General features: G+C 45.4%; 172 protein-coding genes and 1 pseudogene (2 of these 173 only partly in view). 94 read left to right on the top strand and 79 right to left on the bottom strand.

Annotation, left to right across the window (positions count from 1 at the left end; genetic code table 11):
* Positions 1-251, bottom strand: the 5' portion of a protein-coding gene (locus tag V144x_RS26845) for a tetratricopeptide repeat protein (protein ID WP_144990059.1). The gene continues 1117 nt to the left of window position 1, outside the view; only the first 251 of its 1368 coding nucleotides appear in the window; it begins with the start codon at positions 249-251; its stop codon lies beyond the left edge, outside the window.
* Positions 252-612: 361 nt separating this feature from the next.
* Between V144x_RS26845 and V144x_RS26850 the strand changes: the two genes are divergently transcribed.
* Positions 613-1767 carry a metallophosphoesterase gene (locus tag V144x_RS26850; protein ID WP_144990061.1) on the top strand — a complete coding sequence of 385 codons (1155 nt, stop codon included), beginning with the start codon at positions 613-615 and terminating at the stop codon, positions 1765-1767.
* 56 nt (positions 1768-1823) lie between these two features.
* On the opposite strand, the gene V144x_RS26855 is transcribed toward V144x_RS26850, so the two are convergent.
* From V144x_RS26855 to V144x_RS26885, 7 genes are all read right to left on the bottom strand, one after another.
* The gene (locus V144x_RS26855; protein ID WP_144990063.1) at positions 1824-2033 is read right to left on the bottom strand and encodes a hypothetical protein; all 210 of its coding nucleotides are present in this window, start codon (positions 2031-2033) and stop codon (positions 1824-1826) included.
* Positions 2034-2237: 204 nt separating this feature from the next.
* A complete protein-coding gene (locus tag V144x_RS26860) occupies positions 2238-4256 on the bottom strand; it encodes a transglutaminase-like domain-containing protein (RefSeq protein ID WP_144990065.1) in 2019 nt (672 codons plus the stop codon).
* Complete coding sequence (locus V144x_RS26865; RefSeq protein WP_144990067.1) at positions 4253-5590, bottom strand: DUF58 domain-containing protein; 1338 nt, start codon at positions 5588-5590, stop codon at positions 4253-4255. The genes V144x_RS26860 and V144x_RS26865 overlap by 4 nt, the downstream gene beginning before the upstream one ends.
* A 70-nt stretch (positions 5591-5660) precedes the next feature.
* Positions 5661-6623 carry an AAA family ATPase gene (locus tag V144x_RS26870; protein WP_144990069.1) on the bottom strand — a complete coding sequence of 321 codons (963 nt, stop codon included), beginning with the start codon at positions 6621-6623 and terminating at the stop codon, positions 5661-5663.
* 231 nt (positions 6624-6854) lie between these two features.
* Positions 6855-8378, bottom strand: coding sequence for a sulfatase (locus V144x_RS26875; RefSeq protein ID WP_232102654.1), 1524 nt, complete (start codon positions 8376-8378; stop codon positions 6855-6857).
* Positions 8375-9787 carry a sigma-54-dependent transcriptional regulator gene (locus V144x_RS26880; RefSeq protein ID WP_144990071.1) on the bottom strand — a complete coding sequence of 471 codons (1413 nt, stop codon included), beginning with the start codon at positions 9785-9787 and terminating at the stop codon, positions 8375-8377. The genes V144x_RS26875 and V144x_RS26880 overlap by 4 nt, the downstream gene beginning before the upstream one ends.
* Positions 9765-11192, bottom strand: coding sequence for a sensor histidine kinase (locus V144x_RS26885; RefSeq protein WP_144990073.1), 1428 nt, complete (start codon positions 11190-11192; stop codon positions 9765-9767). The genes V144x_RS26880 and V144x_RS26885 overlap by 23 nt, the downstream gene beginning before the upstream one ends.
* 357 nt (positions 11193-11549) lie before the next feature.
* Here V144x_RS26885 and V144x_RS26890 point away from each other — a divergent pair, with 357 nt between their 5' ends.
* From V144x_RS26890 to V144x_RS26905, 4 genes are all read left to right on the top strand, one after another.
* Complete coding sequence (locus tag V144x_RS26890) at positions 11550-12554, top strand: DUF1559 domain-containing protein (RefSeq protein ID WP_144990075.1); 1005 nt, start codon at positions 11550-11552, stop codon at positions 12552-12554.
* A gap of 255 nt (positions 12555-12809) precedes the next feature.
* The gene (locus V144x_RS26895; protein WP_144990092.1) at positions 12810-13406 is read left to right on the top strand and encodes an NADPH-dependent FMN reductase; all 597 of its coding nucleotides are present in this window, start codon (positions 12810-12812) and stop codon (positions 13404-13406) included.
* Between the two features lie 124 nt (positions 13407-13530).
* Positions 13531-14682, top strand: a complete 1152-nt coding sequence (locus V144x_RS26900; RefSeq protein WP_144990094.1) for an SGNH/GDSL hydrolase family protein — start codon at positions 13531-13533, stop codon at positions 14680-14682.
* 32 nt (positions 14683-14714) lie between these two features.
* Complete coding sequence (locus V144x_RS26905) at positions 14715-16193, top strand: FG-GAP-like repeat-containing protein (RefSeq protein ID WP_197998658.1); 1479 nt, start codon at positions 14715-14717, stop codon at positions 16191-16193.
* A gap of 9 nt (positions 16194-16202) precedes the next feature.
* Here V144x_RS26905 and V144x_RS26910 read toward each other — a convergent pair whose 3' ends face one another.
* Positions 16203-17045, bottom strand: a complete 843-nt coding sequence (locus tag V144x_RS26910) for an NHL repeat-containing protein (RefSeq protein WP_144990098.1) — start codon at positions 17043-17045, stop codon at positions 16203-16205.
* 89 nt (positions 17046-17134) lie between these two features.
* Positions 17135-20830 carry a CRTAC1 family protein gene (locus V144x_RS26915; protein ID WP_144990099.1) on the bottom strand — a complete coding sequence of 1232 codons (3696 nt, stop codon included), beginning with the start codon at positions 20828-20830 and terminating at the stop codon, positions 17135-17137.
* 197 nt (positions 20831-21027) lie between these two features.
* Between V144x_RS26915 and V144x_RS26920 the strand changes: the two genes are divergently transcribed.
* A complete protein-coding gene (locus V144x_RS26920) occupies positions 21028-22374 on the top strand; it encodes a leucine-rich repeat domain-containing protein (RefSeq protein ID WP_144990101.1) in 1347 nt (448 codons plus the stop codon).
* Positions 22375-22488: 114 nt separating this feature from the next.
* Here the strand turns inward: V144x_RS26920 and V144x_RS26925 are convergent, their stop codons facing one another.
* A complete protein-coding gene (locus V144x_RS26925) occupies positions 22489-23814 on the bottom strand; it encodes a DUF1501 domain-containing protein (protein ID WP_144990103.1) in 1326 nt (441 codons plus the stop codon).
* A gap of 57 nt (positions 23815-23871) precedes the next feature.
* Positions 23872-27312, bottom strand: coding sequence for a DUF1553 domain-containing protein (locus tag V144x_RS26930; RefSeq protein WP_144990105.1), 3441 nt, complete (start codon positions 27310-27312; stop codon positions 23872-23874).
* A gap of 211 nt (positions 27313-27523) precedes the next feature.
* Between V144x_RS26930 and V144x_RS26935 the strand changes: the two genes are divergently transcribed.
* Positions 27524-28138 (top strand): sigma-70 family RNA polymerase sigma factor, encoded by a 615-nt coding sequence (locus tag V144x_RS26935; protein ID WP_144990107.1) that lies wholly within the window; start codon positions 27524-27526, stop codon positions 28136-28138.
* A 6-nt stretch (positions 28139-28144) separates the two neighbouring features.
* Positions 28145-29578 (top strand): hypothetical protein, encoded by a 1434-nt coding sequence (locus V144x_RS26940; protein ID WP_144990109.1) that lies wholly within the window; start codon positions 28145-28147, stop codon positions 29576-29578.
* Positions 29579-29588: 10 nt separating this feature from the next.
* Here the strand turns inward: V144x_RS26940 and V144x_RS26945 are convergent, their stop codons facing one another.
* The 5 genes from V144x_RS26945 to V144x_RS26965 form a co-directional block, all read right to left on the bottom strand.
* Positions 29589-32525 (bottom strand): FG-GAP-like repeat-containing protein, encoded by a 2937-nt coding sequence (locus V144x_RS26945; protein ID WP_144990111.1) that lies wholly within the window; start codon positions 32523-32525, stop codon positions 29589-29591.
* Between the two features lie 12 nt (positions 32526-32537).
* The gene (locus V144x_RS26950; protein ID WP_144990113.1) at positions 32538-32993 is read right to left on the bottom strand and encodes a hypothetical protein; all 456 of its coding nucleotides are present in this window, start codon (positions 32991-32993) and stop codon (positions 32538-32540) included.
* Positions 32994-33097: 104 nt separating this feature from the next.
* Positions 33098-34081, bottom strand: coding sequence for a DUF1559 domain-containing protein (locus tag V144x_RS26955; protein WP_144990115.1), 984 nt, complete (start codon positions 34079-34081; stop codon positions 33098-33100).
* Positions 34082-34411: 330 nt separating this feature from the next.
* On the bottom strand, positions 34412-36073 hold the full coding sequence (locus tag V144x_RS26960; RefSeq protein ID WP_144990117.1) for an NCS2 family permease: 1662 nt from the start codon (positions 36071-36073) through the stop codon (positions 34412-34414).
* Between the two features lies 1 nt (position 36074).
* Positions 36075-37061: an adenosine kinase gene (locus V144x_RS26965; protein ID WP_144990119.1), complete on the bottom strand. Its 987-nt coding sequence runs from the start codon at positions 37059-37061 to the stop codon at positions 36075-36077.
* Between the two features lie 482 nt (positions 37062-37543).
* On the opposite strand from V144x_RS26965, the gene thiC reads away from it, so the two are divergent.
* Positions 37544-39193, top strand: a complete 1650-nt coding sequence (gene thiC / locus V144x_RS26970; RefSeq protein WP_144991187.1) for a phosphomethylpyrimidine synthase ThiC — start codon at positions 37544-37546, stop codon at positions 39191-39193.
* Positions 39194-39271: 78 nt separating this feature from the next.
* On the opposite strand, the gene V144x_RS26975 is transcribed toward thiC, so the two are convergent.
* Positions 39272-41392 carry an Rpo12/RPC10 RNA polymerase subunit family protein gene (locus V144x_RS26975; RefSeq protein WP_144990121.1) on the bottom strand — a complete coding sequence of 707 codons (2121 nt, stop codon included), beginning with the start codon at positions 41390-41392 and terminating at the stop codon, positions 39272-39274.
* 331 nt (positions 41393-41723) lie between these two features.
* On the opposite strand from V144x_RS26975, the gene V144x_RS26980 reads away from it, so the two are divergent.
* The 4 genes from V144x_RS26980 (at position 41724) to V144x_RS26995 (ending at position 47925) form a co-directional block, all read left to right on the top strand.
* Positions 41724-42290, top strand: a complete 567-nt coding sequence (locus V144x_RS26980; protein WP_144990123.1) for a YqgE/AlgH family protein — start codon at positions 41724-41726, stop codon at positions 42288-42290.
* Positions 42291-42356: 66 nt separating this feature from the next.
* On the top strand, positions 42357-43322 hold the full coding sequence (locus V144x_RS26985) for an aldose 1-epimerase (RefSeq protein ID WP_144990125.1): 966 nt from the start codon (positions 42357-42359) through the stop codon (positions 43320-43322).
* Between the two features lie 20 nt (positions 43323-43342).
* A complete protein-coding gene (locus V144x_RS26990; protein ID WP_197998660.1) occupies positions 43343-46471 on the top strand; it encodes a HEAT repeat domain-containing protein in 3129 nt (1042 codons plus the stop codon).
* 257 nt (positions 46472-46728) lie between these two features.
* Positions 46729-47925 (top strand): hypothetical protein, encoded by a 1197-nt coding sequence (locus V144x_RS26995; protein ID WP_144990129.1) that lies wholly within the window; start codon positions 46729-46731, stop codon positions 47923-47925.
* Between the two features lie 11 nt (positions 47926-47936).
* On the opposite strand, the gene V144x_RS27000 is transcribed toward V144x_RS26995, so the two are convergent.
* Complete coding sequence (locus V144x_RS27000) at positions 47937-48752, bottom strand: 3'-5' exonuclease (protein WP_232102655.1); 816 nt, start codon at positions 48750-48752, stop codon at positions 47937-47939.
* Positions 48753-48951: 199 nt separating this feature from the next.
* Here V144x_RS27000 and V144x_RS27005 point away from each other — a divergent pair, with 199 nt between their 5' ends.
* Positions 48952-50025 carry an AAA family ATPase gene (locus V144x_RS27005; protein ID WP_144990131.1) on the top strand — a complete coding sequence of 358 codons (1074 nt, stop codon included), beginning with the start codon at positions 48952-48954 and terminating at the stop codon, positions 50023-50025.
* A gap of 48 nt (positions 50026-50073) precedes the next feature.
* Positions 50074-51219 carry a cysteine desulfurase family protein gene (locus V144x_RS27010; protein ID WP_144990133.1) on the top strand — a complete coding sequence of 382 codons (1146 nt, stop codon included), beginning with the start codon at positions 50074-50076 and terminating at the stop codon, positions 51217-51219.
* Between the two features lie 90 nt (positions 51220-51309).
* Here the strand turns inward: V144x_RS27010 and V144x_RS27015 are convergent, their stop codons facing one another.
* Positions 51310-51588: a hypothetical protein gene (locus V144x_RS27015; RefSeq protein WP_144990135.1), complete on the bottom strand. Its 279-nt coding sequence runs from the start codon at positions 51586-51588 to the stop codon at positions 51310-51312.
* 1234 nt (positions 51589-52822) lie between these two features.
* Between V144x_RS27015 and V144x_RS27020 the strand changes: the two genes are divergently transcribed.
* The 7 genes from V144x_RS27020 to fliS all read left to right on the top strand — a co-directional run bounded on the left by V144x_RS27020 (position 52823) and on the right by fliS (position 65135).
* Positions 52823-54631 carry a flagellin N-terminal helical domain-containing protein gene (locus V144x_RS27020; protein WP_144990137.1) on the top strand — a complete coding sequence of 603 codons (1809 nt, stop codon included), beginning with the start codon at positions 52823-52825 and terminating at the stop codon, positions 54629-54631.
* 306 nt (positions 54632-54937) lie between these two features.
* On the top strand, positions 54938-59143 hold the full coding sequence (locus V144x_RS27025; protein ID WP_144990139.1) for a tetratricopeptide repeat protein: 4206 nt from the start codon (positions 54938-54940) through the stop codon (positions 59141-59143).
* Positions 59144-59212: 69 nt separating this feature from the next.
* Entirely contained in the window at positions 59213-59914 is a 702-nt protein-coding gene (locus V144x_RS27030; protein WP_144990141.1) for a hypothetical protein, read from the top strand.
* Positions 59915-59948: 34 nt separating this feature from the next.
* Positions 59949-60803, top strand: a complete 855-nt coding sequence (locus V144x_RS27035) for a phytanoyl-CoA dioxygenase family protein (protein ID WP_144990143.1) — start codon at positions 59949-59951, stop codon at positions 60801-60803.
* Positions 60804-60847: 44 nt separating this feature from the next.
* Positions 60848-61630 (top strand): TylF/MycF/NovP-related O-methyltransferase, encoded by a 783-nt coding sequence (locus V144x_RS27040; protein ID WP_144990145.1) that lies wholly within the window; start codon positions 60848-60850, stop codon positions 61628-61630.
* Between the two features lie 246 nt (positions 61631-61876).
* Positions 61877-64612, top strand: coding sequence for a flagellar filament capping protein FliD (fliD, locus tag V144x_RS27045; RefSeq protein WP_144990147.1), 2736 nt, complete (start codon positions 61877-61879; stop codon positions 64610-64612).
* A 49-nt stretch (positions 64613-64661) separates the two neighbouring features.
* Positions 64662-65135, top strand: a complete 474-nt coding sequence (fliS, locus tag V144x_RS27050) for a flagellar export chaperone FliS (protein WP_144990149.1) — start codon at positions 64662-64664, stop codon at positions 65133-65135.
* 141 nt (positions 65136-65276) lie between these two features.
* Here the strand turns inward: fliS and V144x_RS27055 are convergent, their stop codons facing one another.
* Both V144x_RS27055 and V144x_RS27060 read right to left on the bottom strand, forming a co-directional pair.
* On the bottom strand, positions 65277-65597 hold the full coding sequence (locus V144x_RS27055) for a branched-chain amino acid aminotransferase (protein WP_144985300.1): 321 nt from the start codon (positions 65595-65597) through the stop codon (positions 65277-65279).
* Positions 65598-65736: 139 nt separating this feature from the next.
* Positions 65737-66015, bottom strand: a complete 279-nt coding sequence (locus V144x_RS27060) for a Flp family type IVb pilin (RefSeq protein WP_144985299.1) — start codon at positions 66013-66015, stop codon at positions 65737-65739.
* Between the two features lie 491 nt (positions 66016-66506).
* Here V144x_RS27060 and V144x_RS27065 point away from each other — a divergent pair, with 491 nt between their 5' ends.
* Both V144x_RS27065 and V144x_RS27070 read left to right on the top strand, forming a co-directional pair.
* Positions 66507-66704 carry a hypothetical protein gene (locus tag V144x_RS27065; protein ID WP_144990151.1) on the top strand — a complete coding sequence of 66 codons (198 nt, stop codon included), beginning with the start codon at positions 66507-66509 and terminating at the stop codon, positions 66702-66704.
* Between the two features lie 236 nt (positions 66705-66940).
* On the top strand, positions 66941-67336 hold the full coding sequence (locus V144x_RS27070; protein ID WP_144990153.1) for a hypothetical protein: 396 nt from the start codon (positions 66941-66943) through the stop codon (positions 67334-67336).
* A gap of 36 nt (positions 67337-67372) precedes the next feature.
* Here the strand turns inward: V144x_RS27070 and V144x_RS27075 are convergent, their stop codons facing one another.
* The 6 genes from V144x_RS27075 to V144x_RS27100 all read right to left on the bottom strand — a co-directional run bounded on the left by V144x_RS27075 (position 67373) and on the right by V144x_RS27100 (position 74901).
* Complete coding sequence (locus tag V144x_RS27075) at positions 67373-68134, bottom strand: YHS domain-containing protein (protein ID WP_144990155.1); 762 nt, start codon at positions 68132-68134, stop codon at positions 67373-67375.
* Positions 68135-68865: 731 nt separating this feature from the next.
* On the bottom strand, positions 68866-69723 hold the full coding sequence (ilvE, locus tag V144x_RS27080; RefSeq protein WP_144990157.1) for a branched-chain-amino-acid transaminase: 858 nt from the start codon (positions 69721-69723) through the stop codon (positions 68866-68868).
* Between the two features lie 185 nt (positions 69724-69908).
* Positions 69909-70655: an ABC transporter ATP-binding protein gene (locus tag V144x_RS27085; protein WP_197993105.1), complete on the bottom strand. Its 747-nt coding sequence runs from the start codon at positions 70653-70655 to the stop codon at positions 69909-69911.
* Positions 70656-70723: 68 nt separating this feature from the next.
* Complete coding sequence (locus V144x_RS27090) at positions 70724-72316, bottom strand: ABC transporter permease (RefSeq protein ID WP_144990159.1); 1593 nt, start codon at positions 72314-72316, stop codon at positions 70724-70726.
* A gap of 68 nt (positions 72317-72384) precedes the next feature.
* Complete coding sequence (gene lysS / locus V144x_RS27095; protein WP_144990161.1) at positions 72385-73866, bottom strand: lysine--tRNA ligase; 1482 nt, start codon at positions 73864-73866, stop codon at positions 72385-72387.
* 216 nt (positions 73867-74082) lie between these two features.
* Complete coding sequence (locus V144x_RS27100; RefSeq protein WP_144990163.1) at positions 74083-74901, bottom strand: Nif3-like dinuclear metal center hexameric protein; 819 nt, start codon at positions 74899-74901, stop codon at positions 74083-74085.
* A 175-nt stretch (positions 74902-75076) separates the two neighbouring features.
* Between V144x_RS27100 and V144x_RS27105 the strand changes: the two genes are divergently transcribed.
* From V144x_RS27105 to V144x_RS27125, 5 genes are all read left to right on the top strand, one after another.
* Complete coding sequence (locus tag V144x_RS27105; protein ID WP_144990165.1) at positions 75077-75268, top strand: hypothetical protein; 192 nt, start codon at positions 75077-75079, stop codon at positions 75266-75268.
* A 148-nt stretch (positions 75269-75416) separates the two neighbouring features.
* A complete protein-coding gene (locus V144x_RS28555; RefSeq protein ID WP_197998662.1) occupies positions 75417-76331 on the top strand; it encodes a DUF1559 family PulG-like putative transporter in 915 nt (304 codons plus the stop codon).
* On the top strand, positions 76331-76672 hold the full coding sequence (locus V144x_RS27115) for a hypothetical protein (protein ID WP_144990167.1): 342 nt from the start codon (positions 76331-76333) through the stop codon (positions 76670-76672). The genes V144x_RS28555 and V144x_RS27115 overlap by 1 nt, the downstream gene beginning before the upstream one ends.
* Positions 76656-77813, top strand: a complete 1158-nt coding sequence (locus tag V144x_RS27120) for an NHL domain-containing protein (protein ID WP_232102656.1) — start codon at positions 76656-76658, stop codon at positions 77811-77813. The genes V144x_RS27115 and V144x_RS27120 overlap by 17 nt, the downstream gene beginning before the upstream one ends.
* A complete protein-coding gene (locus V144x_RS27125; protein WP_144990169.1) occupies positions 77810-79021 on the top strand; it encodes an FG-GAP repeat domain-containing protein in 1212 nt (403 codons plus the stop codon). Before V144x_RS27120 ends, V144x_RS27125 begins: the two co-directional genes overlap by 4 nt.
* A gap of 11 nt (positions 79022-79032) precedes the next feature.
* Here V144x_RS27125 and V144x_RS27130 read toward each other — a convergent pair whose 3' ends face one another.
* Both V144x_RS27130 and V144x_RS27135 read right to left on the bottom strand, forming a co-directional pair.
* Positions 79033-80205, bottom strand: coding sequence for a glycosyltransferase family 4 protein (locus V144x_RS27130; RefSeq protein ID WP_144990171.1), 1173 nt, complete (start codon positions 80203-80205; stop codon positions 79033-79035).
* A gap of 94 nt (positions 80206-80299) precedes the next feature.
* Positions 80300-81406 (bottom strand): SPFH domain-containing protein, encoded by a 1107-nt coding sequence (locus tag V144x_RS27135; protein WP_144990173.1) that lies wholly within the window; start codon positions 81404-81406, stop codon positions 80300-80302.
* Between the two features lie 644 nt (positions 81407-82050).
* On the opposite strand from V144x_RS27135, the gene V144x_RS27140 reads away from it, so the two are divergent.
* Complete coding sequence (locus V144x_RS27140; protein WP_144990175.1) at positions 82051-83151, top strand: peptidylprolyl isomerase; 1101 nt, start codon at positions 82051-82053, stop codon at positions 83149-83151.
* A 243-nt stretch (positions 83152-83394) separates the two neighbouring features.
* On the top strand, positions 83395-84630 hold the full coding sequence (locus V144x_RS27145) for an aminotransferase class I/II-fold pyridoxal phosphate-dependent enzyme (protein ID WP_144990177.1): 1236 nt from the start codon (positions 83395-83397) through the stop codon (positions 84628-84630).
* A 38-nt stretch (positions 84631-84668) separates the two neighbouring features.
* On the opposite strand, the gene V144x_RS27150 is transcribed toward V144x_RS27145, so the two are convergent.
* The gene (locus V144x_RS27150) at positions 84669-86021 is read right to left on the bottom strand and encodes a right-handed parallel beta-helix repeat-containing protein (protein ID WP_144990179.1); all 1353 of its coding nucleotides are present in this window, start codon (positions 86019-86021) and stop codon (positions 84669-84671) included.
* Between the two features lie 162 nt (positions 86022-86183).
* On the bottom strand, positions 86184-87359 hold the full coding sequence (locus tag V144x_RS27155) for a sialidase family protein (protein ID WP_144990181.1): 1176 nt from the start codon (positions 87357-87359) through the stop codon (positions 86184-86186).
* Between the two features lie 767 nt (positions 87360-88126).
* Here V144x_RS27155 and V144x_RS27160 point away from each other — a divergent pair.
* Together V144x_RS27160 and V144x_RS27165 are read left to right on the top strand one after the other, a co-directional pair.
* The gene (locus tag V144x_RS27160; RefSeq protein ID WP_232102658.1) at positions 88127-89200 is read left to right on the top strand and encodes a DUF1559 domain-containing protein; all 1074 of its coding nucleotides are present in this window, start codon (positions 88127-88129) and stop codon (positions 89198-89200) included.
* 366 nt (positions 89201-89566) lie between these two features.
* Positions 89567-90643 carry a DUF1559 domain-containing protein gene (locus V144x_RS27165; RefSeq protein WP_144990183.1) on the top strand — a complete coding sequence of 359 codons (1077 nt, stop codon included), beginning with the start codon at positions 89567-89569 and terminating at the stop codon, positions 90641-90643.
* A gap of 475 nt (positions 90644-91118) precedes the next feature.
* Here V144x_RS27165 and V144x_RS28560 read toward each other — a convergent pair whose 3' ends face one another.
* The 4 genes from V144x_RS28560 to V144x_RS27180 form a co-directional block, all read right to left on the bottom strand.
* A complete protein-coding gene (locus V144x_RS28560; RefSeq protein WP_197998663.1) occupies positions 91119-91277 on the bottom strand; it encodes a hypothetical protein in 159 nt (52 codons plus the stop codon).
* Positions 91278-91499: 222 nt separating this feature from the next.
* Entirely contained in the window at positions 91500-92558 is a 1059-nt protein-coding gene (locus V144x_RS27170) for a DUF1559 domain-containing protein (protein WP_144990185.1), read from the bottom strand.
* Positions 92559-93374: 816 nt separating this feature from the next.
* Positions 93375-93815 (bottom strand): carboxypeptidase regulatory-like domain-containing protein, encoded by a 441-nt coding sequence (locus tag V144x_RS27175; protein ID WP_144990187.1) that lies wholly within the window; start codon positions 93813-93815, stop codon positions 93375-93377.
* 131 nt (positions 93816-93946) lie between these two features.
* Positions 93947-94951 (bottom strand): DUF1559 domain-containing protein, encoded by a 1005-nt coding sequence (locus V144x_RS27180; protein ID WP_144990189.1) that lies wholly within the window; start codon positions 94949-94951, stop codon positions 93947-93949.
* 699 nt (positions 94952-95650) lie between these two features.
* Here V144x_RS27180 and hisF point away from each other — a divergent pair.
* Positions 95651-96433 carry an imidazole glycerol phosphate synthase subunit HisF gene (hisF, locus tag V144x_RS27185; RefSeq protein WP_144990191.1) on the top strand — a complete coding sequence of 261 codons (783 nt, stop codon included), beginning with the start codon at positions 95651-95653 and terminating at the stop codon, positions 96431-96433.
* 262 nt (positions 96434-96695) lie between these two features.
* Entirely contained in the window at positions 96696-97850 is a 1155-nt protein-coding gene (locus V144x_RS27190) for a type IV pilus twitching motility protein PilT (protein WP_144990193.1), read from the top strand.
* A gap of 24 nt (positions 97851-97874) precedes the next feature.
* Here the strand turns inward: V144x_RS27190 and V144x_RS27195 are convergent, their stop codons facing one another.
* Positions 97875-98810: an SMP-30/gluconolactonase/LRE family protein gene (locus V144x_RS27195; RefSeq protein ID WP_144990195.1), complete on the bottom strand. Its 936-nt coding sequence runs from the start codon at positions 98808-98810 to the stop codon at positions 97875-97877.
* Positions 98811-99146: 336 nt separating this feature from the next.
* Between V144x_RS27195 and V144x_RS27200 the strand changes: the two genes are divergently transcribed.
* Together V144x_RS27200 and V144x_RS27205 are read left to right on the top strand one after the other, a co-directional pair.
* Complete coding sequence (locus V144x_RS27200) at positions 99147-102149, top strand: PVC-type heme-binding CxxCH protein (RefSeq protein WP_144990197.1); 3003 nt, start codon at positions 99147-99149, stop codon at positions 102147-102149.
* Positions 102150-102283: 134 nt separating this feature from the next.
* Positions 102284-103708 carry a class II fumarate hydratase gene (locus V144x_RS27205; RefSeq protein WP_144990199.1) on the top strand — a complete coding sequence of 475 codons (1425 nt, stop codon included), beginning with the start codon at positions 102284-102286 and terminating at the stop codon, positions 103706-103708.
* A 107-nt stretch (positions 103709-103815) separates the two neighbouring features.
* On the opposite strand, the gene V144x_RS27210 is transcribed toward V144x_RS27205, so the two are convergent.
* Positions 103816-104508, bottom strand: coding sequence for a metallophosphoesterase family protein (locus tag V144x_RS27210; protein ID WP_144990201.1), 693 nt, complete (start codon positions 104506-104508; stop codon positions 103816-103818).
* 372 nt (positions 104509-104880) lie between these two features.
* Between V144x_RS27210 and V144x_RS27215 the strand changes: the two genes are divergently transcribed.
* Positions 104881-105951: a hypothetical protein gene (locus V144x_RS27215; RefSeq protein ID WP_144990204.1), complete on the top strand. Its 1071-nt coding sequence runs from the start codon at positions 104881-104883 to the stop codon at positions 105949-105951.
* Positions 105952-106120: 169 nt separating this feature from the next.
* On the top strand, positions 106121-106747 hold the full coding sequence (rdgB, locus tag V144x_RS27220; RefSeq protein ID WP_144990206.1) for an RdgB/HAM1 family non-canonical purine NTP pyrophosphatase: 627 nt from the start codon (positions 106121-106123) through the stop codon (positions 106745-106747).
* Between the two features lie 18 nt (positions 106748-106765).
* On the opposite strand, the gene V144x_RS27225 is transcribed toward rdgB, so the two are convergent.
* Entirely contained in the window at positions 106766-107431 is a 666-nt protein-coding gene (locus V144x_RS27225) for a CvpA family protein (RefSeq protein WP_144990208.1), read from the bottom strand.
* Positions 107432-107527: 96 nt separating this feature from the next.
* Positions 107528-109345 carry a GspE/PulE family protein gene (locus V144x_RS27230; RefSeq protein WP_232102659.1) on the bottom strand — a complete coding sequence of 606 codons (1818 nt, stop codon included), beginning with the start codon at positions 109343-109345 and terminating at the stop codon, positions 107528-107530.
* 400 nt (positions 109346-109745) lie between these two features.
* Here V144x_RS27230 and V144x_RS27235 point away from each other — a divergent pair, with 400 nt between their 5' ends.
* The 4 genes from V144x_RS27235 to V144x_RS27250 all read left to right on the top strand — a co-directional run bounded on the left by V144x_RS27235 (position 109746) and on the right by V144x_RS27250 (position 117211).
* Positions 109746-111332: a sulfatase family protein gene (locus tag V144x_RS27235; RefSeq protein ID WP_144990212.1), complete on the top strand. Its 1587-nt coding sequence runs from the start codon at positions 109746-109748 to the stop codon at positions 111330-111332.
* A gap of 53 nt (positions 111333-111385) precedes the next feature.
* Positions 111386-112879: a sulfatase family protein gene (locus tag V144x_RS27240; RefSeq protein WP_144990214.1), complete on the top strand. Its 1494-nt coding sequence runs from the start codon at positions 111386-111388 to the stop codon at positions 112877-112879.
* 292 nt (positions 112880-113171) lie between these two features.
* On the top strand, positions 113172-115784 hold the full coding sequence (locus V144x_RS27245) for a PSD1 and planctomycete cytochrome C domain-containing protein (RefSeq protein ID WP_197998664.1): 2613 nt from the start codon (positions 113172-113174) through the stop codon (positions 115782-115784).
* A gap of 2 nt (positions 115785-115786) precedes the next feature.
* Positions 115787-117211: a DUF1501 domain-containing protein gene (locus V144x_RS27250; protein WP_144990218.1), complete on the top strand. Its 1425-nt coding sequence runs from the start codon at positions 115787-115789 to the stop codon at positions 117209-117211.
* A 14-nt stretch (positions 117212-117225) separates the two neighbouring features.
* Here V144x_RS27250 and nrdR read toward each other — a convergent pair whose 3' ends face one another.
* From nrdR to V144x_RS27265, 3 genes are all read right to left on the bottom strand, one after another.
* Positions 117226-117681: a transcriptional regulator NrdR gene (gene nrdR / locus V144x_RS27255; RefSeq protein ID WP_144990220.1), complete on the bottom strand. Its 456-nt coding sequence runs from the start codon at positions 117679-117681 to the stop codon at positions 117226-117228.
* Between the two features lie 184 nt (positions 117682-117865).
* The gene (locus V144x_RS27260; protein WP_144990222.1) at positions 117866-118048 is read right to left on the bottom strand and encodes a hypothetical protein; all 183 of its coding nucleotides are present in this window, start codon (positions 118046-118048) and stop codon (positions 117866-117868) included.
* A gap of 19 nt (positions 118049-118067) precedes the next feature.
* Entirely contained in the window at positions 118068-119567 is a 1500-nt protein-coding gene (locus V144x_RS27265) for a sodium:solute symporter family protein (RefSeq protein ID WP_197998665.1), read from the bottom strand.
* Positions 119568-119897: 330 nt separating this feature from the next.
* On the opposite strand from V144x_RS27265, the gene V144x_RS27270 reads away from it, so the two are divergent.
* Both V144x_RS27270 and V144x_RS27275 read left to right on the top strand, forming a co-directional pair.
* Positions 119898-120104, top strand: coding sequence for a small basic protein (locus tag V144x_RS27270; protein ID WP_144990226.1), 207 nt, complete (start codon positions 119898-119900; stop codon positions 120102-120104).
* A 98-nt stretch (positions 120105-120202) separates the two neighbouring features.
* Entirely contained in the window at positions 120203-121891 is a 1689-nt protein-coding gene (locus V144x_RS27275; protein ID WP_144990228.1) for a GH3 auxin-responsive promoter family protein, read from the top strand.
* Between the two features lie 26 nt (positions 121892-121917).
* On the opposite strand, the gene V144x_RS27280 is transcribed toward V144x_RS27275, so the two are convergent.
* Both V144x_RS27280 and V144x_RS27285 read right to left on the bottom strand, forming a co-directional pair.
* Positions 121918-123411, bottom strand: coding sequence for a hypothetical protein (locus tag V144x_RS27280; protein ID WP_144990230.1), 1494 nt, complete (start codon positions 123409-123411; stop codon positions 121918-121920).
* Between the two features lie 235 nt (positions 123412-123646).
* A complete protein-coding gene (locus V144x_RS27285; RefSeq protein ID WP_144990232.1) occupies positions 123647-127174 on the bottom strand; it encodes a PVC-type heme-binding CxxCH protein in 3528 nt (1175 codons plus the stop codon).
* Positions 127175-127462: 288 nt separating this feature from the next.
* Between V144x_RS27285 and V144x_RS27290 the strand changes: the two genes are divergently transcribed.
* Positions 127463-128014, top strand: coding sequence for a GNAT family N-acetyltransferase (locus tag V144x_RS27290; RefSeq protein ID WP_144990234.1), 552 nt, complete (start codon positions 127463-127465; stop codon positions 128012-128014).
* Positions 128015-128078: 64 nt separating this feature from the next.
* On the opposite strand, the gene V144x_RS27295 is transcribed toward V144x_RS27290, so the two are convergent.
* Positions 128079-129248, bottom strand: coding sequence for a substrate-binding domain-containing protein (locus V144x_RS27295; protein ID WP_144990236.1), 1170 nt, complete (start codon positions 129246-129248; stop codon positions 128079-128081).
* 278 nt (positions 129249-129526) lie between these two features.
* Between V144x_RS27295 and V144x_RS27300 the strand changes: the two genes are divergently transcribed.
* The 6 genes from V144x_RS27300 to V144x_RS27325 all read left to right on the top strand — a co-directional run bounded on the left by V144x_RS27300 (position 129527) and on the right by V144x_RS27325 (position 135784).
* Positions 129527-130684, top strand: coding sequence for a TIGR03364 family FAD-dependent oxidoreductase (locus tag V144x_RS27300; protein ID WP_144990238.1), 1158 nt, complete (start codon positions 129527-129529; stop codon positions 130682-130684).
* A gap of 14 nt (positions 130685-130698) precedes the next feature.
* Positions 130699-132036 (top strand): MFS transporter, encoded by a 1338-nt coding sequence (locus tag V144x_RS27305; protein ID WP_144990240.1) that lies wholly within the window; start codon positions 130699-130701, stop codon positions 132034-132036.
* Positions 132029-132601, top strand: a complete 573-nt coding sequence (locus V144x_RS27310; RefSeq protein WP_144990242.1) for a phosphonate degradation HD-domain oxygenase — start codon at positions 132029-132031, stop codon at positions 132599-132601. The genes V144x_RS27305 and V144x_RS27310 overlap by 8 nt, the downstream gene beginning before the upstream one ends.
* Positions 132602-132622: 21 nt before the next feature.
* Positions 132623-133417, top strand: coding sequence for a phosphonoacetaldehyde hydrolase (gene phnX / locus V144x_RS27315; RefSeq protein WP_144990244.1), 795 nt, complete (start codon positions 132623-132625; stop codon positions 133415-133417).
* A 1-nt stretch (position 133418) separates the two neighbouring features.
* Positions 133419-134528 (top strand): 2-aminoethylphosphonate--pyruvate transaminase, encoded by a 1110-nt coding sequence (gene phnW / locus V144x_RS27320; RefSeq protein WP_144990246.1) that lies wholly within the window; start codon positions 133419-133421, stop codon positions 134526-134528.
* 155 nt (positions 134529-134683) lie between these two features.
* Positions 134684-135784 (top strand): zinc-binding dehydrogenase, encoded by a 1101-nt coding sequence (locus V144x_RS27325; protein ID WP_144990248.1) that lies wholly within the window; start codon positions 134684-134686, stop codon positions 135782-135784.
* A gap of 1 nt (position 135785) precedes the next feature.
* Here V144x_RS27325 and V144x_RS27330 read toward each other — a convergent pair whose 3' ends face one another.
* Together V144x_RS27330 and obgE are read right to left on the bottom strand one after the other, a co-directional pair.
* Positions 135786-136976, bottom strand: coding sequence for a hypothetical protein (locus tag V144x_RS27330; RefSeq protein ID WP_144990249.1), 1191 nt, complete (start codon positions 136974-136976; stop codon positions 135786-135788).
* 711 nt (positions 136977-137687) lie between these two features.
* The gene (gene obgE, locus V144x_RS27335) at positions 137688-138689 is read right to left on the bottom strand and encodes a GTPase ObgE (protein WP_144990251.1); all 1002 of its coding nucleotides are present in this window, start codon (positions 138687-138689) and stop codon (positions 137688-137690) included.
* 439 nt (positions 138690-139128) lie between these two features.
* Between obgE and V144x_RS27340 the strand changes: the two genes are divergently transcribed.
* The 5 genes from V144x_RS27340 to V144x_RS27360 all read left to right on the top strand — a co-directional run bounded on the left by V144x_RS27340 (position 139129) and on the right by V144x_RS27360 (position 149490).
* Positions 139129-140172: a KpsF/GutQ family sugar-phosphate isomerase gene (locus V144x_RS27340; RefSeq protein WP_144990254.1), complete on the top strand. Its 1044-nt coding sequence runs from the start codon at positions 139129-139131 to the stop codon at positions 140170-140172.
* Between the two features lie 66 nt (positions 140173-140238).
* On the top strand, positions 140239-143496 hold the full coding sequence (locus V144x_RS27345) for a hypothetical protein (protein ID WP_144990256.1): 3258 nt from the start codon (positions 140239-140241) through the stop codon (positions 143494-143496).
* Positions 143497-143605: 109 nt separating this feature from the next.
* Positions 143606-145222 carry a DUF1570 domain-containing protein gene (locus tag V144x_RS27350; RefSeq protein ID WP_144990258.1) on the top strand — a complete coding sequence of 539 codons (1617 nt, stop codon included), beginning with the start codon at positions 143606-143608 and terminating at the stop codon, positions 145220-145222.
* A gap of 285 nt (positions 145223-145507) precedes the next feature.
* The gene (locus V144x_RS27355) at positions 145508-147925 is read left to right on the top strand and encodes a c-type cytochrome (RefSeq protein WP_144990260.1); all 2418 of its coding nucleotides are present in this window, start codon (positions 145508-145510) and stop codon (positions 147923-147925) included.
* Positions 147919-149490, top strand: a complete 1572-nt coding sequence (locus tag V144x_RS27360) for a hypothetical protein (protein WP_144990262.1) — start codon at positions 147919-147921, stop codon at positions 149488-149490. The genes V144x_RS27355 and V144x_RS27360 overlap by 7 nt, the downstream gene beginning before the upstream one ends.
* A gap of 48 nt (positions 149491-149538) precedes the next feature.
* Here the strand turns inward: V144x_RS27360 and V144x_RS27365 are convergent, their stop codons facing one another.
* Both V144x_RS27365 and V144x_RS27370 read right to left on the bottom strand, forming a co-directional pair.
* On the bottom strand, positions 149539-150072 hold the full coding sequence (locus V144x_RS27365; protein ID WP_144990264.1) for a hypothetical protein: 534 nt from the start codon (positions 150070-150072) through the stop codon (positions 149539-149541).
* Positions 150073-150133: 61 nt separating this feature from the next.
* Positions 150134-151213, bottom strand: coding sequence for an NHL repeat-containing protein (locus V144x_RS27370; RefSeq protein ID WP_144990266.1), 1080 nt, complete (start codon positions 151211-151213; stop codon positions 150134-150136).
* A gap of 323 nt (positions 151214-151536) precedes the next feature.
* Here V144x_RS27370 and V144x_RS27375 point away from each other — a divergent pair, with 323 nt between their 5' ends.
* The 4 genes from V144x_RS27375 to V144x_RS27390 all read left to right on the top strand — a co-directional run bounded on the left by V144x_RS27375 (position 151537) and on the right by V144x_RS27390 (position 157032).
* Positions 151537-152439: an efflux RND transporter periplasmic adaptor subunit gene (locus tag V144x_RS27375; protein ID WP_144990268.1), complete on the top strand. Its 903-nt coding sequence runs from the start codon at positions 151537-151539 to the stop codon at positions 152437-152439.
* A 32-nt stretch (positions 152440-152471) separates the two neighbouring features.
* Positions 152472-154685, top strand: a complete 2214-nt coding sequence (locus tag V144x_RS27380) for an HlyD family efflux transporter periplasmic adaptor subunit (protein ID WP_144990270.1) — start codon at positions 152472-152474, stop codon at positions 154683-154685.
* A gap of 167 nt (positions 154686-154852) precedes the next feature.
* Entirely contained in the window at positions 154853-155815 is a 963-nt protein-coding gene (locus V144x_RS27385; RefSeq protein ID WP_144990272.1) for a D-alanine--D-alanine ligase family protein, read from the top strand.
* Positions 155816-156042: 227 nt separating this feature from the next.
* Positions 156043-157032 carry a cell division protein FtsQ/DivIB gene (locus V144x_RS27390; RefSeq protein WP_144990274.1) on the top strand — a complete coding sequence of 330 codons (990 nt, stop codon included), beginning with the start codon at positions 156043-156045 and terminating at the stop codon, positions 157030-157032.
* An 88-nt stretch (positions 157033-157120) separates the two neighbouring features.
* On the opposite strand, the gene V144x_RS27395 is transcribed toward V144x_RS27390, so the two are convergent.
* Positions 157121-158239 (bottom strand): acyltransferase family protein, encoded by a 1119-nt coding sequence (locus V144x_RS27395; RefSeq protein ID WP_144990276.1) that lies wholly within the window; start codon positions 158237-158239, stop codon positions 157121-157123.
* Between the two features lie 567 nt (positions 158240-158806).
* On the opposite strand from V144x_RS27395, the gene acs reads away from it, so the two are divergent.
* The 5 genes from acs to V144x_RS27420 all read left to right on the top strand — a co-directional run bounded on the left by acs (position 158807) and on the right by V144x_RS27420 (position 166877).
* A complete protein-coding gene (gene acs, locus V144x_RS27400) occupies positions 158807-160762 on the top strand; it encodes an acetate--CoA ligase (protein ID WP_144990278.1) in 1956 nt (651 codons plus the stop codon).
* 123 nt (positions 160763-160885) lie between these two features.
* On the top strand, positions 160886-161668 hold the full coding sequence (gene larB / locus V144x_RS27405; protein WP_144990280.1) for a nickel pincer cofactor biosynthesis protein LarB: 783 nt from the start codon (positions 160886-160888) through the stop codon (positions 161666-161668).
* 32 nt (positions 161669-161700) lie between these two features.
* Positions 161701-163206 carry a PKD domain-containing protein gene (locus V144x_RS27410; protein ID WP_197998666.1) on the top strand — a complete coding sequence of 502 codons (1506 nt, stop codon included), beginning with the start codon at positions 161701-161703 and terminating at the stop codon, positions 163204-163206.
* A 100-nt stretch (positions 163207-163306) separates the two neighbouring features.
* Entirely contained in the window at positions 163307-165211 is a 1905-nt protein-coding gene (locus V144x_RS27415; protein WP_197998667.1) for a glycoside hydrolase family 88 protein, read from the top strand.
* Between the two features lie 229 nt (positions 165212-165440).
* On the top strand, positions 165441-166877 hold the full coding sequence (locus V144x_RS27420; RefSeq protein ID WP_197998668.1) for a neutral/alkaline non-lysosomal ceramidase N-terminal domain-containing protein: 1437 nt from the start codon (positions 165441-165443) through the stop codon (positions 166875-166877).
* A gap of 1 nt (position 166878) precedes the next feature.
* Here the strand turns inward: V144x_RS27420 and V144x_RS27425 are convergent, their stop codons facing one another.
* Together V144x_RS27425 and V144x_RS27430 are read right to left on the bottom strand one after the other, a co-directional pair.
* The gene (locus V144x_RS27425) at positions 166879-167844 is read right to left on the bottom strand and encodes a PDZ domain-containing protein (RefSeq protein ID WP_144990288.1); all 966 of its coding nucleotides are present in this window, start codon (positions 167842-167844) and stop codon (positions 166879-166881) included.
* A gap of 111 nt (positions 167845-167955) precedes the next feature.
* Complete coding sequence (locus V144x_RS27430) at positions 167956-168786, bottom strand: glycerophosphodiester phosphodiesterase (RefSeq protein ID WP_144990290.1); 831 nt, start codon at positions 168784-168786, stop codon at positions 167956-167958.
* A 327-nt stretch (positions 168787-169113) separates the two neighbouring features.
* Here V144x_RS27430 and thiS point away from each other — a divergent pair, with 327 nt between their 5' ends.
* Both thiS and V144x_RS27440 read left to right on the top strand, forming a co-directional pair.
* Positions 169114-169314: a sulfur carrier protein ThiS gene (gene thiS / locus V144x_RS27435; protein WP_144990292.1), complete on the top strand. Its 201-nt coding sequence runs from the start codon at positions 169114-169116 to the stop codon at positions 169312-169314.
* A 5-nt stretch (positions 169315-169319) separates the two neighbouring features.
* A complete protein-coding gene (locus V144x_RS27440) occupies positions 169320-170153 on the top strand; it encodes a thiazole synthase (protein WP_144990294.1) in 834 nt (277 codons plus the stop codon).
* A gap of 19 nt (positions 170154-170172) precedes the next feature.
* Here the strand turns inward: V144x_RS27440 and V144x_RS27445 are convergent, their stop codons facing one another.
* Positions 170173-170865 (bottom strand): hypothetical protein, encoded by a 693-nt coding sequence (locus tag V144x_RS27445; protein ID WP_144990296.1) that lies wholly within the window; start codon positions 170863-170865, stop codon positions 170173-170175.
* 136 nt (positions 170866-171001) lie between these two features.
* Positions 171002-171625 (bottom strand): ClpP family protease, encoded by a 624-nt coding sequence (locus V144x_RS27450; RefSeq protein WP_144990298.1) that lies wholly within the window; start codon positions 171623-171625, stop codon positions 171002-171004.
* Positions 171626-171854: 229 nt separating this feature from the next.
* Here V144x_RS27450 and V144x_RS27455 point away from each other — a divergent pair, with 229 nt between their 5' ends.
* From V144x_RS27455 to V144x_RS27465, 3 genes are all read left to right on the top strand, one after another.
* A complete protein-coding gene (locus V144x_RS27455; protein ID WP_144990300.1) occupies positions 171855-172949 on the top strand; it encodes a DUF6807 domain-containing protein in 1095 nt (364 codons plus the stop codon).
* A gap of 354 nt (positions 172950-173303) precedes the next feature.
* Entirely contained in the window at positions 173304-175067 is a 1764-nt protein-coding gene (gene aspS / locus V144x_RS27460) for an aspartate--tRNA ligase (RefSeq protein ID WP_144991197.1), read from the top strand.
* A 45-nt stretch (positions 175068-175112) separates the two neighbouring features.
* Positions 175113-176453, top strand: a complete 1341-nt coding sequence (locus tag V144x_RS27465) for an outer membrane protein assembly factor BamB family protein (RefSeq protein WP_144990302.1) — start codon at positions 175113-175115, stop codon at positions 176451-176453.
* Positions 176454-176472: 19 nt separating this feature from the next.
* On the opposite strand, the gene V144x_RS27470 is transcribed toward V144x_RS27465, so the two are convergent.
* Entirely contained in the window at positions 176473-177045 is a 573-nt protein-coding gene (locus V144x_RS27470) for a protoglobin family protein (RefSeq protein WP_144990304.1), read from the bottom strand.
* Positions 177046-177183: 138 nt separating this feature from the next.
* On the opposite strand from V144x_RS27470, the gene V144x_RS27475 reads away from it, so the two are divergent.
* The gene (locus V144x_RS27475; protein WP_144990306.1) at positions 177184-177663 is read left to right on the top strand and encodes an RrF2 family transcriptional regulator; all 480 of its coding nucleotides are present in this window, start codon (positions 177184-177186) and stop codon (positions 177661-177663) included.
* A gap of 16 nt (positions 177664-177679) precedes the next feature.
* Here V144x_RS27475 and V144x_RS27480 read toward each other — a convergent pair whose 3' ends face one another.
* The 3 genes from V144x_RS27480 to V144x_RS27490 all read right to left on the bottom strand — a co-directional run bounded on the left by V144x_RS27480 (position 177680) and on the right by V144x_RS27490 (position 180245).
* Positions 177680-178657, bottom strand: coding sequence for a zinc metallopeptidase (locus V144x_RS27480; protein WP_144990308.1), 978 nt, complete (start codon positions 178655-178657; stop codon positions 177680-177682).
* 213 nt (positions 178658-178870) lie between these two features.
* Positions 178871-179404: a DUF3592 domain-containing protein gene (locus V144x_RS27485; protein WP_144990310.1), complete on the bottom strand. Its 534-nt coding sequence runs from the start codon at positions 179402-179404 to the stop codon at positions 178871-178873.
* 52 nt (positions 179405-179456) lie between these two features.
* Positions 179457-180245, bottom strand: coding sequence for a TIGR00266 family protein (locus V144x_RS27490; RefSeq protein ID WP_144990312.1), 789 nt, complete (start codon positions 180243-180245; stop codon positions 179457-179459).
* Positions 180246-180517: 272 nt separating this feature from the next.
* Between V144x_RS27490 and V144x_RS27495 the strand changes: the two genes are divergently transcribed.
* From V144x_RS27495 to V144x_RS27510, 4 genes are all read left to right on the top strand, one after another.
* Positions 180518-181399, top strand: a complete 882-nt coding sequence (locus tag V144x_RS27495) for a FliM/FliN family flagellar motor switch protein (RefSeq protein WP_144990314.1) — start codon at positions 180518-180520, stop codon at positions 181397-181399.
* A 511-nt stretch (positions 181400-181910) separates the two neighbouring features.
* Positions 181911-184874, top strand: coding sequence for a serine/threonine-protein kinase (locus V144x_RS27500; protein ID WP_144990317.1), 2964 nt, complete (start codon positions 181911-181913; stop codon positions 184872-184874).
* A 131-nt stretch (positions 184875-185005) separates the two neighbouring features.
* Positions 185006-187639 carry a tetratricopeptide repeat protein gene (locus V144x_RS27505; RefSeq protein WP_144990319.1) on the top strand — a complete coding sequence of 878 codons (2634 nt, stop codon included), beginning with the start codon at positions 185006-185008 and terminating at the stop codon, positions 187637-187639.
* A gap of 189 nt (positions 187640-187828) precedes the next feature.
* Positions 187829-188917, top strand: coding sequence for a formylglycine-generating enzyme family protein (locus V144x_RS27510; RefSeq protein WP_144990321.1), 1089 nt, complete (start codon positions 187829-187831; stop codon positions 188915-188917).
* Positions 188918-188923: 6 nt separating this feature from the next.
* Here V144x_RS27510 and V144x_RS27515 read toward each other — a convergent pair whose 3' ends face one another.
* Positions 188924-189412 carry a metallophosphoesterase family protein gene (locus tag V144x_RS27515; RefSeq protein ID WP_144990323.1) on the bottom strand — a complete coding sequence of 163 codons (489 nt, stop codon included), beginning with the start codon at positions 189410-189412 and terminating at the stop codon, positions 188924-188926.
* 199 nt (positions 189413-189611) lie between these two features.
* On the opposite strand from V144x_RS27515, the gene V144x_RS27520 reads away from it, so the two are divergent.
* Positions 189612-190448 carry an SGNH/GDSL hydrolase family protein gene (locus V144x_RS27520; protein ID WP_232102660.1) on the top strand — a complete coding sequence of 279 codons (837 nt, stop codon included), beginning with the start codon at positions 189612-189614 and terminating at the stop codon, positions 190446-190448.
* A gap of 64 nt (positions 190449-190512) precedes the next feature.
* Positions 190513-192042, top strand: coding sequence for a neutral/alkaline non-lysosomal ceramidase N-terminal domain-containing protein (locus tag V144x_RS27525; protein ID WP_232102661.1), 1530 nt, complete (start codon positions 190513-190515; stop codon positions 192040-192042).
* Positions 192043-192094: 52 nt separating this feature from the next.
* Here the strand turns inward: V144x_RS27525 and V144x_RS27530 are convergent, their stop codons facing one another.
* The 5 genes from V144x_RS27530 to V144x_RS27550 form a co-directional block, all read right to left on the bottom strand.
* Positions 192095-193234, bottom strand: a complete 1140-nt coding sequence (locus tag V144x_RS27530; protein ID WP_144990327.1) for an FAD-dependent oxidoreductase — start codon at positions 193232-193234, stop codon at positions 192095-192097.
* Between the two features lie 256 nt (positions 193235-193490).
* Positions 193491-194759, bottom strand: coding sequence for an alpha/beta hydrolase (locus tag V144x_RS27535; protein ID WP_144990329.1), 1269 nt, complete (start codon positions 194757-194759; stop codon positions 193491-193493).
* Positions 194760-194835: 76 nt separating this feature from the next.
* Entirely contained in the window at positions 194836-195810 is a 975-nt protein-coding gene (locus V144x_RS27540; protein WP_144990331.1) for a carboxypeptidase-like regulatory domain-containing protein, read from the bottom strand.
* Between the two features lies 1 nt (position 195811).
* A complete protein-coding gene (locus V144x_RS27545) occupies positions 195812-196159 on the bottom strand; it encodes a PadR family transcriptional regulator (protein ID WP_144990333.1) in 348 nt (115 codons plus the stop codon).
* A 110-nt stretch (positions 196160-196269) separates the two neighbouring features.
* Complete coding sequence (locus tag V144x_RS27550) at positions 196270-196458, bottom strand: hypothetical protein (protein WP_144990335.1); 189 nt, start codon at positions 196456-196458, stop codon at positions 196270-196272.
* Between the two features lie 532 nt (positions 196459-196990).
* Here V144x_RS27550 and V144x_RS27555 point away from each other — a divergent pair.
* A complete protein-coding gene (locus V144x_RS27555) occupies positions 196991-197389 on the top strand; it encodes a BlaI/MecI/CopY family transcriptional regulator (protein ID WP_144990337.1) in 399 nt (132 codons plus the stop codon).
* Positions 197386-202101: a M56 family metallopeptidase gene (locus V144x_RS27560; RefSeq protein ID WP_144990339.1), complete on the top strand. Its 4716-nt coding sequence runs from the start codon at positions 197386-197388 to the stop codon at positions 202099-202101. Before V144x_RS27555 ends, V144x_RS27560 begins: the two co-directional genes overlap by 4 nt.
* Positions 202102-202158: 57 nt before the next feature.
* Here V144x_RS27560 and V144x_RS27565 read toward each other — a convergent pair whose 3' ends face one another.
* The 3 genes from V144x_RS27565 to V144x_RS27575 all read right to left on the bottom strand — a co-directional run bounded on the left by V144x_RS27565 (position 202159) and on the right by V144x_RS27575 (position 206745).
* Positions 202159-203142, bottom strand: coding sequence for an HAD family hydrolase (locus tag V144x_RS27565; protein WP_144990341.1), 984 nt, complete (start codon positions 203140-203142; stop codon positions 202159-202161).
* An 89-nt stretch (positions 203143-203231) separates the two neighbouring features.
* Positions 203232-204974: an arylsulfatase gene (locus V144x_RS27570; RefSeq protein ID WP_197998669.1), complete on the bottom strand. Its 1743-nt coding sequence runs from the start codon at positions 204972-204974 to the stop codon at positions 203232-203234.
* A 622-nt stretch (positions 204975-205596) separates the two neighbouring features.
* Positions 205597-206745 (bottom strand): GntR family transcriptional regulator, encoded by a 1149-nt coding sequence (locus V144x_RS27575; RefSeq protein ID WP_144990343.1) that lies wholly within the window; start codon positions 206743-206745, stop codon positions 205597-205599.
* A 279-nt stretch (positions 206746-207024) separates the two neighbouring features.
* On the opposite strand from V144x_RS27575, the gene V144x_RS27580 reads away from it, so the two are divergent.
* From V144x_RS27580 to V144x_RS27600, 5 genes are all read left to right on the top strand, one after another.
* Entirely contained in the window at positions 207025-208620 is a 1596-nt protein-coding gene (locus tag V144x_RS27580; RefSeq protein ID WP_144990345.1) for an HTTM domain-containing protein, read from the top strand.
* Between the two features lie 126 nt (positions 208621-208746).
* A complete protein-coding gene (locus V144x_RS27585; RefSeq protein ID WP_144990347.1) occupies positions 208747-209766 on the top strand; it encodes a DUF1559 domain-containing protein in 1020 nt (339 codons plus the stop codon).
* A gap of 114 nt (positions 209767-209880) precedes the next feature.
* Entirely contained in the window at positions 209881-210342 is a 462-nt protein-coding gene (locus V144x_RS27590; RefSeq protein WP_144990349.1) for a DUF4198 domain-containing protein, read from the top strand.
* A gap of 157 nt (positions 210343-210499) precedes the next feature.
* On the top strand, positions 210500-211384 hold the full coding sequence (locus V144x_RS27595) for an inositol oxygenase family protein (protein WP_144990350.1): 885 nt from the start codon (positions 210500-210502) through the stop codon (positions 211382-211384).
* 96 nt (positions 211385-211480) lie between these two features.
* On the top strand, positions 211481-213181 hold the full coding sequence (locus V144x_RS27600; RefSeq protein ID WP_144990352.1) for an alkaline phosphatase: 1701 nt from the start codon (positions 211481-211483) through the stop codon (positions 213179-213181).
* Positions 213182-213222: 41 nt separating this feature from the next.
* Here V144x_RS27600 and V144x_RS27605 read toward each other — a convergent pair whose 3' ends face one another.
* Entirely contained in the window at positions 213223-213996 is a 774-nt protein-coding gene (locus tag V144x_RS27605; RefSeq protein WP_144990354.1) for an MBL fold metallo-hydrolase, read from the bottom strand.
* Positions 213997-214241: 245 nt separating this feature from the next.
* The gene (locus V144x_RS27610) at positions 214242-214991 is read right to left on the bottom strand and encodes a glucose 1-dehydrogenase (RefSeq protein ID WP_144990356.1); all 750 of its coding nucleotides are present in this window, start codon (positions 214989-214991) and stop codon (positions 214242-214244) included.
* Between the two features lie 264 nt (positions 214992-215255).
* On the opposite strand from V144x_RS27610, the gene V144x_RS27615 reads away from it, so the two are divergent.
* Positions 215256-216659: a neutral/alkaline non-lysosomal ceramidase N-terminal domain-containing protein gene (locus tag V144x_RS27615; protein ID WP_144990358.1), complete on the top strand. Its 1404-nt coding sequence runs from the start codon at positions 215256-215258 to the stop codon at positions 216657-216659.
* 50 nt (positions 216660-216709) lie between these two features.
* Positions 216710-217858 carry an aminotransferase class V-fold PLP-dependent enzyme gene (locus tag V144x_RS27620; protein WP_144990360.1) on the top strand — a complete coding sequence of 383 codons (1149 nt, stop codon included), beginning with the start codon at positions 216710-216712 and terminating at the stop codon, positions 217856-217858.
* A 406-nt stretch (positions 217859-218264) separates the two neighbouring features.
* Here V144x_RS27620 and V144x_RS27630 read toward each other — a convergent pair whose 3' ends face one another.
* The 3 genes and pseudogenes from V144x_RS27630 to V144x_RS27640 all read right to left on the bottom strand — a co-directional run.
* The gene (locus V144x_RS27630; protein ID WP_144990364.1) at positions 218265-218513 is read right to left on the bottom strand and encodes a hypothetical protein; all 249 of its coding nucleotides are present in this window, start codon (positions 218511-218513) and stop codon (positions 218265-218267) included.
* Positions 218514-218567: 54 nt separating this feature from the next.
* Complete coding sequence (locus V144x_RS27635) at positions 218568-218891, bottom strand: hypothetical protein (protein WP_144990366.1); 324 nt, start codon at positions 218889-218891, stop codon at positions 218568-218570.
* A 3-nt stretch (positions 218892-218894) separates the two neighbouring features.
* A pseudogene (locus V144x_RS27640) lies at positions 218895-219206 on the bottom strand (secondary thiamine-phosphate synthase enzyme YjbQ); the annotation flags it as partial.
* 98 nt (positions 219207-219304) lie between these two features.
* Between V144x_RS27640 and V144x_RS29090 the strand changes: the two are divergent.
* Positions 219305-219481: a recombinase family protein gene (locus V144x_RS29090; protein ID WP_390620824.1), complete on the top strand. Its 177-nt coding sequence runs from the start codon at positions 219305-219307 to the stop codon at positions 219479-219481.
* Positions 219482-219590: 109 nt separating this feature from the next.
* Here V144x_RS29090 and V144x_RS27650 read toward each other — a convergent pair whose 3' ends face one another.
* The 4 genes from V144x_RS27650 to V144x_RS27660 all read right to left on the bottom strand — a co-directional run bounded on the left by V144x_RS27650 (position 219591) and on the right by V144x_RS27660 (position 223488).
* Positions 219591-220157 (bottom strand): fatty acid desaturase CarF family protein, encoded by a 567-nt coding sequence (locus tag V144x_RS27650; RefSeq protein ID WP_144990372.1) that lies wholly within the window; start codon positions 220155-220157, stop codon positions 219591-219593.
* A gap of 317 nt (positions 220158-220474) precedes the next feature.
* Entirely contained in the window at positions 220475-220633 is a 159-nt protein-coding gene (locus tag V144x_RS28565; RefSeq protein WP_197998671.1) for a hypothetical protein, read from the bottom strand.
* A gap of 754 nt (positions 220634-221387) precedes the next feature.
* Positions 221388-222635, bottom strand: a complete 1248-nt coding sequence (locus V144x_RS27655; RefSeq protein WP_144990374.1) for a hypothetical protein — start codon at positions 222633-222635, stop codon at positions 221388-221390.
* 418 nt (positions 222636-223053) lie between these two features.
* Positions 223054-223488, bottom strand: a complete 435-nt coding sequence (locus V144x_RS27660; RefSeq protein ID WP_144990376.1) for a secondary thiamine-phosphate synthase enzyme YjbQ — start codon at positions 223486-223488, stop codon at positions 223054-223056.
* A gap of 346 nt (positions 223489-223834) precedes the next feature.
* Here V144x_RS27660 and V144x_RS27665 point away from each other — a divergent pair, with 346 nt between their 5' ends.
* The 3 genes from V144x_RS27665 to V144x_RS27675 all read left to right on the top strand — a co-directional run bounded on the left by V144x_RS27665 (position 223835) and on the right by V144x_RS27675 (position 226869).
* Positions 223835-224443: a TetR/AcrR family transcriptional regulator gene (locus tag V144x_RS27665; protein WP_197998672.1), complete on the top strand. Its 609-nt coding sequence runs from the start codon at positions 223835-223837 to the stop codon at positions 224441-224443.
* Between the two features lie 66 nt (positions 224444-224509).
* Positions 224510-225574 carry a hypothetical protein gene (locus tag V144x_RS27670; RefSeq protein WP_144990380.1) on the top strand — a complete coding sequence of 355 codons (1065 nt, stop codon included), beginning with the start codon at positions 224510-224512 and terminating at the stop codon, positions 225572-225574.
* Positions 225571-226869: a Gfo/Idh/MocA family protein gene (locus V144x_RS27675; protein ID WP_144990382.1), complete on the top strand. Its 1299-nt coding sequence runs from the start codon at positions 225571-225573 to the stop codon at positions 226867-226869. The genes V144x_RS27670 and V144x_RS27675 overlap by 4 nt, the downstream gene beginning before the upstream one ends.
* A 101-nt stretch (positions 226870-226970) precedes the next feature.
* Here V144x_RS27675 and V144x_RS27680 read toward each other — a convergent pair whose 3' ends face one another.
* Both V144x_RS27680 and V144x_RS27685 read right to left on the bottom strand, forming a co-directional pair.
* Positions 226971-228014 carry a 3-deoxy-7-phosphoheptulonate synthase gene (locus V144x_RS27680; RefSeq protein ID WP_144990384.1) on the bottom strand — a complete coding sequence of 348 codons (1044 nt, stop codon included), beginning with the start codon at positions 228012-228014 and terminating at the stop codon, positions 226971-226973.
* Between the two features lie 43 nt (positions 228015-228057).
* Positions 228058-228579 (bottom strand): shikimate kinase, encoded by a 522-nt coding sequence (locus V144x_RS27685; RefSeq protein WP_144990386.1) that lies wholly within the window; start codon positions 228577-228579, stop codon positions 228058-228060.
* Between the two features lie 396 nt (positions 228580-228975).
* Here V144x_RS27685 and V144x_RS27690 point away from each other — a divergent pair, with 396 nt between their 5' ends.
* The 3 genes in view from V144x_RS27690 to V144x_RS27700 are tightly spaced (each overlapping or abutting the next) and all read left to right on the top strand, a layout consistent with a single transcriptional unit that may run on beyond the window.
* Entirely contained in the window at positions 228976-229548 is a 573-nt protein-coding gene (locus tag V144x_RS27690; protein WP_144990388.1) for an RNA polymerase sigma factor, read from the top strand.
* Positions 229541-229990, top strand: coding sequence for a hypothetical protein (locus V144x_RS27695; RefSeq protein ID WP_144990390.1), 450 nt, complete (start codon positions 229541-229543; stop codon positions 229988-229990). Before V144x_RS27690 ends, V144x_RS27695 begins: the two co-directional genes overlap by 8 nt.
* On the top strand, positions 229990-230686 hold the 5' portion of the coding sequence (locus V144x_RS27700) for a GspE/PulE family protein (protein ID WP_144990392.1). The gene runs 521 nt beyond the window's last position; 697 of the gene's 1218 nt are visible here — the first part of the coding sequence; it begins with the start codon at positions 229990-229992; the stop codon falls past the right edge of the window. Before V144x_RS27695 ends, V144x_RS27700 begins: the two co-directional genes overlap by 1 nt.

A 230686-nucleotide genomic window follows, 5' to 3' on the forward strand; every position in this document is an offset into this window, starting at 1 on the left:
AGCAGTATTCTGGTCCTTGGATTCTTCGCATTCAGAGTTTGCGCATAAGATAGCCATTGCTGTGCGCTGTCAGGATTCCGATCTTGCAAACAGAGCTCTGCACGGTGGTGAAAGAAATCAAGCCACAGTCCCCGCCCCCAGACAAAAGAACTCAATAAGACAACGAAAAAAATGATGACTGAGAGAACGATTTTTTTTCGCGCACCAGAGAGGGCTTTTTTATCTTTTGAGTCGCTAATATTGGTTGCCAATCGATCACCAGAAATACCATATCAAGAATAATACTGCTGTTTAAAGAGCTACTTTTCACTTCCGTAGAACGTAATTTTAGATGTCTAATCTGTACTTTTCCTGTCCAAATGAAGAAATCAATCATAAAATTACTAATTTATCATTAGTTAGTAGTGACTAACCTGTACTACGAATACGACTTGAACGATGTTGGTCAAAATTTCACAGGATCATGCTGTATTTTTAAATATTATTAAGAGTGGCTCTTTTGATGGTATTGTCATTTAGAAACTGGTAAGACTGATGGCAGTATCTAAAAGGTTCAATGTAAATCAGAATCGAAATTGTTTTTTAAGTCGATTTTCAATCAAGAAAGTGTTCATGAAATCTCTCGTTTTCTTCACTTGTATTCATCTTTTTACTTCCATGGTAGCTGCAGCAGAAATTGAGCGTATTTGGCTGACGCACAAAACGAATCAACCGAATAAAATTGTTGTGAACTGGTTAACAGATGAGCCTGGTGATTCGGTTGTGGTATATGGAATCTCTCCAGAGACAATGGAACGTGCTAAAGTCAACGAATCAACAAAGCTGCACCATGTGGAAATTCCTTTGAATCATCGAGATCGAATCTATCACTACTCAGTTCAAACAGGAAACCAACGGTCTGCCGCTGCCACATTTAAAGCATATCCCACCGAGACTCTCCGTGTCGCCATCGTAGCAGACTGGCAATCTCAACCTGATTTATCCAGTTTGATCAAAGACGATGTCCATCTTTTGTTGACTGCGGGAGATAATATAAACAATCTCTGGCAGAAATGCGGACCTGGAAAACGTAACTGCATTACACCCTATGTCAATTTGATTAGCGCCTATCCTGAATTATTTCGATCCACACCCTTCATGCCAATTCTGGGAAATCATGATCGTCAAATTCATCCCCGTGGTAGTAAGCCTCCTGCGCATGCAGTCTATGATGTGGATGCCACTGCTTTTTGCCGCTTTTTTGAACTTCCCGATGAAGAATGGAAATGGCACTTTGATATACCTGAGTTTGGTGTGCGATTCATTGGTCTGGACTTCAATCACATTTCAGATTTTGGCAATCACTGGCAAACCTGTCATGCCTTCGGACGCGATTCTCAACAGTACCAGTGGTATCAATCGATTACCAAAAAAGTACCGGGGCATCTTGTCACACTTTACAACGAGCGTAACGCCAGCATCCGCAATCAACTCCAGGGAGAATGGCACCAACTGTTTCAGCGAGGAACCATCTGTGTAACCGGCTTCGGTTATTTTGCTGAACGAGCAGAACTGGATGGATTGAATTACTACAACACATCACTGAGTGGAAAAGGAAAACAGTATTCAGATCCGCACTCGAAGTTCCTGGCTGGCAAAGATTCTTATTTATTGCTGACTTGTGATCGAAGCTCTGGCGGGATGAAAGTTGAGATGAAGAGCTTAGGTAATGAAGTCCTGGATCGCCAGAACTTTGCCAAACCAGTACGTAAACAAACAACACCATAAGCGCGCAGCCTGTGGTGAACTTTCTTTAATAAGCCTGCAGAATGCGCTTTGTCTGACTAGTGGTCTTGCTCAGATCGTGTTTTCTGTTGTAGTTCCGGAATATAATCGGGAACAGAAAAGTGTGTATCTTCACGAGGAGCCGGGCCACGGTTCAATTTATGCCACTGGCTGGGCTGAATCGCATGCGGAAGCAAATCACACCCGGATGCCACAAGGGAGATACAAGGTATGGTCACAGTTATGAGTGCTTTTGAGAGAGCTTTCATTGAGAGAGAATCCCGTTCCAATATGAGTACTCAGAAAATAGACGCGCAAGCAGCAAATGCGCATTTGCTGCTTGTCTAACTTAATTAGTTAATACAAAATGTGGAGTGTTTCATTTGAGAATTGAGAGATGAGGGGCAGATTCTAACCAGACTTCGATTGCCTGCCAAGCCCGGTTTCTCATGCAAAATTTGCCGAAAAAAACATCATTGAGGAGACTTGCGTTTGGCGAATTCCTGCAACTGCTGTTTCAATTCAAGAATAAGTTCTTGTCTCGCCACGCTTTCCGGCATGAATCTGCTGCCAGCATAGATTTGGTACCATTCGGACATACTTTGACTCTCAATTCGCCTGGAAAACTGCATCAACGTCTCTCCCGGTTTTCGAACAAGGTTTTGTTTTCCTAATAAGCGATCCATTTGTGCCAACAGAGTATGCAATTCCTGGACATATGCCGGCCTTTGGCGAAGTGTCGCCCTTTCTTGAAACCGCTTTCGATAGTGCCGAATTCCCCAGCTCAAACCAAACCAGAGTAGCACTCCACAAACAATGAGAGCCAAGGGTAATTGCGCCTCTGAGAGAGCCAGAATCCACTGCCCTTGTTGTAAGGCGGTTTTGATACGGGAAAATTGACTAATAAAAGATTCCCAATACTGTCTGAAGGAGCCAGGAGCGCGTTTGTCTGGTTGACCGGCAGGAGGTGTGGACTCTACTGTCACCCAGCCCTGCTGTTCATCCCATGCTTCCACCCAGGCATGTGCATGCCGGTTGCGGGCGATCCAGTATTGGTCATAATCATTTCGTTCGCGTACGACATAACCAGTCACATAGCGGCAGGGAACTTCTGTTAATCTGAGTAACAGTGCTGTTCCCGATGCGAAATATTCACAATGGGCGTTAGGTTTTTCCAGGAGAAAATAGGTCAGCGGATCTTCACCTGCTGGTACCGTAATCCCCAACTCATATTGATAGTTATCCTGAAAGTATTCCTGAACACGATTGATCTTCTCAGCAGTTGTTTTACAGTTGTCAAAAATGCGTTTGGCCAGTTGTTTGACTTCTGGAGAAATATCATCAGGCAGTTGTAAGAGCCGCTGTAGTGCCAGCTCTGGCTCAGGTCGACGTGGGATCAATTTTCTCGGAAAAAAGATCGCATAAGGATAACCAAATTTCAAACTACGCGATGTCAAAATATCTTGACTGTCATATTGTACGCTATCAGCCACAGCATGTATCAGTGGAGTATTCAGCGGAGCAAAGATATGCCCGGATGTCTCTGACCAAATTTCGAATTCAATCCAATCAGAAGATTTCGCTTCTCCAATCTGAAACCAGTCCCCATCTTGTAAAACGTCGGTTTCGACTCCCGCCGGTGGTAACGCAACAATTGCTGCATTGTGGTTACCGATTTCTGAATGCCATTCTGAGTTAAGAAACTGCACGAATGCCCGGCCACGCAAATAGCCTGGTTCATCAGTCGATTTGACACGTAATTTGATTTGATTCGCGCTGGTGTCAAACTGTTTGGTGAGGCTACCCAGCTTGGAAATTGTTGAGAAACCGGCACGGGAGGCGATTCCGGATGTACGCGGCTCAATGATACGGTAGTAGAGTTGATCCAGTTCTCGCTCATAACGGTACAATCCCGTCGCGGTCAACCACGCCAGCAGCCATATTACGACAAAAAAGTTCGCGCGAACGAAATAGATTCCCCACGAATGTTTCTCTTTTTTCTTCTGATTACGCACAGAATGCCCTAGCTGATAGAACACTCCGGAAAACAGCACGAAACTAAAAACCAGTACCTGATATACAAGATGCCCGGAACCATAAACTATAACATCACCAATCAGAATAAACGCCACGATACCGAATAAAGGAAACGAATTCGGTAGAAAAGGAACAAAGTGTTTATCAAAGAGCTGACGTAGCTGCACCGCCATTACAAACTGTGCGGCTGCGTAAGCCAGAGGAGTTCGGATTGCGAGCTGATCTAAGCCAAATTCATGCTGCGAAATCATGTATTTGACCATGAAAATGATGGCCAAAATACTGGTAGTCCAAAATACCTGCCGACTGGAAAAAGGGTGCCGTAAAATTGGCACATACGATAATGCGGACAGCAATACAATGCTGAATGAAAAAAAGAAAGTTTCTGAAAGAACACCAAAGGCGGCACTCTCCAGACTAATCAAAATGAACGCAATTGTACGCTGTGCATTCATATTGACTCCACCTTACCTTTCGCGATTTGATCGGGTGTGAAATGAAAAGCCGGGCCAAATTTCTCTGAATTATAAGGGAGCGTAGTCTCTCCATCATGAATGATGATCGTTTTTAAGCTGGACCCGGAATCCAATACAGCCCGAGCCATCTTTTCCCGTTGTTCGTCCCAATCAAGGAAAATACAAACTGCGGTTGAAACATTGGACAATTCCTCAAATACGGCTGGTCCGATCGTATCGAATGGATCATGTGGACAACGATCGACACATGACAGGATTTCCAAGACGTTATCAAAATGTGCCGTATGCCGACCTGCGCGAAATACGTACAATTCCGGTCCGGCAGCAAAGAGGTCTATCAGGTACTCTCCCCGCGAGAGAACATCTGCAATCGAAGCAGTCAAACTGATTCCCGCTTCCAGCACATCCATGGGTTGCGCACCTTCCGTTTTGGGTTGATAACGCTGAGTGATGGCTTTTATCATTCGAGTCAACCTGTCATCTGCAGGCATATAGGTATCTAAGATCAGCGCTATGCGACAGTAATACTCCTCCTGAAATTCTCGTACAACGGGTTTACCAAGTCGAGCCCAAGATCGAAAATCAAGTCTGCGCGCTGGCTCGCCAGGAACATATTCCCGATTCCCAACATATTCGGGAGATTCTCCCACATTGGAAGTCAGAGCAATCCCCCCCGGTTGAAACTTGTTACCAACAGGTAAATCGATACTGTTCAACTTATGAAAGGCAGGTAGTACCAATAATGATTTTCCGGGGAGTGCTGCATTACCAGATCGGTTGAGATGAAAGGGAAACAAGGTATGCACACCCAGCTTGGGCAGTGCATAAAACCCACGTTGTGGTGCATCAATGGTGACAGTAACGTCCACAGATTCTCCGCGCGGCAGAGATTTCAATGTATCATCGCGATCAGGTTGTGAGAGTGGTTTCTCCAACCAGCGAAAGGCAACCGCCATATCGTAAACGGGTAACCAACCCCGGTTGGTCACGGTAAAATGCCCCACCGCAGGCTGGCCAGCTGTTGTCTGAGCAGGAAAATCTCCTGTTAATTCACACTGAGGCCTGAAAATCCACGAGACAATGCCATCGACGAGAATCAACGCCATCAAGATACTGAAAAGATTATAAATCGGCACAGAGACCGAAACCGTACCGATCCCAGACAGGAAAAATCCGAATAACAACAACTTTCCCGGATAAGTTACACGGTAGTACCAATAGTGCTTGTGCATTCGTACCAGGAGAAGACGATTGGTAAACGAATCCTGCTTTCTGATCGTGGGTGAATAAGGATCGTATTCCGAGACATGCATTTTAGATTCAACACTTCTCTAATCTAATGAGTTGAAATGACGATTCCACTCATCGTCATTCAATAAAATGCTAACTGGGCACTTTCACTTTTTGAACAATATCAGACACCACATCCAGTTTGGTAATACTACTGTATTTTGCTTTCGAAGTTAAAATGAGACGATGTGCCAATACATAGTCTGTCATATGCTGAACATCATCTGGTAGAACATAGTTTCTGCCTTTCAAGAAGGCAAATGCCTGTGAAGCTCGAAATAACATCAATGAACCACGGGGGCTGACCCCTAACTTCAACCGTGGATCATCGCGCGTGGCCTGTACCAGATCGATCATATAACGAGCTACACTCTGATCTACATGCACCGATTTTACCTGATCCTGCATGCAGACAACTTCCTCGTGGCTGAGTACTCGCTCCAGATGATCGACCGGATGTTCGGTTGACTGTGCAAACAGAATCTCCATCTCATTTTCTGCGTCAGGATATCCCAGTTGTAGATGAATCAGAAATCGATCCAGTTGAGCCTCTGGCAAAGGATAGGTGCCGTGAAAGTCGACAGGATTCTGAGTTGCCAAAACAAAGAAAGGAGCAGGCAGAATATAACGTACACCTTCAATAGTCGCCTGCGATTCACTCATGGCTTCCAGCAAAGCAGACTGTGTACGAGGCGAGGCGCGGTTAATTTCATCGGCTAATAAAATGTTACAAAAGATCGGACCTTCTCGAAAATGAAATGTACCATCGACCGGATTATAAATCGACGACCCCAGAATATCGGTTGGCAATAAGTCGGGGGTAAACTGAACTCGATTGAAGGGAACATCCAAAGAGCGTGCCAGCGCTTTAGCGAGTGTGGTCTTGCCGGTTCCAGGAACGTCTTCCATTAAGACTGAACCGCTGGAGAGCAAAGCCACAATCATCAGGTCGATGCTTTCCGACTTCCCCCGGATCACGTTACTCAGATTTTTCCTCAAGAGGCTCAGCATTTCGGAATAATCTTCACTCTGTTCCGGCAATGTGGACTGCGCCATATGACTTCTCAATCATCATTAGGTGTTGATAGGGGATATGCAGATGCAAAGTGACTTATCGAAAATGATATTTCATCACAAACCCAAGGGACATATTGAATTATAACAGATCATAGAAAAATGAAAGGACCGACAAGTAAATATTTCGAAGTGAGTAAATCAATTTTAAATTTTTGATGAAGTTATCTCTATTGTTAAGATAGAAAACCTATTAGCCCCAAATACGTCCGTTCATTTTCCAGGCTGCCAGGGCTGTGGTCCATTGGGTTTTGCGCGTAAAAACTTCGCATCTGTTTCGCGATACCATTGATGTAACTTCTGACGCATTGAAGAAACTCGCTCCGGGTATTTTGTAGCAAGATTCATCTGCTCCCCCAGATCGTCTTTCAGATTGTAGAGTCGGACGCTTCCGTCTTCAAAACGTTCAATCAGCTTCCAGTCTCCCTCGCGAATGGCAGCTCCGGGAATTCCGCCCTGATTGGAATAATGTGGATAATGCCAATAGAGGGCTTCTCGATCCAAGCGTGACATTCCTTTCAATAAAGGCTTTAAACTAACGCCATCCTGATGTTGCTCTGGTTTAGCGGGTAGACCAGCCAGGTCCAGAATCGTCGGATAAAAATCAACGCTGATCACCGGCTCATCACAGGTAGTTCCAGGCTTCGTTCCACCCGGCCAGCGAATCAGAAATACTTCGCGAATTCCCCCTTCGTACAACCAACCCTTGCCTCCTCGAAGCGGGAGATTCGAGGTAGGAGAACCTTCAGATGTACTCAAGCCACCATTGTCGGCAGATAACATGACGACTGTATTCTCAGCCAGGCCTGACTCCTCTAATTGATTGAGTACCTTGCCCACTGCGCGATCCATCGACTCTACCATCGCCGCATACACGGCATGATTCTGCAGAATTCGTACACGACGCTTTTCTTTAACCGGAAATACCTGCTCTTCTTCTGCAAATTCTTTCTGTTTTGTCAATCCTAACCGTTGCGCCTTTGCCTTGTATTTGGCGACCAGGGGCTTCGGCCCCATCAAAGGCGTATGTACTGAGTAGAAAGAAAGGTAGGCAAAGAAGGGTTGCTCTCGATGTTCATCGATGAACTTAGCCGTTTCACTGGCCAGTCGATCGGGTAGATGCTCTCCTGCAGGCCCATCGGTTAAACGTGGATTTCCATAAGGAGAAAAATACTTCTTGCCACCATACGGTCCGCCACGATGCCATCCACCATGGTTTACATCAAACCCTTGATTTTCCGGCCAGAACTCTTCTGTCGGTCCCAAGTGCCATTTTCCAGCGAAAAAGGTCGAATAACCATGCTCTTTAAGGGCTTCCGCAATCGTCACTTCATTTAAAGGCATTCGATCATTCAATGGTGCAGGCAGAAACTTACCTGCTCGTTTGCCGGAGAAGAAATTTGTTGCATCCACGCGCGTCGGATATTTTCCTGTCATGATGCTGTAACGTGTAGGACTACACACAGGATTGGCAGCGTAGCCGTTGGTAAATCGCATTCCTGTTTCAGCAAGCTGATCAATGTGAGGCGTTTCGTAAAATGTCTTTGGATTATTACAGCCCACGTCCATATAGCCGAGATCATCCACCAATATGAATACGAAGTTCAACGGTTTTTGCTTGGCTTTCTGCGCAGCAAAAACAAATGTGTTTTCACATATCAATAAAGTGAAGATTAATATTGGAATCGAGCGCGCGATCTGTTTCATCAGGATGTACCCCAGTTGAAAGTTCTTCATTTATTTTCAATACCGTATTGTTTTAGTTTCTTGCTCAGCGTCGTTCGATGCAACCCCAGACAGCGTGCCGCAGGCGCACATTGCCCATGAAATTGATCCAATGCGACATTCATCACAGGAGGTTCGATCAGTGCCATCAGCTTTTCATAGAGATTCGTAGCCTGACCGGGATCAATCAATTGTTGTTCAGCCCACTGCTTGAGCAACTCAATGATCATGATATCAGAGTCTGCATCTGATTCTTCACTCCCCAGAAATGATTTGGAAACGGGAGCCGGCAAATCCTCAGGCAAGATGGTCCCCCCGCGAGCACGCAAGGCCGCATGTTCAATCGAATTTCTCAATTCACGCACATTACCATACCAGGGACGTTTCTCTAATTCTGAAACGGCTTCTGCAGTTAATCGATGCTGCGCGCCAGTCTGACGGTCTACAAATCGCTCCAGGAAAAAATCAGCAAGGGCGCAAATATCCCCCACGCGCTTTCTCAACGGAGGAATATCAATTTGAAACGTACACAATCGAAAATAAAGATCATGTCGGAACTTATCCTGTTTGATTAATGATTCCAGGTTCCGGTGTGTCGCCGCAATCACACGAAAGTTGGTTTTCACTCGCTGGGTTGACCCGACAGGCAATACCTCTCCCTCTTCAAGTGCTCTTAAAAGCTTGATCTGAATCGGTAGTGGAATATCGGCAACTTCGTCGAGAAACAATGTTCCCTGATCAGCCTGCTCCAGAAAACCAACACGTGTCGACTCGGCTCCAGTAAATGCACCTTGCAGATGGCCGAAGAGTTCACTTTCTGCCAGACTTTCACTGAGAGAAGCTATGTTTACCGCAATAAATGGTCCTGAAGCGCGTTCGCTGAATCGGTGAATTGCGTGTGCCGCCAGTTCTTTACCTGTTCCACTTTCACCAGAAAGCAACACACTTGCCTCTGACCCGGAAACGAGTGCGATGGACTTGAATACATCTTGCATTTCAGGAGTAGAACCAACCAAACCGTCCACTTGTCGAGTCTCTTCGACCGATGGTTCCTCACGCCGCGACTCATAAATTGCTTTATCCAACACTTGTTCCATCTGATTCAGATCGAAGGGTTTAACAATATAATCGAAGGCACCATTGCGAACGGCTTCGACGGCTGTTTGTAAATCACCATAAGCGGTAATAACGATCACGGGAACAGAACCAACTCGATCACGAAGCCCCTGCATCGCAGTCAATCCGTCCATACCTGGTAACCGCACATCCATCACAACGACATCGGGACGATCTTCCTCGGCAATGCTCAGCGCCTGCTCTGCAGTCGATGCTGTCATCACCTGATGACCATGACTTTCACCCAGTTGACTTAAACCCCAGCAAATGGATTCTTCATCATCAACGATTAGTAATTTCGACATGCTTTTTCTCCGCACTCACCAAAGGCATTTCGACGATAAAACATGTCGTCCGATCTTGCCGCTCCCAGCGAATCTGCCCGGCGTGATTCTTTACGATTTCTCTAGCCACAAACAAACCTAATCCGGTTCCATCTTTTTTGTCTGTCACCAGTGGCTCATACATTTTACTGATAATTTTTGAATCTGGACCTGCTCCTGTATCCTGTACTTCCAAAGTAACAGACTCCGGACTACTTTGAAATAGTCTGATACTGACTTGACCGACATCACCTGCCACCGAGCCTTGTTCGGGCTCAACGGAAACTGCTGCTTCAATCGCGTTCAAGATCAGATTGGAAATTAGTTGCTCCAAAGCTTCGGGATCTCCCTGAACAGAAATTGAACCTGAAACGGCGTTATTTTCCAGATGGATTCCAAAATGTTTCGCGGTCGGCGTAACCAGACTTACTACTTTGGAAATGATCTCATTGAGACAAACGGGCTCGAAATGAGAAACATCGCCCCCCTTATTATCCAGAAAACTCTGTAAATATTGTTCGATCATCGATAGCTGACGATTGGCAACCTGTAGCGTTTCATCCTGACTCTCGGCACATTTACGGAGATGTAAGTCCAGGGCAATGCGACAGCCTGTGACAGCATTTCGTAACTGATGTGCAATCGCACCTCGTATCTGACCCAAAGTTTTCAATCGCTCACTGCGTTTGATCTCATCTTCATACTCACCTAACAGTTCTGCCATTTGATTGATCGAAATACTCAAATCGCGTATCTCATCATTACGAATTGATAAAATCATAGGCTGAAAATTTCCGTGTGCTATCTGCGCGACTTTTTTGTCAAGACGTTGCAGGGGCCGTGTCACGCGGGCTGCAATCATCGTTGCCAAAAACGCGACCACTGCCAACGCAACACTTCCTGCGATCAGAGAAGGATATATGGCATTCGATAATGCATCCCGATACTCTTTCGCCGGGTAATAAATATGGAGATACTGTTGCCCCTGCGTTGGGGAACGCGGTTGAATTTTTACGACCGTATGAAAAAAAGGAGCATCGCCAGTTTGAAGTACATCGGAAATTTGTAACTCGTTCCACATAGGCGGTTCAACCGAAACAGCCTGTGGTACAAAATCAGAGCGGGTCGAAGCGAGAACCTCGTCATTTTTCCCTACGAGTACAAAATCAGCTCCTGAAAGACCTTTGGTTTGATTTAAAACTGCTTCCGTCAGAGGAAACGTCGCTTCGTTCAAAGTATGCGCGATTTGACGAAACTGATCACGAATCTGCAACTTAATTTGATTCGTCGAGAGATAAGCGTGTAAGAGTGTCACACTCACAATAGCACAAACCATAATTCCCACCATGGGAATGAGAATCTGATATCTCAACGGCCAGCGCATCATCAAGGGTGCTTTCTCTTACTGTTAAAATGGTTCCGATCACCTTCATTTTAAGTCATGTGGGGAGCAGAAAACATGATTAACCTGACAGATCAACCAGATTTATCTCGCAGCTGATCACATCACTTGAGAATGTAAGCCGGTAATATGTCGTACATTTCAGCGCTTGTGTCTATTTTAAGAACACATTCCGGGATTGTTTGCAGGCCGAACTAATCTCAAGTCAGTATAAACCGAACTCCAGACTCAGGAAATTACGGAAGTCCCTGGAAAACAGTCGTTTCGGTACACATTTTGCGTAATGATCTTCTAAAATGGAACTACTGAAAAAATCATGTACAACGACAAGGAAACTCTTTAATGCGTAACAGACGTGGATTTACATTAATCGAATTACTGGTGGTGATCGCCATTATCGCGATCTTAATCGCCCTGCTCCTGCCCGCGGTCCAGCAGGCACGCGAAGCAGCCCGGCGTACCCAGTGCAAAAATCACCTCAAACAATTAGGGTTGGCAGTTCATAACTACGCCAGCAGCTATCGCTATCTGCCTCCCGGAGCAAGCGTCGATTTATCAGTGACTTCAACCGGAAATAACGGCTCATGGGGCGTGCATGGTCGTATCTTACCATTGCTTGAACAAGGAAGTCTTTATAACAATGTAGACCTCTCCATAGCCTGGGACTTCCAAACTGCCATCGATGGCTTAAAAATTCCCGTTTATGCCTGCCCCAGCGATCCGAATAGCGATCGTGTGCGTGATCCCGGTAGTGGAAGAGTGAAGCTTTATCCTACTAATTACGGTTTCAATTATGGAACCTGGTTTGTATATGACCCCACCAATGGAAGTGGTGGCAATGGCGCCTTTTTTCCTAACGCCAGTTTGACAATGGCGGCTTTTACAGATGGAACCAGTAATACTCTGCTGGCCGCGGAAGTGAAAGGCTGGCAGGCCTATACCAGAAATGGGGGACCTTCAACGACAACCATTCCAGCCACAGCAGCCGATGCTGCAACCATCGTCGCATCGGGAGCAAATTTTAAAGTCAATACGGGACACACTGAATGGCCCGATGGCCGAGTGCATCATACCGGTTTTACTGTAACGATGAATCCCAATACTCATGTGACTTATTCCAATGCGGGCACAGAATATGATGCCGACTTCAATTCCTGGCAGGAAGGCAAAGATGGAAGTGCCGGCTCTCCTACCTATGCCATTATTACTTCACGTAGCTATCATACAGGAGTCGTCAACGCGGTCCTTGTCGATGGTTCAGTGCGTACTATCAGCGAAAATATTTCTCTTGATATCTGGCGCGCATTAGGCACACGGGGTGGTGGCGAAGTCCTGGGTGAATTCTGATTTTTAGTCGCTTTATGACTCAATCCCAAGGAGTTGACCTGGTTTCAGGTCAACTCCTTTTTTTGTAAACGTGTTGTCTCATTTTAAAAATTTAACATTAAACCAGAGCTTCCAACACGTACCGAAACTACCAAAAAAACGTGAATTCTTCTTTCATAGCCTTCCCTAAATTCCTATCGATCTACAACAATGAAACAATCAAGCAAAGCGCTTTTCTGATTCGAGATACTTCAAATAGATTAAGGAATGAGAAATATGAGCTACCAACCTCGTATTGTAGCTTTCGCCGGTAGTACACGTGAAAACTCTTATAATAAACGTTTAGTAACAATTGCAGCTAACAGCGCCAGAGAATCAGGGGCTGATGTGAAGCTGATCGATTTGCGCGATTTCCCCATGCCTTTATTCGATGAAGATCTGGAAACAAAAGAAGGAAAAAATGAAGCTGCCCGCGATTTCAAACAACTACTGATTGACAGTGATGGTATCTTGATTTCCTCACCTGAATATAATGGCTCACTTTCAGCCGTGTTGAAAAATGCCATCGACTGGGCCACCCGCGCGGATGCGGGTGAAGCTCCCGGGTCATTGCCTGCCTTTCGTGGGAAAGTCGTCTCACTGATGAGTGCCTCTCCCGGCGGATTAGGAGGTCTCAGAGGACTCGTTCATTTACGAGCAATTCTTGGTGGATTGGGATGCATCATGCTCCCCGCACAACTGGCCGTCTCCAGTGCCCATGATGCATTCGATGAAACCGGTAATTTGAAAAATGAAAAACAGCAGCAGCAAATTCTGACTCAAGGGCAAGAGCTATCAAAGTTTATTGCTCAACTCAATAAACTGGATTCCTGAAACCAACTTGGAAAAACTTTGTATTCCACCATTAAAATCAACTTTCTTTTTCATAATTGCTACTGCTAATATGAAATAAGTTCAGATTTGTTTCACATCCTGAGACTTCACCACGGAAAAAATCATGAGTTTAAAACACAGCGCTCGGCTATCAGTATTTGCAATTCTTGTACTTTCATTGTTTCTACCACAAGATGTCATTGCTGAAACGCAACCAGTCTCTACATTCAAGGTCGATGAAAAAGATAAAACGCATTGGTTCGATATCAAGAACCTGGGTGTCGAAGGCAAAGGTTGGACTGATACGGAAACATTTTTTGATCGACTACCCAAAAAAGCAAAAGGCGTTGTTCGCCCTCCAGTCTGGTCGCTCAGTAAACATTCAGCTGGTCTTGCCGTTCGCTTTGTCACAGATGCCACCACAATCAAAGCAAAATGGGAACTGACGTCTGCCAATATCGCAATGAATCATATGGCTGCGACTGGTGTCAGTGGCTTAGATCTCTATGTCAAAACCGATTCTGACAAGTGGCGCTGGCTGGCAGTAGGCCGCCCTTCAAAAAAAGAAAATAGCGTCACTCTGATCTCAAGCCTGATGCCGAGAAAACGAGAGTATTTTCTCTATCTGCCACTCTACAATGGTGTCAAATCGGTTGAGATTGGCATCCCAGAATCCAGTCATCTCTGGAAAGCCCCCGCGCGACAGCCAGGTAAAAATAAACCACTGGTCTTCTGGGGTACTTCGATCACTCAGGGAGGTTGTGCTTCTCGAACCGGCATGGTTCATACTGCCATTCTAGGCCGCAGGCTGAATCGTCCGGTAATCAACCTCGGATTTTCCGGCAATGGTCGCATGGAACCGGAAGTCTCGAAGCTGATAGCCGAATTGGACGCCAGCGTCTTCATCATCGATTGCCTGCCCAATGTAACCGCACCCGTGGTTGCCAAAGAGACGGAGTCCATTGTCAACACGTTACGTAAAGCACATCCAGACACGCCGATCTTACTTGTAGAAGATCGAACTTATTCAAATGCTTATCTCAAAAAGAGTAGCCAGGAAAGACATCGTACGAGCCGTCAGGCGCTCCAGGAAGCATATCAAAAACTGAAAAATTCAGGTGTCAAATATCTGTATTATCTGGATGGAGAATCTCTGCTGGGCAATGACAGCGAAGATACGGTTGATGGATCTCACCCCACCGACCTTGGTTTTTTCAGACAGGCTAATGCATTTGAAAAAGCGCTAAAACCTATTCTTGACCAACAGTCTCAATAATGAAAATTCGCCTCTGCTTATGCATGATTCTTATGTTATCGCTATCCTGTAAAAAGCAGGAAGACGGCGTTAAACCGAATGTTGCACTTCCACCTGAAGCTCAATTTCAGGAGTTTCATGCCGAAATTCAAAGCTTCTGCGGAAGTTGTCATCTCTGTCCTGACCCAAGTGTATTAACAAAAGAAGCCTGGCGGATGCAGATCCCCAGAGAATATGCACACTATGAATTATCCCCGCGCAAGAATCTGCGTGTACCGCCCATGCCCGAAGTGATTCAATACTTCGTCACACAGGCTCCAGAACAACATGATTTACCGATACCAATTGTCGATACCCCTCAAGGTCCTATCGAGTTTAGAAAAGTAGAGTTTCCGCAACAGTCTGACAAACAAATGCCCAGCATTTCGCATTTGAAATGGATCCCAGGAGCAAATGAATCAGGAAAACTCCTGATGACCGATATGGGTTCGGGTGAAGTCGGGTGGATTCAGTTCGATTCATCCAAGCCCAGCTATTATCCTCTGGCGAAATTGATGAACCCGGCCCACATCGAACGCATCGATCTGAACCTGGATCAGAATGATGATTATCTGGTTGCGGACCTTGGTAGTTTCGGTCCAGCGGATCATGATTCTGGTAAGGTAACTTTGTTGGTATTCGATAATGAAAAGCAAGCTTATCGACCACAGACCCTCCAGGAAGGATTAGGACGTGTCGCCGATGTAAAAGCGGCTGACTTCGACAAAGATGGAGACCTGGACCTTGTCATTGCCGAATTTGGCTGGCGAGATACCGGACGTTTACTCTATCTGAAAAATGTCTCGCCTTCGAAAGCAAGTTTGAAATTCGAATTTCAGGTGCTCGATGGTCGTCATGGTGCCAGTCATGTTTTAATCACAGATTTGAATCATGATGGTCTGCCTGATCTGATCACACTCTTTTCACAGGAGCATGAAGTCATCGAAGCCTTTTTGAATCAGGGAGCAGGTCGCTTCAAAAAAAAGACGATCTACCAGGCTCCAGAACCCGCCTATGGCTCTTCCAGTATCTCACTGGTGGACCTTGATCAGGATGGAGATCTCGACCTGCTGTATACGAATGGCGATACAATGGATTCGTTTGAATTACGCCCCAGTCACTCCGTGCAATGGCTGGAAAACAAGGGTACGTTTCCTTTTCAACATCATCATATCGCAGTTCTGACTGGCGCGTATTGCGCGACTCACGGAGATTTTGATGGAGACGGCGACATCGATCTGGCTGCCTGTACGATGACGTGGAATTATCAGGAACCGCGCAACACACTTGTCTGGTACGAACAGACAGCACCGGGGCAGTTTAGTAGACACCCTCTCGATTTTTCAAACGGACAACATGCAGTGATCGAAGCAGGTGACTTTGACGAGGATGGAGACCTTGATCTGGCAGTCGGAGCATTTGAAGTTCAGGACACTGACCAAAATGAATGGTTTTCGATCTGGTGGAATGAAGGTCCTGTGAAATCAAATTAGGTTCTGATGCTATTTCGCAGGCTTCAATAAATCACTGATTTTTTTCTCGGGATCTACCGAAAACACCGTTTTCGCGTGTGGGTCGGAAACAAGAACATTTTCGCCTTGTAGTGTGATACCAACCGGATTTTTGAAAGGATCACCGGACACCCATTTTTCCGTTTTTCCATCGGGTGTGACTTTCCAGAGTGCTTTCTCATAACCATCGCTGACAATTGCCGTCCCATCGTCGAGCACGACCACGTCATGAGGAAAGTTGAAGGGACGTCCTTTGACAACCACCGTCACTTTGCCATCGGGACTGACTTTCAAAAGCTGGTCCGCGGTTCCTGAAACAACCCAAAGATTCTCTGCCTGATCGAGCACTAACCCACGGGGTGCGCTCACTTTTGCAAAAAGTGTGGGTTCCCCTCCCGCAGCGGGAACTTTCCAGATTTGATGCAATTCCAGGTCAGAAACGAGCAGGTCGCCATTTTTTGTCACCACTACATCCATGGGAATCCCGATACCCCCATTGGTTAACGGTGTTGGTTTCTCGCCTTCTTTTTCAAAACGATACACTTCGCGCGTCGATGAATCGCCGGCGATGATTCGCCCTTGCGGATCTACTGTAACACAGCGAACCGCATTCAAAGGAGTACGAAATACTTTGGAACCGGTGAAGAAACTGTTAGTCTTCCCTTTCTCGACACTCCAGATTCCCGGTAACTTTCGATCTGCTACGTAAACGGTCCCTTTGTCAGAAGCCGCCACAGACAAAGGATACAACATCTCCTGAGCTCGACTCACACCAGTCGTACAAAAGGATGCCAGTAACAAAATACAGGAAAAACTACGAGGTAAAAAGCGCATCGTCTTGAACACCTGATCGAGATAAGGAAAAAGAACACCAAGAATTATATTATCGTAAATCTGAAGCAAATGCACTCATAAAAAATTACTCAGGGTTTCTGCAGAGCGTTCCAGAAGCGGGCACTGTTTTGCCGACGCGTATGATATTGCGTTTGGTCCTGCTGTAACACCTTATCGTCTGGATAATTCTGGGTTGGATAGGGATACCCCCCCATCTCCCGAAACGGTAGTGGTTTTACTGATTGCCCTAGAATTGTGTGCAAATTAGCGTCTTTGTCCCAGCCGACATTATGCAGGATAAAATCGCGTTTCCAACCAGGTTTATCTGGTGCTGCTGATACTGCAAATCGTAACCGCATCTCATCGCCGGCGCCCATGATCACCAGACGATTGTCAGCAGATTCCACTAAAGTTTTCACATCACCATAGCGTGTAAACCCCCCTTGCATCGGTGGCCACTGGATGTCTGACGACAGACTTTCATAATCATAACGTTCCGGGCCATTTCCAGGATGATTAATGGGAGTGGAAAACCCGCGATATTTCAATGTCGCTGATTCCAGCGGCAGCACTCTCATCATAAATTCCGCTGATTCTTCGTCTACAGTGAAAAAAGCCTGATCCCAGTAGAATTCCATATTTGTATTAATTCGTACGCGATAATCGTTAGTTAAGAACTGGTCTGCCAAATCAACGGCAATTGTTTTCGTCTTCCCGCCAGGAAATCCCATGAAGGGCATGACAGTTTTCCATTCGCCGTTCTCATCAGGAACCGACAGAGACGGCGGCCGAGGCGACGGCATCGATGGATTTTCCGATAAAGCCAAGTTGATACCGGTATCTGTCGGATAAATCCAACCGGTCAGAAACAATTTCAACCGTGGTGGCGTCTTCGTATTCAGTACCGCTTCAGTATTCAGGTCCAGTTCCAGAAAATGATCCTCGGTCAGCCCCTGGCGGTACTTTTTGTTGAACGTTTTCGCATATCTATCGTCGGCGTCTTTGATCTCAGATAGGACGTCATGGCCTTCATGATTAATTGCGGCCACTGGTGTTTGCGGATGCTGTACCGTATGAATGTCAACTTCAGCTATTTCAGGAGGACCTACCTTTTCATTCGTATAGATTTCCACATCTGATGGATGATAGACGGCCATCAGTTCTACCATGTCGAAGTAACCGGCTTCCCACAACTCTTCAGTGACCCGCAATTCATAGAAACCGTCTTTTTCTTTTAAACGGTCGCCATCAATTTTGAGAAATTCCCAGTCACGACAAGGGGCCACAATGCCTTTGCCAAACTGCAAGCCGATAGGCGCCGCCCAGAGCAGATCTGTATAAAAAGAAAACTGTTCGCCATCCCAGGTATAGAGATAAGGACAAGATCCCATCAAAGTCTGCTTCTCATAAATTCGCTGATCGGTTTTCACATTGATAATATTTACAGGAATTCCATTAGTCCATAGGACACGAATCGCTTCAGCCACAGTTTGTTTACCAAGACCAAAATGTGTCGACTGCCCCGCTACAATTTGTGGCTGATAAATCGTACCACTCCGTAGTTCCAGCAAACTTCCAATTCCGTAATGATTCACACGACCACTGGCTGATTTGACTTCTCCTTTAACCTGTTCTGCTCGGAGTGAAATATCAAGCCAATGGTAATCATTGCCTTTATTTTGCCTTTGAACGATTTGGTTTTCTGTAACGGCAATCACATCGAGGCTACCGTCCTGATTCAGATCGTACAGCAAGATTTTTTGAATCGGCTTGGGAAAAACGATCACTTGATCTTTCACATAGACAGTTTGACCTGCCTTCTGCTCAGCTGTTCCCAAACATAGCTGCAATCCATTAGGACTCGACGCCACAACATCCAAAACTCCATCGTTATTTAAATCCCCTGTTAGTAATATTGTATTCTCAGCGTTGACAGGCTCTGACTCTTTGAGTGGCCGCACGCTGGCAATCTGCACGCTTCCTGGCAGAGGTCGGTTCGTCTCTACCAACATCATCTGTGCTCTGGAAACGCCAATCAAATCCCATGAACCATTGCGATCAAAATCAACCAGTCGACATTCCTCAAACTGATTAATGACTGACTCTTTTTCTTTTGCGTCAAATTGTCTCCAGCGAAATCGGCCATGGCGTAAATTTTCCAGATAGCCTGCCTGCTTCGATTCACGGCTGCATAAGATCAAATCAAGATCGACATCCCGATCCCAGTCAACACGTACAATAGAGGTCGCTGCCAGACTGTCAGGAGGTAACTGAGAATTCATACTGATATCTTGAAAGGAAAAATCACCTCGATTTGACCAGAGTGATAATCCGCGAGAAGTCGAAGCCACCAGGTCCAGGTCACCATCATGGTCGATGTCAGAAAAATTGACAGCCAGTACATCGCTTAATACTGCCAGATCATTCTTTTGCGCTTTCAGAACGAGTCTTCTTTTTCCTGTTTTAGAATCCCATTGATTCTCGAAAACTTTGATTCCTGATTTCCCAGAAAGTACCAGATCCAAATCCGCATCGCGGGACGGCGACACCGGAAACAGTATTTGCTCTTTCTTTTCATTTGAAGCAGCCTGGTTTAACTGTTGCACGTCAGCATCCAAATCTACTGCGTGGACTTCTGAATAATCTCCGTTACTGGTTTGGTTCGCGATGATTTCCCAAATCCCGGACTCATTCTGTGTAAACACGGAAACCTGCTCTGCACTCAGCAGAATCAAATCTGGCTTACCATCCAGATCGAAGTCAGCAATCTGTAAATCTCTGATATCAGGTGGTAGTTCCCTAGAAAATTTCAATGGATCAGGTTCAGCAAGTTCAACCGTTAATGGCTTTTGTCGTGCCGGCCACTCGACAGCAGTATAAAATTCAGGTGGAAAATCATGTATCACAAACTCAAGCGGATTCTGCTCTACACGTCGTCGATCACTTTTGACCAAATCCTCTGCTATCAACACATTTCTCAGAATTCGTGCGTTTCGAATCACAAGATTCCACTTTTGATCCCGAATCGCGGTCACTGAATCGTCGATCAGTTTGTTTAAATCCAGCCTTGTATGATCTTTGACACTGTCTGCCAATGGCCCAGCCAACTGTTTGACTTTCTCAAACACGGGAACAGCTTGTTCTGCTTTCTGACCTACCACAACTTGCAAATAATCGAGTGTCAGAAACAAATTATCCGATTGAAGTTCCCAGGCTTTTTCAAGTGAAGACTTTGCTTTCTTCTGCACCTCAGATTTTTGAATCTGTTTTTGTACCTCTGATAACTCATACCAGACGGCAGCATCTTCGGGATAATGTTGAATCGCACGTTGTAAAGCAGCTAAAGCCTGTTGAAGGTCACCCAGTGCCGTATAGATTCGTGCTGAGAGGATATAGCTAACACCAGAATCCGGAGCGATTTGAATTAATTGATTAACAGTGCTAATTGCCTGTTTAGCAAATTCCTGGTCGGCCTGTATTTTTTCGGGTGTCAGTTGTAATAAGCGGCAGATGGTTAAATTACGAAAGCCAATTACTTCCCTGGGGAGCTCTTCTGTCAAACGTTCCAGCAATGGATCACTTTCTGCATACTGTGCATTTTCCAGATAAGCAATGCCTTCATTTTTAAATCGCAGTAATTCATTCGCCTTTTCGTAGGAAATCAATTCCTTCGCGACTGGCCCCTGATTCAGCGGCGGCGCTTTGACGGTTATAAATACTGCGAACGCGATTAAAAACAGAATCACAGCCACTATGAACGCAAAATGTGATGACCGAGACGGCATAGATAAACCTTTTTACAAAAAATGAAATCAAGAACGAACTTTGTCAAAGGATACACTTGCCACCAGCGGATGTCAGTCGACTCACTATCACTTGATTGACTTGAATTCATACCAATCTTACAATAAAAAGATCACATTTGCACACATATACTTGATAATAATTTATCTTCAACGCAACACACATTTGGAACTTTTATATGTCTTTTGACTCCTATCATAAATGGCTGGGTATCCCGCCGGAAAAACAGCCGCCCCATTACTATCAGTTGCTGGGAATTTCTGTGAATGAACAGGACTCAGAAGTCATTCAAACCGCAGCCCAGCGTCAACGATCTTCGATTGAAGATCATTTGCATGGTGCACATCACCGAGAAGCGACACAGCTGATTTATGAAATTGAAGAAGCGGAACTGACTCTGTTAAACCCCGAGCTTCGTGAAGATTATGACAAGCGAGTCAAGCTGGTCCTCAAACGGCAAAAAAGTAAGCAGCGTCTTCAAAACCTCGATCCCGATTCCAATAGGCCTGCCGGTGAAGGTAGTGGGTTAATGCCTCGATTCCTGGGAATCACATCTGTGATTCTGGTCGGATTTCTGATCATGGCTTACTTTGCTTATCAGCGCCCACGAACGGAAGAAGAGAAAAAGGTACTTCGTGCTCAACCCATCAGCATGAAAAAACAACCTGCGCCTACTAAACCAACGGTGACTGAGAAAAAAGAAAATCCTGTTCCTACACCGGCTCCTATTGCGAAAACAGAAGCAGAGGCGATCACATGGATATTTTCTGTCGGTGGGAAAATCACAACGAAAGCAGGTCAAAATGTTGAGCGTGCCGCTGATTTACCACAAGCCCCTTTTGAGGTTACTTCAATCAATCTCATTAATTGTGACGTCACTGATGAGACGCTTCCCAATATTCTACCACTAACTTCCGTGCAGTCTTTAGTTCTCACTAGCACTAAAATCACAGATAAGAGTATTCCTGTCATCAATCAACTGAAGAATCTCCTTTTCCTTTTTGCTGCCGGGACGAATACAACTAATCAAGGATTCGCTCGATTAAGCAATCAGCTTAAGCTCAGAACATTACATATTAATAATAATTTGAGGCTTGACGATGAAGTTATTAAGACCGTCGTTCAATATCCACAATTAATGCGAGTTTCACTTGCTCAAACCTCGATCACGGGTCGATCATTAGAGACAATGGCCAGTTTGAAAGATTTGATTGGTCTACAAATTCATCTGACTCAGATCGATGATAAAGGATTAGAACAACTCCAAGCCTTTCCAGAACTCAAGGATCTGCTCCTCGGAGGACCGTTAAATTCCGAACATGGAATTTTGAAGACACTTCTGTATTTCAAGGAGCTGAATGTTCTCTGGATCTTTGATGTTTCAATAACAGATACAGGCGCGAACAACTTAGCGACTATGACAAGTTTAAAAGAGCTTCGATTAATTCGTACTCAAATTTCAGATGCAAACGTCAACCGTCTTAAAGCAGCACTCCCTGATACAAAAATCACTGTGGAAAAATGATGGCTCCCTCAGAGAGCTACTGACGATAGACTGTGGACTGGTATTTAACCAACAGATACTCGAACGGCTTATCGTTTTTAAAACCGTTTGCATGCTAGACTAAAGTGAGTCTACTTACCCGAAGAGTTCGCGCACGGGTTGCCCCATGTCGGTAATTGGAACAGGACGGTCGCCAGAATGTAGTTCCTCAGTAGGATCGATGCCCAGCGCACAATAAATGGTCGCGTGCAGATCGGGAACTGAAACGGGACGAGAGACAATTGCTTCGCCGAGTTCGTTTGTCACACCGATCGTTTTTCCATTTTGTAAGCCACCGCCTGCCAATACCACGCTGAAAGCTTTGGACTGATGGCCACGGCCTCCACCCGAATCGAATTTCGCAGGACGACCAAACTCTGAAGCGACAACGATCAATGTTTTGTCGAGTAGCTTATGTTTCTCCAGGTCGAGTACCAATGACGACAGTGCAGAATCAAGCTCTTTAATCAACAAATGCTGATTGAGCTGGCCGTCGTTATGGGTATCCCAACCTGTACCATTTACAAAGTTCAGGTTATGAGAAACTTCGATAAAGCGAACTCCCGATTGAATCAACCGTCTCGACAACAGACAACGCTGTCCAAACTCGCCACCGTAGGAAGCGCGCAGGTCACTTTTTTCGTTTTCTAATTGAAACACTTTCATGAACTCGGGACCGGACAGACGAAGTGCTTCGGCGACAGATTCGTCATAATCCTGGATCGTTTGTCCGCCGAAACTTTTCTGGCGATATTCGGCTCTTACCTTTGACAATAAGCGTTCTCGGCGATCCTGCCGACTCTGATTGACGCGTGCGGATCGAGTGAAGCCACTGGGACCGGCGGTCGTATCTGTCAGGTAGACATAACCGGCTTTACTTCCCAGGAAACCAGGGCCACGAGTCACGTTCGGATATCCAATCAAAACATAAGCAGGAGCATGCGGGCTCGCGGCTCCTCTCTGATGGGCGATCACCGAACCTACAGAAGGATAAGTGATTGTACCCGTAGTAGGCCGTCCTGTATGCATACGATTTGTGGCAGCCGCATGTTCGTCAATCACTTCATGATGTACGCTTCGGACAATGTTGAATCGATCTAGAATCGGCGCACATTTGGAAAGATGCTCACAAACTTCAGTTCCCTGAATCGCTGTCGGAATCGGATCGTAATAGGAACCTGCCTTTTTCGCTTTCGGATCGCCTTTCCGTTTGGGATCCCAGGTATCAATGTGGCAGGAACCGCCACCCAGCCAGACCATAATACAATGCTCTGCTTTTCCGACAGGCATCGGCTGTTTCTTGACACTCGATTTCTCAGAGGCCAGAAGTTGTTGCCAGGGAGTCCCCAAAGCAGAGGCAGCCAAACCGGTGACAGATGCCTGACGCAAGAAATCACGGCGTGTTGAATGAAATTCGTTCATGATTCACTCTTAGTTTATAATTCTGATAAGGTATCGTAATTAAGTTAAGTCGAGAAGCTAAGGCACAAAGATAAATTCAGGAGAGTTTAAGAGTGCCCAAAGCATATCTTCATATCGATTTCGCCAGTCTTCTTTCAGACGCTGTGTAGGAGGGTCTCCTTTTTTCACTGCGGCCTGAAGTTCGACTTTAATTTCATTGGCGCGGGGGCTCAAATGATTTGACCAGCCGACCAGATTACGAGGTAACGGTTCAGGGCTGACTATTTTTGCATTGGGATTGACGCGCTCGGTATAACCAGATTTGAGCAACTCAACAAACATCTGTAATTCATTGGTCGTTGGCTCACGTGTGAGTGTTTTTAAGACCGTCTGGTGAATCAACTTTTCTACAGGCTGATCCTGCAATGCCAATTCTGTAAAATCACTGTCATCTGAAAGGCGTGTGAAACGCTTCCCAACGATGCCATTTGCGAGAATCGCAGGCTGTAACGCCGTTGAGGTATACTCTCTGACGCTTGTCGGATTCTGTCGCGTATCCCGCCAACCGAACGTTTTCAGTAGCGTAATAAATGGCTGACCAAAGGGGAGTGCGAGGCTGGGACGATCACGCTCGTTCGAAGGCGAGGTAAATTCCCAGGCACGACGAGGAGATCCCAAGTCAAGAGCGGTCGGGACACCCAATGCCCCATCAATGTCGATACACATGCGTCCGGCATTTAAAGGCTTACCACAAATCGCAAACATCGAATCAACAATTTGTTCGGCTTGCATTCGACGTAAAACAGGAGATGCAAAATTGTAAGTTCCCTCCACAATGGATTCGACTTTGGTCGCATCAGTACTCACTTGCCGCTGGTAGAGATCCGATTCAAAGATCAGGCGTGCTAAATACTTTAAATCGTAGCCGTGGATGACGAATTGTTGTGACAGGTATTGAAGTAATTCCGGATGTGAAGGCTCCTGCCCATCCCAGTCATCAACGGGCTCGACCAGTCCCTGACCGAGATATCGCTTCCAGACGCGGTTCACAATCACATTCGCAAAGCGATCGTTTTTAGGTGAAGTAATAATGGCCGCCAGTTGCTCACGTGTGTCTTTGGCAGAACGTAGATAGTTTTCAGGAAAACGTTCGGGATTGATCAATTCTCCAAACGTCCATTTGGGAGGAACCTGCTCTCCTGGCAACAAGGTCACTGAAACGAGCATCGAATTTGACTTGGGATCAAACCCCGGAATCGAGCTGGTTTTAGGAACTCCTTGCGGCGTTCTCTTTAACATCGCCGCCAGACTGAAGAGATCGCGCTGTTTGAAATCATGAAAGGGAGCATCATGGCACCGCGCACATTTCATGTTTAACCCCAGAAAGGTTTGACCAATGATATGTGCTTTTGCCGCCATGGGAGCATCATTCTGTGAAGCCATTTCAAAACCGGCGGGACCACCGAAGTATTTACTGCCCTCCATCATCACCAGTTCGGTGAGGAAGCGATCGAAAGGTCTGTTATCGTAAAAGGATTCATGAATCCACCAGCGAAACGGTCCCGAGTTATTCAAAGTGGGTTTAATGACATTGGGGTTTTCAGCCAAAACATCCTGCCAATATCCAACCCAGTTATCGGCCCAACCGGGATCATTGAGCAGACGCGTAATGGCATTTACACGCCGTGTTTCTGGTTTATCAGAGAGATATTCCTGAATCAATTTTGGCGAAGGGACGGTTCCCGTTGTGTCGAGTGACAGTCGCCTCAGAAAGGCAAGATCATTTAGCTGTGGCGACTGAGCGACCTTCTCTCTAGCCAAACGTTGATTGATGAAATGATCAACCTCATTGTTTGCCCGTAACCCGACGGTAGCCGCGGGTACTTTGGCTTGAGGTTGCTTCAGTACTTCCTCTCTGGCAAGCCGATGTCGCCAATCCCAGTATTTGTCTTCTTTGGTGGCCACTTTCTGTCGACGCTGTGCATTGATGGCGATCAGTGAGTGGCGGAACTTGCGTTCGAAGGGGACCCAGCTTTCATCAGTCAACCAGACTAACTCATCATCGTTTGAAAGTAATTGAAAGTCTTTTTCAAGATCACCGATGAAAATAGCCGTTTCGCCAAAATCAGCTCGATGACCGAAACCACCGACAAACATCTCAAACCGCACACGGTGTGACTTGCCGTCTCCAACGTACTCGATCACTTTTTCCTGATCGCCTCGATACAAGGGGCGAATATGAGGTGCCAAACTACGATCTACATCAAAGACACGACCGTGAGCACTACCGGAAATTTTATGGAATCCCGTCTCGGCAACTAATTTATCGTCGATATAAAGTCGAGACGCGTTTCGCGCGCGTACCAGAATCCGCTTTTTTCCTTTAGGAATGGTCACATGCGACATCGCCCGAATTAAAAACGGACCAGAACGATCCAACTTGATACCCCGACTGGAATACTTATTAGGTATATCAATCAGCGCAAAATGAGGTTGCGTGAATGATTCTGAAAAACGAGGCGGGCGGAAGGTCCATGATTTCCGATTGGGAACCCCTTCAAACACATCCACTTGAACTCGATCAGAGGGAACGCTGGTCCAATCGATGCGAGGCTTGGGAGTTACATACTGAAAGTGGGAAGCAATTTGTTTTGCTGATAAAGCAGTTCTATAAATGGCGACTTCATCCAGTCGTCCATGAAATGAACTGTTTGCTGACCCACCTAATGAAGAACCGATCCAGAGTTCATCGTTATCGACAACGGGAGGCAAAGTTGTATCACCGCCCATATCCCACTTACCGGAAACAGTCTTACCATCAACATACGCTTTCAGGCTTTTCTTTTTTCCGAACGTATAAGTTACAGCAACATGATGCCAGTTGCCTGAGCTGATCCCTGCACCTCTTGAAGTCCAACGATGAAAGTTTGGCTTTTCATCTTTCTTTTTTGGATACCCACGAAACAAAAAGCTGATCTCAGACCCAGTGACTCTTAAGCCATAGTTTTGATTATCGCGTGCCATACCTGGTCGGTTAGTGCGACCTTTACCAATAATATAGTAATGACGACCTGACTGAGTGGATTCCATATTGACCCAGGCCTCTAATGTAATTGAATCGCCGGCGGTAAAATCGAGGACACTATTCTCACCCGGGTCAACAACGCGGAGAAACCCCTGGCCTGGCTTGAATTCTGCAGCCTGATTGTTTGACTGGAATAGAGGAAACTCAGAAGGTCTGGGACCTGTTGATGTCTCTACTTTATTGCCTTTCAACAATCCCGTCAGCGCTTGAGGTGACTGCTTTTTATCGTGATGACTCAGTGAAGTACTGGGAAATCCTGCCTTTGAACGTTGTTCGAAACTCCAATAAACCGACGGTTGATGCGAGAGTATCAAACCTCGATAACCGGTATGAGGTTTCTTTGCTTCTACTTCTGCAAAAGAGTAACTGGGAAGGAAAAGGAGCAAAAACACCAGAAAAGAAGGAGCACTCTTAATGGATACCAGAAATTTCATAACAAGTAATTCCAGATAAACGGGTTCTCGGAAGAGAAACAACAGTGGGCGGGTTTTGTCGTAATCGAATAACAGAGAATTCCTGACCTGCAAACAAAACTGTACACAAGAGTACAATCTCTATTATAGATTACGATCTACCAGCATATACCGAACTGCACCATAATCTCACGCCAAATTATATCATGTTTGTCCAATTTGTGAATTTTTTGTGAGATCGGCGATCTTCTGGTATATAAAAGCAGCTTACTTCGACATCGCCAGTCTACTGATGGCACTGATATTGGGGATCATTCAAATCTTGAAGCCTGACGAGACTGAAAAATTTGTTCAATTGCTGACCGGGCATCAGAGTATGCTTTATGCCTATATTCGATCATTGTTACCGAATTCCGATGCGGTACAGGATGTCCTCCAGGAAACGAATATGGTGCTCTGGCGACGATCAGCAGAATTTAAAGAGGGAACGAATTTTGTTGCCTGGGCATGCAAAGTCGCTTATTTTCAAGTTATGGCCTTTTACCGTGACAATAAACGAGATTCCATGGTATTTAATGTCGAGCTGGTATCCATGTTAGCAAAACAAAATGAAGAGAAACTGGCTGGTTCGCATGACCTGCAGCAGGTTTTGTCGCGATGTCTTACCAAACTTCCGGAACAAAGCCGCCAGCTGATTCAAAAACGATATGCACCGGGTGGATCTGTGCAATCCATTGCGGCGGAACAAGGGCGATCCGTAGGTGCTATTTCTCAAATGCTTTACCGTATTCGTCAACTATTGCAAGAATGCGTTCAGAAAACACTTGCCAGTGAGCAGGGAGAGTAATTTATCATGAATATCAATTCCCATGATCATGAAGAACAGAAAGATCCGCAACAGATCATCTCGGCATTTCTCGACGGTTTACTCACCGAAGAGGAAAACCAGAGCTTTCTGGCAAGTTTGGAATCTGATGAAGCAATCCGTAACCTCTTTCTGGAAATGATGAATACCGATTCCCTGTTGCAATGGGAACAAGGGCAGACGGAACCTTTACCAGATCTCATTCATGCGAGCAGCGAAATCAACGCTGTCACTACAAACATCGATCCCGGTGTTGTTTCAGCACGTAAGCAATTAGCCATGATGCGCTATGCATTGGGTGCAACAATTGCCATCTGCGTATGTCTGGTGGGACTTTTAATTATGGAAAGTCATCCCACTCCGGCAGTTGCGCAATTTGATTCCAGCGATGGTGTTCCTGCCGCTATGATTATCGAGGAACATGATGCGGTCTGGGAGCAAACGGAATGGACTCAAGATGTGAGCAAGCCGCTTGTACCCGGCTGGTTAAAATTGAAATCAGGACGCGCGTTAATTGATTTTTTAGGTGGAACAACGATTGCCTTGCAAGGTCCTGCAGAACTGGGTTTGAATGCCAATAATCGAGCCTATTTAAAATCCGGTCGTTTAGCTGTGGTGGGAACTTCGCGAACGCATGAGTTTACTTTAACAACAGAAAATCTGACGATCCTTTCACAGTCGGCCAATTTCGGCCTGATCGTAAATCCCGAAAAACAAGCGGAATTACATGTTTTTGAAGGGAGTGTCACTGTTTCACAATCGCAGTCTCAACCGGATGAACAACCTACTCAAAATCAAGTCTCTGTACCCGTTGATTCAATCAAAGTTGAAGCAGGTCAGTCCATTGTCTTCGATCAGAGCGGTCAGGAAGTCACACGTCAACTGGCTGATCGAAGTGCATTCCCGACTCGCAGTCAATTCTCTGTTGCTGATCCTCCCGGAGACATTCCAGCGATCAATTTTTCTGAACACCAAATCAAACCTTATAGTTTTCAGGACGGGCAATATGAATTGCCGACTGATTACCAATTGATCGAACAAGGCAAAGGGCTTCGGCTCTGGGGAAACGCCTGGAAAACGATAGAGATCAACCGAGAAATCACTCCTGATACCGTGATCGAATTTGACTTTCGCTGCGCTCATGAAGGTCAAATTCATGGGTTTGGGTTTGATTCAGATAATGAGTATGACGCTCAGACTAATTATGTTTTTCAGATTTACGGCTACGAAGCGCGGCCCGGTATCGGCCAGCAATTCAACACTTATACGGGGACTGACTGGAAACGTTTCCGGATTCGCGTAGGACGTTATCATGTGGGAAAACAACGTTACCTCTATTTCCTCGCCGATGAAGATGTGATTGCCCGCGCGGAAAGTCAGTTTCGCAATGTGAGAATTTACGAAGCTCCGACAAATCAGTAAATATTTTTGATCAGGGGTAGGTTCTCAGCGGAACAGGCTGGGGATTTTCTTCGATGATCATGATCTCTTGATTTGCCGCCAGTCGCTCGAATGTCTGTTTTTTTCCTGAAAGCCATTCAACAGAGATATTTTGTGCTTCGGTCTGATTGCCTAATCCAAAAACTAGTATCCGCTGATTGCAGGCCATGTACCCATCCCCGGCAGTCAACTGCCTCATCATTGACTGACCGTTGACTTGCAGACGCACCGTGGTCCCAATGGCATCCCGGCTGGAAATAGTTCCCGTTAAGTGGATTACGAGACTGTTACCATGATTCTCGGTTGTATTTTGTAAGAGAGCGACGGGAGACTGTAATTGAGTAATTACCGCTTCCGGTAATCCATCTCGGTTCCAATCCAGGCGCGCGAGTCCGCGTCCAAGTCGTTTTTCTTCAAAGAAAGGTCCCAATTCATTGGCTGGAATGTCTTTATATTGACCAGCGCCTGTATTCAGAAAAAACTGTGTTTTCATTTGATACGGCATGCCAGTCTTACTTAAATCTTCCACATGTCCATTCGTGGCGATTAAATCCAATTTGCCATTTAAATTCGCATCCAGAAATTGAGTTCCAAACCCTAACACGGAAAGGCTGGAATCGTGAAGTAAGGATTTACGAGTGAGATCCAGAAATATTTCCGGATTGATTTGACTGTAAAATGTATTGGACTCACGAAAATAATTCGTCACAAACAAATCTAATAGTTCATCACCATTGCCATCACCGGCTGCAATTCCCATACAGGCTTCGGTTCGACCATCGGAATTGAGGGCGAGCCCTGCCAGAAGTGCCTGCTCCTGGAAGTGAGGCAGGCTTTTGATTTTAGTGGTCTGATTGACAAAGTAAAAATTGGGAACAGCATCGTTGGCTATGAATAAATTTAATTTGTTTTGATTCCCAAAATCAGCCGTAACAATCCCCAACCCCTTTCCGTCAGGAGCTTCAATTCCCGATTCAGATGTAATATCTTCGAAGTCACCATTGGTCTGATTCAAAAAAAGGCGATCCTGTGCAGCAGGAAAATTTTGTGGCATACATGAGCGAAACGAACCATCGCCAGTTCGGCACACACGTTCGAATACATCTTCCCCCGTGAGATAGTTGACCGCATAAATTTCAGGAAACGCATCATTGTTTAAATCTGCCAGGAGACAGCTTGTTGTCCAGTCACTGGCGTTACCTGTTGCCTGATTTGACTCTGAAAATGTCCCATCTCCATTGTTGAGATAGAGTCGATTTTCGCCAATGTTTCCGATATAAATATCATCAAAACCATCGTTGTTGAGATCACCAATTGTCACACCCTGGCTAAATCGGTTTTCCCTAATTCCAGTGTGGTCGGTTACATTTCGAAAAGTGCCATCACCTTGATTAAGAAATACAGAGTCGAGATATTGCATCTCACTTGCACGAGGTGGCCAGACGCATCCTTGTGCCAGATAAAGATCGGGCCAGTCATCATTATTCAGATCAAGAACAGCAACCCCTCCTCCGGTAAATTCATACATTTTCGGTTTTCGGTTTGGTTGTTCCGCGCTATTGAAATATTTAAAGATGACTCCCGTCTCTGCTGCGACTTCCTGAAATGTGACTGCAGAATACTGCGTAACTATAGTAGGATTACCGACATGTAAGGGTTTTGGGGATTGCATCGGCAAATGATACTCGGAGAAGTCGAATTCAAAGGCCGGATTTTTTGAATCCAGCATGCGCTTTAAAGGGATTGCTGATAGCTCAGGACCGAGTTCATCCAAAGTGTTTTGTGCCCAGGTTGCCTGTGGTGCGAGCATCAACGCTGCTTTACTCCAACCAAACGCTTCCCAGATCAAACCGAGTTCTTTGCCTAGCTGAACTGCTTTCTTGGCAGCGTTCAAATCCTGATCGGAAAAAGCCACTTTCACTTCGCTTTCATATGCCTGAAGTTTTGTGGTCTGATCAAGAAATCGATTTGCCTCTTCTGTTTCGCCCTTTTTTAATAAAAGTTGTCCCAGTTGATAGCAGGCTTGAGAGTTCGTTCCATCAAGCTGAATTGCCTCTCCAAAACATCGAATGGCAGCATTCACATTACCTTGTTCTTGATACCAGTTTCCTCGAATGTTCCAGATCAGTGGATGCTGATTTGCTTGTTCTGGCAATTTATCCAGCCAGGCTTTCATCGCCAGTGGATCATTTCGCTGGCTAATCAATTGGCCCGATTTGACATAGGCTTCTATCAACTTCGGATCCAGTTTGATGACTTGCTTTAGTTGTTCTTCCGCTTTTTTAAACTGCTGCTCCTCAATCGATCCCCGTGCCAGACCTAAAAGTACCAGCGGATCATGGGGGGAAGTTTGCGCATATTCCAGGACTGTCTGATAGTTTTCAAACGCACGGTCCCCTATCACAAGTAGATAAAGAATGATGGGAGTAAATCGATTACTGGGAATCAATGACAAGCGTGGGCGTTCTGCTTCCCAACTTTGCGAACTTAAACCAAGCAGATATGCCAAATGCTCATTGGCGATTGTATTTTGAGGGTCAAGTTCTAAAAGTAGACGATATTCTTTCTCTGCACGAGAGAGGGCTTTTAATTTCATTAACAGAAGCTCGCCCGCTTTACCGCGGGCCTTGATTGCATCTGTTTTTTTTGAATCGGAAATACGGTCGTAGAAGATCACGGCCTGCTCATAATTTCCCTGAGACTCTGCCGCTTCCGCTGCAAGTAGTGCTGCCTGATCTGCATATCCCTCCTGATCAAGCAGTGATTCTGCAATTTGCTGTGCAATGGGATATCTTTTTTGCAGCAGTGCTTCATTTGCTGCTTTTAATCGTTGGTCAGGAGAATTTTGAGTCTGCCCACAATTAGCAAGAATTAAGACACAAACACATAATAAACCGAGAGAGATTCCTATCTTGATATTACGCTTCATAGATCAAGTTTATTATGGTTTAAGATCAAAGTCGAACGTGTTTTCTCCTTCTTTGACGACGACCTGTAAATCAGTATCCTGTTCACTTTGGTATTTCTTAGGGACATCTTTAAGTGCGTCTTTCAATTCTGGATTTCCTGATTCAGAAGGGGGTGCGTCCCCAAGCCCAGGGGAGGTAAGGTAGACACGATATTCGCCTGCAGGGATTTCACCTGGCAATTCGTACGTGCCATCTTCCATTACGTCAGCATAAACACCAGTTCCAGTCGTCGAAGAGACATAATTGACCCTGGCCTGTTTCAATACGTTTCCGTTAAACTTGATTGTCCCCGCTGCCGTTCCAGAAGGAACAGCATTTGCACTTCCTCCACAACCACTTATCAGGCAAACTGGTGCCATTACGATTACTCCTGAAAAAAACGCGTTTACCAGAAGCTGATTGACTTTCAAACGCAAATGACCAGACATTACATATTCTCCATACGTCAGTTAGTTCAATAAAAACAGCCGATGCATATCAGAGTCGCATCGGCTGTATTGTTAACATTAATTCAACGACTAGTTTTTAAGATTTAAAACTCACCTAAGACAAGGTCATCGTTTTTCATGCCCAATCGACGAAGAGTTTCGATATCGAGATTGTCGGAAATAAATCGAACAGCACCATCTGCAAGCAGGGCATGCATGCCTCCCACATGGAACGAAGTTAACGGATTGTTTGGCGTATAGGTTTGATCGCCTCCGGCAGGAGCGGTCTGAGGGTTGGGACTATAGCGAACTGTATTGACTCCCGTTCCCCAGCTTGACAGCCCAATATGTCCTGCCCAGCCACCGTAGTAGTTGCTACGGTAATCTCTGTTATTAACGAGCCCTGAGTCTTCACCAATGATAATTGTATTTGAGGTCCCATCAGTACAATCACGCATTCGGGCAGATTTACCAATCATCATGAGTCCGTTGTTACACCAGAATCCCCCGTAAGCGCTACCACAACCGCTGTTGTAAGGTGCGGCATTCGCATAGGAACCACTAATACCAACATAGTCCATAGTCATACCTTTTTCACTTCCCAAAGCAGCATTGGGGGAGGTCCTGCCATTATTGGAAACAGGACTGGTTCCGGTATAAAAGGAATCAGCGGAGCTTGAAGGGCATTTATAGATCGGTATGAACAGATTATTTAACACAGCATTTTCTGTGTTATAACCAGAGGCAGAATTTCCATTACCAGATGCATAACCATGGAGTGGAATCGGAGTCTGAGTTAGCTGGTTGTAAGCAGGCGCCTGATCAATATAAGGCAAGATAGAAGATCGCCAGTTTGCTCTGTAATAGGAAGTTTGCGAACCAATGGGAAATGCTCTAAAAGTATCGTGGTAATTGTGAAGTGCCAATCCAATTTGTTTCATGTTGTTTTTACAAGTAGATCGTCGAGCGGCTTCACGCGCTTGTTGAACCGCTGGAAGTAATAGAGCAATCAGAATTGCAATAATTGCGATGACAACGAGTAACTCAATCAGTGTAAAACCTCGCCTCATCAGGGATGTCTTCAACATAAAGTCGTTCCTTAAAATCTAAAAAAATAAAAAGTGTTTAGAATCATTGAAGGGGGTAACGAAACCCGTTGCAGGAATGAAAAATCGCTTTCCAGTGTTCTACTTGAAGCGGAAGGAAAAAGTTTCAGTAAGATTGATTATTTATTAATCATTACTAAAAACAAGTATGTAAAAGTAACCTAACTAGCTAGAATAGAAGCTATTTGACTAAACATACCTAGAACGCATGATCACATATTTTGATGGCAAAACCACACTTTGCCATCAAAATACCTTATAGGAACTGACAGATTAGGTGATCATGTTCCTGGAATCTGAGAAATGCCCCATCTAATGCCCTAAGCTCGGTTCAGAATCAGACTCTTCTGTCTCTGGCATAAGGGGTTCGTCTTTGAAGCCACCGAGGATCAAAAAGGTGACCGCAAACAGCAGATAACCAATGCCAATACCTGTGGCATGATAAGTCACTCCACTCAGATTATCTTCTGTGAATGCCAGTCGAAAGTGAATGTCGTTCCCCATAATTTCATACGCATTTGTGAGTCCGCTAAATGCAAAGATCGCAGCGATGACTGACCAGATTGCTGCAGAGCGGTATTTGCTATCAATCAGACACGCGCAAATGGCAGAAAGAATCATGCAGGTAAAAATAAAGCCTCGCTCCATGACCACCATTCCATGAACCAGAAATCCATTGACTTCTGTAAAGAGATCTGCCGACAAAACCTGCTGTAATGTTTTGTTGCCGGCGACGAGGAGTGTTCCCTGCATTATGGTTGCTCCCCAGGCAGCGATAGCAGGAAAGAGCCCCAACGCGACAGCAGGCGCATGCCGCTTAGGACAGGCCTGAAAGGCCTGAGCGGTGATGACCATGCCAATCCAAAGTACAATCGCAGCACCCGCTTCAAGAGGAATAATCTGACTGATCACTCCCGTGGTTCCCGTGAGACAAATCACTAGAAAGAAGAGCCCATTCAAAGTCGAATAACCGGCCCGTGATCCCATCTTTTTCCACCCAGGATGACCAATATAAATCGTCGTCGGAAAGCAACTCCCTAAAAGTGATGCAACGATCGTTCCCATACCATTGGCAATCATAGAGGGCCGGGCAGCATAACTGTCTCCTGCGGCTTCCGCAGATTCGATGTTCTGCATGCTGCCAATTACGTTGAATAGTCCCATCGGAAAAATCACCGACATATAACCGAGCCATTCATCAGGTTGTTTCAGTAATTCCCAAAGTGCAGAGCCTGCAAATTGAGGCGGGTACCAGCCCCACTGCCCCCAGGCTGTCTTGATGGCTTCAGTACTCATGGCCGATCCCTGCATGAATTGAGGGATGAACTCGGGAAGCACCCAGGCACTGATTGTCCCAACGATAATCGCCAGTAAGCCACCTGGCATGCGAAAAGGAAGCTTCGTCTGAGAAAATAGCGTTATCAGCACGACCGCAGCAGGCAACATGCCGATCAAAGGTCTCTGATAAATTTTCAACACAAAAGTCATTGAGATAAACCCGATCGCGATACCCGCAAGCGTTGACAAAAGTGCCGCCCGTGGAGTTAGCCTGCGAACCCAGTCCGCAATAAAAGCCCCAAGAAATTCGATAATACCACTACCGAAACAAGCCAATAATCCCATTTGCCAGGCTGCTTCAGCGCTATTGGTCCGCTGATAGACGGGAATCATCACAAAAAAAATGTAAACCAGAATTGAAGGAGTATTAAGACCATAAGGAAGCGCGCAAACGTCGCTACGATTTTCTTTTTTGGCAAGCTGATGAGCTTGCCAGGCATAAAACACATTCCCGAACAGAATACTCAGTGCAGCCCCTGGCAGAATGTATCGCAACAACAAATCGGAATCTGCAGAGATTCCACATAGACTACACAAAGCAACGATTAGCAGAAGCTGGACAAGGTTATCGATCATTAAGGCGAAAAAACCGTCCAGGTCGCGACGTACAAAGAGAGGGTAGTTGCTATGCTTCATTTCAACTCAGTAGTTCCTGAATTTCATCCTTTGTGAAAGGACGTTGCAGTCGTGCCCCCAACTGCGAGACAATGCGAGCCGCTGCATGTGAAGCAAGGTGACCCGCCTGGTGCCACGTCAGTCCGTTCGTAATTCCATACAGAATTCCCGCAGCATACATATCTCCGGCACCGGTGGTATCGATGGCATCGGTTTCGACCCCTTCAATTGGTATCACACGTCCTTCATGCATCAGAATGGACCCGTCTGGGCCCAGAGTCAAAGCAAGATTTGGCACATGCTTGTGAATCACTTGAGCACAGTCCACCGCGTCCTGTTTTCCTGTCAGGCTACGCGCTTCTTCCAGGTTACAAAACAGCAGATCAACGGGGCCTTCGATCAATTGCTGAAATTCTTCTCGAAATAAATTGATCAGGAATGGATCGGAAACGGTAAACGCGACTTTCACATCGTGTTTTTTAGCCAGTTCAATGGCGCGATAGGCGGCTTGTTTCTGTGTTTCCCCTGTAAACAGATACCCTTCTACATAGACATATTCAGATTGTTTAATATGTTCTTCGTTTAAATCATCCACACTCAACGTGGCTGACACACCGAGGTTTGTCAGCATCGTTCTCTGTGCGTCATCGGTAATCAGCACAACACAGGTTCCAGTGTGTCCTTCAGAAGCGGGAGGAACTTCGATGGTGACACCTAATTTTCGCATGTCAGCCAAATCAAACTCCCCCAGCATATCGCTGGCTACTTTGCCTGCATACGCGGCTTTTCCACCAAAATCGGCGATACCCAGTATCGTGTTCGCAGCAGAACCACCGGCACATTGAGAAATGGGGGCTCCATCGAGCTCTCCCAGCACTTTTTGCTGTGCTTCTTCATCAACCAGCGTCATGATACCTTTGGCATATCCTAATTTTTCCAAAGTGGCATCTGAAACTTGTGCTTGAATATCTACTAACGCGTTTCCAACGCCAAAAACATTGTACTGCATGTCTACCTTAACCTGATGAACTGAGAATCGCTTGAATTTGATCTTTTTGAGAAAAAGAGGGAGTTTAAATCAACCATTTTGAGTATGTGCAGATCATAGCCAATGAATCATTCAATGGGAAACCACAGAGAGTACCCATCTAATCAGTTTGAAAAAAGCATCAAGGTCACTACTATATAGACGAGAATCTAGAGAGATTTTCCATCAAGTGCAGTTCTGCCGCTGGTTGTCTCATTAAAACTTTCGAGGTTGGGATTCTTAAACCATAAACATACTCGATCCTCCGCATCAAATATATAAAGGATGCTTCTAGAATGACTGACTCCTCATCTGCTTATGACCTGATGTACTCCCTACCACCAATTGGAGGAAATCCCTCAACTCATCCGCAACAGACAAATCCAGGAAGTTTTGCGAATCCTCCACAGATTGCCCCGGGAGTCGAAGGCGCTTTCACCTTTTCTTCCCCTGATACCCCCGGAATGCCTGGCGTTTCGGAAAATACGGCATGGGATTTCATGCCGGAAGGTTGGGAACGGAAAGCTGGTTATGAAAATAATTATGAAACGGCTGAAGCCTGGATCCCTCCCTCTGACTTTTTACCAGTCACACAACTGGAATTTGCACGCTGTGGAACGATCACTCCGGAAATGGAACGAGTCGCCGAGCGGGAGCCACATTTAACTGCCGAACAAATTCGCGATGAAGTTGCCTCCGGCCGCATGATAATCCCTGCTAACAAAGTGCACTTGGGATACCAATTGGACCCGATGGCGATTGGCCGTGCGTCAAAAACCAAAGTAAACGCTAACATGGGAGCCTCGCCGGTCTCATCGGGAACAGAGGAAGAAATAGAAAAATTAGAATGGGCAACGCGCTGGGGCGCAGATACCGTGATGGATCTTTCTACTGGGGGGGACATCGACAGTTGTCGTCAGGCGATTATCCAGAACAGTACGGTTCCCATCGGAACAGTCCCCATTTATTCGATGATTATTGCCCGTCGTCTGGAAGATCTGGATCACGCCAGTATTTTACAAATGCTGAAACATCAGGCAAAACAGGGAGTAGACTACTTCACTATACATGCCGGAGTGCTGCAGGAGCACTTATCATTAGTCACACAGCGGCTGATTGGAATTGTCAGTCGAGGCGGATCGCTACTGGCAAAATGGATGCTGCATAATCAACGGCAAAACCCAATGTACGAGCTTTGGGATGAGATCTGTGAAATCATGCGGGAGTACGACGTTAGCTTTTCGATTGGCGATGGCTTGCGACCTGGCGGTCTGGCTGATGGTTCCGACCGCGCTCAATTGGCAGAACTCTGTGTGCTTGGCGAGTTGACTGAACGGGCCTGGAAAAATGGAGTGCAGGTCATGATTGAAGGTCCGGGGCATATTTCATTCGATCAAATCGAATTCAACATGAAAGTTCAGCGAAAACTTTGCCATGGTGCTCCGTTCTACGTATTGGGGCCTCTCGTTACGGATATCTTTCCCGGTTATGACCATATCACAAGTTGTATTGGTGCAACTGCGGCCGGTTACCATGGTGCCAGTATGCTCTGTTACGTAACACCCAAAGAACATCTCGGTTTGCCCAAAAAAGATGACGTGAAACAAGGTTGTATCGCTTATAAAATTGCTGCACATGCTGCTGACGTGGCATTGGGAATTCCTGGTACACGCAATCGAGATGATGACTTAACAGAAGCACGCGCTGCATTGAACTGGGAAAAACACTTTGAGTTGAGCTTTGATCCTGACACCGCGCGCGCCTTACACGATGAAGATTTAGACGTGGATACTGATTTCTGTGCAATGTGTGGCCATGACTGGTGCAGTGTTCGCATTTCGAAAGAAATTCAGGAATTCATGTCCGGTAAATCGGAAGACTATGCCTGGGACAAAGCCAAGAAGACATTGCCACTCACCGCAGAGCAGCAGGAAATTCTGGAGAAGCGCGGCGTACTCAGCCCGGATCAAATCCACAAACTGGCTTCCAAAGTCAAAAAGGAAATGACCGGAGATCAGGACAAAGCATCTTGCCATAGCGATTATGTGGCGCCGGAAGAAGCACAAGAGATGCAGACTTCCAAGCATCTACCTGTGTTAAACGAAAAGCTATAGTTGAACGCTTTCCGTTAACCTGGATTCCTAAGAAACACCCTGTTGGCAACAAAAAGGGCGTTACTTTGATTGACCAAATTAACCGCGAAGTTTCATAGCACCGGCAATAAAACCAATGAACAAAAATATCAAACCACAAATTTTACCAATGGCTCTGCCTGATCGGTAAGCAGACGATCCGGATCGCACAGATGACCCCGATTCATTTGAGTTAGAACTGCCTCTAGATCCATTACTCATGAATGGATTGGCATTGTTGGAAGCAACTCGATTTTGATTTTGTTTGTTCTCATTGCAATAAGGGCATGGTGCTGTGATGCCCTGGCCTTCCGCCTTGAACTTTCGATTACACCTCATACAGCTATAAACTTTATCATTCGCATCCAACCCACAATGCGGACAATGCTTAAAGAATGGTGAGTCTGAAGTATGGGTTTTCTTACATATGGGACATTCAAATTTCGTTTTGAATATCGGCTGTGTCATTGAATGTGCGGGGCGTTCAGGCATCGCACTATTCTGATTCGGGAAGGGGTTACTTCTGGGAATGGATCCTGGCATTGCCCCCGGCATCGCACCTGGGAATCTGCCTCTGCCAGTCATGCCACGGTTCATTCCGCCGGGTATCCTACCTGGAAAGCCTCCCACATTGGAATTATTGTTATTCATCGCCAGTTGATCTGTTTGTTTTTGTTTAGGAGGTTTGAGCAGACTCAAATCCTGGTCACTGAAGAATTCCGTGATAAATAATTCTTCTTTGTCACCAGTATTAATGACAGCAACGGAATCACCATACGCCAACCGCACAAACTTACCTTTAATCTGGCGTTTATTTCTGTCGGTCCAAACCCGGAATTCGTTTTCTCGCTCTTCCAGAGTTAATACCGTATCGGCACCATCGGGGAAAAATTGGCCAGGAATTTCTTTTTTGAGACGTTCCTGAACATACTCTTGATCTTCAGGGCTGAAATTCAGATAAGGAAATTCCTGTAGCATTGAAGTTTTCGTAATATTCAGAAAGACTTTTCCGTCTTCCATTTTTACATAGGATGCCCCCGTAGAATTTCCGGAAAGATCAGTCCATTTTCGGTGGTTGTTAACCCTGATCAACTGCTTCAATTTAGTAGGCGAGAGATTGGGATCAAGGGGCTCGCGATAAACGAGAAGCATTTCCTCGAAACGTCCATGCATTTTCAGTGCATCGCGGAGTAATTGAAGATCTTCTTCAATGAGCGTGCCAATAGGAACTTGTAAGAAACCCGCAGTGCGAGTCGTAAATATAATCTCACGGCCATTAATTCTGCTGAAGCGTGCTTCCGACTTCTGGCCCTTCTTATCTGACCATACCCGATATTCACTTAGTGCAGCAACGAGGGCAGGTTCGATTTCCGTATTCGCTTTGATCACATTCGGATCATCCTGAATTCCATCAGTCATTTTGGCTTTGGCTTCAGCCGCCAACGCTTCTGCTTTAGACTTTTGCTCAACCAACTTCTCAGCCATCTCTTTGGGAAGGTTTGGTATGAGAGAAGTAGCGGGTTGACCGGGCGTGTCCTGCTTTTGATACTCCGCCGGTAACAGAGCCAGCAAGTTATTCCTGCGATGATATTCGATTATCCAATTCAGATCTTTTTCGCTAAGCTGATCGAGAGAAAGCTTCAATGATCCCCCCGATTCTTTGGAGAGCAAAACATTTTGCTTAGAGACAAACAAAAACTTGGCCTGGTGTTTACTCCCATCCTTAAGTTTCCATTCGCGAATTGTGGACACCTTATATGATTCTTCATCGCTGGATTTACCAGAAGACATGTTCTGTTCAGGCTGTGCCTTATTTGTTTCTGTCTCTGCTGGTTTTGTATTGTCTGGCTTTGACCCCTCTTTGACTTCCTGTTTTCGTCGATACTGAGGAGGCAGGAAACTTAACTGTTTTTTTCGCTTATGATATTCATAGAGCCAATTCAAATCCTTGACACTCAATTTCTCCAGTGGTACACGAACTGTTCCCTTTCCATCCAGTTTGAGTGTGGCAATGGGCCCGGAGACATTTATGAGCTTTCCTGTTTCCTCAGTGCCATCGCGATACGTCCAAGTGCGCACGGTAAAGCGTTCATAGCTTTCTTCTGCCCGAACCGAATTTGAAAAGCAAAGCGAACACAAAATGACGAACAAAATGGCGATTTGCGATTTGAAAGAACTCATAATGATCAAAACCATGAAAAAAACTGAAAAAGTGCCTAGATGGAAACAACACTTCTATATAACAGCTAGAATAGACAACAAACGTTCAATTTGAAATACTTTTTTTGAGAATTGTCAGCTAATTGAAGACAATCGACACTCTGTGATTTCAAAAGGCAGGATCCGTCTAATCGGTAAAGTAGAACGCTATAAATAAGGGGCGATTGGGCTGGAAAAATCTAACTCTGTTTTTTGTGGTTTTGTCCAGATATAATGAAACTTGTGTATTCATTCGTTATTCAGAAAATCATTTTGATCCAATAGACCAAAATTTTGGAGTTTAAGTTCCTCTATGTTGAAATCTTTAAAGGGGCATTTTTTAATCGCTTCCCGGAAATTGAATGACCTCAATTTTTATCGATCAGTTGTATTGATTGTGGAACACAATGAGAAAGGGGCAACCGGGTTAATCGTCAACCGCCCTTCTTCACTCTCAATTACCAATGCACTCTCCAAATATTTTGATCTACCAAAACTGGAAGATATGGTATTCACGGGGGGGCCTGTTGAGCCGAGTGGCATGTTTGTTTTACATAATGCGACTGACTTGGAACAAACAGAGGAACCGATTGTTCCCGATCTTTACATGGGAAGCAGCCCGGAAGTATTTGAAAAAGTCGTCTGGCGGATTTCAGAAGGAGACCCCGATTTGGACTTTCGGATTTTTTTTGGATGCGCGGGTTGGGCTCCCTTACAATTAGAATCTGAAATTTATCGTATGGACTGGCTTTACACAGAAGCAAAAACTGAAGATGTTTTCGCCATCGACTCTTATGAATTATGGGATGTTCTACTGGAGAGAGTTATGGCAGAAAAACGCTTTCTCCCCCAACAAAGTGTCCATCCAGAGTGGAACTGAGAATTCGAAAACTTTTGAAAAGATCATCCTGATCATAATTAATCTACATAAAAAGTATTCACCCACATGACGCCTATTAAAATTACAGACCCGGAAACTGGTTCAACCGCGCACATTCTGCCTGAGCTGGGCTTTAACTGTTACCAATTCCGGGCCATGGTAGACGATCAAATCATCGATGTGATTGATGCTCATCCTGAATTTCAGTACGGGGAGCAACGTCCCAGTAGCAGTGGTATTCCGATCCTGTTTCCCTTTCCGAATCGTATCGCTAATGCACGTTTTCAATGGGAAGGAGTCACCTATGAGCTTCCCACCGATAAGACATACCATGATAACAACGGAAATGCCATTCATGGTTTTTGTCTGGATCAACCATGGCGTGTGATCGCCCAAGAGGAAACGTTTGCAATTGCGCAATTTCAGCTTAGCATCGATGGAAAACACCTTTTAAAATATTGGCCCGGTGATATTTTCATTGAAGTCAAATACGAAGTACGGGGAGCTACATTACGCGCTGACTTTCGCATTGGAAACCCGGGGCATACTTCTGTCCCCTGGGGATTGGGCACACACCCCTATTTTAAAGTTCCGTTATCAGAACAGGGAAGTCTACAAAACTGCCTGATCGAGGCACCCGCTACCGAGGAATGGGTTCTGGAAAACTGCCTGCCTACTGGAGAAAAAATAGCCATTCAAAAATCGCATGATCTCAGAGAGGGAGCCTGGCTCGATCAGTTAAAAGCAGATCATGTTCTCAGCGGTCTTCCAGAAGAGACTGACCAGTACGAGTGCCTGGTGATGGATGAACAAGGGGGACTTGTGATTTCGCAGGACTATGATTCCCTCTTTTCAGAGTTGGTCGTATTCACACCTCCCAACAGAAACTGTGTTTGTCTGGAACCTTATACATGCGTGACCAATGCCATCAATATGACTAGAAAAGATGTCGAAACCGGACTACGCGTGTTGCCTCCAGGGTCGGAAATCAAAACCTGGATTGAAATTCGAGCCGGTAAAGTTATTGTCTGATGAATGTTTGGAGAAACAAAATGCGATCTCAAAATTGTTTTTTCCTGATCACATCACTTTTTTTTACTGCATTAGTACTATTGCCACAGAATGTGATTGCTCAGTCTAAGACGGTAAAAGAAAACTCTCCCGACCAACCAGTTTCTAATCAAGAGACCCGGAACGACTTGCTGGATATCGAAAACCGTTTGCAGGTATTAAAAAAATTACCCGCTCACCGGCCTGCTGCCTCAAAAGAATCAGAGGCTTTCATGATCATCAAAAATTCTATGAAAGGAGTCGCGTCTAATCAGGTTCTCAAAGGGTTTTTCTTGACTCGGTTAATTCTTGTCAATCAAAGTCAACAACCCCTCAAACTGACGCGAGACCAAATACATTTTAAAGTCAATGGCCAACCTCATACTAAGACAGGCTTACCCGAACATATCCCCAACCAGACTGTCCTGGTAGGAAAAAAAGAAAAAAGCTTGAATGCATTGAAATTCGAACAAGAAGTCACTGTGCTACCAGGTAAACAGGGTACTATGTGGCTTGCGCTCTCAGACTTACCCAATGGTCCTCATGTCCCGGAAATTGAGATTCAGGCGACTGTTAACGGGCAACTTTTAAATTTGAATGTCAATCGGTTTGAGTTAGGCAATTTACAGCATACCGTGACATTGATGGGGCCCCATCAATGTCTGGCGAAGCTGACAATATCGGGAGCACTCAACAGTATCAATCTCACAAGTCTGATGAATGAAATAGATCTGCTGACGACACAGAAAAATGTCAGACGGTTTGTGATTCATTTTCCGAATCAAAATTCATTTATAGAACGAAGTGTATTTGGTTGGCTACCACGCGCGGCGCAACAAATTGGTATGAATTCAATTGTACAATCGCAGTTCCCTCTTTTTCCGACCATGATCAGTGAGCTCCACCTTTCCGGTTTCATTTTTAAAGATCACAAACCCCGCTACTTCGGATTGGGGTTAACATCCCGCGCTACTATTACACACACCACAGAAGAGGCAGCCATACATGCCGCACTAGACAGTGCCATGAGCGTGCTCTCACGAGAAAAGATTGCTGAGCAAATTCATATCGGCGCACCAGCAGTCAAAGTGGCAGCACTGATGAGTGGCGGACGGCACTTAACGAACGAAGAGCTACCACTGGTCTTAACACTAAGTTCAGATCAAAATCAGATTGTTCAGGAAGCTGCCTTGTATGCACTACGTTATTTCGGAGATCCTCGTGCACTTGAACGCCTTATCCAAGTCGCAAATTCACCACCTGGTAGAAAGTTTGAAATGGCGGTGGCAAGTCTCGCAGAATCCCGTTTTGCGGAAGGTCAGCAAAGACTGCTTCAGCTGTTAAAACAACAACCACCCGAAGCTCAGAAAACAATTATAGGCATCATTTCACAAAGTCCCCGTCCACAGTGGGGAAACGCGATCTATGAATTTCTTTCCAGTGAAAATCTGGATCTTCGTAAAGCCGCCATTAATGCCTTAGTCCTGAATGGACACCCTCAGCTCTATGAAGTGCTGACCGATGCATTAAATTCCTCTCAGTCTGAATTAAGACAAGTCGCCTTTCAGGAACTGATTAAGAGGAAAGACAGCAAAAGTGAAACATTGGCGATGAATTATGTTCTGTCACAATTAGAACATACGGTTCCATCGCAACAAATGTTGACGTTCATTAATCGATTGAAAGATCCTCGAACCATCCCCCTGCTAGCCCAACATTTACAAGATCCAAAACTCGATACAGGAACGCGAACTGCGATTCTCAAATCTCTGGCGGCAATTGGAGACCTGACTGTCGATGTCGAATTCTTGAAAATTTATCCTCAGGCTTCAGCTGCAGAGAAACTTTTAATCCTGACATCACTCCAGAAACTGGGATCGCCACAATACTTCAAATTAGCTGAGGAAGCGATACAGGATAGTAATCTGTCGATCGCAAATGGAGCAGCCTCCAGCTTAGGTGCATCATCGTCTGGCAAATCACTCTCAATATTACAACACGCACTTCAAAAGGCCAATGAATCATCCAGATGGAATTCGATTTACTCAGCTTTGGTTTCTATAGGCACACCTGAAGCGCGACAAACTATTATGCAAGCACGTTATGATGGTAAAATCGACGAGAAAAAAAATGACGCACATAAGGCTTTAATAAGAATTTATCAACGTTCACCGGGAAACCATTCCTATAGAAATGGACAGCGAGAACAAACCAAAAAAAATTGGAAAGCTGCGATTGAAGAATATCATACTGCAATCAGTATCGATGAATTATTGATCCCTGCCTATATCGGACTGGTGGATGTGAGTAATTCGCTTCAGAAGTTTGAGGAAGCATTTAAATATGCAGAACAGGGCCTGAAAATCGACAAGATGAACCCTCGGCTCTATATAGCAAAAGGGCTCGTTTTTAGCAATCAGTCCAATTCAAAAGAAGCTTTGAAGCAATTCAATAAAGCTGTTGAACTTTCTCCCCGAGATACATTCACTTATCTCATTATTGCTTCACATCATATCAAACTGAAACAGTATCAAGAAGCAATCGCCGCTTATGATACGGTTATCAAGATCAGTCCAGATGACCTGCAGCCCTATCTTTTCAAAGCACAAATTTTAAATGAACTCAGTCATTGGGACGCAGCCTTAAAAGTCTATGATCAGATCATTCAAAAAAATAACCGCTATGTGAGAGCCTATACGGGACGAGGCCATACACATCTACAAAAGACCGACTGGAAGGCGGCACAACAAGATTTTCAAAAAGCATTTGACCTGGATAAGAAAAGCTCTCAGGCCATTACGGGGTTAGCTATTTGCATGGTATATAACCACGAGGAAGACAAAGCGATCCCGTTTGTCGAAGGATTTTTGAAGCAATTCGAAAAGGATGGTTTATTCAGCTATAACGTAGCCTGTGTTTTCGGTCGTGCCCTGATCAACTTAAAAGATCAAACGAAGACCCCCGATCTCGAAAGCAAAATCAAAACGTATCGGGAAAAAGCGATCTTTCACCTCACAAACGCCTCCAAAACCGGATTTGATGATGTGGAATGGATGCAAAAAGATCCCGACCTCACTGAGCTGCAAGCGTTACCCTCCTTCAAGTCGTTAGTACAATCGCTTCAGAAATAATTGGATACATCCCGTTCCAAGTCGGCTCCTGACGCCCAAAAGTAACGTAAGCAAATATCCCTAACTGACTGATCCATTTGAGTTTATCAACGACTCCTGAAATTCCTGCTCAATCATAAACCCGGCACACAAAAAATTGCCGTTTTCTTAGTTTTGCCTTTCTGCTAGATTCCCGCAGCTCTCTGGCAACTCCCTTCTTGAGATTTCATTCCATTACGAAATCCATTTCATTCACCCGATTCAGAGTGAGTCTTGCGATGCACCGTCATCCCTGTTTGGTTTGTTATCTGATTCTATTCGTCCTGATCGGCAACCAGCTGCTTCACGCAGATGAACCGTCTCCCCCAGAACAACGCGCAAAAACCACTTCTGGAATACCCGATGGTCATTTGACCGACAATGACATTTCGCTCAATTCACAAAGAATCGCTCCCGAGAAAATATTAACGCAATGGTCTGTAGCCTCCCAACTGTTATCGACAGTGGCTCCCTCGTCAAAAATAGACGAACTCAAAAAAGAAAACCAAGCCTATTTTTCCGGACATGAACTCACGCTGATCTCCGAATTTCAAAAACCGGTGAGCACTCGAACTTTACTGGCAGACTATGGTTGGCAAGTTGTGAAACAAACAACAAAATATATTATCCTGCGAGGTCAACCAAAGGATACGTTAACCCGTCGTCTTTGTCGCCCATTCGAACTTCAGATTAATTCGCAGACAATGTTACCAGAGTCACTGAAATTCCTGGCACTCGCTTCAAAACCAAGCATTGGTTTTGCTTCCATTGAATTGACGGCTTACAAATCGACACAAACGACTGAGCCTGTAATATCAAAATCCACACCACAGATCATATTACGCAAAGTTGCGAAAGCCGTGTTCCCAGAAGCAGAAAATAACCAGAACTCCACTTCGACAACGGGTTCTATTAAACGCATTTCGTTTGCAACTTCCCATTCTGAGAATCAGGATCAGGCAGAAATAATAGAAATTGAAAAAATGGTTTTACGCTGGATTGCTGAAACTCAGCGTATAGAATCTATCGAATTAGGTAATGGCGTTACGATCTCCAAACTTGGGAATCAACGTGATAGGGCCGTTCCTAAAAACTTGAACTCAAAGCCCAATGGAGCTTTTGTCACCGGTAACTCAGCTTTCCAAAACTCACTTCAACCCTGGTTGATTGACGTCGAGAAAAACGCATTCATCATCGAATCATTTGCGACAGAACGATCGACAAACGAAAATGGCTCTTCGGCACCACGATTCATCACATTAAATATGAAACCGAACCCCGCCTTTCCACCCAATTCTCACCCAGGAACCAAATGGGATGCCGTCGAAATTGTCTTCAGCAGCGACCAACCCCTGCCGATCAAGATCAGCAAAACCCGACTTCACATTGTGCAACAGTTCCTGCTATCAGATCTGAAAATTCAATACGCAGAGTAAAAGCCGAAACGTTACTCTTCAGGTGCTACCCAGTCACCCCAATGCTCCAGGTAATGTTGATAGGCAGGATTCCCTGCTGATTCGCGTTCCAGGAACTGATAGGCTTCGGTTACGATTTCCTGCTCATCATCAATACTGAGTTGTCCTGTAAGGACTCGTGATCTGAGAAACACGAAGTAGGTATCCAGTACATCACAGCGGCAGTAATCGTTAATCTCCTGCACTTTCCCTGTATCATACATTGATTGTACCTTGGAGCCATCGATGCCAGTTTTACCCGGTTTACCAATGAGATTCGCCAGTAAGTTTAAGCCACCAGTCATACGACTCGCACCGAAGTTGGAAAATACGTCCATTAAATCTATGTGAGCTGAAGTGTTATAACGATTGCGAGATTGCTCATAACTGCGGGCCTCGAGATTGAACCACTCTGGTAAAGCAATACCATAGCGATAAGCCGCCAATTCCAATACAGGCAAATCGTAACCACGGCCATTGAACGTCACAAACGCGGGCTGACCATAGTGTACCCAACCTTGCCAGAATTTCTGTGTGATCACATGTGGACGAAATTTCGGAGCATCGAGTACCGTTAAGTCTTGCATACGGAAATCAGCAGTGATTTTGGCAATGGCCACTGATACCGGCAACATGTAGGTCGCCGGGAGGAAGTCACTGCCTGTTGACTCAATTTGTTCTGCCTGATATTTGGCAATCGCCTCTTCAGGAGCCAATTCTTCGCCGGGATAACGAACCCGCGAAATCAAATCTCCATCGGCCACCGCTTCCACGTCAAAAACGAGATAGGCTACTTGGGACTGGGACACGTTTCTCTCGCTTTCTATTTTGCAAGTTGTGATGATATTAACACTTAACGCATTCACTGACGAACAGGATTGATCCGAAAAATAGAACTTCATGCCGTGACACGGCTTACAGCCCCTTCCATTCGGTTCTGTTGATAAGTATAAACAATAATGAGAACTTATTGTAGTTTGCGATTTTCTTGTTAAGGCTGTTGTGGATATGAGCGACCAAGATGATCAACTGATGATTCAGGAAGATGATGAAGCACAACGAGATCTGGAGGCACAAGCCATCCGTGGTCTTGCAAATGCCTACTTACTGATGCGCGATGAGATCGGCAAAGTGATTATTGGCCAGACTGAAGTGGTAGACGAAATTCTGATTTCACTGTTCAGCCGCGGCCATTGTCTGCTGGTGGGCGTCCCCGGTCTGGCAAAGACGTTACTCGTGAGTACAATTGCAAAAATTCTACATCTCTCTTTTCGCAGAATTCAGTTTACCCCCGACTTAATGCCGTCAGATATTACCGGAACCGATGTTTTGCAGGATGATCCTGAAACAGGACATCGTACCTTTCAGTTCATGCAGGGACCGCTCTTTACAAATGTGTTACTGGCAGACGAAATCAATCGAACGCCTCCGAAGACTCAGGCCGCTTTATTGGAGGCGATGCAAGAACGACACGTGACTGTCGGTACAAATACCTATCGTCTCTCAGAACCATTTTTTGTATTAGCGACACAGAATCCGATCGAGCAGGAAGGAACTTATCCACTTCCTGAAGCACAGCTAGACCGATTCATGTTCAATATCGTCGTCAATTATCCTTCTGCTGCAGAAGAATTGATGATCCTGAAACAGACAACCAGCAGTCATCAACCTAACCTGGAAGCGGCCTTGACTGGTCGGCAGATCCTGGCGCTGCAGGAAGTCGTTCGCAAAGTACCTGTCGCTGAACATGTCTTTGTCTATGCCCGCGACCTGGTAAGAGCAACTCGTCCTGCAGAAGGAACTGCGCCGAAATTTGTCAAAGAATATTTATCCTGGGGAGCGGGTCCGCGGGCTGGCCAGTTCTTAATTCTGGGCGCCAAAGCCAGAGCGATTCTGGAAGGACGATTCCATGTTTCCACAGAAGACGTGAAGTCGGTCGCACATGCCGTCCTCAGACATCGAATTGTGACAACATTTCAGGCGGACAGTAAAGGACTCACTCAGGATGATATTATAGATATGCTGATTGAACATGTTCCCAATCAGCTCAAAACGCAGGCGCAAGAAGCCGTCAAAGGGTAACTCTCACTGCCTTCGAATTAAAAGGCGATCATGAAATACTGATGTGTCATGTCGATTCCCGCTTCACAACGAATCTTTCTGGATAACAATTCTACAACGCGGCCCTTGGATGAAGTCGTGGAATTGGTAGCAGAGTATTCTCAAACACATTACGCTAATCCGGGGAGTGCTCACGCCGAGGGACGCCAGGCACGCCGCGTGCTGGAGGATGCGCGTGAGTCGATCGCTTCACTCCTCGGAGCCAAGCCACAAGAAATCATTTTCACGAGTGGCGGTACCGAAGCGATTAATCTTGCCATACATGGCTTCTTAACTGGTTCGCCCGGTGAAATTGCTTTAACAGCAGGGGAACACCCGGCGACCGTCAATACCATTCGCCGACTGTCCCCACGAGGAATTAGACAAACGTTACTTCCCCTCAACACTGATGGCAGAATCAATCAAGACCAGCTACAACTGCAGAACTGGGACAACATTCAGTTGGTTTCAGTCATTCTGGCTCATAATGAAACGGGAGTGATTCAGGATATTGACCCTCTTGCATCACTTTGCGCAGAAAATTCTATTCCCCTGCACCTGGATTGTGTGCAGGCAATCGGCAAAATTCCGGTACATTTTCAAGATTCTGGTGCAACCGCCATCAGCTTGGCAGCCCATAAATTTCATGGGCCCCGCGGTGTAGGTGCATTAATTGTCAAAGAAGGTGCCCGACTACATCCCCAAATTGCCGGAGGTCATCAGGAACGAGGCAAACGCGCCGGAACCGAACCAGTGGCGCTTGCTGCAGGAATGGCACGGGCATTGGAATGCTGGATGCGCGACAGAGAACAACGTTCTCAGAAGGTCAACGAACTTCGCAATCGCTTGCAACAAGGTCTCGGCGAACAATGCGCGCCAATCGTTGTAAATGGTTCCCAACAACACCGGATTCCCAACACGCTTAACATCTCATTTCCAGGTCTGGACGGGGAAGCGCTACTCGTTTCTCTGGATCTGGCCGGAATCTCCTGCTCTCTGGGAAGCGCCTGCGCCAGCGGTTCGCGAGACCCGGCTCCCGTGTTGCTGGCAATGGGCTGCCCCGAAAACGTTTATCGCTCTGCTGTCCGATTAAGCCTGTCGTTTCTCAATACGAGTGGAGAAATCGAAGAAGCGATTCGTCGAATCAGCAGAGTTGTCAACCAACTGCGATCCTGAATTTCAGTATTTATTGAACAGAGTGATATGACGACCCCTAGATGGTCAGAGATCATGTTATTCAATAAAGTATGAAATAGATCGAGTGTCCTACTCTCCCGGTGCGTCAAAGATAGAGAATTGAGTCATCGGAAGGGGCAGGTCCGATTTTCCAAGTTCTTTCAGTTGATTTTCAATCATCTGGATACGGCTGGCGATTAGCTCGCGGCGGTGCATCCATTTCTTTTCCCAATTTCGAAACATGGTCTCAGGCGTTTCTGATTCTATTGTTGATGTCTGACGTGTCTTTTGAATTTTAACAAGTGATCTTCCTAATCGAGCGTGGGCTTCCTTAACCATATGACTAGTGTGTTTGGGACACAAAGGCATGCGATGCTGCTCCCTAAGGTATGCGATTCGTTAAAGTGGTCTTCTTAGGATGAAATACATCTTGAAAAGTGAGTTTGATCAAAGCAGGTGTAATATGATCTTTTTAAAATAGTCCATCAACCGATCCGACATCATTTGTCAGTTTATTCAATCACCTGTTGTCATACATTCGCTTTTGGCAAGATATGGAAAATGAATCGTCAATGACAATCAGAGATCTTGAGAAGTAAGCGATGACTTTTCATGTGAAAATAGAGAGAGTTGTGAAACTCTAAGTTCATTTGATACGACCAGCATTCATCAGAACAATTGTTATTAATCCTCATAACCCACATCGCTGCAAAAGCAGGTATAAAAAGCATATGAAGGTTCAACTCTGGGAATGTCATGATTCCTTTAATGCAACGACTCTGGATCTGCTATCAGGAATCCATCATCAGAGTGATTCCGTATGATACTGAAACACGGCTCAATGCAAATCATATTCTCGTCCCGAACACCTGGTCCTGTTAGCATCAGCTATAGAACAACCAATTTAAACCATGGCGACTTTAAAGCGATGATACGAATTCCAAATAGTCCTGGAGACACTAAAATAAACATGGAAACAGCCTGGAATCTGGATCCCATCACAAATGTTTTTTTACTCTCAGAGACGCATCAGTAAATTGTTTATACAACGTGTTAAACAGAATCAATTAAATCGATTCTCCCAGTCTAGAAATCCAGGCAAGGTCCGGTTAGGCAAACAATAACGATCGTGCTGGCCGACTTAATGTTCATATCACTTTGCGTGTCACGATCCGACATTTCCTCTCTTATAACATGAGAGTTACAACCGACACTTTGTTGAAGGACAGGATAATAGTCATGACTAGTCTTTACCTGTTTGCGATGACAGAGAGATCGGTTTATTTTCAAAAAAACAACCAAGACACCTAATTTACCCAAAGTATCATTCCGATATGAAAGAGGCGTGATTGCGCGGTTTCCCTCTGTGCTCTCATTGCATCATCTGAATCTGGAATGGTTTTGTTATGGAAAGATAAGCCACATCAGTTCGAAAAATCCTGTCAAAATGTACTGTTTTAATTGACATTTTTGGATTTGACAGGGACGAAAACTAATGTTTACGAGTGATTTCAGCATCACTCGGGTACTTAAATCATAATGTAGCTCTAACCCAGTAAATCCCTTGGGAAGCTTTAAATACTAGTGAGAAAGGCTATTTGCCATGACACGAATTAATACTAACGTTGCCTCGATCAGAGGTTTACGTAGTTTAAATAAATCTACGAGTCTTTTAGACCAGTCTTTGACACGATTGTCAACTGGTTTGAAAATTAACTCTGGTAAAGACAATCCATCAGGTTTGATCGCCAGTGAAACACTGCGATCTCAGGTGTCTGCGATTGAGCAATCAATCAAAAACAGTAACCGTGCCAGTAACGTGATCGCGACTGCTGACTCGGCTCTGGGTGAAGTCACCAACCTGTTGAACCAGGTTCGAGGTTTGGTTCAAGAAGGCTTGAACGAAGGTGCTCTGTCATCAGATGAAATTGCAGCGAATCAGCTTCAAATTGATACTGCTTTATCTGCCATTAACCGAATTTCAGCAAATACATCATTCGCCGGCGACAAACTGATCGATGGTAGTAAAGCATTCCGAACACAAGCCTCTGCAGTCGACTCAGCCAAACTTTCTGACTTCCAGGTCAACGAAGCCGTATTCGGTTCCAGCAGTACGATTACACTCGATGCCACAATCGTGACTGCCGCAACTCAGGCCAGCTTGGATTATAGTGCCGTTTCTGGTGGTTTAGCATCTGCCACAACAATCGAAGTTGGTGGAGCCAGTGGTAGTCAGGTGCTATTCCTCGGAGCCTCAAGTTCGCTTGACAACGTGCGTGATGCTGTGAATGGTGTGACCGACATTACAGGTGTGACCGCTACAAAAACCAATAAGGTTGCCAGTAATCTGGTAATTGACAGTGCTGCTGTTAACTCAGATCTGACATTTACAGATGCCCGAACGTCAGACAGTCTCTTAGGTAGTACAGGACAGAATATTCGAGTTGCCATAACGGCCGCCAATGGGCCGAACTCAGTCGCAGGTATTACATTCAGTAATAATAACACTGATATTACGATTAATATTCAGGTTGCATCTGATGCAAATAATGCGATTACATCGAACGCGACTTCTATCAAGACGTTATTAGATGGTAATGCCGATACCAACGCATTGATCTCCACGGCTGTCGAAGGTGCTGGTGCTGGTGTCGTCGATGTCACCGCTGCTGCTGCCTTAAGCGGTGGTACTGACGCTTACTTGACTTTCAGTGCTTCTAACTATGGCTCTGACGAGTTTGTTGACGTTAACGTGTTGTCTGGAACCTTTGATACCGTCGACAATGTGACCGATGCCAATGCTCTCTCACGAGATATCGGCTCCGATATTGTCGCCCGAATTAACGGACAGGTCGCTCAAGGTTCTGGTCTACAGGCCAACCTGCGATCTCAACAGCTTGATGCATCGTTCTCCTTCACTGCTGCTGCTAACACAGCCTCAAATACCGCCAGTTTAACAATTACCGGTGGTGGTTCACTGTTCCAGATTGGACAGGATGTATCAGCCGCCGGTCAGGTAGGTATTGGTATTGAAGCTGTGAATACGGCCCGGTTGGGTGGTGTTTCCGGTAAACTGTTCGAACTGGGATCAGGCGGTGGTAAGAGTCTGCTTGATGTAGGTCCTGCTGTTCCTGGTGCAGACCTGGTGAATATCATCGAAGAGGCAGTCAACCGTGTTTCCACCCTTCGTGGTCGATTGGGTGCGATTCAGAAAAACGTGATCGAAACCAATGTCTCCTCGCTGGGGGTTGCTTTGGAAAACATTTCTGAAGCTCGAAGCCAGATCGTGGACACCGACTTTGCTGTCGAAACTGCGAATCTGACGAAAGCTCAGATTTTGAACCAGGCAGGTATTTCGGTACTTTCGATTGCCAACCAGAACCCACAGCAGGTATTGAGTCTCTTAGGATAATAATCCTCTGAGAAGTCGATTACCGACTGAAAAATAAGTTCAGAAACGAAAACACTACTCATCATACGATGGGTAGTGTTTTTTATTTATACCCGCTGTTCATCCTATTTCCCCAAACAGCTTACAGTTATAAACCTTGTTTGAATCTGATTTCAGACTGACTAAAGAAACGGCTTATCTCTCTCCCCGCCTCAGCCGATACAAACAGAATAACCGGAATAGTCTAGCTGGTGATCGAACCTGCACAGGTTTTAACAGCTTGCATTGCAAAAAATACAATCCGTACTGTGACTCAAAGAAGATTCTATGCCTTCACCTCAGGAACTATTGGCAACGGCGGTTCAACAGCATCAAGCTGGAAATCTCCCTCTGGCAGAAGAATTTTACCGTGAAGTACTCAAGCACGACCCGGGTCAAGCAGATGCATTGCATTTACTAGGTGTGGTGTACTTGCATTTAAAACAATACACAAAATCCATCGATTTTATTACACGCGCTATTTGCCAGAATGATAGATTCGGAACTTTCTATTCAAATCGAGGTGCTGCTTATAAAGGCTTAGGCCAATTACAAGACGCAATTACAAACTACGAGCGCGCCATCGAATTGGATTCTCAAAATCCGACGTTCATCTTTAATCTGGGAATTACTCTCGCTTCAGCAGGAAAAAAGCGGGAAGCGATTGAAGCGTACCGCAAATCGCTTGAACTAAAGCCAGACTATATCGACGCGTTGATAAACCTTGGTAATCTATTGCTTGAAGAAGAAGAGAGCCTCAAAGAGTCCATTACAATATGTCAGCAAGTCATCAAGCTGGCACCTCAAGTTCATACAGCCCATTTTAATCTAGCCAATGCGCTATCAAAGTCAGAAACACCTGAGCTCGCTGACGATTCCTTTCAACGCGCATTGCAGCTCGCTCCCAACCATCTCGATACGATGAAGAACTATGCCGTATTTCTGTCATCACAGCAAAAATACGAAGCAGCGATCATCGTTCTCCGAAAAGCAGCAATACTCCAGCCAAATTGCTGGGAAATTTTGAATAATTTGGGAATCGTTTATGCCGAACAGCAAGAGTTTGAATCCGCGATCAAATGTTTTCGTCATGCTCTCAAACAGGTACCTGAGAATTGTGATATTCAATTGCATCTAGCGAAAGCTCTGGAGGGGGCACAAGAAGTTCACCTGGCATTGACGACATATCGAAATATTCTGGATCAGCACCCAAATCATCCCGGTGCCGCTTTTCACTTAGGCACATTGGCAGCTTCACTTGGTGATCTGGACTATGCCTATGATATTTTTCAAAGTCTCTATCAAAGCGATCCAACTAATACAGCATCCCTGTATGGCATGGGCTGCATTCGATTGAAACAGAGAAAAACCGGCTCTGCGGTTGGCTATTTTGAATCATTGGTGGTGCTTGAGCCAGATCATTTACAATCACGAATCCATTTAATTGATCTGTATTCCCGACAATTGCGAGACAAGGAAGTCAGTAAGCATGTCGATGAATCACTCGAATACCATCCTGAAAGTGCGATACTCTGGAATTATCGAGGCCATGTTCAAAACCAGAAACAACAGACAAAAAAAGCTCTTAAAAGTTTCTTGCGTGCTGTCGAGCTGGACGATTCTTTATTCCAGACTTACAGCAATCTAGCTTCTATCTACCAGGGAATGGGACAGTTTCAGGAAGCGAGAGATGCACTTGAAAAAGCCTACGAGCTAGTCGCTCTACCAGAATATCGCCTCGCGATTGCAAGTTTGTTACCACCGATACCCGCTTCTCAGGAAGCAATTAATGAAGTCCGTCAATCGTTTGTAGAAAAAATCGAAGAGATGCACGCTGATGAGGTGCAGATTGATGCTTCGATTAAACTGATCCCCGGCACATTTTATCTCGCATACCAGGGATTTAATGACCGTCCGATTATCGAACGTATGGCGGAGCTATATCTACTCAAAAACACTCTTTCCTGGAATCAGCAAGAGCCAACAATCGAACGAGATGGACGGATCCGAATTGGTTTCATATCTAGTCTATTCTATAACCATACCATTGGTTCATTGATGAAAGGGATCATCAAGAATTTTGATCGAGAAAAGTATCATGTCATTACGATTTCAACCGTAAAACACGATGATACCACAGCAAAACATATTCGGGAAAATTCAGACGAATATGTATTTCTGGGAATTGATCTACAACGGGCGAATCAGGTTCTGCAAAGCCTGGAACTGGATATTTTGTATTATGCTGATATTGGCATGGATCCGTTTATCTTCTCTCTTGCCACAACGCGTCATGCACCCATCCAGAGTGTTACCTGGGGACACCCAATTACGACCGGCTTAAAAACCATTGATTATTTTATCTCAAGCAAGCTGATCGAACCGGAAGATGCAGAAGAACACTACTCAGAAAAACTAGTTCAATTAAATTCTCTACCATCTTACTATTATCGACCCAGTTTACCGGAAAAAATAAAAACGCGAGGGGCATTTGGGCTTTCGGACGACGTACATATTTATGCCTGCCCTCAAACCATGTTTAAAATTCATCCTGAATTTGATCAGGTCCTGGCAGGTATTCTACGAAAAGACCCAAAAGCACGTATCGTTATGATTCGTGACCAAATTTCCAAATGGAAGGATTTACTAGTCGAACGATTTAATAAATCTTTTTCTGATGTCGTTGATCGAATTCACTGGTTGCGCGGAATGTCGACGAATGACTTTCTGAACCTGATTTATATTTCCGACGTCATGCTGGATCCGATGCACTTCGGAGGCGGCAATACTTCCTATCAGTCGATGGCCATTGGAACGCCTGTTGTGACATTGCCGGCAAAATATATGCGTGGTCGCGGTATGCTGGCTGTCTATAAAAAGATGGAGATTATGGACTGCGTTGTTTCGTCTATCGACGAATACATTGATCTCGCCTGTCGCATTGGTGAAGATGAAAATTTCCGCGATCAACTCCGTCTGAAAATTCTTTCCAAAAGTCATCTTGTTTTTGAAGATATGAACACTGTTCGAGAACTGGAAGCGTTTTTCGAATCTGCATTGCACGAGTTAGAAACACAAAAAAAAACTCATCAACCTCATACGAATCTGATAAGCTCTGCCTCAAATAAGGATGAAAGCATGGATGCTTCATTAAACAACACACAAAGTCAAGATCACTCCCATCTCCTCAATTCTGCCATGCAGAATTATACATGTCCCGCTTGTGGATACCATATTGCGGTCCAGTTTTATGATGGAGGGTTGCTCCCCTTGACGACACTGGCGTGGCCACAGACCTGCGAAGAAGCACAGACGATGGAACGTTTGCCGCATGACTTCATGCGGTGTGTGGATTGCGGACACATTTCGAATGCCGCGTTCGACTATGCGAAGGTTCCTTATTCAGATAAACCAAACTTAATGTTCAACAAAGGAGCAATCTGGTCTGAACACTTGCAGAAAGTCTGCGACCTGATTTCAGAGCATCTGCCTGAAAATCCAACTGTTGTGGAAATCGGTTGTGGAGAAGGTCATCTATTGCGTTCACTGGCAAAGAAAATTCCTACAGGAAAATTCATCGGCTTTGATCCAAACGCAGAAATCGAGACCGAAGGCGCCTTGATTGATGCTCGGGCGATGTTGTTTGAACCAGGAACACATCTGGCGGAACTGCAGCCCGATCTGATCATCAGCCGACATGTGTTTGAACATTTGATGAATCCTCTGGGTTTTGCGCAAGAAGTCGCATTTGCCGCGAACGTCGCTGAGTGTGCGACCAAACTGTTTATTGAAGTCCCCTGTATTGACGGTGTACTGGCGGCAGGTCGCACGGTTGACTTCTTCTACGAGCACAATTCTCATTTTACGACCCAATCGCTGGAAAGACTGTTAACCCGCTGTGCCACAGCCGTTGATTTGATTGAAACCAGCTACAACGGCGAAGTGATTTACGGACTGGCCAGCTTCCAGCCGCAAAAACACCAGGTCGAATTAGCACGTCAGGCAGTGATGTTTCAGGAAAAGGCTCTGCAGTCTGCGGCTCAACTGGCGCAGCAGTTTGATGATCTGGTGAGCACCGGAAAACGAGTGGCAATTTGGGGCGGTACTGGAAAAGCGGCTGCGTTTATCAACCAGAACCAGCTTGATCAAAATCGCTTTCCGGTTGTAATCGATTCAGATCAGAATAAAGTCGGCACTTTTGTACCTGGAACGGGTCAGGAAATTCTCTTCCGAGATCATTTGATCGAAGAACCGGTCGAAGTCATTCTGATTGCCACTCAATGGCGAGCCGCCGATATTGTACTTGAAATTGAACGCAATCAAATTCCCTTCAAGGCAATCTTGATCGAATATCAGGGGCGATTGATCGATTATTTCAAAGATCAACACCCCTACCGTGGGGAACACGACCAATCTGAATCACAGGTCCCAAGGCCTCAGTTCCTTTCACAGAAAAACAGACAACGTGATTCAATCGACAGCGATATCATATAAACGTAGACGGAATCAGCGTTCGATATATGAATGCTTCCACAAAGACCACGATTTCAGACAGGATAAAATATGATCATCTTTAATTTCGGAATTCCCAATTCAGGAACCGACTGGTCACAGGAAGTCTTTAAGAAGATCTGGGAAAAACAGAACTATACGTTCCAGGTCGAAGAGCCAGAGTCATTGGAGGAACTGAATCATCTGATTGGAACGATGAATGTAAACGAGCGAATGATTATTCGGTTTCATTTGCTGACCGAAGAAGCTATTGAGGCCGCTCAACAGGATGCCGTACGCCCTTTTTATCATTATCGTGACCCTCGTGATGTGGTTTGCATCGAGATGGAAAACAGCGACATCAATTTCTCAACCGCCGTCGACCAGACAGTGAGTGCTTATCAGGAAATACACCATGCACTTTGTCTACCGGGAATCATGGTCATTCCTTATGAACACATCGTAGAAAATGCTGAAGCTTTGATTTTTCAGATGGCGACCAAATTAGGAGTTTTACTAAAACTGAACGTTGCCTCGGAAATTGCTGCTGAAATACGTGAATTAATGGCACAACCCGAGTGCGCGGTTGCTTCCACAGCCACCGACTCGCTCCCGGCACAAGCATTACGACTTGATGAAGAGCACACGTCAGATTCGCCCCTTGTTCAACCTCTGCTGATTGGCAAGTGGCGCAACCAGCTGACTCAGTCTGAAAGATCAATGGTCAACCGTTTTTTTAAACCTTTAGTCGATCAGTTTGGCTACGAACAATAAACACACGGCTCATCAAAATGACCAGGGATGGTGAATGATGCTTCCTATAAACCAATTATGTACCTTGAACTGTCAGACAGAAGGTGTTGAACTTTCAAATGAGCGCCTGGATCAATATGCAGAAGAAGGGGTTCTGCTGGTAAAAAACCTGTTTGATCCCGTGGACTTCCTGTCGATTCGAAACGATCTTTCAGGACGCCTCACTCTCCTGGAACGACACAACGGTTGTGAAGTCTTTGAAAACGAAAATGAGATTTCACAAATCAGCGATCGATTGATCAGGCTGGAAGAGCAGGCTCCCGGTACGCAGAGCATTCTATATGATGCCATGAATTTTGCTCCATCCCTGCATGCGATGGGAGCACATTCGAAATTAATGGCGATTCTCGAAAAACTGCTCTCGCATGAAATTTCAATCCATGATCGGTATATCATTCTCATGAGTATGCCTCAGGGAGAATGGCATCTTGCGTCGTGGCATCAGGACTGGTATTACAATGAAGGTCCCCATTCAACAATTACGCTCTATGCACCTCTACAGAAAACGGATCAACAAAATGGTAGTCTGACGTTCGCATTAGGTGAGCATCAAAAACCACCGGTTCCACACGACGAATATAATCATGGAATTAACACGAAATGGCATTCACTTCCTCCCGAAGAGGTGAACCAATACGACCGCGTTGTACCAACGGCGCTGGATGTAGGAGACGTGCTGTTATTTCACAGTCTGACACCGCACACTCCATCAAAAAATCAATCGGATCATGTCCGGTTTGTATTGAATTTGCGGTATCGGGATCTAAGAGATCCTCAATTCCTGAACGAAGGCTGGCGCATTCAAGAAATCACACGTGCCAGAAACGCAATGCAGAGATCGGCATCCTGAAACCAGATTTATTCACGAAACACTTCATAAAAAGCTAATTAGATATGGCAGAAAAAAAAGGTTTACTACGAGGCAACGTGGGAGAATCGCAGAATCAGTCTGCGAGTGATTTAAATGCACTCAATGCTGTCGAGGAGTATTGGGAAACAAGTGTTGGCACGAACTTAAACAAGTTAGATGCGTTTACTAAATACGTTTCAAGACAATCGATTACTAAATTACTGGCTCGTTATGAAATTTTCAAACAACAGTTAGATGTTAACGGATCAGTTGTCGAACTCGGCGTGCACCGGGGCGCCAGCTTAATGGCTTGGGCACAATTCAGTGCGATTTTAGAGCCTGTTAATTATCTACGAAAAATTATCGGCTTTGATACTTTCGAAGGCTTTCCCTCATTGAGCGAAAAAGACACAACGGGAACCAGCGAACATCTTGAAGTAGGCGGTTTCAAGTCAGAAGAAAACGCAATGGAAGATATCGAACGAGCGACACAGGTTTATGATTCCACCCGTTATCTGAATCACATTCCGAAAGTGGAATTAGTGAAAGGGGATATCGGTGTCACGCTGCCAGAATATCTCGAAAAAAATCAGCATCTGGTCGTTTCATTGTTACATCTCGATGCAGATTTATACGAACCAACAAAAATCGCGTTGGAGCAACTGATTCCACGAATGCCCAAAGGGGCAATCATTGCCTTTGATGAGTTAAATATGGATTTATTTCCAGGAGAGACTCTCGCTGCAATGGAAACGATCGGACTGCCAAAGTTACGACTGAAACGATTTCCCTTTGCGACTTCACTTTCCTATGCTGTGATCGAATAGCATCATGGCCTGAAAATTCCTCATAATTGCTAAATTCTTTTAAAAAGCCGCTTTACAGAGCAGATCTTGGAACACTCTCTTCAAGCAGCAACCTTTGACTAACCGATATAAATTTAGATGCAGTAGTCCGTCGTGCGCGGTCAATGATTAAGGGCCCAAGCGCGCACTAACGATATGACTTCAGGATTTGGCTCTTGTAATGTAAGAGGAGCAGTCGCTCAATTACTCTAAGACAGGCTTGGTAAGATGTCAGGCATTAGTTCCGGTGTCGGTCTGGCAACCGGATTGAACATTACGGAAATTGTGGACGCCCTGATCGGCGTCCAGCGAAATGCTCTCGTGAAGCTGGCAGATCGTGCGTCCGGATTTACCGCTGTTGAAGGGGGTATCAAGACCCTCGAAGCCAACCTGCTTTCGTTGAATTCCTCAGTACAAACACTGGGCCTGGAAAGCACTTTTGAGACGCTGCAGGCCACGAGCTCCGACACGAGTCAATTCAGCGTTGCCGCCAACAGCACCGCCACCGCAGCCACCTATCAATTACAGGGCTTGCGTACCTCATCGAACCATCAAGTCATTTCAAAAGGATTCGCTGATTCCGATACAACACAAATTGGAACAGCAACCACCATTACCCTTTCAAATGGCGGTAAGCTGGATCAGCCCAAACTTCTGGAAGAGTTGAATAATGGTTTGGGCGTTCAACGTGGGAGTATTCGCATTACCGACCGCGATGGTCAGACAGAAGTCATTGACCTGACCAAGACAATTGATATCGATGATGTGATCGACACCATCAATAAGTCAGCCACAACGATTGTCGCCAGTATTGAAGACGATCATCTGGTGATTACCGATACCGGCTCAGGTGTGGGAACTCTTTCCGTCACCGAAGTGGGCGGCGGTCAAACAGCAGCTGATTTGGGAATTTTGAAGTCAGTGGCTGGCTCGTCGTTTAATGGTGACTCCGTCTATCGAGTGACTACTGATTTTAACTTGTCACAAATTAACGATGGAAATGGGATTACGACAGTCGCAGGTTCCGATGACTTTCAAATCACGGCCGCGGATGCATCAACCATCGACGTTAATTTAGATACCGCGCAGACGATTGGAGACGTCGTCGATTTAATCAATAATGATGTCTCTAATGCAGGCAAAGTGACCGCCTCTATTGACAGTAATGGGAAATTAAGCCTGGTTGATAATACCGTCGGTGGTTCTACCTTTGAAGTCACTGCCTTGAACAGCTCATTAGCAGCACGTGAGTTGGGAATTCAGCAGTCAGCTCCCGGTGGAACCATTCTGGGCACCCTCTCTGGTGGTTTAAATTCCGTCTTGCTCAGAAGCCTGAATGGCGGAGTTTCCGCGACGGGAACCGTACTAAACGCAGGTCAGATTTCCATTACAGATGGTGCAGCAGGAAATGCAACCATCGACTTTTCTTCAGCGGAAACTCTGGATGATGTGATTGATCTGATCAACGCGAATGGCTCAATTCAAATAGAAGCCAGCTTGAACGATACAAAAACGGGGATCCAAATCAAAGATCTCTCGGCTCCTTCGGGAACATCCATTGAAATACAAGATGTCACCGGGAATTTAGCCAGCTTCCTCAAAATCGATACAACACTTGCTGAAACAAAACATACCGTTGATTCCGGTTCATTGGATTTGCGTTATGTTAATGAAGAGACATCCTTATCGACTTATGGAAAAAATGGTACGGCGGTCTCAACGGGTAGCATTCGCATTACAGACCGTGATGGAGTCAGCTTTAACGTCGACTTGTCAGACGCAACAACCACTAAAACAATCGGGGATGTGCTCACAAAAATTAATGATGCTGCCACCACAGCCAGTGCGCAAATCAATGCCCGTCTGAATGATGCCGGAGATGGTTTTATTATCGAAAGTACAGGTGGAAGCTCATTCGATGTCAAAGTCGAAGAAGTCTCCAGTGGAACCGTGGCAGCGGACTTGGGAATTTTAGGCTCAGGAACAACCAGTGTCGAAAGTAATCAGACGACAGTGATCACGGTTGAGGCAACAGATACGCTTGATGACATTGCAGAAAAAATTAATGCCACAGGCGTTGCAACCGCATCGATTATTGATGATGGCACGGCATTTAATTCTTCTCGACTCTCTTTGACGTCTGTACGAAGCGGTGGTGCAGGGGAAATGATTCTGGAGAGTTCATTCGATTTTGGATTTTCCACTTCTGTTGATGCTGAAGACGCTCTCATTCGCATTGGTAGTAACCCGCAAACCTCATTTTTATTGACCTCATCTACCAACAGTTTTGACAATGCCATTACAGGACTGGAAATCGACTTACTTTCAACAGGTACTTCACCAGCCACAATTTCTGTTGCCCGTGATACCGCAGGCATTAAATCTTCGATCAATAATTTTATCACTGCATATAATGCCTTCGTCGATGCCAAAGATTCACTCACCAGTTTTAACTCTGAAACGAATGAACGAGGTGTGCTCAATGGAAATGGTGTTGTATTGACAACGGTTTCCCGTTTGGAAGGATTACTGACAAAAAAACTTTCTGTCAGTAACAACTCGATTAAGAGCATGTCTGAATTAGGAGTTCAGTTTAGTAGTAATGGGAAATTACAGCTTAACGAATCTTTTTTTGATCAGGTATTGATCGACGATCCCAGTGCCGTTACGGAGTTTTTCCAGCAGGAAGATACGGGATTTGCCGTTGTCATGGATGAAGTGATCACCGCGATGACGGATCCCTTTACCGGATCGTTTAAAGCACAGATAGATTCATTGCAGGCATCGGCACTTTCATTGAACACACGTGTCGATGAACTGAATTCGATTTTGGAAGACCGTCGCGAACGACTGATTCGCCAATTTACGCTACAGGAAACGATCGTCAATCAATTGAACTCACAACAGTCTGCATTAGAACGACTGCAACTTCTGACTTTTAACAATTCCAACAATAAAAAATAATTTCTACTAAATCGAGTCAATCAAATTAAATAGAGGGGCGATCAAGGAGATGAACGGAAGCGATTATATTGAGAACCAGGTTCTAACAGCACAACCACATCAGTTGCATCTTATGGTGGTTGATGGCGCATTACGTTTTGCCCGAAAAGCAGCACAGGCGGCAGAAACCCAAAATTTTGAGCAGACTCACTTTGCGTTAGACAAAAGCCGTGAGCTCGTTGCCGAACTGATAGGTGGATTGAATCCCGAACAGCAACCCGAGATGGTTGAACAGCTGAAAGCACTGTTTGTCTTTGTATATGAGAACTTAAACCACGCAGATGTTAAACAGGATCCGAAATACATTCACGATGCCATTAAGGTCTTGGAGATTCATCGAGAGTCCTGGTGTGAGCTTATCGAAATCCTGCAGACTGAAACCGTCGAGGAAAAAAAAACGATCCACTCTCCGGAATCACTGAAAGCCCCTCATCATGTTGAGCAACCGGAACAAGTACACCAAAGCCGCTCCTGGTTGACTTGATACCAAGTCATCATGCTGCGCATAAAAAAACACCCTCATCATTTGAAATGATCAGGGTGTCTGAGGTGGAGACCTCCGCCTCGATGCAAGCCTGCTTCCTATGCGGAAAACGTTATCTATTTCGCAGTCATAACGAGACGCCTAGTTGTTGTAACCTCGTCCTTCACGAACAGGGCCACGGTCACAAACGATGTCGTTTTGACTGTCACAGAAATCAACCCGATCATTGAAATCACTTCCAAACGTATAGCCCTTGTGGCCTGAGGCACCGGAAACATAGAAGCTCTGGTTGACCCGACCAAATGCACTACCAACATCTTCCAGTTCCTGGTTAATGTTGTGAGCGACTTCGCTCAGCCCTACAATCATGGCCAATACGGCAATTGTTGAAACGAGCACTAGCTCGGAAGAGATAATAAATCCGGCCTCGTCGTTCATCAGTTGAATCAACACGGTTTTCATGGTGATAGTCTCCAGTTCATAAAGTGGGTATTGGGTTTGTTTCGGGTTTTAAAATCTGCAGGGTTGGTGAAGCCCTGCAGACAGTCTTCAGGAAAGAAAGGACGTTTTGGAGGTTGTCATTCGGTTTTTCAGGGAACAATTATTCAACGTCCCACTGACCAGCACAGAAGTCAGACGAATCGTAAAAGCTGCTTGATTCGGTGCAGGCTTTGTGACCATGTGCATGTTTGAGTTTGAAAGACTGATCGATGCAGGAAAAGGCACTGCCCACATCTTCGAGTTCATTGTTAACGTTTAAAGCAACTTCAGACAGTCCGACGATCATTGCCAGAACGGCGATACTGGAAATCAAAACAAGCTCGGCAGAAACAATGAATCCGGCTTCGTCGTTCATCAGTTGAGTGAAGATGTTTTTCATGGTGTTGGTCTCCCTGGTGTTAAATATGAATGCTTTGCATCGAGTTTTGTGTTTTAAAGTTGATACAGGGATGTAAAGCAAGCTGAATACCAAAAGGGGCTCCGCGCTAAAAACTTTTTACAATCTGTTCAAAAACAGAACTGTAAGTCGTTAACAGGTCATCAGATAGAAAAAACACATTGCGGACATTTTTTTCGGCACATGACAAACCGAGACCAAAACAGAATGAGGCGAATTCACAACGCTTGGAACGGTGAAAGAGGGTTTAAACACGTAAACCATTTATAGAAAAGCAGTTACCACTATGTGGCCTTAAAACAACATGACGCGAAAAATCAACATGAGAGAAAGGTACCTGAAATGTCTCTGAAAATCAGGGGGAGAGGTGTGCCGAAGCACAAAATGCTCTTCACATAAAAGCCATTTCCTGTTATTAACCGCAACAGATTTTAAGGGGGTATTATTATGGGGTCAAAGGGAAAGGAATCCCTATGCGTAAACAGTTACACCTTACAATCTGCTGTTCCATGCTCTGTGTGCTGTCGATGACGGGTTGTCAAATGGCAGGCGGTGATGGGCCAATCACCAGCACACTCGGTTTTCGTGATGTTCCCAAACAGAGCGAACCTCCCGTTCAGTCTGAAGAAGAGATCGAAAGTGAAATGGCTGAGTCGATTACGGACGAATAGATCAGTAATCTATTGGGGATAAACGGCTTCAAATCAAAAAATTTCAAAGAGATCCCTCCATCTACTAAAATTGAGCAAACTGAAAGATTCAGTTAGTCGATGACGAAAAGGGATTCGTTCCAAATCAGTGAAAAGAGAGCCGTCACAAAACATCGTTGATACAGTATCAATTCAAATGTGACAGCAAAGTAAATTAAGAGTGATTTGACTTAGACAAGGATGGAATAAGTCGACAAATGAATGGGCTGCGACTAATTTGGGTTCTTAGTATTACGACCCTCCTGATTGGTACACAATCAGGGTGCCAGGGCATTGCTAATAAAATGTTCCGAATGGACAGTGATGGCCGGTCTCCTTTTTTCGGTTTGGAATTTTATACCAAAAAAGAAAAACCCACTTCCATTCAAAATGTGTCTCAGCAACAACCAGTTGAACTGGAACCGGCAATTTTACAGACGAAATTAGAAGAACCTTCGCATTTCTCGAAGCTCCCCAAATGGTTAAACCCCATGTCGAAGAAATCCTCAAAGGGTGAGCGAATTCCATTGCCTCGTACTGATTTGGCGGATAAGGAAGTCATCCTGGAAGAACCAACAGTGGGTGACCTGGGTTCTTCACTTGAACACTTCTAATGAAAACGCATTCGTTTTTGTGCTCAGTGAACCGAATTACTGGCTCGATTTCTTCTTGCGACGTGCGTCTGCTTTTTTCTTCGCCTCTGCAATGAACGTTTCAGGATCTTCCTCAAAAGCCTGTTTACATCCACTGCAACAAACATAATAGTTTTTGCCCTGATAGCTCACTTGAATCGTACCAGCACCACCAGTCACGATACATTCCGGGCCACCACTCCCTGATTCTGCCAATCGGGTGCCAGCTCTTGTATAACCAACCTCTGCCAAGCGGTAATAAAACGACTGCCCCTGATTCCGTTTCTGAAACAGTACCAATGTCCGTTTTTCATTAAGACGTCTAACGGAGATGCGATAGACCGTCCCCTCTTTATCAGGCGCTGATTCTAAGACCAACGTGTCCTTATCCAATGTACCCCTATAGTCCCGCGTTTTTCCATCAGGCAAGACGGTAGACAAAAGATAGGTTTTCTTTTGCGGATCATATGTCAGTAATGCCGATTTCAGAAATTTGCCATCCGTGATCTGATAGGCGATCCCAGTAGAGTTTGGGTCGAATTTCCAAACCCACTCTGCCTTTTCCGACCAGGCCCCTTTACGGGAATTTCGCTTGATCATCCCCACGCCACGCCAGCCACCAATCAACGAGTTGAATTTGGCGAGTGCTTGTTTTACGACTTTCTGATCGGTCTTCTCTGTAGCAGCCGAAACCGCTGCAGATTGCTCCTCTGCACCCAGTGACAAAAGTAAAGCACTGACACATAAGCAACAAACAATTGTTCGGTTTAAGATTTGCATCAAAAAGATCCCGACTGGACAGACAATTTACGGTTCCGCTGAGAGAATAAACACATGAAGCCAGCAAACCGATCGCGCCGATTCTCGTTTTCCCATCCTAACACACAAATCGGCTGATGCAACGAAAGTTCACCGGGTATTCATCTCCGCATTTGAGTTGACATCAGATATAGTGGATTCTGGATCTAATCAATGCGAGTCTTTGAAATCAAGCAACTGAGCTATGCCAGGGACAAACGATACTTGTATTTTACAATTGAATTTCTCATTCCAGAATTTACATCAAAATAAAAGAGTGACTCGTTACCTTAAAAACATTGATCAGCGAGGACGAAGAGAAATCATCTTGAAGGGCACGAACGAGTCAAGAGGTGACTAAACGTCAACAACGATTGAAAGGGAAGTCAAGTGAAATGAGATCGACGCGAAGTGCATGTGAAACGGTTTGATAACAACCTCAGGAAACTGTGTATTTAGAATTAGTTCACACTATTCCTATCAGAATATTGAAAAACAAAGCGGTTTTTGTAGTGACGAAATCAACAGGGAGGAAAAGAGCACACTAAAAAAGTTTTTCCACGCGCGCGACGCAGATCGCGCAGTTTCGTGATCCGCATGTGAGTGTCAAGATAAAAATAATGACCCAGGAACAAAGTGTGCGTATGAAAGGATTCCCGAAAATGTCAATCCCATTTTTTGTTCAACCGAAACGAATCATGTCACCGGAGAAGTTACTCGCGCGTGAGTTGTTTAAACTGTTCGTTTAAGTCTTTGGTAATCGGGCCTGGTTTTCCATCACCGATTACACGACCGTCGAGGGCGACAACGGGAATCACTTCGGCAGCCGAACCGGTCAGGAAACATTCATCGGCGATGAAAATATCGTGCCGAGTGAAGGGTAACTGCTCTACGGTAATACCCGATTTTTCTGCCAGTTTAATCACAGCGTTTCTGGTGATACCTTCCAGGATACCTGCTTCGACGGGAGGCGTTTTGACAACTCCATCTTTAATAATGAAGATATTATCGCCCGTGCATTCTGCGACTTCGCCTTTATGATTCAACATCAAGGCTTCAATGGAACCGGCGTCTGTGCCTTCAATCTTTGCCAGAATGTTATTGAGGTAATTTAATGATTTCACACGCGAGGACAGTGCCGCCGGATGATTTCGGATCGTCGAAGCCGTCACAATCTTCAGACCGTCAATATAAAGTTGTGGATCATATAACGAAATATTATCGGCAATGATAATCACCTGAGGGTTACTCGTGCGGCGAATGTCCAGACCTAAAGAGCCTGCACCACGCGTAATCACTAATCGCACATAACCATCTTCGATTTTGTTAGCTGCGACCGTTTCATTAACGGCTTGAATCATTTCAGATTTTGTGAGGGGAATTTCCAAACGAATTGCCAAAGCACTCTCGTAGAGTCGATCGATGTGCTCCTGCATCAAAAACACTTTTTTATTGTAGACTCGAATGCCTTCAAACACGCCATCACCATAGAGCAGGCCGTGATCGAATACACTGATTTTTGCTTCTTCTTTGGGAAACAGCGTTCCGTCAATATACACTAAAATCGACATCAGATTTTGTTACCATTCTCAAATTAGGCCAAGACGGGGCTGGCTGGTTCGGTTGGAATTTCCATACTGTTTTGAATTCAGTGAAATCCATTTCAGACAGCACAATCAGATGCAGCGGCTCTTCCATCGACACAACTCAGGCAATACTGGTTCGTCTACAAAACAAGGCCTCTGATCGTTTGTTACTAAGCAGGTACCGAAGCACTTTGGTGCTTGCCTAGTAATTCGAACTGACCTTCTCGCAAACGAACGGTTCGATGTGCCTGCGATGCAATCAAATCATCGTGCGTAACCATGATGATAGTCAGCTGCTCCTGCTCATTCAAGTTGGTCAGCAGTTCCATAATCTCTTTACCGGTACTACTATCCAAATTTCCGGTCGGTTCGTCAGCCAACAGAATCTGCGGCTTGGCAATCAACGCCCGGGCGATGGCAGCACGTTGCATTTCACCACCAGACAATTCCGCGGGACGATGTTTGATACGGTGAGACAAGCCTACCTTTTCAATAATCTCCATTGCATCCTGTTTGAACTGTTTTTTCTTTTTCCAGTATTCCCAGGTTGAATAACGGATCATCAAAGGTGAAAGCACATTTTCCAGTAAGTTCAATTCGGGTAACAAATGATAGAATTGGAAGATGAATCCAAAGACGCGGTTTCGAATTTGGTCACGGGCATGCTCGGGTAAGTCGTCAATCTGTTGACCTTCCAGATGAATCTCTCCCACATCGGGAGTATCCAGCAATCCAAACAGATGCATTAAGGTGCTCTTTCCCGATCCTGACTGACCGACGATCGACAGAAACTCGCCCTTATTCACTTCAACATCGATTCCACGTAATACGGGGACCTTGTGCTTATCTTTTCGGTAAGCCTTTTCGACGGCAATCGCCGCTAACTGTGGATGAGGCATTGATATGGTCTCGGTCATGAATTCATACTCGACATAAACGGGAAAACAACAATCGCAACTAGTTCTTTATCTAAAACACGCTCATACTACTCGTATCGCAATGATTCGACCGGATGAAAACGTGCTGCTTTTCGTGCAGGTAGAATACTGGCAAGCACGGCAATAATCATGGCGCCGATGGCAACCCAGAAGACCATCATCGGTTCTACATGCGTGGCAATTTCCGGGAAATAATAAATCCGCTGATCGAACACTTTCCGACCTGTGATAAAGGTGATAAATTTCTCGATCTCATTAATATATCTCACGAACAGCAATCCAACAGCAACACCAACACCGCTTCCCACGAGCCCTAATGCCAGGCCGTAAGACAGAAAGATCGACATGATTCCATTCGAACTCGCGCCCAGTGCTTTCAGGACTCCGATATCACGCGTCTTTTCGATGGTAATCATGAAAAAGATCGCTAAAATGCCAAAACCGGCAACGGCAATGATCAGAAACAGTAATACATTCAAGATTGCAGATTCGACTTCGACGGCTGCTAACAATGGACCTTGTTTGTCTTCCCAGGTTCGAACACGAAACAAGCCGGCAGGTAATGCTTCCTCCAACTTGCTCACGACCATGGCGGCATCTTCCGGATTTTTCAGCTTAAGCTGAATGGATGTGATCGGTTTAGCACCGCTCTCCGGATCAAGCACCATTCCTCGAACTTCCTGTAAATATTCCAGATTACAGAACACTAAATTACCATCGTGTTCGCTCATGTCGCTTTTGAATAAATCGACTACAGTCGCATTAAAGTGGGTCGGTTCTGGAGGATGCCCGGCCGTCACAGTGCTGATCTTAATATCATCGCCCGGCTTGACGATTTGAAACATTTTGATTTCGCCGGTTTCGGGATCTTCATAAGGAAAACTGACCAACCCATAACCGACATAAACACGTCCCTGCAAAGGGCTACCAGGATCACGATTTTCTTGTTTTTCAAAAGCCGATCCTTTTAAGTTTTCCTTGAAAGGATTAGTGACCGCATCTGCTTTGTCTGCTACCTGTGGTTCAGAATCAAATACCTGATCGGAGGGTGTCTTAGAATCGAATTGAGGAGGAGGTAGTGGCTTGTTCGATTCAGGTCCCTCAACAGGTGCAGTCTGATCATCCAGAGGTGGTGGATTATGATTCCAGCGATCAACCATCCATTGTGCGCGGGTAGTCCACTCTTTGCGATAGGCCATCGCTTCCGGCGACAGTTCCCAATCAGGTACTGAATTGATATCTGTATTTACCAGATATTCAGCCAGTGGTCCGACAGTTGCTTTAGTACCTGGATCGATACCGATCAAAGTAACTGGCTTGCTTTGCCATTGAGAGCCATACTGCACACTGAGCATTGCATAGATTTCAACGGTTGTCGTCATGCCCTCAATATGGTCCCCGACAGCACGATTAATGCTGTCTTTCATATCCTGCGAGATAGCAACGCCATCGAGAGAATTGGTTTCTACGATCACATCCGCCAAAATGCCACGCAGGCGGGTTCTCATATCAGTGCTGAAACCGTCCATCACGCTGTTGACGACAATCATCGTCGCCACGCCGAGAGTCATACTGATAATGCTGGCAAGCGCAATATAACGCGTTCGCAAGTATCGTAAGCAAAGCAATGTTTTGTACATACGGCCAATCCTTTGGCTGATTTTTCCTACCGGCAATCATCACTCATATTGCCAGCTACATCCCTGGTTTATTCTTTGACTGCTGGTTGACCTTCTGGCCTGAGTAGTGGGAAGTAAATCACGTCACGAATGCTGTGACTATTGGTCAACAACATCACAAGACGATCAATACCAATTCCCAAGCCTCCTGCCGGTGGCATACCAACCTTTAACGCTTTTACAAAATCCGTATCCATTTTCGCCATCGAATCTTCTTCCGATAGCCCTGATAATTGTGTACGAAATAATTCTTCCTGAAGCAGTGGATCATTCAATTCCGTGTAGGCATTTGCCAGTTCCATCCCCTGCACGAACAACTCAAATCGTTCTGCAATGTTAGGATCATCCTGCTTTCGTTTGGTCAACGGGCAGATAGACGCCGGATAATCAATCACGAAAACAGGACCCGACAAATGTGCTTCGCAGGTGGCTTCAAAGACTTCATTCAGAATCACATCTGGATGAACGTTATCTATATCAATACCATGCTGCTTAGCGACTTCTGCTACGGCAGCCGGGTCATGTGGATCGCAGCCTGCGTGCTCTCTGACCAGATCATAATACTTTTTGCGTTCCCAAGGTCCACTGAAGTCGATTGTCTGATCTTCACCCCAGGGAAGCTGCATCGTGTCACTAATGGCTTTGACGGCATCGGTGACAATCGCTTCTGTCAAATCCATCATGGTTTCATAATTGCCGTACGCCTGATAGATTTCGATCATCGTAAATTCAGGATTATGAGTTGCGTCAATTCCCTCATTTCGAAAGACGCGACCGATCTCATATACACGTTCGATGCCCCCGACCATCAACCTCTTCAGATGCAACTCTAATGCGATCCGCATATAGAGTTCCATTTCCAGCGTATTATGATGGGTAATAAAGGGCTTCGCTGCCGCACCACCGGCGACTGCATGTAAGACAGGTGTCTCGACTTCTGCAAATTTATGGTTTCGTAAGGTCTGCCGTACAGAATCAATAATCTGACTCCGTGTGAGCATCTTATCTAAAACACCTTCTGTATAGATCAGATCAAGTGAACGCTGTCTTAACAACAGTTCGACATCTTTTACACTATGGTGTTTTTCTGGAGGTTGCGCGAGAGATTTACATAATACTGTCAACTCTTTTACGAACACCGAAATTTCACCGGTTTCCGTACGTCTCAGACAACCATCAATTCCAATCAGGTCGCCCAGATCCAACGTACCCATTAACTCCCATTGCATTTCACTCAAATCGCCGCGGGAGAAGAGTAACTGAATTTTGCCCGTCCAGTCTTTGATATCATAAAAGCGAAGTTTACCCGCCTTTCGACGCAGCATGATTCGACCAGCGATGCGCACCTCTTCGCCATCGACACCCGATTCTTCAGGAGCCTGGGTGCGTGCTTCAGAAATGGGAATATGACCATCAAATCGCTGTCCCCAGGGATCGAATCCCAGGGATTGAATTTTCTCTAACTTTTTAATCCGCTCTGCTTCGAAACGGTTGGGCTTAACTTTGGACATTGAAATCGATTACGTCTTGTGAGCTATTACTTGAGGTTCACGACATACGAAAACACAAACGGTTCGGACTGTATGTCAAAAAGGAGAATTTAAACTACTGAGAGAGGGGGGATAATGGCGAAATCTGCCGATCAGGTCAATGGCAACCGGCTGAGAATATACATAGAGACACATTAATTGACTTAAAATCTTGAATTCTTACTCCAGCGCTGAAGATTATTCACCGTCACAATCCCATTGCAGCGGGTCTGTTTCGTTCTGACTGGCCCAGACTTTCAGTTTTGGAAACTGTATTTGTAACAATTCTGCCATCTTCTCCATCGCCGGTCGCTCTGTGGCATAATGACCAGGTAATATTAGCCCCATGCCTAACGACCTTGCTTCCAGGCACGCATGAAACCGCGCCTCACCCGTTAAGAGAACCTGACAGTCGTGACGGTGTGCGTCGTTCAAAAATTCTGCTGCCGCCCCACAGGCTATGCCCATACGCTTCACGCGGAGATCAGGGTCACCCACGAATTGAAGAGAAGAAATACGAAGTGCCTGCTTGATTAATTGATTCAGTTGCGCCAGTGTCAACTCAGCGGGCAATGAACCAAATCGACCTGCCCCGCTCTCCTCTTTCTCTGCTTGTTCTGCTGGAGAATTAACAGGCCTTAGAATTCCAATCTCTTCTAAACCCAGAAGTTTAGCCAACTGCCAGTTGATCCCACGTTCGGCACTATCATAAGAAGTGTGGGGACTATAGACTGAGATTTTTGCCTGGATCAAGTCCAGCAGAAGTTTACCTTCGACAGACATAGATGTTATCTGCTGTACAGGCCGAAAGAGAATCGGGTGATGGGTGATAATCAAATCCACTCCCTCTGAAATTGCTTCTTCTGCTACGTCTGGTGTCAACGTTAAGCAAGTCAGAACCTGATCGACATTCTGTGCAGGGTCCCCCGTCAATAACCCCACATTATCCCAGTTCTCGGCCAGATCGGGAGGTGCGAGACTCACCAGAAAATCCTTAATTTCATCGATGCTCGACATAGCTTTGCACTCCTGTTGCCTGGGGAAGAATACAATAAATGATCTCTTTGAAAATCAATCAAGTTCGTAGTTTAGATACATGAATATCAATTGATCAATGTATCATACCGCACTATACTTTCCGTAACCAAAGAATATGGGATTCATTTCTTAGAAATAATACAAGGTCAAGACCATGAGTCTAAAAGCACGTTTGATTGCTCTATTTGTCATCGCATTCGGTGCCTGTATCGCTGTGAACGGTCCGGATATTCTAGTCTATCTGGTAGCTCAAGCCGCTATTTCAGGAACGTTTATCACGATGTGCCTGAAAAAAGAACGTGAAATCACCGAGAAACAAAATCAAATGGATCCAGGTGCGGAATAGTCTGCTTCTCGCTAAACTTTGAAAAATGTTTATATCCCCCGCTTGGAGACTGCTCTCAGGCAAGACATTCCTGGTATGACTTCGTTAGAATATTGAGAACTGTTTTTTAGTTCCAACTATTCTCTATATACCTAGAAAAGCCACAAGAATGTCTTTTTTCAGTCCACCTTCCCTTTCTTCCCAAACAAATCGAAGTTCTTCAAAGACCGTAAGAAAAAACGGTTTTACATTAATTGAGTTACTGGTGGTCATTGCCATCATTGCTGTATTGGTTGCTTTGCTTTTACCGGCTGTTCAACAAGCTCGCGAAGCCGCTCGCATGGCACAATGCAAGAATAACCTCAGACAAATCGTTCTCGCCTGCCATATGTATGCCGACTCCAACGGAGGGTTTTGGCCACGGGCTGCCGGCGACCAACATGTCGGCTTCGGTGGAAAGAAACGCTGGCACGGCGAACGAGTTACAGCAGATCCCACCAGCAAATTCCAACCGCACCTCGGACCATTGGCTCCCTTCCTGGAACAAAACGCGGAAATAAAAAAGTGCCCTTCATTTGGTAACTTCGCCGCACATGGAACGGTTCCTAATGCCTTTGAAGGAGGTGCCGGTGGCTATGGTTATAATCAGGCGTATCTTGGAGGGACTGGCTGGAAAAATCCGTTTCCTCTTAGTAATCAAGTGGCAACCAACATGCGAGAAATCGGAAGTCTGGCTCGTACCGTGGCTTTTGCAGATGCTGCTTTAGCTCAGGGCCTTCCTGATCTGCATATTATCGAATACAGCTTTATCGAACCACCTTTTTTTATTGATAACTGGACGCCAACCTATCAGGAATCAACCTTTCGCCCTGATCCCTCAATTCATTTTCGTCATACGGGAACAGTTGCAAATATTGGTTGGGCGGACGGGAGAGTGACCACAGCGCCCATCTCAGGTACCGGAACCTCAGCGTATGGCGGAGATCCCAAGGCGTTTCAAATTGGCTGGTTCGGTCCGATGGATTCCAACATCCTGTTTACCAACAAAGACAAACTGGAATCAGACATGGGGGGCGTTAACTAATGAACGACTCTGTTCAAAATGGAATCGCTCAATTTTATCTCGTAGTTTGTTTTGCCATTTTGCAGGGATGTTCAGAAGAAAGGCCTTTCGTACCCCAGCCTTCTGCGGAATATGTCGTGATTGTGGATGAGCAGGGAGAACCGGCAAATATCTTACTCGATCAGTTCTTCAAACAGAAAGAACATGCAGACGGGGTGAAAATTGTGATGATTGATAAGAAGACCAATGCACAAACATTGGTATCGCCGGCTGAAGCACTTAAGCATAATCCGAATGCTGGTCCTTATTTAATATTTAAACATGATGATCCGGAACGTCCTTTTGATGATATTCCCCATTAGTTCTGGAAAACATGCAATCTGGAATCAAGCCATGCCGCATATTCTTTCATTTATCATTCTGTTTGTATTGAGTCTGTTCATTTCACAAGTTTCCGCGCAAACCGTTTCCACTATAGCGGGCACTGGAAAACTGGGATACGCCGGCGATGGTGGGGCTGCGGTAAATGCCCTAGTGGGTGAACCGTATGGTCTCACGCTTGGCCCCGATGGCGCCTTATATGTCTGTGAAATCAAAAGTCATGTGATTCGCCGCATCGACGAAAAAACGGGACAGATTTCGACGGTTGCCGGTTCTGGAAAAAAAGGTTATAGCGGTGACGGCGGCCCGGCGCTCGAAGCGAACCTGAACGAACCTTATGAAGTCCGCTTCGACCAGGCAGGCAATATGTATTTCGTTGAAATGGTGAATCATATAGTCCGCCGCGTCGATGCTAAAACTGGTAAGATCGAAACGGTTGCGGGTACCGGCAAAAAAGGTTTCTCTGGTGATGGTGGTCCTGCAACGAAAGCGACTTTCTCACGACCACATTCCATTGCCCTGGATAAGAATGACAATCTCTATATCTGTGACATAGGCAATCATCGCATTCGTCGAGTCAATTTAAAAACAGGTATTGTGAATACGTTTTCCGGAACAGGGCAACGCAAACCAACACCTGATGGAGTAACGGTAACAGGAACACCACTTAACGGGCCACGGGCTCTGGATTTCTTTGATGAAGGTTCCGGTAAAGGATCATTGTATCTTGCGTTGCGAGAAGGAAATATGGTGTATCGCATCGATTTGGATAATGAGACTTTACATCACGTCGCCGGGACTGGTAAAAAAGGATATACGGGGCATGGTGGACCGGCAAAAGCAGCAACTTTGTCAGGTCCCAAAGGAATTTCCGTTGCTCCCAACGGAGACATTTATCTGGCCGATACAGAAAGCCACACCATTCGTGTCATTCGAAAAAAGAATGGTTTGATTGAAACGGCTGTCGGTGATGGCAAAAAAGGAGATGGTCCTGACGGCAACCCGGCAAAGTGCCGCATGGCACGACCGCATGGCGTTTATGTAGGACCTCAGGGAAATGTCTATATTGGTGACAGTGAGACTTACCGCGTTCGCAAGTTAACAACAGGACAACATCAATGAAACGAACTCATCCATTTTATCGCTATTTGAGTTTTGCCGCTGTCGCAATTTTATTGTCAGGTACTTTCGAAGTTTCCGCTGGCGAAAAATGGCAGCGTCAACAGCTGGACGCCGCCTTCCGCTCGGAAGGTTCCGCCGCAGCCGACGTAAATAAAGACGGCAAAATGGATGTCATTGCTGGGGACGTCTGGTATGAAGCTCCAGACTGGAAAATGCACGAAGTTCGTAAACCGGGAAAATTCGTTGCCGGTAAAGGATACAGTGACAGCTTTTGCAACTTTGCCTACGACATCAATCAGGATGGCTGGACCGATTTCATTTATGTCAGCTTTCCTGGAAAAGAGTTCTACTGGTATGAAAATCCCAAAAATAAATCAGGGCATTGGAAAGAACACCTTATCTGGCACAGCATCTGTAATGAGACTCCCAAGTTTACAGACCTGACTGGTGACGGAAAACCGGAACTCGTTTTTGGGTCACAGCCTGAAAAGCAGATGGGATATATGGAGATCCCCCCTCCTGAACAGGCCACCAAAAAATGGACCTTCATTCCGATTAGTAAACCCGGCGATCCAATGAAAAACGGTACTTTCAAATATTACCATGGCCTGGGAGTCGCTGACTTCAACCAGGATGGCCGAAATGATGTGCTCATTCCTCATGGCTGGTGGGAGGCCCCCGAAACATTGGGTGAAGGTCTCTGGGAATTCCATCCATTCACACTCAGTGTGAACGGAGCTGAACCTCCTGAGAAAATGGCTGACTTGTATGTAGAAGATCTGGACCAGGATGGTGACAGCGATATTATCGGTAGCTCAGCACATGCATTTGGTATCTGGTGGTTCGAAAATGTGTCTGAACCAGGTAAGCCAAAGTTTAAGGCGCATTTGATTGATAAGAGTTATTCCCAAACTCATGCGATGCATTTCATTGATATGAATGGTGATGGGCAGCGAGATATGGTAACCGGCAAGCGTTTCTTTGCACACAACGGTAGAGACCCGGGCGGAAAAGACCCCGTCGTCATGTACTGGTATGAAATCAAAAAGGGCAAGAATGCGGCACCTCAGATCATTCCTCACAAAATCGAAGCAGGAAATGATACCGGTGTGGGCACTCAATTTTCGATGGCCGATATGAACGGAGATGGTCGCCCTGATATTGTGCTCTCGAACAAAAAAGGCGTGAACGTCCTGATACAGAAATAAGATCTGTTTTGTCAGCGTTCGTTTTGCTTTCGTTCATCCAATACTCGATGATAAATCTCTCTTAATCGACGAGTCATCGTTTGATGCCGGAACTGGTCGGTAAATCGTTCGCGCCCCGTTTGGCCAAAACGATGCCGTTTTTCAGGATCAGTCGCCAACTCAATTAACGCCTGCGATAATGGTTCTATCGACTCTGATGGTAATAGATAGCCGGTCTCGTTTGGAATTACAACTTCTCGCGCACCATCAATATCATAGGAAACCACTGGCTTACCTGCGATCAACCCTTGTGGCAGTACGCGAGCTAATCCTTCCCAGACACTGGTATGCACGACAATGTCCATCGCATGAATTAATTCTGGCACTCGTTCAGGAGGCACCAGACCAACAAAGATAACATAGTCCGACAGTCCCAACTCTGAGATGCGTTGTTCAAATTCGGCTTTTAAAATCCCATCTCCTACCAACAGAAAGCGAACCTGTGGTTGCACCGCGACGACCTCTTTGGCCGCTTCGATCAAATACTTATGCCCTTTCAAATGAAATAGCCGCGCCACTTTGCCAATGACAATATGTTGCGGTTCGATCCCTAATTCCTGGCGGACATCTGCAGGAGGACGAGATGGTGTCAGAAACGGTTCTACGTCCATCCCACTGTAAACAGTATCACAACGATCTTTAGTTGTAATACCAGCTGCCACATATTGGTCGGTCATTGCATCACACACACTGATGAGTCGGTCGCAACGGCGCGCGGCCCATTTTTCGGCTGCAATGTAAGCCCGATAATGAAAAGGAGATTGTCCAAAATGAAAGGCAGCACCGTGAATCGTATGTACGGCAGGAATCTTTAAATGACTGGCGGCAGCTCGTCCCAGAATACCTGCCTTAGAACTATGTGTATGTACTAATTCAGGCTGGAAATCGCGTAGTTCGCTGATCAGTTCCCGATAGGCGCGCCATTCTTTGAATGGTCTGATGCTACGCGTTAAGTGAGGTATGATTCGCAAATCAAAACCGCCTTGCTCGGCCCGTGGGATTAAAGTTCCTTCAGGCCCCGTAGTCGGTCCCGTCATCAACGCAACTTCATCTTGATAGTCCCGATACTGATCTTCAACCGTAAAGAGCGTATTTTGCTGCGCGCCACCAATAATCATCCGAGTGATAATGTGTACGACTCTCACGCAGACACCTGCCTTTGCTCATTATGGCAACGGCACTCAACAATCAATTTCTGTATTACTCTTATCATAATCGAAGATGGAACCAGATGAATTATTAACCCGCTGGTGGAGGCGGTGGTGGTGTAGCCGCTTGAAAGTAACCTGCCAGTTGTGGTACCTGACCGGCGGGGGTCCAACCCGACAAACTGGCAGACCAGACTTGTGTCGCTCCCGTAATCTGACCGCTGGCAACCCCCTGAGCGATTTGTTCAATCGGAAAAGGTCCCTGGGTCTGGCCATTAACTGCAATATGCCAGGCCGCTGGTGGAGGGGGTGGTGTCATCTGACCTGGTGCCCCCATTCCCGGAGCTTGTACCATGCGATTCGCCATGGCAAAGCCCATCCCCAGTCCCATACCTTCAGCAGCTCCTCCACCTGAAGGATTCTCAGCAGCAGACAGCATCGCCTGCCCCATCTGATATTGTTGGAACTGATTCATATCGCCAATCACGCCCATACTGGTCCTCGTATCAAGAGCTTTTTCTACGCTTTCTGGTAACGAGATATTGACGATCAGCAATTGTGGGGTTTCCAGACCATATTCATCGTCAATCCGTTCGTTAACCATTTTTTGCAGCTCGGTCGAAATTTCTGTGTATTTGGAGGCGAGATCCAAAGCGGCGTATTTCGATTCGCCAATTAAATCTGCGAAGGAGCTGATAATGATCGACCTTAACAACTCAGTAATCTCGTCGGAGTGAAATTCGGAATCAGTCCCCACCAGTTCTTGAACGAGAATACGGGGATCATTGGCTTTGAGCGAATAATTACCAAACGCCCTCAGTCTAATGGGGCCGAATTCGGGATCGCGGAGCATAATCGGGTTGGGAGTACCCCACTTGAGGTCAGTAATTTGTGTGGTGTTGACAAAATAAACCTCTGAGCGGAACGGGCTATTAAAACCATGTTTCCATCCCTGCAGTGTTCCCAAGATCGGCAAATTGTCTGTCGTAAGTTGATAGTTCCCAGGCTCGAACACATCAGCTACCTGACCGCGATGTACGAAGAGTGCCATCTGGCCGGGGCGTACAATTAATTGTGCCCCATTTTTGATTTCATTTTGATATCGGGGAAATCGCCAAGCAATGACATGCTTTGAATCATCGAGCCACTCGATAATATCTATCAGTTCCGCCCGTAATTTATCCATCCAGAATCCCATAGTGACTTCCCTTAAATTAATACTGTTCTTTGGCTGCTTCTTGACTATTGAACATATTCAACCAGAACGGCTCGATCACGAAATGCTGTCATTTGAGGTACCATTTGTTTGATTGTACCGCTCTTTAAAGTTCACCTGCAATCAAAGAAAACGCGTACCTGAAGATAAATCGCAAATCAAGTTGATTTGCAGCTTTAAAGCCCGATCTGAGTATCTCGTCCGTTTCCTGGTATCAAAGATGCGATGTACTCTCTGGGAACGTACCCAAGCCGTTCAAGGATTAAAATATTTAGCAGAACCAATATCGTGTCACATCAATCCTTCTTTTTAAGCTCTCCGGAAATGTCTAAACGTATACATAATTTGGTCCATAAATTGATGTTGACCTGTTTTCTTGAAAGTTTTACATTCCTGCCGCGCTCTAATGGTAGAGCTTGAGACAAGGAAGTTTCGTAAATCTTCTGACGACTAAGTTTCAATGTGATTTGAGTTCCGGGACTAACTGATCTCAGTTCAATTCTGGAGTATTTTCTCAACGATCCAAGACCCAAAGGACCGTTGAACCCTGCAAAACAGTTGGTGGGACAGAAAATCAACAATCACATGATCCGCCCGCGTCGGATACAAAAATGGAGATTTTAGTAATGGGCGAACCAACCCCAATCCCGCATGCGACCAAATCAAAGACAAACCCGAAACGTAAAATTCTCTTTTTCGCAGCCGGTACAGGACTGGTTCTTTTTGCAGGCGTGCTCTTGTTTCAGACATTCAACGCCAAAGACGGTTCTGCAGGCGAAGACAAACAAGCAGGTAAAGTGCGAATTTCCGGAGCACAACCTGCTGTTCGCAGTCAACCTGTCGCTAAGGTCGGCAATGTAATCATCAGTGAAGATGAACTGGCACGCGAATGTCTGGCGCTGTTCGGCCCTGATGTTCTGGAAAACGTTGTTAACCGGGCGATCATCCAACAAGCCTGCCAGAAAGCAGGTGTTGTTGTCGAACAAGCTGAAGTTCATGCTGAAGTCAACCGGATAGCCAAGCGTTTCAACCTGGATACCAAGACCTGGTATGATATGTTGCAGGCTGAACGCAAAATGAATCCGAATCAATATCGCCGCAATGTAATCTGGCCTATGCTGGCATTGAGAAAACTGGCAGGTCAACAAACAAAATTGACTCAGGAACAAGTCCAAAAAGCATTCGCTCGAGATTATGGTCCTCGAGTTAAAGCTCGCATGATCATGCTGGATAACCTTGGCCGCGCACAGAAAGTCTGGGACAAACTGAAAAGTGATCCAACCGACTTTGAACGCACTGCCCGCGATAACTCAATTGAACCTAATAGCCGTGCTTTAGGTGGAGCTATCCAACCGATTCCACAATATTCCGACAATGAAAGACTCTGGCAAGCGGCCTTCAAATTGAAAAAGGGAGAAATTTCCGGGATCATTCAAATCGGTTTGAGTCGTTATGCCATTTTGAAATGTGAAGGTCGTACAGAACCCGTTGTCACCAGTATTGATGAAGTGAAAGAGCAACTACTGGACCAGCTCACAGAAGAACAAACTCAGGAAGCTGTTGCCCGAGTGTTTGATAAACTCAAGCGGGAAACTCGCGTCGACAATTACATTACAAATACCTCAACAGGTGGAGTCTCCAAAACTTCGGGAACCAACTTTTCAAAAGGTCAGGTGAATCGAGCGATTCCCAACCCGACACAAGGTTTTAACCGACCTCCTAAATAACCATTTCTCAAAAAATCATGAGAACCAGATCACCAAAACGTGTGTCAGTCCCAGTTTACTGACACACGTTTTTTTACGTCTTGAGAATCTGAGCGAAATTACCCTCGTTCCGCAGGCGCATTTTTAAGGGCAATCGCGTAAAATAGTGAAAGTCAGGTCAGATTCTTCTATCTAAGACAAACAGTGAAGATTCCTGACAGATAGTCGACAAACATTCCTAAGTAAAGAGACAGAGTATTCATTATGCGTGGCGAATCGGAAGTCCCTTTTTCAGACGATGGTTTTAAAATCCCCGTTGCTGAGAGAGTAAAACGTCTCCCCCCTTATCTGTTCGGAAAAATCAATAAACTGAAATACGAAAAGCGTGTCGCGGGGATCGATGTGATTGATCTGGGGATGGGGAACCCCACAGACCCACCCGACCCCCTGATTGTAGAAAAAATGACAGAGGCCGTTTCCGACCCACGGAATCACCGTTATTCCGTTGCTAATGGTATAGCCAACCTCAGAAAAGAAGTCACAGCGCGATACTGGAAGCGATACGGAGTGCGTCTGGATCCCGATTCAGAAGTTGTGACTTGCATCGGATCGAAGGAAGGTTTCAGTCACTTATGTCTGGCTCTGATGGGACCAGGAGATACAGCCATTGTTCCCTCTCCCTCTTTTCCCGTTCACGTTTATGCCGTGATGCTGGCCGCGGGAAATGTGATTGAACTTGATTGTCGTGAACCTGATCAGTTTCTTTCTAACATCGCTTACACTTGCGAACACCTTTATCCCAAACCACGTGTGGTAGTGGTCAACTTTCCGCATAATCCCAGTGCGACGGTCATTGAACAGGACTTTTACGTAGAGCTGGTACGTCTGGCCCGAAAATACTCGTTCATGGTCATCAGTGATTTTGCCTACGCAGATATCTGCTTTGATGGTTACAAGGCTCCCAGCTTTCTGGCGACTCCCGGTGCCACAGAAGTCGGCGTGGAATTCACTACCATGAGCAAAGGCTATAGTATGGCTGGTTGGCGAATTGGATTTTGCTCTGGCAACTCAGAGATGGTACGCGCCCTCTCTACGATCAAAGGATACTATGATTATGGTTTGTTTCAGCCGGTTCAGATTGCTGCGATCGTAGCCATGCGGCACTGTGACGCTGCTGTTGATAGTATCGCTGCAGAATACCAGCAAAGGCGAGATGCATTCTGTGGTGGCCTGGAACGTTTGGGTTGGGAGATCGAACGCCCCAAGGCGGGCATGTTTGTCTGGGCTAAAATCCCCGAACCCTGGTCAGAAATGGGATCCATTGATTTTGCGATGAAACTTCTCGATGAAGGTGGTGTTGCCGTCAGTCCTGGTCGAGGGTTTGGTGAAGACGGTGAAGGCTACCTGAGAATGGCCATCGTCGAAAACTCACAACGTCTCAGACAAGCGGTCAAGCAAATCGGCAAATGCCTAAAATCTGAAGAAATCTCGGCTGAATAGAGTATTTCATACATTTTGTGATGCTGTGAAAGTTTTGGTCAGGAGTTCTGGGGTTTACGTTGATCATCGATCAACTTCATAAAACCCTGAATTTGGTTGTCGGCCAACTTAACACTCCCGACTTCTGCTCCGATCCGAATACCTGTTCGTTGCATCGGTTGTTGTCGTTCAAAAATTTTATTACCTGTGATGATAAGATCCGACGTTTTGCCGGTAATATCAATGCCTACACCATCGTTGGCAACGGTGTTGACAATCTCATTGTCAATTACAGTATTGCGATTCGCCCAGAAGTTTTTCCCTCGTGCATCGTTCCGAAACAAGATACCTACTTTTCCACTATTGGTGATTTTGTTTTTTCGCATCATGTTGTCCGTATCATTATGGCCAATCGAAATACTATAGTTATTTCCATTGAGCTGATTGTTTTCAGCCAGACCATACTTCACCCCCCAACACCAGAATAGGCCGATGTTGTTATTATCCAAACGGTTATTCAGGATCAAAGGTCGCTGAGAACCAGAGCCAGGATGTACGCCAAGGTCAGCATTGTCATGACTGTGACAATGTTCGACTTTCACATCATGACAAATCTGAAAGCTGATTCCATCACCGTTGTAGTTACGTGTGGTAACATTACGAATCGTGTAGTTGTTGCAATCCTGCAGAAAGATACAACCACCATAATTACCATTCAGATTCGTGTTATTTTTCCGATTTCCATCTAGCGTTAGATTCTCAATCAATACATTTTTTGTATATTCACTGGTCAACAGTGGGAAGAGAGACGAGACTGTGGGCTTTCCCGAAAGCCAGAGATTTTTACGAAGACCATCATTCAGCTTAAATCGATTTCCTGATCGCGCGACGAGTGTGCGTTTAATCGTATCCTGACTACCAGTACTCGGATTTTTTGTGACTAGCACTACCCCATCACCAACCTGAAATCCGGCTGCTTTCTTAAGTGTTATCTCCTGATCGTACCAGTCGGAATCTTCAGATAAAGCCACCGTTTCGGAAGCGATTTTGGTAATGATTGTTTCAGGACCACTACCTTGTAAACGAATTCCAGAAGGAAGGTGTAGTGCATTACGCAAGGTGAACGTTCCTGGCAAAACTTGAACGGTACCCCCTCCCTTGCGGGCGATGTAGTCGATAGCAGCCTGTAACACTTTATCAGTACTGCCGACAATATCTCCTGTTTTGGGTCCGACAGTAATCGAGAGTCGTTCTTCCCAGTCTGGTTCGAACCGCCCATCACCATCAGTGGCACGAGGTTTTCGAACAACAGGAGACATTCCTGCGAGACTCTGATTTGTGACAAGAGATCCAATCCCAGTGACTAATGCGGCTCCCAAAAATTGTCGACGGGAGAGTGATGATAAATGCATCGTTTGACTCCGATAGATATTTGCGTCTCGATTAATTTAACTATCTTTAAATATAAGTCTCCTAAAATATTGCCGGTAATTCAAGCGAATTTTCGAGGAGTCATTTAAAGATGGCTTTATTCTGCCAGAATAAAGCATATTCCTACCATGGGTTGGGAACTTCTATTTCTCATAAAGTACCGACAGCGGAACAAAAGTGATTTGTGATTCAGCTAACCCATTGTTTCTGGTACGATCGCCTGCACAGTGTCCCAATAGCACACCATCTTTGGTGAATTCGATCGCGGTATAACAATACCAGCCATTCGGGTTTGTTTCGACATTCTGAGTATGCTGCCAGGTTTTACCTTCATCTTTCGAAACAGCGATGGTTAAAGGTGTCCGTTTACCACGCAATTGAGGACTAATTCCTTCGTGATTATTCCAAACCAACAATAAGTCGCCAGTCGCAGGAATGCGTTCAATCGAGGCGGGCGAAACAGGGGCAATCATATTGGATGGCTTGAGTTCAGAAAATGATTTTCCTCCATTGTTGGAATAGGCGACATACTGACTACCACCATTAGTACGACAGAACCCCATCAACCGCCCGTCTTTTAATTCCACAACTCCAGGTTCCTGCATATACGGCTGTTTTTTCCCAGCTTGCTTTTGCACAACAACCTCTTCACCGCGCTGCCAGGTTTTCCCATTGTCATCTGAATAATAACAGAGAAAACGACCATTGAAATTAAAACGATCTGAACCAGGTTGATTCCGATGTAAAGCCAGAGGAATTACAAGACGTCCGTTATTCATTTGAATAACCCGGTCGTTATTCAAGACATAATAGCCAATATGTTTTGGGGGAATGATCTCAACAGGTTCACTCCAACTAATGCCTTCATCTTTACTGATGCGCATCACCGGAAGTAAGTCCTGCAGTGAGTTTTTACGAGTATAAAACAAGGCAATCTCTCCCGACTGCAAACGGAGTAAAGAGACTGACATAATATTCTGATTACCATCATTCTCGATGATTGTCTGATCTTTTTGAGACCATGTTTTTCCCCCATCCATTGAATAGCGTCCTGCAAGATAAGCGGAGGAATGATCGGCTGCGCCCCCGGTAAAGTGTGTGTAAACAAAAAGAAGGCGTCCGTCCTTGATTGTGATAAAGTCACCTTCACTATTGCGGGGGTTATTAGCTGTTGGAGGTAATTGTAATACTCGTTCTATTTTTCCAGAGTCTTGAGCACCAGTCTTACGTGCTTCACCAGCTACAAGGCATGCACATTGGATTGAAACCATTGTTGCAAAGAGCAAAAACAAATATTTCCAATTTATCAATGAATACATTTTTTTGATCTCCGGCTTTCATAACAAAACAGCAATTTTCGGCAGCAAATCTGATTGCGGCTATTGCAGCATTCTCCCTCAGAACCATCTTGGGAGCTCAAATCTATTGAACTGAAAGCAGTACGCTTCTACAAGCCGACCAACGGGGGTTTCTGTGTTTTGATTCGATCTGCTACAGGAAATTGAAGCCCAATAAACTTTAAGTACTTCAGCGCAATGATGGGTTTCTGAATTGAGATCAAAAACCGTGCCAGTATCGATGCTGGTGTACCAAGGATAAATGTAATAAATCGCTGGAGATCTTGCTTCAAAAACATTCTGATCACAGCGGGTATTCCTTCAGAATCTGTTTATTTCAGATAGGTTTAGTGAATCGAAAACTGAACCGAAACTAGCTGCATGAAATCACCAAGATCATAGGGGAACCTATTTATTAGCAGCCCTAATTTAGGATTATTTTTATTTTCATTCGAATTTATTTGACAATTTAACATTCTTCTTTATAAACTCAATCATTAATCATTAGTGCATTAATGAACTCAAAGTCATTAATAAATCTACCTATCCATATCGCATTAATGATCAGCAATTCGATCAATCTAACTAAATTCTAAACAGTTTTTAAATACATATTCGACACTTCTAGACGTTACTTCAAAATCAGTTCTAACAAACAACTCCTTTGAGTTTAAGAATATTTGCGTGCTTTTTTCTGCAGAAATATTTTATTCATACTCATTTTATTTTTTCATTTAAGGAGATGTAACATGAACCTGAAACGTTCGCAGAGGCAAGGCTTTACACTGATTGAATTGCTGGTGGTGATCGCCATCATTGCCATCCTCATCGCATTGCTGTTACCAGCAGTACAACAAGCACGAGAAGCTGCCCGCCGTAGTACGTGCAAAAACAATTTGAAACAGATTGGGCTTGCATTACACAACTACCATGAGACTCATCGTGTCTTTCCCATCGGTGCCAATAATATTGGCAGTGGAAACTTCCAAGATGTCTCTGTCGAGCCAACTCTTGCTTTAAATCACACGGCTTGGCTGATGTTATTGCCTTTTATGGATCAGGCACCACTTTACAATCAGCTTAATCTCAACATCGCCACCAACGGTCATTTCGGTGCCCCATCTTCCACGGTCTCCAACTCAATTACCGGTGTCGTAGGTGGATGGCCTAACGCTAATAGTGCTCTGGTCCAGACAATTCTGCCAGTTCTACTCTGCCCTTCTGATGATGGCGAGACGATTGAAGTCAGAACCGACGCTGCAAACTATATTGCCAACCATGCCCGAACGAACTATCTGTTTTGCGCGGGTGGACATGGTAACGGATGGTCCGGAGGGAGAATCTGGTCTATCTATCAAACGAGCGCCAGTAACTTAGCTGACGGGCGCACTGGCATTCGTTATCGGGGCATGTTTGGTTTCAATGGCGCTGCCAAAATCAAAGATGTCAAAGATGGAATGAGCACTACAATCGCTGTCTGCGAAGGAGCTATCAATGGTCGTACCAATGATGCTTATACTCCTATCTGGGCAGGCTATCGTCGTTATGGAACATTCGCTGTCAACCACCCCAATATTGATGCCAACCACATTAATAATGCACGCTACCACATCAATGGGCCGCTACATGTGCCAGGCATGACATCTTCTGGTGCAACCGCCGATAGAAGGCATCATGTAGGAGTTGCTTCCAGCGTTCATGAAGGGGGTATCCATGTTTTACTGGGAGATGGATCTGTCCGTTTTCTGAGCGAAAATATGGACAAAAACACTTATGCCTTACTGACGCGCATCAACGACAGTCAGGTATTAGGTGAGTATTAATTAAGTATTACACACTCCCCACAAATAGAGCACGTCTGAGTTTCAATTCGAATACTCAGACGTACCTTTTTACTTCTGTAAAGCGTAAAGGAGGTGATTGTGGAACAGTCCCCAAAAATGGTGTTATTACTCTTGAGCATGGTTTTGGCGTTAGCGATTTTGGGGTACTTTGGAAACTCGTAAGAGTCTTCAGTAAATAATGAAACCCCTCTACAAGTAGGAAACGAAGATGACCTAGCTCTTCCACCTGAATAAAAAAAGCCAGTTCGATCTCACGATGAATTGGCATTTCTCTTTTACTTGTTTTTAACAGGGAATTTTGTCTATTACTTCTACTTCATTCATTTTTTTCGAAAGAGATTTAACATGAGTCGAAAGCGTTCACAAAAACATGGTTTTACATTGATTGAATTACTGGTGGTGATCGCCATCATTGCCATCCTCATCGCATTGCTGTTACCAGCAGTACAACAAGCACGAGAAGCTGCTCGTCGTAGTACGTGTAAAAATAATTTGAAACAAGTTGGTCTGGCACTCCATAATTATCACGAGACTCACCGTGTCTTTCCCATCGGTGCCAATAATATTGGCAGTGGAAACTTTCAAGATGTCTCTGTCGAGCCAACTCTTGCTTTGAATCACACGGCTTGGCTGATGTTGTTGCCTTTTATGGATCAGGCACCACTTTACAATCAGCTTAATCTCAACATCGCTACAAATGGTCATTTTGGGCCACCTTCTGGCTCAGTTTCCAATTCGATCACTGGAGTCGTAGGTGGATGGCCCAATGCGAATAGCCCTCTGGTACAAACGATTCTCCCTGTTCTGCTCTGCCCATCCGATGATGGTGAAACGATTGAAGTCGTCAATGGTAGTGTTGATAACTATATCGCTAATCATGCCAGAACCAATTATCTCTTCTGTGCTGGGGGGCATGGTGTTGGATGGACCGGGGGGAGAATTTGGTCTATCTATCAAACTAGTGCCAGTAATTTAGCTGATGGCCGCACTGGGATTCGATATCGAGGCATGTTTGGTTTTAATGGTGCCGCTAAGATCAAGGATGTCAAAGATGGAATGAGTAATACGATTGCCGTCTGCGAAGGCGCCATCAATGGTCGTACCAGTGATTCTTACACACCTATCTGGGGTGGTTATCGTCGTTATGGAACATTTGCTGTCAACCATCCCAATATTGATGCCAACCACATTAATAACGCACGCTACCACATCAATGGGGCTGTACATGTGCCGGGAATGACAAGCTCAGGTGCAACCGCAGACAACAGGCATCATGTAACAGTTGCTTCCAGCGTCCACGAAGGAGGCATTCATGTTTTGCTGGGAGATGGATCCGTTCGTTTCCTGAGTGAGAATATGGATAAGAACACCTATGCCTTACTGACACGCATTAACGATGGTCAGGTATTAGGCGAGTATTAATTCACGTTAGCTCCCTCCTCAAGGAGGGAGCTCTGTATGAAATCCAATTTTAGTCCCCTAAATTATTTTTAATATCTGATTGAAACGTTAAGGAGATGATTGTGGAAAAGTTTCACAAGCTGTGGCTGTTGGTCTTAAGCTTAGCCCTGCTGTTACCAATTTCGGGGTGTTTTTCCGGAGTAAGCTCGAAAGAACCTTCTGATAATAGTGAGACCCCAATGCAAGTAGGAGATGAGGATTCCCTCTCTCTCCCACCAGAATAGTAATAAGCCAGCTCATTCTAATAATGAGCTGGCCCTCTTATTTTTTGTCTGTTTTAGAATCTCTAACTAAACCGGCTACCTCAGACGAGGCTGCCTGGTTTTTGAATTCAGTAAAGCAATGATAGAGCACATTTGTGCTAAAGTTTTAGCATTTTATGCATAGAACCAAGGCTATAAACAAGACTCAAAGTTCATCTGCGATCTGTCGGGCATTATTTTTCTGCTTTTTCCAATTCTGCAGCAGACTCATCTGCATTCAATCCAGGATCGGGTTGAGTCGATTCAGCATGATTGCTACTTCCGCAAGCGACAGATAATACGCTTAGGAACAAAAAAAACAAACATGATAATTTTCGGATTTCTTTAATCATTAGTTCTTTCTTTCAATGTAATCTCATGTCCCGATTTAATAACAAAATACTTTCTCAACTTATAGTCGAACGTTTCGAGCAAATTAATTGACGACTGTCCCTCAACATCACTTAAATCAAAATCTAAATCCAGAATCGAATAGATGTCTTAAAATTAAACCTGCACTCCTTAAGTAAAGAAATGCAGGCAGACGAATTAGAATTCAAACCTGGAACAGCCGTTTAATAATCACCCACTGATAACCCATCGTTTCTGTGGTGTAATCTCTGATAAATGCCCCAATGATTTGCCAGATAAGCTTTATCATTCCAACCACCCCCAGGTACTCCTGTTGCACAACCACCGGGATCATTACTCCACTCGCAGCCACAGTCGTGGGCAGCACAAGTCGAAGCACTTCTTTGCGAAACAATATGATCAATATTTTCTGAGAGGAACCGGACAGCTCCGTCTGCCATTAGAAATTGTGCTCCTCCCACATGAGGACTACCAAATCGCCAATTCGGAGATGACATCCCCGGCCTAAGTTCGTTAGTAATGGGATATAAACCAGCAGCCATGAACCAATCCCAACAGCAGGCAGTATCATTTCCAGGACTGGCTGTTGTAAACGTATTGTGCTGAAGCCCCAACCATGAACCACCGGTCCATACTTGATACGACCGTTCTCCAACCGCAATTGTGTTTGAAGTTCCATCTTTAAACCCTGACATTTTAGTGGGTCGTGCGCGATCAAACGTAAAAAAACCTCCAGAAAGTCCTGCAAAGGTGCTATCAGCATTCTGAAATCCTCCCACACTGCCAGCATAACTGGTACTGGGAATTGAACTCATATAATTCGGGGTGCTTGAACCATGAACGCTCCGTGTTGGGTTTCGATCGGAATCACTGGGACATAAAACGGCATCAATACCGCTCAGTCCAGTAATCACTGTCTTGTTGGTTCCCTCAAAAATTCCGATATTAAAATTGAGCTGATTATATAGAGGTGCCTGATCCATATAGGGAAGAATCATCGCTCCCCAACTTGCTGCATTTCCCAGTTCAACGGTACCATTAAAACCGCGAATTTGCGCAGGCGGAAAAGAACCAAAGGTTTCGTGATAGTTGTGTAATGCCAGCCCAATTTGCTTTAGGTTGTTTTTACACTCAGTTCGTCGCGCGGCTTCACGGGCCTGCTGTACGGCCGGTAATAAAAGAGCAATTAAGATCGCAATGATGGCGATCACGACTAAGAGTTCAATTAAAGTGAAACCACCTCTTCTTACATGATGCTGCATTTTTCACCTCCGGAATAAAGTTAGCTAAGAAATGAGAATAATAATTACGAATGCGCGTTCTAGCTCAAACTAAAGGGAATAACACCTTAATTTAAAAGCATTTATGATGATCCATCGAACGCATATTCGCCGATTTGTTGATTTAGATATGGAGTTCTAAAATGTCAAACTAATCACTTCAAGCAATATGTTCACAACAACATTAGTATTCAATACCTACATTTTAAGTATATACATTTTATTATTAATATACATTAGTATTAATTTGAGTATATAAAATATTGTTTGCTAGTCAATCCTTTTCAACGAATAAAATTTTGAATCATCATTATTGAGCTAAGAATCAGGACTTGCTTTCAGACTGCAGATCAAGTGAAACTACAAATCAAAAGTGTGCGCTCAAGGTAGACATGAGATGTGTAGAGCAATTGTCAAGAAGCTGAGCTGTGTCTTGAATATTCTCAGACAAGCCTGATTATAAATAAGCGAACGTTGACATCCTTCAGGGCACAGGTGGTTCCATCGAATGCACACCGGCACTATGCTGAGGACAACTAACTGGCCCTGGATCCTCTAGTGGGCCATAACGAGTCTTCGAAAGTTCGCAGTATTGTCCAGGTGAAGTCAGAAGTAATAACTCTGCTTCTCACTACGGAAAACGAAATAGAAACTCTTGAAATCAGTTACACTTCATCGAAAAAACAAGAGCAGGCCTGATAAGGCCTGCCCTTGTTTTTTGGGGGACTAGTGCAAACGGGTATTCTATTGTCTGAGGGCCAAGCGAACTAGAGAGAAAACAATGACCAAAGCTGACAATTACTTCGTTTTCAACTCAAATTTGAAAGGCTCGTTTGATTTCGTGACTGTAGCTGTCATTGGAGATTGGCCAGGATCATTATATTTCTCAGGAAGTGAATTCTTTGCTTCAACATCTGCTGCCATTTGATCACTTCCAATGGGAGTCCCGTCAGCCTTTACCAGACGCGTGAATAAGACCCGATAAGTTCCTTCCGCAACACCATCACGTTGATCACGATCTTTGAGTGTAAAATTACCAGTCTCATCCGTGGCTCCAAAACCACCATTACCTTTCGTCGGTTTCTCAGGGAAAAAAGTAACTGAAACATTCGGTAATGCCTCCCCATCAACGGTTACGGCCCCACTCACAGGGTAGACTTCCAAGGTGTTTTCACTTGTACCGCCACATCCAATCAGGCAGAAAAATAAACAGCTCAATAATAGTCGATTGTGCAACATCTAATTAATATCCTGTCCAATCTAAAAATCAGAAGAATTACTGAGAAAAAGAAGCAGTGGAGAAATGGACCACGGGCGTGCTGGATAGCATCACCCGTGGTCAGATATGTTTAAGTTAACCAAATGGGAGCTTAGAATTCTCCAAGTGGATTTCCATCTGCAATGTAGGCCAGGTTATTTCGTGTGGTAGCATCAATATTTTCACTAATGAATCTGACCGCACCATCTCCCAACAATACATGGGCTCCACCGGTGTGTAAGCTACCAACGGTAGACCAGTCGCCAAGCCTTCCTGGCCCTGTGGGACGTTGAAATGGTGGTGAATCCCAAGAACAGCAGGGCCACCAATTAATTCCACGTGAATAGGTTAAATCGACACCATGGCCAACCCACTTCGCATGCCCCCATGTAGCCGATACTCCGTTATAAGTCCAACGAGTGGTTTCTGCGACTGCAACGGTATTACTCATGCCATCTTTGACATCACGAACTCGACTACAAGCATCAAGACCAAACATCCGACGAGTGGTTCTCGATTCCTGTGACCAGATACTTGCTGAACTGGATGTTCGTGTGACACTGAAATCATAGTTTGTATGAGCAGCGGTTTGAGTTGAGCTTCCGGGAGCAATTGAATAATGAGCGCTAGTCGTTGAAGTATAATGTGTGACATTATCATCTGAAGGGCACATAAATGCGGGAATGATCCTTGAGATAACCAAATCATTCGCGTTACCTGGTGACCCGGGCAGTAATCCACCTGGTACTGGCTTTGCAGAGGGTGCTCCTGTACTTGCTGCTAAACTGAAATTGAACTGATTGTATAAGGGAGCCTGATCGATGTATGGTAATAATAGCAACCATCCACGATGGTTAAGACCAATAGGATGGTTTGCAGACCCAGATGTAATACTGTGAGCGTGCGAGACTGAGTAAGGAAAAACAGAATGGGCGTCATGGTAGTTGTGTAAAGCAAGCCCAATTTGTTTCAAATTGTTTTTACAAGTTGAACGGCGTGCGGCCTCACGTGCTTGTTGCACTGCTGGCAACAATAGAGCAATTAAGATCGCAATGATGGCAATGACGACTAGGAGTTCAATTAAAGTGAACCCACGTTTTCTTACATGCCGTTGCATTTTTCACCTCCAGAATAAAGAAAAAGAAATGAGATAAATTTACGACTTCGTGCATTGGCTCAAACAAAAAAACCAAAGAATTGAAATGACTTTAAATGACAAAACAAAGAAGAAGAGATTGATCGTTTAAAGCACAATTCAAAACACTGTCTAAATTTGTAAGCGCCTCCACTAGGAATTAATGGATTTCGAAGTAAACACAAACAATGATTTATTTAGACTTAACAGCATTTATCGTGATCAGCAGAACGTGAATCCGTTGATCGATTAGAATAAAAATCGAGATAGGAGTTTTTTTATTTGTCAGTTTTTAAACTGACAACCACTTTCGCATAATACGTATTTTCATCTATTAAATAATGGTAAACATTAATATACATGAAATTATTAATATACAAAAGTATTAATTCTAGAGTATATAAAGTAATGTGACTCAGTCAATATTTTTCAACAATAATATAAAATTATTATTAATTAACTTTGCCTTCACCGAGTGCGCGATTTTAGTTATTGGAAGATTAATTGAAGTGGCTAATCAAATCTCTTTTTGACTATTAGCTGGAACGATGAACTCTCTATCGAAATTCCACAAAGTTGTTTAATCTGGTAATTACAAAATGCAATACTTCGCAAATTTAATTGTCTTGAATAGTGACGTACCTACTTCCTGTTTCATGAAATTTCTGGATAAACTCTTTAATGCTGGCTAAACGAATCATTCCATGCCTGGATGTCCATGCAGGCCGAGTTGTCAAGGGTGTAAATTTTATCAATCTTCAAGACGCTGGTGATCCCGTCGAAGTCGCCGCGCGCTATGAAGAACAAGGGGCCGATGAGCTGGTCTTTCTGGATATCACTGCCAGCCATGAAGAACGTAACATCATCCTTGACATTGTTCGGCGAACGTCTGAAGTCATTTTTATGCCCCTTACCGTTGGGGGTGGCATTCGAACTCTCGATGATATTCGCGCCTTACTGAGTGCGGGTTGTGATAAAGTTTCGATCAACTCTTCTGCCGTAAAGGATCCTGAATTAATCAAGGAAGCTGCACTACGATTTGGTAGCCAGTGTATCGTTGTAAACATTGATCCCAGACGAGTCCAAAAAGCAGGAAAAGAATTTTGGGAAGTTCATGTTAATGGAGGAAGAATTCCTACAGGGCTCGAAGCCGTCGAATGGGCTCAGAAAGTGGAAGATCTTGGCGCAGGCGAAATTGTTTTGACATCGATGGATGCCGATGGAACCAAAGACGGCTACGATCTACCGATGACCAAGGCCGTTGCAGAAGCAGTTACGATTCCTGTTGTTGCTAGTGGTGGTGCCGGTTGCCCTGAACACTTATATCAAATTCTCTCTGAAGGAAATGCTAGCGCCGCTCTGGCTGCGAGTATCTTTCATTATGGTACTTACCCAGTTGATGTCACAAAACGCTATCTGGCTGAACGGGGTGTTCCAATTCGCTTTAAAAGCACCGTTTCCTAAGTAAATAAACTGTCGTTTGAACCAGTAAAAGCAACTTATTCGATGGAACAAGAGACATTTTTCTCTTGATCACAGCAAAAGGGCCTTGAATGTTCTTCCAGACTCTTCAAAAATGTAATATACGTCGAGTAAACACAGACTAAAGTGGGATAGTTATGCATTCCTGATTCTTTGTTTTAGTGTTTAAATCTAATCTCTGGTACACTTCGATTTCATCACGGACTCCCAGTCTGAATAGAGCATTTCATAGTGGAGCTGATACATGGCGACAACCGTTCCTGCAAAACCAAAAGATATTTCACCCATCACGGGACGCGCAGAAAACGATATCGATAAAGTCTTCCGTCAACTAATCAAGCATGGCGGTTCTGACTTACACATGCAAGTGGGGAAGGCACCGATTCTACGTGTCAAAGGAACCTTGCGTGAATTACAAATGGAGCCCATATCTAAAGATCAGATGATGGCTCTCTTCACCCCCATGATGGATGAAAGAAATACAAAAATCTTTCACGATGAAGGGGGAGCTGACTTCTCTTACGTCGTGGAACACGATGGCGAGCCTTGGCGTTTCCGTGTGAACTTATTTATTCAATTGGGTTTTCCGGGAATGGTTTCACGTAAAATTGAACGCTCCATCCCCAACTTTGAAGGTTTATATCTACCTCCAGTCATGGAGTCACTTTGTAAGTTTGACCAGGGAATGGTCCTGTTAGCTGGGGTGACCGGTAGTGGTAAAAGTACCACGATTGCTTCAATGCTGAACTGGGTCAACGACAATTATCGTAAACATATTTTGACGATTGAAGATCCGATCGAATTCGTTTACACGCAGAACAAATGCTTAATCAATCAACGCGAAGTCGGTATCGACGTCAAAGACTTTGAAATCGCAATGAAGCATGCCGTGCGTCAGGACCCTGACATCATGCTGGTAGGCGAAATGCGTGACATGGAAACATTTTCAACTGCGATCCATGCAGCAGAAACAGGGCACTTGGTATTCGGTACAATTCACGCATCTAACGCCCCCAGTTGTATTGGTCGTATCCTTGACTTGTTTCCCCAGGATATGCACAAAGCGCTCAGAGGAAGTCTGGCATTTAACATGCGAGCAATTGTTGCCCAAAAACTTCTGAAAACGATCGTCGACGCACCAGGGCGTGTACCCATTGTAGAAATCATGACTTTCAATCCTACCGTCAGAAAACTGGTACTGGAAGAAGAAGACGAAAAATTGGCTGCCGCCATCCGCATCGGTAAAGATGAAGGAATGCAACAATTTAATGATAGCTTGAAAGGGTTTATTGATCAGGAATTCATTAGTCGTGCAGATGCATTTGAAATTTCACCAAATGTCGAAGAGTTGAAGATGGTTCTGAAAGGCATCGACGTCAAAGGGGCTGCAATTTTGTAATCGCGTTTCGATTCTAAAATGATTTTATGGAAACTGAGCGCCTTTGACATCCATTTTTAAACTATAAACTTTATTAGAACAGGTGAGAAACAACGTTTTTCCCTCTTCTCCTCCAAAGGTCACATTCGAACAAAATTCAGGAACGGGAATCAGTCCTAAAGATTCTCCCTGGGGGCTTGCCACCCAGACCCCGCCTCGTCCCGAAAGATACAGGTTACCCTTAGAATCGATTGTCATACCATCGGGAGAATCTTGTCGCTTCGTATCAGGATTGAAAAACACTTTGCCTTCCCCAACGCTTCCATCTGCTTTGATGGGAAAACTCTTCCAAAGCTTTTCGTGACTATCACCTACGTAAAGCGTCTTGCCATCGTTGGCGGCAATCACTCCATTAGGAACCGGTATCGTAGTAATAATTTTTTTGACCGTTCCATCAGTCGTTCTCACATAAACAGCACTCGTTTTGCGATGCTTAAAATCAGGATCTGTAAAATAAATATTTCCATTCGGAGTTTGACAGACATCATTGGGCTGATTCCACATCGAATTTTGAGCCACAACAATTGTCTCACTCGGACCAGACTTACCAAATCCATAGCTCATCACATGTTGGCCATATGCCTGCGCTCCGAGCATGCGTCCCTCATTAGAAAGATAGGTTCCATTGATCCCTTTGGTATGATCGAGCCATACCATCACTTTTCCTCGCCTTTCCAACCGCAAAATCTTAGACTCTTTGTCAACAAACGAAGTAAAATACAATCTCTTTCCTAATGGATCCCAAGTTGGTCCTTCAAAGAATGCTTTGGCAGCATACTCTTCTTGAAGCTTTGCATCCGGTGCTACTGTCTTAGGCAAGGGATGTATTTCTTGTCTAGTATCATTTTGATCTTGGCCCAAAACGATCTGAGAGCCAAAACACAAACCTATGATCGCGAGCGTCAATTGTTTGTTCATCATCTTACAGGGTCCTATTTCGAATGAATTGTTGAAAATGCTAGCATTCTTTTGAACAACTTCTTTTTAATTATCGTAAGAACGGAGAGCAGTCGGGAGCTACTGAAGACAAGATTTTTTCTTATAAACTCCACAGAAGCTTAAGCTTTCATAATCAGAAAAACCATTATGGAATCTCAGCTTGATACTTGATTTTGATGTCTTCACTGCTCAGACTAAAGAGTTGTTTCTGAATTTACTTAAGGAATTCAACTTCTATTTTCATACCCAGGTAAAAATCCTGGGCCCCGCCTGAATTGATTACAACTATCGAACCATTGACTTAAAGGATCCAGAACAATGAGCCATCGATTGCTCTTTCTGCTTACGATCTCACAAATCATAACTACGTTCACAATCAGTCAGGCTGCGCCGCCAATACCACCTCCGAATAACAAAGGAGGAGAATTTTTCAACCCAGCAGATTCACTAAAAAAATTCACTGTTCCCCAAGACCTCAAAATTGAACAGGTGCTGGCTGAACCGCATGTTAAACAGCCCATTTTTCAAAACTTCGACGAACGGGGGCGAATGTGGGTTATTAACTACCTGCAGTACCCCTACCCTGAAGGCCTTCGAGTTCTTAGCAAGGACAAACATCTGCGCGCTGTTTACGATAAGGTTCCCTTACCACCTCCTCATCACGAACGGGGTGCCGACAAAATTACAATTCATGAAGATACCGACGGCGATGGCAAATACGACAAACATAAAACGTTTATCGATGGCTTGAATATTGCCTCTTCATTCGTCAAAGGACGTGGCGGTGTCTGGGTCTTAAATCCTCCTTATCTGTTGTTTTATCCTGATCATAACAACGACGATGTTCCCGATGGTGACCCTGTTGTCCATCTCGAAGGCTTCGGTCTGGAAGACACCCACTCTGTAGTCAATAGTTTACGTTGGGGGCCCGATGGTTGGCTGTATTCCTCACAAGGAAGTACAGTCTCTGGCAAAGTGAAAAAACCCGGACAAAAAGATAAAGAAGCCATCGCTTCTCTCGGTCAGTTGATCTGGCGATATCATCCTGAAAAGAAAATTTATGAGATATTTGCTGAAGGGGGTGGTAATGCCTTTGGTGTGGAAGTCGATAAGAAAGGTCGTATCTATTCAGGACACAACGGCGGAAATACACGTGGCTTTCATTATACGCAAGGCAGCTATTACCAGAAAGGATTCGGAAAACACGGACCTCTTTCAAATCCTTATGCATTTGGTTATTTCCAGGCGATGAAGCACGCTAAGGTCCCCCGCTTCACACATAACTTTATTATCTATGAAGCCAATACACTTCCTTCAAAATATCACGGCCATTTATTCGGAATCGAACCTCTACAAGGCCGCGTAGTCGAAAGCCAAATCTCCGATGATGGATCTTCCTATAAAACAGAAGACTTACAGCGCCCCGTGGCTACCACTGATAAACGTTTTCGGCCCGTCGATATCAAACTTGGTCCTGATGGTGCGGTTTATTTTTGTGATATGTATGAACCACAGATTGCCCACCTTCAGCACTACCAAGGCAATGTGGAAAAAGGAGATGGCCGTATCTATCGGATCAACGCCAAAGATGCCAAGCCTGTTGCTCCCTTTGACCTAGGTAAAAAAACTTCACTGGAGTTGATTGCAGTTCTGGACCATCCCAACAAATGGTATCGCCAACAGGCCTTACGCCTGTTTGGAGATCGAAAAGACGCTACCGTTATTCCCGCTTTAAAACAGAAACTGTTCGATTCGGAGGGACAATCAGCATTAGAAGCACTCTGGGCTCTGAACCTGAGTGGCGGGCTGGATGAAAAGATAGCCCGCAGATCCTTACAGCATAAAGACCCTTTCGTCCGCGCTTGGACCATCAGACTATTATGTGATGAAAACCAGGTCCCAGCAAAAATCGGGCAGCAATTGACTGCTCTTGCTTTAACGGAACCACACGTACAAGTCCGTAGTCAACTTGCCAGTTCATCCAAACGGCTTCCCGCAGAAATCGGGCTACCCATCGCCTTTAATCTACTAAGCCGTTCAGAAGACCTTGAAGATATTCATCTTCCTCTCATCCTGTGGTGGTCATTGGAAAAGCGGGTTGCAAAAAATCGAGAAGCATTGCTGGCTTACTTTTCAAAAGTGGAAGTCTGGCAATATCCACTCGTCGAAAAATATATTCTGGAACGCATGATACGTCGGTTTGCTTCCACAGGATCACGTAATGACCTGATTATTTGCGCAAAGTTGTTGGAATTGGCACCAGAAAAATCGCATGCTGAAATTCTCATGTCAGGCTTTGAAACGGCAATGAAAGGTCGATCTCAAACCAGCTTCCCCAAAGCACTGGTCATTGCGATGTCAAAATATGGTGGGCAATCCATCTCCTTAGGTATTCGCCAGGGTGACAAGGCTGCCATTACAAAGGCATTAAAAGTCGTAGCAGATTCCAAAGCCGATAATCAAAAGCGACTCGATTACATCCAGATTTTTGGTGAAGTGAAAGTACCACAATGTATTCCCGTGCTTTTAAAAATTATCAAAACATCAAGCGACTTGCAGATGCAGATCGCCTCAATCAATGCTCTGCAGCAATATCCGGACGAAACAATCGGTAAGGTCGTTACCGCTCAGTATCCGGAAATGTCGGACGATTTACGCAGCGCTGCTCAGACACTGGTTTCAATCCGTAAACCCTGGACGCGCGAATTCTTAACGGCTCTTGACGCGGGAAAAATCAACAAAGAAACAGTACCAGTTGAAACAGCGCGTAAAATGACCGTTTATAGTGATGTAAACATTGCCAACCTCATCTCCAAGCATTTTGGCTCTATTTCTGGAGCGACAACCGAAGAAATGCAAAAACAAATTGCCGCCTATCAACAAACTCTAGAGACATCTAAAGAATCTCCTGATCGTTATGCTGGAGAAAAACTGTTTCAGAAGCATTGCGGAAAATGTCATAAACTGTTTGGTGAAGGAGGTGAAATCGGCCCAGACCTGACTGCCTTCAAACGCGATGATGTCGGACGAATGCTGGTCAATATTGTAAATCCCTCTGCTGAAATTCGCGAAGGATATGAAACGTTCCTGGTAGTCACAGAAGATGGCCGAACTGTCAATGGATTCCTTGCAGATCAAGACAACAATGTGATCGTGATGCGTAGTGCCGATGGCCAGAGTATCACGATTGAACGTAACAATATTGACGAAATGCTGCCACAAAAAAAATCATTGATGCCAGAAGGACTGTTTAACAAACTCACCGAAAAAGAAATCCGCGATCTGTTTAGCTATTTGCGCAGTTCACAACCACTACCGTAGGCATTTCCAATCTGATAGTAAACGGCGATTGAGAAAACAGGATAACTTGCTAGAATTGATGCCGACTTTCAAAACCTTTGAAAGTCGGCTCTTTTTTTACAATTCACATCCACATCAGAGACAGGAAATATACCATGTCGGGGTTTCGAACCGAACGCGATTCAATGGGTGAAGTGCAAGTTCCCGCAGAGGCCTATTATGGCGCGCAGACTCAACGAGCCGTTGAGAATTTTCAAATCTCCGGTAATACTCTGCCTCCCAGCCTGATTCATGCAATGGGGCAGGTCAAACTCGCAGCCGCCCATGCCAACCGCGATTTAGGAAAATTATCGGGAACTGGCAAAAATCCCCTTTCTGAAACACAGATAGAAGCTCTTATCTCAGCAGCAACGGAAGTGGCTGCAGGCAAATTTGATGATCAATTCCCCATCGACGTCTATCAGACCGGTTCAGGAACGTCGAGTAATATGAATGTGAACGAAGTCATTAGTAACCGCGCTATTGAGATTCTGGACGAAGACCGATTTGCACCTGAAAAATCTGTCCATCCAAACGATCATGTCAACATGGGGCAAAGTACAAATGATACGTTCCCCACCGCTATCCATGTCGCAGTCGCTTCCAGTATTCATCATCAACTGATCCCTGGATTAGAAAAATTTGCTGACAGTCTTAAACAAAAGGCGAAGGAGTGGGATCAAATAATCAAAATTGGTAGGACCCACTTGGCCGATGCGACTCCGCTACGCTTAGGACAAGAATTCGGTGGTTTTGCCCGCCAACTGGAATTGTGTGTCGAACGTGCCAAGCGGGCAGCAGCTGCCGTTTATGAGCTGCCAGTGGGAGGCACTGCCGTTGGATCGGGAATTAACACTCATCCAGAATTTGGACACCGTGTCAGTCTCGAGTTGGCCAAGCTAACAGGCATTGCTTTCGTCGAGGCTTCCAACCATTTTGAAGCCAATGCACAAAGAGATGGACTAGTAGAATGTCATGCTGAATTGAAAACGATTGCCACAACTCTCTTTAATGTTTCTAACAACATTCGCTGGTTAGGCTCGGGACCTCGCTGTGGTTTTTATGAAGTCAAAATTCCTGACCTGCAACCAGGCAGCTCCATCATGCCTGGAAAAGTCAATCCCGTGATGTGTGAAAGTATGATGCAGGCGACCACACGTGTGATTGGTAACGACCAAACGATTACGATGTCTGGCGCAGCGGGTGGCCAATTTCAATTGAATATCATGATGCCTATGATGGGATTCACAGCTTTAGAGAGCATCCATCTGTTAGCAAATTCCAGTAATGAATTTGTGAAACTCTGTTGTGATCATATGGAAGCCAACAAAGAAGCCTGCAATGCAGCAGTCGAAAACAGCCTCTCAATGGTAACCAGCCTGAACCCACATATTGGTTACGAGAAAGCTTCTGCCTTAGCCAAAGAAGCCTTCAAATCAGGTAAAACCATTCGTGAACTTTGCACCGAACAAAAAATACTGCCAGATGAAACATTACGAGAAGCCCTTGACCCCATGAGTATGACTGAACCGCAAGCTTAGCCAGTATCCGGGATTATTGCAGCGTCTCTAGTACTGTTTGAACTTCGTATCATGGCTTTGAAGCCACTATGGTTAAATTGGAAGCGCTATTGAATTAAATTTTTCATTCAAGACATGCGACCGTTCATGAGAACTCCGGAAGCCATTTCCAGCGCCTCTCCTATTAATCCAGCTTCTTCCATCTGACGAATGGCAGCCTGGACATCGTATTCCTGTCGCTTCAAGAAAACTTTTCCATCTTCAATGATGGCATATGAACAACGAGGATCACCGTCTCGAGGCTGACCTACACTTCCCGGATTAACAACTTGTTTATCACCGAGATCGAGATGAAACGGTAAATGAGTATGCCCGACGCAGACAAAGTCAGCATGGATACTTTGCAATCGTGCTTTCCAGCCAGCTTCGTTGCCATTCAAGTATTCATCGAGTGGATCGCGGGGGGTTCCATGAACGAGGTAGAATGTCACTCCCTCAATGGTAATTTGCTGCGTAATAGGCAATCGTGCCAGATACTTCATTCTGACTCGGTCTAGTAACTCCCAGTGGAAGGGACGGGTTTCACACGCCAGCTTTCGAAATCCAGTTGCTCCTTTTGCTTCGACCCGCTGAGCCACCGCATGATCGTGATTGCCTCGCACACAAGCCGTTGCGTTCTGTTTTACCCATTCTATACAAGGTAACGGATCGGTCCCGTAATCAACCAGATCTCCGATACACAAACAATAATCAAAGTCTTCCTGGATCGAAGAGAGGGCTATCCAATTCGAATGAATGTCAGATACTACAAGTATGCGCATATCCCCTCATCCTGGTTTTGGCTGACTTACTTGGGAGCAGAGTCATAATGTAATTCTTATCTTATTATTTCACAAATACTTAGATTGTATGAAATATGCAATTCATTGAAAATGATGAATAGAGCAACACTGGCTATTCTCAGCTAATTTACACTGAACTCAGTGATTTGAGAGTCTTGAATGAATCACCTATAGACTCATTTTTGGCAAACTGCTAGACTCCCTCTCGCATGTCTGAGACATCTCAACTTCAAGATCACTAAAACGTGTATTTCATGGGTATCTGGATCCAATCAGGACGCATTGGAAATCAATGCCTGCTCTCGCTAATAAATTTATTCCAATTCGGACGCTTTCAGAAGGGATACTGATATGCGGACCATGCGACTATTTTACAAAAGTCTAATCATCACCTTGGCTATGGCCTTTTTTGTATCGAGTCTTCCGCCAGAAGCAGATGCAAGAATTGAAGCCATTAAAGGTAAAAAATATAAGCTTACCAAGCGGCATGGCCCCTGGATGATCATGGTAGCCAGCTTACGTGACATTCCTGAAAGCAGACGCTCAAAAGGTTTAAGCGCACAGGAGGCAGCCGACGAACTAGTCTACGAATTACGTAAGCGTGGAATTCCTGCCTATACTTTCAGCCAGGAATCTGTGATCCAACGTTTTAATACACTCGATCGCCTCGGTCGCGAAGAACGCCGCAGTTATGCTGCACAACGTGCGATGATTTCAGTGATTGCCGGTAATTATTCTGATAGTGAAGACGACGTTGCCCAGAAGACACTTAAGTATCTCAAAAAATTTCAGCCAAAAGTGCTTACAGAAAATGGCGTATATAATAAAACTCCTGGACAACCAGGACCACTGAGTGGAGCATTTCTAACTATCAATCCCCTGCTTTCACCACAAGAAGTGGCTCAAAGAAAACAGGATCCTCTCATTGCCAAACTCAATTCTGGCATTGAATACTCACTTTTGAAAAATAAGGGAAAATATTCTCTGGTTGTGGCATCGTTCTATGGAAACTCTGTCACTAAAACAGCAACTTCACGATTTCAAAATGCTTCCGAGACCTTAAAAATCAGTAATGCTCTGGACCAGGCTGCCGAGAATGCCTGGTCTCTCGCTAAAGCACTCAGAAATGCTAAAAGCTATGGATTCCCAGCTTCAGCACCTCAGAACATTGATGCATATATCCTGCATGAAAAATACCGATCCGTTGTCACCGTCGGCTCCTTTGATTCACCGAACGATCCTCGGCTCGTGGAATATGCCAAACTGTTTGGGGCGAAAATGAAAAAGCATCCAGAAACAGGTGTCGAATCGATGACCGCAGAATACTTTGTGATTCCCGGAAAGACACCACAATCACCACCAGTGGCATCTTGGGTATTTGACCCCAAACCGACTTTGATTCGAAACCCGAAAGCAAAGTAAACACAGTTCAGCTTATATAAAGACGGATTGCCTTCCCTCTGAAACGCAGGCTTGTTAAAGTGCCAGCAGTTGGGAAGGCTTTTTTTTGCGCGGTGAGATTGGAAAACCGTTGTTTCGTCCGACCCAAAGTAATGATTTCTGAATGTTTCCTTTAAAAATCAACTGATCAATGCCCCATCTTCCCATCATCATATTAGCCAGTCGAAATCAAAAAAAAGTTGGTGAAATTTCAGATCTATTACGACCACATGGTATCCAGGTGCAATGTGTGATCGATTTCCCTGATGTACCCGAGGTTGTAGAAGACGGCACCACGTTTGGAGAAAATGCAGCTAAAAAAGCATCTGAGGTCGCACGCGCCACTTCCCAGTGGACGATTGGTGAAGACAGTGGATTAATGATTGACGCACTGAATGGTGCACCGGGGATATATTCAGCACGATTCAGTGGAGAAGGTGCATCTGATGAACAGAACAATGCCAAAATGATTCAGGAACTGCAGAACGCACCCGCAGAAAAACGTACCGCCGCTTATATCTGCAATGTCGCGTTATCTAATCCGCAAGGAGAAATTTGCTTACAGACACAGGCCAGTTGTCGAGGACGTATCACTGAGGCTCCACGAGGGCAAAACGGATTCGGTTATGACCCTTATTTTGAAATTATTGAACTGCATAAAACCTTCGGCGAGCTAGCACCAATTGTCAAACAGCATCTTAGTCATCGAGCGCGGGCCTTTGAACGATTCATTCCACAGGTCGTCGATTTGTTCCGCCACGAATTCAGTCACGACTGAGACGCACCAACGTACGTGCTAAAATGCACGACTGGCTTTCTCTTCTGTTAAAGGTTTCGCGGCTTGCCCACCACCGGCTGCCCCTTGGCCTCTTCGCGTTGCATAACGAATGGGAAAAGATGGCCAGATACTATTCTGATGCTGTGGAAATGTGTATTCAGGTCCATCAAATATATGGCCCATAGAACCGTTACGCATAGACTTTTCAGAAACGTATTGCGTGAAACCCAACCATTGACGATCTGGGGCGACAGCTCCAAAAAAATTGGCTCTCTCTGGAGTAAAACCACCAAACTCACGCGGCAAAGGTGCTGTGTGCAAAGCCGTCAGTAAGAATGCCATGGCAATATATCCGGTCATGAATGCAAAACTCCATCGTGCGATTTCATGAACCAGAGGATGGACCTGCATATAAGTTGGAGCAATCCGCACGGTAACTTCGCGAAAGAGAAAAATAAAAGCAACAAATAACCCAACCAAGGCAATACTATCCCAGCGCTGCCGCCAAGCCCCGGAACTAGCAATATTATTCGTCAAGAAAGTTGCCAAAGGCTCGAAATAGTTCATCGCTAATAGACCAGCCAACAGAACAGAGACAAAGATAAACCCTGCCCCCCAGGCGCCTTCACTGGCAACACACCAGGTCACAATTCCCAAAATTGCCAAAAGTAAAATGTCGATCATGCTCGATTTCCGGAATGATTTGCCAATAACAAGATAATAAAAAACTCGTAGAATCAGTAACAGTATTCTAGATCTAGTAATTCACGAATCGTGAATTTACTTCACAACTCTCAATAATTCATCAATAGAAGTGATTCCTTTCACAACCAATCTTAAGCCTTCCTCTTTCATGTAAAGCATACCATTCTTCCGTGCCTGTGCTTTCAACTGAGACATATTAGACGCATCTCGTATCATGTCTCGCATCCGCTCATTAAACTCAAGTAATTCAACAACACTGATACGCCCCATATACCCCAATCCACTACAGGTGGGGCAAACGAATTCTCTGCTTTTAGGCAGTCTATAGAAGCACTTCACTTTATCTGGTGGTAAATTTGCTTTCTTCAAAAACTCAGGATTTGGTTGGTACGGCTCTTTACAGTCAGGACACAATCTTCGGGCAAGTCGCTGAGCCAGTAAGGCAGAGAGGGAACTCGCCAGCATAAACGGTTCCACTTCCAAATCAATCAAACGATACAAAGCTGTAAACGTATCGTTGGCATGCACTGTCGAAAATACCATATGCCCGGTATTCGCAGCCTGACAGGCAATGCGCGCGGTTTCAGCGTCACGAATTTCTCCAATCATAACCACATCTGGATCCTGGCGAAGAATACTTCTCAATGATTCTGCAAATGTCTGACCAGCTTTTTGGTTAATCTCGATCTGTGTGACATTTTCAATTCGATATTCCACCGGATCTTCAACTGTGATGATATTTCGCTGATACGAATCGATCTCATGCAAAGCGGCAAATAAGGTCGTTGATTTACCTGCACCAGTGGGACCACAGCACAAAAACAAACCATGTGGCTGCTTAACAATTGTACCTAACTTATCCACAAGCTGCTTGCGTAACCCGAGCTCTGATAATGAAGCGATTGAGTTTGTCTGATCTAGAATTCTTAAACTCATTTTTTCGCCATGCCGTGTTCCCTGACTGGCTAAACGAAAATCAATCTCACGATCAGGCATAATCGCACGAAAACTGCCATCTTGAGGACGACGTCTCTCGGTAATATCCATCGCACCCAAAACTTTAAAAATATTCAGAACAGCCTCACCGATAGAGCGATCAAAGCCTTCTGTGGGATACATGACTCCGTCGATTCGCAAACGCACCCCTACTTCATCGTCTTTTGGTTCAAGATGCACATCAGTAGCACGGCGCATAATGGCATCATAAACCAATTCTTTAGCCGCAAGAAAACCTCGCGAATTTTCAACACGACGTGAACTTGTTGGATCATCACCCCGCCCGGTCGACGACTTTCCAATGAATCGGATATCAGGACCCACAGCAGCTTGTTGAGTTTTTGTGCCACCAATACGAATTCCCATACGCGCCAGATATCGGATGGTTAAATTGCGTATATGATCGGGAGTCATCACTCTGCTGGAAGGGGGAACTTTGGCATTTCGCTCATGAATATAAAATCCTAAAGGCGTTCCGTAAGCCAGCAGTAGCACAAAAAATCCAACGATGAAGCTAGGCATACAAAATACAAGGAGAAAACCAAGTCCCCCAGCAACTAAGATAGCAGAACTCCAAAACTCGGTATTACTCTTCAAACCACGGCTGTCTTCATCGACCCAAGAAGATGTTTTTGCCCAAAGCAAAAACAACAACACGACCAGGAGAAACTTCCAAAAATGGAAATAAAACCCTTGTGAGTTTGTGAATCGTGGATCATTACCTCGAAAAAAGGGAACCGGAAGCGGCGGATATTGCCCAATAGCAGATACATTCGCTATCGTTCGCTGATTTTCTTCTGTTTCACCATCATCATTCAGACGGGGCTGCGCATGGATTTCTGTTAAATGCGTCGTAAAGCATAGAATTGCAATAAGACACGCCCAGGTAGATTTCACGCTGTTGTTCCTCAAAATTTGGGCTGATCAATCAAATGGAGTTGACCGAGATGCCGGAAGTCGGTCATTATAAAATGCTATGATAGAAGGACTTGAATTTACTTTATATTCGGTGCAGAAGGAACTGCATTCTCAATTTAAATTATAGAGAACCACGTTTTCACATATTTATACCGTTGTCGAGTCACTATTTTAGCATTTATTGATACAAGTATATAGTAACGATAAGTCGCTAGAAAATGAAAGTCTAAAATTAAGAACCCACAACAGCAATAAATCAAGTTCGTTTCCATGAGTTAATGCTAAGCTTACTCGCTGGATTGTGAAATACAGCTGTCAATTGTTAGACTGAATTTCCAGCCTTTCGTTCCCTGATTTTCGTTATTTTTCTGAGGCTCCGATGAAATTGATACCCACTACGCTCTGCCTGTGTTTCATCATACTCTATACCATAGAGGAAACAGCCCAAGCCGCTCCTCCAAATATCATATACATCCTTGCGGACGACATGGGATATGGAGACATTCGCGCGTTGAATCCAAAATGTAAAAATTCAACTCCACATCTGGATCAGCTGGCACAAAGTGGCATGATTTTTACCGACGCTCATTCCAGCTCTTCTGTGTGTACTCCCACGCGATATGGAATTTTAACTGGTCGTTATAATTGGCGTTCCCGACTGAAAAGTGGTGTGCTCTGGGGCTTATCGCGCCGACTGATTGAAGAAAATCGCTTAACCGTGCCAACGTTACTAAAACAACATGGTTACTTCACAGCCTGTGTCGGCAAATGGCATTTAGGTATGGACTGGACTCTGAAAGAAGGAGGCGTCGCTACTGAAAAATCATTTAACAAAAAAACCCATCTGGGCTGGGAAGTCGATTATTCCCAACCAATCCAGAATGGACCAAATAGTGTCGGGTTTGACTACTTCTTTGGGATTAGCGCCTCTTTAGACATGCCCCCATACGTCTACATCGAAAATAATCGGAGCCAGGGAATCCCAACCGTCACCAAAGCATTCCACCGAGATGGTCCAGCACACAAGGATTTCGAAGCGATTGATGTCCTCCCACGCACCACTAAAAAAACGGTTGATATTATTAAACAAAGGGCAGCGGCTTCAAAATCGGGTACTCCCTTTTTCATCTATTTTCCATTAAACGCCCCGCATACACCCATTCTTCCCACTCCTCAATGGCAGGGCAAAAGTGGTATCAATGCCTACTGTGATTTTGTAATGCAGGTTGATGACACAGTAGGACAAGTGATGCATGCCCTCAAAACACAAGGCATCTCCGAGAATACTTTGATCATATTCACTGCCGATAATGGTTGTTCACCAGCGGCTAATTTTAAAGAGATGGCTGACAAAGATCATCAACCCAGTTACCAATTCCGAGGGCACAAAGCAGATATCTATGAAGGCGGACATCGTGTCCCGTTTATTGCAAGTTGGCCCGCTCGCGTTAAAGTGGGAACCCACTCTGATCAATTGACTTGTCTGACTGACCTGCTGGCAACCGTTGCTGACATTACTGGAGCTAAACTTCCGGATGAAGCAGGTGAAGATAGCGTCAGCATGCTTCCCGCGTTGGAAGGGAAAGCAACTCGCCCCCTGAGAGAGGCAGCCGTCCATCATTCGATACGCGGTGCATTTTCGATCAGAAAAGATCAGTGGAAACTCGAACTCTGCCCTGGTTCGGGAGGCTGGAGTTCTCCAAGACCTGGGAAAGATGATCTGAGTCAACTTGCGAGCATTCAGCTATATAATTTAAAAAATGATTTGGGAGAGCAAAAGAACGTACAGCACCTGCATCCTGAAGTCGTAAAGGAATTAACAGATTTATTGCAAAGTTATGCTGAAAGGGGTCGTTCCACTCCCGGTAAGCCACAAAAGAATAATGGTGCCGTCGACATCTTTGCAGCAGGCAAGTCTGCTCAAAAGATGAAACCACGGATTAAAAAAAAGAAAATTAAATCGTAATTACTCACACTTCGAAACATAATTATCCCCATATTTCGGTCATGGAGTTTTGAATGCCCTCTTCAGTTATTAATTTGACCATTCTATCATTGTTAGCCTTTGGCATAATGAGCCCATCAGCAAATGCGGCAGAGAAAACAGCCCGCCCCAACATTGTTTTCTTTCTAGTTGACGATCAGCGAAATGACACACTCGGTTGTGCAGGACACCCAATTATAAAAACTCCTAATGTAGACGCATTAGCGGCTGCAGGTATCAGATTTGAAAATGCGTTCGTAACAACATCAATTTGTGCTGCCAGTCGCGCATCGATTCTGACAGGGCTCGTGGAACGCACCCATCGTTACACCTTCGGCACGCCTCCCATTGCCTCAAAGTTCGGAGAGGAAAGCTATCCAGCAGTTTTAAAGCGGAATGGTTACCGGACTGGCTTCATTGGTAAATTTGGCGTTAGTCTCTCCCGAGACATGATCGCCAAGATGTTCGACTCGTTCCAACCACACAATCGTAATCCTTATCACAAAAAAATGCCCGATGGCAGCACACGACATGAAACACAAATTGCAGGCGACAATGCAATCCAATTTATCAAATCACAAACCAAACAAAGCCCTTTCTGTCTATCGATCAGCTTTAACGCTGTTCACGCAGAAGATGGAGACAAGCGCCCCGGTATAGGACACTACCCCTGGCCCAAAATTGTGGACGGCATGTATGAAGACTTAACGCTACCCGAACCTCGACTTTCTAATCCTAAAGTCTTTGAAAGCCAGCCGCCATTTCTCAAGAAATCGTTTAACCGTGTACGTTATTTCTGGCGCTGGGATACTCCCGATAAATTTCAAACCAATATGAAAGCTTACTACCGCATGATCAGTGGCGTCGACCATGTTGTCGGACGTGTGCAGAAAGCACTGAAGCAGCAGGGGCTCGATCAAAATACCGTCATCATCTATACCGGCGACAATGGATATTACATGGGTCAGCGAGGCTTTGCTGGTAAATGGTCACATTACGAAGAATCGCTACGTGTGCCTCTTATCATCGATGACCCACGCGAGCCAAAGTCACTGTCTGGGCGTGTTCTTAAACCGATGGTATTAAACATCGATATTCCACCGACGATCTTAAATTTAGCTGACGTCAAAATCCCTGCCCAATACCAGGGGCGCTCGCTCTTGCCTTTCATCAAAGGAGAAACACCTGCGAATTGGAGACAGGATTTTTTCTGCGAACATTTGATGGATAATGCAGGCATACCAAAGTGGGAAGGTGTGCGCGGCAAACGCTATGTCTATGCCCGTTATTTTGAAAACGACTTCGAATTTCTGCATGATCTTGAGGCCGATCCTGATCAATTAATCAATTTTGCAAATGATCCCAATTATGCAAAGGTGCTCAAAGAGATGCGTAAGCGTTGCGATGAGTTACGCGACGGATATGGTGGTCCTTTCAAGGCCTGGCCCAAACCCAAAAAACGAAAGAAACTACCACGTAAGAACTTACAGACCAGACTAATACTTAACCACCAAAGGCATTCCCTTTGATAATCGGTAAACTACATTGACTTCATAAGGTTCAACCTTGAATGTCTACTGATAAAAAACTTGAAATTTCCAGTAATTGAAGATATCCTGATATATTGATTCTCCCCATGTGAAGAATCAATCACCACAACCCACCAGACTATAGAATCAGCCCGTCAGGCAATGGTGCTTGGCTACCGTCTCCCGAATTAGACCGTTCTGACGGACCGGCAAGACCTACAATTATTTTACCAGTACATGCTGCAGGTAATTGCAGTTCTACTGGAGCTTAACTGTCAGGGATTGAATGCGTATGTATGCTTTTCGATGTATGCGATCTGTCATTTGTTGCCCCCCAATAATGTTGGCCACCATTCTCTGCACTTCGTCTGTATGCTGGTCCGATTCTATATCAGCAACAAAACCGATTGTTAAGCAACAAATCGATTTTGAAAAAACCGTGCTCCCTATCTTTGTTAAACATTGCCTGGACTGTCATGGTCCAGATGACCGCGAAGGGGGCTTACGACTTACAAGCCGCAAAAACATCCTGCTCCGAAATGATTCTGGTGAACCAGCAATTGTTGTTGGCAAAAGTGATCAAAGCATACTTTACCATCGTATTTCAACGCAGGATGAAAAAGAACAGATGCCACCCTCTGATGCAGGCGAGCGTCTTTCCAGTCAGGAAATCCTAATTCTGAAACAGTGGATTGACCAGGGTGCAAACTGGCCAACAGAGTCAGAAGAGCCTAAGCACTGGGCTTATGTGCCACCTGTCAAAAACATGCCACCTGTTCTCAAAGGTCAAGTTCGTATCAACAATTCTATTGATTCTTTTATTGTCGAAAAACTACGAAGTCAGGAGACACCACTTTCGCAAGCAGCACCAGCCAGTCCAGCAGGTTTACTGCGGCGCGTCTCTCTTGATCTGATCGGGTTACCTCCGACACTTGAGGATGTAATTGCTTTCGAAAAAAATCCCTCGCCAAAAGCTTATGAGAAGTATGTTGACTCTCTGCTACAATCTCCGCGCTATGGAGAAAAGTGGGCACGGCAATGGCTTGATCTGGCACGCTATGCCGATTCGAACGGCTTTCAGGCAGACCAATTGCGCGAGATGTGGCTATATCGCGATTGGGTTATCAAGTCTCTCAATCAGGATCTCCCCTTCGACCAGTTCACGATTCAGCAATTAGCGGGTGACCTCCTGCCACAAGCGACCATCGACCAGAAAATTGCCACCGGATTTCACCGCTGCACGACATGTAATGTTGAAGCAGGAGTTGACCCGGAAGAAAATCGTGTCAATCAGATTTTTGACCGCGTGAACGCTACCGGACTGGTTTGGCTGGGAACCACGTTCGAATGTGCTCAGTGCCACAACCATAAATATGATCCTTTCTCACAGCAGGACTATTATCAAATTTTTGCGTTTTTTAACAACACACCTTTAGAAGTAAAACAGGTTGGCAAAAGTGTGACATTTGAGGTCACCGGCCCCAAGTTGGCTTTACCTCTGGATAAGAAGGCAGAACAATCAAAGGACGAACTGACCAATCAACGATTAACTATTCAGACTCAATTGAACGCCCGGCAAAAAACGCTGATTGAATCCCTACCAAAGTGGGAAGAAACCATGCTCGCACTTTTGGAAAACAGTGAAGAAAGCACAAAAGTTCCTGTAACAGTTCAAAAAATTCTCCGTACCAATTCTGAAAAACGTACAAGCAAACAAAAAAAAGAGCTAAAAAGTTTTCAACAAAAACAAGACAAAGCTTACTCCACTTTAGAAAAAGATCTCAATCGTATTCGAAACGCATTAAAAGCACTTGAACCTGACACAACATTAGTGATGGTTGAAATGTCACAACCGAGGATGAATCACATTTTCAAACGAGGTGACTTTCTTAATAAAGGAGCCGCAGTCACACCACAAACTCCAGATGCCCTGCATCCTCTAAAAACGAACAGGAAACCAGATCGTCTCGCTTTCGCGAAATGGTTGGTCGCCAGAGAGAATCCACTGGTTGCCCGTGTAACAGTGAATCGCTGGTGGTCTCAATTTTTTGGGCATGGAATCGTAGCAACTCAAGAAGATTTTGGCAGTCAGGGCGATGCTCCCACTCATCCTGAATTGCTTGATTGGCTGGCAGTTGAATTTATGGAGCACAACTGGTCGATGAAACATATCCACAAAATGATTGTGATGTCGGCTACCTATCAACAATCTTCAAAAGTGACTCCGGCTCTGTTGGAAGTAGACCCTTATAATCAGCTGTATACGCGCGGTCCACGATTACGACTTGCGGCAGAAAGTATTCGAGACAATGCACTGGTCATTAGTGGTTTACTTTCAACTAAAATGGGAGGGCCTCCCGTTTATCCGCCACAGCCAAAGGGACTCTGGAGACATGTCGGCCGTAATGCTCCCAAGTATCTCACTTCTACTACAGAAGACCGCTACCGCAGAGGTGTGTATGTGATCTGGCGTCGAAGTGCCCCTTATCCCAGTTTTACGAATTTTGATGCACCTGATCGAGGTTCATGCGTGATCAATCGTTCGCGAACCAATACTCCTCTGCAGGCACTCACATTATTAAATGATCCTGCTTATATTGAAATTGCCGTTGGTCTGGCAAAACGACTGGCAACAAAAGACGTCGCTTCCAATCTAAGTGATCGCGAAAGGGTTACTTATGCATTCCGACTCTGTGTAGCCCGTAAACCAAAGACGGAAGAAGTGGACCTTCTGACAAAAGTGTTCCAGCAAGAATTAAAATACTTTCAGGAACACCCCCAAGCAGCCCAAAAACTTATCTCGGCAGAGAATCGTCCCGAGGGAGTGGGCGCCACACGCATGGCAGCATGGCTTTATATCGCCAACATTCTGTTGAATCTCGATGAAACAATTACAAAGGGCTAATAATGAACGAGCACTGGCAGCAATTGCTGAATTATACCCGACGTGAGTTCTTTCAACGCGCAGGAATGGGAGTAGGTGGCGCTGCGTTGACAGCCTTATTAACTGACAGCTTGCAGGCAGCGACTCCGTCGGCCACAAATCCGATGGCAGCCCGTAAATCGCATTTTCCTCCGAAAGCCAAAAACGTAATTTTCCTGCACATGGTGGGTGCACCTTCACACCTTGATCTTTTTGATGCCAAACCAAAACTACAAGAGCTGGACGGAGAACTCGTTCCCGACAAACTCTGGGAAGGTTTGCGGTTAGCATTTATTCGTGAGCAACCCAAATTGATGGGAAGTCCGTTCGCCTTTCAGCAACAGGGAGAAGCCGGCATCAATGTCTCTGAATTGATGCCCCATCTGGGAACCGTCTCCGATGAACTTTGCATGATCCACTCTTTGAAAACCGATCATTTCAATCATGCACCCGCCCAACTATTTTTTCAAACCGGTTTTTCACGATTCGGTCGCCCTTCTTTGGGATCCTGGGTGAATTATGGCCTGGGTTCGGAAAATAATAATCTTCCTGGATTCGTAGTGCTAATTACTGGTAACGTCGCGGGAGCCGGTAACAGCCTCTGGGGCAGTGGTTTCCTACCCAGCATTTATCAGGGTGTCGAATTTCGTTCACAGGGAGACCCGGTATTATTTCTTTCCAATCCCAAAGGCATGACTGGTAATGACCGCAAGCGTATTATTGACAGTGTGAATCAATTAAACAAAGTCCAATTGGCTGATGTTGGTGACCCGGAAATCGCAACGCGCATTAACCAATACGAAATGGCTTACCGTATGCAATCTGCTGTCCCGGAACTCATGGATATTTCCAACGAACCCAAACATATTCACGAGCAATATGGCACACAACCTGGTAAAGCAAGTTTTGCGAATAACTGCCTGTTAGCCAGACGGCTTGTGGAACGGGGTGTGCGGTTTGTGCAATTGTTTGATCAGGGATGGGATCATCATGGAAGTCTCGTCAAAAACATTCAAAAGAAGTGCAAACAAGTCGACCAGCCCATTGCAGCCCTCATTAGCGATCTGAAACAGAGAGGTCTGTTGGATGATACACTCGTAGTTTGGGGTGCTGAATTTGGACGAACCCCCATGGTTCAAGGTGACAGAAAGGCTCCTGGTCGTGACCACCATAAAGATGCCTACACAGTCTGGATGGCAGGCGGTGGTGTGAAACGCGGATTCGTTTACGGCAAGACAGATGATATCGGATTTCATGTCGCTGAAAACCCAATGCACGTGAATGATTTTCATGCCACCTTACTGCATTTGTTAGGTATGGACCATGAACGACTTACCTTTAAATTTCAAGGTCTCGACATGCGAGTCACTGGCGTGGCCGGAAATGTCGTTCCTGAGATTATCGCCTGATCCACAGTTACTAATTAATCATCTGTTCGTAACATGGGTTGGATCTCGGTCACAAAATCGTTCGCATCGGTGAAGTTGCGATAAACTGATGCAAACCGTACAAAAGCAACCTGATCGACGTCTTTCAAAACCGCAGAAACATGCTCACCAATAAAACGTGAGGGAACTTCGCGATCGAAGTTCTCATAAATTTCAGCTTCGATTTGTGATACGAGTGCTTCAATTTTATCAGGACTGACCGGCCTTTTATAACAGGCGGTCTCTATACCCTTCACCATCTTGGTACGGTCAAAGGGAACACGTGCACCATCTTTCTTGATGACTTTCAGGGGAGATTCTTCAATCTTTTCGTAAGTGGTGTAACGCTTACCGCAAGCCAGACATTCTCGTCGTCGGCGCACACTGAAAGGTTGACTCAAACGAGAATCAATCACTTTCGTCTCACCATCACGACAAAAAGGGCACATCATAAACGACGCGACTCCTGGTAGTTAAATTACGAAACCACCTCTTCACATTCCGAGAAGGCCCGCTCCCTGTAGACTAAAAGTAACATGATCGAAACCGATACACCAGTCAATTATTTCGGAAATCCTGAAATTTTAGAGGTTTACGAACATCAAAGCTCAGTCGCATAAACATGACGTTACAGAGCTATTCAATAGGACGATCCAGAATTTCTTCATGTGCCTGTGAGTCAGCAACGTCCTCTTTCAGATCGTTTAAGGTTTCAAGGAGTTCTGATTTGACCCCATAGGCAACGTACCCTAGTACAACCAGAAAAGCCAAACCGCTGATGATCAGTAACAGCGTCCAAATCGTCATCCACGCATACATCGTTTTTCTTTCATGGAGATTATGAAAAAGTGCTCGTTTCTACTGTCTCTGTTTGAGGTGCTTTATCAGGAAATATGATAGACACAGCAATGTAAAGTATGATAGAAAATGCAAACGTAATTAGAGTAAGGTGTGTTCCATTCACTCCTAATGAGAATTTTTCATTAATATATCCCACACAAGGCCCCATTGCCGAAAGACCCAGTAGCCCACCGAGAATCGCTGCTAGAGCCCCTGCCTGACTACCTCGTTTCCAATATAAGCCTCCCACTACTGTAGGAATGGCTCCTGAGAGATAAACGGTCCCTGTCACAGCAAGATAGCCCCACAAATCACTGCTGACTTCATACCAGAGCCCCCAAGTCAACAACATCGCGCCAATGATGAAAATCGCAATTCGAGTTATCAAAATTCGAGAACGTTGGCTCATCGGTCCCGCAAGCGGTGCCACAATGTCCTGTGTAATGACACCACTCCAGCAGAGCAAGTAGCTGTCGTGAGTCGACATAAAAGCGGCAATCATACCCGCCGTCACAAGTCCTAATAATCCTGTAGGTACTACTTTCGCCAGAAAGAGAGGCATGGCTGATAACGAAGTGATTGAGGCATTCGTCTTGACGGCTTCTTCAAATTCAGCGAACAGCGCCGGCTGTGAAGCAAAAAAAGCAAATGTGCCAATGCCCCAGAAAACAGGTAATGCACGTCTCGCTAAAAATGAAACTGAGCTTAAAGTATAAAGTTTCTGAGCAACTTCCGCACTCTGGCAGGAAAGTGTTCTGGCGGCACTAGTCGGCCATAGCATTGCTGCAGACCCAATGACGACTGTCATCTGGATGATCTCCAACCAGCCAATCCCCGGCCCTTTACCGGAAGGGTTATGCGAATCAAAAGGATTAAAATAACCATTTTGTGTTGTCACAATTGCCGAGAAACCTTCCCAACCGATCGACCAGAATACAACCCCCGTGACAATCACCATACCAGTACCCAGAATCAAAAACTGAATCAGGTCGGTGATGACTACAGATACCATCCCCCCCAATACTGTGTAGAAGAGTACAAGCAACAGCAGTCCGGTCATGATCAGTTTGAGTGACATTTCATCTTGCATTCCAGAAATTGCCGTCACAAATTGAGAACCCGCTTTCAAAAACAGCCCCATATTCAATACACCTGAAACGACCATGACCGTGGCACCTACAATTCGAACATGGGATGAATAGCGTTTCTCATAATATTCGGGAATTGTCATGATCGAAGAAGCACGTAAGCGATAGACCACAAAACCGGTTATCCCAATGAGTAACACGGCCCCTGCTTCCAGAAATGCGAGATACAAAGAAGCATATTGCTTCATAAAACCAAGTTCCGCCATGTACATGACCGTGACTAATCCAAGTTCTGTCCCAGTCATTGTTGCCAGCGCGAGCCTAAGACGTAGTTTACGCCCCGCAACCAGATAATCAGAAAGATTACCGACGTAACGATTGGCCCACAAACCAATTACGATTGATGACAACAGGTAGCAAGCGACGATGGACCAATCAAACCAGGTGAAATTTGTATCGTAAAGAGAAATAACAGGTCTCCTTCGGTCATCGTTTCAGGCAAGAAAATCGGGACTTCACGTAAATCAGCTGAAAGGTTTCATTTGTCAGCGGTTGCAATCGATGCTGATTCGTTTTACCATATGTCGCTTCGCAAATCGTCACGGGGGTTCACCTTTTGACCAGTATGCTGGATTCAGCTCATCTTGCGAAAGTTACACCACTATGCCAGTTTTGACAGTCAATTTCCATAGTAACCGACTGTCATCGAAATAACATCTTAAGTAAGAGGGGATGACACCGTGTCACTCGACAAAAGTTTGAAGAGTAAAAGTTCGCTGGTACGTGCACGCAACGTACTGAAGCGCGCAGAGCGAATTGAAAAATTAAAGTTCGAAGACCGTTGGGCCGAAGGTCAATGTGCCCTCGGTTTACCTAAAGTTCGTGTTGAAAAAATTTCTATTGGAAAGAAGAAGAAAAAGAAGAAAGAAGAAGATTCAGACGATTAGTCACTTGGTTTACTGGTGGAAAGAGAGTTGTCATATAGTTGACACTCTCCTCTACCAAGTCGATTTTCAGAGTAGTCATATTCACCGGGGAGCAAGGAATGCATGCCCTGTATCTGCTACGAGCTGCTGGAGGCACATTCACGCGACGCCGCTATCGTCGCGCAGCAAATTCCTTTCTTTCTCTAACCAATAACTGTCGACAAGTTCAGCAGCAAACGCTTCATCGAATTTTGAGCTTGAATGCCGACAGTGATTTCAGTCGCCAATGGAAGCTGAACGAAGCCTGCACCATTGAAGAGTTTCAGTCTCGCTTCCCGGTCTCTGATTATGAACGCTTTCGCCCGTTTATCGATCGGGTCAAAAACGGAGAGACCTCTGCATTGCTGGGAGCAGCCAATCGCCTGTTGATGTTTACTCTGAGTAGCGGAACGACCTCGGATTCCAAATTTATTCCGATTACCGAACCATTCCTCAAAGATTATCGCCAAGGCTGGCAGAACTGGGGTATCCTCGCTTACAACGACTACCCAAAATTAAAATATCAAAACATTGTCCAACTCTCCAGCAATTTTGATAAGTTTCGAACCCCCGGTGGAACCCCCTGTGGTAATATCAGTGGACTGGTTGCTGCGATGCAAAGTCGGGTTGTGAAGTTGCTTTACACTGTACCCAGTGAAGTTTCACAAATTGATGAGGCGCACCTTAAATATTACACGGCGATCCGCTTATCGCTGGCTGACCCTTACGTAGGTATGGTTACCACAGCTAATCCCAGCACACTATTACACATGGCGCAATTCGCGGACCTACATCGAGAGTCGCTCATTCGCGATATCTTCGATGGAACACTGACAGGTGCAGAAGAACTCGACTCAGAGATATACCGAAAACTGAAGCCTCGTTTTAGCCGCAAAAAGAAACAGCGTGCACGGCAACTGACAAGAATCATCGAACGTACAGGACATCTTTACCCACGTGATTTCTGGCCTGATCTTTCTTTACTTGCTGTTTGGATGGGGGGGAGTGCTGGTGCATATCTATCACAACTCACCCCTTACTATGGCAATCTACCGATCCGTGATCATGGGCTCTCGGCCAGCGAAGGTCGTATGACGATTCCTCTTGAATCAGGAATTTCCACCGGAGTATTGGACATTACCTCTCATTTTTTTGAATTCGTACCAGAAGCAGAAGATCCGCTAACCTCAACTAATGTCTTAACAGCCGATCAACTTCAAGCGGGTCAGAATTACTTTATTTTACTGACCACACCATCGGGCCTGTATCGTTATCATATCTGCGATGTCGTCCGTTGTACCGGGTTTTATCAAACGACACCAATGCTCGAATTTCTCCATAAGGGGGCGCATATTTCTAATCTGACGGGAGAAAAAATCACAGAATCACAAGTCGTCGACTCTGTCCGAAAAGCAATTCAAAATACGTCACTCGAAATCGGTCAATATTCCTTTATCCCCAAGTGGGACAAACCACCTCACTACCAATTGCTCGTCGAAGAATCAGTTTCCCTCTCGACCACAAAATTCCCAGATCTTCTAGAGCAAATTGATACACTGCTTCAAGAGGCCAATTGTGAATACGAAGAAAAACGTCAATCAGGCCGCCTTGCTCCACCAGAACTTTGCTCACTCCCTAAAGGAACCTGGAATCGTTTCGCTGAGGAACGACAGAAAAAACTGGGAGGCAGTATCGAACAGTACAAACATCCCTGCCTGATACCGGAGCTGGACCATGCGGATCAAATTGTAGCGCAATTTTCAGGCTGACTCATACCGAATGGTTAGTTTGGAATTCATTCATCCGCGCGAAAAGTAAACAGATCTGCATTCAGCAGAAGAAATTCCAGCCGAATAATTTGTCCCTTGAGAGAACCGATGGACTGCTTTTTCCAATGGATTTCGTGACGAACATTGTCAGAATTACATGGGACACAGTCATCGTAGTCGAATCCATCCAGCACTCTCCGTTTTGCATCAGAGACACGGACTTTGATTTCTCCCTGACTCGCATTCGCATTAAGAATCAGTTTCTCTCCTCGCCAATTGATCTTACGGGTAATTATCACTCCACCATCACGCGGACCATGTAATGAAATCAAACGTTCTTTTTTAGTAGTCGCCAAGCCGATACCCGGCTTTCGATCGCTTGAATCACCATGTGGACCATCAAAAGCGGCATAATAAAACCACCATTCATCACCGACTTCGATCCAATGGTTTCCAAACACCATTCCATCATCCCAACTATCTTCTTTTCCAAGTGCAATCAGTTGCGGACGGGAAGCAAGTCTCTCGAATTGAACGCCATCTCTACTGAAAGCAAGCTCGGTGACAATATCTGTGTTCATTTTGAATGGCCATAAAGCGCCCCAGAAGATGCCCGCATGATAACGAACGGGCATTCCATAAAAAAAATTGAATTGATTCGAATTATCAAGTTCGTCCGGAACCAGAATATTCTGGGGTTCGGTGGCCCACTCTTCCCAGATTGATGGTCCTGTCATCCTTGCGACGCGCCGTGACGCTCCTGTGTCGAGAATAGAACCTTTAAAAGTACGGTAAATATGTTTCGCTCGGCAATACATTACATATTGCCTGGAAATGGGATCATAGACGATGCTATTCAGCGTATCGCTATGTAGTTCTGCCAAGAGCGAGTCGCTTGATTTGTCCCAATGAACACCGTCGTGTGAACCTACTACACGAATCCCATTCATCCCTTTACCGGCTCCTCCAGTGTGGTAGGACATCAGGTAACGATACCCTTTTCTTTCCCCTTCGGGTATATCAAGTAGACATGGTCCACTGGCACGTTTGTCGGTAATGCCTTTCCAGACAATATTGTTGTCTTTGGTCCCATTCCAATTTAGTAAGCCCAGCCTGGGACGATTCCAGGTTAAACCATCTTTGGACTCTGCGTAGGCAATCGCATAATTCGAGCCGATGAATTTTCCTTGCTCATCTAGCTTCGGGGCATGGGTCTGATACCACATCTGAAACCGTCCGGTTTGTGAATCACGGCGAACATTGACATAGCCACCTTCACCGGAAATGAGTGGATTCATGCCATGCTTTTTTGGCGCATGAAAAATGCGTTCCATCGATTGCTGTTTGTATTTCAAAGCATAATAATTATCGACAATGTAACCGTCGAAAACAAATTGGGGCACGGTGCCAATTTCAATCGGTTCAGTTGGCAGAGTACGCGATTCTGCCGAGAGTAAATTTTGTAGAGAGAAAGTGACGAGAGAACTAAGTATTAAAGCGATAGCGATACGGTAAGTCATTATCCAATACTCCCTCTGTTCGCTGTTTCAGGATAATAATGGGCATTCCCCTGACAGGCTCTATTTCGTATGGCCGAATCGATCGTAGCCGGGAATGACTTCGTATTCAACAAATCATTCTGATTTTCATATACGCCAACACGGATTTAACCCCGAAAATAGTATTGAACAACCACCAAGTGCGCAACGGCATCAGTACTTAGAGTCGTTCATGAAATTTCACTTTCAGAACCTGCTACTTAAAAACCGGTTGACTACTTCGTAGAAATCCAAATAAATCACGCAGGTCCTGGTCACTTAGTTTGTCAAGCAGACCTTCGGGCATGAGTGACTTGGGCTGCTTGATCATCTCATCGATATTTTCCCGTTTAATCGTCACATTTTGACCATCGGCACCACGAATCACAACAATCTGTTTATCCTGGTCAAACAAGAACCCAGAAACCACCAAACCATCTTCGGTAATCACAAGATATGTTTCGTAGCCTTCGCGAATTTCTGCACTCGGATTGATGATATGCATCAGCATGCGTAAAGAATCATCACGTTTATATTGAGTCAGTTCAGGCCCCACTCGTTTGCCTTCACCAAACAAAATATGGCACTTTGCACAATTTTTTTGATAGAGCTCTTTTCCATGATAGACATCACTCTTCTCTGTTTTCAGTAAATTTGAAATCCGGGCGATGTTGGCCTGCATCTGTTGATTGGAAGCACCCTGCACTTCTTTCCAATGCTTGGCTACCAAGGCAGCAATTTGCTGATCTTGATGAATCGTCATCTTACGAACTATATCTATAGGAATTGCCTTAGACTCGATTTGTCCTGCTTCGATCGCTTTCAGAAATGCGTGCGTCCAGTCTTTTCGACTCACGAGTGTGTTCTGAGCGACTTCTAGCACGTCCGCGGTGATCGCAGAATAACGTTCGAGGATTGTCAGAGCGACTTGGGGTTGATTAAATTTTTGTAAAGCAACTAATAAACCGGTCTGCAGTCCTGCATCGTTTGTTGTACTTAACAATTTCAGCATCGGGCGAAGCGCTTGAGGTTCCTGTAATTCGCCGAGCACTTGAATGTATTCGATGAGCTGTCCTCGGTTCTTACCGGTAGACTTTAATGCCTCTAAAGCAATCTGCAAAGCTTGTTTGTTTCCCAATCGCATTTGCAAAGTCGTAGAGCCACCGCCGGCATTAGCGAGTGCTTGCACCAGTGCTTCAGGCAAACCGGCTAAAGACTGCCCTTTGAACGAACTTTCAAAACCTGTCATCAATGCTTTTCTGGATACAGAATCAGGGGCCAATTCGAATAGCCTCGCGCAAGTGATCAGATCGGTGCGGGTACCAGCAGTAGCATAACGCCGAATCAATCGCTCCAGAATTGTCGATTGTACCAGTGGTTGTTTCCAGAATTCTTGATTTTTGAACAATACTATCACTTGATCACGGTCAGACACAGCCTTGGATTCAAGTGCCCACCAGACCATTAAAGGTTGATGCGGATCGCTGATGTCTTCTTGATAACGTACCAAGGCATCTACCACTGGTAGACAGACATCCGCAGGCAATCGTCGGACAGTTGCCGCCAGCTGACCACGCACTTCTGCATTGGGTTCCTGAGTCGCTAATTCGACAAGTTTCTGCCGCATGTTGGTGGAGACGACCATATCATCGCCAAGGAGTCGTACGGTCCAGAAACGTACCATTGGATTGTCATGCTTTAAAGTTCCTTCGGCGATTGTCTCGTCAAATCCCTGAGATAGATTCAATGCCCAAAATGCTTCTAACGCAAGTTGTCCCTCGTCCTCCTTGATCCATTGTTTGAGAATGGGAAGCACTGACTGATCTTTGCGGTCTCCAATGAGCCTTAGCGCCGTGCGTCGATGCCATTCATTGGGATGCTTCAGTAGTTCAAGCAAATCACGCGTTGTTTTTTTACTGAGATCTTCAACTTTCCGAGGCTTGGCATTCTTTGCCTTGAAGCGATAGATACGTCCGGAGTTTGGATCGACTTGTCCTTGATAGTGTTGGCCGTGTGCGATGAATTCTTCGTAAAAGTCAGCCACATAGACTGCACCATCAGGACCGACTTTAATTTCAACAGGTCGGAAACCAAAATCCGTGCTACGCAACGGGAAGCCGATATCTTCCGTCTGAAAAGAAGAACCCAACGGTTCAATTTTGGAAAATACCAGATATTGATGAAGCGGGTCGACGGACAATAGCTTGCCAAGATACTGTTCTGGGAGAGTGTCCCCTTCATATTTAACAAGTGCATGACTAAACCGGGGTGTCGCTGAATGCTTCATGTATGGCAATAAACCGAACGCATAGGGATTACTGACATCGCCGTATTTTCGTTCGGTTCCTTTTTCATAATATCCACCTTGCACATAATAAAAACCACGAGTGCCCCCTCCGTTGTGACCAGAGTAAACGCGCCCTTCTGCATCAACTTCGAGACCAAAGGCATTTCCTCCTCCCTCAGCAAAAAGTTCGTAACGCTTTGTCTCGGGATGATAGCGCCAAATCGCCGGTCCTTCACAGTAAATTGATTTTGATTTGGGCTTATCGCTGTTTTTTAAATGAGAAACGACGTTACTTCCCTGCACCATGTAGAGCCAGCCATCAGGCCCCCACTGCAGACTATTCGGAGCCGAATGAGTATCGGAAATTCCAAACCCCCTTAAATGTACTTCCGGGTCGGCATCAGGAATATCATCATTATTTTTATCCGGATAAAACATAAGATAAGGTGGGTTTAGCACCCACACACCACCCCGCCCTTTGACTACGGAAGTGGCGATATTCAAATTTCCCGCGAATACTTTATGCTCATCGAATTTACCATCGCCGTTCGTATCTTCATGAATCGTAATCCGATCATTACCGGGAAAATGATTAGGTGGCGGTGGAGGAACCTGATCGAATTCCATCCGATAATATTTATTGCGGCTCAATACTTTTAAACCCGCGGGATAGGGATATTGACGATATTGTACGACCCACATGCGACCTCGTTCATCGAAGCTCATAAACAGTGGTTGTCCAATCATTGGTTCTGTCAGTAGCTGCTCGACAACCATATCACCGTCGGTTTCAAATAACTCCATTGATTTTTCGGGAGCCAATCTTCGACCCGGAGAAAGTTTGGTAGAACGTTTTAGAGTAGAAGTCGCCGGTGTGAATTCATCGAAAGCGGCTGCATTCGGTTTCGTTTCCAATCCTGCAATCGCCCATTTTTGATTGTCGCCTGGTAAAAATTCCCATTTCCCTTTGAGAACACATTCCAGAAAGTAACCGGCTAGAATCGGAGGCACACCGCGAAAACCGCCAGGACCATTCTGGTTATAGACGCGAATGGCAATCGTATTGTATTGCCCTATTTTCAATGTTCCTGGCGGAACCTTATAGCGTTGATAGTTTTCATAACCACTCTCGAACTGCGGTGGAAAACTTCCAATTTGGCCGATGCGTGTCCCATTAATATAGACTTCATGTGCATCCGCTAATTTCTCAATCGAAAGTGTTACCGAATCGCGCCAGAGCGGACGTGCGGTCATATCAGCCCAGTTTTTGGGAACTTTGACATAACAGCGATACCAGGCAAAACCATCCAGGTCTGAAAATTTCCCGTCTGCTTGCGCTTCCCAGGTACCGGGGACCTGAATCAATGTCGGTGTGCTGTTAGAATCAGCGGCCAAAAGCACATTGGAATTAAAAACGTGAATTAAGGTAAAAAATACGATCAGACAAAAAGATCTCATCAAAAAATACTCCATGGAAGCGCTCTTAAGCTATTCGAAACTCTTTAATTTCGAATTATTTAGTTTTGTTAATCTATTTGAGCAAGCAGCGGGACTGAATTCAATCTCGATTGAGTCAACTCTGTCATTTTGAGCGTGATTTGCGTGAGTTTTATTGATTATCATACGCGGAAGTAGCGGATTCTGTGGAGTGAAAGCTGAATTGAATTCAAATTGGCCTTACCATAGATTCATCAGCATATTTTAGATTGACCTCATCTGTATGCTTTCGGTGAAAATCAAAAACTCATGACGCTAGAAACTCCACGACTCATTCTAAGACAGTGGTCTGAAACCGATGTGGCTCCCTTTGCAGAAATGAACAAGGATCCGCAGGTGATGCAGCACTTTCCAAACACGCTCTCTTACGAACAAAGTTCACAAATGGTCAAGCGGATTATCGCTCATTTCGAGGAACACGGATTTGGTCTCTGGGCAGTAGAAGTGAAAAAGACCAGTCAATTTGCCGGATTCATCGGTCTAGCTGTTCCCCAATTCACAGCTGTTTTTACTCCCTGTGTCGAAATTGGTTGGCGTTTGGCTGTTCCCTTTTGGAATCAAGGCTATGCGACCGAAGGCGCACGCGTTGCACTTGAGTTTGGATTTACGCAATGCAAACTAAGTGAGATTTTTTCTTTTACGGTCCCTGCAAATTTAGCTTCGAGACGTGTGATGGAAAAAATCGGTATGTCTTATCTCTGCGATTTTGATCATCCGGCTCTGTCAGAAAAAGATCCGTTACGACAACACGTTCTCTATCACATCACAAACAAAGAAAGAGACAATTTACAGCAAAAATGATACCTCCTACGAACCAGGAGATTCTTTGCCAGTCGTTGAGATATCATTTATCCAGGGAGTTTGATTACTTCCGGGAATGGTTCGCTTGCCGATATTCACGGGGAGACATACCCATCAGTCTGCCAAACATCCGAATCATCGCTTCCTGATGCTGGAATCCACAACGTGCTGCGATTTGTGAAATGGTTAAGTTTGTATCTTGTAATAATTTTGTGATGCGTTTTAATTTCTCCTGTCGAATTTCACTCGCCGGCGATCGGTGCAACGACTTTTGAAAACGATGCTCTAAAATACGGCGGGACACATTCAATTGCTCTGTGAGATCGGATACCTGCAACGGCCCCTGAGCATGTTGGCGAATAAACTGAACCGCTTCTCTGACCAAATCATCATCTGCAAATAAAGTATCTGTCGAAGCACGTTCCTCAATCGACAAGGGGGGAATCAGAACCGGCTTCTTTGGTGCAGGCTTTCTTTGAATCATCTGATCTAATAGAGTTGCCGCCGTATAACCTACCGCATGAGGAGCCTGGTTGATATAGGAAAGCGGAACTGGTGAAAGAGAGGACATCAGAGGATCGTGCTCAATGCTAAGAATAGCAACCTGATCTGGAATTTCCAGATGATGATTCACACAGACAGTAGATACTTCCCGTCCCACTTTACTCGACCAAACTAATAATGCCACTGGTTTGGGGAGTTCCCATAGCCATTGTTTCAACTGCTGTTGTTGTTTTTCATAGTCTGCCTCTTTTGTGAGCTCATAATAAGGGAAATCAAAACAAACTCCTTCTGCCAATTTGACTGCACGTCGAAACTGGTTCAGGATCGTCTCTGGATAGTTCGATTTCGGGTCGGGCCCAATGTAACCAAATGAGCGGAACCCTTTTTTTAAAAAAAACTGTGCTGCCAAATTCGCACATGCAGTTTCATCCGAAACGACTTTTGGAATTTTTTGTGAATGCTTTCCAAGCCACGAAACATTGACCGCCGGTAAGTGTCGCTTAATAATCGATTGCTGGATTCGGGTATCAGTCAGGCGACAAACAGTCCCGTGCCCTTCCCACGAAGTGGGAAACTGAAGCTGCTCTTTCAAACCTCGAAACTCAATCCAAAAATCCCACCCCCCTTGCTCGGTCGCATAGTCGGCAATCCCTTCAATAATCTGTCGACTCCAGTCACTGGAAGTCTGTACCAATAAAGCAATTTTGCGACGCTCGGGGAACCTTAACATAGGATCTTTCCTGAACTGCGAATGGAACTAATTTACTCTTTTACCGAATTCACCATATGGGATCCCAGGCATGATTTGTTAAAGAAGCCATGAAGATGATGTAAATATTATCAATTATACTGCGCAATTTGTCATTGTAATTTAAACTGAGTCCTACATAATTTTCAATCTAGAACAAAGTTTGAAAGAGGTCTGCGGGGAAGTTTTCCTGTTCTTCTCCTCAGACCCAAACTTGTTTCGTTTTCGATTTTCATCCCGATTCTGCATATTCTTAAAGCATGTCAACTCAACCTTATCAGCGTAATTACGATGTCATTGTGATCGGTGCAGGTGTTTTGGGGGCTTTTCATGCCTACTTCGCCATGCAACGAGGGTTAAAAACGCTATTAATCGATAAAGACGTATTTCCACAACAAGCATCGATAAGAAATTTTGGCTTGATTATTCCGAGCGCAATGCCGCCTGGTATCTGGCGTGACCGTGCCTTGGCTTCCTGCGAGATTTATTCTGAGTTATCTGACCTGCTGGGAGTTCACATCCGCCGTGTCGGGACACAGTATCTGGCCCATACAGAAGCGGAAGCTTCTTTTTTGAAACGTATGGCGCAGGAACAACATGATGAATATTGTCCAGCGGAGTTTCGAAACTCAAAAGAAACAGTTCAATCAAGTTGCTGTTTGAATACGGATTTCTGCAAAGGAAGTCTCTATTTTCCGAATGATTTACAGTTAGACCCGGGATTGTTCTTTCGTGCGTTTATCAACTGGTTCGCCAGCTCATCTGACTGTGACTATCTTCCCAAAGCAACGGTCGTTTCTGTAGAAGAACGTAAGAATCATAGTCAAATTAAAACAGCAGATGGCAGACAATTTTATGCTCAGCAGGTTTTTGCCTGCTCCGGAGCCGATCTACAAACACTGTTTCCGGAAATCTATGCTGAAAGTAACCTCCATTATTGCAAACTGCAGATGCTCAAGCTGGCAAATCCCAATCATCGAATGCTTGGTGTCAACATTGCCTCCCCCATTGCACTCACACGTTATCCTGCATTTCTGAATGCTCAGTTTTCACAGGGCGTTTCTCTGGAATTGCCGGACGAAGCCTTACAAGACCGAGGCATTCAAATCTGGTTCACTCAAAATGAACACAACGAATTTATTTTGGGTGATTCGCATGAATATTCTGAGGAACCGCCGACCGAGTTTCTGTCAGCCGAGATTGAATCAAAGATGATAGACTATGCACAAAATATGTTTGTAAATCTAGATTTTAAAGTCACAGATCGCTGGTGTGGTATTTATACTGAAGAAAAATCAGCTGGGCTCTTTCAGTACTCTCTGAGTGAACGAATTGATCTCATCACCGGTATCGGTGGCAAAGGGATGACAACAGGCCCCGGGCTGGCAAAAGAAAACATCAGCCGACTCTCCATCTAATTAAGCAGCATTCGATGTCTAAAGACACTTCAAAAAAATGGCAACGCATGACCCTACTGAGTCTGTTCCTGGGTTATGTCGGTTATTATATCTGCCGTTCTAATCTCGCTGTCGCCACGCCATTACTGCTAAAAGAGGGATTTACAAAAATCGAAATGGGGACTGTCGCCTCAGCGGGCATCATCCTTTATACGGTTGGCAAAATCATCAATGGTTATCTGGCAGACTTCCTCGGCGGCAGATTACTTTTCTTGATGGGTATGATTTGCTCGATCCTATTTTCAATTCTGTTCGGGCTCGCCTCCGGTTTGATATTCTTTATCTTCCTTTGGGCTTGCAATCGTTTTTTTCAATCAATGGGATGGGTCGCACTGGTGAAAACTGCGTCCCGTTGGTTCCCTGTTGAACGACATGCAACCGTGATGGCGATACTATCACTTTCTTTCTTATTTGGAGACGCGTTCGCTCGATTCTATCTGGGCAGTTTAATTTCAATCGGAGAAAATTATTCTCTTCTCGGATTTCTTACGGATTGGCGAACCGTTTTTTTCGTAGCCGCGTTTTCTCTGACTTTGATTGCCGTATTTGTTTATCGAACCTTAAACTCAAGTCCGGTCGATGTAGGTTTACCTGAACCTGATGCAAACCCCATGAATGTTTTTGGCGAAGAGGGAAATCATGCAGAACGCATTTCGATTAAAGCGGTTTTAAAACCATTACTCGCCAGTCCATTATTCTGGTTGATATGCATCATGAATTTCAGCCTCACTTTAGTGCGTGAAACGTTCAACTTTTGGACGCCTACTTTTCTAAACGAAGTAGCCCGATTTGATATCGGGAGTGCTGCCATTGGTAGTATGTTGTTCCCTCTTGTGGGAGGCTGCTCAACATATCTGGCAGGAATCACTTCGGACCGATTACGTGGAAGACATGGACGGGTCGTGCTCCCCAGTTTAGTACTCTTGGTTTTATCGTTGATACTACTCGCCACTATCAATGTCTCTGGGAAGCCAATTCTGGCTCTCACGCTTCTCTCACTGGTCGCGTTTTTTCTAATGGCTCCCTACTCCTTTCTTTCCGGTGTGATGGCCATTGACCTGGGAGGAAAACGAGGTTGCTCGACGGTGGCAGGTCTCGTCGATTCTGCCGGCTATTTAGGTGGTATTCTATCTGGCTATACAATTGGAATGATTGCCCAAAATTATGGTTGGAAGATGGCCTTTGGTGGATTGGCAGGCGTTTGTTGTACAGCCATCATTGCCGGCATTGTGTATTGGTTAATTCAGGAACGGGAAATGAATCTGGCTCAGGCACTCTTACCCAAATCTAACAGCGAGGTCCCTGATGTTTAAACATGATCCGCTCAAGATCGTCGAAGAAATCCGGCTCCTTTTTACTGAAAAAGGGAATTCGATGTATGCCGGCGAACCAGTCACACAGACAGAGCATGCATTACAAGCGGCTTTTTCTGCAGAACAAGCAGGAGAGGCTCTGGAATTAATTGTTGCCGCATTACTACATGATATTGGTCATTTACTACACAAACATGATGAAGACTGTGCCGAGCAAGGCATAGACGATCTACATGAATCCATTGGTGCACAGTGGCTGCTTCAATACTTTCCTCCCGATGTGACCGAACCAATCCGTTTGCATGTCGACGCCAAACGCTACCGTTGTGCTTTAGACCCCCAATACCATTCGCAATTGTCACCAGCCTCAGTACTGAGCCTGCAACTTCAGGGAGGGCCCTTTGAAGAAGAAGAACTGAAAATATTCGAAGATAATCCCTGGCATGCGGCAGCTCTACGTCTCCGCAGTTGGGATGAAGCTGCAAAAATCCCCAATTATAAAACACCGGAACTGGAACATTTTTTAATTTACGTCGACAGAGTTCTGGAACAAGAAACTCTGTAAATCTATCAATCGAAAGTCATTATGAAAGCATTAAAAATTCAACTTGTTATTTTCGACTGGGCAGGCACGACTATCGACTATGGCTGTTTTGCGCCGATCTCCGCGTTTATTAAAGCATTTCAAACTTGTGGTGTGGAACTGACGCCTCAACAAGCACGAGGGCCAATGGGCCTGCATAAGCAAGACCACATCCGCAGTCTCTTTCAAATCCCAGAAATTGCCGCGCAATGGGAGAAGGTGCATCAGAAGCCCTGGGCAGAAAAAGACGTCGAGCACATTTACAATACTTTTATGCCTCTGCAAGTTAAAGAAGCGCTTAACTATACTGAACTCGTTCCCGGTCTCTGCGAAACTATATCCCTGCTAAGGGAGCGGGGTATGAAAATTGGCTCGACGACCGGTTACCCGCGAATCGTTGCAGAACCGATCCTGGAGATTGCGAGTTCCCATGGTTATACCCCCGATTTCTCCATGTGTGCAGATGAAGTTCCTGCAGGGCGGCCTGCTCCCTGGATGATTTATCGAAATATGGAGGCCCTCAATGTATTTCCTCCCACTTCGGTCATCAAAGTCGGTGATACCATTCCTGACATTGAAGCTGGTCTGAACGCGGGAACGTGGACTGTGGGTCTGACACAAACAGGCAGTGAGGTAGGTTTATCGCTTTCTGAATTTGAAGAGTTAAACTGCGAACAACAACAAGAAAGACTACACGCCGCAGAAACCAAGCTCAAAAATGCGGGCGCCCATTTTGTCATTCCAACATTGAATACACTTCCAGAAATCATTGATCAAATTGAATCGAGAGAATTCTAAGATGGATGCAGAGATTCCCTACTTATTACTGACACCAGGCCCTTTGACCACAACAAAGAGTGTGCGCGAAGCGATGCAGGTTGACTATTCGACCTGGGATATTGACTATAACCAACGTGTGGTGGAGATCCGCAATCGCCTGGTTCAACTTGCTACTAATGAATCAGGCTACACGTCCGTACTCATGCAGGGAAGCGGTACATTTGCCGTCGAAGCAACTATCGGCTCGGTGATTCCCCCTGATGGAAAGTTGCTGGTGATTTCCAACGGAGCTTATGGAGCACGTATCGCACAAATCACTCGCTGTTTGAATATCAGTCTGAAGGAGCTGTCGTACCCCGAAACGGAACCACCTGATCTCGATGAAATCCGAAATTATCTGGCAACCGATAATCAAATCACCCATGTGGCAATGGTTCACTGCGAAACAACAACAGGTATGTTGAACCCGGCAGCTGAGGTGGGAAAGATTGTCGCTGAGGCAGGAAAAGATTATATCCTAGATGCTATGTCTTCCTTCGGTGGAATTCCACTTTCAATGGAATCGCATCATATTGATTATCTAATATCATCATCCAACAAATGCATTCAAGGCGTTCCCGGTTTTGGTTTCGTCATCGCTAACCAGAAGATGTTAGAACAAACGGCTGGTTTCGCACGCTCTCTGAGTCTGGATCTTTTTAGTCAATGGAATGAAATGGAACACAAAGGAGGAAAATGGCGATACACGTCTCCGACACATGTAGTCTGTGCCTTTCTCCAAGCCTTGAAAGAACTGGAAACAGAAGGAGGTATTCAGCAGAGATATAACCGTTATTCTGAAAATCAATCTACACTGGTCACTGCGATGCAAAAACAAGGTTTGAATACGCTCTTACCGCGCGAATTACAATCGCCAATCATAACCTCGTTTTATTATCCGGAGCATCCACAGTTTTCGTTTAACGAATTTTACGACGAGTTAAAAAAACGCCGCTATGTGATCTACCCGGGTAAAGTAAGTCAGGCCGAAACATTTCGAATTGGAAATATCGGTAATGTATTTCCTGACGACATGTTGGCTTTGGTTGAACATATTGAACAGGTACTACATGCTATCACAGTTTCTTAGAACATGTTTCATAAAGTAATAAAGAAGTACACTTTTCGCTCATCAGTACAAATCCTATAAAAAAGTATCATCAACCTGTATCTTTTAGAATCTCAACACAAAGCGTCATATATTTCGAATAGTTTATTTTCCTCGTTATTATTAGATATAAAAACATGAATGCTCAATGTAAATCGATCGTTTTGACAGGTAGTGAGCCAACATTAGAATGTTCGATTGTAGAGCAACCTGAACTACAGCCTGGTGAAGTGCTCGTAGAAATCCTCTGTTGCACAATTTGTGGGAGTGACCTGCATACATTTCAAGGTACACGCACCACTCCCTGCCCTACCATACTCGGGCACGAAATGGTAGGACGCGTAGTCGACATACACCCTGAATATCCGACCGTGGATTTTCTGGAACGTCCTGTCAAAGTTGGTGATCGAATTACCTGGTCTGTTGCCGTTTCCTGCAAAGACTGCGAATACTGTCGACGTGGACTAACACAAAAATGTTCTCGACTCTTCAAATATGGTCATCAAAAATTGACAGACGCAAATTACCTGAGTGGTGGATTGGCCAGCCATTGCCATCTGGCCAAAGGTACGACTCTTTTCAAAGTACCAGAATCACTGCCTGATCTGATTGCCAGTCCTGCCAATTGTGCGACCGCAACTGTTATGGCCGCGTTTCGACTTGCCGGCGATGTTAAAAATCGCTCCGTATTAATATTGGGTGCAGGAATGCTGGGAGTGACTGCCTCGGCTGTAGCACATTCGAAAGGTGCTGAATCCATCTTTATTACAGACATCGACGCATCACGTCTCAAACGGAGCCTGGAATTTGGAGCAAATCATACATTGTTGGTAAAAAAAGAGCAGCCTCTGCATGCAGAGATCCAACATTTGACTCAAGGTCGAGGTGTCGATTTTGTGTTTGATATGACGGGCGTACCAGAAGTCATTGAGAGTGGTCTGGAAGCAACTGCCATTGGTGGCACAATGATTCTCGTCGGTTCGGTATACCCCGCACGACCGGTTCAATTTCCAGCAGAAAAAATTGTACGTCGACTAATCAGACTAGAAGGAATTCACAATTATATCGACTTTGATCTCGCAAATGCGCTGAACTTTCTTGAACGACATCAAAAAACCTATCCGTTTCATCGACTTTGCGAACAGACATTTTCTCTGGAAGATGTATCTGCTGCATTTGCTGAATCAGCAAATCGACGCTCTTATCGGGTTGCCGTTCTGCCGAACCTTGAGGCTTGATCTAAAAATCAATTTCGGCAGACTCACCTAGACTGATTCCACCACCAGGATTCGCAACTCGATTAAAACGCTTGGCAGGCCACTGAGAACTCCTGTTTTGAGCAATTCGCTTTGGTTGGGACCGAACTTGGGCACGCACTGACTGCTCTCTTTTCTGATCCAGGGCATTGCGTGGAATCCGCTTTGATTCGGGAACAAAGGCTACCGTAGAACGATGCTCATGACTCTTTACTCTGCGGCCATCAAAAGGAATTCGTGATTCAATGGGAAGTGGTCGTGACTTACGTAAGGCTTGATCTCTTTGCTCATCCAAGCTTGCCAATGTTGTTTGTTCGCCTTGTGATAAAGCAACCTCTGCCTCTTCGTCATCCGGGCTTTGTGATCGAATCACAAGATTTTTGTTTTCTGGTTTTTGTTCGTTGGTTGCAAGTTGTTGGTCAGCAGGAAGCTGTAAAGAAGGGCTACCAGCGATGATCCACTTACTCCAATGTTGTTCCAAGTGCTCAACATTTTTGTATTTATACTGCTTCGCGATCGCTTCATCCCAGCCATTTTTATGTGCGTCTTCCAGAAACATCAAATAACGTTTTTTACCACCGGCTTGCAGCAGGAAATCAGCAAGTGAGTATCCTTCTGCATAAAGTGTGAGGACCTGTTGCATTTCGGATGGATATTCTTTCATCGACAGCAAACGCCTGAGAGGAATACGCTGATTGGTTCCCATCACTTGCCGGTTTAATAATCTTTGACGCTTTTTCTCTGATTCGTGTTCCACAATCGTAGCAGCCCCTTCATCAGCCCAGCGCGGAAGTGGACGACGAAAGTAGCAAGCAAAAATAGTATGATTGACTTCATGAGGTAATACAGAATCCAGGATTCGCTCCAATGTCCCCTGAATCTGCATGTCCCAGCCAAACACTTGACCACGGTCGAAGGAAAAAGTAGTAGCCCCTCCTGCACCATAGTTACCAACTTTGACTTTAATCGGACATGGGGCATACCACTTTGGTAATTCGTGACCCAGCCAGGTAATGGCTAACTCTTTTCGGTAGATTTCTGCAGCATCGCCAATCTGTTTGGCAATCTCTGGAGTTGGTGCATGTGTGACAAAATTAGGAGTCTTATAAGAGGCTCCCAGCGAAATGAATGAAGCCAAACACAAAATGAGACAACGACAAAGTTGAGCTTCCATGCCCTCTTGTTCCTTATTGATGCAGCCAGAGATGCTGGTCTTGGCTGACAAACTCTTAATTGATTGTAACGGGATAGTTTTGGGTCGATCACTCGAAATGGGGTTTTGAGATTTGATCGCTTGCTGAACCTGTGGTTCGAGTCACCTGAAACCATCGTCGGTGAATCCGATTCAGACGAAAGGGGTTGGTAACAGGTAATCTTCTTTTATGCAAACATGAGACCAATGATGAGAAAAAAGTAAATTTGATCTTTTAAAGACTCTAGTGCATACAGCTTAAGTCTAAATTTTTTAATCACTTATAGCACATTATTGAAAATTTTACCGTAACAGTAGAGTGTGAAATGAATCAAAACTGTTTTGTAGAATTTGCAATCGTTATCAGATCACAATTGGAAATGCAATATTTACAATTTGGAACGCGGTAATCATAAAGGCTTCAAAATCGGATGCGTGCAAAAACCCATCCTAGTAAGAAACCAACCAGCATTAGTATACCCAACTCAGTAATCCTCTGGGTTTGACTGTGGGACGAATTGAAAAACGCTTGAAAGGCGAAGCCCAACACCATCATCAGTCCCGCGCCATATTTTCCAAAACGAACCCGAATCTCCCTGGAAGTCACTTCAGATTTCGTAGATTCAGTAGGAGTCTGGGTAGACTCTTTATTTTCGTGATTGTTCAAACTCAACTTGTCTTCCTTCACAAGATTCAAGCCTCAATTTCCAGCGTTTGCAGTTCGTCGACAATCATCCGAATCAATTGTTCCAGGTTTTCTCCCGTAGCAGATGAAATCTGTATTATGGAATGACCTAGCTCTTCTTCCAGTAACTCTGCAACGGGAGCTGCATCGGGAAGTTCGCACTTGGTGACGACGATGATTTCTGGACGTTCCATCAGAGTAGGATCATAGAGCCGCATTTCTTCCCGAATTTGGCGATAGTTCTGAATGGGATCGGTTTGATCCATGGGTGAAGGTTCTACCAGATGCACAAGCACCCGTGTCCGCTCGACATGCCTCAGGAATTCGTGCCCGAGCCCGATTCCGGCATGGGCGCCTTCAATTAAACCAGGGATATCAGCCACCACAAATTGATGGTCAAAGCCGACGCGCACAAGCCCTAAATTAGGATACTTTGTGGTAAATGGATAAGCGGCGATTTCAGGATGTGCCTTAGAAAGGCGGCTTAATAGAGTGGATTTTCCAGCATTGGGCTTCCCCACTAGTCCGACATCAGCGATTAATTTTAATTCGAGTGAAACATCCCGGTGTTCTCCTGGCTTTCCAGGCTCGAATTCACGGGGTGTCTGATGAGTGGCTGTCGCAAAATGACGATTTCCACGTCCACCATCCCCACCTTTCGCTACGACAACTCGGTCACCACTCTGTTTCATATCACGTAAGAGATGCCCGCGCTTGCTGTCCAGTACCAGCGTACCGGGGGGGACCATGATGATAGCATTCTGGCCACTTTTCCCTGTTTTTAAACTCCCTTGCCCGTGGCCTCCCCGCTCCGCATTCCAATGTTTATGACCAATGAGATTCGCCAGACTACTGACATTCTCATCTGCAAGCACAACAACATCTCCGCCTTTACCCCCATCCCCACCATTGGGACCACCACGAGGTACGTGTGCTTCCCGTCGAAAACTGGCACAACCATCTCCACCATCACCGGCTTTACAATAAATATCAACACGATCTACAAACATAATTATCCGTCTACTGTTACCTGAGCTATCTAAGCATAAATAGCTCAAGATGTTGAGAAAATCATTTCATGAAAAAATGAATCCGCCATCGAAATCACCAAGGCTATTGTTCTTTTTAGAATATGTGTGGCAGATAGTGAGATAGAGTTAACTATCTATCACTAGATTATCGAAGGAAAAAACATTTTAGATGGTCTCATACAAAATACGAGTGTCGATTCGTGCATTCTTCTACAATCCTTGTCATGAAATCATAACAAGAAGGATTATACTGCCAGTCGTTGGAATAACTTCAGTTAACAAAGTTCGATAAGCCATTTTAAAACAGTAACTTACGCCAATTTGATGTTCCTGGACTCGGATTGACCCGTTTTGGGCTTCATTTTATACTTCCGCTCCCCTGAAAATGCCCTCAAGGATGCGACAAAGGAATGGCGACATGAGTTCTCTGCCTGCAAGGTCGGTAATCGAGTTTTCACAGTTTGATCAATTACGTGATGCGCGTGAAATCATTTCTTGCGAAGCAGATGCCTTACACCAGATGGGACAGAATTTGGGAACTGAGTTCTGTGATGCCATCGATTTAATTCTGTCAAGAAAAGGAGCCGTGATTCTCACAGGAATGGGAAAAGCGGGACTCATCGCGCAAAAAATTTGTGCCACACTTTCCTCTACAGGCACACGTTCTCATTTCTTACATCCGGCAGAAGCCATTCACGGAGATCTGGGTTGTCTTCATACCGATGATACGTTACTCGCGCTTTCTAACAGTGGTGAAACAGAGGAACTACGGCGCTTAATACCACTCATCCAGAAAATGAACCTGCCACTGGTTAGTATCACTGCCCACGAGACAAGCACTCTTGGACGGGCATCTCAGGTAGTGTTATGTTTAGGGGATTTAAAAGAAGCAGGCATACATCAATTGGCGCCTTCCACAACGACTACCGCAATGCTCGCTATGGGGGACGCCTTATCTCTCGTGATCAGCAAAGCACGCGGGTTCACTCCATTACAATTTGCGACATTTCATCCTGGCGGAAGTCTGGGACGACGTTTGACGAAAATCAATGAAGTGATGCGCGATCGTAAGGAAGTGCGTGTCACCAGAGAAACCACTTCCATTCGAGAGGCTTTCATTCAGTTGAGTCGTCCCGGTCGCCGAAGTGGTGCTGTGATTATTGTCAATGGATTAGATCAGGTCACCGGTATCTTTACTGATAGTGACCTCGCCAGACTACTGGAAGAACGTCGCGAAGGACAGCTGGATCGTCCTATTTCCGAAGTTATGACAGCCGAACCCACAACCATTCAGTCTGATGCTTCATTGGAAGCAGCAATTACATTACTTAAAACTCGTAAATTAAGCGAACTGCCTGTCGTAGATCAACAACATTACTTAGTAGGTCTCATCGATATTACCGATGTCATTGGTTGGCAACCACAACGTGAATCAGCCGAAGTGAACACTCAAGCGAGTTAATTTCGGATTTTTATTTTTTCCTTTCAATAAGTCACATCCTATTTTAGAAACGACCTTGTAATTTCTATGGCAGAAGCCATTCACCATAATCGGAATGGATTATTCGATCGCCTGATAGCCAGTCGTCTGTTGTTGATCTGGGTCACAACAGCTTCACTAACTGGTGCGTACCTTGTTTATGCGCAGGCGATACGACTTGTGATTAAAGAAAAAGTGATCCGCCGCGAATTTCCGAAAGAAGTCATCGAATCGCCTGCTTATGCAACAGGGAATAACGAAAGAGCCAAAACGCATCTACCCGAAAGTCCCTGGGCCGCTGATGCTCGATACCAATTCCAGGATGAAAATGTCTTCGTCTATACTGAAAAATGGGAGCAGGAAGAAGAAAAAAAAGCAGCACGCTTGAAACCGTTTGCGATGTTGATGTTCGACCAGAAAAAAGGGAAAGCTGAACAACCATTTGCATTAATGAGTCAAGAGGCGCTGATTCGTTTTGAATTCCCATTTGGGGTCAAACACACTGACCCCGGGCGGATGATTGCTGGCTCACTAGAAGGCAATGTAAAAATTACAGGACCGAATGGTCTAGTCATTTATGGACGTAATTTCTTCTACGATGAATCATCCATGAACATCTGGAGCGATCACGAAGTTCGTTTTGCATATGAAAATCACGAAGGTCAGGCGCGTGGCATTGAAATGAAACTAATCCCTTCTGCCACGAAACCAACGGAGCTCAAGCCGGCTGCAGAGGGCATTCGAGAAATCGTACTTCGCCGGGACGTGCATATGAAACTGGCCTTGAAAAAAAAACCGGCGTCATCAAAAAACGGAAAGCCACGTTTTGCAACTGTAAAAAGCGCAGGGAGCTTTACATTTAACCTGGAAACAAATCAGGGAACGTTTACCGACAACGTTCGCGTTTATCAACCAACCAGCCCGTACCAAAAAGATACATTAGAATGTTATAACTTACAATTGCAGTTTGTTCGCAAAGAAGACGCTGAAAGTCAAACAACAACACCAAAAACGTCTGACAAGACTGACCTCGTTCGTTCTAGTGGTAATCTTCAATTCCAACAACTCGTTGCTACCGGCAGTAATGTCAGACTCATCTCCGAAGAAAATCAATTTTCAGGCACAATGACGCGACTTTCCTATAACGAAGAAACCAAAACCATCGTTCTAACTGACAAAAGAAATGTTTACATTAAGCAGCAATCTTCAGAACTCTGGTGTCCTGAAATCACCATTATCCAGAACCAAGAGGGCAAGTTGGAAACGGTTACCTGCAAAGGAGCTGGCCGGATAAAATACCATGATGCTAACACAGACCAGTTAACCAGAATCCAATGGGCCAAACAGATGAAAAAAACCATTGATCCACAAAATGGACTTGAAATGGTAGAACTGGAAAAGCAGTGTTTCGTCACTCAGCCACTTGAAAAATTTGCAATCGCCGCACAAAAAATACGTTTATGGTTAAAAGGCGATCTGCCTTCTTTAAAAGAAATCGATTCAAAAAAACAAGGATCAAGTCAACAAGCCTTAACCGATTCTGGAAAGATGCAGAACAAACTGGATCCGTACAAAATGATTGCGGAGCAGGATGTTGCCATTTACAGTCCCCAACTCAGAGGAAAAACCAAACGGCTCGAAGTCTGGTTTGGTCCCGTAGCGACCCCGCAGTCAGCGCCCAATGCGCCTATTGGAAATCAAACGCAGCTACAACAGCCGACTGTAAAACAGGTAGCATTTGCAGTTGAGGATCCAATCCTTCCATTAAAGGCACCTCAATCAACGCGCATACAGACGCTCGCCATGAATCAAAGTGGCCCTTTTTCAATCCAACCTAAAAAAACTGTCTCAACCAATGACAATCAAACTATTGATTCAGAAGAAGGTCGAGCTAAGCTCCCGTCTCGTAAAAAAAATTCTGATTTCTTTGGTAGACGCGACGCAAATAAACCGCTCGAACCAGTAATGGTAATTGCAGATTTTATGACACTGCGTGTGCAAAAGAATGCGCTCGAAAAAGCTGAAGTCGCAGAAGTTTGGACCAAAGGAAATGTCTCTGTTCAACAACTTCATGGTGCGCAAGAAAAACCATTGCATATCACTGGTAACCAGTTGCATATCCGAAACAAAGGCAACAATGATCAAGTGGTACATGTCATTGGCAGACCTGCGAAAATCAATGAACGAGGTTTCCAGATGGAAGGCGATAATATTTTTCTCTATCGTCTTGCAAACCGAGCTGAAGTCCAGGGGAAAGGCCTACTACTGCTCCCTGTGCGTGGGGGCAGACGATCTGCTGCTGGTTTACTTTCCGGTGCAGAAGGTATTACCGAAGGACAGAGTAAAGCGAAATCTCCCCTAAGTGGTTCGGCAGACCAGTCTGATCATGTTTTGGAAATACACTGGGAAAAGGAAATGATCTTCGATGGATTGACAGCAAACTTCTTCGGAAAAGTCAGAACCAATATGGGAGATAACCGGCTACGCTGTCAGGAAATGGAAGTAATTCTGTCTGATCGAGTTTCTTTTACAGAAAAAAACTCAAAGGAACAGAAACCAAAAGTTCATTTCATTACCTGTCGAGATGGAGTGGAAGTAGAGAGCAATGAGTATTTGGAAAATCGATTAATTGGAATTCGCCGCGCCAGTTTCTGGCAGATGAATGTCGATCAGGAAACAGGCAATGCCGAAGCGCACGGTCCTGGGTGGTTGATTTTGTGGCGGAGAGAAAATCCGGGAAAACCTAACTCGCAAACAAAAGTTTCACAAGCCAATCAGCCACAAAAGACCGACACAGATAGTTGGACCTACACGCGGATTGACTTTAACGGCAAAATGGAGGGTAATGTTTCACAACGCAGTACTAACTTCGACGATCGCGTGCAAATTACCTACGGAGCCGTCAAACGGCCTCTCGATACCATAAATCCCAATAAACTGCCCCCCCAAGCAGGATGGATGCGCAGTAATTCTTTGAAACTCATCCAGCATGAAATCAACGGTCAGAAAAAGAAATTCATTTCAGTTTTAGCAAAAGGAAATGCAGAACTGGAAGGGAATACGCTCATCAAAAACAAGAGTACCCCGATGAATCAATCTTTTATTGCTCGAGCCGATACGATTAGCTTTGATGAATCGAAAGACTTGTACACAATGCGTTCCTTTGGAAACCGTAAAGCGACTCTCCGACGTTATTCTAAGGGGGGCAACGGACCAACTATGAATGAATCGCAGGAAATCGAGTTCGCACCCACTTATGATCGAGTCACATTACATGGTGTAACTGTCATACAAGGATTGCCTTAATCAAATTCACGGTTAATCTCAAGAATACTTCTTTTTTCCGCTGATCGCCTCGTCTACAATTATAAAGCGAGATTTCCAGCTTCGGTTTCAATAAGGAAGAACTGCGATTATGTCTATTCAAAATCATCAATCCATTTTCGGCATCGCTATTGCCCGTTTGAGACTGGTTGAAGATACGAATAGACGTTTTAATTTCAGCATCCCGTTTTACAGTCTGATGATCTTCCTGTTACTACTGGGAATGCCAACTCGAAGCTTCGCACAAAACTCTCGCGCGCTGATGACTTATCAGAAACAACACGCGGCTTTGCAAAAAAACTTTGAAGCGAATTTGAAGAAACTAGTCGTTCAATGCCAGCAAGATCAACAACTTGATGGAGTGCAGAAAATCACCCAGTTGCTGAAAGAGTTAGATGAGCTTGATCCGCAATCAAATCCACTTCCAAAATCAGTGCGTGATGAAATTCCTCTTAACCTACCCACAGGAGAACGTGCCTGGCGTTTGAAACTTCGTAATCTGCAGGAAAAACAAGCAAATGATCTGTTTGTGTTTTCGCGCAAAGTATTGCATGCAGGCTTTCCCAGTTTTGCATATGACTTGGTCTTAGAAACCGCTTTTCTTAACCCGGATCATCGCTCAGTTAGATTGATTCTGGGTTACGTTCGTAACGGCAATGACTGGGTTACTCCTTTCGAAAAGGAGATGCAACGCCGAAAGTATCAATGGCACGAAAAGTATGGCTGGCTTCCGGCCGCTCATATTGCCCGCTATGAAAAAGGAGAACGCTACGTCAATGGTCGGTGGAAGTCGTCAGCACAGGAAGCGGAAATCAGGCGTGACTTCCGAAACGCCTGGGAAATCCGTACCGAACATTTTCTGATTAAAACGAATCACAGCCTTGAAATGGGTGTCAAACTGGCAACCGAAATGGAAGATTTTTATCGCTACTTCCATCAGACCTTCGTCGGCTTTTTCAATACACCAGAGCAACTGAATAAGTTGTTTCAAGGAGCCAGAAATTTTTTCAAACGAAAAAATGGTCATCAGCATGTGATGCATTACTACAGTACTCGGGAAGAATACGTAAATAGATTACAGAAAGAGATTCCACAAATCGGATTAACACACGGTATTTATCTGTTTGGTGATCGGATTTCTCATTTTTACCATCGCCCTGATGCGGAAGGCGATCTGGGAACACTTTATCATGAAGCAACGCATCAATTGTTTTATGAAGCGGGTATCGTTTCCAAAAACAGGGAAGTTGGCGAGAAGAATCATTTTTGGGCCATCGAGGGCATTGCCTGCTATATGGAATCATTTGAGAAAAAAGGCGATGTTTTCAGATCCGGGAATCCAAAGCATATTCGCTTCAACGCAGCCCGTTATCGTCTCCTGCAAGATAACTATTATATTCCTCTGGAGACATTCGCCTCTATGGGCCGTAATGCATTTCAGACGAGCCCAAACATAAGTCCCAACTATAGTCAAGCCTCAGGATTGTCTCATTTTTTTATGCATGCTGAAGGCCGAAAATATCGCGACGCTTTTATCAGTCAGCTGACACAACTTTATAGCTTTAACTCCCGAGTTCGCAACAACGCAAAAACTCTGGAAGAGCTAACCGGCGCCTCTTATACCGAGCTGGACCGCCAGTACAAAGAATATTCAGCCACTCTACAAAATGCGCTCGATGAAAGCGAATTAAGTCTGCAAACTCAGTAGGAACATCCTTATTGAGTTTAGTGGATCCAGTTTGTTCTTATTGCTCTTCGAACTACAGCATTCCATTCCTTCTTCGAAGAAATCAATTTATGACCTCAATAATAAGGTCTTATCAAAGCGATGAAGAATCGCATGGACTCTGATAGTTAAACTGCCCTGATTGATTTGCGTATAATGCTACTTTATGATCAATATATCCACCTAGAATTAGAATGGGCTAAATCGTGACGAAAATAAAAAACGGATTCTGCCCTGTTAGAGCGCTCTGAACGAAAGAAACTTGCAATGAGACGGCTATTGATATTCTCTCTGTTAGGGCATATTTTCCTGTTTAATGGCAGTGTGGCTCACTCTGACATAGGAAGCCCCCCCTTCGTATCTGGATTCGACCGATTTGCTCGACATGGTGAGATCAAATCACAAACAGGCGGATGGCTATTATTGAGCGAGCTGAGTTGTACCGCCTGTCATCAGACCCCACATTCTGATTTACAACCCAAACGCGGCCCTCGCTTGACCAGTATTGGTAATCGTCGGCTACAAACATGGATCAGGGACTACCTCAGATCTCCACATTTAGTCAAACCCGGCACAACGATGCCCGACGTTCTACATGGTTTCTCAGAAAACAAAAAACGCCAGACAATCAACGCATTAGCTGCATTCTTAGCAACTCAACGTACCGCATATCCAACAATTAAAGCCACTGGTTCGAATCCAGTCCCTTATGAATTCTGGAAGAAAGGAAATGTGAAACAGGGACAGAATTTGTACCACAAGATCGGCTGTGTTGCCTGTCATGAGCCGGATGAAACCTACGAACCAGGTGAAACGAAAATTTCTCCTACCGACAAAATGCTCGCACAACTCGACCCGGAAGACATTAAAGAGCTAGGCTTGTCAGGCGCAATGCGTCCTGTTAAGTCGGTTCCGCATGGGAATCTGTCGGCAAAGTACACTCGTAAGGCATTAACGTTTTTTCTGCTGGATCCAGCTCAAAGTCGGCCGTCAGGACGTATGCCGAATCTCAAATTAAAGGCTGTGGAAGCTGCGGATATCGCTGCCTACTTACTAAGAGATCAACGACCTCAAGATGAAATAAAAATTACCAATAGTGATTCCACACTCATTGCTGAAGGTAAAAAATATTTTGTAGAGCTGAGGTGTGTAAATTGCCACACAGTACAAAATTTACAGCCGAAAGAATATGCGAAGCCTGTTATAAAATTAGGCAAGCAAGCGTCGACAGGCTGTCTCACTAACCATCAGAAAGGCCTGCCCTACTATCCTCTTGATGACCAACAGCAAACTGCGATACAAGAGACGTTGGAAAAATTACCCGACGACAATAAATTAGATACCGAACAGCGTTTAAGCTTTCAAATATTGCAACTCAACTGTTTCGCCTGTCACGAAAGAGAGAAACAAGGGGGTGTCGGTTTCAATCGTAAGCCTTATTTTGAAACTGCCGGACATATTGACCTGGGTGATGAAGGACGCATTCCTCCTACGTTAGTGGGCATCGGTTATAAGTTACAAAAAAAATGGCTAACAAAAGTTCTTAATGGAAAAGGAGACATTCGCCCCCATATGCTGGCTCGCATGCCAGTCTTTCCTGCCAAAGTCATTTCGACTTTACCTGCGATGTTTGAAACGGTAGATCGCACTCAGAGACAAACAGAAAAACAAATTTTTCATAATTCTACAAAACTGGCTGTTGCAGGTCGCACGATGCTGGAGACAGGTTGCATACAATGTCATCCGATTCGAGGCGAAAACATGCCTGGGGTGGTAGGTACCGATCTGGGTGATGTCACGAATCGCGTGCATGCCAATTGGTTTCGCGAATTTTTGTTGAACCCGGGCGCACTCAAACCGCGAACTCGGATGCCTACTTTTTTCCCTGATGGAAAAAGCCAGAATAAATCGTTACTCGATGGTAATGTGGATCGACAAATCGCTTCTGCCTGGGCCTATCTTAAAGCGAGCAAGAAACAGCCTCTACCAGAAAAAATAATCGAAGCAAAGTCGAAAAACTATGAGTTAGTTCCCAAAAAACGACCTATTATCTTACGCACCTTTATGAAAGCTGCGGGAACTCATGCGATTGCTGTTGGCTTCCCGGAAAAAGTTCATTTCGCATTTGATGCCGAGCATATGAGACCTGCCATTGCCTGGAAAGGACGCTTCCTCGACGCACAAGGAACTTGGTTTATTCGGTTTGCACCACCGGCAATACCCCTTGGTGAAAGCCCTGTGCTGATGCCTGCAGGATCACCATTTGCGGTCTTAAACAGTCTAAATCAACGCTGGCCAGCAATCAGTTCTGCAGACAGTCCTTATCAATTTCGAGGATTTAAAATTGATGCAGAGGGTATCCCTACCTTTCTATATTACTTTCAACAATTTGAAATCGAAGACCGGTTTGAACCTGTCGAAAAACAAACACTGAAACGACGATTGAAGATCAAACGAAATCAGCCATTAAGTAAACAGGAAAATCTGTGGTTCCGTGGATTGACGGGGAAATATCTGAAACAGATCAATTCGACTACTATGAAAAATGATGCTGGTTTAACGGTGTCGATTTCAGGAACTCTCGCAAAGACTGGTAAACTACATACTATTGAAAATGAAACCGACTGGCTTATACCAATTCCAGCCACAGATAACATCGTAATCGAGGTGAACTACCAATGGTAAAGCGATTGCATTTCTCACTTCTGGTTTTTGTGCTGACGATGTGCTTCGCTCACATTGACGTGCAACAGTCTGCATTCGCCGAAAGCGAAGAGGACTATTATCGACTCGTTTCGATTACGACCTCAAAAGCACAAACCAAATCTCGTGCGCAAAATTGGAAGCCAGCGCCCGGTGATCTTGTACTGGAGGTGAGTGGCATGGCAGTGCTTGATGAACGACGCCTTGCCGTTACGATTCGTAAAGGTGAAATCTGGATTCTGGATGGCGTGTATGATGAGCCGCCGAAAAATGTGACATACAAGCGTTTTGCGACTGCACTGCATGAACCACTAGGATTAATCTGGAAGGATAACTCCTTTTACACGGTACAACGCAGTGAATTGACGCGTATTCGTGATACCGATGGAGACGAGGTGGCAGATGAATATCTGACAGTTGCTAAAGGTTGGGGTGTGACAGGGCATTATCATGAGTACGCTTATGGACCTAAACTCGATCACCAGGGTAACATGTGGCTGACATTGAATATTGGCCTGGGCCTGAAACAAGAACACAAACAACGAGCCGTCCATGAACCGACACTCGGATTTTCACAAGGTCGTTGGCGAGGCTGGGGTATGAAATGTACTCCTGAGGGAAAACTGATTCCCGTCTGTGCCGGTATGCGTTCTCCCTCAGGATTAGGTGTGAACCGTGCCGGAGATATGTTCTACACCGATCAACAGGGAAACTGGGTCGCCACCAATACGTTGCACCATATGCGTAAAGGAGCCTTCTTTCACCATGTCGAAGCATTAGCTTCCATGAATCTGAAAGGATCGCCGATTCAGGGAATCGAAACGATTCCCAATGGACTCCCTTTTCCCGAGGCTATGAGACAATTCCCGCAACTCAAACCTCCGGCAGTCTGGTTTCCATACAAGAAAGTCGGGCAGTCGACCACAGACATTATGCTCGACAATAGTGGTGGGAAATTCGGTCCGTTTGATGGTCAGCTTTTCATTGGCGAATTTACACAAGCCGCGATGCAACGTGTCTTCCTGGAAAAAATTGATGGTCAGTATCAGGGAGCCTGCTTTCCGTTCCGTGCAGGCTTTGCCTCTGCCGTACTCCGTATGGACCAGGGAACCGATGGAAGTGTGTTCGTCGGCTTAAGCAACCGTGGTTGGAGCAGCCTGGGAACTGCTTCTTACGGACTTCAACGATTAGTCTGGACACGGAAGATGCCCTTTGAAATTAAAGAAATGCGTGCTCAGCCCGATGGTTTCGAATTAGAATTCACGAAACCCGTTGATCCCAAAACTGCCACCAACCCAAGATCTTATAAAATGAAGAGCTATACTTATACGTACCACTCCTCATATGGCAGTGACGAAATTTTGACTAAAGAGTTGACGTTCGAAAACCTCACTGCCTCTGCGGATGGTTTAAAAGTTAAACTAAAGATCAATGGCCTCCGTGAACTCTACGTTCATGAATTGCTGGCGGATGGAGTGAGGAGCAGTGATGGACAATCCTTACTTCACCCTCAAGCGTATTATACGTTGAATCGAATTCCAAAATAATCCTGACTGAGAACAAACAAATTTTAGCTGAAAAACTAAACTCTGTTGTCAGTTAAGAAAACCACGTTCTCTTAATTCCTGAATATTTCCAGGAGCGCTTTCCCAGACACGCTCAGCGGCATAACGCATAACGGCAATGCCTCCCATGTCAGGCGGCGCACTGAGAATAGCAACGTGCTCTTCTTCTTCGTCATCAAGCTGTTGATTCAACTTGGCAACCGCTTCTTCTATACTGTCACTGACAATACGTTCGGGGCCACTGGTATTTGTAAATTTGAGATTCGAAAAACCAGCTGTACGAGATAAGAGAAAAGCCGCTATTTCTGCTTCTTCCTGTTCCTCGAAGAAGTTTCGAAATTCAGGTTCCATACTGTCTGGAGTAATAATCGTGGGACGTGTGATACTCACTTCTCCCTTACGAATACTAACCGTAGAACCACGCTGCGGCGCACCACATACCAGAAAATAAGGCAAAGTCTGATCACCAAATGTAAACAGAGAAAAGTTCACAGGGCGTTCAATTTTTACCGTTGTCCATATTTCGAAGAAACGCTGTTCGTCGAACTCGTGAGAAAAATTCATCAGGCTCCAACCATGGTGAATAAAATAGAAACGTGAAGATTGTGGGTTAAGGAACTTGGCATTAGCTTAGTTTCTTCAACTTACTCACCCGGCCTACTGAAACCCATTCCGTTACAAAGAGATTACCATCCCCGTCAAAGCAGGCATCATGTGGATGAATAAATCGTCCTGCTTTCCATAATCGGGGCTGCTTTCGAACTTTAAAGCCATCCAGCACTTGATTGGTCCAATCCTGATTGTACCCCAAATGAGTAATAACGTTATTATTCTTGTCAAACAATGTGACACGTGCATGCAAGTCAGAAACAACCATGAGGTCCCCTCGAATATCAATATCGGCAGGGAAGCTGACGGTATTCACAAAACCAAGATGTTTTCCGTCTAGCGTGAAATATTGTAAACGATGGTTTGCACGATCACAGACAGCGATTTTTGGTTTTCCACTCCGCTCATCTAACCACATACCATGCGGCGTTTTCATCTTGCCGGCTTCAGTTCCACTTCCCCCCCAACTGAATTCGAATTTTCCGTCTTTTGTGTATTTGTGAATAAAGTGCGATCCATATCCATCACCGACATAAACTCCTCCGTCGGGAGCAAAGGCGACATTTGTAGGACTGTAGCGAGTATTTGATTTCTTGTAATGTTCGGGAGTTTCTGGACGACTGATTTTCCAGACAACTTCTCCCTTTAGATTAGTCTTTGCTACTACTCCATGTTTGGTATCTGAGAGATATAAAAACTCTTCGTTTCCTTCTTTGCGAACGTCGATACCATGCCCACCACCATGATACTCCTTGCCGAAGGATCGCACGAATTTTCCTTCCGGGCTGAATACGACGATGGCATCCATAGGTATCTTGTTTTTGGAACGATGCTTGACATAAATTAATCCTGCTTCGTCAACGCATACACCATGTGTTTCTCCCCATTGGATGTGTTTGGGAACCTCGCCCCAACCGTGGATTGCTTCATATTTGTACTCGCCTTCACCCATTACCGGATTCTTAACCCCGGCTTTATCCTCAGCCCCCAGAATGGCAGGTGCGAAAAAACCACCCACAACGGCAGCTCCCGTAGATTTGAGAAAAGCACGACGAGAACCTGTTTTATCACCACGTTTTGTTGAAGACTGATCCATAGGATTAGTACCTGAATGTAAAGAGTTTCAAACGATTTTTAATTTCTACAGTATTATTAATACCATTCTTTTACTCGATCTTAACGGACACATTGTCCTAATCTCAATTGTGGATCCCCAAAAATAGGGTATTCTGACAATGTTCTCCGTAGTTTTGGCATCTGTTTCCATCTCGAAAGCAGAGTTCCCTGAATTTACGTAGCCTTCTGTAAGTGGATGTGATATGAGTTGAAAATATCCCCAAAACGCCGTTAACCAAGATTGCATCAGACTTTGACTTCATCAATTCCTTCTACCTTCTCCGTGACCAGGAATTAAATATCATGAATCATTCACGTGTGTTGATTAATTTGTCCACCATTATCACGGGATTATTGTTTGTGAGTTGTGGCTTTACGGATGCCTGGGCACAATCACCGAGCTCTTCCGGCCTGAAAATTGACTCAGTATTAGTAAGCCTCATAGAACAGGTAGAAGTCCCCGCACGTGAAGTTGGTCAACTCAAGAAAGTGTTGGTCAAAGAAGGTATGTCGGTTCAAGAAGGAGAAGTCTTGGCTCGAATTGAAGATTCAGAAGCTGTCTTACTTTTAAAACAGGCGAAATTAGAATCGGAAATGTCGAATCTGAAAGCAGAAAATGACGTTAATATTCGTTTTGCCCGTAAAGCATATGAAGTAGCGAACTCTGAATTACAGCGCGCGGAAGATTCCATCAAAAAATATCCCAAGAGTATTTCCAAAACCGAATTGGATCGCTTGAAACTTACTGCAGAAAAAGCAGAATTGGAAATCGAACAGGCCTTAGAAGAAGCGAAGACGTCACAATTAGAAGCTCGCTTGAAACAGAATGCAGAACAGATTGCTTCACTGGCTATTCAACGTCGAAGAGTTGTGGCACCGATATCGGGAATGGTCGTACAAATTATGGCAAAGAACGGGGAATGGGTTCGCCCCGGTGATACCGTGCTTCGAATTTTAAAATTGGATCGATTACGTGCAGAAGGACTCGTAAATGCATCTAAACTGCAGAATCTAAACTTGAAAGGTCGACCTGTGGTCCTGATCGTAAATCAGGGAACAAAGAATGAACTCGAGTTCCAAGGGAAAATTTCGTTTGTCAGTCCGGAAATTAATCCGGTCAACCACCAGACCCGCGTCTGGGCAGATATTGAAAACCCCGACTTCAAGCTCAAACCGGGCATGCGTGCTTCTCTGATTATCAAGTAACCCATTCGATTGCGAAAGACAGTACAGCCACCATGTCGTTCGGTCCTCAAGACTTTTCGAATCAACCTCTGCGTCTGCAAAAGCGAGCCGACTTGAGTATTCAACAGTTACAATTCGGCGGCAAAAAATATTGGGGCATTAAAGACCCGATTTCATTGCAATATTATCAACTGCGAGATGAAGAATTTTTTATCCTTCAAATGCTGGATGGAATTGTGTCATTTGAGACAGTTCGACGTGAATACGAACAACGATTTCGACCCCAGAAACTGGAAGCCGCACAACTACAGGGATTTTTATCACGCCTGCATCAGGAAGGATTAATCGTTGCCGACGCATTTGGGCAGGGTGAAATCCTGTTGGAACGTCGAAGCCAAAAACAGAAGCAAGCATTTCGCTCCAGATTTATGAATCCCCTGGCAATTCGTTTTCGAGGTCTTGATCCACATCGATTTTTAAATTGGTTACAACCCTGGTCATCTATTTGCTTTTCGCCATTGTTTCTATTGGCTTCACTCGTATTAATGATTGCCGCATTGACATTAATTCTTACACAGCTCGAAGCAGTTATTGCACAACTTCCCGATTTTGCTACTTTTTTCGAAGCAAAAAATCTGGTACTCCTTGGTCTCAGTCTGGCCTTTGTTAAAATACTGCACGAGTTAGGACACGCGATGGCCTGCAAACAATTTGGGGGCGAATGTCATGAGTTAGGAGTGATGTTGCTGGCATTTATCCCTTGCCTGTATGTAAATGTCAGCGATGCGTGGACAATGACTAATAAGTGGCATCGTATCATTGTGAGTGCAGCTGGTATCTTTCTAGAACTAATCATTGCATCTATTTGTGTCTTCCTGTGGTGGTTCTCTTATCCGGGATTATTTCACTCACTTTGTCTGAATGTCGTTTTTATCTGTTCGGTCAGTACTTTGTTACTGAATGGAAACCCTTTGTTACGATATGATGGTTATTATATTTTGCTGGACTTGCTGGAAGTGCCAAACTTGAGGCAAAGGGCACAAACGATTGTTTCCAATCGCCTGCATCACTGGTTTTTTGGCCACAAGGCCCCCACGCTACTGAAAGAGCCAACGCGTCTGCGAAGATTTTTGTTTTTCTATGGTATTGCTTCGGTTTTGTACCGTTGGTTTATTGTCATCGTGATTTTGTCGGTTTGTTACTATGTTCTGGAACCCTATGGACTGGAAATCATCGCTCAGGCGCTAGGGGCTTTTATTTTGATGGGAATGTTGGTTGTGCCTTTGAAATCTGGTGTTAAAGAAATCCAGACCTATTCTAAAGCAGGCCAAATTCAGTGGCGACGTTTTACGGTACGTACAACACTGACACTGATTCTACTGGGCGGCTTGCTGTTCATACCTCTGCCCCATCGTATTACCACTCCCGCGCTCATTGAGTTGAAGGACGCAAAGCACGTCTATGTTACCGCGCCTGGTTTCCTGAAATCAGCAGTCACTCCACAAACTTCATTGCAGCAGGGTTCCCTGATCGCTGAATTGCAAAACGACCAGATTCAACAGGAAATACTCAAATTGACTGGTCAAATCAATGAGCAGCAAATTCGTATCGACACACTGGGAAAACGTCAATTGGATGATCCGGAAGCTGCTCAGGAACTTCCAACTGCAACAGAACAACTGACCGATCTAGAAGATCAACTGCAACAACGCCTCACAGACCTCAAGCGACTTAGTCTCAGAGCCCCTATTACTGGCACTGTCATTCCAGCACCACCCAAATCGACTTCTCCCGAAGAAGGATCACTTCCCAACTGGTCAGGCTCGCCGCTGGATCAGGAAAATCGAAATTGTTTCCTGGATCGAGGAACCTGGCTTTGTTCGATCGGCAACCCTGACCAACTTCAGGCGCGCCTGATTGTTGACCAGGAAGATGTTGAGTTTATTCAACCAGGACAGTCCGTCCGGATTCTATTAGATGAATATCCTGGTCAACTTCTGAGAGGAACCATTCAGGAAATTGCAGAAATTGACACCAATGACTTACACTCAAATCTGATCCATCGTGAAGAAATTACGACAGAAGTCGACAATACAGGGAAAAGAAAACTGAGTAATACATCCTATCTGGCTCGGGTCTCCTTGGATGCTTTTTCTGAGCGACCTCTGATCCACTCAGGAGGTCAGGCCAAAATTGCTGTTTCACCTGAATCGTTGGGGAAAAAAGCATATCGACATCTGAGAAAAACCATTCGCCTGTTTCAGTAGCTTTGACCAGAATGGCCACAAACACCCTATTTTAACAGATTGCCTTGACTCAAGATCGACATTTCCAGATTGACGCAGGATTGCTAAAATCCCCGGATTGACTGTAAAACAAGGCTGTTAAACTAAATCTCGAAACAAATAGAATCTGGCGGCAAGGAAGCTTCTCGATGACCGATTCACAAACCGATTCCCTACCCACATTCAATCTCGTTGTGCTCGCTGGTGGGGAGTCAGCTGAGCGTACCATTAGCCTGCAAAGTGGAGAAAGCGTAGCACGTGCATTAACGTCTCGCGGACACCAGGTAAAAACAATTGATCCCTCTTTGATCGATCTCGAGTGCTTTGACTGGACTAACTGTGATGCCGTCTTTATTGCCTTACATGGAACTTATGGAGAAGATGGCACCATTCAAGCGACTCTCGATCGATTGGGCGTCCCTTATTCTGGCTGCGATGCATCGACATCCAAACTCGCCTTCAGTAAATCAGCTTCCAAAGAACGTTTTATTCAATGCAATGTGAATACTCCCTCTTATGTGTTGATCCATGAATCAGATAACGCACAACGAATTGAGCAGCACGCACGAACGATGGGCTATCCATTGGTTGTAAAACCGGATGCGCAAGGTTCCAGCCTGGGAGTCACAATCGTACAGACTCCTGAAGAATTACCGCAAGCACTGACTCGCTGTTTTCACTACGACTCATTTGGAATTCTCGAGTCAGCCATCAAAGGCTCCGAATGGACTCTCAGCGTGGTTAATGATCAGGTACTACCGCTGATTCAGATTCAAACCCCACATGAATTTTTTGATTACGAAGCGAAATATCACGAAGACTCAACCGAATATCTGTTCGATTTCGACTTCCCAACAAATGTGATTCAAGCAATTACCAAAACAGGTGTGAATGCCTGCGAAGCACTAGGGACAACTGGCATTGTCCGTGTCGATATGATCTTAGATCGTTTTCAGCAACCCTGGGTACTTGAAATAAATACCATTCCTGGATTCACAGATCACTCCCTGGTTCCCAAAGCAGCAGCTAAAGCCGGCATTGATTTTGGCGAATTGTGTGAACGGGCTCTCATCCATTGCCTGACTAAAACAGCCGATAAGCCGCAAAATTGACAAAATTTAACCAAGTGGCCTGTTTGGCACCATAATATCAGCTTTTTTATAGAGCACCCCAACTCGACAAGCATCAGATTGCGATAATCATAAAGTAAGAACCAGCACCGTAATTGCTCCAACGGATTTAGTCATGCATCCGGCCTAATAGTTTCTGCAACAGGATCAGAACCACATTACATTTAAAAGTACCTCGTTTAGTTAGAGTCCGTGATCACAAAGAGCGTATGAGTCGAAAAGCCCCCAAATCTAAAAAGCGACCTGTCAAAAAGAAGAAGGTCGAAGAAGTTATTGAAGAAGAGGAAGAATTTGAAGAAGAAAAAGCTTCTGCGCTGAGTCCTTCCTCCCTGATTCAATTGCTTTTCCGACCTAAGGTTCTCATATTTCTGGCAGTCATCGCGTCGGGTTTATTCTTTTTTCAGAAGCTCAAAAGCTACATCCCTGATCTGTCTCAGCGAGAAGAATACCAGATAGAAACAAAAAATCTTTCACTGATACCAGCTCCTCCACATTATGTTCCCATCGACATCGTCGATCAGGTAATGGCACAAAATCAACTGCCCGATCAATTATCACTACTCGATAAAAACTTAGTACAAACAATCGCAGAAGCATTTCAGAAACACCCCTGGGTGCAGAACGTCGTCTCCGTTCGAAAGACCAATAACATAGAAGTTGAAGTCTTATTTCGTAAACCGGCAGCGATGGTCGAGATCAAACAGAGTTTATACCCGGTTGATAGTGAAGGCGTTTTGTTACCTCCCGAAGATTTTTCTGTTTCAGATGCCCGCCGCTATCCGGTCATCACGGGAATTCGATCGATCCCAGAGGGGCCTGCTGGCGCATCATGGGGAGACTTGACTGTCACTGGAGCCGCTCAGTTGGCAGAAGCACTCGGGCCTCATTGGAAAGAACTTGATATTGTTTCCATCGAAGCACCGTCACGAACGAGTGCGGAACTTTCTCTAGATGATCTGATTTATCGTCTGATTACAACAGGTGGTTCCCAAATCGTCTGGGGCCGTTCACCGAAAAGTCAACGACGAGGAGAGTTACGTGTTGATCAGAAAATCGGAAAGTTGGAAAAATACTATCGCGATTATGGTGGTTTTGATCGTCCGCACGGTCCCTATGAAATCGACATCCGGCATTGGCAGGAAATTTCCCGCCGCCCTCTCAAACAACAAAGCAGACACCGTAGTTTGATTCGTCGTTGACGCGAAGGGGCAACTCCTGAATCTGACAACAGAAGCTTCGCGCTATCTCAGAGTAACGCCTACTGCAATCAACAGCCTTCTCGATGTATTAGCCGTCCGAGCTATCTAAGTGATTACACGAGCGTACTTCCAAAACACGCTCTGCATCATTTTTTATGATGTAGTTTGTTCTTAGCTTCAAAAAAGGAGACTCGATGAGTCTGAAACTCAAGTAGCCAATCGGCACCATAAACAAAAATCCCAACACAGAATAACAAAGGGCGATATAGAAATTAGAGACAGGCATAATATATCTGATCATAATTAAGATCAGAACTTTGTAGAAAAAAAAGTGTAGTAGATAGATCGAATAAGAATAGGTACCAATCAGAGCAATAAACCGGGATACTCTACCGGTGGAATGCGTAAAAGAATTATCGTACCAGGCAATGAGTAATGCATATGTGAGGCCTTCGAATGTCGGCATAACGACCCAAACGAGTCGATTTGAGGGATAGGACGGATTGTTATGGAAACCTCCTGCTTGATCAAAATTCCAAAAAAATATCGAAAATGCGATGAAGCCACCAATTACTAAAATATGGCGCCCCATGATATAACCTCGCATTTGATACGCAATCATACCAAAGAGGAACTGATCGATTCTTCCAATGATTGTATAGTATGCAAACCTTTGAATTTGGCCGACCTCTTCATATAAGAAGAGTCGTAAAAGAATCGCAAAGCAAATAGCAAATCCAAGAGAATAATTTGATTTACGCGCGATGTATAACAAAAAAGGTAGTAATAAATAAAAGTGAAACTCGATTGCAATTGACCAACCTCCATTTGGTAAGGTTGGTAAGATTAGTCCTTTAAGAATCTCAAGACAATAGAGTTCAAAGGGAACACCGATTGAGTATTGGTGAACCCCAATGACTGTCACCACAAAAAATAATAACGGCGCGAGCCTTAAGAAACGATTCCACAAAAATGAAGCGTATTTTATTTTCTTTCCATCGAGTAGCTTCGCAAATAAATAACCACTCAAGGCCATGAACAATGAAACTCCGGTATGTCCCTCATTGATCAAAGAAAGTGGAAAGAATGAAGGAGTATAAGTAAAGGAAATCTCTTGGTGCATAAAGTGCCAGGAAAAGACCATAAAAATGGCGACAGCCCTGATATGATCTAGCCCTATATAATATTTTCCGGTTGATGACTTCATGGCATTGGCTCAGCCGTTGACACTTTTTCGCAAATATCTGTTTGCACAAAAATAACTATTTTGAACATCAAATTTCTTTTAAAACGGTACTGCATATTGAAAGCAAGAAAAATGTGCCTGGTTAAGGCTCAAATCGTCTTTTAGCCTCTATTCTGTACTATGGTAGTGTTTTTGAGGGCAAATTAGTTTGTTGCCAGTAATCAATACATCTTGACGGCAGAGTTTTTGAAGCAAGCATATGATCCATTTCCCGTTGATAATGAGACCATCGACAGCGCATTCGCAGGTGGAATCAGAGCCAATTAACCCAGCCCGATCTGCTTGATTTTCCCCTCTTTCACCTTGGGATAACTTGAATAAACAAGCAATCCGAGTTCTGATAGTAAGCATTCGTCAGTTTGTTGACTTCGAAAAAATACTGCCCTAGAATCACTAACTTAGTATTATTTAATAATTCAGCAAAAATTAGAGAGAATCGAGTCTACGTCCCTGAATATCAGGCCGTTGATGAGCAACGTTCTCGGTTCCTATTTCGCTCGCCAAATAAAACAAAGGGGAATGACAACGATGAGTGACCAGGCCAACGAAAACATAGAAAGCGTTCTTCAAGAAACTCGCTCATTTCCACCTCCGGCAGAGTTTGTAGAACAGGCAAATATCTCCAGTAAAGAACAGTACCTGGAACTTTGGAATCATGCCAAAGACGACCCCGTCAGCTTCTGGGGCGATCTGGCACAAGAACTGGAATGGTCACAGCCTTACGATCAAGTCATTGAGGGAGAAATGCCTGAAACAAAGTGGTTCACCGGTGGCAAAATCAACGCCTCAGTGAACTGTATTGACCGTCACCTGGATAGTTGGCGAAAAAATAAAGCCGCCATCGTCTGGGAAGGTGAGCCAGGCGATACACGTGTCCTTCGCTACCAAGACTTACATCGCGAAGTCTGCAAATTTGCAAATTGCTTGAAAAAGCTGGGCATTGAAACCGGTGATCGCGTGACATTATACATGCCAATGGTGCCCGAACTTGCTATTGCGATGCTTGCCTGTTCGCGCATCGGAGCCACCCACTCTATTATCTTTGGTGGTTTCAGTGCAGACGCCATTGCTGATCGGAACAATGACGCTCAGGCCAAACTCGTGATTACTTCAGATGGTGGCTGGCGTCGTGGCAAAAACATTCCGCTTAAAGAAGCCGTTGATCAGAGCCTGGAAAAATCACCAAGTGTGGAGAAAGTAGTCGTCTACCGCCGTACTGGTTGCGAAGTCGACATGGTTCCCGACCGGGACTACTGGTGGCACGATCTGATGGATGGAGCTTCCGCTGAGTGTGATCCCGTTGAACTTGATAGCGAACACCCGCTCTTTATTCTTTATACTTCAGGAAGTACCGGTAAACCCAAGGGAGTACAACACTCCACCGGTGGTTATCTTTTGGGAACGAAGATGACCTCTAAATGGGTTTTTGATCTGAAAGAAGATGACACTTACTGGTGTACTGCCGATATTGGCTGGATTACTGGGCATAGCTATATTGTCTATGGACCTCTGGCGAACGGTGCCACAACTGTTATGTATGAGGGGGCTCCTAACTGGCCTGACGAAGGTCGCTTCTGGGAAATCATTGAGAAATATCAGGTTAACATCTTTTACACCGCTCCCACTGCAATTCGTGCCTTTATCAAATGGGGCGATGAGTGGCCGAATAAGTATGATCTTTCCAGCTTGCGTCTTTTGGGAACCGTGGGTGAGCCAATCAACCCCGAAGCCTGGATGTGGTACCACACTGTTATCGGACAGGAGCGCTGCCCGATTGTTGATACATGGTGGCAAACCGAAACTGGGGGGATCATGATGAGTCCCCTGCCGGGTGTGACAGCAACCAAACCCGGTAGCTGTACGACTCCTTTACCGGGCGTTGTCCCTGATATTGTCACTGCAGCTGGTGAAAGCCTGGGCGACAATCAGGGAGGTTTACTCGTAATGCGTCAACCATGGCCTCACATGTTACGCACATTATACGGTGATCATGATCGTTTCAAAGAAGTTTACTTCAGCACTATTGAAGGCTGCTATCTGGCCGGCGATAGTGCAAGACGTGATGAAGATGGCTACTACTGGATTATGGGACGTATCGATGATGTAATTAATGTTTCCGGTCACCGTTTGAGTACAATGGAAGTCGAAAGTGCACTCGTTTCACATCCGAATGTCGCAGAAGCGGCCGTGGTTGGTTTCCCACATGAAATTAAAGGAGAAGGCATCTGCTGCTTTGTCACTCTGACTACTGACGATGGTGGCGATGAACTTAAGGCAGAGCTGAAACAGCATGTACGTACCCAGATTGGCGTGGTGGCAACACCCGATGAAATTCGCTTCGCGGCAGCGCTTCCTAAGACACGCAGTGGTAAAATCATGCGACGTCTATTAAGAGACATCGCCGCAGGTCGCGAAAGCGTGGGGGATACAACAACTCTCGAAGATTACAGTGTCGTCGCGAATCTGCGGCAAGGGGATGAATAATTTTAAGATTCTCTTCGAAATTTAACTTCAAAATGTGTGCTTGCACGCGCTAAAATATTCTGCAGGATGGTAGTTTGTGTACCATCCTGCTCTTCGTTTGATAAAGTCAATCAAGGTACCCGAATGTCTGACGATCAACTCTCTTCGCTATTTGAGCAAGTCCGTCAAGGGTCACTCTCTGTGGAACAGGCTGTTTCTCATTTTGCGAAGCAGAGCCAGCAGAAATCAGCAATCTTGACTTCTGCTAACATCGATCTGGATCGTAGTTCACGCTGCGGATATCCTGAAGTGATATTCTGTGAAGGAAAAACTTCTGCTTCTCTTGTTGAAATTTTCTCAACATTACTTGAATCAAATCAACGTTGTCTGGGAACACGGATTTCAGAAGAACAAGCGGAAACTGTTCTCAAGCAATTCCCACAGGCGATTTACAATCAGACAGCCCGCACCGTTCGTATTCCGGAAAAAGATGCTGCGTTTGACGAAAAGCTCATTGCCGGGGAAATTGCCGTCCTGACCGCCGGTACCAGTGATCGCCCCGTGGCAGAAGAAGCCATCGAAACCTTAACCTGGATGGGTTATAAACCCGACTTCATTCTCGACGTTGGAGTAGCAGGTCCGCATCGTTTACAGGAACAATTACCACGAATTCAAAATGTCTCCGCTATTGTTGTTGCCGCTGGCATGGAAGGCGCACTACCTTCGGTTGTTGGCGGTTGGGTCTCCTGCCCTGTTATAGCAGTTCCGACCAGCGTTGGTTATGGAGCCAGTTTAGGTGGCATCGCAGCACTTCTAGGTATGTTAAACAGTTGCGCCGCTAATGTAACTGTTGTGAATATCAATGCAGGATTTAAAGCGGGCTTCATTGCCGGTTTAATCGCCGACCAGAAACATTATACTTCCTGATGTATACCTACCAACTTAAAGAGAGTCCTGCCATGACGATGTCACATCTGCGATCTGTGCGCTACCTCATGATTCTGACATTCCTCTGTTTCTGTAATTGCAACATTACTTTAGAAGGATCTGAAGAACCACCGACATTAGAACCGATTGTGCGCGTTGTCGACTTAAATGTGGGTGAGTCCACGACTGTCACTCTGAGTAATGGCGAACAGGTACAAGTTAAACTACTCGACTTAAATGAGACGCGCGACCCCATCCGACAGGCGGTTCGTAGTGCGATCATCACCGTACAGGTTGATGATGAGAAAATCGCACTTGAATCAGGCATGTATAATTTGCCTCGAAAGACAGGGCGTGTGCAGATCGATTGTTCGATTACCAAGGGGTACAACTCAAACGGAACTCCGGCCTTCTGGGGTCTGGATAAAGATACACGTCTGCGATTTTGGCCCGCTGACTCACCCTTGCTCAAGCCTGGTTCGTTTATTTATCCCGTTAACCAACGCTGGTTTGCCACTCGGACCTGGTTTGATAATGAACCCGTTGATGGTGGCAAAAAAATTCTCCCCAAAATCTATTATCATAGTGGACTGGATATTGGCGGAGCCGAAAAGCTAACTAAAGTCATCGCCGCCACAGATGCCGTTGTTGTGTCATCTGGAACCGATGTCCTCGAAGGGCACCGCCAAGATACACCAGTTGCACCTCGTTACGATGTGGTCTATCTCATGGATGCACGAGGCTGGTATTACCGCTACAGTCATCTCCATAAAATCAATGATCATATCCGTCCGGGTCGTCTGATCAAACAGGGGGAAGAAATCGGCATCCTGGGAAAGAAAGGAACCAGCGGTGGCTGGTCGCATCTCCATTTTGAAATCAAGAGCCGTCAGCCTTCTGGCAAATGGGGCACACAAGCCGGCTATGCGTTTCTCTGGGAAGCTTATCGAAACCAATATCAACCCAAACTGGTTGCGAACTCGCGTCGCAAACATTTTCTGAAAGCAGGAGGCTCAACGACTCTGAAAGGCTCTCAGTCTTATAGTAAAACCGGCGGTATTCAGAGTTTTGAATGGACCTTCACAGATGGCACTACGGCAAGTGGCGCTGAAGTAAAACGGACCTATCACCAGCCGGGAGTTTTTAGTGAGATCCTGAAAGTCACTGATCAACAAGGCAATGTCGATTATGATTTCGCGGAAGTCCATGTACTCGATCCGAAAAATCTGGAGAAATATGTGCCCCGCATCCACGCCGTGTATTGGCCTTCGCTGAAAAACCGAGTGGGTGACCCCATCATATTCAAGGTACGCTCGTTTGGTAATACGGCAGGTAATGAGGTCTGGGACTTTGGGGATGGCAGCCCTTCGATTAGTGTGAAATCGGATGGCAATGTCAAACCACTGGATGAAAATGGTTATGCTGTCACCAAACATACCTATAAGAAAGCCGGCGATTATCTGGTCAAAGTGCAACGTAGCCGCAAAGATGGTGTCACGGCTGTAACACACTTGCACGTGCGTGTTGAACCCGAGTAAGCCACTTAGATCCCAGAAAATCCAGTATTATCGGCAAGATCTCTTCTGGTATTTGGTCAGAATCGCTTTTAGAATGGTTCTAACCTTTTCAGAAAACACCATGTTTTTACCACGCGACTCAACACCTGCCCGGATCCTACCGTCCATGAAACCTCACCTCTATACTACTTGTTTGATTCTCTTCTTGTTGAATTCCTTTCTGGTAGAGATGCTCTCAGCGGCTTCCATTGAAGCTCAGAAACCTGAATTGACGGTCGATTTCAAAACAGCCATTCAAAAACGTTTGCAGTCAATACAAAAACGACCTGCGCTCATTCATTCGGCCATTGGTGTGACCCGTAAAGGGACACCCATTCCCTGCGTTTATACCAAAGAGGATCTTAACTTTCAGACAGGTAAAATACGCATTCTACTGATTGGTGGCCTTGACGGATCCGAAGTTTCGGTGAATTCTGTCATCAGTGCCGTTAACTGGTTTTATGGTTCCACTGCAGCAAAACCACTCCACAATACATTTTCAGTCTCGGCGATCCCGATCGCGAACCCGGATGGCTGGGTTTTGGAAAAGGGTCCCAAGAATGCAACAAACGGAAATCCCACTCGCGGTTATCCTCCTGTAAGTCCTGCCTACCAGAGTGCCACCAAACCCGAAACGGAATATTTATGGCGTTGGATTGGCATGCATGCCCCCGACCTCGTTTTAGATGTTCGGGAGGGAAAACAGTTTCAATGGATCATTCCCGTCGATGCCCTTAGATCTGCACGCACCTTAGGAAAACAATTACAACCACAAGTTCGTCCGGTTTTTGGTTGGGAGCTTGTTTCCAGTCTGGCTTATAAACCACCTTCTCAGATAGGACGCCTACCTGCGCTGGCTGTCGAGATCGCGCCAAACAATTCACCAATGTTTCTACCAACATTATTGACGGCGATCCAAAAAAGCAAATTCCGAGGGCCTTCCCCCGCTCGGTTGGAAATGATGCGCCGTCTACAACGTACACCAATTCAAGTCGCCACTCAACTTTCCAAAGTGTATGGCCATGAACTGAAAAGATTATCCTACCTGCCTGTCGTCTCACTCATCAGCCAAATTCGATTGGGAGAGCTCACAGGCGATAAGAATCGACTGTCTCATGTTGAAGCCATTACGCAAAAATACCTTTCGAAAAACCCAAAACCTCTCAAAAACCGAGGAGGGGGAAGTCTGATTGCCGGGCATTTATTGTTTTCGGAACTAGCGAAAGCAACCGGTAATCGGCAATATGTCAATCTGGCAAAACAGGCAGCGGACCTTGGCTTTGATGAAGAAGGGTATTTGCGTGAATCGATGCCATTTCATGTCGAGATGAGTGATGCGGTCTTCATGTCGTGTCCAATACTGGCAGCTGTGGGGCGCTTAACGGGAGATCCCTGCTATTATGAAATGGCTCAACGACATTGGCGATTCATCCAGAAACTGGACCAAAGACCGGATGGTATTTATCGTAATTCCCCTTTGAGCGACGCAGCCTGGGGACGTGGTAATGGCTTCCCCGCGCTGGGACTGGCTCTTGTGCTCACTGAACTCCCTCTGAATTCACCGTTACGACAAAGCTTCGTTGCTGGTCATCGACGTCATCTTGAAGCACTCAGTCGTCATCAGGACCCCACTGGAATGTGGCATCAAGTCATCGACCACAGAGAAAGTTACCGTGAACTCACCTGTACTTGTATGATTACCTTTTCAATGATTCGTGGCGTACGTGAGGGTTGGCTAGATGAAAAACAATACGCGCCCCTCATTGAGCGTGCCTGGAATGCGATCAAAACGCGTGTCGCCTTTGATGGCACACTCGTTGATGTCTGTACGGGAACCGGAAAACAGACCAGTTTGCGAGGGTATCTTGACCGCATGGCTATCCTCGGAACCGATGCCCGTGGCGGCGCTATGGCATTTCTTGTTTCCAATGAGATGGCACAATGGCGAAATCAGCAGACTAATGCTCTAGAGCAAATAATGGATTAGTGACCGCTCTATTATCAGTAGACTCAGATGAAAGCATTCACGCAAAATCGAAGCCATCATCTGGATCTGGTGATCAGCGATCTGTTATTCTATAACGCGTCCAATTTAACCATAGCGGCTTCAAAGCGATGATACGAAGTCCAAACAGTACTGGAGACGCTACAATAAATCTGGATACAGGCTAATGAAATTTTCTGTTCCCATTGACTCTTCGTTCAAGAGGTCACTTATGTCGCCGCGTATTTTTTGCATCGCGTTTTTGTTTATCAGTTCTCTCGTTCTCATTACCGCGGACGTTGTCGCTCAGGCTGAAGAGCCGACTCTCCGGGCTGGAGCTGCAGCTGTAGATATTACACCTCCCATCGGTATTTCCCTCGATGGGGTGATTTCCAAGAATGGGCCTGTGACTGGAATACACGACCGGCTCTTTGCACGGGCATTGGTACTTGACGATGGTCAGGAACGGATCGCGATTTGTGTGAATGATCTCTGTATGGTGGAACGCAGATACTTTGATCGAGCGAAAAATATCGTCAATCAGAAAACCGGCTTCGCTATGAATCGCATCCTCATGACGAGCACGCATACACACGCCGCACCACGTGTTCCCTATGGCCGTGTGGGAAAACTTGATGATGCTTATTATGACACGCTGGTAAAATTAATCGCCCAAGCCGTTATTCAGGCTCAAGAAAATCTCAAACCTGCCCGCATTGGCTGGGGTTCTTTCGATGCCGGCAAGTATGCCGCCTGCCGCAGGTTTTTGTCGAAAAAAGGGAGCGTCTCATTGAATCCGTTTGGTGTTGCCGGTGATCAGATCAAATCCGTCTCTGGACGTAGTCAGCATGTCATCCAGCCAGCTGCTCCCATTGACCCTCAGTGTTCGATCCTCTCGGTACAACATTTAGACGGGACACCACTGGCAATTTTAGGAAATATGAGTATTCATTATTGTGGTGGTTATCAAAAGGGTCAAATCAGCGCCGACTATTTCGGTTCCTATGCAAGACATCTCACCAAAAAACTGGAAAAGCATAACACACATCCTCCGTTCGTGGGAATGCTGTCGAATGGAACCAGTGGAAATATTGGAGCGGTCATGAAACAAGATCGGCGCAAGTATGCCGCTTTTGAATGGATTGAAGAATCCGGGAAACAGTTTGCTGATCAAACATTGAACGTAATTCAAAACCTTGACTATAAATCTAACTTAAAACTGGCAATGATGGAGCAAGAACTCGATTTGAAAGTACGCCGCCCTAACGCGGATCGACTGGCGTGGGCTCAAACAATTTTAGCAAATCCGCAACAGAAAACGGCGCATCGCTGGTCAAAAATTTATGCCAATGAAGCAATTGAACTGAGCAAGTATCCGAAAACAGAGTCTATCATCATTCAGGCAATTCGCATTGGTGATCTGGGAATCGTAGGACTACCTTGCGAAGTGTTTACGGAAACTGGCCTGGCAATAAAACGGCAGAGTCCATTTGCTGCCACGTTCTCGATGGAACTGGCTAACGGTTCCAGTGGCTACCTGCCGACAGCTGAACAACATGCGCTGGGTGGATATGAAACCTGGCCTGCTCGTAGCAGTTACTTAGAAATCGATGCAGAAACAAAAATTCGCCAGACGACACTAAAACTGCTGCAACAGCTTAAACACTAAACTACTTATCCAGCCAGCTACTGAGTGTCACCTTTAACGTCATTAGCACTCCATCTCGATACAACTCAATATCCACAGTATCACCGGCTTCTTTTTTACCTATGAGATCTATTAGCGATTCAAAATGCTCGACTTCTTCGTTATTGAATTTAGTGATGATATCTCCCGATTGAATACCCGCTTTTTGAGCCGCTAATCCTTTAGTAACGCTACCCACTTTACAAGGATCATTATTAACGGAAAGCGCGCCGCTAGAAATTCCTAACATGGCGTCACTGTCCCGATCTTGAAAATGAGTTCCTGGAAGCGCTTTATGCAAGTCATCTATTGCTGGCTCTGGTATGGGGTGACCTTTTATTACATAGAGAGCTTCAAGTCGGGAAATTCGTTTTATGAAGCGCAACCCTTTTTCGCCTCCTGTCCACTTGGCCCCTAAGACAAGATACCGTACCTGCCCTGGTAAAATATTGTCACTCGGTGGGGCTTGTGCAATATCTTCCGCTGTCCAGAGCTTTACCTTCCCTCCCAATTTTCTGATTTCGCGAACAGCACGTGCCTCCCGAAAACCGGCATGACGATCTATAGCCTCTTCGGCACGGACCGCTACTGAAGGGTTAGCAGCCTTGGTCAAGGTATCGAGCGCGTCTTCGGCTTTGCCGACAGAACCTTTTTTCCCCAGCTCATAAATCCGCTCAATGATCAGGATTGCACGAACGGAGGCTTCCAGACTATCGCCTTTAGTGACTTTCAGCAGTGGTTCGATAACCTGTTCACCATACTCAGGTAATGCACGTGTCGCTTTTTCACGCGTTTTGAAGTCATCACTCTCCAGATCCAGGATATACTCAATCGCCTGTTGAGGAAGCTTAGTCGTTTTTTCAGCGTCTTTCGCATTCGAGACTTCGCAATGTAAAATTGATGCTGTGATAAGGGCGCATCCTGCAATCAAATTCACCCGTGTTAACATTTGTCAAAACCTTTAAGCAAACTTTCTCGGAAAAACGCTACTGCTCTTTATTTTCCGAGAAATTCTCGCCTAAATCAATACGAGACTCCTGAATGTCCGCGGGAAAAGCTCCTATTTTTCTGGTTTGAATTCAGAATTCAGTAGTCCAGGACGATCGGAAGTAATGCCTTCAACACCCATGTTTACAAGTTTTTTAGCATCCTTTACCGAGTTGACTGTCCAGACATAAACGGGTAACCCGGCTGAATTGGCGCGTTTAATAAACTCTTTCGTCACGAATTTATTGTAACCAACATCCAGACCATCCAGATGAGCGTCTGTTGCTTTTTGAATATAATAATCCGCGTTGTGCACCCATTTTCTTGTTAGTTTGTTCTGTTTCACTTTGAAGACCCAATACACTTTCAAATCTGGAAATATCTGCTTTGCCTGTTGCATAGTCTCATAATCAAAGCCAATGATTACTGTCTGTGCTGCTGCTTTTCCGGAAGCGTCCAAATCCTGCTTGAGTTGCGGCAGCACCTCGGCACCGCACTTGATTTCAATAAAGAGTCGCTTATTGTCTGGAATCGTATTCAGAATCTGAGTCAGCGTGGGAATTCTTTCGTGCTTGTATTTCGAATTTTTCCACGCACCTACATCCAGAGTCTGTAATTCTGCGAAAGTCTGTTCTTTCACCGCTTGATCACGTCCCCCGATGCGTTTTGTGGTTTTATCATGATAGGCAACGATCTTCTCGTCTTTGGTGAGATAAATATCGATTTCAACTGCATCCGCGTTGAGTTGCCAGGCCAGATTTACAGAAGCGAGCGTATTCTCCGGGGCATCGTATGAAGCGCCGCGGTGTCCGATGATTTCGACAGCAGTAAGATCAGAAGTCGCTGACACCATGACTAGGCCTGTGAAAAAAACAATGGAATGAGGGAAACGCATGCACGACATTTTATCTGATCCTTGGTAAAATATTCTAAACTCTGTGACAAAATTCTGTTTCCTAATTAGTTATATAGAAGCATATTAAAGCCTTGTAAAGAATCTGTGAAATTTACTTACTGGAACCAACGAAGTTGTGTTTGTGTCCCCCATCTGAAAATAGAATCGGAAATTCCTGCTTCAAATTGTATATCTGGTATTTAGGGCGTTCCTTGACGATTAGGAGTATCACATCTAAACTCATTTTTGCTAATCATAACAAATACGATCGTTAGATGACTCTGCTTTGATGTGTGTTGTCTACTGATTATTGGCTTAGTTGAAGGAGTCTCATTGGTGCAAATTCAAGTGAATGGTGAAGCCAAAGAGGTTCCCCAGAATTTAACAGTAACCGAACTTTTGACCCAACTGGGACTCCAGCCCAAATATCTGGCTGTTGAACGAAATTTGATTTTAATTCCACGCGAAGAACACGCTACCTGTACACTGCAGGAAGGTGATCGCCTGGAGATTGTAACACTGGTAGGCGGTGGATAACAGATATGGCAACGATAAGCAGTACAGAAACCTCTCTTACTTTGGGGACTCATCATCTTAACTCCCGGTTGATCGTGGGTACCGGAAAGTATGCAACTTACGAATTGATGCAAGAAAGTCTTGAGGTCAGTGGCGCCGACGTCATTACTGTGGCGGTACGCCGCGAACGGTTAATTGATGCAGCTGGTCGGAATATACTCGATTTCATTGATCTGGAAAAATATACCATTCTGCCAAATACCGCAGGTTGTTTTTCCGCTGAAGATGCGGTTCGCGTGGCACGTATGGGGCGTGAGATTTTACGAGGTCTGGAAAACCCAGGCGCCGACTGGGTAAAAATTGAAGTTCTCGGTGACACGAAAACGTTGCTCCCTGATCCAGTAGCCACCCTGGAAGCTACGAAACAGCTGGTAGATGAAGGATTTTCTGTACTCTGCTATTCAACTGATGATCCAATCACTGCGAAACGTCTGAAAGAAGCGGGTGCGACATCAGTGATGCCTGCGGGTAGTCCTATCGGCAGCGGTCAGGGAATTTTGAACCCGAACAATATTCGCATCTGTCTGGAATATTTGAAAGAAGACGATCCCGATTACCCTGTCATCGTTGATGCCGGCGTGGGAACTGCCAGCGATGTCACAATCGCGATGGAGCTCGGCTGTGATGGGGTGTTATTAAATACGGGAATCGCTGGTGCACAAGACCCCGTCCGTATGGCACGCGCTATGAAAAGCGCGATCGAGGCGGGACGCGATGCCTATCTCGCTGGCCGGATTCCCAGGAAGCTCTATGCGACTGCTTCCAGTCCGGAAACCGGCGTGATTGCCCCAAAGGGATAAGTTGTTTCCAACGTCCTGATTATTTTTTCTTTTGAGGCTGTTTTTTAGATTTCTTCTTTTGTGGCCACGGAGGCTGCCGTTCTGCAGAAATGACCACACTTAATTGATTCTGACCAGCAATACCTCCAACCTGTCCCGATGTTTTTACCACCTTCCAAGTCGCTGAGGCGTCGTTCACACCCCCTGCTGACAATGCTTGATTTAATTTTGTAATCGCATCAGTGAGTGCTTTTTCAAAGGAACCATCCTTAGAAGTTCCCTTGAATCTGCGACGCACTGGTTGAATGGTATCACCACCTTGATCGAACTTGATCAGTACAGTTCCAGATTTCACGCCGTGGACACGAATGCCTTTCACCCAATTCGGATAGCCTTTCCATGTGTTGGAGGCAGTTACCTGGGAGATAGCCTGGATTGCAATTCCTGAGGGAGGTACTGCCGTCAGTTTATAATCTTGAATTCCATCTTTAGGCGGTTTTTTGTAAACGACCCTTGATAGCTTTGTCTTGGTATAACCGCCTGTCGGAACTTCTCCGACCACATTGAGTATCAGATTTGGTGGAGCGGATTTCTGAATCTGATGAGCGACCTTCAATATTTTAGGAACAGTAATCGGTTTTAATTTTACTTCTTCTGCCTGCACTGAAGCTAAGGGAACGCATGTGAAAACGAGATTAAACACTGCAAAAGAGATCATTTTTAAGTAGCTCATGAAAAATCTCTCTAACCAAAAACTGTTGAGGATTTATTTCGACAGAATTCTAAAGACGTTGTTATTTCATAATTAAGACGTAATCTGAACTTGATTCGGTTCCGAAAAATAAAAGCTTTTCCTAAAAAAACTCTCACTATCTTTTCTCTATCAGCTTCCATTGATCTTCTGATGAAAAGGGATCAACCAATTGTGCTAATCCAGCATCAACCAGTTCTTGTCCTGAAACAAACTTACCTGGTCGCGTCCATTGATCGAGTAAACTTTGTTCACAACCAAATAGCTGCGCCTGCAATCGATCAAAGTCAGATTCCATAACTTTAAAATGTCGAGCCCATTCTACGGCTTCTTCAAATCGTACATCATCTTCACTTTGCCAGCGAACGGGATGGAACAGGAGCGTCGTATAGCTGGTTACAAATCGATGCTTGCATGCTGCAAAGGGGAGAATCGCCGCAGATGAGCATTCGCCTAATGCGACTCCGGCAACATTTAAGTTTCGCAGACGGATTAGACTGGCTAATGTGAGACCAGCATAAACAGAACCACCGGGCGAATCAAAGAAGATCGTACCACGGCTTCCACGGGGTAAATCAACCAACCGCGAGACGAGATCGGGTTCCTTCTCGCCGAGATCTCCCGAAAGCGCGATTTCCCAATCCGGTTCTTTTTCCGGGGCCGAATTGCTCCGCAAAGAAGCAAATTTCTCGGGATACGATTTGAGAGAAGAAGTGGTACGTAACCGTCGTCGTCTATTCATTGTTTCTATTTTATTTTTTCTTCGTTTAGATTACCAACAAAAAATCATAATCCAAACTCTTTAGAATAACAGAACAAAAGGCCCATTCGCAAACCGTGTCCCAGCTCAGTTCGGGAAAAAGTCTGCGAAAATGTCTGTACGACTTGGCGCCGAGATGGTATTCAGCACACAATAACGCATTGTTCATTACAAACTATAAACGACTGATTAAAATTGAGGAATTCTCACCGTGAAAATCGTGTTCAGCATGATCTGTTTGTTTGTCGGCTTGTCTACAACAACCATTGCCAACGGTGCGTCCGTTCAAATTACTCAGAAAGGGTCGAAAGTCAACGTTTCCATCGATGGGAAACCCTTTGCAACCTATAACACGGGAAGAGATCTTCCCAAGCCTTTTTTCTCTCCTGTACGTGCCGCCGATGGAACGATCATTACCCGCTCGCTGGTCGATCCGGAAGATCATCCACACCATAAAGGGATTTGGGTGGCCGTTGATGAAGTCAATGAAGTCGACTTCTGGGCTGAAAAAGGCAAAATTCGTAATTCGCGCGTAAAAATCATCAAAGCATCTGGCAATCCCGCTGTAATGAGAGTTGTCAACCAATGGCAAGGTTCAGATGGTAAACCGATTGTCACGGAAAATACCATCATTTCAATTTATGCGAATCGATTACTGACTTATAACATCACATTTACTGCCGGTGCTAAACCTGTTGTCTTTGAAGATACGAAAGAAGGCTTGTTTGGCATTCGCCTGCCTAATGGGATGCGGGAAAAAGAGGAAGGCAGTGTAGAAAATAATACAGGCATCAAAGGTACTAAGGACAACTGGGGCAAACCAACCGAGTGGATTGACTACTATGGCCCGCTGAATGACAAAGTCTATGGAGTCACGCTGATGGACTCTCCTCAAAACTATAAAAAGTCTCGTTATCATGTGCGTAACTACGGGCTATTTACTATCAGTCCGTTTGGCGATCATGCTTACACGAACAAGAAACAGCCGATAGATCCGAAGCATCTCAAAGCGGGAGAAAAATTGAATCTGAAGTATGGAATTTATATTCACTCAGGTAATACCCAACAAGGACAAGTGGCGGCCGCATATCAGCAATTCCTGAAGGTGACTCAGAAGAAAGCAGTTACCTCCAAAAATGTAAATAAGCAATCCTCATCAAAGAACATTGTCACTGCACCATATGAAGAAAAAGAAAATCGCATCGAACCGATTCCTGCAACAGCTGCTGGTAACAGCAATGATTGTAACTGCTGTCCGGAAAGACGGAGTCGAAGGCTGTTTCGTCGTTGGCGCAGCCGCAGATAAGTGAACAAAACAACCCTCACCGGTGATTAATTCGCTTTCTGGTCTGAATAATCGGACATAACAGAAAAAGATACCTGCCGAGATGAGGGTACGATCATTCTATTCATTGCGACTCGTTCCCCGCTCCAATAAGATCAGCACCACCGATTTTTTGGTTTCAAAAGCTGATAGAGGACCTCGGACATTCATCTGGGATCTCGCGATACCAAGAGGCAAAGATTTATGAGGGACCATCTCTCCCGATATAAATTGCGGAAATCGACTTTTGAGTCAGATCGTTCCATCAATCAGGTTGGATCCGCCAAAACAGACATTATTTTGGAAAAAACGCTTTCTAAACAAGGACTTACTACGGTGTTACGAACACATACCTGCGGAGAATTGAGATTAGACCATGTTGGGCAGTCAGTGACTCTCGCAGGCTGGGTAATTCGAGGTCGTGATCATGGAGGCCTGGCTTTCATCGATCTGAGAGACCGCTACGGAATCACACAAATCGTATTTAATCCCGATCGTGATGCTGCAATGCATGAACTGGCGCGTTCCCTGCGTGCAGAAGATGTGATTCAGGTGACAGGAGAAGTCGTTTTACGAGATGATCGCGAAAATCCAAAGCTGGCAACTGGTAAAATTGAAGTGCGCGGGCATGAGCTCAAAGTTCTTAATAAAAGCAAAACACCACCGTTTGAACCAGGGACAACCGAACTGCCCAACGAAGAACTTCGTTTGACCTACCGTTTCCTCGATCTTCGTAGTGAGCGTCTGCAGGAAGCGTTGCAAATAAGACATCGCCTCACCAAGTTAACACGCGACTATTTTGATGAGCATCAATTTCTCGAAATCGAAACTCCTATCCTCGGTCGAAGCACTCCGGAAGGGGCTCGCGACTATCTGGTCCCCAGTCGTGTCCATGAAGGTAGTTTTTATGCCTTACCTCAATCTCCACAGATCTACAAACAAATTCTAATGATTTCCGGCTATGACCGTTATTTCCAAATTGCACGTTGCTTCCGAGATGAAGACTTACGCGCTGATCGACAACCGGAGTTTACACAAATCGATCTGGAGATGGCGTTTGTCGATCAGGAAGACATTCTTTCGTTGATTGATGGTCTGATTAGCAAATTAGTGAAAGATCTGCGAGATGAGGAAACAGAACGGCCATTGCCTCGTTATGACTATCAAGATGTCATGGAAAAATATGGTTCAGACAAACCCGATTTACGATTCGGCATGGAGCTGGTGGACATTGCTGAAATTGCTCAAACTTGCGACTTTGCCGTTTTCAAGAAAACCATGGAAGCGGGTGGCCGTGTACGTGGTCTGAATGCCAAGGGAGCAGCTGACCGTTACAGCCGAAAAGACATCGATGGCCTCACAGAATTTGCAGGGGAATACGGTGCCAAAGGGCTGGCTTTCTTCAAGGTCACAGATGAGGGCCTGCACTCACCCATCGCAAAATTCTTTTCTGAAGCTGACAAACAGAAGATTATGGAAGCCATGCAAGCCGAAGTAGGCGATCTGCTGTTTTTCGTCGCCGATCAATGTACTGTGACATCAGCGGCTCTAGCGGCGTTACGAAATCGCTTGGGGAAAGAATTGGAACTATATGATCCCAACGATATCAAATGTTGCTGGGTAACGAACTTTCCTCTATTTTCGTACAATGAAGATGAGAAGCGCTGGGAGGCGGAACATCATCCCTTCTGTCAACCAGTGGAAGCAGACCTTGAGTATCTCAAAAGTGACCCTGCCAAGGTACGGGCACAATCATACGACCTGGTCATGAATGGTTATGAATTGGCGAGCGGCAGTGTTCGTGTGCATGACCAGAGTGTCCAACAGGTAATCTTTGATCTGCTGGACATTTCTGCCGAAGAAGCGGAAGAACGATTCGGCTTTCTGTTGCAGGCTCTGCGATATGGTGCACCACCTCACGCAGGAGCAGCCCTGGGACTGGATCGACTTGTGATGATTTTATGCGGGAATGATAACATCCGTGACGTAGTTGCGTTCCCTAAAACACAAAAAGCAGCTGACTTATTGAGTGGTGCTCCCTCAGCAGTAGATCCACATCAATTGAGAGACCTGCGTATCAAAGTTGACATTCCCCAATAATCAAAGAATGCTCATAATAGGGTGACGATCATCAAGGAGAACCAAATGAAGTCCGTCACTCTGCTTTGCTTAATTGTCGTGGGCACGCTCATGGCAGCCTGTAGTGATTCTACTCAGTCGACCATTAAAGTAGATTCCACAAAGAAGGAAATCCTAAAAGCACAGGCTGACCCTGTGACTGTGGTCGAAGTTTCATTTAATGATGCTCAGTTTGTCAGTCAACAAAATTCAAAGACCGGTTACTGGCCAAACTGGCTCGGACCTGACTACAACGGTATCTCACCAGAAACAAACTGGCGTGCGGATTGGTCGCAAAAACCACCCACTGTCCTGTGGCGTGGAAACGTGGGAACGGGTTATAGCTCGATTTCTGCAGCCAACGGCCGCATCTATACCATGGGACATAAAGCGGGGAATGAAACAGTCTTTTGTCTGGATGCAGAGACCGGAAAAGAGATTTGGAAACATACCTACCCTGCTGAATTGGTCAATCGCCTGAATGCAGGAGGTCCTGGTGCAACCCCGACCATCGATGGAGAGTTTCTCTATACGAACAGTCGAGATGGAAACCTACTCTGTTTTGAAATCCAGACAGGTAACATCGTCTGGCAAAAAAGATTGACCGAAGCTTATCAAATGAAAGTTCCCGAGTGGGGTTTCACTTGTTCGCCTCTGGTTCTCGGAGACAAACTGATTGTCGAAGCAGGCCGACTCGTCGCCCTCGATAAAAAAACGGGAGTCGAACTCTGGAAATCGACGCCGCATATGCCCGGTTATGGAACACCGACAGCTTTCGAAATCGATGGAACGACTTATATAGCTCTGCTGAACAATGAATGCTTGACGATAACGCGTGCCGACGATGGAAAAGAAGTAACGACCTTCGACTGGCCTTCACCTTTTGCTACTAATTCCACAACTCCTATCATTGATGGAAAGAGTATCTTTATTTCTTCGGGTTATGGAAAAGGGTGTGCATTGTTTGATTTCGATAATCTACAATTAAAAACCCGTTATACAAATCGCGATATGAAAAATCATTTCAACAATAGCGTGCTCTATCAAAAACATTTTTATGGAATGAACGGCAACTCTAATTTAGGGCGCATCGTACGCTTAACCTGCATTGATCAACAAACGGGAAAAATGAAATGGCGGGAAGCGGGATTTGGCTGTGGCTCTTTGCTGATTGCAGATGGCAAGCTTATCATTCTGTCGGATGAAGGAACTTTGGTGATAGCAAAAGCTTCTCCAGAGTCATACCAGGAAATTTCCCGGTTTAAAGTCCTCGATCACCAATGCTGGACAGTCCCTGTCTTATGTAACGGACTCGTCTATTGTCGGGACTCATCCGGAAACGTCGCCTGCGTCGATCTCCGTCCGTAATCCGATTCCCCTGAAATCGTTATGCCTGATAATGACGAGTGATCAAATCATTCTGAATCCAGAGTAATTTGTTGAATGCCGCTAGAGTTTTGACTTCGGTTTCCCGATCCAGATTCAGGCCGAGAAGTGTACTGACTAACGCATTCGAAACAAATCCCATGAGGGCATTCATCTGTACTAGTGGTACATTCAATTCTTTACTACCTGCTTTGGGAGTGTGAATCTTGCCTACCATATCCAGATATTGCACCATTTTCTCGTCGTAAGGTCTTGTCACCAAAGCTTCCAGATAGCGTCCGAGATGCTGTTTACGAAATTGAATCATTTCGTGATCGAGAGTCAGTGTCTCAATGCTTTCAGGAATTTCACCATCATAACCGTGTTGGCGTGGCACAAAATGACGTTTTGTGCAATCATATTTAAAAAGTTGGTCATAAACAGCATCAACTAAAGTAGGAACCAAAGGTGCGATCGCATCAGCTGCGGAATGGATTGCCTGTAAATCATCTTCATTCACACCAATAAATTCGGTGAGATACTGAAATCGGTATAACAGGTCGTTTTCCAGCTTAGCCTCGTCGATGTGTTTCATTTTGAATCCTGTAATGAAGAAGAGCGACTAAATAAATATCTAAACTTTTTCCCTATTACTAAAATATCATTGCTACGCAGAATAGCAGACACAATAATAGACATCAATGTCCAGTTGTCATTTCCAAGGACTTTGCTTATGTTTTCTCAGACAGTTGAATATGCACTCAGAGCGATTGTTCATTTAGCGGACCAGTCTCCAAATCCGTGCACAACAGAGCAAATTGCGAAAGCCACCAAAGTCCCTCAAGCATATCTTTCGAAAGTATTACAAAGCCTGCGTCAGTCCCAAATCGTACATTCGCAAAGAGGCATTGGTGGAGGCATATCACTGGTAAAGACACCTGATGCATTGAATCTACTGGAAGTGGTCAACGCAGTCGATCCGATTTGCAGAATCAAAACGTGTCCACTTGGGCTCAAAGGTCATGGCGCAAATTTATGTCCATTGCATCGCAAGCTAGACGATGCAATGCGGGAAACAGAAACTGCTTTTTCTGAAACGTCTTTAGCAGACATTCTTTCTTCCTCTACCAGCAGCTATCCTCTTTGCAATGAACCGCACGAACGACTTACAACACTGGAAGGCTCACCCGCCCTTCCCACCACAAAGCGATAGCATCCTGTTAGCTTCATTACTCTGATTCGTTTTCGAAATGAATATGCTGAACTACGCTTGGTTCATCGGTATCCTGCGCTTGCTGAAATTCATTACCTTCAGATGAGACCTGCTGAATCGCTGGCCGAGAAGAAAGTCGTGCAAGCTGCTCCTGTTTCACTTCATGAGCTTTCCAGCGTCCCAATAAATGACCTGGAATCACCGCGCCGGCTGTGATCACTGAATCTCCATAAGACAGCAAGGGTGAAGCAGCACCTGCGACATAAGTTGCATATGCAGGGTAGAGCACACGATAGGCTTCCTCTTCACCTTCGTAATCTTCTTCTGCACGTAGATAACCGAGCGCATCATTAGTCGCAATCGCCTCTGGCCAAAGCGATAACACGGGCAGAGCTGTTGCCACTGCATAGGTTCCTTTGTATTTTCGCGAGGCAAAATCTTTGGCATGCCCCCCTTCATGCAAGGCAACTGCTGCATGATCTGAGTAAAGATTAATCGTGTTGGTAAACGGGTTGTAATTATCACCACCGATAATGCGACCTGGGAGTAATGTATAATGCAGGGCCGTTAGTGTTCCGGCCGTATATCGCCAACCCCAGCTAACAGATTTATTTTTTCGTAGCCGCCTCCACTCTCCCAGTGGATCGTATTCATTGATTCGAACTTTAACCTGATCCAGGCCATTCTTGTCAAGATACTCAGCAAGTGCGACTTCTGTCTCCTCAGAAACATGATGATTGTCAATGCGACGATCCCAGAGAAGAATTTTTCCAGGAATTCCCACGACCCAGCCAATGCCATCCAAGATTGGCTTGGGTTTCCCGCGCTCGAATTGTGACTCACCATCCTCGAAAGCCATTTCCGGATGCGAAATCACGTTTGTCTGATATGCATAAGGTGTAGTCGCACAGCCCATGGCAAAGTAGGGCAATATCAGAAACACAACCGCAATCAGAACCTGACGTGGCGCAAAAAGTACGCTCAAGTGAGACATATTGGAACAACCATTGAGAGAATGAGATACGTGAGAGGAAACGCTATTTATCAGAGATTTTTATTTTCAGCAAGATCAGATTGCAGATCTGAAAGATCCGCATTGCGATTCTGCAAAATTTGCCGAAGCAGAGTTCCAGCGTACGTTTCAATTAACCATAGCGATTCGACGCTTTGCAAATGCCCCTGAAGACTCTTCAACTCTGCATTGAGGTTAACGGTTTCCAACTATGATGCGAAAGAGTGTGCGAAAGAGCGGAATACCTGTACTGAGAATACCAACTCCCAAAAACAGCCAACCAAAAATGTAATAGAAATAAGTCATCGTAAACACGCCGGGTTCGAGCACAGCCGTAGCAGGCTTATTGGGATTATAGTACACCGTCACTTGTTTTTTCGCTGGATATTTCTTTACCGTTTCTTGTGCCATAGATCGATTGGACGTCGAAATATCACCACCAAACCAGACTGTTTCAGACTGGAATTCATTTTGCTCGACCTGATATCGATAGATTACTTCAGCGGAATAAGTTGAAGAGTTAGAGTCGTTGCTACGATGAACTTTCACTTTTGAATTTTGTATTACTCCGGTTGTTGTGGGCCAGCTTGTACTAGCTTTCGCTTCTTTGATAAGAGGTAGCCCGATGTGATAAGCGATGAAGTAACCTGTCCCCATAAAAATGATTCCCAGAGAAAGGAAAATGAACCGCCCCTTCTTACGACTATGATTGAAGATTCTGCCTCTCATTGATTCACTCCTATTGCATCGATCAAACCAATGCTTGATACTTTATAAGCATTTAGCGATCACCAAATAAATCACCTAACCCTCCTATAACAGAACCTTCGCCAACAGAAGAACCACCGGCGGATGGGGCATGAGCCAAGACACGATCTGCCAACCGAGAGAAGGGAAGACTCTGCAGCAGCACTGTTCCATGTCCTCTTAAGGTTGCCAGAAACAGGCCTTCGCCCCCCAGGACCATCGATTTTAAATTTCCAGCCCTCTCAATGTTGTAGTCAATACTTCCAGTGAATGCGACAATACAACCTGTATCCACTCGCAACGTTTCTCCCGCCAGCTTCTTTTTTATCACAGTTCCTCCGGCATGCACAAACGCCATACCATCGCCTCGAAGTTGCTGGAGGATGAAACCTTCTCCCCCAAAGAAACCGGTTCCCAGTCGTTGAGTAAACGCCATTGTCACTTCAGTACCTAATGCGGCACAGAGAAAAGAATCTTTCTGACAGGTAAGCGAACCTCCGATTTTATTCATATCAATTGCGATAATTTTTCCTGGATAGGGCGCAGCAAATGCCACTCGCTGTTCAAGTGGTGCATCATTCGTAAAGTGAGTCATGAATAATGACTCACCAGACAGCATTCGTTTTCCTGCTTTAAAAATTTTGCCGAAAAAACCATCGTTGGGGACAGAGCCATCTCCCATGCGGGTCTCAAAACGAATCCCCTCTTCCATGTAATTCATACTCCCCGCCTCTGCAACGACCGATTCACCTGAATCCAGTACGATTTCCACAATCTGCATATCAGAACCAAATATCTCATAATCGACTTCGTGGCACTGCATGGTTTCACCTCACTCTTATAAGTTTGATTCAGGATTTTCGTTATCTGTACACACTGATCTGAACGTGAGCTAAGTCCTGAAAGATTAAACTATCCTCACCCTCACTCGGAAAATTGTCAATCTTTTCCGAATAAGCGAAGTTTGCCGATTTAGAGTGAAGAACTAAATTTAATGTGGTCGATTGAGAGACTTAAGTAGGATTCATTTTTGAGGATTGCAAAGTACTTCTTCAAATGAACAAATTATCATTTTCGGGACATAAATAGTAAAATATGGCGGGCTTTAGCCAGGAAAATGTAGAAGCGATTTTTGCCCTTGCTGGTGAAAGTATGCCTGCACTTTCTGATTCTTTCAACCAGTGTTTCGATTTCAATTATCGGCTGGAATTGGGAGAATCCGGCGTTTGGTCTCCAGATGAATTGGATCCAGTATTTCAGGGCCCCGGTTTGGTTGCCTTGTTTCGGATTGGTGAGGAAGCAATGGTAGGGCTCATCCCCGCCGATATTCCTTTGCCGGACTGGTATTCAAATCCTGGAGATTCACAATCCTCCCGTCTACAAACATTGTCTCTAGAATGGTCAATGAACCTGATCCCCATGGATTTAGGTGACGTTGAAGAATTTAAAACTTACCATGTCGAGAGTTTATTAGCAGAAGTCTCGCAAGGTGTTCCCAATGACTGGGCAGCATTACTGCGGGTTAATTTATTCAAAGAAGATGAAACCGACGGCCAGAGCCCGAGCGCTGTGATCCCTGTAATTTGGCCACTGACGAAACCGCCAGTTGCAGATTCTGCGGAAGCAGAAGAAGATCCAGAACCTCCACAAGCCGCTTCATCTACAAGTCCCCCTCCACCTATGAGCGACACTTCTACACCAAATTCGAGCAATAATCCGTTAAACCGAATCAGCAAATTGCCTGTGCAAGCGATTGTAACACTGGCAACAAAAAAAATAGAGATGAGCCAACTCCTCTCTATCTGTCCCGGCTCACTCATTACTTTTGATAAAGCCTGCGAAGATCCCTTGGACTTATACATTAACAATGAGATCTATTGTCAGGGCGAGGCCGTAAAAATCGGAGAAAACTTTGGTCTGAAAATTGATCAAGTTGGCCTCAAAAAAGAATACGAAACGAAGATTATCGAATTTTAAAGTAGATGATCTGTTTCCGTTTCTGATCTTTAAGCAGCTTACGACTCGAGCATTTTTTCCTGCAATTGCATTGGGTTCACTTATCGACCAGAAACACCAATCATCCCCAAAGGCATTCACTATCGTGCTGAGTCATAAAATTCGGTGAAAATCATGGAATTCGAACTTTTCTCCGAACGTCTCGGCTCTATAGCGCGTATTATATAAGTAGATATTGTTTACAAAGATTAAATACTTTTCGGTTATCATAATTCCCTTCTTTTTTCAAATTCTGACAGAATGACTTCTGATGCCATTCTAGACCGCTAAGTTCATATGAATTAAAGCTTTAAGTATTTTAATCTTGGTAATGTGCTCATCGAGAGTATTTCAAAGATCATATTATACGTAAGTATCTGAGATTTGTTCCGAACAATCGACGTGAATTCGGATTAAGCTGTTGCTAGCACAAATTGAAGTTCGATATCATTTCACACATCGTATCAAAGCTTTTTAAAGTGAACTTTTAATCATGAGTTCCGAGTCAAAATCTGAGCGCACAATTACAAATCAGGAATCATTGCCTGAATTTTTTGCGCGCCCTGCTCCTGAAACGGACGGGCCTGAGACGATTATCAGTCCACTCGATCAGACTCTGAGCCATACGGCTAACCAAGACAAAAGTGACGCACAGCAGAACTTTGCGCGCTCCTCAGTTTGGAATCGATTATTCCCACCCATCAATGCTGATACCGACGGACAAACGGAAACTCCAAATCCTTCAGGAATGAAATTAGAACATTTCATCATTCGGGAGCGTATCGGCCGTGGAGGCATGGGAGCTGTTTTTCGTGCGATCGATACAAGGCTGGACCGGGTCGTTGCTTTGAAGGTACTCAGTCCGGGGCAATCGAAGGATCCAGGATCGGTCAAACGCTTCCAAAATGAGGCTAAGTCAGCAGCGCGTTTAGATCATGAAAATATCTCACGTGTATTTTATATTGGAGAAGATCAGGGATTAAACTTCATCGCCTTTGAATATGTTAAAGGCACGAATGTAAGAGAGATTATTCAGTCACGGGGTATTCTGCCATCAGCGGAAGCGGTAAACTATGCCCTGCAGGTGGCATCGGCCCTGAAACATACGAATAAAGCAGGTGTGGTTCACCGTGATATCAAACCTTCGAATATCATTATTACTCCTGGCGGTAGAGCAAAGCTGGTAGATCTTGGACTGGCGCGAAAAGAAAGTGATAATGCTTCCGCAGACCTTACCAGTGCCGGAACCACATTGGGAACATTCGACTACATTTCACCAGAGCAGGCAAAAGATCCACGAAATGTGGACGTTCGTAGTGACATCTATTCTCTGGGTTGCACGTTATACCACATGTTAACAGGCGAACCTCCCTACGGAGAGGGAACGGTTCTACAAAAATTATTAGACCATTCTGGAAAAAAGGTACCTGATCCGGCAGCAATCAATAAACAACTACCACGTGAGCTTTCGTTGATTGTTCAGAAGATGATGGCCAGCGATCCTGGTGACCGATATCAGACTCCCGAAGAAGTCATGTATCACTTAATGCAAATTGCCAACCAGCTTGATTTGCGTGGAGTGAACCCGGAAGGATTAGTTTGGACTTCGCCTACCAATACACGCATTGGGTTTCTCGAAAGGCATGTTGGCTGGATTACGACTGTTGCTGTTTTGTTAGTTGTTGTTGTTCTACTGGAACTGTACCCGACGTTTGACCCTTCTTCGGTCAAGGTGGCACAAAACGCTGATCAAAACACAGTCCCCCCGGCCAAACAGAATGTAACCGGTACTGAAAATACCACTCCTGACGTAAAAACTCCTTTGGCTGAACCTGATAAAGTCAACTCGAATGGGCAGGCAAGTACGAAAGCCATAGCCTCTACCAACACTCCAGATTCTTTGAACGAAAAGACATCTATGGAACCTGTGGGTTCTGTAACTCCCTCTTCTCTCTTGAGTAACTCAGATGAGCCAAACTTAACAAACTCAGATGAAAATCTAGATGAGCTCAAAAAACTGTTCCAAATACCATTGCTGTCTTCTAAAAAACCAATTAACACTTTAGTTGATGTCGAAGACTCTGAAAAAAATAAAGTTCTTCTGAAAAATGATGCTGAGACAGAATTAGCAATGTCTAACCGTGTTGCTAAAACCGACTCACGGATTCCTCTGGCTCCTCGATCCGATAAAAAAATGGAAACGGTACCAGAACCATTTCCCCAAAATGGTAATAGCGAATTCCGTAAGATTGAAATACCGGCGATTACCATAATTAAACCAGATGGTACACCAGGCCAGAATTTCAAAACTCTAAACGCTGCATGTGCAGCCGCCGATGATGGAAGCATTATTGAACTTGGTTTTACAGGTATCCGTAAAGAAGCGCCCATTCACATCAATAATAAACGCGTTCGAATTCGAGCGGCTAAAGATCGCAAACCCATTTTACTATTTGAAGCCATCGAAAAACCGGCGGAAGGTTTTGAAACTCATATGATTCAAGTGGCTAATGGATCGCTGGAACTATTTGAGTTGGGAATTATTGTCAATGTGAAAGATCTTGACTCAGATTCCTGGGCTATCTTTTCTCTAAAAAATGCGCATGATGTTAGATTACACCAGGTGACTGTGACCTGTTCCAATACGACAGGTCAACAAGTATCACTCTTTGAAATGAATGAACCCATCAATCAGGGTTTGAATGACGATTCTATGATGGGGAAACGCCCCGTGAAGGAATCTACATTCGTGGAAATTGTGAACTCAATTCTACGCTGTGATGGGAACGCTTTTTCGATTCGAGAAACGGCCCCTACTCGTTTGGAACTTACCAATTCTGCATTGATGATTGCACAATCATTGATAGACCTCGTCGGTTGTAATAACAAACCAGAAGAGGGCGACCACTTAGAATTAGTATTAAATCATTGTACGTTTCTGCTGGGAAAAGGTCTTTCTGTGATGGACAGTGGAACCATACCTCGCGAATTGATTCCGCTCCATGTCTCAGCCCGCAACAATATCTTTTTCTCTCAATCTGATGCTCCTTTTGTGATGATGAAAGGAAATACAAACGAAAATGATTTTCGACAGAAACTATTAACGTGGCGAGGCTCTAACAACTATTACGATCGTTTCGAAACTTTCTGGACGATTCAATCGCAACAGGGTACAACAGGCGCACTTTCACTCGATGCGCTCGACTGGAAAGATATCTGGGGACTTTCTTCAGATATCAGCAGCTATCAAATGAAGATCCCCTGGATTGTCGATCGGCAGAAACTGGTAGATACCCCCTGCTCTGAAATCCAGGCTGGTCAGCTTCAGTTTAACCAGCCGACAGACGGCAGCCCCACAATTACCGCCATTGATCGCACAAATGCGGGAGCTGACCTGGTATCTCTACCAGAGTTGACAGAGCAGCCACGCACAATGAAAGCATCTGAGGCGGAATAGATATGGATTTCGGTCCTGTAAAAAAGACCCACAAATCAAGGTCTGTGATGCGTATGATTATAGATATTTATTGTCTACATTGAATGACAGCTACATTGATCTCTGCCAAGCTTTGTCCACTTGATTTGCCTATGCACCATCGACAAAAACAATCGGGAATCACATCAGAATCACCCCGGGGTCTGACGGCGTCTCCAAGATGGCTCCCCCCCTCCCTTGTAATGCTGCTGATTACTTTTTGCAATGTTGGCTTTGCAGAAGATCATACAACCGCATACTTTGAAGGCTTACGGCAACGACATCTGTTTGGCATCGCCGAGGGATATTGTCTCAATCGTCTTGCGCAACCTCGTCTTTCCGAGTCTGATCGTGCACGCTACTCATTGGAACTGGTGAGGACTTTATCAGCACATGCCATGGTAGCCGAGGATGCTGAGCAAACTGAACTCTGGAAACGTTCAAACAACGCAATCACGCAAATATTAAAAGCGCATCCCAATTGGACTGATGCTCCGATCTTCAATGCCGAGCGTTCCCGAACCTCGGCTCAAAAAGCAGACATTCTCTATTGGCAAGTAAAAGCAGTTCCACATAATGAAGCACTCAAGCAAAAAACAATTTCGGATCTGACAAATGCAGCTTCAGAATTAACACAGTCCGAAAAACAGTTAAATCAACTTTTAAAAAGATCAGGCACACACAAAGATTTTACATTACTCGGGACTGCTCTCCTTCGAGACTCTTTGATGGATTTTCAACTGCTGATCGCACAAACAAAAATGAAACTTGCCGATTTGTACGATCATCAGGTCAAGCAAAAAACCGTGAATCTCGACGCCGCAAAAAAATGGCTGACACCTCTGTCACAACGTGCTTCCACTCTACAAATTACCTGGATGAGCAGACTCGCATTAATTCAATGTAAGCGAATTGCTGGAGATTTAGGCGCTGCTGTGCGAGCCATTCAAAGGCTAATCAAAGAAAAACCACCTGCCTATCTCAAAGAACCCCTCTTTGTAGAATCGATGCGAATTTTACTGGCTGAAAACAAAGCACAGCTTGCAGCAACACAGATCATCAACTATCGACAGGAAAACAATGGAACTTCAAGCGAATTAGGTTACCTGGAAATCGAAGCCCTGATCCAGCTCAGAAAAATTGCGTTAGATAAAAAGCAGGAAGCTCTGGAAGCAGAAATCTGGCAGCAAATTGAAACACGAACTCAGCATCTTTGGACGTCCCAACCTGGTTATTGGGCACAGCGTGCGCGCATGCTGGTTGACCAGCAGCAGCAACTAGACCAATACGGCAGCAGTATTTCCCAAAGCTTGAAACAAGCGCAATTATTTTATTCACAGGGAAAAACAGAAGAAGCCATCGACGCTTACAACGAAACGGCAAAACAAGCAGCCGAACAGGGAAATACTGATCTGGCATTCGAACTTGGATTCACCAGTGCTTCGCTCCAGTTAAAGGACAAACAATACAAGAAAGCGGCCGCGCATTTTCAATCGCTGGTACAACGATACGATTCTGTCCCCAAAGCGGCCGACGCCAGCCTACTGGCGGCATGGTGTCTAGGACAACTCTACACTCAGAGCCGGACAAAATCACGACGACTGGCATACACGGCCGCTCTGGAAGCCCATCGAAAACGTTTCCCCAGTGGTACAAGCTTTTATGAAGCAGGGTGGATGCTGGCACGACTGGAAGAATCGCGGCTGCAATACTCAAAAGCACTCATCCTGTATTCCGAAGTTCCAGAAAATCATCCAAGATTACTTGATGCACAACTTGGAATAGCGCGCTGTTATGAAAATATTTTATTACGCCTTTCTTCGTTGAATAAACCAACACAGGCATGGCGACAAGAAGCGATTGACGTATTGGAGAAAATGCTTGCCCATTTCCCTAACGAAAGCAATCAAGCAAAACTACAAATTCAGGCAGACATTGCCCTGCAGCTAACTCGCATCTATTTGAATGATACGCCTCCCCTCTATCGAAAAGCAAACCGACTGCTGGAATTGATCGTTTACACTTCATCTAACATTGTGGCTCAATTAAAAAGAAACAATGAGCAATCAGATTCAAGTGTTTCACAAACAACACGGGAAATCCAACATTGGAATCGCATTTCCAATCAGGCGCTGAGACTGCAAATCATTGCGTTAGCTGGACAGGGGAATCCATCAGAAGCACGTTCATTGGTTGAAAATCTGGAAACGGCGGGGACCGACGAACTGCTTTCTGTTCTGAATGGAGTTTCTCAAATCAATTTGGAACTGACACCGCAAGTCCGCAGAGAGTTAGGTCTCTTACAGTTAAAATCAGCGGAAAAGCTCGCAAGCCGGCGAGACGAACTGAAACCACAACAAATAAGACAGTTAGATCTTTGTCTGGCAGAAGCCTACCTGGCAATTGATCAACCTATCAGAGCACTCGAATATTATCAGGCACTCTTAAAACAGTCTCCCAATGATCGAAGTCTCATTAAACAGGTGGCGCTGCTGTTGGAAAAATGTGGAACCAAAGAATGCCTGCGGCAAGCAAGACAAAAGTGGCGTCAGATCGAACAGACAGAAAAAGCCGGAAGCCTTCCCTGGCTGGAAACGCGTTTGCACATTATTCAAACTTCTTTTAAATCCGGTGATGAAGCAGAGGCCAAAAAACTGCTGGGCGTGACGATGCTGCTCTATCCTGAACTCGGCAACGCCGAATTACAAAGCCGCTATCGCGAAATGGAAGCTATCATCAAAAAATGATGATCGATGCCCAGGATCTCAGGCACAAATAGCCCCAATTTGGGGCCAGTGGTATCGAAATTCCTGAAAGAATCTTAGACTATAGTAAAGCCTTAACAAGCTCCCCGGGTATGCCATATTGCTGACATAGGCAGGGGTCGCCAGTTCTGCCTTGCGATACTGAGTCTTCTCTTGAAAGGAAAACATCCCATGAGGATCTTAAATGTCGTTTGCCTGTTTTCATTGTCCCTCGTATGCCTGACAGTTCTAACTGGGATTTGCGGCACAGCTCTCGTAGTGGCCGCAGAGCCTCCAGAGCAGGGGGCGGCGAAGCAAATCGATTTGGGCGGCAATGTCTCGCTGGAAGTAGTTTACATTCCGCCAGGAAAATTCAAAATGGGAAGTACACCGGAAGAGAAAGCCTGGGCGACAGGCATTGAAGGTGGTGCCACACCGGGGACCGTGCGGGAATCGTATGAAGGAGAACAACCACGACCAATGCAGGTAAAAGACGGGTTCTGGATGGGCCGCACGGAAGTCAGCGTGGGACAGTTCAAACGGTTTGTAGAAGAGAGTGGTTACGTCAGTGATGCGGAGAAACCAGGCGGCAAGACACAAGTCTTTGATCCCAATTGGAAGATTACCGCCAAGGCGCCACCACACCCCTGGATTTCGATGAAGGGTAAGAGTTGGCGCGATCCGAATTTCGGATTTCCGTTGCGGGACTGCTATCCAGTGGTTTGTGTGAGCTGGAACGACGGCCGCGCGTTTTGCCAGTGGCTTACAGAACGCGAACGCAAGGCAGAACGACTGCCGAAAGGACTGGAATACCGCCTTCCTACGGAAGCCGAGTGGGCGTATGCCTGCAGGGGCGGCCGTGAAAGCACCTACTTCTGGTGGGGCAATGATCTCAGAGAGGGAGAAGGGCGATTCAATATTTCGGCTGTCGACTTTCTACCCGGACGCAACAAAATCTGGCCATTGGCAAACGCACCATGGAGCGATGGCTTCGCGTTTGTCTCCCCCGTGGATCACTATGGAGAAAAGGGGCGCAATGGCTTCGGCCTCGCGGACATGTGCGGCGGCGTGTGGGAAATTGTCCTGGATCACTTCGATCCGAAAGGGGGACACGAAGAGCTCTATTTTGTCAAAGAGAATCCGCGTCCCGTCTGCCGCGGCGGCAACTATTTCGACGTCCCCGGTAATGCCCGCTGTGCTGTCCGTCTTGGTCTCCAGAGCCCCAGCTACTCCGACTCGCGTGACGGGTTTCGAATTTGCCTGGGAGTGCCTCGTGGGTGAAGGTTATTAATTGTTTACCCGAATGAACTGCAAATCGTCAGTCGTAAGATCGAGCAGAGCGACTGAAAACTCGCTGGCGCGGAACAGGGCACCCGGGTTGATGCGTCGCGTGGAGCCTACCTGAAAATCATGAGTTTTGTGCGAATGGCCGGTTAGCAAATAGTCCGGCTCCGCTTCCAGCAGAGGCCGCAAATCTTTTGTGATGTGGCCATGTACGAGGGCGATCCGTTTCCCTGCAAGCGTGATTTCACCACCCCACCGCAGGCAATTTGCTCCTTCTTCTCGGGCAGCCTGCTCAAGCACAGGCACCATATCCGAATCGTGGTTTCCGAATGTGAAATAGAAAGGTAATACCGAACAGGCGGCGACAATTTCAGGACTCGCCAGATCACCACAATGAAAGAGTGCCTCAGCACCAGCGTCCAGCAACATGGTTACAGCCTGCTCAGTTCGTGGCAGGTGATTATGTGTGTCTGATAAAATTCCGATTTGCACTATCGTACCTGTCGTGGTCGCTTGTTTTTTCAGATGAGAGCCCCTATTCAGGATACCGAAAAAGTCTGAGAAATACAGTTCGCTTTCATTTCGAATCAGTATTGAAATTGAATTCGGTCTACCGGGTAAGCATAATGAGAGGAATTCTCCACAATGATAAACCCTCCACTGATTTCTTCTTCCGAACAGGACTAACTAGATGAACTCGCACCGATGCCCGTTGATGAAAACCATTTTTTCCTTCCTTGTTTTAAGTATGGTAGTAATTCTGCCACCCTCAGTTGCTCAAGCCGAGCATGAGGGGAAAATTCAGATACTTTTACTGGGCGACAGCACTACGGAAGGCAGTATTCCGCGACTATTGAAACCCAAAGGGCCGCATCTGGAGCAGGTGATTGAACAGTTGCTGGCTGCGGAAGGGGATCTGCCTGCGTGCCATGTGATCAATTCCAGCTTGAGTGGCGAATACATCCGCCGGTTGTTTGATTCGGGACGCTATGATCGCGATGCAGCCAAGTTGCCCGGACTGGATTATATTTTCATTCGCTATGGAATCAATGATCGCGCAAGGCGAAAAAATTTCACTGAAAATTTTCCTAAAGACTTTCATGAGCTGCTAGCGCGTCTCAGGAAAGACCATCCCAACGCACAGTTGATACCCATGACTGTGATTCCCTTTTCGAATGAGCAAGCCAGTAAAGAGATTAATGACCTGGTATTTGATGTCGCCAAGAAAGAGAAGCTCGACGTGTTTGATATCTATCCCCGCTATGCGGCCGAGTTAAAAAAGGGGCCAAACATGCTCAACTACCGGCGGTATCCGCTCGCAAAAGTTCCCGAAAAATATCACGCACTCGTGAAACCGTTTGTCTATCGAGATAGAGTGCAGGTGATGAGCAATGAACTCGATCCCATTCTGGGGCACCTGCCGGGTTGGTACCGAGATCGACATCCGAATCTGGCAGGGTACAATGTGATTGCTGATGAAACCACAGAATATCTGGCAAAGCTGTTGCGGGAAAAGAAAGCAAAATAAGGGGCAGGGGGCTCATGTGACAGTTCACGGAAACGACACTAAAAGTTTGGGAGTGCACAACACAATGAACGGCTTACGACTTACGAAATCTGTCTTTCTTCTACTTGTGTTGTTTCTCTGGATCGTGCCGACACGTGGAGACTGTGGGCTTTCCGCGGGTGCGTATGCAATCGATGTCTCTCCCCTCAAACTGCCCGCCATTCAGAACGGCGGGTTCCTCGAACGAAGCCAGAACAAAATTCTTGACCGGCTACATGCGCGGTGTTTTGTGTTGAAATCGGAAGACACAGCGATTGCGATTGCAGTCGTCGATTCGTGCATGATCCCCCGAGACATCTGCTACCGGGCAAAGGTTCTCGCCAGTAAAGAGACGGGAATACCCGTCAATCGCATTCTGATCGCATCCACGCACACTCATACTGCCCCCAGCGTGATGAACTTGTGCCTGGGCACACGGAGCGACCCCAACTACGAACGCTTTCTGCCTCCCAAACTGGCCGAAGGAATTGCGAAGGCGCATGCGAATCTCGAACCGGCGCGGGTCGGCTTCACAGTCGTCGATGCACCGAAACATACTCACTGCCGCCGCTGGTTGAGGCAGCCTGATAAATACGCGGCCGATCCATTTGGGGAAACAACGGTACGCGCGATGATGCACCCCGGCTATCAAAATCCCGACTATAGCGGTCCTGCGGGACCGGCTGATACGGGCCTCACACTGCTAAGTATTCAGTCAGCGGATGGTAAACGCCCCCTTGGTTTGATCGCCAATTATTCGATGCATTACTTTGGCACCGGAGGCGGATTTTCCGCTGATTACTATGGGAAATTCAGCAAGCTTATGGAAAACAAAATCGCAGCTGCCAGCTCCTCTCAGACACCGTTTGTGGCTGCGATGTCGCAGGGAACGTCCGGCGACCTGCAATGGATGGACTACTCCCAACCGCGGAGGACCGACTATAACATCACCAAATATAGCAACGAACTGGCTGACATCGCTTTTGGCACCTATCAGAAAATCCAATACGAAACTGGAAATCCAAAATTATCAATGGCTGAAACAACACTGTTACTGAAACGTCGAATGCCGAATCAGAAACGCATCGCCTGGGCGAAAGAACTCAATACCAAACGGGGCAAGCGGCGTCCTGAGAATCGCCCGGAAGTTTACGCCGAACAGGTTGCCTGGTTTAAAGAGCATCCACACGAAGAAGTAGTACTGCAAGCAGTTCGTATCGGCGACCTCGCCATCACGGCAATCCCCAACGAAGTCTACGGTATCACCGGCCTGAAGCTGAAAGCACAAAGTCCGTTCCAAGTCACGTTCAACATGGGCCTGGCTAACGGAGCCGCCGGGTACATCCCCCCACCCGAACAACACTACCTGGGCGGCTACACCACTTGGCCTGCCCGCACCGCTGGCCTGGAAACAGAAGCCGAGCCCCAGACTGTGGAGACGCTGCTTGGGTTGCTGGAAACACTCTCTGGACAGAAACGGAAACCGCTGACCGGTGATTTCTACAACGCGGAACAACAAACGGCGATTAAGAAAGCGAAAACTGAAAATAACAATCGCACGAATCGGGGATATTGATTTTCGTTACGTTCTTATAATTCTTAGAACGCTTTCTTTAAATTCAATAAACTCAAATTGGTTCATCAAAGGCTTTGGCAATCGAACCGGCGAGTTGTTCGAGTGAATAAAATTTCGTGGCAACGTCGCGGATGTGGGCGACAGTGGCAGACTTGATAAACATCATTTTGGCCAGATGACGGGAGTCGTTTTGTGTACTTTCAACACGGTGCTTGCGACGTTTGACGTAGAGAGAGAGAGCGTGTTCGAGGAACCGGGTGTTGGTGCGTGACAATTCGTCAGCCAGGACAGCGGCGGACTCCATCGCCATCGATGCACCAATGCCCGCTGTGGGTAGAAAACCAGCGGCGGCATCACCCAACAGAACCACCCGACCGTGTGCCCATTCTTTCGAGCGAACGTCCGAAAGTTTCCAGAAGAACAGACTCTCATCGTCGTCGGGCATCGCCGCCAGACAGGTATCAACAATTTCGCCCATGCCCGCAAATTGTTCGCAGATGCGTTCGCGTCGGCCCGCGCCCTGCTGATCAAATTCACCCGTCACAGGCGCGCCGGCATAAACGCCCGCTCCATCACGTGTCGGGTACACACCAAAGAAGCGACCCGCGCCCCAGTGTTCGACAAACGTTTCCTGTGGAACCGAATTAAGATCGACCCACCAGACCCAGCCACCCCAATCGGTGTGATAATAGGGTTGTTCACCGAACACCAAAGTGCGCACTTTCGAATGGAGTCCGTCAGCCCCCACAACAAGATCAAAGGTTTCACTCGACCCATCACTGAATGTGACCTCGACCTCTTCTCCTTCTTGCTGGAGAGATTCAAAAGACGTATTGAATCGCAGATCGGTATCTCCAAGACCAGCGTGCAAAAGTTTGATGAGTTGTGGTCGCGTGCAACTCAAGTTAGCACCGAATCGATCGCTAATCGAACCCATAGACCAGTTCTTGACAATTTCACCGTGGTTATCGCGGACTTCGTAATGTTTACACTCAATACACTCGGCGGCAAACTGTTCATAGAGGGAGAGACCATGCAGTACGCGATAACCCAGAGGCCAGAGACCAAGCATATAGCCTGCATGGTCGAAGTTAGGGGCGCGTTCGATGAGCGTGGGTTCAATACCACGCTGTTTGAGCAGGGCGGCAAGCGTCATCCCACCAATGCCCGCCCCCACAATTAAGATTCGCATCGTTCCTTCTCTCCGTAAAAGGATCTTGGTTCTTAAGTCTGTCCGTCGGTCATAATGTATCAGATTCTACGGATACGATGCGACCTCAAAAACCAATTCGAATCAGCCATTTGTCCAATGTCTCGCTGGAGTTTTACAGTAGCTCTGTTTTGGTCAAAACAGTTCGCAGAAAAGAATTACAAGGTCGAAAAGAACAGCAAGTTTATCGACAGGATGGATGAAATCCACGTGAATACCAATGTTATTGCCCATCGAATCACTTGGTGTTCTGCAACCAATCGATGCCCTCGCGAATATTGCCGTAGACGTTTCCTTTCCAGCCATGGCCGCCCGGATAGTCAACCAGGTTTGTTCTTACTCCAGCATTAGTGAATGTATCATGCGCAGATTTGGCCATCCAGTAGGGACAGATGAGATCCTGTTGTGAGTGTAACAGATAAATACTACGATTCTTTGCGTTGGTAACCTCTGGGAGTTGCTTTGGTTTGAAGACAGACATCGCGATAAGTGCGCCACTAACTTGTGTCTTTTTCTGCAACAAAGTGGCATAAGCTGCAGGCCCCCCGGATGACCAGGCCAGGAGGTAGATTTGGCTGGCATCAATTTTCTGTTTTTTACTGATATCTTCTATCACAGCTGCCACCAGTTCTTCAGTGGTGTATTTTACAACGCTCGTTTTACTGTCTTCAGTCGGCCAGACAACTCTTTGATATTTTGTCCATTGCCTGGCAATCGGCTGAGCCAAAATGAAATCTTTGCTGAGTGCATGTTCGTGGATACGTTTGACAAATGGGTGAAAGTCCGCTGAGCCATTGCCGCCAGGCAGTACAATCAGCAAAGCATGCCCCCTACCTGAAGTCTGTTTTGTTTTAGAAGGAACCAATAGGTAACGCCCCGTTGCTTTTCCGACTTTAACTTCTATCTCATTCTCTTTGTCTTTCTTGTCAGTTGTGGCTGCCGTTGAATCCACAAATGTTGCTTCGATATCATCAAACCAAACCTTACCGGGACCATAAATTTGGAGTGCCACTACGATCTGTTTGGTTTTCGCAGGAATGGACACCTCACCAGAATATTCCTTCCAGTCATGGCTTACGGGAGCATCGCCGGCTTTTTTTGCACCAATGTAGCTCGCCCATTTGTGACCGATCTGGTTTCCATTTTCGTCCAAAAACTGAACATCTAGAATCGCTTTGGTAGCCTGTTGCGCGCGAACCTGACCGGAAACTTTCAGAGACGTATGCTTACCGGAATAAGGCAGTATTCGATACCATTGTGCGATGGGGAAATAACGCCGGGCAGATTTCTGCAAAGACAGACTGCGCTTTCCTGTTTTTCCACGCCCCTTATCATACACATATCGCACTCCAGATATTTTGGCACCGCGCTGCCAACCATCGGGGGCTGTCTTCCCTTCCTCAAAACTGTCTTCCAGCAAAACATTCGGATTTTGAGAGTAAGCAGTTTCCGTCGATATCAAAGCCAGGGTTGTTAACGTGATTGCATATCGTATCAGGTGATTCATGACCCGTTCCTTTCAAATTCTCAGTTGGTGTGCGCGTACCTTTTACGCAGTAAGTCATCATCATAAAAATTCAATGTTATCCGCCGTCGAGGTAATCGTTCGAAATGGGTGTCAGCACGAATTCCTGTGCTCGATCTGGTACTGTCAAACGACGTGTCTGCCAATCGCTCTCAGGAAATCGAACGTAAACTGTAATTTGCTCACCTGGTAGAAAGTGAGGCATGGAAATTTTCCCCGTCGCACTCGACTGGCGAACAACAGGTTGAGCACTGCTGAAATAGACACAATGTTCGTGTCCATCATGTTCGACGCGTTCAAAGGGAAATGCACTGACTCCCGCAATCGGTTTGCCATCGCTGGTCTCAAATCGTATTACGAAAGGCGACGTTTCACTTAACTGAAAGTGAAATGGTTCAAGAATTCCTTTTCGCATCGAAATATATTCCGACTGGAGCAAATGATTGTCCGCAAGAGTGGCGATCTGAACTTCGTAGTCCTGCTCTGGCGGATAAACGTCTTCAATCAAAAATGTACCATCTGCCCGTGTTGTCGCCGTATAGGAATTTTGCCTGAATCCCTGGTTTGGCCATGTCTTGACCACTGCTAATACATGCGCTGCATTCACTGGTTTCCCTTGACTGTTTACCACAGTTCCTCTGAGATCGCCGCTGGTTTCTGCCAGTGAATAACCGGATGCGGCCATCGCAGAAAGATCGGTTTTCTCCACTGGTTTGTTACGAGTGTAAAACCATAGTGAACCCACAACACAGATGAGTATCAACGTGAGTGTCTGATGGATGCGATGCCAGAAGATGTGTTTTGAAAAGGAGACGTTACAACATTCCTCGACCACGGTATTGACATCGCCAAACCGCTGTAAGGCCGCTTGCTCTGATTTCTGGCTATCCATTCCTGAATCAAGATTGTCTTGCGCGCTGGCCGAGAGATGGAATTCGATTTCCTGACGCGTCTCATCCAGTTCTCGAGCCGTGTTTACGATAGGTGGCAAGTGCAGGTAAGCCATAAGTGTGCGAATCCCGTTTCGAATCATTTCAGGCCTCCGCCAAATTTGAATTCAAAACCAGACTGATCGCAGCAACTAAATGCGACCATGCTTTTACTTCTGTTGTGAGCTGCGCACGGCCATCGGAGGTCAGTTGATAATATTTCGCCCGACGATTACTTTCTGATACGCCCCATTCCGATTTCACCCACCCCCGTTTCTGCATGCGATGCAGAGCGGGATAAAGTGAGCCTTCTTCAATTTTTAAAGCGTCTTTGGTCGTCACCTGAATCCACTTGGCCACACCATACCCATGCCGCGGCCCTTCCAGCAGGCTTTTCAGGATCAGCATATCCAATGTGCCTTGCAGTAAATCTACTTTTTGCTTTTTCGCCATATTTAGACTCCCCAAGAATATCTAGGGAAGAGTATGCCAGCTTTCCCCTAGAATGTCAAGGGAAAAGTTTCAATGATGCACTTTGGTGATAAAATTGCGAAACGCTCCCTTCAGGAACTGGTGATATAAGCAGAGTGATGAATCTTCATCTCTAGCCCCCGAGTGATATCGGGTAGCATGAAAGTGTATTCTGATTTTGCAGTCGATTTGAATAAATAATCGGTTTGTAACTGTTTCTTTCGGTGCTGGTGAGGAGCCTTTTTCTTACCAGATGGTTGATTGGCATTTTTCCAAAGCATTGGTGTTACCTCTAATGAAAGATCATGCAAATTGTCACAGAGCAGTCAAATGAAAAAGTTGGCGTGAATGTGAGCCGAAGTGAGATGAAGTCAAGCTGTTGTGAATCGAACCTGATTCGAAGATGAGTTGATAGAGTACTTTTTGGAGGAGGTTATTTGAGGTTTTGATAAAAAACGTTCCATTTCAGGGGAGTTTTATAGTGATAGCATCGACAGGAGCAGAGACATTCACTGGCAAAAACAACTCCCACGCGCGCGCGACGCAGATCGCGCAGTTTCGATAAAGGCACAACGGAGTCAACACGAATAATGTGCAGTATCACTTGGAAGAATTTACAAGTTTGTGACACTCGATTTAGTTTCTGGAATCATAAGTCCTTTAAAAAAAGGATGTATCGCATTTTAGAAGGAATCACCAAACCATCAATGAAAGTAAGAGCGACTCTCTTTTGTCACTAATTAATTAGTTTGGTATTGACAAATGAAAAAACGACACGCAAACTGCACTAAATAATTAGTGAGGATAAAATTGATGCCACGCCCGACCTCTAAACAACCGACAGAACTGGAACTGGAGATTATCAAAATTCTCTGGCGCGATGGTCCATCTACTGTGCGGCATGTGCGCGAGCAGCTAGAGCCCTTCCGAGAGTTGGCCCATAACTCGGTAATGACAGTCATGGGAATCATGACAGACAAAGGCTACTTACGACGGCGCCTACAATCCAATGGCAATGGATACCTCTATACTGCACGCATCCGTCGCAATGCGACAGTGCGTGGGATGCTGAGTGATCTCGTCGATCGCGCATTTTCTGGGTCCACTATGGACGCAATTCTGCAACTGCTCGACACATCTGATTTAGATGCGGAAGAGCTTGCTCAACTTCGCAGCGAGGTAGACCGTAAAGCAAAGGAACGGGACTCATGATTGAACATTCACTCGCAATTCGTTTGGTGCAGACTCTTGCACATTCGCTATGGATCGGTGCACTTGCTGCAGTTATTGTATGGAGTGTCTGTCGATTCGTCGCCCAAACTTCAAATACTAGGTATGCGCTCTGGCTCGCCGCATTGCTGATCGTTGTTGTTTCGTTGCCTGCTACGTTCTTTATATTACCAGGAAAAGTTGATTCGACAATCAATACAGAATCGCTTACGCAACAAAACAATCTGACAATGAGTTCTGTAACATCGACGCAACAGGTGGAAAATACACAACTTGTTCCAGAGATCAAGTCTGAGCAGGCAGAGAGCGAGAGCTTGATTTCACTTGCAAACACAATGGCACAACCTCCAATCGAAGAGAAGGCCGCTATCAAATTCACATGGGCAGAATGGTTGGTTGCTGGTTGGCTATTGGGAATGATTGTCATGTGTGGTCGGCTCATCGTATTACTTAATCGAGGACGAAATTTGCGACGACTTTCATCCGCCATTGATGATGCCCGTGTGTTACAAATATTTCAGCAAACCACGGAACGACTCCAATTGAAAAAAATACCGGTAATTGCATGGTCCGCTGAGATTACAGTTCCTGCCGTCGTTGGTTTTGTACGGCCTGTTGTTTTGCTGCCCTTGACTGTGTCTACGGGACTAACGTCCGCTCAACTCACCGCCATGATATTGCACGAGTTAATGCATCTGAAACGCCGCGATCCTTGGGTCAATTTGATTCAGCTCCTCACCGAATTGGTCTGTTTTTACAATCCTGCCATCTGGGTGATTTCAAGGAATATTCGAAACGAACGCGAATACTGTTGTGACGATGCCGTGTTGCAATTGGGTGAGGTGGATGCGGTCGACTATGCTGATGCACTGGTCGTTGTTGCAGAGAGTGCCCAACATTCGAAGTCGGTTCCACCAACGATTCTCGGAGCAGCGTTAAAGCGTGTTTCAGGACTCAAAAAACGGATTGATCGCATTTTTGGTCAGCCTGCAGCATCACAGCCCCTGTTCTCTGGAAATCTTTTAATCGCTGTCGTTGTTCTGATGATTGCAATTGTTGGTCTTGTCGCCAGCGGTGATACAGCTCCTACGGAACCCGAAACGCTAGCAACAGCAGTGGATGAAAGCGAACGTAGTCGATTTTTAAAAATGCTAAACGACTCTGACCCTTTCATCCGTCAAACAGCATTAAATGCGTTGAGCGAGCAAGCAGATACAACATTGGTTCCTCAAGCGATTAAGATGTTGAAAGACTCAGACTCATCTGTTCGATACATCGCAGCAAGTATATTGCATGAGCAGGCAAATCCAGCGTTGGTTCCGCAACTCATCAAAATGCTGAAAGACCCAGATGTATTTATTCGAACTACTGCAGCAAAAGCGTTGAGCAAACTGGAAGATAACCGCGCCGTACAACCTTTGATTGACGTTTTGAATGCTGCACAAGATCAAAATGAATTAAGCACAACGATTCATGCTCTCGCCATGATTCGAGATGAACGCGCGATCGATCCTGTTGCCAAAGCGATACTCGAGAATCCGACACTTACTGTTCGTTCGATTCGTGAGGTTACCAGATTTGACGATGTGCGCATTCGAGACGCATTGTTTGCGATGCTTTCAACAGAGGATGGGCTTGATTTTAAATATATTCATATGTTGGCAGATATGGACGAACGCCGTCTAATACCACTTCTGTTAAGGAAATTAGACGACCCTAAAACCAGAAATTTTCGATCAGCGGTCAATGTATTAGGACGGCTGAAGGCAACCGAAGCGGTAGAACCTTTACTCAGACTTCTGACAACCATAACGAAGCGTGACCGATTTTCTGATGTTCCTGACCTGACATCAGCAATTTTCGCCTTGTCAGACATTGGTGATGAACGTGCCATTGAACCGTTACTTGATCTGTTACAGCGTGAACAGAACAATAAAATTCTTAGGAGTTTGTGTCATGCGCTGGTGGAGTTCGGCGAACAACGGGCACTGCCACAGATCGAAAAACTGAGAACACATAAAGACCGACGACTACGCAACACCGCCGAATATGCGGTGTACGATATCAAGTTAGGTGCCAATCGCGCACGGCGCAAATCAGGAGCGTCGAAAGCACTGGCAATGGCCCGTGAATCATTGAACAATGCGGATGAAAAACTCGTTAGAGCAGCAATTCGCTATATAGCACGACACGCAGAAGATCAAAGAACGGTAAATCTAGGACCATTGACTCAACATAAAAACGATGTGATTCGTAAAGCCGCACTGACTGCCCTTTTGAGTGATGAATCTGATCAGGCAACCGAGATCCTGGCGGCGTCAATTGCTACAAATGACACAGATCACCAGGCTGCTATATTTGCACTCGCAAAGCGAGGTGACAAACGAGCGTTTCCCATGCTTGTGGAATTGACACAAGATAGTAACAAATATACACAGCGTGCTGCAGCCGAACATCTTCTTTTTTTCGGACGCGAAGCCAACCCAGCGTTGTGCCGACTGTTGGAGTCTTCCGATCCGAGCACACGACGTGCTGCCATTTCTTCGCTTTACAAAGTTGCTGATGAATCTTCTCTCGATGCTCTGTTGGTATATGTCGCCATCGAAGAGAGAGATGATGCCGTTGGCCGCGTGATTACTGCTTTGGGTCGCATCAATCATCCGCGTTCTATCGCCTACCTCAAGTCGGTTCTTGATGATCCTCTCCAACAGCATTCACTTAACGCCGCTCGGTCATTGGTTCGACTTGGCTGGAAGCCTGCCACCAAAGAAGAACGCATTCGCTATCTGGTCGCTTCCGGAAAATTGCAGGATGAATTAGTCCCACGCACGCAAATGGTAGACAGTCACACTATCGGTGAATTCCAAATGAACGTGCCAATTCAAACAGATCTGTCTGCGGGTACATCGGAATATCCAAACATGGTCTATATTGGATCGATTGAATTTCGCGAAAATGGCAATAAGCTGACTGCCACGTTGAGGGAAAGTAGTAACAGTTCGCCGCGAACAACATTTCGGCTGGTCGTACGCCTGCTTGACAAAGGCGGCATTCAGATCGGAGAGTCGCAGAGAGACATTGCTACCTCGGGAATCTCACTCTTTGGTGTGATATTACAATCAGGGTTCGAACCGATGCAGCTTGAATTAGGTTCGTTTGATACAAAGCGAATCGATCGGTTTGAACTGAGTCTCAAAGAAGTTCCTCGTAAATTTCCCGTCGATACGACAATTACCCCACCCGTTGAATTGAAATTTCCCAGCGATCAACGGCTTTCACTCAACCTCAGTGCCAAGCGAGGAAACCATTCAGTACTACATTATGACAGCGTGACTTTCAAAAAAGACAAACCTGATACAAGAGGACGTCCTATCTTCTCTGGTCAAGTTTCCGTCAACAATGCAGGTGGACTCAATGCCGACTGGCGCATGTGGATGATTGCGCTTGATGCAGAAAATAATGTTATCGGTCGAGGCAGTCACAACCTTACAACGAAACTGCCCGAAGATGCGGAATCAAAGCAAGAATCTGTTACAGTTCCTCTCAAAGTTTGGGGCGATGTTTCCACGATTAAGAAGTTGCGTGCAGGGGTTCGATTAACTGAAGTTCGCACTGGAGTGAAAGGAAATCGTGTTACAGAATCCGTTTCGCACAGCATACCCAAATCGGCAAAACCGTTGATACTCGATGATGGAACTGCAGAATCTCGTCGTAGTATTGCCGCGTCCGGCCATGCTGTTCGATTTCATCGACCGGCTTCACAGCGATACCTCGAAGCCGTACAAATCTTCGCGGCACGCTACGGCACTCGTAAGCCACCAAAGGCAGATTTCTATGTCTATGTTCTGGACGGGAATCAGAAACTCATCACCGAACTGACGTTTCCTTATTCGACAATTGAACGAGGTGATCTCAAATGGCATACACTCCGTACGCCATCGATTGAATTACCAGACGACTTCCATATTGCAGTTGCCTTCAATCCACATCGAACGAAGGGTGTCTATCTGGGGCTCGATGACAGTCCTTCTAAAACAAGTTCTTTTACAGGCCTGCCAAATGATGGTTTCACTGCACTCGATAAGAGCCAAATCTGGATGGTCCGTCCATTCATTGCACCTAAAGCAACCGCGGATCTTGGAACACGCCCTCTGGCCGATCGTCCTGCAGTTTCAACAGTCAATCCTTTCGCTGGATGTATTGAAGTTCATTCGGTCGCGGGAGCATCTGCCGGCAAGCAGAGCTATGGTGGTTCTGGACCTGCAATCGACATCAATGTGCAGGAATTGGTTCCCCAAGATGTAGCACTCCACAGCCTGCGTCTGAAAGGAATTCGCTTGTATGCGAGTCGTTATGGATCCGGCTATGATCCGAAAAAAACGATGCTCGATATTTTAGTCACTGGCAAAGGTGCGAAAACACAATGGTCACATTCATTTCCATTCTCTCATTTTGGATACCGTGAAAAATGGATTGATCTGGTGATTCCTGATGCTCCACTTATTTCCGAATTTCTCGATCAGGGAAAACTAACATTGGGTCTTGATCCTCACGCCACGCAATTCAAAGGCGTCTATTTCCATTACATCAAAACAACAGGCGATGAGAGCGGCGCACGCGGGATTGTTCCCGGTAAACGTTACTTTGATGTACCCAACCGGAAGTGGATGATCCGTGTGTTTCTGGCGAAGTAACCGTAGCCATTGCCTTGTTATGGCAGCTTGTCTAAGAGAACAATGTATGCGAGAAAACTATCTTTGAAATGGATAAATCGTTTTCCAGTCTCGTTTCATATCTACCACGGTCCAGCCTCGCAGCTTGGCTTCATCCAAGGCGACGTTCAGATGCCCTACACGCGATTGACGGTCATAAGCCCATTCGCGTTTGGCATCGGTGTGGTGCACAAGTAAAGCAAAACGGGCTCCGTGCCCAGCTGTGGTCCATTGTAGCATTTGTAAGTCACCATCAGAATTTCCAAAAGCGGCTACCGGGTGACGGCCAATGAACTTATTAATCGCGACCGGTTTGCCTGCCTTGTCGTCGATGAAATCAATTTCGGGTAAACGGACGATGACAGGTTTACCTTTACGGATTTCAAATTTTGTTTTAATACTACTCCCTATGACTTGTTCGGGCGGGATTCCGTAAACATCTTCCGCGAAGACGCGCAGAAATTCGATGCCGCCTCCCGAAACAATGTATGTTTTGAAACCGTTTGCACGCAGGTAGGCTAGCAGTTCGAGCATTGGCTGAAAAACCAACTCCGTGTAAGGCCGATTGAAGCGTGGATGCCGCGCCGTTTCAAGCCAGGCTCTTACTGTTTTCTTGAATTCCTTTGTCGTTGTCCCAGCATGCGTGGTCATTAGCAGGATCATCATATCTTTCGCGCTGAGCGAAGTGAGTGCTTTCCGCTCCTCCTCGAGTATTGTTTTGAATGGTTGCTCTGTTTTCCATTCTGGATGTTTTGCTGCGAGTGCCTTGATACGGTCAATGGCAAATTGAAGCTGAAAGTAAACCGGCTTTTCGGACCAGAGAGTACCATCATTGTCAAAGGTTGCAACCCTCTGAGGTGGGGAAACATACTCTGGGTTACCTTTGGTGGTAGCACGCTTTACAAAATTGATAATCGATGTCTTCGTCGGCCCTGTGTTCCAGGATGGCAGGGGGTCATTGGCACGAACGACTGAAGACAATATGACAATCAAGACAAATATTAAGATGCCCAATCGGTTCATCGGAATGTACTCCATATACTCTGAATAGGTAAAATAAAAACGGCGTGATCCTGAAACGACCACGCCGTTCCGTTTTTAGAAATTCAGATCTAGTTACTGCCTAACCCCTGCTTCAATTTTTCCATCACTTGATCGAGACTGAAACTGGCAGCCTTCTGACGAGGCGGATATTCCTTAAATGTTTCAAGAAAGTTTCCGACATAAGCCTGCGCTGGAACGATCATGTATGCGTGATCGATTACCCAATCGTAGTAAGTATTTGAGGTGAGCTGTGAGCGCTCGTAGGGATCACGACGTAAGTTGAACATTAATGGCAGGCGTAGGGGAGTGAAGGGGTTGGCCCATAATTTCAAAGTTCCTGTTGCACGTTGTTCCATGAAGACCAACTTCCAGTCTTGAAAACGCAGGGCTGTTAAATCTCCATCATCTGAAAAGTAGAAAATCTCATTGCGTGGAGACTTCTTTTCCTGTCCCGTCAAATGTGGCAGGAAGTTATAACCGTCCAAGTGAACCTTGTAATTACGACCGATTGCCTGATGGCCTTTTAGCAGCTTCTCTTTGACGTCCGTTTCACCGGCAGCGGCAAGAAATGTTGGCAGCCAATCCATGTGGTGCATAATTCCGTTAGAAACTGAGCCAGCCTTGATCTTGCCAGGCCAACGGACCATTGCGGGTACACGCCAACCTCCTTCCCAGTTAGTATTCTTCTCGCCACGGAAGGGGGTCATGGCTGCATCAGGCCAAGTATTCATGTGAGGTCCGTTATCGGTACTGTAGAAAACGATTGTATTGTCGGTAATTCCCAGGTCATCGAGTTTCTTCAGCAATTGACCCACGTGTCTGTCATGTTCAACCATGCCATCAGCGTATTCATCCTGCCCGGAAATGCCACGATTTTCTTTCTTAACATGCGTACGAAAATGCATGCGTGTTCCGTTCCACCAACAGAAAAACGGCTTATTAGCTTTATGCTGTCGTTCGATGAAGTCTAACGTGGCGGCAACGGTTTCGTCATCGATCGTTTCCATCCGTTTCTTGGTCAGAGAGCCGGTGTCTTCGATTTTGCCTCCTGAGAATGATTTAATAACGCCACGTGGACCATATTTTTTCCGGAACTCAGGATTCTTAGGATAGTCCTCGTTTTCTGGTTCTTCTTCCGCATTCAAGTGATAGAGATTGCCCAGGAACTCATCAAAACCATGATTTGTAGGTAACATTTCGTTTTTGTCACCCAGGTGATTCTTACCGAACTGCCCTGTTGCATAACCATGATTCTTTAGCAGACCAGCAATAGTGGGATCTTCAATACGCATCCCTAAATCGGCTCCCGGTAAACCAACCTTGCTGAGCCCCGTGCGAAAAACACTTTGGCCCATGATGAAAGAAGATCTTCCGGCCGTACAACTTTGTTCGCCATAGTAGTCTGTAAAAATTAAACCTTCATGTGCGATGCGATCAATATTAGGCGTACGGTATCCCACCAGCCCCTTCGTATAAGCGCTGATATTTGATTGGCCAATATCATCACCCCAGATCACCAGGATATTTGGTTTTTTGCCAGTTCGCTGTTGGATAACTGTTGAAGCAGCGGCTACCTCCTGCTGGTTGGTAGCGATTAACAGTTTAGACTGCGTGTTACCATCATAAACTAAATTCGTCGAATCAGAATCCGATAGAGATGATTGCTGTTTAGAGTCAGATTGCCTCGAACTGAAAGGAATCTTGGATTGTACTTTTGCAGCCTTAGTTACATTGAAGTCGGCACTAGCAGCCAGATATCCGAGGAGCACGCCGACTCCCACTAATGATAAAGAAAAGAGCTTGATTCTCATAAGTAGAGTCCTCAAAGAAAAAGAATCCGTTATAGAGATGATGAGTTCGAATGTTTCGCCGGGTCAGGAAGAGATCCTTACCATAAATATAGTTGTGAAGACGAGATCTCGATTCAATTTGGTACCAGTGACCGTAAAGACGCATACTATTATTGTACTGCGGAGTACAAATTTGATTATCTTTTTATATTTTCACCCAGAATTATTCTTAACGACACAGCCTCATAATGATCGAAGAGCTTCAGGCAAGAAAATAGCACTGAACGACAGTTGTTAAATCTCAAATAGATAGGACTTTTCCACCCTATGAAGATCAAGGGATATCAGAAGTGATGTTTTTCACATCTCATTGTTTATATGAGAGTGGTGCTTCGTTTTCAATAAAATTTTCCGCCACGCCAAGATAACGATGAGAAAATCTATTTCAGAAAATGTTCCCTCGTTTACTTTTAAGTATGTCAGAAAATTATCAAATACTTGCGAATAAACTTTGTTACTAAAAAGGGTGTCGTATTGCCTTTACGTTGTTTAAAAGATTTCCATCGTGAGTATAGAGTGATATAAGCGCGGAAACATCTGAAAGTCTACAAAATAAGGTAGCATATATCCGGAGCCATGAAATCTATTGAATTTCACGAGATATGGCCGGCTCATCTTTCGCAGCTACACCGCACGATTTTCGTACGATGAGTTCGGATTCCAGTTGTACCGTTCGTGCGGGCATGTGTGGTGCAGAAATACGAGAATTCATTAATCGCACGGCCACTTCGCCAAGTTGTGCACAGGGCTGACGAATCGTTGTCAGCGGGACAGCAAGTAGCTGTGCATATTTCACATCATCAAATCCCACGACAGCAATTTCATCTGGAACACTCACACCGAGTGTGTTGAGAGTTTGCATCAGGTGGGCAGCAACAACATCGTTTTCACAAGTAAATGCATCGGGATTGTAATCTGAAAGAATCTGGCCAATGAATTCATGATCACGGGCATCACCCTGGTGAACCCATTCGGGATTAAACACTTGACCGGCTCGCACGAGCGCAAGCTGGTATCCGGCAAGCCGTTGCTCCATGGAATCAGAGGTACCCGGCCACTGCAAATAAGCAATACGCTTGCGTCCCGACTTGAGCAAATGCTCGCAGAGTTTGAGTTGTCCGCTGAGGTGATTCACTGTTACCAGGTCATACGAACTGCGTTCGGGGAATTGTGCCACATCGCGATCAAGTAACACGACAGCAATACCAGCTTCATCAAGTCGATCAAGAATTCTTCGATCCGCGTCTTTATCTTGCTGAGTTGAGACCATAGGAACAAAGAACACTCCAGTTACTCCTTCATCAATGAAGCTCTTACAAGCACGTTCGGCCCGCTCTGCAGAAACAGCAAGCCGACCCTCTTTTGTATTAGAATCATTGACCACACCAGCGTCACCCCAGAGAAGCGAATATCCAAATGGCTGTACCGTACGTGCGATTTCTGCACAAACCGGTTCGAAGATCTCAGTGTTACCCAATTCTGGAATGAGAAGACCAAGTCGCTGCTCGGATTCGGATGACTTGGCTTCTACAAATGTTCCCGCACCAACTCGACGACGGATCAATCCGAGCTGTTCCAAATCACGCATCGCTCGCGCAATCGTGGGACGCGACACGGATAAACGCTCGCTCAACTCATCATCGGTTGGCAACTGATCCCCAGGAACAAAATGTCCACTATCAATGGAGTTTTGGATGTAATCCCGAACGAATTGGTGTTTTGGTCGTGACATAATTTTCAAACATTACATTGATTTCAATGTTCAACTCAAGGCAAAGAATTCAGATTCTTCCCATTTATTCATAAGTTATTCACAATTTATAAATAAATAGCACTATTTGTAAACACATATTTATAAAAACAGAAGCACTACAAGTAACATTCATACGTTATCATCAAACGAATTAATGAGTTTTTTTGCAAAAATAGGTAATTACATGTTGACAGATTGATTATCAGCCACTTATATAGCAATCAATTGTAAATTATTTGTCATGTCTAATAATAAATAATGCAAAAACAAATGATTCAACAAGCACAAATCAATTCAATTGAATCAGACGCACAACTCCCTCGAAGTAGGGATTGGCGTTCGCATCTGTTTGAAAGGGTCGACATCGCATCGCTGGTTTTGTTCCGCATTGCGTTTGGCGCAGTGATGCTATGGCACATCTGGGAATACTTTAAGCTTGGAGTGATCAAGGCAGATTATATTGACCCACCGTTCCACTTTACCTGGTATTGGTTTGATTGGGTCAAGCCGTTACCCAGGTCAGGCATGTACTTGCTCTATTATACGATGGGTATCTTGGCAGCTTGCATTATGGTTGGATTACACTACCGAATCAGTTGCCTCCTGTTTTCGTTGCTATTCACATATTGCTTCCTGATTGATAAGGCTTATTATCTCAACCACTATTACCTCACGTGTCTGGTCAGCCTGTTAATGGCATTTATTCCAGCTCATCATGCACTATCTATTGATGCATGGATGCGACCAAAGCTTAAGTCACAAACTGCACCTCGGTGGGCGCTTTGGTTAATGCGATTCCAAATTGGGGTTCCGTACTTTTATGGTGGTCTGGCAAAACTGCAGCCGGACTGGTTACAGTGCCAGCCTATGAAGATTGCACTCGCGCAGCGTGCTGATCGGTTTCCTTACCTTGGTCAATTCTTCACCGAAGACTGGATGGTCTGGTTTTTCAACTATGGTGGATTGGTCTTCGATTTATCGATCGTGCCCCTCCTCTTATGGCGGAAGACACGAATACCAGCATTTCTGGCTGCTCTATTCTTTCACTGCATGAACTCTGTCATGTTTGATATCGGGTACTTCCCGTGGTTTATGATTTTTGCAACCACTCTATTCTTTGAACCAAACTGGCCTCGTCGTGTGATCAACTTTTTCTGGTGCGGTCTGGGAGGGCGTACTATCGCAAAGAGTTCTGTAGAGCCACAGAGATTCTGTAACACATTAACACCGCTACAGCGTTGGGGCTCTGCCTTACTGATGGCTTACGTTCTTGCGCAACTAGTTATTCCATTTCGTCACTACTTCTACCCAGGCGACGCAAGTTGGACAGAAGAAGGACACTGCTTTGCCTGGCATATGATGTTGCGCGGCAAGTATTGTGGGGTTCGCTACTACGCAACTGATCCAGAGACACGGCAAACGATGGTAATTGATCTACGGCCGTTTCTGACAACCCGTCAGATGGGTAAGCTGGGAAAAGATCCTCATATGGTTCATGACCTGGCACTCTTCCTCAGGGATGAGTTAGCACGGGACGGACATCCCAAGATAGAGATCCGTTGCTTAGATTTGGTTTCAATGAATGGGCGTAAACCACAGTTGCTCGTTAATCCCCAGATGGATCTAGCTAAATTCGATCGAACCTGGCGCCGTGCACCGTGGTTGGTAGAACTTCACGAATCTCTACGAGATCGGGCATGGCTCGTTCCAATTGCTGAATGGGAGCAGCATCTGGATTTGAAGCAGCTTCTTGAGGGAACACCTATGTCACCGACAAAGAGGAAGGCGCGCCGAAGTATGCCATCTGGAATTGTTGACGACAATCAGCTCAGTGTGGCACAAGGACAAAATTAAGACTTCTCAAGTCATGATGGCTGGGGGGAATCGGCACTTGCAATCTTCAGGAACGTAAGGTCGAAACGCGGAAAAGGAAGTTTATTCTAATATTTAGTGATTTAACTTTTGGTGGAGGAAAATTTGATGCAGAAATTGCAAAAAAGGCAGGCATTTACGCTCATTGAGCTGCTCGTGGTGATCGCGATTATCGCAATTTTGATTGCTTTATTACTACCCGCTGTTCAACAAGCACGAGAAGCGGCCCGACGTTCTCAGTGTAAAAATAATCTGAAGCAAATGGGTCTGGCGATGCATAACTATCACGATGTATTTGGAATGTTTCCACTCGGTACAGGATGGGATGACCACGACTACGGCTGGGGGACACGTATGCTGCCTTATTTAGATCAAGCTTCGTTGTACAATCAAATTGATTTTGCAATTGATGATTGCAGTAAACTTCTCTGCAGTAATGATAAATGGCCGATTTCAAATGCGGGCGTACCCCGCCCCAACATCGAAGGCACAATTCTAGCAGCATTTATTTGCCCTTCATCCACTTTGCCAAATCGTTCTACAGGGCAAGGGTCAGGTGTCGATACATCAGTGGGCTCAGGTAAAAGCGACTACAAAGCTTGTGCCGGTAATGACGACTGGACCGATGGCATCTTTAACAAACCCAGTGATGCAGTCTCTTCATCTGGTGGCCCCTCCGGCGTCACAGCAGCAACTCGTATACGTGACGTGATTGACGGAACGAGTAATACAATCGCAATTGGAGAGTCCTCGTATTACAACGCAATCGACGTAGACCCCACACTCGAAAGACCATGGGGAGCTGCGACAGGCGGGCAAAACGACCGTGATTTCCCAATCTGGGCAGGAGCCGGCGGGCAGGACGAGCAAGTCTTTGCAAAAACCGACCGACGCTCTCCTCTCAATAGCCGTGCAGATGATGATGGCTTTTTTAGCTTCCACGTAGGTGGTGCCCATTTCCTGTTTGCTGATGGATCTGTGCACTTTCTTAGTGAGAATATCGACTCACGATTTGGTTGCTCTTCTAATGACTCTACCTGCCCCTCTCCGGTACCTGCCCGGTCGCAATGGGGAACGTACCAACGATTGGGTAGTCGCAACGATGGTCAGACTGTAGGTGAATTCTAATGAGGCGCTAATTTTGTATCTATCGTACCAGTCTTCGCACACTCAGTGTGCGAAGACTGGCAAGCGATTCACGTGATCCATTTTTTATCGAATTACTATTAGTGAGGTTCCATCATGGTTCAAGCGAGAGGAATCATAATAGGTCTTCTGCTTTTCACAATGTTGATCTTAAGTAATGGCTGTGGAGGTAGCGGACCAGAAATGGCAAGAGTCAAGGGGCAAGTTCTTCTGAATGGAGAGCCGGTGCCAGGTGGTAAGGTAATGTTTAACCCAGTCGCGATCGGCGATACTACTGAGGCAAAAGGCCGTCCCGCTATGGGTAGTGTTGACTCCAATGGAGGTTTCACATTGACGACATATGAATCTGGTGATGGAGCAGTTGTCGGAATGCATCAGGTAGACTATCTTTCACCCGATAATGAGGATTTAGAAGAAGATGGTGATGCAAAGGTCGCTCAATGGTTTAAAAATAAAAAAATCTTTGTGCCCGCTGATCTCAAATTTGAAATTGTATCAGGAAGCAATGAAATCAAACTCGAACTCAATGAGCGATCCGGGAAGGCACGAAAACGATGATTATTACGAATATAAGTATGGTTGATCCGTAAGTGTATCAGAAATATGGGCCTTGTAGATAAATACGATATTACAAGCGTTCGTCACTACAATTTATCCCAACTACAAAAAGCGCATGAGGAATTAGAAACTTACCTCTTGCAAATAAGGAGCATTCATGGATCGAGGAGTTTCCACAAATAAAGACGTGCCATTAGCAAGCCTGGATGACTGGGATCACGACGTGCGACGGCGTTATCCCAGTCCATCAAGCCCAAGTGAAATTAGTGATATTGACCAACACTTTCGAAACTATGATGCTGATACAAGTGCGGGAGTCCGTGAATTCTATCGCCTTAATCATGTTAAACAGACAGTTGAATTCAATCGGTCTATACGAGAAAAATATATTCCACTACAGAATCGACGGATGAGTGTCTGGGAGGCCATCCAATGTCTTGATGAAATCGTTGACGAAAGCGATCCCGATACGGAATTGCCTCAAATCGAACATGCCATCCTAACTGCAGAAGCCATTCGTGCCGATGGTCATCCCGACTGGTTTATACTTGTCGGTTTGATCCATGACCTTGGAAAGGTATTGTGCCTGTTTGATGAACCTCAGTGGGCAGTTGTGGGAGACACGTTTCCCGTTGGTTGTCGTTTTTCCGAGAAAATTGTCCTGCATGAGTTCTTCAAAGAAAATTCGGATATTCATGTTCCCGAATACCAGACACAGTTTGGAATATTCGAGCCAAAATGTGGTCTCGATCAAATCATGCTTTCATGGGGACATGATGAGTATATGTCACACGTTGTAAAAGACTTCCTGCCGGAAGAAGCGCGTTACATCATCCGTTACCACTCATTCTACGCATGCCACAGAGAAGGCGCATATACACATTTCATGAACGATCTGGATTACATCATGATGGAATGGGTACGACGATTCAATCCCTACGATTTATACACAAAGGCAGACAAACGACCGGATCTAAATCGCTTACTACCCTTCTACGAAAAACTGGTCAGCAAATTTTTTCCTGCTGAGCTGCAGTGGTAAAGGTCATGAGGTTGGCAACACATGCTGAACAGTACTGCGGTGCGGTAGTATCATTGGTAACCATAACCCACAACAGATCATATCGGTAAATCAAACATGAAGTATCTCACGCGTATCCTATTTATCACCTCGATGTTCTTACTCTTGCACGATATTGTTTCGGCTGCCGATCCTATCCGTGAAATCCAGAACAATGCCGTACTTCATAACCGCTCACCTGTATTACACTGGGGGTACAACCCAGACAACTATTCAACCTGGACCAGCCATTCACTACGGTTGGTACCCGTTTATACTTTCGGAACTAAAGGAAGTGGTAGCGGTATCGACCTCAAGTCTTACACAAAAGAAAACAGCCCCTATCGAAGTTCTGATGCACTGCGTCAGATCTATGGATATCTGCCTGAAAACTCTTTGAATCCACAGGCAGAATACCTCGACAACACCAACATTGCGGACATGCAACAAGCCGCGTTATCTGCTGGGAAAAAGCATATTTTCCTCGTGATCTTTGATGGGATGGACTGGCAAACGACACAGGCGGCCGCCCTGTATTATTCCGGTAAAGTATATAAAAAAGGGCGTGGCCACGGGCTGCACTTCCTGGATTACATAGCAGGGGATACAACACAGTATGGTTTTGCCGTGACCGCACCTCACAATGAAGAAACTGAAACCAACGTCAATAACCAAACCGTCCTCAACCCTGGTGGTCGGCTTCGGAGTGGCTACAACTCGACAAAGGGAGGACTAAACCCCTGGAGTCCTGGAAACGACAATAAGTACATTATTGGAAATAAGGGAAACGGTTTTGGTGAGCATGCCTATCCGGATTCTGCGAACACGGCAATGGCCATGACATCGGGAGTAAAATCCTACAAGAAAGCACTAAACGTGGACCATTTGGGAGGCCAAGTCTCAACAATTGCTCATGACGCACAACAAGAGGGATATGCAATCGGCATCGTAACCAGTGTTCCCCTTAGCCATGCCACTCCGGCGGCAGCTTATGCGCACAATGTTTCCCGGCATGACTATCAGGATCTGGCCCGAGACTTGTTGGGGCAGGCCTCAATTTCACATCCTCATCAGCCCCTTACCGGGATGGACGTCGTCATCGGTGGCGGATACGGATTCCCCGCCAAAGACAAAGATGTAGATCGGCAGGGGGCCAACTTTATTCCGGGAACTGCATACATTACTTCCGAAACGATTTCGAAAGCTAACGTCAAAAATGGAGGTCAATACACGGTTGCTGTGCGTACCCTCGGACAAAATGGTCATGAAAGCCTGAACCGCGCTGCAGAAGAGGCGCGGCGAAAAGGCACTCGACTATTGGGAGTTTATGGTGTGGGAAAATATGAAGGCCATCTACCCTACCAAACCGCCAACGGCGACTACCAACCCGCCAACGGAAAAAAAGACATCGCCGAACAATACACGCCCGCTGATTTGTATGAAAACCCAACGCTGGCCGAGATGACAGCATCTGCAATCAAAGTGCTTTCGGCTGACAAAGAGGGCTTCTGGATGATGGTCGAAGCAGGAGACGTCGACTGGGCGAATCACGACACCAATTTAGATAACTCGATTGGTGCCGTCAAAAGCGGAGACGATGCCATTAAAGTCATCACTGATTGGGTGGAACAGAACAGTAACTGGAATGAATCCATTCTTATAGTAACCGCGGATCACGGCCACTATCTGAATCTCGATCAACCTGAAGTGATTGCTGCCGCCAAAGCCAATGAAAAAAAGAGCCAACACAAGCAAACGAATGCTTCATCAGGGCCATGACGAAATCTTGAAACTTCACAAGCATTATCAGTAAAACAAGGCTAGGCAGTGGCTGCTGGGAACTGAGGCAGCTCGTTGATGTCGTGGTAGCCAATCATTTCGATCTCGTCTGTGTGAGAAGTAAATAACCGGCGCAGTTCCTTGAGACTAGACTGACGCAAGTCGTTGTCATCGGCTCTCTGAGCGGCAAATGATGAGACTGGATGGTTATCATCCGTCAGTTCCGCGCGCAGGTAGTACGCATCACCGGCATGGAGTAACCATCGGCTGTCCTGCCGAATCGCAACACCGCAATGCCCGATGGTGTGCCCGAATAATGGAATCAATAGAACTTCCGCTGCAGGATCCACATTGATGGGACGCGCCTGCAATCCGAACCAATCTCTCTCGCCACGAGAGTAAGTTTGGCAGTTCGGACCATGTTCGAAGTGGCTGTTGACATATCGCCAGTGTCCGGACTGCATATGCTGCAGTTCCTCCTGTGCGACATGGACTTGAGCATTGGGAAAATCAGCCAAACCACCGGTGTGGTCAGGGTCGCAGTGAGTCAGAACAATGTGACGGACATCAGCAACTGAAAATCCCAAGGCTTCGATTCGTCGTACTGCGGTATCTGATTCGTTGAATTGAAAGCCAGCCATGTCGATCAATTCCTGGCCCAGGCGTTCAACTGGGTTTTGTACGTCTAACAGCCCAATTCCAGCATCCACTAACAAGAGTCCCTGCTTGCTTTCGAGGAGAAGGCAATGGCACACTACAGTGGGGTACCCTTGCACAATTAGTGTCCCGCAATTGATATGATGAATTTTCGTCACTGTTGGTTCCTTGTGTGCAAATTTGGAATTTAGAGAATTCGCGCTAGCATCAAGAATGCAACTGAAACCACACGGGAAAATCAAAGGTTTTCAGGGATTAAGGGCACCTCTCGCTATGCCGTTTTGACTCTAATCTTACTAAAGCTAAGAGTCAAGTAAGCTACGATTGTGAACCGAATGCCAACCATTACAAATCCCCAATCATCTTGAACCATATTTGTCTACAGTCATCTATTTGATTGAAGCTACTGTGAGCATACTCCACCATCTACTGGCAGCGTATGCCCTGTTACATATCGGGCCTCGTCTGAAAGCAACCAAACCACCGCATCGGCAATCTCTTCCGGTTGTCCAATTCTACCCATTGGGACAAAGGCAGCGTAACTATGGGGATCACCTCCAGTACCTTCATGTAGAAGTGGTGTTTCCACAGGACCGGGGCCAACGGCATTGATTCGAACCCCCCGCTTGGCATAATCAAGTGCTGCTGCTTTCGTCATTCCTGTAACGGCATGTTTCGTTGAGACATAGAGCGACCACCCAGGATAGCCATTTAAACCAAAGATAGAAGACGTATTCACAATACTCCCGCCACCCTGTTTGAGCATTTGCTCGATCTCGTACTTCATGCAGTAAAACACTCCCTTGATATTGACGTCGAACAGAGTCGATGCCTTGTCTATGTCCTGTTCGTGTAACGGCACCTGTTCTCCATCCATGCCAGCATTGTTAAATCCAAGATCGAGCCCCCCAAACTCGGTAACTGCTCTTTGAACTAATGACATTACATCATCAGGTTTACTGACATCAGTCTGTTGGAAGATTGCTCGGCCTCCAAATTGTTCGATCGTTTGCACGACTTCTTCACCCTTTGTTGCGTTCCTATTTCCAATGACCAACGCTGCACCCGCCTTTGCCATTGCTAAGGCGGTTGCCCTGCCGATACCAGTTCCTCCACCAGTGACGATTCCCACTTTTCCATTCAGATTTGCCATTTTATTTCCTTATGTTTTAAGTTTTTTATTAAATAATTATTTCTGCTGAATGTAGAGTGTTGCTTCATATATCTCAAGCGTTCGATCACTCAGAAGTTGAATCGTGGCATGCAACCGTTAAAATGGAATATGTTGTTCGCTACTTCGATCCTAATCCCGATGCTTTAAAATACCGACTGACCAGTGATCAATTTACGTCAACAAATTAAATCGACGTCCACTATAAACGTCATTGTAACTGCATGTGCAGCAATAGTCGTTCTAATGTTCTCGAGTTGCTTTATTTTGGCGGCAGAGTTTCAGGTCGGTGTTGCTCAGGTCGATATCACGCCTCCGATTGGATTTCGAAAGGGCGGGGGGTATGGCGAAATCGTGAGCACAGGAATTCACGATCCCTTGTTTGCCAAAGCGATTGTATTCCGACAGGGAACAACCAAAGTCGCCATTGTGATGAACGACTTGCTTTCCGTTCCACGAGAATTGAGCATCCAAGCACGAAAGCAGGCAAGTGAACGCACAGGTATCCCACTTCAGAATATAATCATCGCTGCGACGCATAATCATGGTTCTCCGGAGTACTGGGGTTCTCTGCGCGACCTGGCACACAACGCCGCAATGGCAAAACTTGGTACTGACCCCAAGGAGACGGTCGACTATCAGGCCAATCTTGTGGCAGCCTGGGTGTCAACGATTGAACAATCTGTCAAAAATTTGCGACCAACCCAGATTGAGCTCGCGATTGGGAGACAGCAAAGCTTGGCATTTAACCGCCGGTTCCACATGCAAGATGGATCGGTACGTTTCAATCCAGGGGCAGGCAATCCGGAGATTGTGCGTCCAGCCGGTCCTGTCGACGAAGAATTACCAATCCTACTCTTCCGTGAATCTACCGAAAGCAGAAAGGCCTTCGCATCTCTGTCGCTGTTCGCAATGCATACGGCAGTTGCTGGAGGTACGGAATTTAGCGCGGACTTCCCCGCAGTGATTCAGTCGCGGCTTCAAAAGCAATTCGGTCAGAACTTTATATCTGTATTCGCAGAAGGAACTGCGGGCGACATCAATCATATTGATATCAAGAATAAGAATCAGCTGAGAGGCAGACTGGAAGTCGAGCGAATTGGAAACAAATTGGCAGATACAATCATTCACGCGATTAGGACTTCCAGATCGCTCGACAAACCTGAGCTTGCCGTGAAATCGGAAACGGTCTTCGCACCGTTTGAGCCGATCGGTAAGGCCCGTTACAATGAAGCCATACACTTATTGCGAAACCAAAAAAGTCTGCGAGTTCCGTTTTTAAAACTTGTCGCGGCATGGCGTGACTGCCACCGCTACCACCATACTCTGCACTACGGTGACAGAAAGCCACTCGAAGTTCAGGCAATTAGGCTAGATAGAGATTCCGCAGTCGTTGCCTTACCACATGAAATCTTCGTCGAAATCGGATTCGCAATTAAAGCATCTTCACCATTTCGCAATACGATCGTGATCTCGTTGGCTAACGATGTTGACTATTACATCCCGACGAGACGAGCGTTTGAAGAAGGCAGCTATGAAGTGACGACATGCCCGCTTAACCCAGGTTGTGGCGAGTTGCTTGTGACATCAGCGCAACGATTGCTAAAATCACTAAAAATGGCAGAAACAACCGAACCTCAACAGCGATGACACACTCATTGTATGATAATACACGCTCATGCTCTCAATGAAATATGACCATGGAAATCACCGATACAAAACTGGAATGTCAGCGGGGACTGTTCAACCTTCCCGATGATATTTGCTGGCTTAACTCAGCCTATATGTCACCACTCTTACATTCGGTGCGCGAGGCTGGGTTGGAAGGTGTTGAACTTCGCGGTCGGCCCTGGAATATTTCAGCAGACGATTTTTTTGAGCCTGCAGAACAAGTCCGATCACTGGTCGCTGGGCTGATCTATGCAGATGCAGATGGCGTCGCACTCGTGCCTTCGGTCAGCTATGGTATTGGGATCGCAACGGCAAACCTTCCCGTCACAGCCGGACAAAACATCGTCGTCGTCGAGGAGCAATTTCCTTCCAACATTTACCCTTGGCGAGAACTGGCAAATGAGCGAAATGCGATTGTGCGCACCGTATCCATTCCGGAAGGTGGCTGGACAGAATCGATCATTAACCATATTGACAAAGACACGTCTGTTGTCTCCATTCCACACGTTCATTGGACCACCGGAGCTGAGTTTGATCTGGTGCGCATCGGCGCACAAGCGCGGTCCGTCGGCGCAGCTTTGGTCGTCGACGCGACACAGTCCCTCGGCATCCTCACATTTGATGTTGAAAAAATCCAGCCTGACTTTCTGGTTGCGGCAGCTTATAAGTGCATGCTGGGTCCTTATGGCTTGTCGTACCTCTACGTTGCACCACGATGGCGAAAAGGAAAACCACTTGAAGAAGGCTGGCTCAATCGCACAAATGCAGCAGACTTCTCACAGCTGACAGAATATTGCGATGACTATCTGCCAGGTGCGCGAAGATACGATTTCGGCGAACGATCAAACACAATCCTGCTCGCCATGGCAATCGCGTCTCTGGAACAGATCACGGCATGGAAAACCGAACGCATCGAACAATATACACGGCCGCTGGTTCAACGAATTGTCGCCAAGGCAGATGAAATGGAACTGTGGCATCCACCAGTCGAATCCTGCTCTCCATGCATGGTTGGTATCAGCCTTCCAGGTGGCTCTCCAAACACCCTTGGCAAGCAACTTGCCGCAAATGGGATCTACGTGAGCGTTCGCAAAGGAAACGCCAGAATTGCAACCCACGTCTACAATACGGAAGATGAAATTGATCGATTTTTCGATGTACTCAGGGATCTGACATAACCCGTACTAAAGTTGGCGAGCGAACCGCGTTGCCTGTCTTGATCAAGTCAGTCATGTGCCTAGCGTTTCTCAAACACATTGTGTAACACACTGACTTTTGACGTGTCTGGGAAAACAATCTCACCTACATCCCAAGGTCCACGCTCAAAGAACATCATACCTCCAGAACTTCGATATGTGTATGTCGAAGTCGTTGCCAAGGCTATTGAACTTAAGGATCAGGGAAAGACTCACATGGAAGTCTGCGAAGCTCTGAACGATCTTGGATTCAGAACTCGAACCGGCAAGCTCTGGCGGCATCCCCAGCAGATTGTGAAGCTGTTTCGCTCTTTCGAGGGTTTAGCAGTTGTCACTTATCATTCGTGTAGTCGTTGTAGGATACGCCCGAATTCTGACTGGTAAATTGCTAAGTGTGGCCTTCCTTCTTATAGATTTCGACGCACTTTTCGTATGGTGGATTGGCGAGCTTGCCACCCCGTCTGCCATAGTATCCGACATGTTCCGGCCACTCCAAGCTATTCATGTCTTGAACTTGAATCTCCCACCATGACCAACGAACCACGTGGGATTTTTTGATGAGTTCCAAGGCCTTGTTCATGTTCGTGCAGGTATAGAACACCATTTCATCTGCACGCCAATCCTGTGGAGTACCCATTATTTCATGGTGTAGTACGATGAAAACTTTTATCTTGCTACTCCCCAATAATTTCTAATCATATTGCTCCAACAGTTGCTGCCACCAGATGTCTAGATTGTCTTCATCGTATGCAGTCATAAGTTTAGCCAATTGCCCCGATGCCTGTGATTTCAATTTAATGTTTATGTCTGGCTCTAAGAACCACAACCATCCAAGCAGCTCTTGGGGGCTTGGTGGACTTCCATCTGGGCACCAGTCAAACGAAGATTCGTTGACACCAATTGTAGTACCGAAGATTGCCTTGAGGCATGAAAGACGGTCTTCTACCCTTTCGACTTCGGAAACTTTTGATAACTGTACTCGGCGAGATACTGACGAACTATCACTCAAATCCATAACTCACTCCCCAATAATCTTCACCAGAATCCGCTTTCGCCTGCGACCATCGAACTCATAATAAAAAATGTGCTCCCACGGCCCAAGGTGTAGTTTACCATCAGTGATGGCAACCACAACTTCGCGACCCATGATCTGGCGTTTGTGGTGGGCGTCGGCGTTGTCTTCTCCTGTTCGATTATGGTGATAGCGTTCGGGACTGGGGTCAAAGGGCGCCAGTTCTTCGAGCCATTTGTCGTAATCGTGATGCAGGCCCGATTCGTTGTCGTTTATGAAAACAGAGGCGGTTATGTGCATTGCGTTCCCCAAACACATTGCATAACACACTGCCTTTTGTCATAACCAGGAAAACGATCTCACCGACATCCCAAGGTCCACGCTCAAAGAACATCATACCCACAGAACTTCGAAATGTGTACGCCGAAGTCGTTGCCAAGGCCATTGAACTTAAGGATCAAGGTAAGACTCACAAGGAAATCTGCGAAGTTCTAAACGATCTTGGGCTCAGGACTCGAAGAGGGAAGCCGTGGCGACATCCGCAGCAGATTGTGAAGTTGCTGCGTTCGTTTTACATAATTGTCAAAAAATGAATACAGTGTTAATGAAAAAAACCAGAGTGACATTTCTTCTGTTTGGGTAAAACAATTAAAACGGGGGCGCCTCTGGGACGCCCCACATACTAGAATTGTTTAGAATCAATTAGCGGCGCGGGGAAACACCGCTCAACAGATAAACAACGAATTCCAAGAATCGCCAAAACTTAAGCTTATCGAGAACAGGATTCATAATGTTGGAAATCACACAATAATGATCATCGAAAGGAGTTCCGTGATGACCTCCGACATGGTGCTTTTGTGTTTGTAAAATTTGAAGCTTCTGAAGAATCCGGATTGCTTGTGGAACTTTTTTTACTTGGAGATGAGTAAAGTAGTGAATTTCGTTTGCTACCGCTCCAATTGACAGAGCCACCCCCCATGCAGGTGTCAAAATTCCGAGAAAATAACTTCCTGCCAGAAAAATGACTGCAAGCCCTATTGTCATTGAGTTGCGGTCCAGAAACGACGAATGCGTGAACGCCATTGGATGAAGGTGGTGTTCCAGATTAGGTTGAATAACTAACTTTCCAAAAAAGGGCGTGTTTTCGTTTCCGTAGGAATCTTCCAGCCAGTGAAAAAATCCGCTTAAGAAATCAACAAGTAGGATACACCCAATATATGGAAGTAAGTTGATGATCAGGTGTGTGAGAAAAAGGAAAAAGTAGTTCATAATCAATTCTCCGCATACAGAGAATCACACAGCGATGGGATTCTGGTACAATCCATTAAGACGCCCGACTGGCTTTTTCAATGCGTGATTCAGTTTAGTTCTAGAGATGCCATTACAGAGGCACTCTCTTGAAGGTGGAACAATCACTATTGCGATTGTCTTAGGCGTTTAGAGCGACCGGGTGCTGGTACCACACGGTCGCTCGTCTCTTTAAGGATCCTTTCTAGTAATTACTTGGATTGATGATCGAAACTTACAATTCAGGCAATTTCCAAATCAGTTGTTGTATTCAAGTGACTTCGCAAGGTAATGTCTGGTCACACTCTGTTAAAGCGACTTCGGGGAGAGAGTTGTTTCAGCAGCTCCATAATCTCGTTGGCTCGCTTCAGCCATTCATCATTAGAAATACTTGTGGCCCCTTGGACGATTGCTTCACTAACACAATTGCGTTTTGCCAGTGTTTTTTGGTCAAGCATGGATTACTCCATCGTTACCGTGGTGGGATAGTTCTTGTTGAGTCAATTCTGGTTTCACGATTCCCAATTTCAAATCGCGCATCATGAGATCTCAATTTTTGAGATACAGAATTGGTGTGAGCAGAAGGGCGTCCGTCCCATTGCAAACAATACTCTTAAGCAGGACAACGTGCTCCGTTGTTGTAACTTCATCATGTGCAAACAGTGGGACCCCAGAGGGGGATGGGATAACGTAGACCATTGCAGGTTCTACCATCAGTTATGTTCAGCGCAATCTTTAGTAGATCATGTTTTCCGACGCGGTCACTCAATGACGCTGGATCAGTGGCTTGTCGAAGACCCAGCCGGTATAGGTCAGCTCATGGTCGAGGTAGGATACGAAGAGAGCGTCAAATTGAGGTCGCTAAGGCAATCTAGTAAACGAGCTCAGTTGAGATACTGGAAGAGCATGGTATGGCGTGACCGATTGACTTCAGAGTGTCGAAGTCAATCAGAGTTCAAGTTGATGGTTTTGACATTAGATCGCTTTCTTTTGAGCAGATTGACAATCGAAATCATTCCCAATCCTTTTCATAATTGGGCTTTCGAAAACTCTTTTCGGTTCTGTTAAAATCAATTAACTTGAAACTGGACTTTATCTCTGCAAATTACCAAACATACTCGAAAAATAAAAACACGGCCCCACAAATAGTGTGGCCGTGTTCTAAAACGTATACATTTATGTCAAGAACGACTACGCCCCCGACATTGGCGATCAAAGCTTTCCTTTCACCAAAATTAGGTTATCGCGATTAAAATTCTCAAATTCGTTAATTTGCAAGCTCGCTAACTTACCGTTTGAAGTACGCGAAGTACTATTTTGCATCTCCCCCATTATGGCTGAGAGAGACAATCCCAGTAAGATCAAAACAATTGGAAGAATCTTTGATTTAGAGCTTTGGTATGCTCGAATAAAGCGATTCACATACACTCTTCCCCACGTCTCACAGATGAATGGTAGGTGGGACTTTTTCAGATCAAGTTCGTATCCCAAGTGTAGACGCGAAACTCCGCGGGAATTTTTTGCTGCATCGAAAACGAGTTTAGCAAATTCTTCCGCTAGTGGATGTTTAATCTCGTTCAACGTTTCGATGAAGTTTAGGACATTGTACCAATGCCCTTCGTCAATATCGTGTGCCATTAGAGAAACTTCAAGTAGCTCAACCAATCCGGAGCGCATTCGATGAGTATCCGAAAGAAACAATCCTACATGCATATTAATATAACCTGCAAGCCCCCGAATTTGACGCGTTGAAATTGCTCCTTCTGGTGAATTGTCAAGTTTAGCTACCGGCATTCCAGCGTCGTATAATCGTGATACCCATTCCCCAACCTGCTTAAAAACGGTGCAGGATACAGCACCTGACGCGAGAAATCGGCGTTTGCCATCAACGATTTCGGTCGCGTCGATGTGATGGGCGATTGCAACTAGAGTTTGACGAATATTTCTAGCTGCAACTGTTTTCCATTGCGACTGACCAGGCAACTTTGCTGCAAGTGCAAACATCTCATCACTGGTGACAAAATCTTCCAAATAGTGGAAGCCGGTCGGCTGCGGAAATTTGCTTTCGTCAAGTAACTGTTCAATCTGTGCTGTGTGCTTCAATAAACGCCGTGATTCTTCGGTTTTGCCATTGATATCGATTGGGTCAACTAGATCAATGTTGCCACGTGAAGAACAGCGACGGATGATCAATTCACACCAGTCTGTTAAACGATTACTGGACCAGCCATTTAGAAAAACGGGCATTCCCTGTTCCATTCTTTCACGCCAGTTTCCATCAACGGCATATTCATTAAAGAACTGTGTTAAGACATGGCGTTTTCTTGAGTCTCCTGTAAGGCGGAGTGCGAGTCCATTCATACCGAGGTGCTCATTGTTCATGTAGTCATCGCCGACCTTAAGCGCGCGACTGTAAAGATGTAGTAGTCCTGTCGATGCGGTTTTTTTCTTTCCTGACATGGTTCATCCTCTACATAATGTAATTAAAGTCCTAGTTTCTGAGATTGCTCATTTTAATTTCATCGCTGTGTGCATTGTAATCGCACTTTGTGAGACAGATTATAACTTATTTCTGCTTGCGCGTTGAAGTTGTCATGGGAACGGAAAAACAAGTTAAAAGGTTCAAAGTCATTTTATTAGCTGAAAACTCTGTCCTAAGTGGGGAGGGAGTATGGGCTTAGTCCCTTTACTGCTCGTTGGTTTCTGTGTCTAAGCAACCGTACTATTTCGATTGGTAGTCCAGCCTCAGTTAGAACCGAATTGAGCATTAACGGCATTGAGTTCTCCGAACAATTTCAATCAAGAGATTATTCTGTTTTGTGATCGGCCACTGATAATGGCAATTGTCACACGACTTTGTATTCTATTTTCAGCTGATCTACTCCCCAATAATCTTCACAAGTATCCGTTTCCGCCTGCGACCATCAAATTCATAATAAAAGATGTGTTCCCAAGGTCCCAGGTGCAGTTTACCATCTGTGATCGCAACGACCACTTCGCGGCCCATGATCTGGCGTTTATGGTGAGCGTCGGCGTTGTCTTCCCCCGTCCGGTTGTGAAGATACCCGCCGGTATTGGGATCACTGCCCGCATCAAACGGAGCCAGATCCTCCAGCCAACGGTCATAGTCTGCATGCAGCCCCGACTCGTTGTCGTTGATAAAAACTGACGCGGTTATGTGCATTGCGTTAATGAGTATTAAACCATCGGAAACCCCACTTTCTTCGACCAACTGTTCCACATCATTATGAATCGACACAATCTGGCGTCTCTGGGGGATATCCATCCAGAGCTCTTTAGTAAGTGATTTCATGTTACAAGGTTACTCCCATTCTTTGATATTTTCAGAGCGTATGCTGGTGTAGTTTCCCTGATTTACAGTAAGCGAGTTCAGCCCATGGCCATCGCAACCCGTAAAGTAATTGCTAAAAAAGAAGATCGAGCCGCAGACTGAGACAAATCAATCATGAAAATCATATTCGTGTTGTGACTACTGAAACTTTCTCTCAATATAAAGAAACATTTCAATAAAAAGTAGAGATCTCAAGCTCCACCACAATGACAGATTTTTTTAGAAACTCGGATATTATCTCATTCTGCCCTTGACTAGACTGATAATCTAGATCAACATTCTAATCATGAATAATAAGTCTAACAACATGTTACGAGCAAAAAGTGGACGTCGAATCTCGACGGAACAGCGACGTCGTGAAATTCTTGATGCTGCACTGGCCTGCTTTTTAGATAATGGTGTGGCAGGCACTACAATCGAACAAATTCGAATCGCTTCAAAGGCCAGCCACGGCAGCATCTACCACCTGTTTCGTAGCAAAAATGAAATTGCACTCACTCTCTTCGTCGAAGGGATGCATGACTATCATCGAAAGATCTTACAAGCCTTGGAGAATGAATCTACAGCTTATGGCTGCATGCGTGCCATGATTACCACCCACTTGCAAGATGTGAAAGATGACCCGCCGCTGGCCCTTTATCTAACACGACTTGGGATGGCTGACGATCTCGGAGAAATCAGTGAACAATATCGATCATTGAATGACGATTATGTTCAATCCGTTTGGCCACACTTCGAACCGTTTGTCAAACAGGGTGAGATTGTTCGACATTCTCCAGAACTTTATATCTCATTAATCGTTGGTCCCGCCATTCATTTATGTCGAAGCTGGCTCCGCGGGCGCGTTGATCAGGACCTACTCTCAGCGACCAACACTTTAGTGGAAGCCGCGTGGATGTCGCTGCAGCCAAAATGACGTTATTTCGAAATGGGAACATTCATTGAGTGGTACTTCTAACATAACCAACATCAAGAGCATAAAATGAACTCATTTACTTACACAAAACAAGGTGCTATTACCTGCCTGCTGACATTCAGTATCACCTTGGCCTTGATGTTCAGATCGAGTCTGTTTGCTGACGATTCAAAATCGAGTCGAATTACTGTTTCAAAAGTCGAGAACGCGCTCCTTAAACCAAACAGTACGAAAGACAGTTTTCATTTCGAAACGAAACAGATACGGGGAACGATTCGTCTGGATGGCCCCTACCATGGAGTCAATCGACTGACTGATAAGCGCACGGGAAAACAAGTCATTGATGAGAGATATTCAGCTTTGAATTTCTATAAATTGATGTCCGTCAATCAAGTCATGGGTGAGCCGCGGAAGATGGAACGCACGATCAAATACGGCGCGCATTGGGCCGAAGTGAAATGGGCTCCGACTGAGTCACATCAGGCCGTTCTCACAGCACGATATGAAGTAATTGAGCCGAACGCCATCGATCTCACATTGACGGTTCAATCACGGGGAACATACTCGGGCTACGAAGTGTTTATGCCTAATTATTTTAACAAGTCATTTCGACCCTACATCTATTTATGGACACGCGGCCGTCAGGCAGAAGAACTTGTCTTACCACGAGTCAACGATGTCTTTCGTGAAACAGTGTTGGTTTTTCCTCGTGATGCCCACGCAGCACGGCACTGTATCGATGGACGTTGGGATCGAAGTGAATGGAACCGGTCCACAGTTCAGATGTGTCCTGTGCGCCATTATGCACGTTGCTTCGCCTTCATGGCAGATAAAGAAAAACAATTGGGAGTTGTGCTGATGTCGCAACCTCAGGATTGTTATGCGATTAGTACACGATACCATGCTGACAAAGACTCTGAGCGCCTCACTTCTTACAGTGCGTTCGACTTCTCGCTGTTCGGCGATTATCTGATACCAGGTGATAAGAGAACGGTTAAAGTTCGTTTGGCTTTGACTGCCTTGGATCGAAACATGTCACAACCATTGAAGCTTTACCAGACATTCACGGCAGAGAGGGACGATCGGCGAAATCAATCGAAGCAACTCAACTCAGAAGGGATGACACCATGAATGATGCTCAAGATTCTCAAACCTCGCGTCGAGGATTCCTACATTCATCGGCTTCTGCTGCGGTAGGCGGGGCATTGGCTTCTCAGATTGGTTTTCCGGCTATCGCCTCTGGTACGGGGAATACAGAAACGCTACGGATCGGGCTGATTGGCTGTGGCGGACGTGGGTCTGGTGCAGCGTTAAATGCCTTGAAAGCCGACAACAATGTTGAACTCTCTGCTATGGGTGATGTGTTTAAAGACAATCTTGAATCGAGCTTGAACCTACTCCAAAAGGAACTCCCGGAAAAAGTGAAGGTGCCCGTAAATCAACGATTTGTCGGCTTTGATGCCTATCAGAAAGTGATTGACAGCGACGTCGATATTGTCTTGCTGGCCACGCCACCTGGTTTTCGACCTTTGCATCTTAAAGCTGCCGTTGAAGGTGGCAAACATGTGTTTATTGAAATCACTGCTGCAATCGACGCCCCCGGCGTTCGTTCTGTGCTGAAGTCGTCTGAGTTGGCCCGGGCAAAAGGCCTCACAATCGTCTCTGGATTTTGCTGGCGATATAATCATAGTCTTCAGGCAACAGCAGAACAAATTCGTGCAGGTGCTATCGGAGAAGTTCGCGCACTGTACGCCACCTATTATCGTGGTGCACTCCATCATAAATACCACGGAGAGCGTACACCTGAAATGACCGATATGGAATGGCAACTTCGCGACTGGTATAATTATCTCTGGCTTTCCGGCGATGTGACCCTCTTGCTCTCCGGCGCACATAGCGTCGATAAAATGTCCTGGTGGCTCAATGACGTCATGCCGACCGCGGCCGTTGCCCTCGGGAGCCGCGCGATTCCCTCTGAAGCAAACACGTTTGATAACGGCTTTGTTGTTTACGAGTATGCCAACGGTATTCGAGGATTTCTCGGCTGTCGATCACAAGACGGATGTTATACATCAAACGGAGACTACATCATTGGAACAAAGGGAATTTGCAAAATTTCCCGCACACCCGTAATTGAGGGAGAAACCAATTGGCGCTATCGTGGCGTGAAAAACAACATGTACCAAACTGAACACGATGAACTCATCGCCTCAATCCGTGCCGGCAAGCCGATCAATGATGGTACGAGAATGGCTCGCACAACAATGATGGCCATTTTAGGCAGGATGGCCGCCTACACAGGTAAAAGGATTACATGGGAGCAGGCTCTCAACTCACAGCAAAAGCTTGTACCTGACGAACTGGACTGGGATCTGAAAATCGACCAACCTCCGTTAGCTGTACCGGGGTTGACACGGTTTATTTAATTCTTTTTTTAGGTTTCCAATCTGCCGTGCCACATCGAGTCTGATAGAATTGCTGATGACCTTTTCACAGATGTTTTACAGGCTCTGGTAGTAGAGACCGGCTAAGCCAATTTTTCGTGGGCAGTCAGAATCAAGTTTTCGGTTTCTTCCCAGTCGATACACTCATCAGTGATGGAAACACCATACTGTAGCTGTGACAGATCGTCTGTCAGTTTTTGGTTACCAGCATGCAGGTTGCTTTCCAGCATTAAACCGATAATTGTTTCGTTACCGGCGACGCGCTGGTCAATCACATCATTCCATACAATGCCCTGATTACGATAATCCTTGTTGGAATTGGCATGGCTACAATCGACCAAAAAGTGAGGAGAAAGCCCTGCCGATCTGAGTCGATCGGCGGCAGCCTTCAAATGTTCCCGTTGGTAATTTGGCCCAGAGCGTCCACCACGTAAAATCAGATGCCCCCAAGGATTTCCTTTGGTATTTATAACACAGGTCTGTCCATCTGCATCAATACCCAGAAAGCTATGTGGGCTTTGTGCTGCAAGCATGGCATTTAATGCGACATCCAGACTGCCGTCGGTACCATTCTTATAACCGACGGGCATTGATAATCCGCTGGCCATCTGACGGTGTGTCGGCGATTCTGTAGTACGTGCACCAATAGATGCGATCGAAATGGCATCCGCAATATATTGAGGTGTAATCGGTTCCAACATTTCCGTTGCCGTAGGAAGTCCGATTTCACCGATTTGGAGTAATAACTGACGGGCAATCTTTAAACCAGAGGAAACATCAAAGGTCCCATCCAGATGTGGGTCATTAATGAGGCCTTTCCAACCGACAGTGGTGCGTGGTTTTTCGAAATAAACCCGCATGATCAAAAACATGCAGTCGTCAACTTTTGAAGAGAGTTCTTTCAAACGTTTGGCATAGTCGACAGCTGCCTGGGGATCATGAATTGAGCAGGGACCGACCACGACGATCAGTCGCTGGTCTTCTCCGGAAAGGATGCGTTTAATTTTTTCACGGGACTCACTGACTGTCTGGGTCACTTTATCCGTACGCTTGTAAGTCTCTTTGAGTTCCTTAGGAGCAACCAGACGGATCGAATCATGAACGTTGACGTTTTGTATGGGTAGCATCGGTTCTTCAATCGTTTTCATTAATATTAAGTGAAGTAATCTATTAGAAAGCCAGTTGCTGACAGATTTGGGAGACCACTTCCTGTGGAGTTAGTTGGGAGGCATCTATTTTTATTTGTGCGTACTTTTCATAAAGTGCATATCGGCTCTTGTACAGTTCTGCCAGGCTCGTTCCTGGCTCTATCAACACACCCCGGTCAAAGGCATCTGAAATACGTTGTTCCAGCACTTCAGGAGACACATCCAGCCATACTATCGTACCAAGAGAACGAAGATGTTGCATGGCTTCATTACTATAACAGACACTCCCTCCTGTAGAAATGATCGATCCTGCCGATTGAATGGATTGAACGTATGCAGACTCAATTTTGCGAAACCCCTCTGCAGAATGCTCGGAGATAATCTCTATAAGTCTTTGAGACTCGCCGGACTCTATCAATTCATCCGTATCAAGGAATGGAAAGCCTGTCTGTTCAGACAGTAGTTTACCGACTGTCGATTTTCCAGACCCGGGCATACCAATAAGTACAACCCCTCTTACAGAGGGATTGTCGTTTTGGACCATCACTGTTTCTCCCCAAGATTGAATAAGGGAAGTCTAGAAATTGCTCGCAAAATGTCTTTTGTGAATTCTAAGGCCAAAAACATAAATGGTGCATCTTCAACATATATAATGACTTATGTAATATAAGCATAATATGTGTTCGAAAATTAATAAAAAATCTAATAAAGAGAAAACAAATAATCTCACAATTATTGTCTAATAGTGTCTAAGTGGAAGTTAAGTTGAAAGTTAAATAGTTATTATCTAGTTGAAATGAACACAAGCATCAGTTTGATGTTTATAGAAATTTCGCTGGAATTTTGCTCGTCAAACATCTTAACAATTCTGTTAAGACATTGTTGTTATGTTTCTATAACGGCAATCTGAGTTATTCTGAAGCTCGAAGAATCGAATTCAATGGTGGAAAAACTGTCACCTGTCAAGTTTGCCGCAAAGATACGCTGTTGTGCCAACGATCTCGATGATCATGGTGTCAGTAAGTTAGGTTCGCTTTACGATTTGACGGCACATCGTCTCATCAGGTATGCAGTGACGGTCACAAAGAACACAGCTGACGCCGAGGACGCAATTCAAGCTACAATGGTGCGGATCGCCATGAGACCCCAAATTTTGGCAACGGCACAGCAACCTTGGGCCTATTTATTGAGAGTCACAAGAAACGAAGCATTAAGAATTTTACAAAAACGAAAACCATTACAAATCTTCTCACAGTGCAAACAGCTCTGGTCACGAGATTCTGCAACTGTGGAAGAGAATGACGAAGCACAAGTAATCAGGCGGGCATTAAAACGACTGCCGACGAACCAGTCGGAAGTTGTCGTTTTAAAGATTTGGGAGGATATGACATTTGCTGAAATTGCCAATGTGCTGGATGAATCGCCCAATACCGTGGCCAGTCGCTATCGTTATGCACTCCAAAAGCTAGATAATTACCTGCGTCCCACGACGCGTGAGGATATCAATGTTTGAGTTTGAAGACCATCATTTTCTAGAAGAACAATTAGCGAAAGCTGGCGCCGCTTCTGTCCATTCTTTACGGAACAGTCATCGTCAGCAAGTGCTGAATGCAGCACGACAGGCGCGCACTCGAAGAAATCGCTTGCAAAGTCTGGCTGTAATTTCCATGCTCTTTTTCGTAATGACTCTTTTCTTTTCCACGAAAACTCCAGAGCTGAGAGAAAGTGCCTCCTCTCATCATGCTCCCGGTTGGCCCAAGACCATTTATGCGAGAGGCAGTCAAGTTTTAGGACTCTCTACCACAACTTCACAGCCAGGGGCAATTAAGACTGATTGGAATTCTGTGCAGGCGACTCTCAAACAATCCTGTGAATGGGGGCTTGTTGACGCCGTCGTTCGCTTTCGGGATGAGCGTGCAGGAACGATTGAGCAGATCTTTGATCGAGGCGATTAATGCAGGAGACCTTGTCCCAATACTTTCAGGAGCAGCTTCCTGAAAAAGCAGAGAGCCATCCGGAATTCGTAACTGAGTTGGTAGATTTAATTTTAAATCAGGCTCAAGCCATCAATGCCAGCGATATTCACTTGCTACCCACTGAAAATCAAATGCGTATGGATTGGCGCATCGATGGCGTATTGCATCACATAGCTGATTTTTCACATGAATTAGCACCACGAATTACCGCACGCTTAAAAGTGATTTCACATTTATTGACATATCGAACCGATGTTCCTCAAGAAGGGCGAATTCGTCAGCAAGGGGAACAAGCGGTGGAAACGCGGATCAGTACTTTCCCCACGCTTTATGGAGAAAAGGTTGTAGTGCGTTTGTTTGTCGGGTCAGGACAGTACAAGAACCTGGAAAGCCTGAACCTGCCTGACGAAATTCTCACAGACTTGAAACACTTACTTACCCAGACCGGTGGAGTCGTCTTGATGACCGGTCCCGCAGGCAGTGGAAAAACAACAACCATCTATGCCTGTTTACGTGAAATTATACGGCAATCGCAGGGTTCAAGAAGTTTGGCTTCACTTGAAGATCCGATTGAAGTCGTAGTGCCTACAGTGGCCCAATCACAGGTGAACCCATCCGCTGGATTTGATATGGTCTTGGGACTGCGGTCATTGCTGAGGCAGGACCCTGAAGTGA

The organism is Gimesia aquarii (genome assembly GCF_007748195.1).
GTDB classification, from domain to species: domain Bacteria; phylum Planctomycetota; class Planctomycetia; order Planctomycetales; family Planctomycetaceae; genus Gimesia; species Gimesia aquarii.

What these genes read in the sequence shown, in the direction of transcription:
- V144x_RS26955 (WP_144990115.1), bottom strand. Translation starts at nt 34,081, where the DNA reads ATGTTGAAGACATCCCTGATGAGGCGAGGTTTTACACTGATTGAGTTA.
- V144x_RS26950 (WP_144990113.1), bottom strand. Translation starts at nt 32,993, where the DNA reads ATGTCTGGTCATTTGCGTTTGAAAGTCAATCAGCTTCTGGTAAACGCG.
- V144x_RS27490 (WP_144990312.1), bottom strand. Translation starts at nt 180,245, where the DNA reads ATGCAGTGCCACGAAGTCGATTATGAGATATTTGGTTCTGATATGCAG.
- V144x_RS27155 (WP_144990181.1), bottom strand. Translation starts at nt 87,359, where the DNA reads ATGTATTCATTGATAAATTGGAAATATTTGTTTTTGCTCTTTGCAACA.
- V144x_RS27630 (WP_144990364.1), bottom strand. Translation starts at nt 218,513, where the DNA reads ATGGGTACTCCACAGGATTGGCGTGCAGATGAAATGGTGTTCTATACC.
- V144x_RS27380 (WP_144990270.1), top strand. Translation starts at nt 152,472, where the DNA reads ATGTCGTTCGGTCCTCAAGACTTTTCGAATCAACCTCTGCGTCTGCAA.
- V144x_RS27650 (WP_144990372.1), bottom strand. Translation starts at nt 220,157, where the DNA reads ATGAACTACTTTTTCCTTTTTCTCACACACCTGATCATCAACTTACTT.
- V144x_RS26980 (WP_144990123.1), top strand. Translation starts at nt 41,724, where the DNA reads ATGTTGAAATCTTTAAAGGGGCATTTTTTAATCGCTTCCCGGAAATTG.
- V144x_RS27670 (WP_144990380.1), top strand. Translation starts at nt 224,510, where the DNA reads ATGAACTCATTTACTTACACAAAACAAGGTGCTATTACCTGCCTGCTG.
- acs (WP_144990278.1), top strand. Translation starts at nt 158,807, where the DNA reads ATGAGTGACCAGGCCAACGAAAACATAGAAAGCGTTCTTCAAGAAACT.
- V144x_RS27505 (WP_144990319.1), top strand. Translation starts at nt 185,006, where the DNA reads ATGCACCATCGACAAAAACAATCGGGAATCACATCAGAATCACCCCGG.
- V144x_RS28565 (WP_197998671.1), bottom strand. Translation starts at nt 220,633, where the DNA reads ATGCTTGACCAAAAAACACTGGCAAAACGCAATTGTGTTAGTGAAGCA.
- V144x_RS27465 (WP_144990302.1), top strand. Translation starts at nt 175,113, where the DNA reads ATGAAGTCCGTCACTCTGCTTTGCTTAATTGTCGTGGGCACGCTCATG.
- V144x_RS27365 (WP_144990264.1), bottom strand. Translation starts at nt 150,072, where the DNA reads ATGAATTTTTCTCACGAGTTCGACGAACAGCGTTTCTTCGAAATATGG.
- fliD (WP_144990147.1), top strand. Translation starts at nt 61,877, where the DNA reads ATGTCAGGCATTAGTTCCGGTGTCGGTCTGGCAACCGGATTGAACATT.
- V144x_RS27245 (WP_197998664.1), top strand. Translation starts at nt 113,172, where the DNA reads ATGTATGCTTTTCGATGTATGCGATCTGTCATTTGTTGCCCCCCAATA.
- V144x_RS26905 (WP_197998658.1), top strand. Translation starts at nt 14,715, where the DNA reads ATGTTATCGCTATCCTGTAAAAAGCAGGAAGACGGCGTTAAACCGAAT.
- V144x_RS27590 (WP_144990349.1), top strand. Translation starts at nt 209,881, where the DNA reads ATGGTTCAAGCGAGAGGAATCATAATAGGTCTTCTGCTTTTCACAATG.
- V144x_RS27010 (WP_144990133.1), top strand. Translation starts at nt 50,074, where the DNA reads ATGTCGATTCCCGCTTCACAACGAATCTTTCTGGATAACAATTCTACA.
- V144x_RS26880 (WP_144990071.1), bottom strand. Translation starts at nt 9,787, where the DNA reads ATGTCGAAATTACTAATCGTTGATGATGAAGAATCCATTTGCTGGGGT.
- V144x_RS26895 (WP_144990092.1), top strand. Translation starts at nt 12,810, where the DNA reads ATGAGCTACCAACCTCGTATTGTAGCTTTCGCCGGTAGTACACGTGAA.
- V144x_RS27040 (WP_144990145.1), top strand. Translation starts at nt 60,848, where the DNA reads ATGGCAGAAAAAAAAGGTTTACTACGAGGCAACGTGGGAGAATCGCAG.
- V144x_RS27200 (WP_144990197.1), top strand. Translation starts at nt 99,147, where the DNA reads ATGAGCCATCGATTGCTCTTTCTGCTTACGATCTCACAAATCATAACT.
- V144x_RS27065 (WP_144990151.1), top strand. Translation starts at nt 66,507, where the DNA reads ATGCGTAAACAGTTACACCTTACAATCTGCTGTTCCATGCTCTGTGTG.
- V144x_RS27480 (WP_144990308.1), bottom strand. Translation starts at nt 178,657, where the DNA reads ATGTCTCACTTGAGCGTACTTTTTGCGCCACGTCAGGTTCTGATTGCG.
- V144x_RS26925 (WP_144990103.1), bottom strand. Translation starts at nt 23,814, where the DNA reads ATGAACGAATTTCATTCAACACGCCGTGATTTCTTGCGTCAGGCATCT.
- V144x_RS27560 (WP_144990339.1), top strand. Translation starts at nt 197,386, where the DNA reads ATGATTGAACATTCACTCGCAATTCGTTTGGTGCAGACTCTTGCACAT.
- V144x_RS26985 (WP_144990125.1), top strand. Translation starts at nt 42,357, where the DNA reads ATGACGCCTATTAAAATTACAGACCCGGAAACTGGTTCAACCGCGCAC.
- V144x_RS27240 (WP_144990214.1), top strand. Translation starts at nt 111,386, where the DNA reads ATGCCCTCTTCAGTTATTAATTTGACCATTCTATCATTGTTAGCCTTT.
- V144x_RS27545 (WP_144990333.1), bottom strand. Translation starts at nt 196,159, where the DNA reads ATGGCGAAAAAGCAAAAAGTAGATTTACTGCAAGGCACATTGGATATG.
- V144x_RS27310 (WP_144990242.1), top strand. Translation starts at nt 132,029, where the DNA reads ATGTTTAAACATGATCCGCTCAAGATCGTCGAAGAAATCCGGCTCCTT.
- V144x_RS27280 (WP_144990230.1), bottom strand. Translation starts at nt 123,411, where the DNA reads ATGACTTACCGTATCGCTATCGCTTTAATACTTAGTTCTCTCGTCACT.
- V144x_RS28560 (WP_197998663.1), bottom strand. Translation starts at nt 91,277, where the DNA reads ATGATTAAAGAAATCCGAAAATTATCATGTTTGTTTTTTTTGTTCCTA.
- V144x_RS27520 (WP_232102660.1), top strand. Translation starts at nt 189,612, where the DNA reads ATGAACTCGCACCGATGCCCGTTGATGAAAACCATTTTTTCCTTCCTT.
- V144x_RS26875 (WP_232102654.1), bottom strand. Translation starts at nt 8,378, where the DNA reads ATGAAGAACTTTCAACTGGGGTACATCCTGATGAAACAGATCGCGCGC.
- V144x_RS27085 (WP_197993105.1), bottom strand. Translation starts at nt 70,655, where the DNA reads ATGACCGAGACCATATCAATGCCTCATCCACAGTTAGCGGCGATTGCC.
- V144x_RS27530 (WP_144990327.1), bottom strand. Translation starts at nt 193,234, where the DNA reads ATGCGAATCTTAATTGTGGGGGCGGGCATTGGTGGGATGACGCTTGCC.
- V144x_RS27485 (WP_144990310.1), bottom strand. Translation starts at nt 179,404, where the DNA reads ATGAGAGGCAGAATCTTCAATCATAGTCGTAAGAAGGGGCGGTTCATT.
- V144x_RS27055 (WP_144985300.1), bottom strand. Translation starts at nt 65,597, where the DNA reads ATGAAAACCGTGTTGATTCAACTGATGAACGACGAGGCCGGATTTATT.
- V144x_RS27215 (WP_144990204.1), top strand. Translation starts at nt 104,881, where the DNA reads ATGCGGACCATGCGACTATTTTACAAAAGTCTAATCATCACCTTGGCT.
- V144x_RS26930 (WP_144990105.1), bottom strand. Translation starts at nt 27,312, where the DNA reads ATGAAATTTCTGGTATCCATTAAGAGTGCTCCTTCTTTTCTGGTGTTT.
- V144x_RS27620 (WP_144990360.1), top strand. Translation starts at nt 216,710, where the DNA reads ATGGAAATCACCGATACAAAACTGGAATGTCAGCGGGGACTGTTCAAC.
- lysS (WP_144990161.1), bottom strand. Translation starts at nt 73,866, where the DNA reads ATGTCCAAAGTTAAGCCCAACCGTTTCGAAGCAGAGCGGATTAAAAAG.
- V144x_RS27020 (WP_144990137.1), top strand. Translation starts at nt 52,823, where the DNA reads ATGACACGAATTAATACTAACGTTGCCTCGATCAGAGGTTTACGTAGT.
- V144x_RS27345 (WP_144990256.1), top strand. Translation starts at nt 140,239, where the DNA reads ATGGCAGAAGCCATTCACCATAATCGGAATGGATTATTCGATCGCCTG.
- V144x_RS26855 (WP_144990063.1), bottom strand. Translation starts at nt 2,033, where the DNA reads ATGAAAGCTCTCTCAAAAGCACTCATAACTGTGACCATACCTTGTATC.
- rdgB (WP_144990206.1), top strand. Translation starts at nt 106,121, where the DNA reads ATGCCCCATCTTCCCATCATCATATTAGCCAGTCGAAATCAAAAAAAA.
- V144x_RS27450 (WP_144990298.1), bottom strand. Translation starts at nt 171,625, where the DNA reads ATGAATAGACGACGACGGTTACGTACCACTTCTTCTCTCAAATCGTAT.
- V144x_RS27540 (WP_144990331.1), bottom strand. Translation starts at nt 195,810, where the DNA reads ATGATTCGAAACGGGATTCGCACACTTATGGCTTACCTGCACTTGCCA.
- V144x_RS27500 (WP_144990317.1), top strand. Translation starts at nt 181,911, where the DNA reads ATGAGTTCCGAGTCAAAATCTGAGCGCACAATTACAAATCAGGAATCA.
- V144x_RS26990 (WP_197998660.1), top strand. Translation starts at nt 43,343, where the DNA reads ATGCGATCTCAAAATTGTTTTTTCCTGATCACATCACTTTTTTTTACT.
- V144x_RS26995 (WP_144990129.1), top strand. Translation starts at nt 46,729, where the DNA reads ATGCACCGTCATCCCTGTTTGGTTTGTTATCTGATTCTATTCGTCCTG.
- V144x_RS27260 (WP_144990222.1), bottom strand. Translation starts at nt 118,048, where the DNA reads ATGTATGCGTGGATGACGATTTGGACGCTGTTACTGATCATCAGCGGT.
- V144x_RS27635 (WP_144990366.1), bottom strand. Translation starts at nt 218,891, where the DNA reads ATGGATTTGAGTGATAGTTCGTCAGTATCTCGCCGAGTACAGTTATCA.
- V144x_RS27600 (WP_144990352.1), top strand. Translation starts at nt 211,481, where the DNA reads ATGAAGTATCTCACGCGTATCCTATTTATCACCTCGATGTTCTTACTC.
- V144x_RS27360 (WP_144990262.1), top strand. Translation starts at nt 147,919, where the DNA reads ATGGTAAAGCGATTGCATTTCTCACTTCTGGTTTTTGTGCTGACGATG.
- V144x_RS27250 (WP_144990218.1), top strand. Translation starts at nt 115,787, where the DNA reads ATGAACGAGCACTGGCAGCAATTGCTGAATTATACCCGACGTGAGTTC.
- V144x_RS27680 (WP_144990384.1), bottom strand. Translation starts at nt 228,014, where the DNA reads ATGCTACCCATACAAAACGTCAACGTTCATGATTCGATCCGTCTGGTT.
- V144x_RS26965 (WP_144990119.1), bottom strand. Translation starts at nt 37,061, where the DNA reads ATGCAGTACAATGTTTTTGGCGTTGGAAACGCGTTAGTAGATATTCAA.
- V144x_RS27005 (WP_144990131.1), top strand. Translation starts at nt 48,952, where the DNA reads ATGAGCGACCAAGATGATCAACTGATGATTCAGGAAGATGATGAAGCA.
- V144x_RS27105 (WP_144990165.1), top strand. Translation starts at nt 75,077, where the DNA reads ATGAGTCTAAAAGCACGTTTGATTGCTCTATTTGTCATCGCATTCGGT.
- V144x_RS26910 (WP_144990098.1), bottom strand. Translation starts at nt 17,045, where the DNA reads ATGCGCTTTTTACCTCGTAGTTTTTCCTGTATTTTGTTACTGGCATCC.
- V144x_RS27225 (WP_144990208.1), bottom strand. Translation starts at nt 107,431, where the DNA reads ATGATCGACATTTTACTTTTGGCAATTTTGGGAATTGTGACCTGGTGT.
- V144x_RS27690 (WP_144990388.1), top strand. Translation starts at nt 228,976, where the DNA reads ATGGTGGAAAAACTGTCACCTGTCAAGTTTGCCGCAAAGATACGCTGT.
- V144x_RS27525 (WP_232102661.1), top strand. Translation starts at nt 190,513, where the DNA reads ATGAACGGCTTACGACTTACGAAATCTGTCTTTCTTCTACTTGTGTTG.
- V144x_RS27300 (WP_144990238.1), top strand. Translation starts at nt 129,527, where the DNA reads ATGTCAACTCAACCTTATCAGCGTAATTACGATGTCATTGTGATCGGT.
- V144x_RS27665 (WP_197998672.1), top strand. Translation starts at nt 223,835, where the DNA reads ATGTTACGAGCAAAAAGTGGACGTCGAATCTCGACGGAACAGCGACGT.
- V144x_RS27675 (WP_144990382.1), top strand. Translation starts at nt 225,571, where the DNA reads ATGAATGATGCTCAAGATTCTCAAACCTCGCGTCGAGGATTCCTACAT.
- V144x_RS27190 (WP_144990193.1), top strand. Translation starts at nt 96,696, where the DNA reads ATGGCGACAACCGTTCCTGCAAAACCAAAAGATATTTCACCCATCACG.
- V144x_RS28555 (WP_197998662.1), top strand. Translation starts at nt 75,417, where the DNA reads ATGTCTTTTTTCAGTCCACCTTCCCTTTCTTCCCAAACAAATCGAAGT.
- V144x_RS27375 (WP_144990268.1), top strand. Translation starts at nt 151,537, where the DNA reads ATGAATCATTCACGTGTGTTGATTAATTTGTCCACCATTATCACGGGA.
- V144x_RS27330 (WP_144990249.1), bottom strand. Translation starts at nt 136,976, where the DNA reads ATGGAAGCTCAACTTTGTCGTTGTCTCATTTTGTGTTTGGCTTCATTC.
- larB (WP_144990280.1), top strand. Translation starts at nt 160,886, where the DNA reads ATGTCTGACGATCAACTCTCTTCGCTATTTGAGCAAGTCCGTCAAGGG.
- V144x_RS27655 (WP_144990374.1), bottom strand. Translation starts at nt 222,635, where the DNA reads ATGTCAGGAAAGAAAAAAACCGCATCGACAGGACTACTACATCTTTAC.
- V144x_RS27475 (WP_144990306.1), top strand. Translation starts at nt 177,184, where the DNA reads ATGTTTTCTCAGACAGTTGAATATGCACTCAGAGCGATTGTTCATTTA.
- V144x_RS27430 (WP_144990290.1), bottom strand. Translation starts at nt 168,786, where the DNA reads ATGTCGTGCATGCGTTTCCCTCATTCCATTGTTTTTTTCACAGGCCTA.
- V144x_RS26890 (WP_144990075.1), top strand. Translation starts at nt 11,550, where the DNA reads ATGCGTAACAGACGTGGATTTACATTAATCGAATTACTGGTGGTGATC.
- V144x_RS26960 (WP_144990117.1), bottom strand. Translation starts at nt 36,073, where the DNA reads ATGAAGCATAGCAACTACCCTCTCTTTGTACGTCGCGACCTGGACGGT.
- V144x_RS27135 (WP_144990173.1), bottom strand. Translation starts at nt 81,406, where the DNA reads ATGGGATTCTGGATGGATAAATTACGGGCGGAACTGATAGATATTATC.
- thiC (WP_144991187.1), top strand. Translation starts at nt 37,544, where the DNA reads ATGCCTGGCGTTTCGGAAAATACGGCATGGGATTTCATGCCGGAAGGT.
- V144x_RS27535 (WP_144990329.1), bottom strand. Translation starts at nt 194,759, where the DNA reads ATGAATCACCTGATACGATATGCAATCACGTTAACAACCCTGGCTTTG.
- phnW (WP_144990246.1), top strand. Translation starts at nt 133,419, where the DNA reads ATGGATGCAGAGATTCCCTACTTATTACTGACACCAGGCCCTTTGACC.
- V144x_RS27205 (WP_144990199.1), top strand. Translation starts at nt 102,284, where the DNA reads ATGTCGGGGTTTCGAACCGAACGCGATTCAATGGGTGAAGTGCAAGTT.
- V144x_RS26860 (WP_144990065.1), bottom strand. Translation starts at nt 4,256, where the DNA reads ATGAATGCACAGCGTACAATTGCGTTCATTTTGATTAGTCTGGAGAGT.
- V144x_RS27395 (WP_144990276.1), bottom strand. Translation starts at nt 158,239, where the DNA reads ATGAAGTCATCAACCGGAAAATATTATATAGGGCTAGATCATATCAGG.
- V144x_RS27685 (WP_144990386.1), bottom strand. Translation starts at nt 228,579, where the DNA reads ATGGTCCAAAACGACAATCCCTCTGTAAGAGGGGTTGTACTTATTGGT.
- V144x_RS27615 (WP_144990358.1), top strand. Translation starts at nt 215,256, where the DNA reads ATGTTCTCGAGTTGCTTTATTTTGGCGGCAGAGTTTCAGGTCGGTGTT.
- V144x_RS27120 (WP_232102656.1), top strand. Translation starts at nt 76,656, where the DNA reads ATGATATTCCCCATTAGTTCTGGAAAACATGCAATCTGGAATCAAGCC.
- V144x_RS27350 (WP_144990258.1), top strand. Translation starts at nt 143,606, where the DNA reads ATGTCTATTCAAAATCATCAATCCATTTTCGGCATCGCTATTGCCCGT.
- V144x_RS26900 (WP_144990094.1), top strand. Translation starts at nt 13,531, where the DNA reads ATGAGTTTAAAACACAGCGCTCGGCTATCAGTATTTGCAATTCTTGTA.
- V144x_RS27285 (WP_144990232.1), bottom strand. Translation starts at nt 127,174, where the DNA reads ATGAGATCTTTTTGTCTGATCGTATTTTTTACCTTAATTCACGTTTTT.
- V144x_RS27195 (WP_144990195.1), bottom strand. Translation starts at nt 98,810, where the DNA reads ATGATGAACAAACAATTGACGCTCGCGATCATAGGTTTGTGTTTTGGC.
- V144x_RS27355 (WP_144990260.1), top strand. Translation starts at nt 145,508, where the DNA reads ATGAGACGGCTATTGATATTCTCTCTGTTAGGGCATATTTTCCTGTTT.
- V144x_RS27235 (WP_144990212.1), top strand. Translation starts at nt 109,746, where the DNA reads ATGAAATTGATACCCACTACGCTCTGCCTGTGTTTCATCATACTCTAT.
- V144x_RS27060 (WP_144985299.1), bottom strand. Translation starts at nt 66,015, where the DNA reads ATGAAAAACATCTTCACTCAACTGATGAACGACGAAGCCGGATTCATT.
- V144x_RS27495 (WP_144990314.1), top strand. Translation starts at nt 180,518, where the DNA reads ATGGCGGGCTTTAGCCAGGAAAATGTAGAAGCGATTTTTGCCCTTGCT.
- ilvE (WP_144990157.1), bottom strand. Translation starts at nt 69,723, where the DNA reads ATGTCGATTTTAGTGTATATTGACGGAACGCTGTTTCCCAAAGAAGAA.
- V144x_RS27510 (WP_144990321.1), top strand. Translation starts at nt 187,829, where the DNA reads ATGAGGATCTTAAATGTCGTTTGCCTGTTTTCATTGTCCCTCGTATGC.
- V144x_RS27070 (WP_144990153.1), top strand. Translation starts at nt 66,941, where the DNA reads ATGAATGGGCTGCGACTAATTTGGGTTCTTAGTATTACGACCCTCCTG.
- V144x_RS26920 (WP_144990101.1), top strand. Translation starts at nt 21,028, where the DNA reads ATGTCTTTTGACTCCTATCATAAATGGCTGGGTATCCCGCCGGAAAAA.
- V144x_RS27610 (WP_144990356.1), bottom strand. Translation starts at nt 214,991, where the DNA reads ATGGCAAATCTGAATGGAAAAGTGGGAATCGTCACTGGTGGAGGAACT.
- V144x_RS27030 (WP_144990141.1), top strand. Translation starts at nt 59,213, where the DNA reads ATGATCATCTTTAATTTCGGAATTCCCAATTCAGGAACCGACTGGTCA.
- V144x_RS27290 (WP_144990234.1), top strand. Translation starts at nt 127,463, where the DNA reads ATGACGCTAGAAACTCCACGACTCATTCTAAGACAGTGGTCTGAAACC.
- V144x_RS27580 (WP_144990345.1), top strand. Translation starts at nt 207,025, where the DNA reads ATGCAAAAACAAATGATTCAACAAGCACAAATCAATTCAATTGAATCA.
- V144x_RS27035 (WP_144990143.1), top strand. Translation starts at nt 59,949, where the DNA reads ATGATGCTTCCTATAAACCAATTATGTACCTTGAACTGTCAGACAGAA.
- V144x_RS27420 (WP_197998668.1), top strand. Translation starts at nt 165,441, where the DNA reads ATGTCGCCGCGTATTTTTTGCATCGCGTTTTTGTTTATCAGTTCTCTC.
- V144x_RS26915 (WP_144990099.1), bottom strand. Translation starts at nt 20,830, where the DNA reads ATGCCGTCTCGGTCATCACATTTTGCGTTCATAGTGGCTGTGATTCTG.
- V144x_RS27160 (WP_232102658.1), top strand. Translation starts at nt 88,127, where the DNA reads ATGAACCTGAAACGTTCGCAGAGGCAAGGCTTTACACTGATTGAATTG.
- V144x_RS27410 (WP_197998666.1), top strand. Translation starts at nt 161,701, where the DNA reads ATGACGATGTCACATCTGCGATCTGTGCGCTACCTCATGATTCTGACA.
- V144x_RS27440 (WP_144990294.1), top strand. Translation starts at nt 169,320, where the DNA reads ATGGCAACGATAAGCAGTACAGAAACCTCTCTTACTTTGGGGACTCAT.
- V144x_RS27415 (WP_197998667.1), top strand. Translation starts at nt 163,307, where the DNA reads ATGTTTTTACCACGCGACTCAACACCTGCCCGGATCCTACCGTCCATG.
- V144x_RS27140 (WP_144990175.1), top strand. Translation starts at nt 82,051, where the DNA reads ATGGGCGAACCAACCCCAATCCCGCATGCGACCAAATCAAAGACAAAC.
- V144x_RS27145 (WP_144990177.1), top strand. Translation starts at nt 83,395, where the DNA reads ATGCGTGGCGAATCGGAAGTCCCTTTTTCAGACGATGGTTTTAAAATC.
- V144x_RS27180 (WP_144990189.1), bottom strand. Translation starts at nt 94,951, where the DNA reads ATGCAACGGCATGTAAGAAAACGTGGGTTCACTTTAATTGAACTCCTA.
- V144x_RS27100 (WP_144990163.1), bottom strand. Translation starts at nt 74,901, where the DNA reads ATGTCGAGCATCGATGAAATTAAGGATTTTCTGGTGAGTCTCGCACCT.
- phnX (WP_144990244.1), top strand. Translation starts at nt 132,623, where the DNA reads ATGAAAGCATTAAAAATTCAACTTGTTATTTTCGACTGGGCAGGCACG.
- V144x_RS27075 (WP_144990155.1), bottom strand. Translation starts at nt 68,134, where the DNA reads ATGCAAATCTTAAACCGAACAATTGTTTGTTGCTTATGTGTCAGTGCT.
- V144x_RS27210 (WP_144990201.1), bottom strand. Translation starts at nt 104,508, where the DNA reads ATGCGCATACTTGTAGTATCTGACATTCATTCGAATTGGATAGCCCTC.
- V144x_RS27175 (WP_144990187.1), bottom strand. Translation starts at nt 93,815, where the DNA reads ATGTTGCACAATCGACTATTATTGAGCTGTTTATTTTTCTGCCTGATT.
- V144x_RS27170 (WP_144990185.1), bottom strand. Translation starts at nt 92,558, where the DNA reads ATGCAGCATCATGTAAGAAGAGGTGGTTTCACTTTAATTGAACTCTTA.
- V144x_RS27025 (WP_144990139.1), top strand. Translation starts at nt 54,938, where the DNA reads ATGCCTTCACCTCAGGAACTATTGGCAACGGCGGTTCAACAGCATCAA.
- V144x_RS26940 (WP_144990109.1), top strand. Translation starts at nt 28,145, where the DNA reads ATGAATATCAATTCCCATGATCATGAAGAACAGAAAGATCCGCAACAG.
- V144x_RS27370 (WP_144990266.1), bottom strand. Translation starts at nt 151,213, where the DNA reads ATGGATCAGTCTTCAACAAAACGTGGTGATAAAACAGGTTCTCGTCGT.
- V144x_RS27295 (WP_144990236.1), bottom strand. Translation starts at nt 129,248, where the DNA reads ATGTTAAGGTTCCCCGAGCGTCGCAAAATTGCTTTATTGGTACAGACT.
- V144x_RS26865 (WP_144990067.1), bottom strand. Translation starts at nt 5,590, where the DNA reads ATGCATGTCTCGGAATACGATCCTTATTCACCCACGATCAGAAAGCAG.
- V144x_RS27445 (WP_144990296.1), bottom strand. Translation starts at nt 170,865, where the DNA reads ATGAGCTACTTAAAAATGATCTCTTTTGCAGTGTTTAATCTCGTTTTC.
- V144x_RS27555 (WP_144990337.1), top strand. Translation starts at nt 196,991, where the DNA reads ATGCCACGCCCGACCTCTAAACAACCGACAGAACTGGAACTGGAGATT.
- V144x_RS27090 (WP_144990159.1), bottom strand. Translation starts at nt 72,316, where the DNA reads ATGTACAAAACATTGCTTTGCTTACGATACTTGCGAACGCGTTATATT.
- V144x_RS27275 (WP_144990228.1), top strand. Translation starts at nt 120,203, where the DNA reads ATGCATGCCCTGTATCTGCTACGAGCTGCTGGAGGCACATTCACGCGA.
- V144x_RS26945 (WP_144990111.1), bottom strand. Translation starts at nt 32,525, where the DNA reads ATGAAGCGTAATATCAAGATAGGAATCTCTCTCGGTTTATTATGTGTT.
- V144x_RS27570 (WP_197998669.1), bottom strand. Translation starts at nt 204,974, where the DNA reads ATGAGAATCAAGCTCTTTTCTTTATCATTAGTGGGAGTCGGCGTGCTC.
- V144x_RS27565 (WP_144990341.1), bottom strand. Translation starts at nt 203,142, where the DNA reads ATGAACCGATTGGGCATCTTAATATTTGTCTTGATTGTCATATTGTCT.
- V144x_RS27325 (WP_144990248.1), top strand. Translation starts at nt 134,684, where the DNA reads ATGAATGCTCAATGTAAATCGATCGTTTTGACAGGTAGTGAGCCAACA.
- V144x_RS27340 (WP_144990254.1), top strand. Translation starts at nt 139,129, where the DNA reads ATGAGTTCTCTGCCTGCAAGGTCGGTAATCGAGTTTTCACAGTTTGAT.
- V144x_RS26870 (WP_144990069.1), bottom strand. Translation starts at nt 6,623, where the DNA reads ATGGCGCAGTCCACATTGCCGGAACAGAGTGAAGATTATTCCGAAATG.
- obgE (WP_144990251.1), bottom strand. Translation starts at nt 138,689, where the DNA reads ATGTTTGTAGATCGTGTTGATATTTATTGTAAAGCCGGTGATGGTGGA.
- V144x_RS27695 (WP_144990390.1), top strand. Translation starts at nt 229,541, where the DNA reads ATGTTTGAGTTTGAAGACCATCATTTTCTAGAAGAACAATTAGCGAAA.
- V144x_RS27660 (WP_144990376.1), bottom strand. Translation starts at nt 223,488, where the DNA reads ATGAAATCACTTACTAAAGAGCTCTGGATGGATATCCCCCAGAGACGC.
- V144x_RS27385 (WP_144990272.1), top strand. Translation starts at nt 154,853, where the DNA reads ATGACCGATTCACAAACCGATTCCCTACCCACATTCAATCTCGTTGTG.
- V144x_RS27550 (WP_144990335.1), bottom strand. Translation starts at nt 196,458, where the DNA reads ATGCTTTGGAAAAATGCCAATCAACCATCTGGTAAGAAAAAGGCTCCT.
- V144x_RS27015 (WP_144990135.1), bottom strand. Translation starts at nt 51,588, where the DNA reads ATGCCTTTGTGTCCCAAACACACTAGTCATATGGTTAAGGAAGCCCAC.
- V144x_RS27595 (WP_144990350.1), top strand. Translation starts at nt 210,500, where the DNA reads ATGGATCGAGGAGTTTCCACAAATAAAGACGTGCCATTAGCAAGCCTG.
- V144x_RS27125 (WP_144990169.1), top strand. Translation starts at nt 77,810, where the DNA reads ATGAAACGAACTCATCCATTTTATCGCTATTTGAGTTTTGCCGCTGTC.
- V144x_RS27150 (WP_144990179.1), bottom strand. Translation starts at nt 86,021, where the DNA reads ATGCATTTATCATCACTCTCCCGTCGACAATTTTTGGGAGCCGCATTA.
- nrdR (WP_144990220.1), bottom strand. Translation starts at nt 117,681, where the DNA reads ATGATGTGCCCTTTTTGTCGTGATGGTGAGACGAAAGTGATTGATTCT.
- V144x_RS27390 (WP_144990274.1), top strand. Translation starts at nt 156,043, where the DNA reads ATGAGTCGAAAAGCCCCCAAATCTAAAAAGCGACCTGTCAAAAAGAAG.
- V144x_RS26885 (WP_144990073.1), bottom strand. Translation starts at nt 11,192, where the DNA reads ATGATGCGCTGGCCGTTGAGATATCAGATTCTCATTCCCATGGTGGGA.
- V144x_RS27425 (WP_144990288.1), bottom strand. Translation starts at nt 167,844, where the DNA reads ATGTTAACACGGGTGAATTTGATTGCAGGATGCGCCCTTATCACAGCA.
- V144x_RS27165 (WP_144990183.1), top strand. Translation starts at nt 89,567, where the DNA reads ATGAGTCGAAAGCGTTCACAAAAACATGGTTTTACATTGATTGAATTA.
- V144x_RS26850 (WP_144990061.1), top strand. Translation starts at nt 613, where the DNA reads ATGAAATCTCTCGTTTTCTTCACTTGTATTCATCTTTTTACTTCCATG.
- V144x_RS27470 (WP_144990304.1), bottom strand. Translation starts at nt 177,045, where the DNA reads ATGAAACACATCGACGAGGCTAAGCTGGAAAACGACCTGTTATACCGA.
- hisF (WP_144990191.1), top strand. Translation starts at nt 95,651, where the DNA reads ATGCTGGCTAAACGAATCATTCCATGCCTGGATGTCCATGCAGGCCGA.
- fliS (WP_144990149.1), top strand. Translation starts at nt 64,662, where the DNA reads ATGAACGGAAGCGATTATATTGAGAACCAGGTTCTAACAGCACAACCA.
- V144x_RS27115 (WP_144990167.1), top strand. Translation starts at nt 76,331, where the DNA reads ATGAACGACTCTGTTCAAAATGGAATCGCTCAATTTTATCTCGTAGTT.
- V144x_RS27305 (WP_144990240.1), top strand. Translation starts at nt 130,699, where the DNA reads ATGTCTAAAGACACTTCAAAAAAATGGCAACGCATGACCCTACTGAGT.
- V144x_RS27585 (WP_144990347.1), top strand. Translation starts at nt 208,747, where the DNA reads ATGCAGAAATTGCAAAAAAGGCAGGCATTTACGCTCATTGAGCTGCTC.
- V144x_RS27575 (WP_144990343.1), bottom strand. Translation starts at nt 206,745, where the DNA reads ATGTCACGACCAAAACACCAATTCGTTCGGGATTACATCCAAAACTCC.
- V144x_RS26975 (WP_144990121.1), bottom strand. Translation starts at nt 41,392, where the DNA reads ATGAGTTCTTTCAAATCGCAAATCGCCATTTTGTTCGTCATTTTGTGT.